General features: G+C 72.0%; 171 protein-coding genes, 2 tRNA genes and 2 riboswitches (1 of these 175 running past the window's edge). Of the genes, 104 read left to right on the top strand and 69 right to left on the bottom strand.

The genetic code is table 11. The features are described 5' to 3' along the window. Both sucC and sucD read left to right on the top strand, forming a co-directional pair. On the top strand, positions 1-1,044 hold a 1,044-nt coding region (sucC, locus tag ABD875_RS15170), incomplete at its 5' end, for an ADP-forming succinate--CoA ligase subunit beta (protein WP_345178864.1). A 22-nt stretch (positions 1,045-1,066) separates the two neighbouring features. Continuing rightward, complete coding sequence (sucD, locus tag ABD875_RS15165) at positions 1,067-1,948, top strand: succinate--CoA ligase subunit alpha (protein ID WP_345178858.1); 882 nt, start codon at positions 1,067-1,069, stop codon at positions 1,946-1,948. 157 nt (positions 1,949-2,105) lie between these two features. Here sucD and ABD875_RS15160 read toward each other — a convergent pair whose 3' ends face one another. The 3 genes from ABD875_RS15160 to ABD875_RS15150 all read right to left on the bottom strand — a co-directional run bounded on the left by ABD875_RS15160 (position 2,106) and on the right by ABD875_RS15150 (position 5,929). Beyond that, complete coding sequence (locus tag ABD875_RS15160) at positions 2,106-3,506, bottom strand: hypothetical protein (protein WP_345178854.1); 1,401 nt, start codon at positions 3,504-3,506, stop codon at positions 2,106-2,108. Then, entirely contained in the window at positions 3,499-3,993 is a 495-nt protein-coding gene (locus ABD875_RS15155; protein ID WP_345178846.1) for an RNA polymerase sigma factor, read from the bottom strand. The genes ABD875_RS15160 and ABD875_RS15155 overlap by 8 nt, the downstream gene beginning before the upstream one ends. Positions 3,994-4,084: 91 nt before the next feature. Then, positions 4,085-5,929, bottom strand: a complete 1,845-nt coding sequence (locus ABD875_RS15150) for a SigE family RNA polymerase sigma factor (RefSeq protein ID WP_345178837.1) — start codon at positions 5,927-5,929, stop codon at positions 4,085-4,087. A 93-nt stretch (positions 5,930-6,022) separates the two neighbouring features. Between ABD875_RS15150 and ABD875_RS15145 the strand changes: the two genes are divergently transcribed. From ABD875_RS15145 to ABD875_RS15125, 5 genes are all read left to right on the top strand, one after another. Then, the gene (locus ABD875_RS15145) at positions 6,023-7,291 is read left to right on the top strand and encodes a cell division protein PerM (protein ID WP_345178831.1); all 1,269 of its coding nucleotides are present in this window, start codon (positions 6,023-6,025) and stop codon (positions 7,289-7,291) included. Next, positions 7,288-7,896: a phosphoribosylglycinamide formyltransferase gene (purN, locus tag ABD875_RS15140; RefSeq protein ID WP_345178826.1), complete on the top strand. Its 609-nt coding sequence runs from the start codon at positions 7,288-7,290 to the stop codon at positions 7,894-7,896. Before ABD875_RS15145 ends, purN begins: the two co-directional genes overlap by 4 nt. After that, positions 7,894-7,970, top strand: a riboswitch (ZMP/ZTP riboswitch). It overlaps the preceding gene by 3 nt. A gap of 34 nt (positions 7,971-8,004) precedes the next feature. Next, complete coding sequence (gene purH, locus ABD875_RS15135) at positions 8,005-9,567, top strand: bifunctional phosphoribosylaminoimidazolecarboxamide formyltransferase/IMP cyclohydrolase (RefSeq protein ID WP_345178823.1); 1,563 nt, start codon at positions 8,005-8,007, stop codon at positions 9,565-9,567. A gap of 25 nt (positions 9,568-9,592) precedes the next feature. Next, the gene (locus ABD875_RS15130) at positions 9,593-10,438 is read left to right on the top strand and encodes a bifunctional methylenetetrahydrofolate dehydrogenase/methenyltetrahydrofolate cyclohydrolase (protein WP_345178815.1); all 846 of its coding nucleotides are present in this window, start codon (positions 9,593-9,595) and stop codon (positions 10,436-10,438) included. Next, the gene (locus tag ABD875_RS15125) at positions 10,435-10,797 is read left to right on the top strand and encodes a DUF3017 domain-containing protein (protein WP_345178810.1); all 363 of its coding nucleotides are present in this window, start codon (positions 10,435-10,437) and stop codon (positions 10,795-10,797) included. The genes ABD875_RS15130 and ABD875_RS15125 overlap by 4 nt, the downstream gene beginning before the upstream one ends. Positions 10,798-10,988: 191 nt before the next feature. Here the strand turns inward: ABD875_RS15125 and ABD875_RS15120 are convergent, their stop codons facing one another. Then, the gene (locus tag ABD875_RS15120) at positions 10,989-11,975 is read right to left on the bottom strand and encodes a malate dehydrogenase (RefSeq protein ID WP_345178804.1); all 987 of its coding nucleotides are present in this window, start codon (positions 11,973-11,975) and stop codon (positions 10,989-10,991) included. Positions 11,976-12,075: 100 nt separating this feature from the next. Between ABD875_RS15120 and ABD875_RS15115 the strand changes: the two genes are divergently transcribed. Beyond that, on the top strand, positions 12,076-12,747 hold the full coding sequence (locus tag ABD875_RS15115) for a hypothetical protein (protein WP_345178798.1): 672 nt from the start codon (positions 12,076-12,078) through the stop codon (positions 12,745-12,747). A gap of 3 nt (positions 12,748-12,750) precedes the next feature. Here the strand turns inward: ABD875_RS15115 and ABD875_RS15110 are convergent, their stop codons facing one another. Continuing rightward, entirely contained in the window at positions 12,751-13,815 is a 1,065-nt protein-coding gene (locus ABD875_RS15110) for an MIP/aquaporin family protein (RefSeq protein ID WP_345178792.1), read from the bottom strand. 152 nt (positions 13,816-13,967) lie between these two features. Here ABD875_RS15110 and ABD875_RS15105 point away from each other — a divergent pair, with 152 nt between their 5' ends. Then, positions 13,968-16,160 carry an NADP-dependent isocitrate dehydrogenase gene (locus ABD875_RS15105; protein WP_345178789.1) on the top strand — a complete coding sequence of 731 codons (2,193 nt, stop codon included), beginning with the start codon at positions 13,968-13,970 and terminating at the stop codon, positions 16,158-16,160. Continuing rightward, positions 16,153-16,647, top strand: a complete 495-nt coding sequence (locus ABD875_RS15100; RefSeq protein WP_345178785.1) for a hypothetical protein — start codon at positions 16,153-16,155, stop codon at positions 16,645-16,647. Before ABD875_RS15105 ends, ABD875_RS15100 begins: the two co-directional genes overlap by 8 nt. A gap of 9 nt (positions 16,648-16,656) precedes the next feature. On the opposite strand, the gene ABD875_RS15095 is transcribed toward ABD875_RS15100, so the two are convergent. Continuing rightward, the gene (locus ABD875_RS15095; protein WP_345178779.1) at positions 16,657-18,279 is read right to left on the bottom strand and encodes a methyl-accepting chemotaxis protein; all 1,623 of its coding nucleotides are present in this window, start codon (positions 18,277-18,279) and stop codon (positions 16,657-16,659) included. Between the two features lie 181 nt (positions 18,280-18,460). On the opposite strand from ABD875_RS15095, the gene ABD875_RS15090 reads away from it, so the two are divergent. Then, positions 18,461-19,663 (top strand): MFS transporter, encoded by a 1,203-nt coding sequence (locus ABD875_RS15090; protein WP_345178773.1) that lies wholly within the window; start codon positions 18,461-18,463, stop codon positions 19,661-19,663. Here the strand turns inward: ABD875_RS15090 and ABD875_RS15085 are convergent. Further along, complete coding sequence (locus tag ABD875_RS15085; RefSeq protein ID WP_345178756.1) at positions 19,570-20,715, bottom strand: GNAT family N-acetyltransferase; 1,146 nt, start codon at positions 20,713-20,715, stop codon at positions 19,570-19,572. The two genes, ABD875_RS15090 and ABD875_RS15085, sit on opposite strands and share 94 nt — an antisense overlap. A gap of 67 nt (positions 20,716-20,782) precedes the next feature. Here ABD875_RS15085 and trpS point away from each other — a divergent pair, with 67 nt between their 5' ends. The 5 genes from trpS (at position 20,783) to ABD875_RS15060 (ending at position 26,358) form a co-directional block, all read left to right on the top strand. Continuing rightward, the gene (gene trpS / locus ABD875_RS15080) at positions 20,783-21,841 is read left to right on the top strand and encodes a tryptophan--tRNA ligase (protein ID WP_345178749.1); all 1,059 of its coding nucleotides are present in this window, start codon (positions 20,783-20,785) and stop codon (positions 21,839-21,841) included. Positions 21,842-21,858: 17 nt separating this feature from the next. Next, positions 21,859-22,383, top strand: coding sequence for a 2'-5' RNA ligase family protein (locus ABD875_RS15075; protein ID WP_345178743.1), 525 nt, complete (start codon positions 21,859-21,861; stop codon positions 22,381-22,383). Continuing rightward, on the top strand, positions 22,383-23,417 hold the full coding sequence (locus tag ABD875_RS15070) for a YihY/virulence factor BrkB family protein (RefSeq protein ID WP_345178736.1): 1,035 nt from the start codon (positions 22,383-22,385) through the stop codon (positions 23,415-23,417). Before ABD875_RS15075 ends, ABD875_RS15070 begins: the two co-directional genes overlap by 1 nt. Before the next feature lie 95 nt (positions 23,418-23,512). After that, positions 23,513-25,315: an ELWxxDGT repeat protein gene (locus ABD875_RS15065; RefSeq protein ID WP_345178726.1), complete on the top strand. Its 1,803-nt coding sequence runs from the start codon at positions 23,513-23,515 to the stop codon at positions 25,313-25,315. Continuing rightward, positions 25,312-26,358, top strand: coding sequence for a TIGR03032 family protein (locus ABD875_RS15060; RefSeq protein WP_345178718.1), 1,047 nt, complete (start codon positions 25,312-25,314; stop codon positions 26,356-26,358). The genes ABD875_RS15065 and ABD875_RS15060 overlap by 4 nt, the downstream gene beginning before the upstream one ends. Before the next feature lie 206 nt (positions 26,359-26,564). Here ABD875_RS15060 and ABD875_RS15055 read toward each other — a convergent pair whose 3' ends face one another. From ABD875_RS15055 to ABD875_RS15040, 4 genes are all read right to left on the bottom strand, one after another. Next, positions 26,565-27,308 carry a succinate dehydrogenase/fumarate reductase iron-sulfur subunit gene (locus ABD875_RS15055; protein WP_345178710.1) on the bottom strand — a complete coding sequence of 248 codons (744 nt, stop codon included), beginning with the start codon at positions 27,306-27,308 and terminating at the stop codon, positions 26,565-26,567. 85 nt (positions 27,309-27,393) lie between these two features. Continuing rightward, a complete protein-coding gene (locus ABD875_RS15050; protein ID WP_345180524.1) occupies positions 27,394-29,412 on the bottom strand; it encodes a fumarate reductase/succinate dehydrogenase flavoprotein subunit in 2,019 nt (672 codons plus the stop codon). 23 nt (positions 29,413-29,435) lie between these two features. Next, positions 29,436-30,134 (bottom strand): succinate dehydrogenase cytochrome b subunit, encoded by a 699-nt coding sequence (locus ABD875_RS15045; RefSeq protein WP_345178702.1) that lies wholly within the window; start codon positions 30,132-30,134, stop codon positions 29,436-29,438. 67 nt (positions 30,135-30,201) lie between these two features. Continuing rightward, entirely contained in the window at positions 30,202-31,206 is a 1,005-nt protein-coding gene (locus ABD875_RS15040; RefSeq protein WP_345178692.1) for a glycosyltransferase, read from the bottom strand. A 206-nt stretch (positions 31,207-31,412) separates the two neighbouring features. Between ABD875_RS15040 and ABD875_RS15035 the strand changes: the two genes are divergently transcribed. The 4 genes from ABD875_RS15035 (at position 31,413) to ABD875_RS15020 (ending at position 35,268) form a co-directional block, all read left to right on the top strand. Then, positions 31,413-32,195, top strand: a complete 783-nt coding sequence (locus tag ABD875_RS15035) for a hypothetical protein (RefSeq protein ID WP_345178682.1) — start codon at positions 31,413-31,415, stop codon at positions 32,193-32,195. Between the two features lie 20 nt (positions 32,196-32,215). Continuing rightward, positions 32,216-34,054, top strand: a complete 1,839-nt coding sequence (locus ABD875_RS15030) for a fumarate reductase/succinate dehydrogenase flavoprotein subunit (protein WP_345178675.1) — start codon at positions 32,216-32,218, stop codon at positions 34,052-34,054. A 15-nt stretch (positions 34,055-34,069) separates the two neighbouring features. Beyond that, entirely contained in the window at positions 34,070-34,846 is a 777-nt protein-coding gene (locus ABD875_RS15025) for a succinate dehydrogenase/fumarate reductase iron-sulfur subunit (protein WP_345178666.1), read from the top strand. A 188-nt stretch (positions 34,847-35,034) separates the two neighbouring features. Further along, positions 35,035-35,268 carry a hypothetical protein gene (locus tag ABD875_RS15020; protein WP_345178657.1) on the top strand — a complete coding sequence of 78 codons (234 nt, stop codon included), beginning with the start codon at positions 35,035-35,037 and terminating at the stop codon, positions 35,266-35,268. Between the two features lie 329 nt (positions 35,269-35,597). Here ABD875_RS15020 and ku read toward each other — a convergent pair whose 3' ends face one another. The 4 genes from ku to ABD875_RS15000 are packed head-to-tail and all read right to left on the bottom strand — an operon-like array spanning position 35,598 to position 39,680. After that, positions 35,598-36,503 (bottom strand): non-homologous end joining protein Ku, encoded by a 906-nt coding sequence (gene ku, locus ABD875_RS15015; protein ID WP_345178648.1) that lies wholly within the window; start codon positions 36,501-36,503, stop codon positions 35,598-35,600. A 5-nt stretch (positions 36,504-36,508) separates the two neighbouring features. Then, positions 36,509-37,414, bottom strand: coding sequence for an SDR family oxidoreductase (locus ABD875_RS15010; protein ID WP_345178642.1), 906 nt, complete (start codon positions 37,412-37,414; stop codon positions 36,509-36,511). Further along, positions 37,411-38,364: a bile acid:sodium symporter family protein gene (locus ABD875_RS15005; RefSeq protein ID WP_345178633.1), complete on the bottom strand. Its 954-nt coding sequence runs from the start codon at positions 38,362-38,364 to the stop codon at positions 37,411-37,413. Before ABD875_RS15005 ends, ABD875_RS15010 begins: the two co-directional genes overlap by 4 nt. Next, positions 38,361-39,680 (bottom strand): flavin-containing monooxygenase, encoded by a 1,320-nt coding sequence (locus ABD875_RS15000; RefSeq protein ID WP_345178626.1) that lies wholly within the window; start codon positions 39,678-39,680, stop codon positions 38,361-38,363. The genes ABD875_RS15005 and ABD875_RS15000 overlap by 4 nt, the downstream gene beginning before the upstream one ends. A gap of 18 nt (positions 39,681-39,698) precedes the next feature. Between ABD875_RS15000 and ligD (ABD875_RS14995) the strand changes: the two genes are divergently transcribed. The 11 genes from ligD (ABD875_RS14995) (at position 39,699) to ABD875_RS14945 (ending at position 50,675) form a co-directional block, all read left to right on the top strand. Beyond that, positions 39,699-40,622: a non-homologous end-joining DNA ligase gene (gene ligD, locus ABD875_RS14995; RefSeq protein WP_345178619.1), complete on the top strand. Its 924-nt coding sequence runs from the start codon at positions 39,699-39,701 to the stop codon at positions 40,620-40,622. After that, complete coding sequence (locus ABD875_RS14990) at positions 40,619-41,314, top strand: L,D-transpeptidase family protein (protein WP_345178615.1); 696 nt, start codon at positions 40,619-40,621, stop codon at positions 41,312-41,314. Before ligD (ABD875_RS14995) ends, ABD875_RS14990 begins: the two co-directional genes overlap by 4 nt. After that, entirely contained in the window at positions 41,314-42,219 is a 906-nt protein-coding gene (gene ligD / locus ABD875_RS14985) for a non-homologous end-joining DNA ligase (protein WP_345178610.1), read from the top strand. Before ABD875_RS14990 ends, ligD (ABD875_RS14985) begins: the two co-directional genes overlap by 1 nt. Before the next feature lie 125 nt (positions 42,220-42,344). Then, positions 42,345-42,863 (top strand): COG1361 family protein, encoded by a 519-nt coding sequence (locus ABD875_RS14980; RefSeq protein WP_345178604.1) that lies wholly within the window; start codon positions 42,345-42,347, stop codon positions 42,861-42,863. 185 nt (positions 42,864-43,048) lie between these two features. After that, entirely contained in the window at positions 43,049-43,621 is a 573-nt protein-coding gene (locus tag ABD875_RS14975; protein ID WP_345178599.1) for a S24/S26 family peptidase, read from the top strand. Between the two features lie 42 nt (positions 43,622-43,663). Next, positions 43,664-44,356, top strand: coding sequence for a response regulator transcription factor (locus tag ABD875_RS14970; protein ID WP_345178596.1), 693 nt, complete (start codon positions 43,664-43,666; stop codon positions 44,354-44,356). Continuing rightward, complete coding sequence (locus tag ABD875_RS14965; protein WP_345178592.1) at positions 44,349-45,560, top strand: sensor histidine kinase; 1,212 nt, start codon at positions 44,349-44,351, stop codon at positions 45,558-45,560. Before ABD875_RS14970 ends, ABD875_RS14965 begins: the two co-directional genes overlap by 8 nt. A 55-nt stretch (positions 45,561-45,615) precedes the next feature. Next, positions 45,616-48,396 (top strand): hypothetical protein, encoded by a 2,781-nt coding sequence (locus ABD875_RS14960; RefSeq protein WP_345178570.1) that lies wholly within the window; start codon positions 45,616-45,618, stop codon positions 48,394-48,396. Beyond that, on the top strand, positions 48,383-49,219 hold the full coding sequence (locus ABD875_RS14955) for an ABC transporter ATP-binding protein (protein WP_345178561.1): 837 nt from the start codon (positions 48,383-48,385) through the stop codon (positions 49,217-49,219). The genes ABD875_RS14960 and ABD875_RS14955 overlap by 14 nt, the downstream gene beginning before the upstream one ends. Further along, positions 49,216-49,854, top strand: a complete 639-nt coding sequence (locus ABD875_RS14950) for an ABC transporter ATP-binding protein (RefSeq protein ID WP_345178553.1) — start codon at positions 49,216-49,218, stop codon at positions 49,852-49,854. The genes ABD875_RS14955 and ABD875_RS14950 overlap by 4 nt, the downstream gene beginning before the upstream one ends. Positions 49,855-50,015: 161 nt before the next feature. Continuing rightward, positions 50,016-50,165, top strand: a riboswitch (cyclic di-AMP (ydaO/yuaA leader). Positions 50,166-50,168: 3 nt separating this feature from the next. After that, the gene (locus ABD875_RS14945) at positions 50,169-50,675 is read left to right on the top strand and encodes a C40 family peptidase (protein ID WP_345178542.1); all 507 of its coding nucleotides are present in this window, start codon (positions 50,169-50,171) and stop codon (positions 50,673-50,675) included. A gap of 24 nt (positions 50,676-50,699) precedes the next feature. Here the strand turns inward: ABD875_RS14945 and ABD875_RS14940 are convergent, their stop codons facing one another. Then, the gene (locus tag ABD875_RS14940; protein ID WP_345178519.1) at positions 50,700-51,311 is read right to left on the bottom strand and encodes a hypothetical protein; all 612 of its coding nucleotides are present in this window, start codon (positions 51,309-51,311) and stop codon (positions 50,700-50,702) included. A gap of 144 nt (positions 51,312-51,455) precedes the next feature. Here ABD875_RS14940 and ABD875_RS14935 point away from each other — a divergent pair, with 144 nt between their 5' ends. From ABD875_RS14935 to ABD875_RS14865, 15 genes are all read left to right on the top strand, one after another. Beyond that, positions 51,456-51,830, top strand: coding sequence for a hypothetical protein (locus ABD875_RS14935; RefSeq protein ID WP_345178512.1), 375 nt, complete (start codon positions 51,456-51,458; stop codon positions 51,828-51,830). Further along, on the top strand, positions 51,830-53,119 hold the full coding sequence (locus tag ABD875_RS14930; RefSeq protein WP_345178502.1) for a hypothetical protein: 1,290 nt from the start codon (positions 51,830-51,832) through the stop codon (positions 53,117-53,119). Before ABD875_RS14935 ends, ABD875_RS14930 begins: the two co-directional genes overlap by 1 nt. A 185-nt stretch (positions 53,120-53,304) precedes the next feature. Next, complete coding sequence (locus tag ABD875_RS14925; protein ID WP_345178494.1) at positions 53,305-54,567, top strand: TadA family conjugal transfer-associated ATPase; 1,263 nt, start codon at positions 53,305-53,307, stop codon at positions 54,565-54,567. Next, positions 54,567-55,421 (top strand): type II secretion system F family protein, encoded by an 855-nt coding sequence (locus ABD875_RS14920; RefSeq protein ID WP_345178484.1) that lies wholly within the window; start codon positions 54,567-54,569, stop codon positions 55,419-55,421. The genes ABD875_RS14925 and ABD875_RS14920 overlap by 1 nt, the downstream gene beginning before the upstream one ends. Then, a complete protein-coding gene (locus ABD875_RS14915; RefSeq protein ID WP_345178478.1) occupies positions 55,418-56,332 on the top strand; it encodes a type II secretion system F family protein in 915 nt (304 codons plus the stop codon). Before ABD875_RS14920 ends, ABD875_RS14915 begins: the two co-directional genes overlap by 4 nt. Positions 56,333-56,340: 8 nt before the next feature. Next, on the top strand, positions 56,341-56,535 hold the full coding sequence (locus ABD875_RS14910; protein WP_345178472.1) for a hypothetical protein: 195 nt from the start codon (positions 56,341-56,343) through the stop codon (positions 56,533-56,535). Continuing rightward, entirely contained in the window at positions 56,535-56,921 is a 387-nt protein-coding gene (locus ABD875_RS14905; protein ID WP_345178466.1) for a TadE family protein, read from the top strand. Before ABD875_RS14910 ends, ABD875_RS14905 begins: the two co-directional genes overlap by 1 nt. Next, entirely contained in the window at positions 56,918-57,412 is a 495-nt protein-coding gene (locus tag ABD875_RS14900; RefSeq protein ID WP_345178462.1) for a hypothetical protein, read from the top strand. The genes ABD875_RS14905 and ABD875_RS14900 overlap by 4 nt, the downstream gene beginning before the upstream one ends. Beyond that, positions 57,399-57,839 carry a TadE/TadG family type IV pilus assembly protein gene (locus tag ABD875_RS14895; protein ID WP_345178459.1) on the top strand — a complete coding sequence of 147 codons (441 nt, stop codon included), beginning with the start codon at positions 57,399-57,401 and terminating at the stop codon, positions 57,837-57,839. The genes ABD875_RS14900 and ABD875_RS14895 overlap by 14 nt, the downstream gene beginning before the upstream one ends. Before the next feature lie 64 nt (positions 57,840-57,903). Next, the gene (locus tag ABD875_RS14890) at positions 57,904-59,988 is read left to right on the top strand and encodes an acyltransferase family protein (protein WP_345178456.1); all 2,085 of its coding nucleotides are present in this window, start codon (positions 57,904-57,906) and stop codon (positions 59,986-59,988) included. 72 nt (positions 59,989-60,060) lie between these two features. Continuing rightward, on the top strand, positions 60,061-61,701 hold the full coding sequence (locus ABD875_RS14885) for a methylmalonyl-CoA mutase family protein (protein ID WP_345178453.1): 1,641 nt from the start codon (positions 60,061-60,063) through the stop codon (positions 61,699-61,701). Next, positions 61,698-63,800: a methylmalonyl-CoA mutase gene (gene scpA / locus ABD875_RS14880; protein WP_345178450.1), complete on the top strand. Its 2,103-nt coding sequence runs from the start codon at positions 61,698-61,700 to the stop codon at positions 63,798-63,800. The genes ABD875_RS14885 and scpA overlap by 4 nt, the downstream gene beginning before the upstream one ends. After that, positions 63,800-64,768: a methylmalonyl Co-A mutase-associated GTPase MeaB gene (gene meaB, locus ABD875_RS14875; protein ID WP_345178447.1), complete on the top strand. Its 969-nt coding sequence runs from the start codon at positions 63,800-63,802 to the stop codon at positions 64,766-64,768. The genes scpA and meaB overlap by 1 nt, the downstream gene beginning before the upstream one ends. Before the next feature lie 105 nt (positions 64,769-64,873). Further along, complete coding sequence (locus ABD875_RS14870; protein WP_345178444.1) at positions 64,874-65,950, top strand: ScyD/ScyE family protein; 1,077 nt, start codon at positions 64,874-64,876, stop codon at positions 65,948-65,950. A gap of 74 nt (positions 65,951-66,024) precedes the next feature. Continuing rightward, the gene (locus tag ABD875_RS14865) at positions 66,025-67,209 is read left to right on the top strand and encodes an amidohydrolase (protein ID WP_345178441.1); all 1,185 of its coding nucleotides are present in this window, start codon (positions 66,025-66,027) and stop codon (positions 67,207-67,209) included. Here ABD875_RS14865 and ABD875_RS14860 read toward each other — a convergent pair. The 4 genes from ABD875_RS14860 to ABD875_RS14845 all read right to left on the bottom strand — a co-directional run bounded on the left by ABD875_RS14860 (position 67,206) and on the right by ABD875_RS14845 (position 72,461). Continuing rightward, positions 67,206-68,498 (bottom strand): ABC transporter permease, encoded by a 1,293-nt coding sequence (locus ABD875_RS14860; RefSeq protein WP_345178438.1) that lies wholly within the window; start codon positions 68,496-68,498, stop codon positions 67,206-67,208. The genes ABD875_RS14865 and ABD875_RS14860 overlap by 4 nt on opposite strands. Then, positions 68,495-69,721 carry an ABC transporter permease gene (locus tag ABD875_RS14855; RefSeq protein ID WP_345178436.1) on the bottom strand — a complete coding sequence of 409 codons (1,227 nt, stop codon included), beginning with the start codon at positions 69,719-69,721 and terminating at the stop codon, positions 68,495-68,497. Before ABD875_RS14855 ends, ABD875_RS14860 begins: the two co-directional genes overlap by 4 nt. Continuing rightward, the gene (locus tag ABD875_RS14850) at positions 69,718-71,232 is read right to left on the bottom strand and encodes an ABC transporter ATP-binding protein (RefSeq protein WP_345178435.1); all 1,515 of its coding nucleotides are present in this window, start codon (positions 71,230-71,232) and stop codon (positions 69,718-69,720) included. Before ABD875_RS14850 ends, ABD875_RS14855 begins: the two co-directional genes overlap by 4 nt. Positions 71,233-71,339: 107 nt before the next feature. Continuing rightward, entirely contained in the window at positions 71,340-72,461 is a 1,122-nt protein-coding gene (locus tag ABD875_RS14845; protein WP_345178433.1) for a BMP family lipoprotein, read from the bottom strand. Positions 72,462-72,634: 173 nt separating this feature from the next. On the opposite strand from ABD875_RS14845, the gene ABD875_RS14840 reads away from it, so the two are divergent. Both ABD875_RS14840 and ABD875_RS14835 read left to right on the top strand, forming a co-directional pair. Next, a complete protein-coding gene (locus tag ABD875_RS14840; RefSeq protein ID WP_345178430.1) occupies positions 72,635-73,033 on the top strand; it encodes a cytidine deaminase in 399 nt (132 codons plus the stop codon). Positions 73,034-73,042: 9 nt separating this feature from the next. Beyond that, positions 73,043-74,332: a thymidine phosphorylase gene (locus ABD875_RS14835; protein ID WP_345178427.1), complete on the top strand. Its 1,290-nt coding sequence runs from the start codon at positions 73,043-73,045 to the stop codon at positions 74,330-74,332. A gap of 101 nt (positions 74,333-74,433) precedes the next feature. Here the strand turns inward: ABD875_RS14835 and ABD875_RS14830 are convergent, their stop codons facing one another. Genes ABD875_RS14830 through ABD875_RS14815 form a run of 4 tightly spaced genes read right to left on the bottom strand, consistent with a single transcriptional unit; the run spans position 74,434 to position 76,557 of the window. Further along, the gene (locus tag ABD875_RS14830; protein WP_345178425.1) at positions 74,434-74,886 is read right to left on the bottom strand and encodes a MaoC family dehydratase; all 453 of its coding nucleotides are present in this window, start codon (positions 74,884-74,886) and stop codon (positions 74,434-74,436) included. A gap of 17 nt (positions 74,887-74,903) precedes the next feature. Beyond that, the gene (locus ABD875_RS14825; RefSeq protein WP_345178422.1) at positions 74,904-75,734 is read right to left on the bottom strand and encodes a hypothetical protein; all 831 of its coding nucleotides are present in this window, start codon (positions 75,732-75,734) and stop codon (positions 74,904-74,906) included. Further along, entirely contained in the window at positions 75,731-76,048 is a 318-nt protein-coding gene (locus tag ABD875_RS14820; protein WP_345178419.1) for a hypothetical protein, read from the bottom strand. The genes ABD875_RS14825 and ABD875_RS14820 overlap by 4 nt, the downstream gene beginning before the upstream one ends. Then, positions 76,045-76,557, bottom strand: a complete 513-nt coding sequence (locus ABD875_RS14815) for a hypothetical protein (protein ID WP_345178417.1) — start codon at positions 76,555-76,557, stop codon at positions 76,045-76,047. Before ABD875_RS14815 ends, ABD875_RS14820 begins: the two co-directional genes overlap by 4 nt. 99 nt (positions 76,558-76,656) lie before the next feature. On the opposite strand from ABD875_RS14815, the gene ABD875_RS14810 reads away from it, so the two are divergent. From ABD875_RS14810 to ABD875_RS14790, 5 genes are read left to right on the top strand one after another with little or no spacing between them, the layout of a single operon-like run. After that, positions 76,657-77,205 (top strand): hypothetical protein, encoded by a 549-nt coding sequence (locus ABD875_RS14810; RefSeq protein ID WP_345178415.1) that lies wholly within the window; start codon positions 76,657-76,659, stop codon positions 77,203-77,205. A gap of 12 nt (positions 77,206-77,217) precedes the next feature. Continuing rightward, on the top strand, positions 77,218-78,297 hold the full coding sequence (locus ABD875_RS14805) for an adenosine deaminase (RefSeq protein WP_345178412.1): 1,080 nt from the start codon (positions 77,218-77,220) through the stop codon (positions 78,295-78,297). Further along, on the top strand, positions 78,294-78,770 hold the full coding sequence (locus tag ABD875_RS14800) for a DUF3592 domain-containing protein (RefSeq protein ID WP_345178410.1): 477 nt from the start codon (positions 78,294-78,296) through the stop codon (positions 78,768-78,770). The genes ABD875_RS14805 and ABD875_RS14800 overlap by 4 nt, the downstream gene beginning before the upstream one ends. Further along, positions 78,770-79,969, top strand: coding sequence for a cation:proton antiporter (locus ABD875_RS14795; RefSeq protein WP_345178408.1), 1,200 nt, complete (start codon positions 78,770-78,772; stop codon positions 79,967-79,969). Before ABD875_RS14800 ends, ABD875_RS14795 begins: the two co-directional genes overlap by 1 nt. A 9-nt stretch (positions 79,970-79,978) precedes the next feature. Next, positions 79,979-80,356 carry an SHOCT domain-containing protein gene (locus ABD875_RS14790; protein ID WP_345178405.1) on the top strand — a complete coding sequence of 126 codons (378 nt, stop codon included), beginning with the start codon at positions 79,979-79,981 and terminating at the stop codon, positions 80,354-80,356. Here ABD875_RS14790 and ABD875_RS14785 read toward each other — a convergent pair. From ABD875_RS14785 to deoC, 5 genes are read right to left on the bottom strand one after another with little or no spacing between them, the layout of a single operon-like run. Then, entirely contained in the window at positions 80,349-80,753 is a 405-nt protein-coding gene (locus ABD875_RS14785) for a hypothetical protein (protein WP_345178403.1), read from the bottom strand. The genes ABD875_RS14790 and ABD875_RS14785 overlap by 8 nt on opposite strands. Continuing rightward, positions 80,750-81,334, bottom strand: a complete 585-nt coding sequence (locus ABD875_RS14780) for an ATP-binding protein (RefSeq protein ID WP_345178402.1) — start codon at positions 81,332-81,334, stop codon at positions 80,750-80,752. Before ABD875_RS14780 ends, ABD875_RS14785 begins: the two co-directional genes overlap by 4 nt. Further along, positions 81,331-82,200 carry an aldehyde dehydrogenase family protein gene (locus ABD875_RS14775; protein WP_345178401.1) on the bottom strand — a complete coding sequence of 290 codons (870 nt, stop codon included), beginning with the start codon at positions 82,198-82,200 and terminating at the stop codon, positions 81,331-81,333. The genes ABD875_RS14780 and ABD875_RS14775 overlap by 4 nt, the downstream gene beginning before the upstream one ends. Next, complete coding sequence (locus ABD875_RS14770; protein ID WP_345178399.1) at positions 82,197-83,627, bottom strand: aldehyde dehydrogenase family protein; 1,431 nt, start codon at positions 83,625-83,627, stop codon at positions 82,197-82,199. Before ABD875_RS14770 ends, ABD875_RS14775 begins: the two co-directional genes overlap by 4 nt. Before the next feature lie 4 nt (positions 83,628-83,631). Next, complete coding sequence (deoC, locus tag ABD875_RS14765; protein ID WP_345178398.1) at positions 83,632-84,591, bottom strand: deoxyribose-phosphate aldolase; 960 nt, start codon at positions 84,589-84,591, stop codon at positions 83,632-83,634. Positions 84,592-84,644: 53 nt separating this feature from the next. Here deoC and ABD875_RS14760 point away from each other — a divergent pair, with 53 nt between their 5' ends. Continuing rightward, the gene (locus tag ABD875_RS14760; RefSeq protein ID WP_345178396.1) at positions 84,645-85,256 is read left to right on the top strand and encodes a hypothetical protein; all 612 of its coding nucleotides are present in this window, start codon (positions 84,645-84,647) and stop codon (positions 85,254-85,256) included. Here the strand turns inward: ABD875_RS14760 and ABD875_RS14755 are convergent. Then, positions 85,253-86,890, bottom strand: coding sequence for a phospho-sugar mutase (locus ABD875_RS14755; protein WP_345178395.1), 1,638 nt, complete (start codon positions 86,888-86,890; stop codon positions 85,253-85,255). The two genes, ABD875_RS14760 and ABD875_RS14755, sit on opposite strands and share 4 nt — an antisense overlap. Before the next feature lie 18 nt (positions 86,891-86,908). Between ABD875_RS14755 and ABD875_RS14750 the strand changes: the two genes are divergently transcribed. Together ABD875_RS14750 and ABD875_RS14745 are read left to right on the top strand one after the other, a co-directional pair. Beyond that, complete coding sequence (locus ABD875_RS14750; protein ID WP_345178393.1) at positions 86,909-87,343, top strand: SRPBCC family protein; 435 nt, start codon at positions 86,909-86,911, stop codon at positions 87,341-87,343. Between the two features lie 240 nt (positions 87,344-87,583). Then, positions 87,584-88,759 carry an HNH endonuclease signature motif containing protein gene (locus ABD875_RS14745; protein ID WP_345178390.1) on the top strand — a complete coding sequence of 392 codons (1,176 nt, stop codon included), beginning with the start codon at positions 87,584-87,586 and terminating at the stop codon, positions 88,757-88,759. Positions 88,760-88,909: 150 nt separating this feature from the next. Here the strand turns inward: ABD875_RS14745 and ABD875_RS14740 are convergent, their stop codons facing one another. From ABD875_RS14740 to ABD875_RS14715, 6 genes are read right to left on the bottom strand one after another with little or no spacing between them, the layout of a single operon-like run. Further along, complete coding sequence (locus ABD875_RS14740; protein WP_345178387.1) at positions 88,910-89,233, bottom strand: hypothetical protein; 324 nt, start codon at positions 89,231-89,233, stop codon at positions 88,910-88,912. Continuing rightward, positions 89,230-89,604 (bottom strand): ribonuclease E inhibitor RraB, encoded by a 375-nt coding sequence (locus tag ABD875_RS14735; RefSeq protein WP_345178385.1) that lies wholly within the window; start codon positions 89,602-89,604, stop codon positions 89,230-89,232. Before ABD875_RS14735 ends, ABD875_RS14740 begins: the two co-directional genes overlap by 4 nt. Before the next feature lie 30 nt (positions 89,605-89,634). Next, positions 89,635-90,630, bottom strand: coding sequence for an aldo/keto reductase (locus ABD875_RS14730; RefSeq protein ID WP_345178383.1), 996 nt, complete (start codon positions 90,628-90,630; stop codon positions 89,635-89,637). A gap of 8 nt (positions 90,631-90,638) precedes the next feature. Continuing rightward, positions 90,639-91,034, bottom strand: coding sequence for a MerR family transcriptional regulator (locus tag ABD875_RS14725; RefSeq protein ID WP_345178382.1), 396 nt, complete (start codon positions 91,032-91,034; stop codon positions 90,639-90,641). A gap of 33 nt (positions 91,035-91,067) precedes the next feature. After that, positions 91,068-91,868, bottom strand: a complete 801-nt coding sequence (locus ABD875_RS14720; RefSeq protein ID WP_345178379.1) for an NAD-dependent epimerase/dehydratase family protein — start codon at positions 91,866-91,868, stop codon at positions 91,068-91,070. Between the two features lie 13 nt (positions 91,869-91,881). Continuing rightward, a complete protein-coding gene (locus ABD875_RS14715; protein ID WP_345178377.1) occupies positions 91,882-92,541 on the bottom strand; it encodes a biliverdin-producing heme oxygenase in 660 nt (219 codons plus the stop codon). 124 nt (positions 92,542-92,665) lie between these two features. On the opposite strand from ABD875_RS14715, the gene ABD875_RS14710 reads away from it, so the two are divergent. From ABD875_RS14710 to ABD875_RS14685, 6 genes are read left to right on the top strand one after another with little or no spacing between them, the layout of a single operon-like run. Then, entirely contained in the window at positions 92,666-93,769 is a 1,104-nt protein-coding gene (locus ABD875_RS14710) for a heme/hemin ABC transporter substrate-binding protein (protein ID WP_345178375.1), read from the top strand. Next, on the top strand, positions 93,766-94,842 hold the full coding sequence (locus ABD875_RS14705; protein ID WP_345178372.1) for a FecCD family ABC transporter permease: 1,077 nt from the start codon (positions 93,766-93,768) through the stop codon (positions 94,840-94,842). Before ABD875_RS14710 ends, ABD875_RS14705 begins: the two co-directional genes overlap by 4 nt. Then, positions 94,839-95,630: a heme ABC transporter ATP-binding protein gene (locus tag ABD875_RS14700; protein WP_345178369.1), complete on the top strand. Its 792-nt coding sequence runs from the start codon at positions 94,839-94,841 to the stop codon at positions 95,628-95,630. The genes ABD875_RS14705 and ABD875_RS14700 overlap by 4 nt, the downstream gene beginning before the upstream one ends. Continuing rightward, positions 95,615-96,667, top strand: coding sequence for a hypothetical protein (locus ABD875_RS14695; protein WP_345178366.1), 1,053 nt, complete (start codon positions 95,615-95,617; stop codon positions 96,665-96,667). Before ABD875_RS14700 ends, ABD875_RS14695 begins: the two co-directional genes overlap by 16 nt. Further along, positions 96,657-97,859, top strand: coding sequence for an HtaA domain-containing protein (locus ABD875_RS14690; RefSeq protein ID WP_345178362.1), 1,203 nt, complete (start codon positions 96,657-96,659; stop codon positions 97,857-97,859). Before ABD875_RS14695 ends, ABD875_RS14690 begins: the two co-directional genes overlap by 11 nt. Continuing rightward, entirely contained in the window at positions 97,856-99,127 is a 1,272-nt protein-coding gene (locus ABD875_RS14685) for an HtaA domain-containing protein (protein ID WP_345178358.1), read from the top strand. The genes ABD875_RS14690 and ABD875_RS14685 overlap by 4 nt, the downstream gene beginning before the upstream one ends. On the opposite strand, the gene ABD875_RS14680 is transcribed toward ABD875_RS14685, so the two are convergent. Genes ABD875_RS14680 through ABD875_RS14665 form a run of 4 tightly spaced genes read right to left on the bottom strand, consistent with a single transcriptional unit; the run spans position 99,114 to position 102,165 of the window. Further along, positions 99,114-99,683, bottom strand: a complete 570-nt coding sequence (locus ABD875_RS14680) for a TetR/AcrR family transcriptional regulator (RefSeq protein WP_345178354.1) — start codon at positions 99,681-99,683, stop codon at positions 99,114-99,116. The two genes, ABD875_RS14685 and ABD875_RS14680, sit on opposite strands and share 14 nt — an antisense overlap. 10 nt (positions 99,684-99,693) lie before the next feature. Next, positions 99,694-100,719, bottom strand: coding sequence for an NADPH:quinone oxidoreductase family protein (locus tag ABD875_RS14675; protein WP_345178350.1), 1,026 nt, complete (start codon positions 100,717-100,719; stop codon positions 99,694-99,696). A 25-nt stretch (positions 100,720-100,744) separates the two neighbouring features. Beyond that, positions 100,745-101,365: a TetR/AcrR family transcriptional regulator gene (locus ABD875_RS14670; protein ID WP_345178347.1), complete on the bottom strand. Its 621-nt coding sequence runs from the start codon at positions 101,363-101,365 to the stop codon at positions 100,745-100,747. Then, positions 101,365-102,165, bottom strand: a complete 801-nt coding sequence (locus ABD875_RS14665) for a purine-nucleoside phosphorylase (protein WP_345178341.1) — start codon at positions 102,163-102,165, stop codon at positions 101,365-101,367. The genes ABD875_RS14670 and ABD875_RS14665 overlap by 1 nt, the downstream gene beginning before the upstream one ends. Positions 102,166-102,220: 55 nt before the next feature. On the opposite strand from ABD875_RS14665, the gene ABD875_RS14660 reads away from it, so the two are divergent. Then, on the top strand, positions 102,221-102,607 hold the full coding sequence (locus ABD875_RS14660; RefSeq protein WP_345178337.1) for a VOC family protein: 387 nt from the start codon (positions 102,221-102,223) through the stop codon (positions 102,605-102,607). Between the two features lie 159 nt (positions 102,608-102,766). Further along, positions 102,767-103,711 carry a hypothetical protein gene (locus tag ABD875_RS14655; RefSeq protein ID WP_345178333.1) on the top strand — a complete coding sequence of 315 codons (945 nt, stop codon included), beginning with the start codon at positions 102,767-102,769 and terminating at the stop codon, positions 103,709-103,711. A 99-nt stretch (positions 103,712-103,810) separates the two neighbouring features. Here the strand turns inward: ABD875_RS14655 and ABD875_RS14650 are convergent, their stop codons facing one another. After that, positions 103,811-104,263 carry a gamma-glutamylcyclotransferase gene (locus ABD875_RS14650; RefSeq protein WP_345178329.1) on the bottom strand — a complete coding sequence of 151 codons (453 nt, stop codon included), beginning with the start codon at positions 104,261-104,263 and terminating at the stop codon, positions 103,811-103,813. A 58-nt stretch (positions 104,264-104,321) separates the two neighbouring features. On the opposite strand from ABD875_RS14650, the gene lpdA reads away from it, so the two are divergent. The 5 genes from lpdA (at position 104,322) to ABD875_RS14625 (ending at position 109,908) form a co-directional block, all read left to right on the top strand. Further along, positions 104,322-105,710 carry a dihydrolipoyl dehydrogenase gene (gene lpdA, locus ABD875_RS14645; protein ID WP_379187772.1) on the top strand — a complete coding sequence of 463 codons (1,389 nt, stop codon included), beginning with the start codon at positions 104,322-104,324 and terminating at the stop codon, positions 105,708-105,710. Continuing rightward, positions 105,710-107,107, top strand: coding sequence for an NAD(P)H-quinone dehydrogenase (locus ABD875_RS14640; RefSeq protein WP_345178325.1), 1,398 nt, complete (start codon positions 105,710-105,712; stop codon positions 107,105-107,107). The genes lpdA and ABD875_RS14640 overlap by 1 nt, the downstream gene beginning before the upstream one ends. Positions 107,108-107,123: 16 nt before the next feature. Then, a complete protein-coding gene (locus ABD875_RS14635; RefSeq protein ID WP_345178324.1) occupies positions 107,124-108,278 on the top strand; it encodes a SpoIID/LytB domain-containing protein in 1,155 nt (384 codons plus the stop codon). 66 nt (positions 108,279-108,344) lie between these two features. After that, positions 108,345-109,517, top strand: a complete 1,173-nt coding sequence (locus ABD875_RS14630) for a SpoIID/LytB domain-containing protein (protein ID WP_345178321.1) — start codon at positions 108,345-108,347, stop codon at positions 109,515-109,517. A gap of 76 nt (positions 109,518-109,593) precedes the next feature. After that, a complete protein-coding gene (locus tag ABD875_RS14625) occupies positions 109,594-109,908 on the top strand; it encodes a hypothetical protein (RefSeq protein ID WP_345178319.1) in 315 nt (104 codons plus the stop codon). Here the strand turns inward: ABD875_RS14625 and ABD875_RS14620 are convergent. Further along, positions 109,901-111,073 (bottom strand): benzoate/H(+) symporter BenE family transporter, encoded by a 1,173-nt coding sequence (locus ABD875_RS14620; RefSeq protein WP_345178313.1) that lies wholly within the window; start codon positions 111,071-111,073, stop codon positions 109,901-109,903. The two genes, ABD875_RS14625 and ABD875_RS14620, sit on opposite strands and share 8 nt — an antisense overlap. 48 nt (positions 111,074-111,121) lie before the next feature. On the opposite strand from ABD875_RS14620, the gene ABD875_RS14615 reads away from it, so the two are divergent. Further along, complete coding sequence (locus tag ABD875_RS14615; RefSeq protein ID WP_345178310.1) at positions 111,122-111,643, top strand: helix-turn-helix domain-containing protein; 522 nt, start codon at positions 111,122-111,124, stop codon at positions 111,641-111,643. A 6-nt stretch (positions 111,644-111,649) separates the two neighbouring features. On the opposite strand, the gene ABD875_RS14610 is transcribed toward ABD875_RS14615, so the two are convergent. Genes ABD875_RS14610 through ABD875_RS14590 form a run of 5 tightly spaced genes read right to left on the bottom strand, consistent with a single transcriptional unit; the run spans position 111,650 to position 119,201 of the window. After that, on the bottom strand, positions 111,650-115,036 hold the full coding sequence (locus tag ABD875_RS14610) for a pyruvate carboxylase (protein WP_345178306.1): 3,387 nt from the start codon (positions 115,034-115,036) through the stop codon (positions 111,650-111,652). 59 nt (positions 115,037-115,095) lie between these two features. Further along, a complete protein-coding gene (locus tag ABD875_RS14605; RefSeq protein ID WP_345178303.1) occupies positions 115,096-115,404 on the bottom strand; it encodes a hypothetical protein in 309 nt (102 codons plus the stop codon). 28 nt (positions 115,405-115,432) lie between these two features. Further along, positions 115,433-116,932: a PH domain-containing protein gene (locus ABD875_RS14600; RefSeq protein ID WP_345178301.1), complete on the bottom strand. Its 1,500-nt coding sequence runs from the start codon at positions 116,930-116,932 to the stop codon at positions 115,433-115,435. After that, positions 116,929-117,408, bottom strand: a complete 480-nt coding sequence (locus ABD875_RS14595) for a PH domain-containing protein (RefSeq protein ID WP_345178299.1) — start codon at positions 117,406-117,408, stop codon at positions 116,929-116,931. The genes ABD875_RS14600 and ABD875_RS14595 overlap by 4 nt, the downstream gene beginning before the upstream one ends. Before the next feature lie 17 nt (positions 117,409-117,425). Then, the gene (locus ABD875_RS14590; protein ID WP_345178295.1) at positions 117,426-119,201 is read right to left on the bottom strand and encodes an acetyl/propionyl/methylcrotonyl-CoA carboxylase subunit alpha; all 1,776 of its coding nucleotides are present in this window, start codon (positions 119,199-119,201) and stop codon (positions 117,426-117,428) included. A gap of 179 nt (positions 119,202-119,380) precedes the next feature. Here ABD875_RS14590 and ABD875_RS14585 point away from each other — a divergent pair, with 179 nt between their 5' ends. The 5 genes from ABD875_RS14585 to ABD875_RS14565 are packed head-to-tail and all read left to right on the top strand — an operon-like array spanning position 119,381 to position 125,274. Then, on the top strand, positions 119,381-121,105 hold the full coding sequence (locus ABD875_RS14585) for a methyl-accepting chemotaxis protein (protein ID WP_345178292.1): 1,725 nt from the start codon (positions 119,381-119,383) through the stop codon (positions 121,103-121,105). 5 nt (positions 121,106-121,110) lie between these two features. Beyond that, positions 121,111-122,574, top strand: a complete 1,464-nt coding sequence (locus tag ABD875_RS14580) for a chemotaxis protein CheW (RefSeq protein WP_345178287.1) — start codon at positions 121,111-121,113, stop codon at positions 122,572-122,574. A gap of 29 nt (positions 122,575-122,603) precedes the next feature. Further along, positions 122,604-123,455 (top strand): GAF domain-containing protein, encoded by an 852-nt coding sequence (locus ABD875_RS14575; RefSeq protein ID WP_345178284.1) that lies wholly within the window; start codon positions 122,604-122,606, stop codon positions 123,453-123,455. Positions 123,456-123,487: 32 nt separating this feature from the next. Beyond that, entirely contained in the window at positions 123,488-124,675 is a 1,188-nt protein-coding gene (locus tag ABD875_RS14570; RefSeq protein ID WP_345178282.1) for an acyl-CoA dehydrogenase family protein, read from the top strand. 41 nt (positions 124,676-124,716) lie between these two features. Then, positions 124,717-125,274 (top strand): GtrA family protein, encoded by a 558-nt coding sequence (locus ABD875_RS14565; RefSeq protein ID WP_345178279.1) that lies wholly within the window; start codon positions 124,717-124,719, stop codon positions 125,272-125,274. Here ABD875_RS14565 and ABD875_RS14560 read toward each other — a convergent pair. Beyond that, positions 125,216-125,818, bottom strand: a complete 603-nt coding sequence (locus tag ABD875_RS14560; RefSeq protein ID WP_345178277.1) for a Maf family protein — start codon at positions 125,816-125,818, stop codon at positions 125,216-125,218. The genes ABD875_RS14565 and ABD875_RS14560 overlap by 59 nt on opposite strands. Continuing rightward, a complete protein-coding gene (locus ABD875_RS14555; RefSeq protein ID WP_345178273.1) occupies positions 125,815-126,417 on the bottom strand; it encodes a TetR/AcrR family transcriptional regulator in 603 nt (200 codons plus the stop codon). The genes ABD875_RS14560 and ABD875_RS14555 overlap by 4 nt, the downstream gene beginning before the upstream one ends. Positions 126,418-126,486: 69 nt before the next feature. Between ABD875_RS14555 and ABD875_RS14550 the strand changes: the two genes are divergently transcribed. The 3 genes from ABD875_RS14550 to ABD875_RS14540 all read left to right on the top strand — a co-directional run bounded on the left by ABD875_RS14550 (position 126,487) and on the right by ABD875_RS14540 (position 130,048). Continuing rightward, a complete protein-coding gene (locus ABD875_RS14550) occupies positions 126,487-127,920 on the top strand; it encodes a DHA2 family efflux MFS transporter permease subunit (protein ID WP_345178269.1) in 1,434 nt (477 codons plus the stop codon). A 7-nt stretch (positions 127,921-127,927) separates the two neighbouring features. Further along, positions 127,928-128,935, top strand: a complete 1,008-nt coding sequence (locus tag ABD875_RS14545; RefSeq protein ID WP_345178266.1) for a glycoside hydrolase family 6 protein — start codon at positions 127,928-127,930, stop codon at positions 128,933-128,935. 87 nt (positions 128,936-129,022) lie between these two features. Continuing rightward, on the top strand, positions 129,023-130,048 hold the full coding sequence (locus ABD875_RS14540; protein WP_345178263.1) for a response regulator transcription factor: 1,026 nt from the start codon (positions 129,023-129,025) through the stop codon (positions 130,046-130,048). Positions 130,049-130,064: 16 nt separating this feature from the next. On the opposite strand, the gene ABD875_RS14535 is transcribed toward ABD875_RS14540, so the two are convergent. The 4 genes from ABD875_RS14535 to ABD875_RS14520 form a co-directional block, all read right to left on the bottom strand. Further along, entirely contained in the window at positions 130,065-130,787 is a 723-nt protein-coding gene (locus ABD875_RS14535; protein WP_345178259.1) for a hypothetical protein, read from the bottom strand. A 32-nt stretch (positions 130,788-130,819) separates the two neighbouring features. Then, a complete protein-coding gene (locus ABD875_RS14530; RefSeq protein ID WP_345178255.1) occupies positions 130,820-132,247 on the bottom strand; it encodes a glycosyltransferase family 2 protein in 1,428 nt (475 codons plus the stop codon). A 176-nt stretch (positions 132,248-132,423) separates the two neighbouring features. Then, positions 132,424-132,645 (bottom strand): acyl-CoA carboxylase subunit epsilon, encoded by a 222-nt coding sequence (locus ABD875_RS14525; protein WP_345178251.1) that lies wholly within the window; start codon positions 132,643-132,645, stop codon positions 132,424-132,426. Beyond that, on the bottom strand, positions 132,642-134,261 hold the full coding sequence (locus ABD875_RS14520; RefSeq protein ID WP_345178247.1) for an acyl-CoA carboxylase subunit beta: 1,620 nt from the start codon (positions 134,259-134,261) through the stop codon (positions 132,642-132,644). Before ABD875_RS14520 ends, ABD875_RS14525 begins: the two co-directional genes overlap by 4 nt. Positions 134,262-134,329: 68 nt before the next feature. On the opposite strand from ABD875_RS14520, the gene ABD875_RS14515 reads away from it, so the two are divergent. From ABD875_RS14515 to ABD875_RS14485, 7 genes are all read left to right on the top strand, one after another. Then, the gene (locus ABD875_RS14515) at positions 134,330-135,121 is read left to right on the top strand and encodes a biotin--[acetyl-CoA-carboxylase] ligase (RefSeq protein ID WP_345178244.1); all 792 of its coding nucleotides are present in this window, start codon (positions 134,330-134,332) and stop codon (positions 135,119-135,121) included. Positions 135,122-135,133: 12 nt separating this feature from the next. Next, a complete protein-coding gene (locus ABD875_RS14510) occupies positions 135,134-135,637 on the top strand; it encodes a PH domain-containing protein (RefSeq protein ID WP_345178242.1) in 504 nt (167 codons plus the stop codon). Then, the gene (locus ABD875_RS14505) at positions 135,624-136,583 is read left to right on the top strand and encodes an adenylate/guanylate cyclase domain-containing protein (RefSeq protein WP_345178240.1); all 960 of its coding nucleotides are present in this window, start codon (positions 135,624-135,626) and stop codon (positions 136,581-136,583) included. Before ABD875_RS14510 ends, ABD875_RS14505 begins: the two co-directional genes overlap by 14 nt. Positions 136,584-136,644: 61 nt before the next feature. Then, complete coding sequence (locus tag ABD875_RS14500) at positions 136,645-136,956, top strand: winged helix-turn-helix domain-containing protein (RefSeq protein ID WP_345178238.1); 312 nt, start codon at positions 136,645-136,647, stop codon at positions 136,954-136,956. A gap of 16 nt (positions 136,957-136,972) precedes the next feature. Beyond that, entirely contained in the window at positions 136,973-138,121 is a 1,149-nt protein-coding gene (locus ABD875_RS14495) for a 5-(carboxyamino)imidazole ribonucleotide synthase (protein WP_379187762.1), read from the top strand. Between the two features lies 1 nt (position 138,122). Continuing rightward, positions 138,123-138,632 carry a 5-(carboxyamino)imidazole ribonucleotide mutase gene (purE, locus tag ABD875_RS14490; RefSeq protein ID WP_379187760.1) on the top strand — a complete coding sequence of 170 codons (510 nt, stop codon included), beginning with the start codon at positions 138,123-138,125 and terminating at the stop codon, positions 138,630-138,632. A 226-nt stretch (positions 138,633-138,858) separates the two neighbouring features. Further along, positions 138,859-139,416: a histidine phosphatase family protein gene (locus tag ABD875_RS14485; RefSeq protein WP_425576196.1), complete on the top strand. Its 558-nt coding sequence runs from the start codon at positions 138,859-138,861 to the stop codon at positions 139,414-139,416. Here ABD875_RS14485 and ABD875_RS14480 read toward each other — a convergent pair. After that, positions 139,397-139,663 carry a hypothetical protein gene (locus tag ABD875_RS14480; protein ID WP_345178231.1) on the bottom strand — a complete coding sequence of 89 codons (267 nt, stop codon included), beginning with the start codon at positions 139,661-139,663 and terminating at the stop codon, positions 139,397-139,399. The genes ABD875_RS14485 and ABD875_RS14480 overlap by 20 nt on opposite strands. A gap of 31 nt (positions 139,664-139,694) precedes the next feature. Then, on the bottom strand, positions 139,695-140,033 hold the full coding sequence (locus ABD875_RS14475; protein WP_345178228.1) for a DUF2568 domain-containing protein: 339 nt from the start codon (positions 140,031-140,033) through the stop codon (positions 139,695-139,697). A gap of 23 nt (positions 140,034-140,056) precedes the next feature. On the opposite strand from ABD875_RS14475, the gene ABD875_RS14470 reads away from it, so the two are divergent. The 8 genes from ABD875_RS14470 (at position 140,057) to ABD875_RS14435 (ending at position 146,675) form a co-directional block, all read left to right on the top strand. Continuing rightward, positions 140,057-140,923 carry an alpha/beta hydrolase fold domain-containing protein gene (locus tag ABD875_RS14470; RefSeq protein ID WP_345178225.1) on the top strand — a complete coding sequence of 289 codons (867 nt, stop codon included), beginning with the start codon at positions 140,057-140,059 and terminating at the stop codon, positions 140,921-140,923. Positions 140,924-140,935: 12 nt separating this feature from the next. Beyond that, positions 140,936-141,433, top strand: coding sequence for a ribose-5-phosphate isomerase (locus ABD875_RS14465; RefSeq protein WP_345178223.1), 498 nt, complete (start codon positions 140,936-140,938; stop codon positions 141,431-141,433). Beyond that, positions 141,426-142,262: an Fpg/Nei family DNA glycosylase gene (locus tag ABD875_RS14460; protein WP_345178220.1), complete on the top strand. Its 837-nt coding sequence runs from the start codon at positions 141,426-141,428 to the stop codon at positions 142,260-142,262. Before ABD875_RS14465 ends, ABD875_RS14460 begins: the two co-directional genes overlap by 8 nt. A gap of 28 nt (positions 142,263-142,290) precedes the next feature. Next, entirely contained in the window at positions 142,291-143,352 is a 1,062-nt protein-coding gene (locus ABD875_RS14455) for a PP2C family protein-serine/threonine phosphatase (protein WP_345178216.1), read from the top strand. Positions 143,353-143,390: 38 nt separating this feature from the next. After that, positions 143,391-143,464: transfer RNA gene (locus tag ABD875_RS14450), tRNA-Gly, on the top strand. A gap of 45 nt (positions 143,465-143,509) precedes the next feature. Then, positions 143,510-143,585 (top strand) — tRNA-Pro (locus ABD875_RS14445). 139 nt (positions 143,586-143,724) lie between these two features. Then, the gene (gene tig, locus ABD875_RS14440) at positions 143,725-145,107 is read left to right on the top strand and encodes a trigger factor (RefSeq protein ID WP_345178213.1); all 1,383 of its coding nucleotides are present in this window, start codon (positions 143,725-143,727) and stop codon (positions 145,105-145,107) included. 29 nt (positions 145,108-145,136) lie between these two features. Beyond that, positions 145,137-146,675: a serine/threonine-protein kinase gene (locus ABD875_RS14435; RefSeq protein WP_345178211.1), complete on the top strand. Its 1,539-nt coding sequence runs from the start codon at positions 145,137-145,139 to the stop codon at positions 146,673-146,675. Here the strand turns inward: ABD875_RS14435 and ABD875_RS14430 are convergent. From ABD875_RS14430 to ABD875_RS14390, 9 genes are all read right to left on the bottom strand, one after another. After that, positions 146,672-148,717 (bottom strand): transglutaminase TgpA family protein, encoded by a 2,046-nt coding sequence (locus ABD875_RS14430; RefSeq protein WP_345178208.1) that lies wholly within the window; start codon positions 148,715-148,717, stop codon positions 146,672-146,674. The two genes, ABD875_RS14435 and ABD875_RS14430, sit on opposite strands and share 4 nt — an antisense overlap. Further along, complete coding sequence (locus ABD875_RS14425; RefSeq protein WP_345178207.1) at positions 148,714-149,862, bottom strand: DUF58 domain-containing protein; 1,149 nt, start codon at positions 149,860-149,862, stop codon at positions 148,714-148,716. The genes ABD875_RS14430 and ABD875_RS14425 overlap by 4 nt, the downstream gene beginning before the upstream one ends. Position 149,863: 1 nt before the next feature. Further along, positions 149,864-150,853: an AAA family ATPase gene (locus tag ABD875_RS14420; protein ID WP_345178205.1), complete on the bottom strand. Its 990-nt coding sequence runs from the start codon at positions 150,851-150,853 to the stop codon at positions 149,864-149,866. Between the two features lie 14 nt (positions 150,854-150,867). Then, the gene (locus ABD875_RS14415) at positions 150,868-153,126 is read right to left on the bottom strand and encodes a fibronectin type III domain-containing protein (protein WP_345178204.1); all 2,259 of its coding nucleotides are present in this window, start codon (positions 153,124-153,126) and stop codon (positions 150,868-150,870) included. After that, positions 153,123-157,424 (bottom strand): type VII secretion EssC family protein, encoded by a 4,302-nt coding sequence (locus tag ABD875_RS14410; RefSeq protein ID WP_345178202.1) that lies wholly within the window; start codon positions 157,422-157,424, stop codon positions 153,123-153,125. The genes ABD875_RS14415 and ABD875_RS14410 overlap by 4 nt, the downstream gene beginning before the upstream one ends. A 35-nt stretch (positions 157,425-157,459) precedes the next feature. Continuing rightward, positions 157,460-157,723, bottom strand: a complete 264-nt coding sequence (locus ABD875_RS14405) for a hypothetical protein (protein ID WP_345178200.1) — start codon at positions 157,721-157,723, stop codon at positions 157,460-157,462. A gap of 62 nt (positions 157,724-157,785) precedes the next feature. Beyond that, positions 157,786-159,366, bottom strand: coding sequence for a peptidoglycan-binding domain-containing protein (locus tag ABD875_RS14400; RefSeq protein WP_345178197.1), 1,581 nt, complete (start codon positions 159,364-159,366; stop codon positions 157,786-157,788). Positions 159,367-159,471: 105 nt separating this feature from the next. Then, on the bottom strand, positions 159,472-159,741 hold the full coding sequence (locus tag ABD875_RS14395) for a hypothetical protein (RefSeq protein WP_345178196.1): 270 nt from the start codon (positions 159,739-159,741) through the stop codon (positions 159,472-159,474). Between the two features lie 77 nt (positions 159,742-159,818). Beyond that, positions 159,819-160,649: a hypothetical protein gene (locus ABD875_RS14390; RefSeq protein ID WP_345178193.1), complete on the bottom strand. Its 831-nt coding sequence runs from the start codon at positions 160,647-160,649 to the stop codon at positions 159,819-159,821. Positions 160,650-160,711: 62 nt separating this feature from the next. On the opposite strand from ABD875_RS14390, the gene ABD875_RS14385 reads away from it, so the two are divergent. From ABD875_RS14385 to ABD875_RS14360, 6 genes are all read left to right on the top strand, one after another. Continuing rightward, the gene (locus ABD875_RS14385; RefSeq protein ID WP_345178191.1) at positions 160,712-161,797 is read left to right on the top strand and encodes a PGAP1-like alpha/beta domain-containing protein; all 1,086 of its coding nucleotides are present in this window, start codon (positions 160,712-160,714) and stop codon (positions 161,795-161,797) included. Continuing rightward, the gene (locus ABD875_RS14380) at positions 161,794-162,267 is read left to right on the top strand and encodes an SRPBCC family protein (protein ID WP_345178188.1); all 474 of its coding nucleotides are present in this window, start codon (positions 161,794-161,796) and stop codon (positions 162,265-162,267) included. Before ABD875_RS14385 ends, ABD875_RS14380 begins: the two co-directional genes overlap by 4 nt. A 111-nt stretch (positions 162,268-162,378) precedes the next feature. After that, complete coding sequence (locus ABD875_RS14375) at positions 162,379-162,966, top strand: ATP-dependent Clp protease proteolytic subunit (protein ID WP_345180515.1); 588 nt, start codon at positions 162,379-162,381, stop codon at positions 162,964-162,966. A gap of 41 nt (positions 162,967-163,007) precedes the next feature. Next, entirely contained in the window at positions 163,008-163,616 is a 609-nt protein-coding gene (locus tag ABD875_RS14370) for an ATP-dependent Clp protease proteolytic subunit (RefSeq protein ID WP_243057380.1), read from the top strand. Between the two features lie 155 nt (positions 163,617-163,771). Continuing rightward, a complete protein-coding gene (clpX, locus tag ABD875_RS14365; protein ID WP_345178186.1) occupies positions 163,772-165,055 on the top strand; it encodes an ATP-dependent Clp protease ATP-binding subunit ClpX in 1,284 nt (427 codons plus the stop codon). Positions 165,056-165,201: 146 nt separating this feature from the next. After that, positions 165,202-166,074, top strand: a complete 873-nt coding sequence (locus ABD875_RS14360) for a hypothetical protein (protein WP_345178182.1) — start codon at positions 165,202-165,204, stop codon at positions 166,072-166,074. Positions 166,075-166,091: 17 nt separating this feature from the next. Here the strand turns inward: ABD875_RS14360 and valS are convergent, their stop codons facing one another. Continuing rightward, on the bottom strand, positions 166,092-168,725 hold the full coding sequence (gene valS, locus ABD875_RS14355) for a valine--tRNA ligase (protein WP_345178181.1): 2,634 nt from the start codon (positions 168,723-168,725) through the stop codon (positions 166,092-166,094). 77 nt (positions 168,726-168,802) lie between these two features. Between valS and ABD875_RS14350 the strand changes: the two genes are divergently transcribed. Beyond that, positions 168,803-169,675: a GNAT family N-acetyltransferase gene (locus ABD875_RS14350; RefSeq protein WP_345178179.1), complete on the top strand. Its 873-nt coding sequence runs from the start codon at positions 168,803-168,805 to the stop codon at positions 169,673-169,675. Here the strand turns inward: ABD875_RS14350 and ABD875_RS14345 are convergent. From ABD875_RS14345 to ABD875_RS14335, 3 genes are read right to left on the bottom strand one after another with little or no spacing between them, the layout of a single operon-like run. Further along, positions 169,665-170,636, bottom strand: a complete 972-nt coding sequence (locus ABD875_RS14345; protein ID WP_345178177.1) for a hypothetical protein — start codon at positions 170,634-170,636, stop codon at positions 169,665-169,667. The genes ABD875_RS14350 and ABD875_RS14345 overlap by 11 nt on opposite strands. After that, positions 170,629-171,156, bottom strand: coding sequence for a SigE family RNA polymerase sigma factor (locus ABD875_RS14340; protein ID WP_345178175.1), 528 nt, complete (start codon positions 171,154-171,156; stop codon positions 170,629-170,631). The genes ABD875_RS14345 and ABD875_RS14340 overlap by 8 nt, the downstream gene beginning before the upstream one ends. Positions 171,157-171,204: 48 nt before the next feature. Continuing rightward, on the bottom strand, positions 171,205-172,308 hold the full coding sequence (locus ABD875_RS14335; RefSeq protein WP_345178172.1) for an NAD(P)-dependent alcohol dehydrogenase: 1,104 nt from the start codon (positions 172,306-172,308) through the stop codon (positions 171,205-171,207). Positions 172,309-172,374: 66 nt separating this feature from the next. Here ABD875_RS14335 and folC point away from each other — a divergent pair, with 66 nt between their 5' ends. Together folC and ABD875_RS14325 are read left to right on the top strand one after the other, a co-directional pair. Beyond that, the gene (gene folC, locus ABD875_RS14330; RefSeq protein ID WP_345178169.1) at positions 172,375-173,745 is read left to right on the top strand and encodes a bifunctional tetrahydrofolate synthase/dihydrofolate synthase; all 1,371 of its coding nucleotides are present in this window, start codon (positions 172,375-172,377) and stop codon (positions 173,743-173,745) included. After that, on the top strand, positions 173,742-174,116 hold the full coding sequence (locus ABD875_RS14325; protein WP_345178166.1) for a DUF4233 domain-containing protein: 375 nt from the start codon (positions 173,742-173,744) through the stop codon (positions 174,114-174,116). The genes folC and ABD875_RS14325 overlap by 4 nt, the downstream gene beginning before the upstream one ends. Here ABD875_RS14325 and pdxR read toward each other — a convergent pair. Beyond that, complete coding sequence (pdxR, locus tag ABD875_RS14320; protein WP_345178164.1) at positions 174,102-175,430, bottom strand: MocR-like pyridoxine biosynthesis transcription factor PdxR; 1,329 nt, start codon at positions 175,428-175,430, stop codon at positions 174,102-174,104. The genes ABD875_RS14325 and pdxR overlap by 15 nt on opposite strands. Positions 175,431-175,495: 65 nt before the next feature. On the opposite strand from pdxR, the gene ABD875_RS14315 reads away from it, so the two are divergent. Then, complete coding sequence (locus ABD875_RS14315; protein ID WP_345178161.1) at positions 175,496-176,179, top strand: pyridoxamine 5'-phosphate oxidase family protein; 684 nt, start codon at positions 175,496-175,498, stop codon at positions 176,177-176,179. 10 nt (positions 176,180-176,189) lie between these two features. After that, positions 176,190-176,237 carry the 5' portion of a nucleoside-diphosphate kinase gene (gene ndk / locus ABD875_RS14310; RefSeq protein WP_345178158.1) on the top strand. Its footprint extends 372 nt past the window's final position, so only the first 48 of its 420 coding nucleotides appear in the window; the start codon lies at positions 176,190-176,192; its stop codon lies off the right edge, out of view.

Here is a 176,237-nt window from a genome sequence, read left to right as displayed (position 1 = left end):
ACCGTCATCAAGGCGCAGGTCAAGGCCGGAGGCCGCGGCAAGGCGGGCGGCGTGAAGCTCGCCAAGACGCCGGACGAGGCGTTCGAGCACGCGACCAACATCTTGAACCTGGAGATCAAGGGTCTCCCGGTCAACCGCGTGCTGGTGACCCCCGCGACCCCGCCGGAGGAGGAGTACTACTTCTCGTTCCTGCTGGACCGGTCGAACCGGCAGTACCTCTGCATCGCGTCGGTCGAGGGTGGTGTGGAGATCGAGGAGGTCGCCAAGACCAACCCCGACGCCGTCAAGCAGATCGCGATCGACCCGGGCGCCGGCGTGGACGAGGCGAAGGCGCGCGAGATCGCGACCGAGGCCAAGTTCCCCGAGCCGGTCTTCGAGCAGGCCGTCGCGATGATCCAGTCGCTGTACAAGGTCTTCGTCGAGGAGGACGCGACGCTGGTCGAGGTCAACCCGCTCGCGCGGCTGGCCGGCGACAAGCTCGAGGCGCTCGACGGCAAGGTGTCGCTCGACGACAACGCCTCCGAGGTGCGTCACCACGAGCACGAGGACTTCGTGATCCGCGACGAGGAGGACCCGCTCGAGGCGAAGGCCAAGGACAAGGGCCTCAACTACGTCAAGCTCGACGGCCAGGTCGGCATCATCGGCAACGGCGCGGGCCTGGTCATGTCGACCCTCGACGTCGTGGCGTACGCCGGCGAGAAGCACGGCGGCGTGAAGCCGGCGAACTTCCTCGACATCGGTGGCGGCGCCAACGCGCAGGTGATGGCCGACGGTCTCGACGTGATCCTGCACGACCCGCAGGTCAAGAGCGTGTTCGTGAACGTCTTCGGTGGCATCACCGCCTGCGACGAGGTCGCCAACGGCATCAAGGGCGCGCTGGAGATCCTCGGTGACGAGGCGAAGAAGCCGCTGGTCGTCCGCCTCGACGGCAACAACGTCGACAAGGGCCGCGCGATCCTGGCCGAGCTGAACCACCCGCTGGTCACGCTCGTCGACACCATGGACGGCGCGGCCGACAAGGCCGCCGAGCTGGCGAACGCCTGAGAGATAGAGAGCAGAGACAGACGTGAGCATCTACCTCAACAAGGACAGCAAGATCATCGTCCAGGGCATCACCGGCGGGATGGGCTCCAAGCACACCACGCTGATGATCGAGTCCGGCAGCAACATCGTCGGCGGCGTCAACGCCCGCAAGGCCGGCACCACCGTCGAGCTCGCCGGCACCACCCAGCCGGTCTTCGGCACGGTCGCCGAGGCGATGAAGGAGACCGGCGCCGACGTGTCGGTCGTCTTCGTGCCGCCGGCGTTCACCAAGGACGCCTGCATCGAGGCCATCGACGCCGGCATCGGCCTGCTCGTGGTGATCACCGAGGGCGTCCCGGTCCAGGACACCGCCGAGGTGTGGTCCTACCTGCAGGGCAAGTCCACCCGGATGATCGGCCCGAACTGCCCCGGCATCATCACGCCGGAGGAGTCGCTGGCCGGCATCACGCCGCACACCATCGCGGGCAAGGGCCCGGTCGGCCTGGTCTCGAAGTCGGGCACGCTGACCTACCAGATGATGTACGAGCTGCGTGACTTCGGCTTCTCGACCGCCATCGGCATCGGCGGCGACCCGATCGTCGGCACCACCCACATCGACGCCCTCGCGGCGTTCGAGGCGGACCCGGAGACCAAGGCGATCGTGATGATCGGCGAGATCGGTGGCGACGCCGAGGAGCGGGCCGCGGCGTACATCAAGGACAACGTGACCAAGCCGGTCGTCGGCTACGTCGCGGGCTTCACCGCCCCGGAGGGCAAGACCATGGGCCACGCCGGCGCCATCGTCTCGGGCTCCTCTGGCACCGCGCAGGCCAAGAAGGAGGCCCTCGAGGCCGTCGGCGTGAAGGTCGGCAAGACGCCGTCCGAGACCGCCGAGCTGATGCGGGAGATCCTGAAGACTCTCTGAGTCACTGAGTCACCTCGTGCGAAGGCCCCGCCCGGTTCTCCGGGCGGGGCCTTCGTCGTCCGGCGTCGTACCTGGCGGACGTGTCGTGGATCCGCTGTTTCTACGACACGAGCGTCAGATACGACGGCGTCAGCAGCCGGTCTCGGGCCGGGCGACGTCAGTTCATCTCGTCGATGACCGTCTGGCTGTTCTCGAGATACATCCTGCGCAGGTCCTCCGGAGTCTGGTCGAGCTGCTCGCCGTCGTTCACGACCAGGGTCTGCAAGACGGCCTGGCCCACACGGACGACCTGGACGAGCTGGTAACCGACGCCCGGCTCTCCGTCGACCTCGACGCGCATCATCGCCGATGCGGCGTGGTCGCCGGCCTCCTCCGGTGTCACCTCGTAGATCTTGGTGACTCCACCCTCCGGATCCTCGGTGCAGCTCGCGAACGGCGCCATGACGCCTTCCGCGTAGGCCTGCGCCTCGTCGACGGAGTCGAAGGTCCGCAGCTGACGCAGCACCGCTGCCGCGGGCGACCGGAACCCTGCGTTCAGGGTGTCGATGGCCTTCGGGAGACCAGTCGCGGCGACGCCACAGGCCCGGAGGTTGTTCTCGAGGTTGTAGACCGCCAGATCGAGGTCGTGACTGGGGCCTTCGAGCCCGACCCCACCCTGCGGGTCGGTGGGCAGGCCCTTCTCGAGGGGGAAGCTGTCGGGAATCGCGCCGGTCAGACCCGTCGGCTCGTCGACCCCCTCGGAGGCGTCCGGTCGGGCGGGGTCGCAACCCTCGATCGAGAACACGCACATCTGGTCGAGGACCGGGGCGGAGTGCTCGATCAGGAGGTCCACCGTGTCCATCGCCTGGTCGCCGCCGGCCGAGGTGTGCGAGTTCGCGACATACAGTGCGTTCCCGACCCGGGCCACCTCGTAGGCGGTCATGTCGAAGAGGAGCGCGCCGTTCTTGACCTGGTTGGTGTAGACGAACGAGTCCTCCGCCCCCGGAACCGCGCGGTCGACGACATCGTTGACCGTCGACACCCCGCCGGTCCGGTCCTGGCCGCAGTCGAGCACGGCCTGGCGGAAGCCGTCGAGCGCGGTCTGCGCTGTCGCGCCGTCGGCGTAGACGGCCAGTGTGCGGTCGGCGGTGCCAGAGGACTCGAGCTCCGTCCAGGTCGCGCCCACCGTGTCGGTCGCCGGGCCAGCCGGGTCGTTCGACGCCGTCGAGAACGCCGGCGCGCCGCACAGGGTGACGTCGTCGACCGTGCTGCCATCCACGACCTCGAACGAGTAGGTCGAGCCCTCGGGTAGCGCCGCGATGTCGAAGGAGTCGGGGACCGTGGTGGACCACTGCGGGGCCGGTGCGGGGTCGACGTCGTCCGGCGAGCTCTGGCCACCGGCGAAGACGGCGAACGGCGTGGCGATCACCGCGACGGCGGCGATGCCGCCGACGGTCGCGAGCGCGTTGTTGCGCCGGCGGATCCGGTCGCCGCGGCGGCGTACCTCGGCGGCGGGCATCGGGTTCATGGGAGGTCCTGGGATGCTGAAGTTCTCGAGCTCGTCGATCGGGTCAGGCATGGCTGAGTCCTTCCTCGTCCGCGAGGAGCGCCGCGAGCGCGGCGCGGCCCCGGCTGAGCCGGGCCTTGATCGTTCCTTCGGGGACGCCCATCTCGCGGGCGACGTCGTGGACGGGGAGGTCCGCGATGTGGTGCAGCACCAACGCCTGCCGCTGCGCCTCGGGGAGCTGCTTGAGGGCCGCGACCAGCGCGACGTGCGCCTCGCTGGGCGGTGCGGCCTGGATCGGCGCGCTGACCGCCCGGTCGGCGGGGCGTCGGCCCCGCGTCGTACGACGCCAGCGGCTCACCGCGATGCGGTACGCCGTGGTGCGCACCCACGCCTCCGGGTACTCGGCCTTGTCGAGCTTCCTGCGGTGCGCCCAGGCTCGGGCGAACGCCTCCTGGACGCACTCCTGCGCCTCGTCCCGGTTGCCGATCATCGCGTAGACCTGGCCGGTGACGCGCTGGAAGGACGCCGCGTAGAAGTCGTCGAACTCGCGTTCGTCCATCGCCCCTCATCCCGTCTCGTGTGGTTGGTTCGGAGGGGATACGCCGTACCGGCCACCACGGTTGCATGGCGGCGGCAGAAATCTCTGCAGGTCAGCCGGTCCGCGGCGCCGGCATCGCGTCGAGCCGCGCCAGGGCGCGCTTGACCAGGGCGTCGAACGCGTCGTTCGAGATCGTCGCCTTGCCGTCCGGGACGAACCCGACCTGGGCGATCGAGGTGCCGTCGCGGACGATGCCCATGAGGAACTGCACCGTCGTGTCGTCGGTGACCTCGGTGGTGAGGTGCCAGACGGTGATGTCGCGGTGCTCGCCCGCGGCGTGCAGGACGCGCTCGATGTCGGTGCCGAGGTGCCGGTCGGAGTTCGCGCAGGCCACGAGCTTGGCGCGCACGTTCGCAACGAACTCCCGCGCCTTCTTCTCGGGCAGCGAGCCCACGGTCTCGGTGAGCCCGAACTGGTCGGCCAGCTTCGCCTCCGGGATCAGGAACGTGCGGGTCACGTTGTTGCTCATCGAGCCGCTCGAGAAGTCCGCGCCGTCACAGCTGGTCGCGGCGGCGTTCGTGCGGGCCTGCTGGGGCTCGGTGCCGACCCACGGCCGGGCCACGCCGGCGACCGGCGGGAGGTCGACCTCGGCGAGCATCGCGGGCACCGGCGCGACCGGCACCGGGGGTACGGCGCGGAGCCGCGCGACGGTCGCGCAGGTACCCCCGTCGGGCTGCTCGCACAGCCCGTCCACGGCCTCGCCGAGCAGCTCGGCGACGTCCTTCTGGCTCGGCTCCTTGCCGACCCGGGACTGCGTCACGGTGGTCGTGGTGATCATGCCGGTGCGCGCCACGCCGGCGACGACGACCGACTCGGGCTGGGCCCAGGTGCGCAGCAGCACCAGCATCGCCTCGTCGCCGACCCCGTCGACCGCATGGGTCTCCATCAGCTGGGCGCGGTCGTCGTGGCAGCCGGCGAACCACGAGACCGCGGTGTCGAAGCTCCGGCGGGCGGAGCGGTCGCTGGTCGAGACCTCGGTCGCCTGGCTGACGCTCGCGGGCGTCTTCGTGCCGGCCGTGTCGAACGTCCGCAGGAGGGCCGCGGCGTTGCCCGGGTCGGCATACCGGTTCTGCTGGCACGGCATCACCAGGCCGTCGCCGCCGGTGTTGTCGTCGGTGTCGGTGACGGTCCAGCCGGTGCCCGGCACGAGCCGGGCGACGTCCTCGACCGGCAGCAGGGCGTCCTCGGGCAGGTCGACCGGCTCGGGAGCGTTCCGGGAGTGGGTGCTCGCACCGGCGTCGGTCATCCGCTCGCGCGACAGCGTCGGCCGGACGCCGGCGGCGTCGGTCACCAGGGTGCCGGTCACGACGAGTGCAGCCACCGTCGCACCGACCCCGATGACCGTGTGGGTGCGCCGGCGTGCGGCGCCGGCGCGGCGGATGATCGTCGGCCGCGGCCAGCGGCTGTCGTCGACGTACGCCCGGACCGGCTCGAACACCGTGCGGATGCTCGTGGTGGGGACGTCGCGGTGCACCGCGAACTGCGCGGTGGCCGTCTGGAGCTCGCGCTCGGCGTCGGCGCGCGGCAGCCCGACCTCGCGGGCGATCTCGGCGAGCGAGGCGGTGGTCAGCTCGGTGAGCAGCAGCATCCGACGCTGCGCGATCGGCAGCTTGCCGAGCGCGTCGAGAGTGGCCTTCACCTCGGGGTCGAGGCCCTTCTCGCGGTGCCACAGCTTCGCGGTGTGGCGGCGCTGGGCGTGCGAGCAGGCGCGGACCCGGGTCCAGGCCTCGGGGTCCTCCAGGCGGGACACCTTCGCCCAGTGGTGCCAGGAGACGACGAACGCGTCCCGCACCGCGCCGCGCGAGGCGGGGAGGTCACCCGTCAGGCAGTACGTCAGCACCAGCAGACGGCTGCGCACGTCCTTGTAGTACTGGTCGAACTCGTCGGGGTCCTTCATGGCGTGATCAAAGGTAGCCCGAGCGGACTCGCGGGGCCGAACCGGCGTGGGAGCCCCGGTACGGCGGAGTCGCCGGGTGATGATGGCCGGGCCATGACTTCGCTGCTCCCCGGTTCGTCCTCGGCCCTGACCGGGGCCGGCGACCGACTCGATGCCCGGCACCGCCGGCCGCTCGTCCTGGTCGCGGCCCTCGGCGGGGTCGCAGCCGCCTCGGCGACCCTGCTGGTCTGCCTCGCGGTCGGTGTCGTCGGCTGGTTCCTCTCCGACGCCGGCACCCACGGGACGCCCCGTGGCGGGTTGCGCGTGGGCGCGCTGGGCTGGCTGATGGCGCACGGCTCCGGCGTCCACGTCGACGGCGTGGCGGTCACGGTGGTGCCGCTCGGCATCACCGCGCTGGTCGCCTGGACGATCTGGCGGCTCGCGCACCGGGTCGGTGACTCGGTCTCGGGCCACGGCCCGGACGCCGACCGGATCGCGGACGGCGAGCGCGACTGGACGGTGCTGGTCGCGACCACCGTGTTCACCGTCGGGTACCTCGTGGTGACGATCCTCACCCTGCGGCTGGCGGGCGGCGCCGACGTCGGGCTCGCGGGCGGCCGCGTGGTCGGGTGGGCTCTCCTGCTGTGCCTGACCGCCGGGTTCGCCGGCATCGCGACGGGCTCCGGCCGGGCCGCGATCTGGGCGGCGTACCTCCCGGCCGCGGCGCGCGCCGCGGGCGCCCTCGCGCTGCGCATGCTCGGCGGCTACCTGCTGCTGTCCACCGCGCTGTTCCTGGCCGCGCTGGTCGTGGACTTCGACACCGCGGTCAACGTGATGTCGCGGCTGCACACCGACGCCGGCGACGCGACCACGTACACCGCGCTGTGCCTGACCCTGGTGCCGAACGCCGCGGTGTTCGCCGGCTCCTACCTGCTCGGTCCCGGCTTCCTGGTCGGCACCGGCACCCTCGTCTCCCCGTCGGTCGTCTCGGTCGGCCCGCTGCCGATGTTCCCGCTGTTCGCCGCGCTGCCCGACAACGGCCCGACCCCGGGGTGGGCGCCGTACCTCCTCGCCCTGCCGCTGCTGCTCGCGGCGGTCGTCGCCGCTCGCCACCAGCGCCGCAACCCGACCCTGCGCTGGGACGAGGGTGCGCTGCGCGGCTGCGCCGGCGGCGTCCTGGCCGGGGTGCTGCTCGGGCTGGTGACCGCGGTCGCCGGTGGTGCGGTCGGACCCGGCCGGATGCGCGACTTCGGCCCGGAGACGTTCGACGTGCTGGTGCACGCGATCACGTCCTTCGGCATCGGCGGCCTGCTCGGCGGGCTGGCCATGACCTGGTGGCAGCGTCGAGCCTCCCGCGCGGCTTCCCTAGACTCCGAGGCGTGAGCACCCGCCGCATCGTCGTCCTCGTCTCAGGCTCGGGCACCAACCTCCAGGCCCTGATCGACGCGTGCGCGGACCCGGCGTACGGCGTCCAGATCGCCGCGGTCGGTGCCGACCGCGAGGACATCGAGGGCCTGGCCCGCGCCGAGCGGGCCGGCATCCCGACGTTTGTGAAGAAGGTCGGCCAGTTCACGAGCCGCGAGCACTGGGACCGGGCGCTGGCCGACACCGTCGGCGGCTTCGAGCCGGACCTCGTCGTGCTCGCCGGGTTCATGAAGCTCGTGGGTGCGGAGTTCCTCGGCCGGTTCGAGGGCCGCGTGGTGAACACCCACCCCGCGCTGTCGCCGTCGTTCCCCGGCACGCGCGGGCCCGCCGACGCCCTTGAGTACGGCGTCAAGGTGACCGGCGCGACCCTGTTCGTCGTCGACGCGGGCGTCGACACCGGCCCGATCGTCGCGCAGACCGTCGTCCCGGTCGAGGACGACGACACCGTCGAGACGCTCCACGAGCGGATCAAGGTCGCCGAGCGGCGGATGCTCGTCGACGCCGTGGGCCGGCTGGCCCGCGAGGGGTACGTCGTCGACGGCCGCCGGGTCCGGATAGGCTGAGCGCACACGACTGGCGCAGGTGGGTGACCACCGGGGAGTGACGCCGGGGAGCATCGTCCGCCTGGGTGCCCCTTCATCCACGCAGCCACCCACGCAGCAGGAGAGTCCGTGTCAGAGAACCGCATCCCGATCAAGCGCGCCCTGGTCTCCGTCTACGACAAGACCGGTCTCGAGGACCTGGTCCGAGGTCTCCACGACGCCGGCGTCGCGCTGGTGTCGACCGGCGGCTCCGCCGCGCTGATCGAGCGCCTCGGCGTGCCGGTGACCAAGGTCGAGGACCTGACCGGGTTCCCCGAGTGCCTCGACGGCCGGGTCAAGACCCTCCACCCGCGGGTGCACGCGGGCATCCTCGCCGACCGGCGCCTCGACACCCACGTGCAGCAGCTCGCCGACCTCGGCGTCGAGCCGTTCGACCTCGTGGTCTCGAACCTCTACCCGTTCGTGCAGACCGTCGCGTCCGGCGCCAGCCCCGACGAGTGCGTGGAGCAGATCGACATCGGTGGCCCGTCGATGGTCCGCGCGGCAGCCAAGAACCACCCGTCGGTCGCGATCGTCACCTCGCCCGCCAGCTACGCCGACGTCCTCGAGGCGGTCGCCGCGGGCGGCTTCACGATCGACCAGCGGCGCGCGCTGGCCGCCGAGGCGTTCGTGCACACCGCGTCGTACGACGTCGCCGTGGCGTCCTGGATGGGCAGCGTGCTCACCGACTCCTCGGAGGGCACCGGCTTCCCCGCGTGGGTCGGCGGCACCTACGAGAAGGCCGCGGTGCTCCGGTACGGCGAGAACCCGCACCAGAAGGCCGCGCTCTACCTCGACGGCTCCGGCCCCGGCGGGCTGGCCCAGGCCGAGCAGCTGCACGGCAAGGAGATGTCGTACAACAACTACGTCGACACCGACGCCGCCCGCCGCGCCGCCAACGACTTCGCCGAGCCGGCCGTCGCGATCATCAAGCACGCGAACCCGTGCGGCATCGCGGTCGGCGCCGACATCGCCCAGGCGCACCAGCGCGCCCACGCGTGCGACCCGGTCTCGGCGTTCGGTGGCGTCATCGCCGCCAACCGGCCGGTCTCGGTCGAGATGGCCCGCCAGGTCGCCGAGGTGTTCACCGAGGTCATCGTGGCGCCCGGGTACGACGAGGGCGCGGTCGAGATCCTGCAGGGCAAGAAGAACATCCGCATCCTCGTCGCCGGTACCGACGCCGGCTCCCCGGTGGAGACCCGTCCGATCTCCGGCGGCCTGCTGATGCAGCAGGTCGACCACGTCGACGCCGAGGGCGACGACCCGTCGACCTGGACGCTCGCGACCGGCGAGGCCGCCTCCCCGGAGGTGCTCGCCGACCTGGCGTTCGCCTGGAAGGCGTGCCGCGCGGTGAAGTCGAACGCGATCCTGCTCGCCAAGGACGGCGCCTCGGTCGGCGTCGGCATGGGCCAGGTCAACCGCGTCGACTCCTGCAAGCTGGCCGTCGAGCGGGCGGGGGAGCGGGCGGTCGGTGCGGTCGCCGCGTCGGACGCGTTCTTCCCGTTCGAGGACGGACCGCAGATCCTCATCGACGCGCAGGTCGCCGCGATCGTGCAGCCGGGCGGCTCGGTCCGCGACGAGCTGACCATCGAGGCGTGCAAGGCGGCCGGGGTGACGATGTACTTCACCGGCACGCGCCACTTCTTCCACTGACGTTCGATCGGACAGGATGACCTTCGTGACTGCACAGAAGCTGGACGGCACCGCGACGCTCAAGGCGATCAAGGCCGACCTCACCGAGCGGGTGGCGAAGCTGCGCGAGCAGGGCGTCGTGCCTGGCCTCGGGACCGTGCTGGTGGGCGACGACCCCGGCTCGCACTGGTACGTCGGCGCGAAGCACAAGGACTGTGCGGAGATCGGCATCGCGTCGATCCGCGTGGACCTGCCTGCGACCGCGACCCAGGCCGAGGTCGAGGCGGAGATCGACCGGCTGAACGCCGACCCCGCCTGCACCGGCTTCATCGTGCAGCAGCCGACCGGGCTCGACGAGTTCCGGCTGCTGTCGCGCGTCGACCCCGACAAGGACGTCGACGGCCTGCACCCGGTCAACCTCGGTCGGCTGGTGCTGGGGGAGAAGGGCTCGCTGCCCTGCACCCCGATCGGCTGCATCGAGCTGCTGCGCCGCCACGGCGTGGAGCTCAACGGCGCCGAGGTCGTCGTGGTCGGCCGCGGCCTGACCGTCGGCCGGCCGATGGGCCTGCTGCTCACCCGGCGCAGCGAGAACTCCACGGTCACGCTGTGCCACACCGGCACCCGCGACCTGGCCGCGCACACCCGCAACGCCGACGTGATCGTCGCCGCGGCCGGGGTGCCCGGCATCATCCGCGGTGACATGGTCAAGCCCGGCGCCGCCGTACTCGACGTGGGCGTCTCGCGGGTCGACGGCAAGATCGCGGGCGATGTCGCCGACGACGTCTGGGACGTCGCCGGCTGGGTCTCGCCGAACCCGGGCGGCGTCGGCCCGATGACCCGCGCGATGCTGCTCTCGAACATCGTCACGACCGCCGAGCAGTCGGTGGCGTGAACGACTTCGAGCCGTCGCCCGACGAGTCGCGCCACGACGAGGTGGCGCCGGTCTCGGCGGAGCCGGAGCCTGTCGACGGCGGTCGCCGCTACCCCTCCACGATCGGCGGCGCGTTCTACCTCGTCGTGCTCGCCGTCGTCGCGGTCGCGATCGGCATCGTCGCCTCCGGCAACTGGCGGCTCGGCGTGCGCTGGTTCGGTGGCGCGCTGGTCTTCGCGGCCCTGATCCGGGCACTGCTGCCCGCCAAGGACGCCGGCATGCTCGCCGTACGCCGCCGCTGGTGGGACTGCCTGCTGCTGGCCGGGACCGGCGCGGCGCTGTTCTTCCTCGCGATCTCGATCCCGGACCAGCCGGTCTGAGGTCGGCGCGCCACAGGTTCACCACGCTATGTGGGTGAACCTGCACTTCCCACGGTCTGCATGCCATGGGAAGTGCAGGTCCGCCTGCATCACATGGTGAACCTGCGACGACTCCCACGACTCCCAGCAATGCGGAAGCGGCGCCGCCTCGAGGTGAGGACGGCGCCGCTTCGGCGTTGCTACGGGGGGGCTCAGATGAGGCCGAGCTCCGTGACCGCGTTGCGCTCGTCGGCGAGCTCGGCGGTGGAGGCGTCGATCTTGGCGCGCGAGAAGTCGTCGATCTCGAGGCCCTGGACGATCTCCCAGTCGCCGTCCTTGGTGGTGACCGGGAACGAGGAGATCAGGCCCTCCGGTACGCCGTAGGAGCCGTCGGAGACGACCGCCATCGACACCCAGTCGCCCTCGGGGGTGCCGTGCAGCCAGTCGCGAGCGGCGTCGACGGTCGCGGACGCGGCGGAGGCGGCCGAGGACGAGCCGCGGGCCTCGATGATCGCGGCGCCGCGCTTGGCGACGGTCGGGATGAAGGTGTTCTCCACCCAGTCCTGGTCGTTCACGACCTCGGCGGCGTTCTTGCCGCCGATCTCGGCGTGGAACACGTCGGGGTACTGGGTCGCGGAGTGGTTGCCCCAGATCGTCATCTTCTTGATGTCGGTGACCGCAGCACCGGTCTTCGCGGCGAGCTGCGAGATCGCGCGGTTGTGGTCGAGGCGGGTGAGCGCCGAGAACCGGTTCTGCGGGATGTCGGGAGCGTTGGTCATCGCGATCAGCGCGTTGGTGTTGGCCGGGTTGCCGGTGACGCCGATGCGGACGTCGTCGGCGGCCACCTTGTTGAGGGCCTTGCCCTGCGCGGTGAAGATCGCGCCGTTGGCCGACAGCAGGTCGCCGCGCTCCATGCCCGGGCCGCGGGGGCGGGCGCCGACGAGCAGCGCCAGGTTCACGCCGTCGAAGATCTTCTCCGCGTCGTCGCCGATCTCGACGCCGGCGAGGTTCGGGAACGCGCAGTCGTCGAGCTCCATCACGACGCCCTCGAGCGCCTTGAGCGCGGGCGTGATCTCCAGCAGCCGCAGCTCGATCGGGCGGTCACCCAGCAGCGAGCCGCTCGCCAGGCGGAACAGCAGGCTGTAGCCGATCTGGCCGGCGGCGCCGGTCACGGCGACCTTCAACGGGGTAGAGCTCACGACGACGACTCCTTCAGGCGATGGTCTGTTCTGCCTTCCGACGCTAGCAGCGGAACGGGGTGTCGTCGCACGCGGCCTCCGGTGCTGGGATGCTGGGCCCATGACGGTGCGCGCGGGTCTGGCTGCGCTCGCCCTGCTCGGGGGTCTGACCGGCTGCGGGTCCGCCTCGGTGCCGAGCCCGCCGTCGGGCGTCGACGAGCTGGTGATCCCGACCCCGAGCCCGGACCCGGCCGACTTCGTCGACACCGTCGACAACCCCTGGTTCCCGCTCGCGCCCGGCACGACCTGGACCTACGCGGTCGACGACACCACCGGCGAGCACCCGATGACCGTCACCGTCGAGCCCGGCCCCGAGGTGGCCGGGGTACCGACCACGGCGCGGGTGAGCACCGAGCGCACGGAGGTCGTGACCGACTGGTTCGCGCAGGACGACCGCGGCAACGTCTGGTGGTTCGGCCGCGAGGGCAGCTGGGAGGCGGGCGTCGACGGCGCGGAGGCCGGCCTGGCGATGGCGGCGACGCCGCGGGTCGGCGACGGCTACCGCCCGGCGCTCGCGCCCGGGGTCTCGGAGGACACCGCCACCGTCACCGCGCTCGACGAACGGGTCACCGTCCCGGCAGGCACGTTCGAGACGGTGCTCGTCGACGGACGCTCGGAGCTCGAGACGGGCGCGCGCACGGAGTCGTCGTACGCCGAGGGCGTCGGTCTCGTCGCCGAGCAGGTCGCGTCGGGGAGCTACCGCTCCGTGCGCCTGGAGAGCGTCGAGCCCTAGCGGCTACTGCCGGATCTGGGTCCCGCCGTCGCCGGGCTCGCTCTCCGGGAACTGGTTCCCCGAGGGCTGCTGCGCGGCCTGCTGGCGGGCGGCCTGCTCCTCGGCCTCCTGCTGGGCGATCTGGTGGGCGCGCCACTGCTCGGGCGTGTGCCCAACCGGGTGCCACTGCTGGCCGACCGGGTCCCACTGCCAGCCGTCCTGCACGATCGGCGCGGCGGTGTACGTCGAGGAGCCCGTCGAGGAGCCCGTCGAGCCCGACGTCGCGGTCTCCTGGTTCCACTGCTGCTGGTACTGGTCCGGGCCCTCGACGACCCGCGGCCGACCGAACGCGATGCCGGAGCCGGGCAGCGGGTCGCCGCCGCGACCGAACAGCAGGGGATAGGCGATGCCGGCCAGCGCGGCGCCGATCAGCGGGGCGAGGATGAACAGCCACAGCTGCTCGATGGCGTCCGGCCCGGCGAACAGCGCGGGGCCGATGGACCGCGCCGGGTTCACCGACGTCCCGGTGGCGGGGATCGCGACGAAGTGGATCGCGGCCAGCGTGAAGCCGATCGTGAGGGGCGCCAGCGACGGGTGCTCGAAGCGCTCGTCGGTCACCGCCAGGATCACGGTCAGGAACACCGCGGCCATGACCAGCTCGAGCAGGAACGCCGCCCACCACTCGTAGCCGCTGCCGACGTCGCCGAACGAGTTCTGGCCCATGTTGCCCTCGGCGTCGAAGTCCGCGAAGCCCTGGAGCAGCACGAACAGCGCGAGCGCGCCGAGGAGCGCGCCGGCGAGCTGGGCCACGACATAGGGGCCGACGTTCTTCCACGTCATCCGGCCGCTGATCGCCGCGCCGACCGAGACGGCCGGGTTGAAGTGCGCGCCCGAGACCCGCCCGAACGCGTAGGCCATCACCATCACCGCGATGCCGAACGTCAGCCCGATCGTCGTGATCGTGCTGGTGCCGCCACCCAGCGCGGGATAGACGACGGACCCACAGCCGAAGAACACCAGGACGAACGTCCCGATCACCTCGGCCGTGAGCTTGTGCTGGATGGTGGGCGGTGTCGGCTGCTCGGCCATGCGCATGCTCCCCTCGGAGGGCGTCCCCGTAACGCCTGCCTCAGCAACTCTAGACCGTTGATCGCCCCGGGGGCGGATGCCAAGGTGGAGGAGCCGGGCACCTCAGGTATCTTGATATCAAGCAATCGCACCCGATCCCAGGAGCGTCGAGCATGGCCACGATCATCTACACCCACACCGACGAGGCGCCGCTGCTGGCGACGTACTCGTTCCTGCCGATCATCCAGGCGTACGCCGCCAAGGCGGGTGTGGACGTGGAGACGCGCGACATCTCGGTGGCGGCGCGCATCCTGGCCCAGTTCGGCCTCGCCGACGACGCGCTGGGGGAGCTCGGCGCGCTGGCCAAGACGCCCGAGGCGAACATCATCAAGCTGCCCAACGTCTCCGCCTCGATCCCGCAGCTCAAGGCCGCGATCAAGGAGCTGCAGGAGCAGGGCTTCGACGTCCCGGACTACCCGGAGAACCCGCAGTCCGAGGCCGACAAGGCGATCGTCGCGAAGTACGACAAGGTCAAGGGCTCGGCCGTGAACCCGGTCCTGCGTGAGGGCAACTCCGACCGCCGCGCGCCGCTGTCGGTCAAGAACTACGCCAAGTCCCACCCGCACCGCATGGGTGCGTGGAGCTCGGACTCGAAGACCAACGTCGCGACCATGGGCAAGGACGACTTCCGCTCCAACGAGCAGTCGGTCGTCATCCCCTCCGACGACACGCTCACCATCAAGCACGTCGCCGCGGACGGCACCGAGACCGTGCTCAAGACCGGCATCAAGGTCCTCGCCGGCGAGGTCGTCGACGGCACCTTCATGAGCGTCGCCGCGCTGCGCCGCTTCCTCGCCGAGCAGATCGCCCGGGCCAAGGCCGAGGACGTGCTGTTCTCCGCCCACCTCAAGGCCACGATGATGAAGGTCTCCGACCCGATCATCTTCGGCCACGTCGTGCAGGCGTTCTTCCCGACGCTGTTCGAGCAGTACGGCGAGCAGCTCGCCGCTGCCGGCATCTCGCCGAACGACGGCCTCGGCGCGCTCCTCAGCGCGGTCGCCAACCTCCCCGAGGGCGACGCGATCAAGGCCGCCGTCGACGCCGGCCTCGCTGAGGGCCCGGCCCTCGCGATGGTCGACTCCGACAAGGGCATCACGAACCTGCACGTCCCCTCGGACGTCATCATCGACGCCTCGATGCCGGCGATGATCCGCACCAGCGGCCACATGTGGGGCCCCGACGGCAACGAGGCCGACACCCTCGCGGTGATCCCGGACTCGTCGTACGCCGGCGTCTACCAGACCGTGATCGACGACTGCCGCGCCCACGGCGCCTTCGACCCGGCCACGATGGGCTCGGTGCCGAACGTCGGCCTGATGGCCCAGGCGGCCGAGGAGTACGGCTCGCACGACAAGACCTTCGAGATCGCGGCCGCCGGCCGGGTCCAGGTCCTCAACGAGGCCGGCGACGTCCTCATCGAGCACGCGGTCGAGCCGGGCGACATCTGGCGCGCCTGCCAGACCAAGGACGCCCCGATCCGCGACTGGGTGAAGCTCGCCGTCTCCCGCGCCCGCGCCACCGGCTCGCCGGCGGTGTTCTGGCTCGACGAGACCCGCGCCCACGACGCGAACCTGATCGCCAAGGTCAAGGAGTACCTCCCCGAGCACGACACCGAGGGCCTGACCATCGAGATCATGGCCCCGGCCGCCGCGACGGCGTACTCCCTCGAGCGCATCCGCAAGGGCGAGGACACCATCTCGGTCACCGGCAACGTGCTGCGTGACTACAACACCGACCTCTTCCCGATCCTCGAGCTCGGCACGTCGGCGAAGATGCTGTCGGTTGTCCCGCTCATGAACGGCGGCGGCCTGTTCGAGACCGGCGCCGGCGGCTCCGCGCCGAAGCACGTGCAGCAGCTGGTCAAGGAGAACTACCTGCGCTGGGACAGCCTCGGTGAGTTCTTCGCGCTGGTGCCGTCCCTCGAGCTGTACGCCGAGCAGGCCGGCAAGCCGGGCGCGAAGGTGCTCGCCGACGCCCTCGACCGGGCGACCGGCACGTTCCTCAACGAGGACAAGTCGCCGACCCGTCGCCTCGGCGGCATCGACAACCGGGGCTCGCACTTCTACCTGGCGATGTACTGGGCCCAGGAGCTCGCGAACCAGACCGACGACGCCGACCTCGCGGCCGCGTTCAAGCCGCTGGCCGAGACGCTGACGGCCAACGAGCAGCAGATCGTCGACGAGCTGATCGCCGTCCAGGGCTCGCCGGCCGACATCGGCGGCTACTACCGCCCCGACGACGCCAAGGCGTCGGCGGTGATGCGACCGTCGAAGACGCTCAACGAGGCGATCGCGTCCCTTGGCTGACGACCAGGAGCCCCAGTTCGACCGCTGGTCGCGGCCGGCAGCGCTGAGCACCCGAGGCTACGTCCTCGTGGCGCTCGTGCCGCTGCTGGTCGCGGCCGTCGCGTTCGGCGCGATCACGTTGTTCGCCTCGGACGAGCCGGAGCTCAGCGGCACGAGCGTGCAGCTGCCGACCTCGAGCTGGAAGTCCGGCCAGGACGGCGACGGCGCCCTGATCCAGGGCGTCCTGCGGATGGACGACGACTACTGCGTCTACCTCGAGGGCGCCGACCGCGACACCTACGTCGTGTGGCCCGCCGGCTGGCGGGCCACCCGCGACGGTGAGCTGCTGACCCTGTACGACGCCGACCTCTCGGTGGTCGCCCGCGACGGCGACACGATCACCGCCGGTGGCGGGTACCAGCCGGTCGCGACGTACGCCGGGGAGCCGTGCCTGCCCGAGAGCGGCGAGGCCGCCGCGGTCCAGAGCGAGGTCACGGTCGCCCCGTAGGCCTGCTGCTCAGTAGCGGAAGGTCGAGACCAGGTCCTGGAGCTGGGTCGACATCCGAGAGAGCTCGGAGACCGCGCCGCGGAGGTGCTGGACTCCCTCGGCGGTCTCGTTCGAGGCGGTCGCGACGCTGCCGATGGTGCCGGCGATCTCGCTGGTGCCGGACGCGGCCTCGCCGACGTTGCGGCTCATCTCCTGGGTGGTGAGGGTCTGCTCCTCGACCGCCGCGGCGATCGTGGTCTGCGAGTCGCTGATCCGGCCCACGACCTCGCCGATCTGACCGATGGCCGCGACGGCGCCGGCGGCGTCGTCCTGGATGGTGTGGACGCGTCGCGAGATGTCCTCGGTCGCGCGCGCGGTCTCCTGCGCGAGCTCCTTGACCTCGTTGGCGACGACCGCGAAGCCCTTGCCGGCCTCACCGGCACGGGCGGCCTCGATGGTCGCGTTGAGCGCCAGCAGGTTGGTCTGCTCGGCGATCGAGGTGATCGTCTTGACGACGTCGCCGATCTCCTGCGAGCTGGCGCCGAGCCGGCCCACGGTGGCGCTGGTCTCCTCCGCGGTGCGGACCGCCTCGGAGGCGACCGAGACCGCCTCGTTGGCGCTCCGGGCGATCTCCTGGATGGAGGCGCCCATCTCGCCGGCGCCCGACGCGACCGTCTGCACGTTCTGCGACACCACGTCCGCGGCGGCGCTCACGACGCCGGCCTGGGTCGACGCCTCACGCGAGGAGTCCGCGATGGTGTTGGAGGTGACGTCGATCTCCTCCGCCGCGGCCGCGACGGTCGTGGCCGACTCGGCCATCGTCGAGACGATGCGGCGCAGGGAGCCCATGGTCGTGTCGAACGACGCAGCCAGCTGGCCGAGCTCGTCCTTCTGGCTGATCCCGGCCGACGCGGTCAGGTCGCCGTGGGCGACCTCGTCCAGCGCGTCGACGCACGCCCGGACCGGGCGGACGATGGAGCGGGTCACCGCGATGCCCAGCAGGGCGGCCAGCACGAACGCGAGCCCGGTGACGCCGAGGATGATCCGGGTCGACCGGGCGGCCGCGGCGTCGGACTTCTCCGCGAGGGCGGTGCTCCGCTTGCCGATGTCGGCCGACAGCGCGTCGGAGGACTCGAGGAGCGCCCCCCAGGAGTCGACGAGCTCGCCGGAGTTCATCACGTCGAACACCGGCTTCAGGTTCTCCGGGTCGGACTCGCCCAGGAGCTCGGTCCAGGCGCGCGACTGGGCGAAGTAGGCGTCCCACTGCTGGGTGATCGTCGCGAACTGGGCCTGCTCCGACGCGGTCATCGCGTCGGTGTCGACGCCGTCGAGGACGTCGTACACGATGTCCTCGGCCTCGAGCAGGCCGGACATGTTGTCCGCCTCCGGCTGCACGGCCGCGGCCGGGTCGCCGTTGGTGGCGGCCTCCGCGTAGATGTAGCCCACCCAGCCGCTGACGTTCTCGTCGAGACGCCGCAGCTCGTTGATGTCGTTGCGGACGCTCGCCAGCCGCTCGCCGTCCTCGCGGAGCGAGACCTGCTCCTGCGACGCGACGACGCCGGTGGCGCCGACGGCGACGAGCAGCAGGCAGAGGAGCCCGAAGGCCAGGGTGAGACGGCGACCGATGGACAGGTCGTGCAGGATCTTTCGCACTGCGGGGGAACCTCGTTCAGAGCAGGGGGATATGCGTCAGCGGGGGACTGACACCTCTCCTGTCGGCAGGCCGGCGCCCGACCTGAGCCCGGAATAGGTCACGCGACCGGCCCGTTGCAGACTGGCAGTGCTGCGTACGCCGTCAGCCGTGAACCCGAACCGACGACCGGAAGTGCTCCGCGTGACGACGACCACACCTGCCCCCGCCGAGACCACGGCGGCGCGGGCCGCGCACTTCCGGCTCGCCGTGTTCGCGCTGGCGGTCGGCGGCTTCGCGATCGGCACGACCGAGTTCGTGACCATGGGCCTGCTGCCGCAGATCGCGGACGGCGTCGGCGTCTCGATCCCGATGGCCGGCAACGTGATCGCGGCGTACGCGCTCGGGGTGGTCGTCGGGGCCCCGCTGATCGCGGTCTTCGGTGCGAAGCTGCCCCGGCGCGCGCTGCTGGTCTGGCTGATGGTGGCGTACGCCGTCTTCAACCTGCTGAGCGCGACCGCGTCCAGCTACGGCGTCCTGTTCGCGGCCCGATTCCTCGACGGCCTGCCGCACGGTGCCTACTTCGGCGTCGCGTCCCTCGTCGCGGCGAGCATGGCCGCGCCCGAGCGACGGGGCCGCGCCGTCGCCAGCGTCATGCTCGGCCTCTCGGTCGCGAACGTGGTCGGGGTGCCTGCGGCCACCTGGCTCGGGCAGCAGCTCGGCTGGCGGGCGGCGTACGTGTCGGCGGCCAGCCTGGCGCTGCTGACGGTCGTGCTGGTCCTCGCGTTCGTGCCGTCCTGCCCGGGCAACCCGGAGGCGACCGGCCGTCGCGAGCTGCTGTTCTTCCGCAACGGCCAGGCGCTGCTCACCCTGCTCGCCGGCGCGGTCGGCTTCGGCGGCATGTTCGCCGTCTACTCCTACATCGCCCCGATCGTCACCGACGTCGGCGGCCTGTCCGAGTCGGCGGTGCCGGTCTTCACCGCGGTGTTCGGCGTCGGCATGGTGGCCGGCACCTGGGTGGCCGGCCGGCTGGGCGACTGGTCGGTGTTCAGCACGCTGATCTGGTCGGGCGTCGGTTCCGGCCTGGTGATGCTGCTGGTCTGGCTCACCGCGCCGTACGGGTGGTGGCTGATGCCGGCGATCTTCCTGGTCACCGCGGTGGGTTCGGTGCTGGTCATCAACCTGCAGCTGCGCCTGATGGCCGTGTCGGGCGAGGCCCAGACCCTCGGGGCGGCCATGAACCACGCCTCGCTCAACCTGGCCAACGCGCTCGGTGCCTGGCTCGGCGGCGTCGTGATCGCCGCCGGCTACGGCTACCGCGCGCCGGCGCTGGTCGGTGCCGCGCTCTCGGTGGCCGGTGTCGCGGTGCTGGTGTGGTCCGCCCAGTCGGCGGCCAAGAGGTCGTAGCCGACCAGGTCCGCAGGGGCGCCGTCCCCGGTGTGGGTCGCCTCGCGCTGCACGCCGATGCGCTGCATGCCGAGCCGCTCGAGCACCCGCCACGACGGCTGGTTGCCGGTGGCGGCGAAGCCGGACAGCCGGTGCAGGCCCAGCGTCTCGAACCCGTGCGCGACCGCGAGCCGGGCCGCCTTGACGGTCAGGCGGCGACCCCGGGCGTCGGGGTGGGTCCAGTAGCCGATCTCGGGCTCGCCGCCCGCGATGCGGTGCAGCCCGACCGCGCCCAGCAGCAGGTCGTCGTCGTCCGCGCAGAACGCCCAGGTGACGGTGTGGTTCGTGGCCAGGCGCTCGGTGACCTGCTCGAGGTAGCGGCGCGCGTCGTCCTCGTCGAAGCCCCGCGGGAAGAAGGAGAGCCAGAACTGGGTGTCGGCGTCGCCGATGCCCTCGGCGATCCGCGGTACGTCGGCCTCGGTGAACGGCCGCAGCCGCACGCCGTCACCGACGAGCACGGGGTTCTCGAGCCACGTCGTCCGCGGCTCACGCGGGTCGTCGCGCAGCAGCGTGCCGACCCAGACGTCGCGGAGCTCGCCGCGCTGCGGTGACCACTGCCGGATCGTGCCCTCGATGGTGAAGCCGAGCCTCCAGGCGAGCCGCCGCGACGCCCAGTTGCCGATGTGGGCGCGCCAGGAGACCGTGCGCAGGCCCATCTCCTCGAAGCCCCACTCGAGCAGCAGCCGCAGCCCCCGCTCGACGTACCCGGTGCCGCGGGCCCACGGGTGCGCCCCGAACCCGAGGTCGGCCCGGCCGGCGCCCTGGGGGCGCAGGTCGATCGACCCGGCGAAGCGTCCCTCGGCCTCGAGCGCGAAGGTCCAGCTGGTGCCGTCGGCCCAGCCGCTGGGGACCAGCTCGCCGACGTACTGCTCGGCGTCGGAGTGCGCGTACGGGACCGGGACGACCGTCCAGCGCTGGGAGTCGGGGTCCTGGGACTGCTCGTAGACGCCGGTCACGTCGTCCGGCCGGTGGGCCCGCAGGGTCACGACTCCGTCGGTGAGGGTGGGGATCACGCACGCACCCTAGAGCGGGTCACCCCGGATGCTCGAATGACTATCGGCATGGGTCAGAATGACCCCCATGTCCACCACGACCGCACCCGAGGTCTCGGCGTCCGTGCAGGGCACCGGCGGCGCGCGGCCACGGGTGCTCTCCGGCATCCAGCCGACCGCCGACTCGTTCCACTTCGGCAACTACCTCGGCGCGCTGCGGCAGTGGGTGGACCTGCAGGAGGAGTACGAGCCGTTCTTCTTCATCGCCGACCTCCACGCGATCACCGTCGAGCAGGACCCGAAGGTGCTGCGCGAGCGGACTCTCCGCGCCGCCGCGCAGCTGATCGCGATGGGCATCGACCCCGCGCGCTCGTCGATCTTCATCCAGTCGCAGGTGCCCGAGCACGCCCAGCTCGGCTGGGTACTGCAGTGCCTGACCGGCTTCGGCGAGGCACGCCGGATGACCCAGTTCAAGGACAAGTCCGCCAAGGGCGGCGAGGGCGCTGCGAGCGTCGGGCTGTTCACCTACCCGATCCTCCAGGCAGCCGACATCCTGCTCTACCGCCCGCACTACGTGCCGGTCGGCGAGGACCAGCGCCAGCACCTCGAGCTGACCCGCGACCTGGCCCACCGCTTCAACACGCGCTACAAGAAGACCTTCCGGCTCCCGGAGCCGTACATCCTGAAGGCCACGGCGAAGATCACCGACCTCCAGGACCCCACTGCGAAGATGTCGAAGTCCGCGTCGTCGCCGTCCGGCATCGTCGAGATGCTCGACGACCCGAACGTCTCGGCCAAGAAGATCCGGTCCGCGGTGACCGACTCCGAGGCCGTGGTCCGCTTCGACCCCGAGAACAAGCCCGGCGTGAGCAACCTGCTGACGATCTACTCCGCGCTCTCCGGCCGCACCGTGGCCGACCTCGAGGAGGAGTACGCCGGGCGCGGGTACGGCGACCTCAAGAAGGAGCTCGCCGAGGTCGTCGTGGAGTTCGTGACGCCGTTCCGCGAGCGCACCCTCGAGCTGCTCGACGACCAGGCCTACCTCACCGAGGTGCTCCGCCAGGGGGCCGAGCGGGCCGGCGCGGTCGCCGAGGCCACGCTCCGCGACGTGTACCAGCGGGTCGGCTTCGTCGCCGTCGCGCGCTAGAGCAGTAGGGTCAGGTAATGCCGACGATTGGGGTGGCCGTCGCGATCCCCGAGCCCTGGGCCACGCAGCTCCAGGACTACCGGACCGCGGTCGGTGACACGACCGCCTCGATGATCCCGACGCACGTCACGCTGGTGCCTCCGACCGAGATCGACGACGCCGACCTGCCCGAGGTGGAGAAGCACCTCGAGGAGGCCGCGACGCAGGCCGCGAGCTTCGCGGTGCACCTGCGGGGCACGGGCACCTTCCGGCCGGTCTCGCCGGTCGTCTTCGTGACGCTCGTCGAGGGCATCTCGCAGTGCGAGCAGCTCGCGAAGTCGCTGCGCCGCGGCCCGCTCGACGTGGAGCTGCAGTACCCGTACCACCCGCACGTGACCATCGCGCACCATCTCGAGGACGCCGCCCTCGACCGCGCGTTCGCCGAGCTGGCCGAGTTCGAGTGCGAGTTCGAGGTGGCCGGCTTCCACCTCTACGTCCACGACGACACCGAAGGCTGGCGGCCGACGCGCGACTTCCCCCTGCAGGGTGCCGCGGGCCACTGATGGCACCGTCCCGGGCGGCGATCACGGCACGCGTGCGCGACGTACGCGCCCGGCGGCCGCTCGTCGACCACCTGGTGCGGATGCAGGAGCACTACGGCGCCGTGAAGGCCGGCCAGCAGGCCGGCGCGATCACCTACTTCGGCTTCCTGTCGTTCTTCCCGCTGCTCGCGCTGGCGTTCTTCGTGGTCGGCTGGATCGCGCGGGTGTACCCGGACGCGCAGTCGGACCTGGAGCGGGCGATCAACCACGTCGTCCCGGAGCTGGTGGGCGACGGTCCCGGGCAGATCCAGGTCGCCGACATCAAGCAGGCGGCCGCGACCGTGGGTCTGATCGGGTTCTTCGTGCTGCTGTACGCCGGCCTCGGCTGGCTGTCGGCGCTGCGCCGTGCGCTCGAGGTGGTGTTCGAGCTGCCGCGTGCGGAGCAGCCGAACTTCGTCGTCGGCAAGCTGCGTGACCTGGCCGCGCTCGCCCTGATCGGGGTGATCCTGCTCGTCTCGGTCGCGGTCGCGGGGCTGGTGGGCGGATTCTCCGAGGAGCTGCTCGACTGGCTCGACGTCGACACCGACCTCGGCTGGGCGCTGCGCGTGCTGACCATCGCCGTCGGGCTCGGCGCCGACCTGCTGCTGTTCTGGACGATGTTCCTGCTGCTCGCCAACCCGCACCTGCCCCGCCGGACGCTGCTGTCCGGGGCGTTCGTCGGCGCCCTCGCGTTCGAGGTCCTCAAGCAGGTCGCCGGACCGCTGATCGCCGCGACGCAGGGCAATGCGGCGTTCCAGGTGTTCGGGCTCGCGCTGATCGTGCTGGTGTGGATCTACTACTCGTCGCGGGTGACCCTCTACGCCGCCGCGTGGGCGGTCACCACCCCGGCCGCCCGGGCCGTCCGGGTGCCCGCGCCGGCTGCGGTCGCCGGCCCGCCGTCGCCGCCGGTCCGACCCGAGCCGGAGCACCCGTGGGCGGCGTCGTACGTCGCCGGTGCGCTGAGCACGCTCGGTCTGGTGGCGGTCGTGAGGAAGCTGACGCGCAAGAAGTCCTGAGATCGCGTGCAACCGAACACCCCCGGCAGGCGTCATACCGGCACAAGACGGGTGCGAGGTGGCAGCATGCTCGCCAGGAAGCGGAGGTGACGGCGATGAGCCGACGACAGCGGAGCGCCAGGGCGCAGGCACTGCGAGCGCGCACGGCGCGAGCCAAGGAGCTGCGCCGACGGCGGCGGACGGCCACCGCGGCCGCGGTCGCCGTCGGGATCGCGGGCCTCGGCTCGATGGGCGCGTCGCCGGCCGCGGGAGCACCGAGCACCGGCAGCAGCGCGGCCGCGTGCACCGACCTCGCCACGCCGCCGAGCAACCCCTCGCAGGGCGTCTCGATCGGCGGGACCTACTTCTTCGCCGCCGACGACGGCATCCACGGCCAGGAGCTGTGGAAGACCGACGGCACCGCGGCCGGCACCACGATGGTCTCCGACGTCGGCGAGGAGGGCGAGTACTCCGACGGGCCCGACTCCCTGGTCGCGGCGGGCGGCAAGCTCTTCTTCACCATCGACGACGGGGAGCACGGCAAGGAGCTGTGGACCTCCGACGGCACCGCCGCCGGCACGACGCTGGTCAAGGACATCAGCTCGGACGACGACTACTACGGCGGCCCCACCAACCTGGTCGCGGTGGGCAGCACGGTCTTCTTCAACGCCGACGACGGCACCCACGGCCGCGAGCTGTGGCGCTCGGACGGCACCAGGGCCGGGACGACCATGGTCGAGGACATCAGCTCGGACGACGACGAGTACAGCGGCCCGAGCGACCTGACCGCCCTCGGGAGCACCCTGTACTTCACCGTCGACGACGACGTGCACGGCCGCGAGCTGTGGAAGTCCGACGGCACCGCCGCCGGCACGTCGATGGTCAAGGACGTCTACCCCGGCGCGTACGACAGCCGGGCCAGCTACCTGTCCGCCGTGGGCGGCAAGCTCTACTTCGGCGCCCGCGACGGCGTCCACGGGCGCGAGCTCTGGACGTCCGACGGCACCGCGGCCGGGACCCACCTCGTCAAGGACATCAACCCCGGAGCCGAGCCCGCCAACGTCGGGCTCGCGGTCGGAGCCGGCGGGAAGGTCTTCTTCACGGCCGACGACGGGGTCCACGGCCGCGAGCTGTGGACGACCGACGGCACCGAGGCCGGCACCGCGCTGGTCAAGGACATCGACGACGACACCGACTACTACAGCGGCCCGAACGAGCTGGTCAGCGCGGCCGGCACCCTCTTCTTCACCGTCGACGACGACGTGCACGGCCGCGAGCTGTGGAAGTCCGACGGCACCGCCGCGGGCACCGTGCTGGTCGAGGACATCCGCCCCGGCGGCTACGGCAGCGAGCCGTCGTACCTCACGGCCGCGGACGGCGAGCTCTTCTTCGCCGCGCGCGACGGTGTCCACGGCAAGGAGCTGTGGAAGTCCGACGGCACCGAGGCCGGCACCGTGCTGGTCAAGGACATCGACGACGACAGCGGGTACTACAGCGGCCCCTCGTCGATCACGCCCGCGGGCGGCATCGTGTACTTCGGGGCCGACGACGGCGAGCACGGCCGAGAGCTGTGGAAGACCGACGGCACCGAGGCCGGCACCGTCCTGATCGACGACATCAACGACCACTTCGGCTTCGCGGTGTACGGCGGCCGCGGTGACGGGTCGACGATCCGGGTGCGGGTGTCCAGCGACGCCCCGGGCCGGCTCGCGATCCGCCCGGTCGGCGGGACCGAGCTCAAGCGCGCGACGCTCGACCTCGGACAGGGCCGCACCACGGTGGAGCTGCGTCCGACCCGCGCCGGCCTGAAGGAGCTGCGCCGGACCGGTGAGCTGAAGGTGCGCGCCCGGTTCATCTACACGCCGTGCGCCGGCTCGGCCAGCACCGTCGTCAAGTCGTTCACGTTCGAGACACGGTGAGCACGGGCGCCGACCGCGGCACCGAGGTCCGCTACCACCACAGCGCGTCGTTCCCCGGCGTGCTGGAGGACGCGGGCTGCGGCCTGCTCGTCTCGACCTACCAGGCCGGGCAGCTGGTGGCGATCGGTGTCGCGGACGGCCGCCCGAGCTTCTCGTTCCGCCGGTTCGACAACGCGATGGGGGTCGCGCTGGGCGCCGACCGGCTGGTCGTGGGCGGCAAGAACCAGGTCTGGACGCTGCGCGACCACTCCGACCTGGCGCCGGCGATCGCGCCGGCCGGCACCTACGACCGGTGTTGGCTGCCCCGCTCGTCCGTGGTCACCGGCGCCATCCAGTGCCACGAGGTCACCTGGGGCGTCACGGAGACGGGGGAGCCCGACCTGTGGCTGGTGAACACGCTGTTCTCCTGCCTCGCCGGGCTCGACGAGACGCACAGCTTCGTGCCGCGCTGGAAGCCGCCGTTCATCTCGCGGCTGGCGCCGGAGGACCGCTGCCACCTCAACGGGCTGGCGATGCGCGACGGGAGGCCGGCGTACGTCACCGCGATGGCGCCGTCCGACGAGGCCCGCGGCTGGCGCGCGGTGCGCAACGACAGCGGCCTCGTGCTCGACGTCGCCTCTGGCGAGGTCGTGACCGCGGGGCTGGCGATGCCGCACTCGCCGCGGTGGCACGAGGGCAGCCTGTACGTCCTGAACTCCGGGTGGGGCCGGCTGGAGCGCGTCGACCTCGCGTCCGGGCAGCGGGACGTGGTCGCGATGCTGCCCGGCTACGCGCGCGGCCTCGCGATCCACGGCCACCTGGCGTTCATCGGGCTCTCGAAGATCCGCGAGACCGCCGTCTTCGGCGGAGCCCCGATCGCGGAGTACCACGACCGCCTCAAGTGCGGCGTCGGCGTCGTGGACCTGCGGACCGGCGACACCCTGGCCACCCTCGAGTGGGAGACCGGCGTCGCCGAGATCTTCGACGTGCAGGTCGTCCCGGGCGCGCGCTGCCCCACCCTCGGCTCCGCCGAGGACGAGGTCTGGCTGCTGCCGTCGCCGTGACGGTGGTTTCGAGGCTCGTCGCTGGCGCTCCTCGCACCTCAACCACCGAGGTCGGCTCCGCCGAGGACGAGGTCTGGCTGCTGCCGTCGCCGTGACGGTGGTTTCGAGGCTCGTCGCTGGCGCTCCTCGCACCTCAACCACCGAGGTCGGTGGTTGAGGTGCGAAGGCGCCCTAGCGCCTGAGCCTCGAAACCACCCGGTGTCTGCTCAGTGACCGTGGCGCAGCGCGGTCTGCAGGTCCCGGTTGAGCTGGGAGATCACGTCGAGCGGGATCTCCTTCGGGCAGGCGGCGGTGCACTCGCCGATGTTGGTGCAGCCGCCGAAGCCCTCGGCGTCGTGCTGGCTGACCATGCCGACGACGCGGCTGTCGCGCTCCGGCTGGCCCTGCGGCAGCTCGCCCAGGTGGGTGATCTTGGCGCCCATGAACAGCGACGCGGACCCGTTCGGGCAGGCGGCGACACACGCGCCGCAGCCGATGCAGGTCGCCACGTTGAACGCGCGGATCGCGTCGTCGCGGGGGACCGGCACGGAGTGCGCCTCGGGCGCGGAGCCGGTGTTGACCGAGATGAAGCCGCCGGCCTGGATCATCCGGTCGAAGGCGCCGCGGTCCACGACCAGGTCCTTGACCACCGGGAACGCGTCGGCCCGCCAGGGCTCGATGACGATCTCGTCGCCGTCCTTGAACGACCGCATGTGCAGCTGGCAGGTCGTGGTGACCTCGGGGCCGTGGGCCTGACCGTTGATCATCAGCCCGCACATGCCGCAGATGCCCTCGCGGCAGTCGGAGTCGAAGGCGACCGGGTCCTCGCCCTTGGCGATCAGGTCCTCGTTGAGCACGTCGAGCATCTCGAGGAACGACATGTCCGTGGACACGCCGTCCAGCTCGTAGGTGCGCATCGCGCCCTGGGCCTGGGCGTCCGGCTGGCGCCAGATCTTCAGAGTCACCTTCATCGATTCACCAGCTTTGCAAGGTCGGGGCCCCCGCGGCGTTGTTCGGGGGAGCGAAGCGGAGGAGAAGAACGTCGTGGGGTGGCCATTACTTGTAGCTCCGCTGCTTCATCTCGATGGCCGTGTAGGCCAGGTCTTCCTTGTGCAGGACAGGGGCCTCGCCGTCTCCGGCGAACTCCCAGGCCGCGACGTAGGCGAACTGGTCGTCGTGACGCAGCGCCTCGCCGTCCTCGGTCTGGGACTCGGCGCGGAAGTGGCCGCCGCAGGACTCACGCCGGTTGAGGGCGTCGATGCACATGAGCTCGCCCAGCTCGAGGAAGTCGGCGACGCGGCCGGCCTTCTCGAGGGACTGGTTGAGGGTGTCGGCCGTGCCGAGCACCTTCACGTTGCGCCAGAAGTCGTCCTTGAGGGTGCGGATCAGGTCGATCGCCTTCTTCAGGCCGTCCTCGGTCCGCTCCATGCCGCAGTACTCCCACATGATGTTGCCGAGCTCGCGGTGGTACGAGTCGACGCTGCGGGTGCCCTGGGTGTTGAGGAAGTGCGCGACGCGGTCCTCGACCGACTTGCGCGCCTCGACCACGGCGGGGTGGTTCTCGTCGATCTTCTCGAACGGCCCGTCCGCGAGGTAGTCGCGGATCGTGTGCGGCAGGACGAAGTAGCCGTCGGCGAGGCCCTGCATCAGCGCGGAGGCGCCGAGGCGGTTCGCGCCGTGGTCGGAGAAGTTCGCCTCGCCGGTCACGAACAGGCCCGGGATCGTCGACTGCAGGTCGTAGTCGACCCACAGGCCGCCCATGACGTAGTGGACCGCCGGGTAGATCCGCATCGGGACCTCGTACGGGTTCTCACCGGTGATCCGGGCGTACATGTCGAAGAGGTTGTCGTACTTCTCCTCGATGCCGTCGCGACCCAGGCGCTCGATCGCGGCGCTGAAGTCCAGGTAGACGCCACGGCGCACGCCGTCCACGGCCGGGCCGACGCCGCGACCCTCGTCGCAGACGTTCTTGGCGGCGCGGGAGGCGATGTCGCGGGGGACCAGGTTGCCGAAGGAGGGGTAGATCCGCTCCAGGTAGTAGTCGCGGTCCTCCTCGGGGATGTCGCGCGGGTCCTTCTCGCAGTCGGACTGCTTCTTCGGAACCCAGATCCGGCCGTCGTTGCGCAGCGACTCCGACATCAGGGTCAGCTTCGACTGGTGCGTGCCCGTGACCGGGATGCAGGTCGGGTGGATCTGCGTGTAGCAGGGGTTCGCCATGTAGGCGCCCTTGCGGTGCGCGCGCCAGGAAGCGGTGACGTTCGAGCCCATCGCGTTGGTCGACAGGAAGAAGACGTTGCCGTAGCCGCCGCTGGCCAGCACGACCACGTCGGCGAGGTGGGTCTCGATCTCGCCGGTCACCAGGTCGCGGGCGATGATGCCGCGGGCCTTGCCGTCGACCACGATCAGCTCGAGCATCTCGTGGCGGGTGAACTGCTCCACGGTGCCGGCGGCGACCTGGCGCTCCATGGCCTGGTAGGCGCCGATCAGCAGCTGCTGACCCGTCTGGCCGCGGGCGTAGAACGTGCGGGAGACCTGCACGCCGCCGAACGAGCGGTTGTCGAGGAGACCGCCGTACTCGCGCGCGAACGGGACGCCCTGCGCGACGCACTGGTCGATGATGTTCGTGCTGACCTCGGCGAGGCGGTAGACGTTCGACTCGCGCGAGCGGTAGTCGCCACCCTTGACGGTGTCGTAGAACAGGCGGTGGACGGAGTCGCCGTCCTCCTTGTAGTTCTTGGCCGCGTTGATGCCGCCCTGCGCGGCGATCGAGTGCGCCCGGCGCGGGGAGTCCTGGTAGCAGAAGGACTTCACGTTGTAGCCGGCCTCGCCGAGCGTGGCGGCGGCGGCGCCACCGGCCAGGCCGGTGCCGACGATGATCACATCGAGCTTGCGACGGTTCGACGGGTTGACCAGGCGGGCCTCGAACTTGCGGGTCTGCCAGCGCTCCGAGATCGGGCCCTCCGGGGCCTTCGTGTCGCGGATCGGGTCACCGGGCGTGTAGTAGCCGGCGGCGTCGTCGGCAGGCTCGCCGGGGGCGTCGTGGGACGGGTCGGACGTGAGCGTGGTGTCCGGCATGTCGGTCATGTGTGCTGAACCCCTTAGTCGATGACGCCGGCGAGGACGAAGATCGGGACGAGAGAGAAGCCGCCGGCGACGAGCACGGCGAGGATCCAGCCGAGCGTCTTGGCGTTGCGGCGGGAGCGCGCGCTGTTGGTCAGGCCGAGCGTCTGCGCGGCGCTCCAGGTGCCGTGGTGCAGGTGCATGCCGAGCGCGAACATCGCGGCCAGGTAGATCAGCGTCATCCACCAGACCTGGAACGTGTCGACCAGCAGGTTGTAGGGGTCGTTGGTCTCGCCGCCCTGGACGTTGACCTTGCCGATCGTGAAGTTCGCGAGGTGCCAGACCAGGAACAGCAGGATCGTGAGGCCGCCCCAGCGCATCCACCGCGAGGAGAACGACGACGCCAGGTTCTTCTTCATCACGTACTTCGTGGTGCGCGCGTTGCGCGCCCGGCGCCACAGGGCGGCCGCGGAGTACACGTGCACGACCAGCGCCGCGACGAGGCCGATCCGCATCAGCCACAGCAGGTTGCCGTGCGGCAGCATCGGCTCACCGATGCTGCGCAGGTGCTCGGCGTACTCGTTGTAGGCGTCGTGGCCGGAGAAGGCCTTGAGGTTGCCGTACATGTGCGCGAGCACGTACAGGACGAAGATGATGCCGCTGCCGGCCATCAGGATTTTCAGGGTGATCGTCGAGCGAGAAGCTCGGCCCCCCTTGACCAGGGTCGTCGTTGCCACGAGGGTCCACGCTACCCCGCATGCCGCCGCCGGGAAGCGGCGGGGCGTGTGACTTACGCCCGGTTACTCACGGGTTCAGAACGGCCTGCGGGGTGCCGATGAGGTCCAGGTAGTGCCGTTCGACGAGCTCGTCGACGGCCGCCCTCCAGTCCCGGGTGGAGAGCTCGCGGGCCCGGGCCCCGAGCAGCGCACACTGCCGGTCCGCGGCGATCGCGGCGACCGCGCGGGCCAGCGCCTGCTCGTCCCCGGGGTCGTGGAACAGGCCGGTCTCCAGGCCGCGGACCACGTCGAGCGCGCCGCCGCAGCGGGGCGCGACGACCGGTACGCCGCTGGCGCCCGCCTCCCGCAGCGCGTGGCAGCAGGTCTCCTGCTCGCCGGGGTGGACGAGCACGTCGAGGCTCGGCAGCACCGCGGCCAGCTCGCCGGTGTTCAGCGCGCCGGTGAACTTCGCCCCGGGGAGGTGCGCCTGGAGCCAGCCGCGCTGCGGTCCGTCGCCGACGACGACCAGGCGGATGCCCGGCACCCGGGTCAGCGCGCGGAGCCGACGTACGCCGTGGTGCTTGCGGAGCGCTCCGACGTACCCCACGACGACGCGGGTCCCGCCCTTCGACCAGCGGTCGTGCAGCCACTCGTCGCGCAGGGCGGGGGTGAACGCCGCGGTGTCGACGCCCGGCGCCCACAGCTGCGCGCCGGCGGTGAGCATCCAGGTGGACGTCACCAGCAGCCGGTCGGCGGGCACGTCCGTGAGCGTGGGGGACTGCTCGACGACCAGCGTGGGGACGCCGAGCCGCCGCGCGTGCCGGACCGCCTTGCGCCCGACCGTCCCGGGCGAGGTGGCGTGCACCAGGTCGGGGCGGAAGGCGTCGAGCGCCTCGCGCACCTGCGAGCCGGGCTTGTCGAACGGGCGCACCCGCGCGATCCGGCAGCCGCGGTACGTCGTGAGGCCCGGCCCGGGGGCGACCACCAGCACCTGGTGCCCGAGGTCGACCAGCCGGTCGAGGACGGCCTTCACCGTCGTGGTCGTGCCGTCCACCGCGGGGAAGAACGTCTCGGTCACCAGCGCGATCCGCATGGCGTCACGGTGGCGCGCGGGGATGGCCGGCCGGGTGCGTCCAGGTGGATGTCCGGTGAACCCGCCCGATGAAACACGTTCTCGAAAGTCGGTGTGGGCTCTTTCACATCCGGTGCCGGTTGTGCAGACTCACGTACGACTCGCTCTGGTGAGACCGACCTGCGGAGGATGCGATGGCGTCAACGGACACACGTGGCTCGACCGGGGTGAACGGGCCCACCCGAGCCCGTATCGGCCTGAAGACGCTCCGCCAGGACCGCTGGTGGCTGATGCCGGCGCTGACGTTCGTCGTCTTCGTCGCCTTCATCATCTACTCGACGTGGCGGGCGTTCTCGGGCGAGAACTACTTCTCCGAGCCCTACCTGTCGCCGTTCTACTCGCCGTGCCTGAGCAACGAGTGCGTCCCCGGCTCCTCCGACTTCGGCCAGCCGTTCGGCGGGTTCCCGCTCTCGCCGGCGCTGCTGATCCTGGTGTTCCCGCTCGGCTTCCGGCTGACCTGCTACTACTACCGCAAGGCCTACTACCGGGCGTTCTGGCTCTCGCCGCCGGCCTGCGCGGTCGCCGAGCCGCACGGCAAGTACACCGGTGAGACCCGGTTCCCGCTGCTCGCGCAGAACATCCACCGCTGGTTCTGGTACGCCGCGGTCGTGGTGGCCTGCGTCCTCACCTACGACGTGTACCTGGCCTTCGGGCCCGCCGAGGGTGAGTCCGACGGGATCCACATGGGTCTCGGCACGCTGATCATGCTGGTCAACGTCGTCTTCATCTGGCTCTACACGCTCGGCTGCCACTCCTGCCGCCACATCATGGGCGGCCGGCTGCGGCACTTCTCCAAGCACCCGGTCCGCTACAAGCTGTGGACCTGGGTCTCCAAGCTCAACGGGCAGCACGCCCGGTGGGCCTGGTACTCCCTCTTCTCCGTCGCGCTCACCGACTTCTACATCTACCTGCTCGCCACCGGCGCCATCGACGACGTGAGGTTCTTCTAGTGGATACGACTCGGCACCCCATGACCGGGAACGAGATGTCCGGCTCCAGCGAGGGCGGCATGGAGCGCCACGAGTACGACGTGGTCGTGGTCGGCGCCGGCGGTGCCGGCCTGCGCGCCGCGATCGCCGCGCACGAGGCCGGGGCGCGCACCGCCGTCGTCTGCAAGTCGCTGCTCGGCAAGGCGCACACCGTGATGGCCGAGGGCGGCATCGCCGCGGCCATGGGCAACCGCTGGCCCGAGGACAACTGGGAGGTGCACTTCCGCGACACCATGCGTGGCGGGAAGATGCTCAACAACTGGCGGATGGCCCAGCTGCACGCCCAGGAGGCGCCCGAGCGGGTGCAGGAGCTCGAGGACTGGGGCGCGCTCTTCGACCGCACCGACGACGGGCTGATCTCGCAGCGCGACTTCGGCGGCCACAAGTACGCCCGGCTCGCCCACGTCGGCGACCGCACCGGCCTCGAGATGATCCGCACGCTCCAGCAGCGCACCGTGCAGCTCGGGATCGACGTGTTCATGGAGTGCACGATCACCGACCTCATGAAGGACGGCCAAGGAGACGGGCCGGGCCGGATCTCCGGCGCGTTCGGCTACTGGCGCGAGAGCGGCCGGTTCATCCTCTTCGACGCCCCGACGGTGATCCTCGCGACCGGCGGCATCGGGAAGTCCTTCAAGGTCACCTCGAACTCCTGGGAGTACACCGGTGACGGCCACGCGCTGGCGATGCGGGCCGGGGCGAGCCTGATCAACATGGAGTTCGTGCAGTTCCACCCGACCGGCATGGTCTGGCCGCCGTCGGTGAAGGGGCTGCTGGTCACGGAGTCGGTGCGCGGCGACGGCGGCATCCTGAAGAACTCCGAGGGCAAGCGGTTCATGTTCGACTACATCCCGGACTTCTTCAAGGCGGAGACCGCCGACACCGTCGAGGAGGCGGACCGGTGGTACGACGACAAGAAGAACAACCGCCGCCCACCCGAGCTGCTGCCGCGTGACGAGGTGGCCCGGGCGATCAACTCCGAGATCAAGGCCGGCCGGGGGTCACCGCACGGCGGCATCTACCTCGACATCGCCTCGCGCCGCTCGCCCGAGTTCATCCGCAAGCGGCTGCCGTCGATGTACCACCAGTTCAAGGAGCTGGCCGACGTCGACATCACGCAGGAGCCGATGGAGATCGGGCCGACCTGCCACTACGTGATGGGTGGCGTCGAGGTCGACGCGGACACCCAGGAGAGCGCCGTCACGGGGCTGTACGCCGTCGGCGAGTGCTCGGGAGGCATGCACGGGTCGAACCGGCTCGGGGGCAACTCGCTGGGCGACCTCCTCGTGTTCGGCAAGCGAGCCGGCGAGGCGGCGGCGGCGTACACCGCCGGGCTGGGCGCGCGGCCGGTGGTGGCGGAGGCCGACGTGAAGGCGGCCCAGGCCAGCGCGCTGGCGCCGTTCGAGGTCGAGGGCGGGGAGAACCCGTACACGATCCAGTCGGACCTCCAGCAGTCGATGAACGACCTGGTCGGCATCATCCGCGTCGCGTCCGAGCTGGAGGCGTCGCTCGCGGAGATCGAGGCGTTCAAGGAGCGGGCGAAGTCGATGAAGGTCGAGGGGCACCGGCAGTACAACCCCGGCTGGCACCTCGCGATCGACCTGCGCAACATGCTGATCGTCAGCGAGTGCATCGCGAAGGCGGCGCTCGCCCGCCAGGAGTCGCGCGGCGGCCACACCCGTGACGACTTCCCCGGCCCCGACCCGGAGTGGGGGACCAAGAACCTGGTCGTGAACCTGAACGCCGAGGGCACCGGCGTGGACCTGCACGAGAAGCCGCTCCCGGTGATGCCGGACGAGCTCAAGAAGTACTTCGACTGAGGGAGAGGCACTGTCATGGGCTACACGCTGAAGATGCGGATCTGGCGCGGCGACCAGTCGGGCGGCGACCTCGGCGACTACGACGTCGAGGTCTCGGAGGGCGAGGTCGTCCTCGACGCGCTGCACCGGGTGCAGGCGACGCAGGCCGGCGACCTGGCGATCCGGTGGAACTGCAAGGCCGGCAAGTGCGGGTCCTGCTCCGCGGAGATCAACGGCAAGCCGCGGCTGCTGTGCATGACCCGGCTGTCGGACTTCGAGCCGACCGAGACGATCACGGTCACGCCGATGCGGACGTTCCCCGTGATCCGCGACCTGGTCACCGACGTGTCGTACAACTACGAGAAGGCCAAGGAGCTGCCGTACGCCGAGCTCCCGCCGCGCGACGCCGACGGCAAGCGCCGGATGGCGCAGATCGACGTCGAGCGCGGCCAGGAGTTCCGCAAGTGCATCGAGTGCTTCCTGTGCCAGAACACCTGCCACGTCGTCCGTGACCACGAGGAGAACAAGCCGGCCTTCGCCGGCCCGCGGTTCTTCCTGCGGTACGCCGAGCTCGACATGCACCCGCTCGACACCCACGACCGGCGGGCGCTGGCCCAGGACGCGGCGGGGCTCGGGATGTGCAACATCACCAAGTGCTGCACCGAGGTCTGCCCTGAGGGCATCAAGATCACCGACAACGCGATCATCCCGATGAAGGAGCGCGTGGTCGACCGCAAGTACGACCCGCTGGTGTGGCTCGGCAACAAGATCGGCATCCGCAACAAGGACAACGAGGGCCGCACAGAGGTCTAGCTAGTTCAGCAGCGACACGAAGGCGTGGGAAGCGGCGTACGCCGCTATCCCGACGCCCGCCGCCACGATCGCAGTCACGACCAGCAGGGTCAGCAGCGCCTTCAGGTACCTCATGCCCCTGGGACGCCGGTCGACGCCGTTCGGTTGTCGGTGGGCGGTGCTTGGGTGGAGTCGTGGCGGATCAGGGCGTGAGCGTGGCGGTGGACGAGGCGGGCCTGCACATCCTCGGGCGGAGTCCCGCGGTCGACCGGTTCCGTGCGCTGCTGCTCGAGGAGGCGGCCAAGCTGGCCGCCCTCGGCGACCCCGCTCCGCTGGAGGAGCGCCTCGTCCGCGCCCTCGGCGTGCTCGCCGACCGGCAGACCGCTCTCGACCTCTCCGCCGGCTCGCAGGTCACCTGGTGCGGGTGGACGAGCACCGACTGACCGGTGACGCTGGTTGAGGAAGGCGCGCCAGCGCCTGTATCGAAGCCTCCGTGCGTGCCGTCGTCCTTCCGGCACCGCAATTGTCCGTCCGCCGTCGGGGGCGTCAAGCGTTCCCTTCGGCGGCTTCGCCGCCCTTGACCCCGCCGCCTCCGGACGATCTGGCTGGCGAGCGGAACGACGCCGACCTGCGGGCGGAATCGAGGCGTCGCTGCTGTTTCACCATGTGATGCAGTGGCACCTGCACTTCCCACGGTGTGCACGCCATGGGACGTGCAGGTTCACCTACATACCGTGGTGAAACAGCGACGGATGGTGCCGAGCGGACGGCGCTAGCTGGCCTTCTTGGCCGCCGTCTTCTTGGTGGTCGACTTCTTCGCGGCGGCCTTCTTGGCCGGGGCCTTCTTCGCCGCCTTCTTGGCGGGAGCCTTCTTCGCCGGCCTCTTCTCCTCGGGCGCGTCCTCGCCGCGGGCGGTCTTGGCGGCGTCGACGGAGCGCTGGAGCGCGGCGAGGAGGTCGACGACCTCGCCGGAGGTCTTGGTGGAGGTCTCGGTGCGCTTGACCTCGCCGCCCTCGATCTTGGCCTTGACCAGCGCCTCGACGGCCTCGGCGTAGTCGTCCTCGAACTCGGCGGGGTCGAAGTCGCCGGCGAGGGTCTCGACCAGCATGTTCGCCATCTTGACCTCCTGCGGCTTCACGTCGCCGGAGTCGATGTTGAAGTCGGGCTGGCGGATCTCGTCGGGCCACATCATGGTCTGCAGCACGATGACGTCGTCCTTCACGCGCAGGACGCCCACGGTGGTGCGCTGGCGCAGGGCGACGGTCACGACCGCCATCCGGTCGGCGTCGAGGAGCGCCTGGCGGAGCAGGGCGTACGGCTTGGCGCCGGTCTTCTCCGGCTCGAGGTAGTACGACTTCTCGAAGAGCATCGGGTCGATCTGGTCCGACGGCACGAACTTCTCGACCGAGATCTCCCGCGACGACGTCGAGGGCAGCTCGGCCATGTCGTCGTCGGTGAGGATGACCATCTCGCCGTCCTCGGTCTCGTAGCCCTTCGCGATGTCGGCGTACGCGACCTCCTCGCCGTCGATCGAGCAGACCCGCTGGTACTTGATCCGCCCGCCGTCCTTGGCGTGCACCTGCCGGAACGACACGTCGTGGGACTCGGTCGCGGAGTACAGCTTCACGGGCACGCTGACCAGCCCGAACGACACGGCGCCCTTCCAGATTGCTCGCATGATGGTCAGTATGACCGGCGAGCGGCCCGCCAATCATCGAACGCTTCGCGGGAGGTTCTCGTCGGCGTGTAGCCGAAGACCGTCTTGAGGCGGTCGTTCGCGAGCACCGGCCGGTACTGCAGGAACATCGTCTGCTCCGGTCCGTATGCCGTGAGCCCGAGCCGTGACCCGACCGCGAGGGCGGCGCGCAGCAGCGGTTCCGGCAGCGTCAGCACCGGCTTGCCGAGGAGCTCGGCGATCTCGCTGATCGTCAGCGCGCCGTCGCCGGCCACGTTGAACACCCCGGTCACCGGCCCGGTCACCGCCTGCTCGATCACGGCTACGACGTCGGTGTCCCAGATGAACACGAACGGCGACTCCGAGCCGCGGATCTTCAGCAGCCGCTTCCGCTCGAACAGCGCGGTGATCTGGTTGTCGACCGACTCCCCGAGGATCGTGCCGATGCGCAGGACGACCTGTTCCAGGGACGCGTACGCCGGGAGCATCTCCTCGACCAGCCGCTTGTGGTGGCTGTACGCGAAGACCTCGTTGCCGCGCACCGGCTGGTCCTCGGTGATCCACGCCGGGTTGTCCGGGTGGTAGCCGTACGCCGCTCCGCTCGACGAGACGACGACCCTGCGTACCCCGTGGGCCACGCACGCGTCGAGGACGTGGCGGGTGCCGTCGACGTCGACGGCGTGCTCGAGCTCGCGGGTGGAGCCCGGCCCCGGCGTGACGATCGAGGCGAGGTGCACGACGACCTCCGGCCGCGCCGCACCGATCACCTCGTCGACCTGCGCGCGCGAGGTCACGTCCATGACCACCGCCGGCGGGCGCAGGTCGGCGCTCACGACGTCGTGCCCGGCCGCGGCCAGCCCCGCGACCACCGAGCGCCCGAGGAAGCCGCTCCCGCCCGTGACGAGGACCTTCACACGGCCACCTGCTCGGGTACGTCGGCGGTGCGCCGCTTCCAGAGCTCGGCGACGACGAGCCCCGCGAGGATGTCGTACAGGCCCCACCAGGCGGCGACCAGCGCCATCCCGCCCAGCCCGTCGAAGTAGGCGAACACCAGCACGAGCCCGAGCCCGGTGTTGCGGACGCTGACCTCGAACGTCATCGCCTTGCGGCTCTTGCTGGGCAGGCCGGTCCCGCGCGCGACGCCGTACCCGAGCCCCAGCGCCATCAGGTGCTGGACGAACACGGCGAGCAGCACGAGGGTGATGTAGTTCGTGAAGATGTCCCAGTTGCCGATGAACGCCAGCACGATGATCAGCAGCAGCAGGACGAACGAGACCGGGCCGACGACCCGGTGCGCGCGGTGGGCGACCCGTGGCCAGAGCCGGTTGATGGTGACGCCCGCGATGAACGGCAGCCCGATCACCAGCGCGATCTCCAGGAACGTCTTCACCGGGTCGAGGTCGACGTCGCGGAGCAGGTCGTCGCCGGCGGGGGAGAGCCCGGCCCAGAACGCGAAGTTCACCGGCAGCATCACGATCGTCAGCAGGTTGCTGATCGCGGTCATCGAGACCGACAGGGCCACGTCGCCGCGGGCTCGGTGGGTGAGGATGTTGGAGACGTTCCCGGGCGGGCAGCAGGCGACCAGGATCATGCCGAGCGCGATGGAGCCGCGCACGTCGAGCGCGATCGTCAGCAGCAGGGTCAGCGCCGGCAGCAGCAGGAACTGCGCGACGATCCCGACCAGGATCGGGAACGGCCGGCGCAGCACCGCGGTGAAGTCCGAGACCTTGATGTCCAGCGCGATGCCGAACAGGATCGTCGCGATCACGACCTTGAGGACGGTCGAGGCGCCCGAGCTGAACTCGATGTTGACGTCGTCGATGTCGGTGACGAGCGTCGCGACCTGGGCGGTCAAGAGGGTCATCCGGTTGCTCCTGCTCCCTGCCCGAGGCTCTCGATCTCCGCACGGACGGCCCGGCGGTAGGCGTCCTTGTTGACGTAGTAGGACATACGTTCCAGGCCGAGGTAGTGATATCCGCCGGACAGGTCGGGTCGCGGTCCCGCGACCCGGCGCTCGAGGGCGGCCGCCGCAGCCGGGTCCGTCGTGCGCGCCCGGAGGTACGACGCGACCAGCTCGGCCTGCTCGTAGCGGCCCTGCCAGCCGATGCCGGACGCCTCGATCATGCCGAGGACGAACAGGTTGCGGTCCTCCTGCGTGAACACGTTCAGGTACAGGTCGGGCGCGCTCCCGCGGCCCGCCCACCGCAGCACCTCCGGCTCCAGGAACGGGTAGTGCAGGTGGTAGCCGGTCGCCAGCACGACCACGTCGTACGGCGCCGACGTGCCGTCCTTGAACTCGACCGCGGAGCCGGCGAAGCGGGCGACGTCCGGCTTCACAGCGAGGTCGCCGTGGCCGAGGTGGTGCAGGATCAGCGAGTTCACGATCGGGTGCGACTCGTAGATCTTGTAGTCCGGCTTCGGGAAGCCGAACTTCACCGGGTCGCCGGTGAACGCCTTGAGCACCCGCGAGTCGATCGCCTGCTTGATCCGCGGCGGCAGCGGCTTGCCCTGATTGAGGGTGTCGGCGGGCTTGCCGAAGAGGTACTTCGGCACGAAGTAGTAGCCCCGGCGCACCGAGATGTCGACCGACGCCGCGTGGTGGACCGCGTCGACGGCGATGTCGCAGCCCGAGTTGCCGGCGCCGATGATCAGGACCCGCTTGCCGGCGAACACCGTGGGCGACTTGTAGGCGCTGGTGTGGATGACCTCGCCGTCGAAGGAGCCCTCGAACGTCGGCACCGCCGGCTCGCTCAGCGTCCCGTTGGCGGCGATCACGCCCGCGTGCCGGCGCTCGACGGTCCCCTCGGGGCCGTGCGACACGACGGTCCACGAGCCGTCGCCGGCCGGCCGCGCCGACATCACCTCGGTCTCGAACGCGAACCCGCCGGTGAGGTCGTACGCCGCCGCGAAGTCCCGGAAGTAGGTCAGCAGCTCGCGGTGCGACGGGTAGTCGGCGACGTCGTCGCGCATGGGGAACTCGGTGAACTGCGTCGTGGTCTTCGACGAGATCAGGTGCGCCGACTCGTAGACCGTGCTCCGCGGCCCGGAGATGTCCCACAGCCCGCCGACGCCGACCGCGAGCTCGTAGCCCGACCAGGGGATGCCGAAGCGCTGGAGGTTGCGGGCGGCGGCCAGCCCGGACGGGCCGGCGCCGATCACCGCGAATGTGTCGTCGGTCACGCGAGGCATGATGTCGCCATGCGTCCGATGCTGGCCACACCGGGGTCCCACATCCCGAACGGCGACGAGTGGGCCCACGAGGTGAAGTGGGACGGCGTGCGAGCGCTGACCGAGGTCCGCGACGGCACGTTGCGGATGACCAGCCGCAACGAGAACGCCATCACGATCGCGTGGCCCGAGCTCGCGACCAGCCCGCTCGGCGACCGCGACCTGCTCGTCGACGGGGAGATCATCGCGCTCAACGAGCGCGGCCTGCCGGACTTCCGCACGCTGCAGGAGCGGATGCACGTCCGCAAGGCGACCACCGCCGCGCGGCTGGCCGACGCGGTCCCGGCCATCTACATGGTCTTCGACCTGCTCCGCCTCGACGGGCGCGACCTGACGTCCGAGCCGCTGGAGAAGCGCCGCGAGCTGCTCACCGGCCTCGGGGTGGACGCCAGCTGGCAGGTGCCCGCGTCGTACGACGACGGCGCGATGCTCGCCGAGGCCACCCGCTCCCAGGGCCTCGAGGGCGTCGTGAGCAAGCGGCGTACGTCGGTCTACCGCTTCGGCGAGCGGTCCCCGCACTGGCGCAAGCACGCCCACCGGCACCGGCTGTCGTACGTCGTCGGCGGCTGGCGGCCGCAGGAGGGCACCTCCGACCGGCTCGCCTCGCTGCTCGTGGGGGAGCAGACCCCCGACGGGCTGCTCTACCGTGGCCGCGTGGGCAGCGGGATCGGAGCGAAGCAGAGCCGGGTGCTGACCGAGCTCGTCTCCGGCCTGTCTCGCGACGCCAGCCCCTTCGCCGACGAGGTGCCGACGGTCGACGCCCGTGGGACCCACTGGCTGGAGCCGGTGGTGGTCGTGGACATCGACACCCACGGTGTGGGGTACACCAGGTTGCGGCAGCCCTCGTTCCAGGGCGTCCGCTCCGACCTCACTCCGGAGGACCTGTTCCGATGATCCCGCTCCTCGCCGCCGCCCTCGCCGTCACCGTCACCGCCGGCCCCGCCGCACCCGAGCCGCGTCCGGCCCGCGTGGTCACCCTCGACGGCGTCGAGGTGCGGCTGCACGCCGACACCCGCCAGGTCGTCACCGCCAACCGCACCAGCGGCCACCACGCGCGGATCACGTCGTGGGTGCTGCGCGACGGCCGCTGGCGCCAGACCATGCAGGCCACCGACGGCCGGATCGGGTACGGCGGCCTCGTGGCCGGGCCGCGCCGCCAGCAGGGCACCGGCACGACGCCGCTGGGCACCTACGACCTGCTCTGGGCGTTCGGCACGCACGCGCCCAGCCCGCGCTGGGATCTCGGCTACCGCGAGATCCGCTCCGGCGACTACTGGGTGCAGGACAACGCCTCGCAGCACTACAACCGCTACCGCAACAAGCGGCTGGGCGGGTTCCGCTGGCGACTGCCGTCGGGCGACCCGAACTCCTCGGAGCGGCTGGCCGACTACCCCGTGCAGTACGAGTGGTCGATCGTGACCAGCTTCAACCGCCAGCAGGTGCGCTACCGCGGCTCGGGCATCTTCCTGCACGTCAACGGCTCCGGCGCCACAGCCGGCTGCGTCAGCGCGCCGCGCTGGTTCATCAAGTCGCTCATGGGCCGGCTCGACCCGGACCTTGCGCCCGTGATCGCAGTCGGGCGCTGATGCCGGACCAGGCCAAGGAGGAGATCCGGGTCGAGGTCGACGGCCGCACCCTCAAGATCAGCAACCTCGCCAAGGTGCTCTACCCGCGCACCGGCACGACCAAGGGTGAGGTCCTCAACTACTACGCCCAGGTCTCGCCGGTGCTGCTCCCGCACCTCGCGGACCGCTGCGTGACCCGGATCCGCTGGCCGCACGGCGTGTCGGACGGCAGCTTCTTCGAGAAGAACATCCCGGGCGGCACGCCGTCATGGGTGCGGACCGCGAAGGTCCCGACCACCGGTTCGCGCGCCCAGTCGAGCGGCGACACCCTGGTCTTCCCGATCGTCGACGACCTCGCCACGCTGACCTGGCTGGCCAACCTCGCCGCGCTCGAGCTGCACGTCCACCAGTGGACGGTGGGCAGGAACGGCCAGCCCCGCAACGCCGACCGCCTCGTCATCGACCTCGACCCGGGCGAGCCCGCCGGGCTGCACGAGTGCTGCCAGGTCGCGCTCATGGTGCGCGACAAGCTCGCCGAGCGCGGCCTCGGCGCCAAGCCGGTCACCAGCGGCAGCAAGGGCCTGCACCTGTACGCCGACCTCCCGAAGCGGCTGCCCTCGGACGAGTCCAGCGCCCTGGCGAAGGCGGTCGCGGAGGAGCTCCAGGCCGAGCACCCCAAGCTGGTGACCGCGACCATGACCAAGGCCCGCCGCTCGGGGAAGGTCTTCCTGGACTGGTCGCAGAACGCCGGCTCGAAGACCACGATCTCGCCGTACTCGCTGCGCGGGCGGGAGCGCCCGACGGTCGCCACGCCGGTCTCCTGGGCCGAGGTCGAGGCCGGCTCGGAGGACCCCGACGCGCTCGGCCAGTTCCTCTTCGAAGAGGTGCTGGAGCGGGTCTCCGACCTCGGTGATCTCTTCGCCTGAGCCGCCCTCGGGCAGACCTGAGCCTTGTTACCAAACGGTGGGTAGCGCGTGGAGGTCGTGTGGATCAGGCGTGGGTCCTGCGCTCCTAACTTGGAGACCGAATCAACTGAGCGCCAGGGGAAGCCATGACCACCACGACCGTCACCACCGCCCGGAAGCTCGCGCTTCCGCTGGGCAGCGTGGTCGGCGCGGGCGTGCTGGCCATGGTCATGGGGGTTCCCTGGACCAGCGCCAGCGAGGGTTCCTCGGGGATCCGGCTGCTGGCCGACGACAACCAGGGCGCGACCTTGACGATCAGCAAGATCGAGCCCGGGGAGTCTGTGTCTCGCAGCGTCACCATCCGCAACTCGGGTGGGGCTCAGTCGAGGCTGTCGTTCCAGGAGACCGGGGACCCATCGCCGTTCGCCGATGGCGAGCTGCACCTGGTCATCACCCAGGAGGACCGCACGCTCTACGACGGCGACTTCGCCGCCATGAGCGACATCGCGCAGGACGTGGGGACGCTCGAGCCGGGGGGATCGAGCACGTTCACCTTCACGGTGTCCTTGCCCGATGACGCGCCGTTCGCCAACCAGGGCGAGCCGGCGACCGCGTCGTACTCGTGGGTGAACTCGGACGCTGGAACGAGCGGCACCTTCCAATGACGGGTGCCTGGCCGGGCTGAACCGGCCCACAACCGGACGGAGTTTCGGCGTATCTGGGGGGAACGCCGAAAGTCCGCCCGGCGCAGGACAAGTCCGTCCGGCGCTGTTGGGGGGAGCGCCGGACGGACAGTCCGCTTCGATACGGTCCGGTCGGACCGTCCCCCTGCAGTCCCGGAAAGACCACGATGGAGATCACCACCTCCCCGCACCGCCCGGCGTCCACGCCGTGGGGGCGGCTGCTCGTGCTCGTGGTCGTGCTCGGACCCGTGAGCGTCCTGGTCCTGCTGCCCATCGGGCTGGGCCTGGAGCGTTACGTCATGTCCGGCGACTCGATGGACGCCGGCGACGAGGGCATCGCCCAGGGCACCGTGCTCTTCGAGCGGTCCGTGCCCGTCGGCGAGCTGCGCGTCGGGGACGTGATCACCTACCGCCCGCCCGAGGGGGCCGGCGAGGACGGGATGGTCACCCACCGGGTGGTCGCCGTGCGCCCCGCCGGCGTCGTCACGCAGGGCGACGCGGAGCCGCGCCGCGACCCCTGGCTGCTGCCCCACGACGCGCCGGACGTCTCGAAGGTGGTCTTCACGCTGCCCTGGGTCGGGTACGCCTACCTCGTCATCGCCGACCCCGGGACCTGGGTCCTGGTGCTGGTCAGCGCGGCCGCCCTCGCCTTCCTGCTGTCCGGCGAGTTCCACCGCCGGCGCCGTCCCGGGCCCCCTGCCGAGCGCGAACTCGTCAGCGAAACCGCTGCAGAAGAGTGAGGTTGACGTCTCGACAGACGCGAGGGCCCTATGCTCTGGCCCATGGCGCAACGTGTTCTGGTGGTCGAGGACGAGGAGGACATCGCGTTCCCCCTTGTCCGCACCCTGGAGCGAGAGGGATACGACGTCTCGTGGGTCGACAGCGGGCAGAAGGCGCTCGACACCCTGTCGAGCGCTCCTGAGGTCGTCATCCTCGACCTCGGCCTCCCCGACATCGACGGTCTCGAGGTCTGCCGGCGCGCCCGCGCGGCCGGCTTCGAGGGCGCGATCATGATCGTCACCGCACGAGCCGGCGAGCTCGACCGCGTGGTGGGCCTCGACTACGGGGCCGACGACTACCTCGCCAAGCCGTTCGGCCTCGCCGAGCTGCAGGCGCGGGTGCGCGCGCTGCTGCGGCGCACCGCTGGAGCGTCCTCCGCAGGCGAGGACGCCAAGTCGGACGGGCTGCGCATCGACGTCGACGCGCGCCGGGTGTACGCCGGCGACGACGAGGTCCCGCTCACCGGCAAGGAGTTCGAGGTCCTGAACATCCTGGCCGCGAACCGGGACAAGGTCGTGTCCCGCGGCCGGCTGATGGCCGACGTGTGGGACGAGAACTGGTACGGCTCGACGAAGACGCTCGATGTCACCATCGGTCGGCTGCGGCAGAAGCTCGAGAGCGTCGGCGTGACCGACCGTGTGGTCGCCGTTCGAGGCGTGGGATTCCGCCTCGAAGGCGGATCACCCGATGCGTGAACGGCTGACCCTGGCCTTCGTCGTCCTGACGATCCTGCTGCTCCTCGGGGCCGGGATCATCCGGTCGTACGTGCTCCGTGACCTGATCCGGGAGCAGGAGTCTCAGCATCTGAGCCAGGAGGTCTCCCTGATCTCGACGATCGTCTCCGGACGCGACGAGACCGGCGCGACCATCGACGAGGAGTTCCTGCAGACCCTGGTCAGCCCCGACGCCCGGCTGGAGTACGACCCCGAGTCGGGCCCGCCCCTGGTCGTGTACGGCGAGGAGTACTCCGGCGCCGACGACCCCGACGCGGACATGGCCTCCACGGTGGTGCTCGACGACGCCACGATCACGCTCAGCCAGTCCGACGCGGTCGTGCGCGACATCGTCGGGCGCGACATGAGCTCGATCGCGGCGCTGTTCCTGCTGATCGCCGTCGTGGCGGGCATCGTCGGCTTCATCATCGCCTCCGCGCTGTCCTCGCCGTTCCAGCGGCTCGCGGTCGCCGCCGCGGCGCTCGGGCGCGGCCGCTTCGACCTGGAGCTGCCGCGCACCCGGATCCCCGAGGCCCGCGCGATCTCCAACGCGCTGCGCGCCAGCGCCCACCAGCTCGAGGACCGGGTGCACCGCGAACGGGACTTCGCCGAGCACGCCTCGCACGTGCTGCGCACCCCGCTCACCGGTCTCCGGCTCGAGCTCGAGGACCTCACCCTGCGCGATGACGTCCCCGACGACGTCAAGGAGACCGCCGCCCGCAGCCTGGCGTCGGTCGAGCAGGTCGGGACGGTCGCGGCCGAGCTCGTCGACCTGACCCGCCGCGGCAGCCTGGTCGAGGGCTCCGAGCTGCCCCTGGTCGACCTGGCCACCCAGCTCGCCCAGCGCTGGGCCGACCGCCTCGGCGTCCGCAACCGCACGCTCACCGCGGCCGCGGAGGGCGACCTGTCCCTGTCGTACACCCCCGGCCCGGTCGAGCACGTCACCGACCTGCTCCTCGCCGACGTCGTGCGGCGTGGCACCGGGGCGGTGCGGATCGTCTTCTACGGCGAGGACGGCGGCCACCTGCGGGTGCGCGTCGAGTGCGAGGGCCGCACCGAGGCCGCGACCGGCGCCGAGACGCTCGACCGGGTCTCGCAGGTCCGCTCGGTCGTCGAGGCGCTCGGCGGCCGCGTCACCGGGGACCACCCGGCCGACGGCATCGAGGTCCTGCTCCCGCGCCGCTGACCACGCGGGCACCAAAAGGGGTGTGGAAGCGCTCCCACGCACGTAGGGTGCCGGTGTGACGCGGCCCACCACCCCTGCACCTCGGCACGGGCGGGGACGGGCCCGGTCGCAGGCCCGGTCGCACGTACTGTGGCGGGCCGCACCGCGCCGGCTCTGGCGCACGCCGGGCTGGCTGCTGCTGGTGTTCGTCGCGGCGACCCTGCTGGTCTCCTCGGCGGTCGCCCCGGCGCTGTTCGTGGCCACCGCGCGCTCGACCGCGCTGACCGACCGCCTCGACACCGCGCGCGGCGCGCCGTTCGGCCCCGAGTCCGGCGACCTGCGCGTCACCTGGGACGCCGTGCTCCCGCCCGCCAGCGAGCAGGTCCTCATGGACCGGCTGAACACGCTGGAGGGCTTCAGCGCGCCGACCGTGGGCGCCGCCGGCGTCGGCCAGAGCCACACCCGCAAGTCGCTGGTCCGCGCGGGGGAGGTGGTCGACGAGGGCGTGCTCTGGTACCACGACGGCGCGGTCGAGGCCCTCGGCGGTGACGAGGACGCGGAGGGGATCTGGCTCCCCGAGGAGATCGCCGGCCGGCTGGGCATCGAGGTCGGCGACCGGGTGCGCATCGGGCTGGTCTCGACGTTCATCGCCAGCACCGGGAAGCTCACGCCGACCGTGCTCGCCGGCACCTACGAGACCGCCCCGGGCTCCGCGCTGCCGGCGGTCCTCGCCGACGACCCCGACAGCGACCGCTGGTACCTGCCGATCGACCCCGAGGACCCCACCGGCAACTCCCCGCTGGCGATCGTCGGCCGCGCGACCTTCGACGAGCTGGTGCTGGCGACCGCCGACTCGCCCCTCTACATCGCCGACCTCCGGCTCGACCCCGGCATCAGCCCCGACGAGGCGCTCGCCGCGGTCGACGAGATCAAGCAGCTCGGCAACGACGCCTACGACGGGTCGCAGGAGCTGGCGCGCTACCTCGCCGACGCCGAGCCGCAGGGCGCGGACCTCGCGGTCGCGTCCGGGCTGCCCGACATCGTCTTCGACTCGAACCAGACCGCGACGTCGGCCCGCGACCAGGTCCGGCCGTACGCCGTGGCCGGGCAGGTGCTCGCCGCGGCGCTGCTGGTCGGCGGCTGGGTGCTGCTCGGGCGCGGCCGGCGCCGCGAGCAGGTCCTCGCCTCCGGGCTGGGCGTGCGTCCCGGCGAGGTCGCCGGGCTGACCGCGCTCGAGGTGCTGCCGGCGTGCGTGGTCGCGGCGCCCGCGGGACTCGGTCTCGCGCTGCTCGGCATCGCGCTCACCGGGCCGTCCGACGCCACCGAGGTCAGCGCGACGACCCCTGACCTGGTGCGCGCCGGGGTCGCCGCCCTGGTCGCGCTGCTGCTGATGGCCGCGACCGCGGCCGTGTCCGCCGCCGGCATGGACCGCCAGGCGCGGGTCTCGAGGCTCGGCGGCCGTCGCGTCGTGATGCCGTGGGGCATGGCGCTGCTGGTCGCGACCGTGGCCGTCGGGATCGCCGTGCTCGGCGTCGACGTCGCCCGTCGCAGCAGCACGCCGCTGGCGATGCTGCTGCCGGTCCTGGTGGCCGCGACCGTGGCGCTCGCGGTGGCGCGGGTGGCCGGCTGGGCGCGCGGGCGGCGTACGACCCGGCGGGGGCGGGGCTCCGCGCGCTGGCTGGCGTCGCGTCGGACCGGCACCGTCCTGCGCGAGATCACCGCGCTGACGGTCGTGATCGCGGTCGCGCTCGGGCTGTTCGGCTACTCGCTGACCGTGCGGCGCGGGCTCGACCAGGGCGTCGACGACAAGACTGCGGCGCTGGTCGGCGCGCGCTCGACGCTGAAGGTCGACGAGGACTTCCGCCGTCAGGGCATGAAGGTCGCGACGACGGCGCCGGTCGAGCGCACCTCACTCGTGTGGCGCCGGGGCGCGAGCATCCCGCCGACGTTCGGCGAGGCGCCGGTGCTGGCGATCGACCCGACGACGTTCGCCGACGTCGCCGACTGGGGCAGCTCCGGGACCCTGGACGCCGGCCGGGAGCTCGTTCCGGACCTGCTGGAGAAGGCCAAGGGGCTGCCGGTGATCCTGTCCGGCGACCCCGACCAGGAGGTCGGCGACCACGGGACCCTCGACTTCAGCGGCGAGTTCCAGGTCCCGTTCGAGGTGGTCGGTGTGGTGAAGGCGTTCCCCGGCGCCGAGTCCGACACCGGCAACACCACGGTGATCATCAACTGGCGGAAGCTCGTCACGGTGCTGCCGCCGACCGTCGACCCGCGCAAGAAGCTCGCCTCGAGCGGCGACGCGGGGGCGTTCGCGTCGTGGGTCTGGTCCGACCGGGGGCCTGCCGACCTGCGCGCCGTGCTCGACGACGACGGCATCGCCACCAACGGCAGGCTCGACAGCAGCGACCAGGCCCGCGTCGGCAGCGGGTTGGTCGCGGCGACCTGGGCGGCGGCGTACGTCCTCGCGCTCGGCTGCGTCGCGCTCGCCCTGGCCGTCGCCGCGTCGCTGGTGCTGGCGCTGCGGCTCGCCGACCGCGACGCCGTCTCCGACGTGCTGCTCGCCCGGATGGGCTTCGCCTCGGGCGAGCTCGCCCGGTCGCGGACCTGGGAGGTGGGGTACGCCGTGCTGACCGCCGTGCTGGCGGCGGGCATCGCGACCGCGGCGCTCGTGCTCGGGCCGACGGTCATCGACGCGACCGCGACCATCCCGCCGCTGACCCGGCCGCGGCCCGACGTCACGGACGTCGTCGTCCTGGTCGGCGTGCTCGTCGGGATCGTGCTGCTCGCCTGGCTGATCGGCGCCCAGCGGGCCCGGCGCCGCCACCCTGCGGAGGTGCTTCGTGGCAACGGATGAGGTCGTGGGCGAGGCCGTGGTGACCTGCGAGGACCTCGTGAAGGTCTTCCGCTCGGCCACCGGCGAGACGCACGCGCTGCGCGGGATCGGGCTCGAGGTGCTGCCCGGCGTGCTGACGGTCGTGGCCGGGCCCTCGGGCAGCGGCAAGAGCAGCCTGCTGACGCTGCTCGGCGCGCGCGACCGGCCGAGCGCCGGCCAGCTCACCGTGCTCGGCAGCGACGTGGCGGCGGCATCCACCCGGCAGCTGCGGACGCTGCGGCGGCGCCGGATCGGGTTCGTCCCGCAGCGCTCGTCCGAGGCGGTGTTCCCGCACGTGCGCGCCATCGACCAGCTGCGCCAGGTCGGCTCGTGGCGCGGTGACGGCGGCGACCCCGCCGGCGCCCTCGAGGCCGTCGGGCTCGGCGACCGCGCCGGCCACCTGCCGTCCGCGCTGTCGGGCGGTGAGCAGCAGCGGCTCGCGGTCGCGCTGGCGCTGGTCGGCTCACCCCAGCTGGTGGTCGCCGACGAGCCGACCGCCGAGCTCGACCACGCCAACGCCGACAAGGTGATGGACGCCCTGCTCGCCACCGCGGCCGCCGGCTGCGCCGTCGTGATCAGCAGCCACGACGACCGGATCACCCACCGCGCCGACCGGCTGCTCCGGCTGCGGCACGGTGTGGTGTCCAGCGAGACCTCCGGGCAGCAGGCGACCGCCGCGGTCATCGACTCGACCGGCCGGCTCCAGCTGCCGCCCGCCGTGCTCGACCTGTTCCCCTCCCGGCGGGTGGTCGTCGAGACCGTCGGCGACGAGGTCCGGCTGCGGCGGCCCGAGGAGACGCCGTGAGCGGGCTCGAGGTGGTGGACGTCAGCCACGGGTACGGCGCCGGCACCGGCCGGGTCGAGGTGCTGCACGGCGTCTCGCTCGCCGTCGCGCCCGGCGAGCTCGTCGCGCTGGCCGGACCGTCCGGATCGGGCAAGACCACCGTGTGCCACCTGGCGGCGGGGTTCGAGTCGCCCGAGCGGGGCGCCGTCCGTGTCGACGGGCGGCCGGCCGCGGAGATCGCGGACTGGGCGGTCGTGGCCGTGGTGCCCCAGCAGCACGGGCTGCTCGCCGGGCTCAGCGTCGAGGACAACATCTGCCTGCCCGCGCACCGGGCCGGCGTCGACCCGGCCGCGGCGTTCACGCGGCTGGCCGAGGCGCTCGACCTCGGCGCGTTCACGCGCCGCGGGGTCGCCGAGACGTCGCTGGGCGAGCAGCAGCGCACGGCGGTGGCCCGGGCGCTGGTCCTCGCGCCGCGGCTGGCCGTCCTCGACGAGCCCACCGGGCACCAGGACGACGACCACGTGGAGCAGGTCGTGGCCGCCCTCGCGGCCACCGCCCGGGCGGGTTCGGCGATGCTCGTGGCGACCCACGACCAGCGGGTCTGGGAGGTCGCGGACCGCGTCGTACGCCTCGACGAGGGCCGCGTCGTCGTGTGACCTCGGTCTAGTTGGACCGGAAATCCACGCGGGGCGTGTGGCGTGGGCCACGAGAACCGGACCATACCGACTGGCGTTTTCCGCAAATCGTCCTGCATGGTCGTTGACGGTTGCACCAACGCACACCGGCCGCGGGATCGCCGAGTCCTGCCCATCCGCGGTCGTCTCCTCTGATGGAACCGGGCAGGAGTGGGGGAACCACCTTCGCGGTCAGCCTGCTGGCCGCTCGGGGTGAAGTCACGGAGACGTGACCGGGCACCTTCTGCGCCCGAACCCGACAGCTCACCTCACAGGCGTCGGAAGGAATCCGTTCGATGCACGTCACCCTGCCCTCGATCGCGCGCGCCCTCGTCGGCGCCGCCCTCGCCGGAGCGCTGCTCACCGCCGCTCCCGCCCAGGCCGCCACCGGCCACGCCGACCGCGACCGCGACCGCCACAAGCACGAGCCGACCCGCGTCGAGCGCGCGATGAGCGTCGCGGCCGCCCAGAAGGGCGACCCGTACCGCTACGGCGCCGCCGGCCCCGGCGCGTTCGACTGCTCCGGCCTGGTGTTCTACAGCTTCCGCCGCGCCGGGTTCTCCAACATCCCGCGCACCTCCAGCGCGCAGGCGCACTTCGCGCGCCGGATCTCGCGCGGCGCCATGCAGCGCGGCGACCTGATGTTCTTCTACGACGGCGGCGGGGTCTACCACGTCGGCGTGTTCGTCGGGTTCTCCCACGGGCGCCGCCACGTGCTGCACGCGCCGTACTCCGGCACGCGGGTGCGCATCGACCGCGTGTGGACCGACAGCTGGTACCCGGGCACGCTGCGCAAGCGCTGACCGCCTCCGGGCTCTCCCTGGCGGCTACTTCCAGGTGAACGTCGCCAGCGTCGCGTCGATGACGTCCTGGCGCTCCTCCGGCGATGCCGCAGGGCTGAACAGGAACGTCAGCGCGACCACCTTGCCGTCGGTCTGGGCGCCGAACTCCTCGAGGTAGAGGTTCTTCTGCACCTGACCGGCCAGGTGGTAGGCCTCCGTGCCGTCGAGCTCGGTGAGCGGCAGCTTCTTCGGCTGCCTGGGATAGAAGCTCGACTCGAGCCAGTTGTCGGCCAGGCCGTCGGCGCTCATCGACAGGTCGTACGACTTGATCTGGGCGAGGGTGATCGACGAGAAGGTGTACTCGCGGGTCCCGGCGTCCACCTGCTGCGGGACGATCCGCGGGGTGAGGAACCAGCCCTTCGGCGCGCGCACCGACGCCAGCGGGAGGTCCAGCACCGGGCCGGTCGCGGGCGCCACGGTGCTGCTCGGCTCGCCGGTCGGCTCTCCGGTCGCCTCGTCGGTCGGGCTGGGTGAGGACGTCGCCGAGCTGGTGGTGGGATCCGGGCTCGGGTCGGCGCTCGCGTCGTCGTTGCCGCACGCGGCGCCCAGGAGGAGCACGGCGGCGAGCGCGGCAGCGGACGCAGCGGTCTTCGGCACGACCAGAACCTTGCCGCCCGGCATCGACCTCAAACCGATCGCCGGGCTGAGGTTTTGCCCCGTCGCCTCCGGGGCAAGCGCTCGTTGTCGGACAGGACAGCTTTCATCGGGGGAAGGGTCGACAGTCAGATGCAAGCGTTGGAGATGCTCGAGACGTTGGGGCTCCCGGAGGACCTCATCGCGGACGTCCGGTCGATGCTCAACCAGAGGGCGGCGGCCCTCGAGGCGGTGAAGCCGACGCCGATCGGCGAGGTCTTCGGCGGCTCGCCCGCCGGCAGCCAGCTCAGCCACCACACCGCGCTCGCGCGCGAGCACGTCGCCGAGGCGGTGCTGCAGATGGCCGCGGGCCTGCGCGGCTTCCGCGACGAGCTCGGCTCGCACGAGGCGCGGATGGACTACACCGACACCCAGAGCGCCGTCGACCTGAAGAAGATCGAGGCGGCCGCGGCCTGCGTGGCGCCCACCGACTTCTCGGCCAACAACCAGTGCACGCTCCCGACCTCGGGCGGTGACGACTGATGGCCGGACCCCAGCGCGCCCGCCTCGACACCGCGCTGACGGGCGCCTTCGAGCACGTGGTCGACGACCACGCACGCGAGTGGAACACCTGCGTGCGCACGCTCTCCACCATCGCCGCGGCCCTGCGCCGCGCGTCGCCGGAGATGAAGGAGCAGATCGGCGGCGAGACCGGCCCCGCGATCGACCGGGCCTTCGCCAAGTCCGCCCAGGGCATGGAGGCCAAGGCCCGCGAGCTGGTCAAGGGCAGCGGCGCGCTGCAGTCCGCGTCCGAGGTCATCCGCGCGGCTCGGCAGGAGCGAGCCGAGCTGAACGCCGACACCCGGCAGGAGCCTGGGGAGTACCGCCCGCCCGTCGGCCAGCCCACCGAGAAGGACCTCCAGGAGGAGGCGCAGAACAAGCAGGCGCACGCCGCCTACGACGCGTGGTACGCCGACCAGGAGCGCCGCGCCCAGATCCAGGCCGACCGCATGGACCGGGTGTTCGAGCACTCCACCGCGGTCATGAAGGACATCCACGGGATCCCCGACCCCGAGCAGCCCCCGGGCGGCCCCGGCGGCGGCTCCGATGGCCCCGGCGGCGGCAGCGCCCCCGGCCCTGCGAGCGCCCCGGGAGGCCCCGCCGGCGGTAGCGGGCCCCGTTCGCCCCAGCCGCCCACGCCGTACGACCCGCCCGGGCCGAACGGCGGCAAGCCCGGCCCCGGCTACGTGCCCGGCCCCGGTGGCGACTACGTGCCGCCGATCGGAAGCGGTCCGCAGGGCGGGACCGTGCTCCCCATCGACTACACGCCCGGCACCTCCGGCGGTGTCGGCTCGGTCGGCTCCGCCGGACCGGCGGGCTCGGGCGGCCTCGGCGCCTCGACCGGCGCCGGCGTCGCCGGCGCCGCAGCCGGCGGCCTCGGGGGCCTGCTCGCCTCCGGCCTCGCCGGCCGTGGGGGCGTGACGCCCGTCGTCGCCTCGCCCGGCACAGCCGCGAGCGGCGTCCGCGGCATCGGCGCCACCGGTCGCACCGGGATCTCCGGCGCCCTCGGCAAGCCCGGCGTCTCCGCGGTCAGCCCGAGTGGTGGTCCGGCCACCGCGTCGCGCAGCGCGGCCTCTCGCGCCGCCGGCTCTCGCGGCACCGGCGGTGCCGCCGGTCGCGGCAGCCGCTCCTCCGCAGCCGGCCCCGGCGGCACGGCTGCCGGTCGCGCCGGCAACCGCAAGGACGACGAGAAGCGGCGCAAGCACGACCTCTTCGACGCCAGCGAGGACTGGGTCGACGACGAGGACGCCGCGCCCAGCGTCCTCGACTGAGCGCTTCGTGGACGCGACTGCCACCTCCGTCGAGTGACGCGAGATGGCCGTTCCCCGGGTGAAATCTGGACCATCTGACGTCACTCGACGGTCCGAGCACCGTTGTCCACAGCGTGGAGAAGCGATCTGTTTGACCCGCCCGACGTGCGGAGACACTGAGCGCTAGGACCATCTCGGGGGACGCGATGTCACTGACCCAACGGCGTACGGCGAACGCGCACGACGAGCTCGTCGAGGAGCTCGACCAGCACGTGCGCGAGCTGGTTCGCCGTGAGGCGGTCGACCCGCAGCGCGATGCGGCGCTGGTGCGCCGCATCGCCGAGAGCGTCGTGCGTGACCACGACGACCGCAGCCTCACCGGCGCCGTCGCGCCGGTCCCCGACGTCGACTCGATGGTCGGCGAGCTGGTCGCGCGGGTGTCGGGCTTCGGGCCACTGCAGCCGTTCCTCGACGACCCCGCGGTCGAGGAGATCTGGATCAACGACCCGAGCCGGGTGTTCGTCGCGCGGTACGGCCGCCACGAGCTGACGAACCTGGTGCTCACCAGCGCCCAGGTGCAGGAGCTGGTCGAGCGGATGCTGAAGTCCAGCGGGCGCCGGATCGACCTCAGCCGCCCCTTCGTGGACGCGATGCTCCCGGAAGGACACCGGCTGCACGTCGTGCTCGAAGGCATCAGCCGGGGGTTCTCGGCCGTCAACATCCGCAAGTTCGTGCTGCGCGCCGCTCGGCTCCCGGACCTGGTCGAGCTGGGCAGCCTCACGCCCGCCGCCGCGACGTTCCTCGAGGCCTCGGTCCGCGCCGGGCTCAACATCCTGGTCGCGGGCGGGACCCAGGCGGGCAAGACGACGATGCTGAACTGCCTGGCCGCCGCGATCCCCGGTGGCGAGCGGGTCGTCTCGGCCGAGGAGGTCTTCGAGCTGCGCTTCCCGCACCCCGACTGGGTGCCGCTGCAGACCCGGCAGTCCGGGCTCGAGGGGACGGGGGAGATCCGGCTGCGCGAGCTGGTGAAGGAGAGCCTGCGGATGCGGCCCAGCCGGATCATCGTCGGCGAGGTGCGCGCGGAGGAGTGCCTCGACCTGCTGCTGGCCCTGAACGCCGGGCTGCCCGGCATGTGCACGATCCACGCGAACTCCGCGCGCGAGGCACTGGTCAAGATGTGCACGCTGCCGCTCCTCGCCGGCGAGAACATCTCGGCGCGGTTCGTCGTGCCGACCGTCGCGGCGAGCGTCGACCTGGTGGTCCACCTCGGCATCGACGAGCAGGGCGTGCGCCGGGTCAACGAGATCGTCGGCGTACCCGGCCGCGTCGAGAACGACGTGATCGAGACCGAGCCCGTCTTCGAGCGTCGCGGCGGCGAGCTCCGGGCGACCGGGGGACGGCCGCCGCACCCGGAGCGGTACGAGCGGGCGGGGCTCGACGTCCGCCGGATCCTGAGCCAGGAACGCTGATGGGTGCGCTCGTCGGGCTGGGTGTCGGCGTCGGGCTGATGCTCATCTGGAGCGCGTTCTTCCTGCCTCGCACCCCACCGGCGGAGAGCCGTACGCCGGGTCGCGCGACGCAGCTGCTCGCCCGGGCCGGGCTCGGGCAGGTGTCCGTGACCGGGTTCGTGATCCTGTGCGCGGTGTGCGGGCTGGTCGCCGGCTTCGTGCTGCAGGTCGTGTCGGGCACGCCGCCGGTCGCGGTCGCCTTCGGCCTGATGGGCGCCTGGCTCCCGGTCGCCGTCGTGTCCGGACGAGCGCGCCGCCGCCAGCGCGAGCTCGCCGAGGTGTGGCCGGAGGCGGTCGACAACCTCACGTCCGCGGTGCGCGCCGGGATGTCGTTGCCCGATGCGCTGGCGGCGCTCGGCACCCGCGGACCCGAGCCGCTGCGCGAGGCGTTCGACCGGTTCGCGCTGGACTACCAGGTGAGCGGCCGGTTCGGCGAGAGCCTGGACCGGCTCAAGGACCGGCTGGCCGACCCGGTCGGCGACCGGGTGATCGAGGGGCTGCGGATCGCGCGTGAGGTCGGCGGAGGCGAGCTGGGCCGGCTGCTGCGCAACCTCTCGGCGTACCTGCGAGACGACGCGCGCATCCGCTCGGAGCTCGAGGCCCGGCAGGCGTGGACCGTCAACGGTGCTCGTCTCGCGGTCGCGTCGCCGTGGCTGGTGCTGCTGTTCATGTCGTTCCAGTCCGACGTCATCCGCCGCTACGCGTCACCGGCCGGGGTCATCGTGCTCGCGGTCGGCGCGCTCGCGTGCGTGGTCGCCTACCGCCTGATGATGCGCATCGGGCGCCTCCCCACCGAGCGGCGGATCCTCTCGTGACGCCGGTGCTCTGGGGTGCGACGCTCGGCGCGGTCCTCGCCGCCGGGGTCCTTCTCGTCGCGACCCGGGTGCGGGCGATGCGTCGCCCGCAGCTCGCCGTGCGGGTCCTCCCGTACGTGCGGGACCTGCCCCAGGTGGGTGCGCTGCCGACGCCGACAGGCTCGGGCCTGCTCAAGCCGACGCTGCGCGCCGCTGCCGACACCGTCGAGCGGGTGCTGGGCGGGGCGACGTCCGTGCGCCGCCGGCTGGAGCGCGCGAACATCGACAAGACCGTGCACGAGTTCCGCGTCGAGCAGGTGCTGTGGGGGATCGTCGGGTTCGCCGCGGCCGCGGCGTTCGGCGTGCTGCGGATGCTCGGCGGCTCCAGCTCGGTGGCGGGCTCGCTGCTGCTCTGCGGGATCGCGTTCGTCGTCGGCGTGCTGGCCCGCGACTCCCACCTGACCGGGCAGGTGCGCGCCCGCGAGCGCCGCATCATCGCCGAGTTCCCCACGGTGGCCGAGCTGCTCGCCCTGGCAGTGGCGGCCGGCGAGAGCCCGGTGCTCGCGCTCGACCGCGTCGTACGACGCAGCGGTGGCGAGCTGTCGGTCGACCTGTCGCGCGTGCTCGCCGACATCCGCACCGGCGAACCCGTCGGTGCCGCCTTCGACCGCCTCGCCGCGGCGACCGGCCTGCCCCTCGTCGCGCGGTTCGCCCAGGGCGTCGCGATCGCGGTCGAGCGGGGCACCCCGCTGGCCGACGTGCTCCACGCCCAGGCCGCCGACGTCCGCGAGGCCAGCCGCCGCGAGCTGATCGAGACCGCCGCCCGCAAGGAGGTCTTCATGATGGTGCCGGTGGTGTTCCTCGTGCTCCCGATCACCGTCCTCTTCGCGTTCTGGCCCGGCGTGGTCGGCCTCAGCCTGACGACTCCTTAGGAGGAGCTATGGAACACATCTCGATGACCCTGACGAGGCTCTACCTGGCGCTGACGGCGCCGCGGGAGCGCGACGAGCGTGGCGACGTGCCGGGCTGGGTGATGATCACCGTGATGACGGCGGGCCTCGTCGTCGCGATCACGATGGTCGCGAAGCCGCAGCTGCAGTCGATGCTCAGCAGTGCGCTCGACCAGGTGAAGTAGTGCCCAGGCCGCGCGGCGAGCGCGGGTCCGCGGTCGTGGACTTCGTGCTCGTCCTGGTGGTGCTGGTGCCGATCTTCCTCGGCATCCTCCAGGTCGCGCTGGTGCTGCTGGTCCGCAACACGCTCGCGTCCGCGGCGTCCGAGGGCGCGCGGTACGCCGCCACCCTGGACCGCGGCCCGGCGGACGGGGAGGCGCGCACCCGGCACCAGATCGACGGTGCGATCTCCGGTCGGTACGCCGACGACGTGTCCGCCCGGCCGGCGATGATCGACGGTGCTCCGGGTGTCGAGGTCGTCGTGCACGCGACCGTGCCCGCACTCGGGCTGTTCGGCCCGGGCGTGGAGCTGACCGTCACCGGCCACGCCGTGGAGGAGCAGCGGCCGTGAGGAAGCGGGACGAGCAGGGGAGCGCGCTGGTCGAGCTGACCTGGCTCGGGATCCTGCTGCTGATACCGCTGCTCTGGATCGTGCTGTCCGTCTTCGAGGTGCAGCGCGGCGCGTTCGCGGTCAGCGGCGCCGCCCGCGCGGCCGGTCGCGCGTACGCGCTCGCCCCGACCGACGCCGAGGGGCGGCAGCGCGCCGAGGCCGCGGCCCGGCAGGCGCTGGACGACCAAGGCGTCGGCGACGCTCCGCTCGACGTGCGGATCACGTGCACGCCGTACCCCCACGACTGCCACAACGGCACGTCGGTGATCACCGTCGTGATCGCCTCGCGGGTCGACCTGCCGCTGCTGCCGGCGTTCCTCGGCGGCCACGCGCCGAGCTTCGCGCTGGACGCGACGCACACGGTGCCGATCGGCCAGTTCCAAGAGGTGCAGAGCCAAGAGGCGCAGAGCCAAGAGGCGCAGAGCCAGGAGGTCGAACGTGCGACGCCGTGACGAGCGCGGCCAGGCGACCGTGATGATCGTCGGGTTCGCGTTCGTGCTCCTGATCGGGATCGCGGTCGTCGTCGACGCCTCGGCGGCGTACCTCCAGCGCCAGGGCCTCGACACCGTCGCCGACGGCGCCGCGCTGCGCGGCGCCGACCTCGGCGCCACCGGGCGCGAGGTCTACACCGGTGGCGTTCCCGAGGGCCGGCTCGACCTCACCTCGGCCGCGGTCCGTTCCGCGGTCCACGACTACCTCGTCTCCTCGGGCGCGTACGCCGAGTACCCCGGCCTGTCGTTCGACGTCTCCGTCGACCGCGCGTCGTCGAGCGTCACCGTCAGCGTCCAGGCGCCGCTCGACCTCCCGCTCACCGTCCCCGGCTCGCCCGAGGTGGCGACGATCGGCGCCACCGGGTCCGCGGTCGTGGTGGCCGAGTAACGGTCCCCGGGCCCACGCTCGTGGATGCCAGCGGGAGCGGTGAACTCTGTTAGCGTCGCGCTCCGTGTCTTGGGCTTACCGGCCGCAACTCGACGGCATGCGCTGCCTGGCCGTCTACGTGGTCCTCCTGTTCCATGCCGGGGTCTCCCAGGCCGGCGGCGGCTACATCGGGGTCGACCTCTTCTTCGTGCTCTCCGGGTTCCTGGTCACCAACGTCATCCTCAACGAGATCGACGCCGAGGGCCGGTTCTCGGTGGGCAGCTTCTACGCCCGGCGCGTACGTCGGCTGCTCCCGGGCGCGGTGCTGGCGATCGCCGCCACCTGCGTGGTGCAGGTCCTGCTGGTCAGCGAGCCGGACCGGCTCTCGATGGTGCGCGACGCCCAGGCCGCGCTGCTCTACGTCGCGAACTGGCAGTTCATCGCCGACGCGAACGACTACTTCGGCTCCGAGGCCAGCTCCTCGCCGTTCCTGCACTTCTGGTCGCTGTCGATCGAGGAGCAGTACTACATCGTCTATCCGCTGCTGGTGCTCCTGGTGCTGGGGCGCCTGCGCTGGTCGCAGCGCCGGCTCGCGACGGTCCTGTCGGTGCTCGTCGTGGCGTCGGTGGTCGCGCAGGTCCTCGCCTCGCGCGTCGACGAGAACTACGCCTACTACGCCACCCAGACCCGGATCTACCAGCCGCTGGTCGGCTGCGTGCTGGCGATCGCGCTGCGCGGGCTGACCAGCCGGGTGGACAACCACGGCCACGCGTCGGCCGGGCACGCCCGGGCCGCGGCCCTCGCCGCGGTCGCCGGCCTGCTCGGCGTGCTGCTGCTCTGCAGCGACCTCCTCGACATCGACCGGAGCCTGCGCGGCCTGCTCGCGACCGTGGCCAGCGCCGCGGCGATCGGTGGTGTCGTGCTCGCCGACCGGGCGCTGGTCTCGAGGGCGCTGTCGTTGTCCTGGCCGCGCTACCTCGGCCAGATCTCGTACGGCACCTACCTGTGGCACTGGCCGGTGCTGCTGGCGCTCACCGCCGTGCTCACCGTCGCGCCCCTGATGCTCGCGGTGCTGGGCGCGGTGGTCGCCACGGCGCTCGCAGCCCTGTCCGCGCAGCTGCTGGAGAACCCGATCCGCCGGTCCCGCCCACTGGGCCGGGTGCCGTGGCGCGTCGTCGCCGGCGGCCTGGCCGTGAGCGTGGTGGCCGCGGTCGTCGTCGTCCCCACGGTGCTCGAGAGCTCGCGCCAGCCGGCGATCGCCGCCGCGTCGGGCAGCGGCAAGCTGCCCGCCTCCGTCGGCGACGAGCTCCACCAGCTCAACAAGCCGGTGCCGGACGACATCGACTTCGCCGCGCTCAAGGCCGACAACGGCGAGGTCGGGCCGCAGTGCAGCGACGGCACCCCGGAGTCGTGCGTGGTGGTGGACGAGGGCACCGGCCCGCTGGTGCTGCTGGTCGGCGACAGCCACGCCGGCATGCTCGCCCCGGCCCTGCACCGACTGGCCGAGGACCGGGGCTTCCGGCTCTCCACCGACATCATGAACAACTGCCCGTGGCAGCGGGGGCTGAGCTTCGGCAAGGCCGACCCGAGCGTGCAGGAGGCGTGCGCCGCGATGCGCGAGGAGCTGTACGACACGATCCTCCCCGCGATGAAGCCGGACCTGGTGATCCTGGCGAGCAACGTCCGCACCACGCCCGGCTGGGAGGCGCAGGCGCAGGCCGACGACGCCGCCGAGCACCCGCGCGAGACCTACGACCAGATGATGCTGCGCAAGGCGCGCGACACCGTCGCGGAGATCGCCGCGACCGGCGCGCGCGTGAACATCACGCACACGACGTTCGGCACCAACGGCTACGACCTCGGCGGCTTCGACCCGCTCGACTGCCTGGCCCGCGCCGACCAGCAGGCCGACTGCGCGGTCGTGCCGCCCCGCACGGCGCCGAGCGTCGACGCCGGGTACGCCGAGATGGCGGTCACGATGGACGGCGTCTACACCTCCGACCTGGGGCCGGCGTACTGCCCCGGCGTCGTGCTGTGCGCCCCGATCGTCGAGGGCGAGGTGGTCTGGCACGACCTCAACCACCTCTCGAGCGCCTTCGTCATCGCCGCCCGCGACGCCATCTGGACCCAGCTCACTGCCTCCGGGTCGATGAAGGGCCTCCAGCCCTAGCGGCAGACCCGGCATCGTTGAGAACGTCACACTGGGTAGCCGCCACCGGCGTACCTCTTTATCGTGCGCTCTATGACTGACCACGCTGGGCTGGAAGAGCCCGCGGAGCTGGAGCCTGACCAGGGCTCGCTCGACCTGGCGTCCCCCGACGACACGTGGACCGCCGCCGACTGGGAGGCGCAGGCGGCCGCGGTGCTGCGCAAGGCGCGGCGGATGACCGACGAGGACCCCGACGACCTGGTCTGGAAGAAGCTGACGCGGACCACGCTCGACGGGATCCCGGTCACGCCGCTGGGCACGCACAGCCTGCTCGACGGCCTCGAGACCAGCGGCCGGCCGACGCGGTCGGGGGACTGGGACGTCCGCGCCCGCGTCGACGGTAGCGACGCCAAGCGCGCCAACGAGGAGGCGCTGGTCGACCTCGACGGCGGCGTCACCAGCCTGTGGCTGACGGGCGCGACCGACTACGCGGTCGCGTTGAAGGACGTGCTGCTCGACCTGGCCCCGGTGGTGCTGGACGGCGGCGACCCGCAGGCGTTCCTCGCGTACGCCGAGGGCCGCGAGCTGCACCCCGAGACCAACCTCGGCGTGCCGGCGGCCGACGCCACCGCCGACCTCGCCCGGCAGGCGCTCGAGCGCGGCATCCGCGCGTTCGTCGTCGACGCCAGCGCGATCCACGACCGCGGCGCCTCGGACGTCCAGGAGCTCGGCTGGTCGATGGCCGCCGCGGCGGCGTACCTGCGCACGCTGACCGGTGCCGGGCTCAGCGTGGCCGAGGCCGCCGGCCTGGTGGAGTTCCGCTACGCCGCGACCGACGAGCAGTTCACGACGATCGCCAAGCTGCGTGCCGCCCGCCGGCTGTGGACCCGGGTGCTGGAGCTCAGCGACGGCAGCGGCGAGATGCGGCTGCACGCGGTCACCAGCCGCCCGATGATGACGAAGTACGACCCGTGGGTGAACATGCTGCGCACCACGGTCGCGGCGTTCGCCGCCGGCGTCGGGGGAGCCGACAGCGTCACCGTGGTGCCGTTCGACAGCCCGCTCGGCCGCCCGGACGCCTTCGGCCGCCGGATCGCGCGCAACACCAGCCACCTGCTCATCGACGAGGCGCACGTCGCCCACGTCGCCGACCCGGCCGGCGGCTCCTACGCCGTCGAGAAGCTCACCGACGACCTGGCCCGCGCCGCCTGGGCGACGTTCGGCCGCCTGGACGATGGCGCCGACCTCGACGCCGAGATCGAGAAGGTCGTGGCCGAGCGCGAGCGCCAGGTCGCCACGCGCAAGCGCCCGATCACCGGGCTGACGGAGTTCCCGAACCTCGGCGAGACGCTGCCCGTGCGCGACGGCGAGCCGGACGACGTCCGCCGCTACGGCGCCAGCTTCGAGGCGCTGCGCGATGCGCCCCCGGCGAGCCCGGTCCACCTGGCGACACTCGGCACGGTCGCCCAGCACACCGCCCGCGCGACGTTCGCGACCAACCTGCTCGCCGCCGGTGGCATCGCGGTCTCCGCGGAACCGGCCCGCGTGGCGTGCGTGGCCGGCACCGACGCGGCGTACGACGAGCAGGGCGCCGAGACCGCCGCCCAGCTGCGCGCGAACGGCGCGGAGTGGGTGATCGTCGCCGGCCAGCCGCGGGACTGGGCCGACGACAGCTGCGCGATGGGCGTCGACGCCCTCGACTTCCTGACCCGCACGAGGGAGAAGCTGGCATGAGCGGCGTTCCGAAGAGCTTCAGTGCCGAGCCGTGGATGTCCCCGGAGGGCATCGAGATCAAGCCGTCGTACGGCCCCGAGGACATCGCCGGCCTGGACGCGCTGGACACGCTGCCGGGCCTGAGCCCGTTCCTGCGCGGGCCCTACCCGACGATGTACACCACCCAGCCGTGGACGATCCGGCAGTACGCCGGCTTCTCCACCGCCGAGGAGTCCAACGCGTTCTACCGCCGCAACCTCGCGGCCGGCCAGAAGGGCCTCAGCGTCGCGTTCGACCTGGCGACGCACCGCGGCTACGACTCCGACCACCCGCGGGTGCGTGGCGACGTGGGCATGGCCGGCGTGGCGATCGACTCGATCTACGACGCGCGCCAGCTGTTCGACGGCATCCCGCTGGACCAGATGTCGGTGTCGATGACGATGAACGGCGCCGTGCTGCCCGTGCTCGCGCTCTACATCGCGGCGGCCGAGGAGCAGGGGGTGAAGCCGGAACAGCTCGCGGGGACCATCCAGAACGACATCCTCAAGGAGTTCATGGTCCGCAACACCTACATCTACCCGCCGGCGCCGAGCATGCGGATCATCAGCGACATCTTCCAGTACACGTCGCAGAACATGCCGCGCTTCAACTCGATCTCGATCTCCGGCTACCACATCCAGGAGGCCGGGGCGACGGCCGACCTGGAGCTGGCGTACACGCTGGCCGACGGCGTGGAGTACATCCGCGCCGGCCTCGACGCGGGCCTCACCATCGACCAGTTCGCGCCGCGGTTGTCGTTCTTCTGGGCGATCGGCATGAACTTCTTCATGGAGATCGCCAAGATGCGCGCGGCCCGGGCGCTGTGGGCGCGGCTGGTGCGCCAGTTCGACCCGCAGAACCCGAAGTCGCTCAGCCTGCGCACCCACTCGCAGACCAGCGGCTGGTCGCTCACCGCGCAGGACGTGTTCAACAACGTCGGGCGCACCTGCATCGAGGCGATGGCGTCCACGCAGGGCCACACCCAGAGCCTGCACACCAACGCCCTCGACGAGGCGATCGCGCTGCCGACCGACTTCTCGGCCCGCATCGCGCGCAACACCCAGCTGCTGCTGCAGCAGGAGAGCGGTACGACGGGCACCATCGACCCCTGGGCCGGCAGCTACTACGTCGAGCGGCTGACCCACGACCTCGCGGAGCGCGCCTGGGCGCACATCCTCGAGGCCGAGAAGGCCGGCGGCATGGCCGCCGCGATCGAGCAGGGCATCCCGAAGCTGCGCATCGAGGAGGCCGCCGCGCGCACCCAGGCGCGCATCGACTCCGGGGCGCAGAAGGTCATCGGCGTCAACACCTACCGGCTCGCGGCCGAGGACAAGCTCGACGTGCTCAAGGTCGACAACGACGACGTCTACCGCCAGCAGATCGCCAAGCTGGAGCGGCTCCGCGCGGAGCGGGACGACGAGGACGTCCGCCGTACGCTCGAGGCGCTCACGAACGCCGCTGAGCGGGCGAACGGCAACCTGCTCGAGCTCGCCGTCGACGCGGCCCGCGCCAAGGCCACCGTCGGCGAGATCTCCGACGCGCTGGAGAAGGTGTACGGGCGGCACCAGGCGGTGATCCGTACGATCAGCGGCGTGTACAGGGACGAGTCCACGCAGTCCGGCGACTCGCTGCTGCAGCAGGTGCTCGACGCGACCGACGAGTTCGAGGAGGCCGAGGGCCGTCGCCCGCGCATCCTGGTCGCCAAGATGGGCCAGGACGGCCACGACCGCGGCCAGAAGGTCGTGGTCAGCGCCTTCGCCGACATGGGCTTCGACGTCGACGTGGGTCCGCTGTTCTCCACGCCCGAGGAGGTCGCCCAGCAGGCGATCGACGCGGACGTGCACATCGTCGGCGTCTCGTCGCTCGCGGCCGGACACCTCACGCTGCTGCCCGCGCTGAAGAAGGCGCTGGCCGAGCAGGGCCGCGACGACATCATGGTCGTCATCGGTGGCGTGATCCCGCCCGACGACGTACCGACGCTGACGCAGATGGGTGCGGCCGCGGTGTTCCTGCCGGGCACCGTGATCGCCGAGTCGGCCCTCGACCTGCTGGCCCGGCTGCGCGAGCAGCTCGGCCACTGATGCCGGACGTCGGCGCCCTCCTCGAGGGCATCCGCGCCGGGAACCGGGCCGCGGTCTCGCAGGCGATCACGCTCGTCGAGTCCACCAGCCAGCGGCACCGCGCCCAGGCCCGCGAGCTGCTCACCGAGCTCGGCACGACGTCGACGTCGACCCGGGTCGGCATCTCCGGGGTCCCGGGCGTCGGGAAGTCGACGTTCATCGAGGCGCTCGGCTCCCGGCTGACCGCGGCCGGACACCGGGTGGGCGTGCTCGCCGTCGACCCGTCGAGCGTGCGGACCGGGGGATCGGTCCTGGGCGACAAGACCCGGATGGCCCGGCTGGCCACCGACCCGAACGCCTACATCCGCCCCTCGCCGAGCGCCGGCACCCTCGGCGGCGTCGCGCGCGCGACCGTGCAGGCGATGACCGTCCTCGAGGCGGCGTCGTACGACGTCGTGCTGGTCGAGACCGTCGGCGTCGGCCAGTCCGAGGTGACCGTCGCCGGCATGGTCGACACGTTCGTGTTCCTCACCCTGGCGCGGACCGGCGACCAGCTGCAGGGCATCAAGAAGGGCATCCTCGAGATCGCCGACGTGATCGCGGTGAACAAGGCCGACGGCGACCGGCAGCAGGAGGCGCGGGCGGCCGCGCGTGACCTGGCCGGGGCGCTCCGGCTGGTCCGCGGCAAGCAGGAGTGGGCGCCGCCGGTCGTCACCTGCTCCGCGCTGGAGGACACCGGCGTCGACGACGTGTGGGACCGGGTGGGGGAGCACCGCGCGCACCTCGGTGCCGACGGCCTCGCCGACAAGCGGGCGCGCCAGCAGCTCGACTTCACCTGGGCACTGGTGCGCGACGAGCTCGACCAGCGGCTGCGCCACTCCGAGGGCGTCAAGGCGATCCGCGCCGAGCTGCGCGAAGCCGTCCTGTCCGGGGAGCTGCCCGCGACGCTGGCCGCCGACCGGATCATCGCGGCGTACGACCAGCGCTGAAGGGTGAGTGGTCTGGACGTCCCAGTGGTTCGGGACGCCGATCCCATGCGGGCGGGACACCGGGCCTTGCAGACTGACGCAATCGAATCCACCAACGGAGGAAACATGCGTCGCACCCCACTCATCCCCCTGGCGATCGCGGCGACCGCGCTGCTCGCCACTGCTCTCCCGGCCCAGGCCGTCGAGGCCCCGCCGGAGGTCCTGGCCGACGAGCTGATGAGCGCCCTCAGCCTCGCCGTCGCCGAGGACGGCACGGTCTTCGTCGCCCAGAACTTCACGTCCACCATCACCAAGATCGCTCCGGGCGGCGAGGTCTCCCCGTTCTACGCCGACGAGGGCCAGCGTGAGGTCGGTGCCCTGTCGGTCGACGGCGACGTGCTGACGTTCGCGACCACCGGCGAGGACGGCGCGAAGGTGTACACCCTTTCGCCGGACCCCGAGGGCGGCTACGCCCAGGAGCAGATCGCGGACCTGGGTGCCTACGAGGCGGCGTCCAACCCGGACAAGTCCAAGACCTACGGCATCGTCGGCCTGTCGAAGTCCTGCACCAAGCAGGTCCCGAAGGGCTACCGCCCGCACAAGGGCATCAAGGAGTCGCACCCGTACGCCTCCACCACGGTCGAGGGCCTCACCTACGTCGCCGACGCCGGTGCCAACGCGATCTGGGCGATCGGCAACGGCGTGACCAGCACGGTCGCCGTCCTGCCGCCCACGAGCATCAAGATCACCAAGCAGAAGCGGAAGGTGCTCGAGGTGCCGAAGTGCACCATCGGCAAGACGTTCCGCGCCGAGGGCGTGCCGACCGACGTCGAGGTCGGCCCCGACGGCCACCTGTACGTCACCTCGCTCCCGGGTGGGCCCGAGGACCCGCGGATGGGCGCCAACGGCTCGGTCTACCGGGTCGAGCTGGAGAGCGGCAAGACGACCAAGGTCGAGTCCGGCCTGACCAGCCCGACCGGCCTCGCGGTCGCCCCGGACGGCACGCGGTACGTCGCGATGCTCTTCGGCGGGGCCGTCGCGGTGACGCCTCCGGGCGGACCGCGGTCGGTGTTCGACGAGGTGGCGGCTCCGGGTGACGTCGAGTACGCGGACGGCGACGTCTACGTGACCGAGAGCGGGTTCGGCCCGACCGGCCCGGCGCCCGTCGGCACCGTCCTGAAGTACGTCCTCGGCGTCGGCTGAGCAGCAACACGATCAACCCTGCGGGCCCCGGCCGATCGGCCGGGGCCCGCTTCCATGAACTAACCTCGACGGTGATGTCCGATTCCGCGCCTGCCCCACACGAGACGCTGATCGACGCCGTCGTCGACGAGCACGCCGACGAGCTCGTCGAGCTGCGCCGCGACCTGCACGCCCACCCGGAGCTGTCCTGGCGCGAGCTGCGCACCACCGCGCTCGTCTCGGCCCGGATCCAGCGCGCCGGGTGGCGGGTGACCGAGCTGGCCCGGACCGGCCTGGTCGCCGACATCGGCGAGGAGGGGCCGATCGTGGCGCTGCGCGCCGACCTGGACGCGCTGCCCGTCCCCGACCTGACGTCGGACCCGTGGGCCAGCACGGTCGAGGGCGTCACCCACGCGTGCGGGCACGACGTGCACACCGCCGCGCTGGTGGGCGCCGCGATCGCGCTCGGCCGGGTGCACGAGGCCGGGCTGCTGCCGGGCCGGGTCCGGCTGCTGTTCCAGCCCGCCGAGGAGGTCATGCCGGGAGGCGCCCTCTCGCTGATGGACCTCGGGGCGCTCGACGGCGTCGAGCGCATCTTCGGCCTGCACTGCGACCCCACCCTGGACGTCGGCCGCATCGGCCTGCGGGAGGGCCCGATCACCGGGGCCGCCGACCACCTCGACGTCACGCTCAGCGGCTCCGGCGGGCACACCTCGCGCCCGCACCTGACCGAGGACCTCACCTACGCGCTGGCCAAGGTCGTCACCGAGCTGCCGTCGATCCTCTCGCGTCGCCTCGACCCGCGCTCCGGCGTCAGCGTCGTGTGGGGGATCGTGCGCGCGGGCTCCGCGCACAACGTGATCCCCGCGACCGGCCGGATCGGCGGGACCGTGCGGATGCTCGATGCGATCGCCTGGGCCGAGGCGGAGAAGATGGTGCCGCTGCTGGTCGAGGAGATCGTCGCGCCGTACGGCGTGACGGCGCGCGTCGACTACCAGCGCGGCGTGCCGCCCGTGGTCAACGACATCGCGTCGATCGCGATCCTGGGGCGCGCCGTGGAGCGGGTGCTGGGGCCCGGCGGGCACGTCCCGACGCAGCAGAGCCTCGGCGGCGAGGACTTCGGGTGGTACCTCGACCGCGTCCCCGGCGCGATGGGCCGGCTCGGCACCCGTACGCCGGGCGGGCCGACGTACGACCTGCACCAGGGCAACCTGCGCGTGGACGAGCGCGCGGTCGCCGTCGGCGCCCGCGTGCTCGCCTGCGCGGCCCTGACGCGCTAGCCCTTGCGGTAGGGGATGCCGTCCGCCGCCGGCGGCCGGGACTTCCCGACCAGGCCGGCCACGGCGAAGATCGTCACGAGGTACGGCAGCATCAGCATGAACTGGCTGGGCACCGGCGAGCCGATCACCGAGAGCACACCCTGCAGGTTCGACGCGAAGCCGAACAGCAGCGCCGCCAGCGTCGCGCGGATCGGGTCCCACTTGCCGAAGATCACCGCAGCGAGCGCGATGTAGCCGGCACCGCCGGTCATCTCACGGTTGAACTGCGGGACCGACACCAGCGTGTAGAACGCGCCGCCCATGCCCGCGATCGCGCCGGCCAGCAGGATCGTGCGCCAGCGGGTGGCGTTGACCTTGATGCCGACGGTGTCCGCGGCCTTCGGGTGCTCGCCGACCGCGCGGACCCGCAGGCCCCACTTGGTGCGGTAGAGCGCCCAGGTCACGAGCGCGACCGTGATGTAGAGGACGTAGACGATCGCGGTCTGCCGGAAGAAGATCGGCCCGATCAGCGGGATGTCGCCGAGGACCGGGATCGGGATCTTGTCGAAGCGCGGCGGGCTGTTGAGGTCCGCGGCGTTCGGCGCCAGCACCTGGGTGAACATGAAGCTCGTGAGCCCGATGACCAGCACGTTGAGCACGACGCCGACGATGACCTGGTCGACGAAGTAGTTGATCGCGAACAGGCCGAGCAGCAGCGCGACGAGCATGCCGGCGACCATCGAGGCGCCGACGCCGGCCCAGGTGCTGCCCAGGACCGAGCCGACGAGCGCGGCGGCGAAGGCGCCGGCCAGCAGCTGGCCGTCGATGGCGATGTTGACGACACCGGCCCGCTCGCCGAGGACGCCGCCCAGGGCGCCGAAGACCAGGGGAACGGCGAGCGCCAGCGACCCGGCGAGCAGGCCGACCACGGGGATCGTCGCACCGGTCGCCGCCCAGGTCAGGAAGCCGATCATCCACAGCAGCGCGAAGAGGACCACCAGCCACATGGGGGTCCGGCGCTTGGCGACGTACAGGCGAGCCGACCAGGCGGTGCAGAGCGCGCAGATGGCGACCATCAGCCACGTGGTCGCGACCGAGGGGACCGTGACCTCCGGGATCTCGAAGAAGTCCGTGCCGGTCGCGAGCCGGAACGTCGTGTCGCCGGACTCGCCGGCCAGGAGCACGATGAGGAGCAGGACGATCGTCAGGCCGCCGAACAGGACGGGCGCCTTCTTGTCGACGACCGTGGTGACCCCGGCCAGGGGGGTCTCGTCGAGCGGGACGCTGGCCTCGCCGGTCTGGGTGCTCACTTCGCCTCCTGGGCGGGAAGTCGGAAGATGGCGCGGATCAGGGGTGGCGCCGCGATGAACAGCACGATCAGCGACTGCACGACGAGCACGATGTCGACGGGGATGTTCTCCGACGCCTGCATCGCGAAGCCGCCGGCCTTGAACGCGCCGAACAGCAGGCCCGCGGCGAGGATGCCGAGCGGGCGCGAGCGGCCCAGCAGCGCCACGGTGATCGCGTCGAAGCCGATGCCGGCGTCGAGGTCGACGGTGACGCCGCTGGTGACGGTGCCGAGGACCTGGTTGGCGCCGGCCAGGCCGACCAGCGCGCCGGCGATCAGCATCACGACCGTGTAGGTGCGGCCGACGTTGATGCCGGACGCCTTCGCGGCGGGCGGGTTGATGCCGACCGCGCGGATCCGGAAGCCGAGCGAGGAGCGCTCCAGCAGCCACCACGTGAACGCGACCGCGACGAGCGCGAGCAGGAAGCCGAGGTGGAGGTTGAACTGGTCACCGAGGAGCTTCGGCATGATCGCCGTGTCCTTGGCCGGCAGCGACTTCGGGTTGAAGGAGCCGGGCGCCTGCAGGAGGTTCTGCTCCGAGAGCGCGTAGAACACCAGGTAGTACGCGACGTAGTTGAGCATGATCGTCACGATCACCTCGTGCGCGCCGGTGCGCGCCTTCAGCACGCCGGCGATGCCGGCCCACAGGGCCCCGGCGACCATGCCGAGGACGATGGCGAACGTCAGGTGCAGCCCGGCCGGCAGGTCGAACTGGTAGGCGACCCAGCCCGACGCCGCGCCCGCGAGGAGCATCTGGCCGCGCCCACCGATGTTGAACATGCCGGCGCGGAAGGCGAGACCGACACCCAGGCCGGCCGCGATCAGCGGCGCCGCGAACTTGGCGGTCTCGGTGAGCGGGCGGATCGCCAGCTCGAAGGTCTCGGCCCGGGTGTTGTAGATCGAGCCCCGGAAGAGCGCCGTGTAGGCGCCCCAGATCGCGTCCCAGAGCGCGTTGAAGAAGTCGCCGGGCGCCGCGAAGATGTAGCCCGCGGTCGTGCGGACCTCCTCGTCGGTGACGGCGATCAGGATCGAGCCGAAGGCGATCGCCAGCAGCACCGACAGCACCGCCACCATGGCGCTGCTGGAGGTGATCTCGCGCAGCACCCCGTGCCAGCGGCTGGGCTGCTGCTCCTCCTCGCCCTCGGGCTCGCTCGGCGGCCGCTCCTCGGTCACAGGGGTGGTCATGCGGTCATCCCTTCCGGACGCTCACCGGTCATCATCAGTCCGAGTACCTCGCGGGGTGTGTCTGAGGGCACGATCCCGACGACCTGGCCGCGGTAGAGGACCATGATCCGGTCGGCCAGCGCCACGACCTCGTCCAGCTCGGTCGAGACGACGAGGACGGGTACGCCGGCGTCGCGCCCCGCGACGATCTGCTTGTGGATGAACTCGATCGAGCCCACGTCGACGCCGCGGGTGGGCTGGGCGGCGACGAGGAGCTCGAGGTCGCGCGAGAGCTCACGCGCCACGACGACCTTCTGCTGGTTGCCGCCCGAGAGCTGCCCGGCCAGCGTGGTGATGCCGGGGGTGCGGACGTCGTACTCCTTGACCTTCTCCTGGGCGAAGGTCTTGAGCTTGTCGAGCTGGAGCGAGCCGCGCTTGACGAACGGCTCGCCGTGGCTGCGGTTGAGCATGAGGTTCTCGGCGATGGTGAACTCGCCGACCAGGCCCTCGACCTGGCGGTCCTCGGGGATGAACCCGACGCCGGACTCCAGGATGTGGCGGACCGAGCGGCCGATCAGCTCCTTGCCGTTGAGCCGGATCGAGCCGGTGACGTGGTCTTGGAGGCCGAGCAGGGCCTCGCTGAGCTCGGTCTGGCCGTTGCCCTGCACGCCGGCGACGGCGAGGATCTCGCCGGCCCTGATCGTGAAGCTGACGTGGTCGACGTGCACCCGGCCGAGGTCGTCGACCACGCGGAGGTCGTCGACGACCAGCGCGTCCGCGCCGAGCTTCGGTGCGTCCTTGTGCACGGTGAGCTCGACCGGGCGGCCGACCATGAGGGCGGCCAGGTCGGCGTTGCTCGCGGTCGGGCTCGCCTCGCCGACGACCTTGCCGAGCCGGATCACCGTGATCTTGTCGGCGACCTCGCGCACCTCGCGGAGCTTGTGGGTGATGAAGACGATGGACTTCCCGGCCTCCTTGAGCTGACGCATGATCTGCATCAGCTCGTCGGTCTCCTGGGGAGTCAGGACGGCGGTCGGCTCGTCCAGCACGAGCACCTGGGCGTCGCGCGACAGTGCCTTGATGATCTCGACCCGCTGCTGCACGCCGACGGGGAGGTCCTCGACGACCGCGTCCGGGTTCACGTCGAAGCCGAAGCGGGCGGAGATCTCACGCACGCGCTCGCGGGCCGCGTCGAGGTCGAGCGAGCCGGCGAAGCCGGTCGCCTCGTTGCCGAGCATGACGTTCTCGGCGACGGTGAAGACGGGGATCAGCATGAAGTGCTGGTGCACCATGCCGATGCCGGCCGCGATGGCGTCACCCGGCCCGGCGAACTTCTGGACCGTGCCGTCCAGCTCGATCTCGCCCTCGTCGGCCTGGTAGAGGCCGTAGAGGACGTTCATCAGCGTCGACTTGCCGGCGCCGTTCTCGCCGAGCAGGCAGTGGATCTCGCCGGGTTCGACCGTCAGCGAGATCCGGTCGTTCGCGACGAGGGTCCCGAAGCGCTTGGTGATGTCACGCAGGACGAGCTTCATGTCACGGCATCCTAGTGGCGGGGGTCGGGGGTCTTCCGAGCATGGCAGAGGGAGGCCGGCTCAGCCGGCCTCCCTCTGTCCGGTACTGCAGGTTCAGCGGTTCAGGCTCACGGGTTGAGGTACGACGTGACCTTGATCGAGCCGTCGATGATGCCGGCCTTGATCTCCTCGAGCTCCGCCGCGAGGTCCGGGTTGACCTTGTCCTCGAAGTTGTGGAACGGGGCGATGCCGACGCCGTCGTTCTCCAGCGTGCCGACGTACGGCGTGAAGTCGAACTCGTCGTTGCCGGCAGCCATGATGGCCTCGTAGGTCGAGACCTTCATGTTCTTCAGGATCGAGGTGAGCACGACGTCCTGCGTGTTCGGGTCGGTCTCGAAGAAGTCAGCGTCCACACCGAGCATCGCGACGTCCTTGCCGGAGTCGTCGATCGCGGTCAGCGCGCCCTGGTAGATCGGGCCACCGACGGGAAGGATCACGTCGACGTCCTGGTCGAGGAGCTGACGCGCGGTGTTGGTCGCGGTCTCGTTGGCCTCGAAGCCACCGGTGAAGAGGCCGTCCTTGCCGTCCCAGCCGACGACCTTGACGTCCTTGCCCTTCTCCTGGGCGTAGTACTCGGCGCCCTGCTTGAAGCCGTCCATGAAGATGGTGACGGTCGGGAAGGGCTGGCCGCCGTAGGTGCCGACGACACCGGTCTTGGTGTAGTCCGCAGCCGCGTAGCCGGCGAGGAACGCCGCCTGGGCGGTGTCGTAGAGGAGCGGCTTGATGTTCGCGACGTCGGGCTGGCCGTCGAAGGTCTGGCCGTCGTCGCCACCGTCAGCGGCGTCGTCGATCAGGACGTACTCGATGTCGGGGTTCGCAGCGGCGGACTCCTTGGTCGCGGCGGCGAGCGCGAAGCCCACGGTCACGATCGCGTCGCAGCCCTCGGCGACCAGGCTCTCGAGGTTCGGGCCGTAGTCGTTCTCGCTGTTGGACTCGACGTCCTTCATCTCGACGCCGAGCTCGTCCGCGGCCTGCTTGACGCCCTCGTAGCTGAGCTGGTTGAACGACTTGTCGTCGAAGCCGCCCGCATCGGAGACGATGCACGGCAGGAAGTCCAGGGCCGCAGCGGTGGCGCCGGAGCTGCTGTCGTCGGAACCGTTCTCCTCCGGCTCGCTGCCGCACGCGGTCATGACGGATGTCGCGAGAAGCGCGACAAAGCCGCTGGCCGCGGCCTTCCTCAAGTTGTTCACTGTTGCCTCCATAATTTCGCCCGTCTGGTACGGCGCGACAAGCGGTCACCGTACCGAATCCCGCTCCCGCGATCTGCCGTTCGCAGGGAAAGATTGTGTAACGGTTAGGATGGCGAGGTGTTCGTTCCCGTGCCCGGTGTGATCTACCGCAAATCCCCCGGCTGGACGCGGCGTTGACCGTCGATCCGGGCGACTGGGAGGCCCTCCGCGCGGTCGCCGTCGAGGCGGCCAGCCACGCCTACGCGCCGTACTCCCGCTACCACGTCGGCGCGGCCGCCATCGCGGACGACGGCCGGGTCCTGATGGGCTGCAACGTCGAGAACGCGGCGTACGGCGTCGTCCTGTGCGCGGAGTGCGGCCTGGTGAGCCAGCTGCACATCACCGGCGGGGGCCGGCTCACCCACTTCGTCTGCGTGAACGGCGAGGGCGAGGTGATCATGCCGTGCGGCCGCTGCCGTCAGCTCCTGTTCGAGAACGGCGGTCCAGACCTGTTGCTGATGACGGTGTCCGGGGTGCGGCCGATGTCCGAGGTGCTGCCCGACGCTTTCGGCCCTGAGGACCTCAACATCTAGGGTCGGGGCATGCCCACGCAACACGACGCCGTCGAGGTGATCCTCGCCAAGCGCGACCGCCAGGAGCTCTCCGACAGCCAGATCGACTGGGTGATCGACGCCTACACCCGTGGTGTCGTCGCCGACGAGCAGATGGCGGCGTTGGCGATGGCGATCCTGCTCAACGGGATGGACCGGCGCGAGATCGCCCGGTGGACCGCCGCGATGATCGCCAGCGGTGAGCGGATGGACTTCTCCACGCTCTCGCGGCCGACCGCGGACAAGCACTCCACCGGTGGTGTCGGCGACAAGATCACGCTGCCGCTCGCGCCGCTGGTCGCGGCGTGCGGGGTCGCGGTGCCCCAGCTCTCCGGGCGCGGGCTGGGCCACACCGGCGGCACGCTCGACAAGCTCGAGTCGATCCCGGGCTGGCGCGCGGCACTCTCCAACGACGAGATGTTCGCCCAGCTCGAGTCGGTCGGCGCGGTCATCTGCGCCGCCGGCGACGGACTCGCGCCCGCCGACAAGAAGCTCTACGCGCTGCGCGACGTCACCGGGACCGTCGAGGCGATCCCGCTGATCGCGAGCTCGATCATGTCGAAGAAGATCGCCGAGGGCACCGGGGCGCTGGTGCTCGACGTGAAGGTCGGCACCGGCGCGTTCATGAAGAACGCCGACACCGCGCGCGAGCTCGCGGAGACCATGGTGGCGCTGGGCAAGGACGCCGGCGTCCACACCGTCGCGCTGCTCACCGACATGTCCACGCCGCTCGGGCTCACCGCGGGCAACGCGATCGAGGTGCAGGAGTCGGTCGACGTGCTGGCCGGCGGCGGCCCCGCCGACGTCGTCGAGCTGACCCTCGCGCTCGCCCGCGAGATGCTCGCCGGCGCCGGCCGCGAGGACGTCGACCCGGCCGACAAGCTCGCCGACGGCTCCGCGATGGACACCTGGAAGGCGATGATCCGCGCCCAGGACGGCGACCCGGACGCCGCGCTGCCGACCGCACGCGAGTCGCACGTGGTCGCGGCACCGTCGTCGGGCGTGCTCACCCGGCTCGATGCGATGGCCGTCGGCCTGGCCGCCTGGCGCCTCGGCGCCGGCCGGGCCCGCAAGGAGGACCCGGTGCAGGCCGGCGCCGGCGTCGTCTGGCACGCCCGTCCCGGCGACCAGGTCACCGAGGGCCAGCCGCTCTTCACGCTGCTCAGCGACGACGAGCACCGCTTCGAACGGGCCCTGGAGTCGCTCGACGGCGGCTACGACATCGCCCCGGACGGGACGTCGTACGACCCGACGCCGCTGGTCCTCGACCGCATCCGCTGACGTTGAATCGGGACTTTTGACCGGTTCAATCGGGAGTTCTGGTCACGGCACTGACCGAAACTCCCGACTCGAGTGACCGGAAGTCCCGATTCAACGGGGAGTCAGGGGAGCAGGAGGACGACGGTCTCGGCGACGCAGGCGGGTTTGGGCTCACCCTCGATCTCGACGGTGTACTTCAGCGTCATCTGCTTGCCCGCGGGGAGGTCGACGACGTCACCGAGCGCGACGTGGGCGCGGACCCGCTTGCCGACGCGGACGGGGCTGGGGAAGCGGACCTTGTTCACGCCGTAGTTGAGCTTCGCGCCCGGGGTGTCGAGCGTGAAGACCTGGCTGCCGAGCATCGGCACCAGCGAGAGCGTGAGGTAGCCGTGCGCGATGGTGCCGCCGAAGGGACCGTCGGCGGCGCGCTCGGCGTCGACGTGGATCCACTGGTGGTCGCCGGTGGCCTCGGCGAACCGGTCCACCCGGTCCTGCTCGATGGTGAGCCAGTCCGACGTACCGATCTCCTCGCCGCTCGCGGCGGCGACCTCGTCGAGAGTCGTGAAGACGCGCATGACCCGACGTTAGCGGGTCACTTCTGACCCCAGTTCCCCTGGTTCGCCATGTCGTCGGAGTCGCGCGACGACACCGACGGCCACTCGTTGTTGGCGTCCAGCCCGTCGAGGCCGGAGTTGAGCTCGCGCCACATGCTGAGCTTCACCGTGACGTTGGTGTCGAAGTAGCGGTCGAGGTCGTTCCACAGCCGGATCGCCTCGGTGACGATCTTGCCGACGACCTTGATGGCCGGGCCGGCGTCGAACGTGACCCACTGGCCGGCGTCGGTGCCGTCCTTGATCGCGTCGAGGATCGAGTCGACCACGCCGAGGATGGCCTCGATCATGTCCCGCCAGATCGAGCGGATCTGCTGCGCGCCCTCGGCGCACGCGGTCGCCGCCCGGACCAGGCCCTTGTCGACGCCGTTGATCGCGGCCAGCTGCTCCTGCGCGACGTGGAGGTACGACGTGTACGCCACGCCCTGCCAGTGCTGGCTGACCTCGGTGGTCAGGTCGTTGATGACCGTCTTCTCGTCACGGATCTTGCCGGCCGCGCGGAGGTACGCGGCGTTCATGTCCATGAGGTTCCAGGGGTTGCCGGTCATCTCCTCGACCTTGGCCCACATCTCGTCGACGGCCTTCTCGAACTCGTCCCAGAGCCGCTGGATCTCCTCCTCGATGTTGTCCTTGGCGTGCTCGTAGGCGATCTTCACCGCCGGCGAGACGACCCACATCCAGCCCGAGGAGCCGATGGTGTCGTTGAAGGTGTCGATGACCTGCTGGACACCCTCCTCGATCCGGTCGGTGATGACGTCGATCTGCTTGCTGACGTCGTCGCTGTACTCGGAGTAGTAGTCGTAGTCGGTCATCGCGGCGTCCCGTCCTCGTTGTGGAACTCGTCCGCGACAGAGGTGTCGGTGGCGCCGAAGTCCTCGGCAGTGCGGCGCAGCGCGTCGGCGATCTCGCGGACCTTCGCGGAGCCGGTCGACATCGCGTCGATCATCGCGGTGATGAACTGGTCGTGCTGGGAGTCGATGCCGGCCCGGTTGGCGAACCACCCGAACTGGGCGCCCTGGCCGTTGCCGGACCAGAGCTCGGTCTGCGCCGCGGCGACCTCGTCGGCGACGCCGTCCCATCCGGCGGCCGCGGCGATGAGTGCTCCTCGGTCTGCTTCCAGGGTCATGAGGGGTTCTCCGTCCCGAGTCGGATGGCCTGCAGCACGGCCTGCTGCAGCAGCTGCGGACGCGCCCCGCTCAGCCACTCGGGGTCCACGTCCACCCGCAGCAGCCGACCGTCGGCGCCGCGCTGGATCGTCAGGTAGCCGTTCTCGGAGGTGAGCGGCGGCGGGGGCTCCGGCCGACTCGCGAGCGCGACGCCGGCGGCACGCCGGGCGGCGGACGCCGCGCGGCTGACGTCGGGCCTCGGCGGTGCCACGGCCGGGCTCCGGCCGCTGAGGGTGGCCTCGGCGCGGGCGAGGTAGTCGTCGGCGTCACCGCGCGCCTCCAGGGCGGCCAGGACCCGCTCGCCGTCGGCGACCGCGAAGGCCTCCTGCAGCGCGTCCTTGAACGACCGCGGGCTGCGCAGCCGGTCCTGGTCGAGGACCCGGACATCGGTGACCCGGAGGTCCTGGTCGAGGGTGATGCTCAGCGACTGGTGCCGGTCGGTGGCGGAGTACGTTCCCGAGTGCGTCATGGTGTTCCCCCGTGCTTGACGTTGCTGAGCACATGCCCACGAGCCCCGGGGGCGCAAACCTCAGGTTTTGCGCCGAGGGCGCGGTGGGACGCTCCCGGCATGCGACTCGGACCCGCTCTCGCGACGTGCGCCCTCGTGGCCCTCCTCGGCACCGCGTGCGGCAGCGACGACGAGCCCGAGCCGGTGAGCGCCGTCGAGCCCCCGGACAACCTCTGCGCGGCCGTGCCGGACAACGTCGTCGAGCGCTGGGGCCTCACGGAGGACGACCACGCCAGCGACGCGGCCGGTGACCGGAGCACGGCGACCTGCACGATGTCCGGCACCGCGGCGGACGCCCCGGTCACGCTGGAGATCTCCCTGACGTCGTACGGCGGGGCCGACGCCGACGCCGTCCGCGCGCTCGTCGCCGACGAGGTCGCGGCCCGCTGCGACGAGCTGGACCAGGCGGGTGGCGGCCGGTTCAAGGCGGAGGACACGCGCTGCTCGACCGAGTCCGACGGGTCGTTCACCGAGGTCTCCACGGCGATCCCGGCGCACGGTGTCGTCACGGTGACGATGAGTCACGACGGACAGATGTCCCAGCTGCTGCCGGCCGAGGTCGTCGGCCTGTCCGGAACCGTGGCCAACGCGGAGCCCGGCGACCTCTGACAGGATCGGCTCATGACGACGCCGACCCTCGACCAGGTACGACGGGCGCCGAAGGTGCTCCTCCACGACCACCTCGACGGTGGCCTCCGGCCGCAGACGATCATCGACCTCTCGGCCGAGATCGGCCACGCGCTGCCGTCGGTCGGAGGCGACCTCACGGCGGAGTCGCTGGGCACCTGGTTCCGGGAGGCCTGTGACTCCGGCTCGCTGGAGCGCTACCTCGAGACCTTCGACCACACCGTCGCGGTCATGCAGACCGCCGACGCGATCACCCGGGTGGCACGGGAGTGCGTCGAGGACCTGGTCGCCGACGGCGTCGTGTACGCCGAGGTCCGCTACGCCCCCGAGCAGCACGTGTCGCAGGGACTCAGCCTCGACGAGGTGGTCGCGGCCGTGCAGGCGGGCTTCGACGAGGGCGTCGCCGCCTCCGGCGGCCGGATCGTCGTCCGTCAGCTGCTCACCGCGATGCGGCACCAGGCCCGCTCGATGGAGATCGCCGAGCTCGCGATCGCCTGGCGCGACCGCGGTGTCGCGGGCTTCGACATCGCCGGTGCCGAGGCGGGTTACCCGCCCACCCGCCACCTCGACGCGTTCGAGTACCTCCAGCGCGAGAACGCCCACTTCACCATCCACGCGGGCGAGGGGTTCGGGCTGCCGTCGATCTGGCAGGCGATCCAGTGGTGCGGTGCGGACCGGCTCGGTCACGGCGTGCGCATCATCGACGACGTCACCGTGGGCGCCGACGGCTCGGTCGAGCTGGGCCCGCTCGCGTCGTACGTGCGCGACAAGCGGATCCCGCTCGAGATGTGCCCGACCTCGAACCTGCAGACCGGCGCCGCGACCTCGATCGCCGAGCACCCGATCGGGCTGCTGACCAAGCTGCGGTTCCGGGTCACGGTCAACACCGACAACCGGCTGATGAGCCAGACCTCGATGACCAACGAGATGTGGCGGCTCGTCGAGGCGTTCGGCTACCAGACCTCCGACCTGCAGTGGTTCACGATCAACGCGATGAAGTCGGCGTTCCTGCCGTTCGACGAGCGGCTCGCGATCATCAACGACCGGATCAAGCCCGAGTACGCCGCGCTGTGAAGATCCACTACGTCCCGACGCTGCTGCTGGTCGGGACGACGCTGCTGTTCCTGCTGCTCGCCGCAGGGCTGCTGCTCAAGGGACGCTCGGTACGACACCGGGCCCGGACGTTCCGCAGCCGCGCGGTCGACGCGGCGGCCACGGTGGTCGCGATCGAGGCCAAGGACCTGTCCCTCGGGTCGTCCCCGGACACCCGCTACTTCCCGCGCGTCAGCTTCGTGCCGGACGGTGCGAGCGAGCCGGTCGAGGCGCTGACGCTCACCGACGTGCCCGCACCGCCGCCGCGGGTCGGCGACCAGATCGAGGTCGCCTACGACCCCGAGCACCCGGACCGGGTGGACGTCCGTGCGACCGAGGGCACCGTCGAGGGCGCCGGCCGCACGTGGTTCATCCTCGCGCTGCTCGCCGCGCTGACGGCCGCGGGTGTGGCAGCTGCGTGGGTGGTGCTCGCGTTCGTCGTCTGGACGAGCTGATGCCGGAGGCCGGCGAGTCGCTGTTCTGGATCGCCCTCTGCGCGGTCCTCGCGCCGCTCCTGGCCGGGCTGCTGCTGCGCGGCAAGGTGCCCGAGGTCGTGCTGCTGCTGGTCCTGGGGGTGCTGATCGGGCCCAACGCACTCGAGCTGGCGGTCGCCGGCGAAGGCGTCAACACGCTCCGCGAGCTCGGGCTGGGGATGCTCTTCCTGCTCGCCGGCTACGAGCTCGAGCCCGCCGAGCTCGCCGGCCGCGGCGGACGGCGAGCGCTGGTCACCTGGCTGGCCTGTCTCCTGATCGCGCTCGGCCTGGTTCTGGCGCTCGGCACCACCGACCACGTGGACGGCGAGATCGCGGTGGCGATCGCGCTCACCTCGACCGCGCTCGGCACGCTGCTGCCCATCCTCAAGGACGGTGGCCTGATCGGCACGCCGTTCGGCCGGACCGTCCTCAACCACGGCGCGTACGGCGAGCTCGGCCCGATCGTCGCGATGGCGGTGCTGCTCGGTGCGCGCGGGCCCCTGGAGTCGATCCTGGTGCTGCTCGGGTTCGGCGTGCTCGCGGTGGTGCTGCACCGGTTCTCGGCGGGGCTCGGCCGGGAGGGCTCCGGTGTCCTCGCGGTCGTCCGCCGGGGCGCGGAGACCTCGGGCCAGATCCAGGTGCGCCTGGTCGTGCTGCTGCTGGTCACGCTCACCGTCGCGGCCGCGGCGTTCGAGCTGGACGCGGTGCTCGGCGCGTTCGCGGCCGGGTTCGTGCTGCGCCAGCTGGTGCCCGAGGGACACGAGAGCCTGGAGCACAAGCTGGAAGGCCTCGCCTTCGGGCTGCTGATCCCGATCTTCTTCATCACCTCCGGCATGGCGATCGACCCGAGGGCGGTGGTCGAGGAGCCGGTCTCCCTGGTGGCGTTCGTGACGTTCATCCTGATCGTGCGCGGCGGCGTCGTGTTCGTCTCGACGGTCACGAGCGGCGAGTTCGACCGACGGCAGAGCGCGGCGGTGGCGATGTTCGCCGCGACCGGGCTGCCGATCATCGTCGCGGTCACGTCGGTGGCGGTGACGGCGGGGGAGATGACCCCCACGAACGCCTCCGTCCTGGTCGCCGGCGGCGCCCTGACGGTGCTGATCTGCCCGCTGCTGGGGCAGCGGTTCCTCACCGGTGGTCACCCGGATCGGGTGAGCCGGTCCGGTCCCGCCGACTCCTAGGGTTCCGCCGTGGATTCTTTCTGGGACTTCTTCTGGTTCACCCTCTCCTTCTTCCTGCTGATGGCGTACCTCGTCGTGCTGTTCCAGATCCTCACGGATCTGTTCCGCGACAAGGGCGTCAGCGGCTGGATCAAGGCGGTCTGGGTCTTCTTCCTGATCTTCCTGCCGTTCCTGACCTCGCTGGTCTACCTGATCGCGCGCGGTCAGGGCATGGCGGAGCGCAACATCGAGGCGATGCAGACGGCCCAGGCCGACGCGGACGCCTACATCCGCTCGGTGGCCACGACCTCGCCGGCCGAGGAGATCGCCAAGGCGAAGACGCTGCTCGACTCCGGCGCGATCAGCCAGGCCGAGTTCGACGCGCTGAAGGCGAAGGCCCTCAGCTAGGCACGACCGAGAACCAGGTCGTCCGCCACCGGACGGCCGTCAACGGCACGACGGCCCCGCGGGCTGGGTCATAGACGCGGAGGCCGTCGTCGGCCGTTGTGCCCACGGCGAGCACGACGTGCCGGGGCAACCAGCGGGAGCCGACGTACACCGGCACCGGGGTGGGGAGTGCCGCGACCACCTCGTCGGCGCGGAAGCGGCGTACCCGGCCTCCGAGCTCGGCCGCGATCGCCCACGGGGTGGTGCCGAGCGCCCGCGGCCACCAGCGGTTCAGCCGCCGGTGCATGGCCAGCACGTCGGCGGCGAAGTCCGGCCAGGGCCCGGGCAGGCCCTGGGCCACGACCACGACCGACGGGCCGCACGTGCGGCTGTCGGGCTGCTGCGGCCAGGTCGTCACGACCTGATCTTGGCGTACGCCTCCTCGGGCGTCACCGGCACGCAGCCGAGCGCGACCGCGTGCGACACGACGCGGCCCTGGGCGTGCATCAGCGCCAGCCCGCGGCGGATCAGCACCAGGGGTGGCTTGCGGTGCTCACGCAGGTCGCGGGTGAGCCGGCGCCAGAACGTGACCATCGGGTGCTGGCGCACGCAGTACGCCGCCTCGAGCAGCCCGGCCTCGCGGGCGTGCGGCACGATCTCCTGGGCGAAGATCCCCTCGGCCAGGAACACCTCGTGGTCGCCGAGGTCCAGCGTCTGCCAGCCGCAGCGGCCGTTCTGCGAGATCTCGTAGATCGGCACGTCGGCGCGGCCGGTGCGGCACAGCTCGTCGAGGGCCGCCATGGCGTCGTCGAGCAGCCAGGACTGCGGGTCGTCCCAGTCGACGATGCCCGCGTTGGCACCCTCGGTGATCAGCGGCAGGGTCGGGTCGTCGCCGCTCTTGTAGAAGTCGTCGAGGCGCAGCACCGGGAGACCGATGCGCTCGGCGAGGCGGGACTTGCCGGCACCCGAGGGACCGGCAAGCACGATCACACGTCTCATACGCCGATCGGGTGCCAGACGGTCTTGGTCTCCAGGAACGCCGTCATCGGCTCCAGGCCCGGGTCGAGCGTCCAGTCCGGCTCGGCGGCGGGGGCACGGCGCACGCGCTTGAGGTTGTCGGCCGCAGCCACCTCGAGGTCGGTCGCCAGCGCCGGGTCACCCGCGATGCCGGTGAGGTCGATCGCGTTGACGTCCATGTGCGAGGCCAGCCACGGCCCGACGGTCGCGGCGGAGCCGGTGAGGATGTTCACCACGCCACCGGGCACGTCGGAGGTGGCCAGGACCTCGGAGAACGTCACCGCGGGCAGCGGCCGGTCGTACGACGACACGACCACCACGGTGTTGCCGGTGACGATCGCGGGTGCGACCACGCCGATGAGGCCGAGCAGGCTCGACTCCTGGGGCGCGAGCACCGCGACCACGCCGGTCGGCTCGGGCGTCGAGAGGTTGAAGAACGGGCCGGCGACCGGGTTGGCGTTGCCGACCACCTGGGTGATCTTGTCCGCCCAGCCGGCGTACCAGACCAGCCGGTCGATGGCCTCGTCGACGACCTTCTCGGCCTTGCTCGCCGACAGGCCCTCGGACTGGACGACCGCCTGCACGAACTGCGGGCGGCGGTCCTCCATGACCTCCGCGATCCGGTAGACGATCTGCGCGCGGTTGTACGCCGTGCGCCCCGCCCAGCCCGGGAAGGCCTTGCGCGCGGCGGCGACGGCGTCGCGGGCGTCCTTGCGCGACGCCAGGGCGGCGTTGGCCACGAACTTCCCCTTGCTGTCGAAGACCTCGTAGGAGTAGCCCGACTCGGAGCGGGGGAACGCGCCCCCGACGTAGAGCTTGTAGGTCTTGCGGACGTCGATCCTGCTCACTTGAGGTACCCCTCCAGGCCGTGCCGGCCGCCCTCGCGGCCGTAACCGGACTCCTTGTAGCCACCGAAGGGGCTGGTCGGATCGAACTTGTTGAACGTGTTGGCCCACACCACGCCCGCGCGCAGCTTGTCGGCCATGTGCAGGATCAGCGACCCCTTGTCGGTCCAGACGCCGGCGGACAGGCCGTACGGCGTGTTGTTGGCCTTCTCGACGGCCTCCGACGGCGTGCGGAAGGTCAGCACCGACAGGACCGGGCCGAAGATCTCCTCGCGGGCGATCCGGTGGGCCTGGGAGACGCCGGTGAACAGCGTCGGCGGGAACCAGAAGCCCTTGGTGGGCAGGTCGCACGCGACCTCCCACCGCTCGGCGCCCTCGGCGTCGCCGACGCCCGCGAGCTCGCGGATCCGGGTGAGCTGCTCACCGGAGTTGATCGCGCCGATGTCGGTGTTCTTGTCCAGCGGGTCGCCCATGCGCAGCGTCGACATCCGGCGCTTGAGCCGCTCGAGCACCTCGTCGTACACGCTCTCCTGCACCAGCAGCCGGGAGCCCGCACAGCAGACGTGGCCCTGGTTGAAGAAGATGCCGTCCACGATGCCCTCGACGGCCTGGTCGATCGGTGCGTCGTCGAAGACGATGTTCGCGGCCTTGCCGCCGAGCTCGAGGGTGACCTTCTTGCTCGTGCCGGCGACGGTGCGCGCGATGGCCTTGCCGACCTCGGTCGAGCCGGTGAACGCGACCTTGTCGACGTCCGGGTGGCCGACCAGCGCCTGGCCCGTCGCGCCCGCGCCGGTCACGATGTTGACGACACCCGCGGGGAGGTCGGCCTGCTGGCAGATCTCGGCGAACAGCAGCGCCGTCAGCGGCGTGGTCTCGGCGGGCTTCAGCACGACGGTGTTGCCGCACGCCAGCGCCGGCGCGATCTTCCACGCGAGCATCAGCAGCGGGAAGTTCCACGGGATGACCTGCCCGGCGACGCCCAGCGGCTGCGGGTTCGTCCCGAAGCCCGCGTGCTCGAGCTTGTCGGCCCAGCCCGCGTAGTAGAAGAAGTGCGCCGCGACCGTGGGAACGTCGACGTCGCGCGACTCCTTGATCGGCTTGCCGTTGTCGAGCGACTCCAGCACCGCGAGCTCGCGGCTGCGCTCCTGGATGATCCGCGCGATCCGGTAGAGGTACTTGGCGCGCTCGCGGCCGGGCATCCGCGACCAGACCCGGAAGGCCTTCCGCGCGGCCTTCACCGCGGCGTCGACGTCGGCCTCGTCGGCCTCCGCGATCTCGGCGAGGACCTCCTCGGTGGCCGGGCTGATCGTCTTGAACGACGTGCCGCGGCCATCGACGAACTCGCCGTTGATGAACAGGCCGTACGACGGCTTGATGTCGACGATGCTGCGCGACTCGGGAGCCGGCGCGTAGTCAAAGGGGTTGCTCATGCGATCAGTCCAGCGTGAAGTAGTCGGGACCGGAGTAGCGGCCGGTGGTCATCTTGGTGCGCTGCATCAGCAGGTCGTTGAGCAGCGTGGAGGCGCCGAAGCGGAACCAGTCCGGGTCGAGCCAGTCGGGACCGGTCACCTCGTTGACCATCACGAGGTACTTGATCGCGTCCTTCGAGGTGCGGATGCCGCCCGCGGGCTTCACGCCGACCATCTGGCCGGTCTGGTCGCGGAAGTCGCGGACCGCCTCGAGCATCACGAGGGTGACCGGCAGGGTCGCGGCGGGCTGCACCTTGCCGGTCGACGTCTTGATGAAGTGCGCGCCGGCCATCATCGCCAGCCAGCTCGCGCGGCGTACGTTGTCGTAGGTCTGCAGCTCGCCGGTCTCGAAGATGACCTTGAGGTGCGCGTCGCCGCAGGCCTCACGGACCTGGGCGATCTCCTCGAAGACCTGCAGGTAGCGCCCGGCCAGGAACGCGCCGCGGTCGATGACCATGTCGATCTCGTGGGCACCGGCGTCGACGGCGTCCTTGGTGTCGGCGAGCTTGATGTCCATCGCCGCGCGGCCGCTGGGGAACGCGGTCGCGACCGCGGCGATGTGCACGCCGGAGTCACCGAGGGTCTCGCGGGCGACCGGGACCATGTCGGGGTAGACGCAGACGGCCGCGACCTGCGGGCAGGACGGGTCGGCCGGATCGGGGCGCATCGCCTTCGACGCGAGCGCGCGGACCTTCCCCGGGGTGTCCTGGCCCTCGAGCGTGGTCAGGTCGACCATCCGGATCGCGAGGTCGATGGCGTAGGCCTTCGCGCTGGTCTTGATCGAGCGGGTGCCGAGCCCGGCGGCCCGCGCCTCGGCGCCGACCTGATCGACGCCCGGGAGGCCGTGCAGGAACCTCCGCAAGGAGGCGTCCGTGCGCGTGACGTCGTCGAACGACGAGTCGAGGACGGGGGAGGAGGTACTCACCGACCCAGCATAGGGTTGACGTCGCGATGAGCCACAACCAGAAGCGAGTGACCATGACCTCCCCAGGGACCCCCGAGGTGAGCACCGACGTCGTCGAGCGGTTCCAGCCCACCAGCGGCCGTCTCCCGGGCGCCATCGGGCTGCTCACGGCCGCCATCGTCCTCGGCCTCGCGGTGTGGCCGCGCTCGACCGGAACCCCGCTCGGCGTCGCGATCGTCGCGTGCTTCGGAGCGCTGGTCACTTGGCTGGTGCTGCTCCGCCCGGCGCTGTGGGTCACCGAGCACGACCTGGTGCTGCGCAACATCCTCACCACGACGTACGTGCCGCTGGCCGCGGTCGACCGGGTGCTCACCACGCAGGTGCTGACGGTGACGGCCGGCGAGCGACGGTTCATCTCCCCGGTGGTCGGCTACACGCTGCGCCAGAACGTGACCGGCCGGAACCGGGACGCGAAGGCACCGTCCGCGGTCGACACCTACCAGGTGTTCGTGGAGGAGCGGATCCTGTTCCACGCCGACACGGCCCGCGAGCGGCTGCGCATCACCAAGGGCTCAGCGGAGCAGCAGGCACTGGCGTCCGGCGTACGCCGCGCCCTCGCCTGGCCGGAGATCGCGGGGCTGGCCGGCCTCGCGCTCGTCTTCGTGGCCTGGTTCTTCGCGCACTAGATGCCGGCGGCGGCCTTGATGCCGTCGCGCAGCGCGTCGAGCCGGCCGACGGCGGCGATCCTGGCGGCGTCGACGCCGTCCTCCGGCGTCACCGCGACCACGACCTCGAGGTAGCACTTGAGCTTCGGCTCGGTGCCGCTCGGGCGGACGATCACCCGCGCGCCGTCGGCGAGCCGGTAGCGCAACCCGTCGGTCGGCGGCAGCTCGGGCGAGCCGAGCGCGAGGTCGTCGACGCCCTCGACGGCCAGCCCGCCGAGCGTCGTCGGCGGGTTGTCGCGCAGCCGCTGCATGGCGTTGGCGATCTCGCTCAGGTCGGTCACCCGCACCGACAGCTGGTCGGTCGCGTGCAGCCCGTGCCGGGCCGCGAGGTCGTCGAGGATGTCGACGAGCGTGTGGCCCTCGGCCTTGGCCTCGGCGGCCAGCTCGCAGAGCAGCAGCAGCGCCGAGACGCCGTCCTTGTCCTTCACGTGCTCGGGGTCGACGCAGTAGCCGAGCGCCTCCTCGTAGCCGAACGCCAGGCCCTCGACACGACCGATCCACTTGAAGCCGGTCAGCGTCTCGGCGTAGGGCTGGCCGGCGGCCTTCGCGAGCTTCCCGAGCAGGCTCGACGAGACGATGCTGCAGGCGTAGGTGCCCTGCTTGCCGCGGCTGAGCAGCGCGTGCGCCAGCAGCGCGCCGACCTCGTCACCGCGCAGCATCCGCCAGCCGTGGGGCCCGGGCACGGCGGCCGCGCACCGGTCGGCGTCGGGGTCGTTGGCGACCACGAGGTCAGCGCCGCGCGCGTCGGCGAGCGCCATCGCGAGGTCCATCGCGCCCGGCTCCTCGGGGTTCGGAAACGCGACGGTGGGGAAGTCGGGGTCGGGCTGCTCCTGCTGCTCGACGATCGCGGGCTCGCTGAACCCCGCCGACTCCAGCACCCGCTGCACCGTCGTACCGCCCACGCCGTGCAGGGGCGTGTAGACGATGTCGAGGTCGCGCGGCCCGTCGGTCGCGAGGTCGGCGACGGTGTCGAGGTAGCGGTCGACGAGCTCCTCGCCGACCACGGTCCCGGCGGTGCCGCGGGGCACGTCGTTCACCGGGCCGACGGCGGCGATGCGGCGCGCGATCTCGGCGTCCGCGGGCGGGACGATCTGGCTGCCGTCGCCGAGGTAGACCTTGTAGCCGTTGTCCTGCGGCGGGTTGTGGCTCGCGGTCACCATCACGCCAGCCGCGCAGCCGAGCTCGCGGATCGCGAACGCGAGCAGGGGGGTGGGCAGCGGGCGTGGCAGCACGTACGCCTTCAGCCCCGCTCCGGTCATCACCTCGGCGGTGTCCCGGGCGAACACGTCGGAGTTGTGCCGGGCGTCGTACCCGATCACGACGGCGCCGTGGGTGACGCCGGTGTCCTTGAGGTACTGCGCGAGGCCCGCCGCGGCGCGGGTCACCACGACGCGGTTCATCCGGTTGGGGCCGGCGCCGAGCGCGCCGCGCAGGCCGGCGGTGCCGAACTCCAGCGTGCCGTCGAAGCGATCCCGGAGGTCGGCGGCGTCGCCGCCCTTCTCGACCTCGTCGATCGCCGCCTCCAGCTCGGCCCGGGTCTGCGGGTCGGGATCGGCGGCGGCCCAGGCCCGGGCCTCGGTGAGGAGTTCGTTCATAGGGGGCACCATACGAGGGTGCGGGCCACCTACACCTTCTCCGGGACCTGGGACGTGCCCGCACCGCCCGCCGCGGTGCACGCGGTCCTCGTCGACCTCGAGCACTACCCGTCGTGGTGGCCCCAGGTGCGAGCGGTCGCGTCGCTCGGCCCCGACGACGCCCGCGTGCTCTGTCGCTCGGTGCTGCCGTACACGCTCGACCTGGTGCTGCACGCCGTCTCGCGCTCACCCGCCCGGCTCGAGGTCGCCGTCTCCGGGGACCTCGCGGGCTCGGTCTGCTTCTGGCTCACGCCCACCGCCGCGGGCACCCGGCTCGACCTCGCCCAGGAGGTCGTCGTCGGCGGCCTCCTCGGCGTCGCCTCGTCGGTCCTCAGCCCGGTGCTGCGCTGGAACCACCACCGGATGATGGCCGGCTGCGTCGCGGGGCTGGCCGTGGCTGCCGGGGGCGGATGAGCGTGGGCCGCGGGTTGGTTCGGGTTGGCCGCCGATAGGGCCTTGAAGGGGTGCGGTGGGTTCGGGCTGGCGCTGCTTCCCGGCTTTCCGGTCGCGACGGTGGTTGAGGAAGGCGCCCTGGGCGCCTGTCTCGAAACCACCGAAACGCGCGAAGGTAAAGTCGCAGAAGGTTGTCCACATCCCAGCAAAACAAGGGGATTCTCGGGCCTGACTGTCGGTGGTCCCTGCTTGAGTTGATCCATGGCAGCCACCACGATCACCCGCACCGAGCAGGTGCTGGCGGCTGCCCACGCTACGCGTTCGACGATCACATCACTCGAGGCCGAGCAGCTCGTGCAGGCAGTTCAGTGGGCGGAGCTGCATCCCGGCGACGTGGTCGATGAGTCGGTGCCGTGGGGTGACCGCGACCTGGAGATCGCCGGAGACGGCGCACCGACCGTGGCGGAGTTCGCGATCGCGGAGTTCGCCTTTGCGGTCGGGCTCAACACCGACGCGGGTCGGGTCTTCATCGGCGACGCGGTCGAGCTGTGTCATCGGCTCCCGCGCACCTGGACCCGCGTCCTCGCGGGCGAGGTGGTGGCGTGGAAGGCGAGGAAGGTCGCCCAGCAGACCAAAGCGCTCCCGATGGACGCCGCCGCGTTTGTGGACCGGGCGCTCGCGCCTGTGCTGCATTTGTGCAACTTCGCGCAGATCGAGCGGACCGTCGAAGCAGCGCGTGCGGACTTCGACCCCCAGGGTGCTGAGGAGCGACGTCTCGCGGACGCGGAGGAGCGGCACTTCGACATCCACCTGGATCGGGTGTCGTCGACCGGGCTGGTCGACGTGTCCGGAACGTTGGACGTCGCCGACGCCTACGCGCTGCAACAGACGATCGCCGCCACAGCAGCCACCCTCGACCCTGAGCTCCCGCTCGACGTCCGCCGCTCGATCGCTGCGGGGATGCTCGGCACCGGCGGCATGGAGCGTGAGGTCGTGATCTACGCCCACACCCGGCCGGACCAGTCGATGGTCGAGGTCGAGAACACCCGCACCGTCGTGACTCCCGACCAGGTCCGCGGGTGGTGCGAGCAGGCCGGCACGAAGATCACCGTCCGGCCGGTGCTGGATCTCAACGAGAACCTCGCCACCGACTCCTACGCACCCACGGAACGGCAGCAGGAGCAGGTGACGCTGACGTTCCCGACGTGCGTGTTCCCCAGCTGTAGCCGGCCCTCACGCACCGCCGACACCGACCACATCGACGACTTCCCCCGCGGCCGCACCGAGACAGTGAATCTCGCGCCCCTGTGCCGCGGACACCACCGCCTCAAGACCCACACCGCCTGGACCTATCACCGGATGGGACCCACCACGTTCGTGTGGACCAGCCCCCACGGCCACACCTACCTCGTCGACATCGACCGACATATCCACTGACCACGACCCCGCCGACCACGGCCGGCGGGGCGATCGTCGTGTTCTTTCTTGCAACGGTGACCACCACGGTCGACCCGAGCGGACCCGCAGGCCAAGAAGGCACCCCCACCCCGCGCAGGCCATCAGGCGTCGCGCGGGGCCCTCCGAGCCTCAGGACTCCGACTCGGATCGATCAGCGCCTCGCACGAGTGCGCTCGCTGCGACGCCGGCCAGCCAGACGAGGATCCCCAGCATCACGGAGAACACGATGACCGCGATGCCGAGGCCCAGCTGCGGGTGCTCGTAGCAGGTGAAGTCCGAGGTGCCTTCGGGGAAGTAGGTGCCGTCGGCGCACTCAGTCTCTCTACGCTTCGCCAGCATCGCGATCCCGTCGATCAGGCCGATGAGAGCGAGGACGGTTCCGACGACCATCGCTGCCTGGATGGCGCTCTCCTGACGGCTGGGCGCCTGTCGGGGGTCGGAAGCGGACCTCACGGGCCCGCCTCCACGCTGACTTCCCATCCGTCGTACTCGCCGCGAGGGCGGGTCCCCGCGAGCGTCTCGAAGTAGGAGCGAGCGTCGCGGACCGTCTCGGGGTCGAGGGCCGCGACCTGTCGCCCGGCGACCACCACCCACCGGCGGTCGGGGGAGGGTTCGACGCCGCGGATCTCCCAGCCGCTGCCCTGGATGTCCAGGGCAGCGGCTCGTGCCGTCTCCTCGCGCGCGAAGTACACGTAGTGGACCCAGTCCCGCACCGCATCCAGTCCGACGTCCCGCGCGATCAGCGCGATCAGCTGGTCGTCGCCGGGATGGCCGGTCGAGGGCAGGACCGGTGTCGGCCGCTTGCTCCTACGGAAGATCCCCATGCGGGGCACCCTGCCCACCGAGGAGCCGGTTCAGGCGTCGATCGAGCTCATGTCGCCGTAGCGGTCGCCGACGACGGCGTCGCGCGGGACCGCGGCGGCGAGGGCGGCGAGGTCGGCGTCGGTGAGCTGGACGTCCGCGGCGCCGACGTTCTCCTCGAGGTACTTCACGCGCTTGGTGCCGGGGATCGGGGCGATGTCGTCGCCCTGAGCGAGGACCCAGGCGAGCGCGAGCTGGCCGGGGGTGCAGCCCTTCTCCTCGGCGATCGCGCGGACGGCGTCGACGAGCTTGAGGTTGGCCTGCAGGCCCTCGCCGTTCAGCCGTGGGAAGTACGCCGAGCGGCGCGAGTCGTTCTCCTCCAGCGACGACTCCGAGGTGATGGCGCCGGTGAGGATGCCGCGCCCGAGCGGGGAGTAGGGCACCAGCCCGATGCCGAGCTCGCGGATCGTCGGGAGGATCTCGTCCTCGAGGTCGCGCGTGAACAGCGAGTACTCCGACTGCAGCGCGGTGACCGGGTGCGTGGCGTGCGCGCGCCGGATGGTCTCGGCGGAGGCCTCGGACAGCCCGAGGTGGCGGACCTTGCCGGCCTCGACGAGCTCGGCCATCGCGCCGACGGTCTCCTCGATGGGGACGGTCTTGTCGACGCGGTGCTGGTAGTAGAGGTCGATGTGGTCGACGCCGAGCCGCTGGAGCGAGGCGTCGCAGGCGGCACGGACGTACTCGGGCCGGCCGTTGATGCCGACGCGGGTGCCGTCGGGGAGCCGCTCGTTGCCGAACTTCGTGGCCAGGGTGACCTCGTCGCGGCGCTCGGCGATCGCCCGGCCGACCAGCTGCTCGTTGGTGAACGGGCCGTACATGTCGGCGGTGTCGAGGAACGTCACGCCGAGGTCGAGCGCGCGGTGGATGGTCGCGATGCCCTGGTCCTCGTCGCCGGTGCCGTAGAACTCCGACATGCCCATGCAGCCGAGGCCGAGCGCGGAGACGGTGAGCGGGGAGGTGGTCCCGAGCGTGCGGTTCTGGAGAGTCATACCGCTACTCAAGCGGTTGGAGCGCGCTCCAGGTCAAGGGCCGCCTCGATCTTGTCGGTGTAGATCCCGATCTTGCGGTCGATCGCGCCGAGGTGCTCCTGCACCTCGGCGAGCTGGGCGAGCACGTGGACGCGGTGGGCGCGCAGCAGGTCGAGCCGCTCCTGCTCGTTGCCGTCGCCGTGACGGACCAGCTCGGCATACCGGCGTACGTCGCGGATCGGCATGCCGGTGCCGCGCAGCCGGTTGATCAGCTCGATCCACCGCAGGTCGGCGTCGCTGTAGCGCCGGTGGCCGGTCGTGCTGCGCTCGACCGGGCGCAGCATCAGCCCGTCCTTCTCGTAGTAGCGCAGGGTGTCGGGCGTCAGGCCGCTGGCGGCCGCGGCCTCGGCGATCGAGTGGCTCACCCTGCCAGTGTCAGGGTTGGAGTGCACTCCAGGTCAAGACGTGCGGTCCAGCGCCGGGCGCTCGATCTCGCTCATCGCGTACGGCCCGCCCACGTGCGCGCCCTCCGCCTCGTCGTCGGGGCCCGGTGTCACCGACGCGGCGAACTCCTCGGCGTCGTCGAGCGGCTCGTAGCCGAGGGCTCGGCCCGGCTCGAGGTCCCACCACGCCCGGGTGTTCGCCGAGATGCCGTACAGGACCGCGAATCCCGGAGCCGTGGCCGTCAGCGCCGCGTCGACCATCCGCACGCAGTCGTCGGGGGAGAGCCAGGTGGACAGGTTGCGGACCGTCTCCGGTCTGTCGACGAACGAGCCGATCCGGCAGGCGACGGCGTCGATGCCGTGGCGGTCGACGTACAGGCTCATCAACGCCTCCGCCGCGACCTTGCCGACCCCGTAGAACGTGTCCGGACGGGGCCGGGTGTCGACGCCCACCAGGTCGGTGCGCGGCGTGCGACCGACCGCGTGGTTGGAGGAGGCGTAGACGAACCGGGGGACGTCGTGCTCGACCATCGCGTCCAGCAGGGCCGCGGTCGTCACCACGTGCGAGGTGAGCGAGTCCGGCAGGCTGGCCTCGCCGGGGTGGCCGGCGAGGTGCACGACCGCGTCGGGACGCTCCGCGGCGAACACCTCCGCGACGGCGTCGGGGTCGGTGGCGTCGACGGAGTACCAGGCGGCGTCCTCGCCGTCCGGCTGCGGGACCAGGTCGAGGCCGACCACGGTGTACCCGCGGTCGGCGAGGCCGACGGTGACCACGCGTCCGATGCTGCCGGCCGCGCCGGTGACGAGAACCTTCACCCCGGCAGGTTACTCAGCGGGCGTAGGACCCCAGGTTCTTGCCGAGCTCGACGAACAGCGCCTGGTTCATGCGGAAGGCCACCTTGACCTCCTCGACGACCCGGGCCTGGTCCTCGGCGCCCATGCCGAGGGCGTCGAGCCGCGCGCGGTAGCCGTCCTTGTAGATCTTGGGCTTCTCGATCTCAGGGAAGTCGTAGAACGACACGCCCCGGCCGCCGAGCTCGAACGTGCGGTCCAGGATCCGGCCGATCGCCTGGCCGCCGGACAGGTCGCCGAGGTAGCGCGTGTAGTGGTGCGCGACCAGGAAGCCGCCCCACTGCGCGGCCTGCTCGAGCCGGGCCCGGTAGGCGTCGGCGGCAGGGGAGTCGACGGTGCGGGTGCCGTCCGGGCACCAGTGCTCGAGGTCGGCGTCGATCGCCGCGAGGCGCTCGAGGGCCGTGTCGTGGACGGCCGCGACCGCGGGGTCGTCGAGCCGGTCGCGCAGGAGCGGCTCCATCGTGGAGTACACGACGCGCAGCCGCAGCAGCAGGTCGGCGTACCCCTGCTCGTTGACCCGGCCGCCGAGCAGCTCGGACATGAACGGCGAGTCCTCCGCCTGCTGGTGCTCGGCCATCGAGCCCTCCCGCATCGCAGTGGACAGCGACAGGCGGGTGCTCTCGTCGAGGACGGTCATGCAGGGACTCCTGGGGTTTTGTTGACGAACTGTCACGACAGGTTGTCCATAAGATACTGACAACCTGTCGAGACGTCTAGTGATTAGGTTAGGCAAGCCTTAATTCAGTGCTAATCTCAGCCTCATGTGGGGAGGACTGCGGGCGCTGACCGCTGTGCTGGTGACCGGCGTCGTGCTGGCGGGCTGCGGCCTGTCCGGGGGCGCCGAGCCGTCCGACGACGCGTCGGCCGCCGCCTCCGGCACCACCGCGCCGCCGCTGGCGGAGGTCACGCCGCTCGACGACGTGCGCGACTGGGAGGGCGAGGTCGTCGCGGTCGCCCAGACGCCGGTCGACCCGGTCGCCGACCCGGAGCCGGCGCTGCCGGTCACCGTCACCGACTCCCAGGGCACCGAGGTCACGGTCACCGACGCCAGCCGGATCCTCGCGCTCGACGTGTACGGCACGCTCGCGCGCACCGTGTTCGAGCTCGGCCTCGGCGACCACCTGGTCGGGCGCGACATCTCCACCGACTTCGACGAGGCCGAGGACCTGCCGCTGGTCACCCAGGACGGCCACAGCCTCAACGCGGAGGCGATCCTCGGGCTCGACCCGACCGTGATCCTCACCGACACCTCGCTCGGGCCGTGGGACGTCGTGCTGCAGATGCGCGACGCCGGCATCCCGGTGGTGGTCGTCGACTCGCATCGCGGCCTCGACAACGTCGCCGACCTGATCCACGCGGTCGCCGACCCGCTCGGCGTGCCGGAGGCCGGTGACGCGCTCGCGCAGCGCACCCAGGACCAGATCGACGACGTGACCGCCGAGATCGCGAAGGTCGCACCGACCGACGAGGGTGAGAAGCTGCGCACGGTGTTCCTCTACGTGCGCGGCCAGTCGGGCGTCTACTACATGTTCGGTGAGGGCTCGGGCGCCGAGTCGCTGATCGAGGCGATCGGCGGGTACGACGTCGCCGGCGAGATCGGCTGGGACGGCATGAAGCCGCTCACCGACGAGGGCCTGGTCGCCGCGCAGCCCGACCTGGTGCTGATCATGACCGGTGGCCTGGACTCCGCGGGTGGTCTCGACGGACTCCTCAAGAGACTTCCGGCCCTAGCGGAGACGCCGGCCGGGCAGCACCGTCGTTTCGTGGCGATGGACGACGCTCAGATCCTCGGGTTCGGCGCGATCACCGCGAGCGTGCTCAACGCGCTCGCGGTGGCGACGTACGCCCCGGGGTCCATCTCATGAGCGCGACCGTCGTCGACCGCCCGCGGCCGGCGATCCGCGCGGTCGCCGGCCGGGTCGGCCTGCTCGGCGGGTTGGGCATCGCCCTGCTCGTGGCCCTGGTGTTCGCGGCCGGGCACGGCCAGCTCGACATCCCGCCGTCCGAGGTCCTCGGCTCGGTGCTGCACCGGATCGGCATCGACCTCGGCCCGCTGCCGCACCACCCGCAGGGCGAGAACACGCTCTGGCAGGTGCGGTTCCCACGGGTGGTCATGGCCGCGCTCGCCGGCGCCTGCCTGGCCACGGCCGGCGCCCTGATGCAGGGCGTGTTCGGCAACCCGCTGGCCGAGCCCGGCATCGTCGGCGTCTCCGCCGGCGCCGCGGTCGCCGCGGCGACCGTCATCGTCTTCGAGTGGACCTTCGCCGGCACCTGGACGATCGCGATCTGCGCGTTCGTCGGCGGCTTGGTCACCACGCTGCTCGTCTACGTCACCTCCCGCGACGGCGGCCGTACCGAGGTCGTGACGCTCGTGCTCACCGGCATCGCGGTCACGGCGATGACCTCGGCGGCGCTGGCGTTCCTGATGTTCCTCGGCGACACCCAGGCGCGCGAGGAGATCGTGTTCTGGACCCTCGGCAGCCTCAACGGCTCGCGGTGGGAGTACGTCGGGGTCGTGTTCCCCATGGCCGTCGCAGGCATCGTCGCGGCGATGGTCCTGGCGCCCAAGCTGGACCTGCTCGCGCTCGGTGACCGTGCCGCCCGCCACGTCGGCGTCGACGTCGAGCGGCTGCGGCTCAGCATCATCGTCGTGGTCGCGGTGCTGACCGCGGCGGCCGTCGCGTTCTGCGGGATCATCTCGTTCATCGGGCTCGTCGTCCCGCACCTGATCCGGATGATCGCCGGGCCTGGCCATCGGCTGCTGGTCCCCGCGAGCGCGCTCGGTGGCGCGCTGCTCCTCGTGCTCGCCGACCTGTGGGCGCGCACGCTCGTCGACTACGCCGACCTGCCGATCGGCATGCTGACCGCGCTGGTCGGCGGCCCGTTCTTCTTCTGGCTGATCCGCCGCGCCCGCAAGACCGCGGGGGGCTGGGCATGACCGCCATGACCGCCCGCGGCGTCAGCGTCGCCTTCGACGGCACCCCGATCCTCACCGACGTCGACCTCGACGTCCGTCCCGGCGAGGTCGTCGCGCTCGTCGGCCCGAACGGCGCCGGCAAGTCCACCCTGCTCGCGGTGCTCGCCGGTGACGTCGAGCCGACGACCGGCCGGGTGACGCTCGAGGACCGCGACCTCGGCGCGTACCCCGCGCGCGAGCTCGCCCGCCACCGCGCCGTCCAGCTGCAGAAGCAGAGCCTGGCGTTCGGCTTCCGCGTCGCCGAGGTGGTCCGGATGGGCCGCACCCCGTGGCACCGCACGGAGCGCGAGGACGACGACGAGCGCGTGATCGCCGAGTCGATGGAGCGCGCCGACGTCGTCGAGCTCGCCGAGAGGCTCTTCCCGACGCTGTCCGGCGGCGAGCAGGCGCGCACGTCGTTCGCCCGCCTGCTGGCCCAGGCGACCCCGGTCCTGATGCTCGACGAGCCGACCGCCGCCCTGGACATCCGGCACCAGGAGTCGCTGCTCGCGGTCGCGAGCGAGGCGGCCTCGGCCGGGGCCGGCGTCGTCGTGGTGCTGCACGACCTGTCGCTCGCGGCGGCGTACGCCGACCGCATCTGCGTGCTGTCCCACGGCACCGTCCGCGCCGACGGCCCGCCGGCCGAGGTGCTGACCTCCGAGCTGCTGAGCGAGGTCTACGCCCACCCGGTCGACGTCATCGAGCACGACGGCAACCTGCTGGTCGTGCCGGTCCGCGTGAAGGGAGCGGTCCCGTGGCCCGCCGGCTGATCCTGGCCGCGGTCGCCGCGGCCGCCGTCCTCCTGCCCGCGCCGGCGTTCGCCGACGGCCGCGTCTCGGTCGACCCCGGGACCGTCGACCCGACGTACGCCACCACGATCAGCGTCTCCGGCTCCGGCTTCCAAGCCGTCAAGGGCGGCCACGGCGGCATCTACGTGTTCTTCGGGACCGTGAGCTCCGGCTGGCAGCCCAGCAAGGGCGGCGTCACCGGCAAGGACTACTTCTACGTGCCGGACAGCGAAGCCAAGAACAACCAGGGCTTCCAGCGGTACGTCGCGTTCCCCGGGTCGGACACCGCGAGCTCGGCGAACGGCGGCGTGATGAGCGCGTCCGGCTCCTGGTCGACCCAGCTCGTGGTGCCGGGTGCGGAGTTCCGGGCCTACGACCGGGCCGGGAACGTGAAGACCATCGACTGCCGCGAGGTGACCTGCGGCGTCATCACCGTCGGCGCGCACGGTGTCGCCAACGGCAACAACGAGACGTTCACCCCGGTCAGCATCGGCACGGCCAGCAGGCCGACCTCGACCGCGTCGGCCGCCCCGAGCGCCACCGCCCAGCCGACGCCGACGGCCGGCGCCGAGGCGCCCACCGGCACGGCGGTCCCGGCGACCGCCGGACCGGCCACCCTCGAGGTCGACCGCGAGTCGGCGGTCGCCGGCAACGTGCTGGCGTTCACCGCCTCGGGGCTCGAGCCCGGGGTGCAGGTCTCGGCCGTCTTCGACGACGGCGCAGCGGGGGCCGGGCCGTTCCTGGTCGGTGCCGACGGCACCCTCGCCGGCGTGATCACGCTGCCGGCGGCGACGGGTGCGGGCACCCACGAGCTGCGGCTGTTCGGCGTCGAGGACGCCCCGTCGGTGCAGTTCGCCGTGGTCGGCGCGGCCGTCGAGGAGCCGACCACCGAGGCCTCCGCCACGGACGACGACGAGCTGCGCGTCGCGTGGCTGTTCGCCGGCGCCGCCGCGCTCGTCCTGGTCGTCGCGCTGGCGCGGCTGTTCCTGCGCTACCGGGGGAGCCGTCGTGCGGCGTGACCGGGTGGCGGCAGCGGCCGCGATGCTGCTCAGCGGGCTGCTGGTCGGCGTACCCGCCATGGCCGAGGACGAGCCGTCGACGACGGTCGTCCAGGTGGACGACGCCGTGCTGCGCTGGGGTATCAACAACGAGTCCAGCAACCGCGCCTACGCCCCGCGCACCTACAACTTCCTCTCCGCCGGCCTCGTGCCCGACCCGGGCGAGGGCGGCGAGACGATCCCGCAGTCGCGGTGGCGGGCGACCGCGGGCGCGGTCCAGATCCAGAAGTGGGACGGCTCCACGTGGCGGAAGGCGACCTGGGCCGGCCTCTCGACCGACAGCGCCGGCCGGCCGCTGGGCTCGCCGACGTCCGGGACGTTCAGCAACCACCGGTTCGAGGTCTCCGGTGGTGTCGGTGAGGTGGACGCCGAGGCGGGCACGGCCCACGTGGAGTGGGACGGCGACCTGACGGTCCTCTACTACTCCGGCATGTCGATGTTCCACGTGTCCGACCCGGTCCTCGACGTCGCCGACGGCCGCGGGACGCTCACCGCGACCGTCCAGGGCTACGCCTCGTCCGTGGACGACCCCGAGATCTGGGAGCCGGTCGAGGCCGCCACCGTCACGCTCGCCGACCTGCCCGAGGTCGACCTGTCCGACGAGCGCGGGCTGACCGCGAAGCCGGCGTACCTCGGCGTCCGGGTGAGCGGTCTCGGGCAGGTGACCGGCGATCGGTACTCCGGCTCGTTCCCGCAGAGCTTCGTCGACTACATGGACCGGCTCGGCACGGCACCGTTCTGGCTGTCCAGCGGGGCGGCCACCGACCCGTTCAAGGTCGCGCTGCCGGTCAGCGTCGGCTTCGACGCGGCCGTCGAGCAGCCCGAGCCGACGCCGACCGCCCAACCGACCAAGGAGCCGATCGAGAACCCCGTCGTGCCGGCGCCGGTGACCGTGACGGTCACGGCCCAGCCCGACCCGGTCGTCCAACCGGCCCCGCCCGCCGTCGTACCGCCGACGGTCGCGGTGCCGCCCACCGCCGCCGCGGTCGGCGCCCTCCCGGTCGCCGCCCAGCTCGTCGCTGCGCCGGAGCCGGTCGCCGCGACCACCCCCGACGAACCCACCGACCCCACCCCGGTCTGGTGGCTCGGAGCCGGCCTGCTGCTCGCAGCCGCGCTCACCCTGCTGATCCCCTTCCGGAAGGAATCTCGATGACCCTCGTCCGTCGCGTGGCCGCCCTGGCCACGCTGTCCCTCGCCTCCGCCGGGCTCGTCGGCATCGCCGCGCAGCCCGCGTCGGCGGCCGACGCGTCGTTCACCTGGGAGATCTCGAAGCAGTTCGACGAGCACCTCTCCAGCCACACGCTGAGCGGCGGCGCGACCGAGGCCGCCGACGGCGTGATCACGTTCCCCGGCGGCGAGGGCTCCTTCGACCCCGAGACGGGCGCCGGCACGATGCAGTACGACGGCTCCGTGGTCGGGGCGTTCACCGGGTTCTACTCGGTGACGATCGCCGAGCCGGCCGTGTCGATCGACGAGGACGGCAACGGCGAGATCACCGCGCTGGTCTCCGGCTGGGAGGCCGCGTCCGAGACCACGCCGAGCCGGGTCGTCGTCACGACGTTCGACGCGTCCGAGGGCTGGGGCGACGGTGCCGTCTCGGCGACGCCGGACTGGGCCGGCGTGCTGCCGTCCGGGGCCGAGTCCGCTGCGCTCGGCATCCCCGCGGGGCAGCCGGTCGAGGGCCAGTCGTTCGCCGCGTCGTTCCTGGGTCAGGTCACGAGCGGCGTGCGCGCGCACTTCTACGCCAGCGGCCGGACCAGCGACCCGAACAAGCCGCCGGCGCCGTTCACCGCGACCGCCGCCGAGGCCGGCCCGACGGTCGCTGTCGCGTCGTCGTACGAGGCCAAGTCGGTCCTGATCGACGTCGACGGCACGGGCTTCGACGGCGGCACGCCGCCGGTGGACGACGGTGTCTACGTCGCGCTCGCGCCGGCCGGCTCCTTCCCCGAGACCGACGACTTCGAGGACCAGGAGAAGGTCGCCGACGCCGAGTGGGTGCCCGCCGCGGCGATGCTCGACGGCACGTTCTCGGTGACGCTCGACCCGGAGAACCAGTACCTCGACCCCAGCAAGCAGTACGCCGTCTACACCTGGCAGGCGCACGCCCACTCGAACCCGAGCCAGGACACCGAGACCGCGGTGACCATCGACTGGTCGAAGGTCGGGTCGGCCTCGAACCTGAAGGTGACCGCGAAGCCGGGCAAGCTCCTGGTCGCGAACGGCACCGCTGTCGGCAAGGTCAGCGTCAAGCTCACCAAGGGCAAGGCCACCAAGTCCGCGAAGGCGACGATGACCGGGGGCAAGGCCACGGTGAAGCTGCCGAAGCTCACCACGGGCACGTGGAAGGCGGTCGTGACGTTCGCGCCGTCGAATGCTGCCTACAAGGCCGCGAAGAAGACGGTCAACGTCACGGTGAAGTGACGCCCACTGCCCTCAGCACGAACGACTCGATCGTGCTGGGCGGCAGGGTCCGCGGGCTCAGGCAGGCGTGGATCAGGGACATGGTCCCGGGCACGTCCTCGATCGTGAAGGCGCCGGTCTCCATGCCGGACTCCAGGATTCCGCGCAGCACGTCCTCCACCGCGACGACGTGCTCGCGGATCGCCTGGCGCGAGTCGGCGCCCAGGAAGCCGTAGAGCTGCGGGCCGAGGCCCATGTGGAACCGCTCGCTCTCGGAGAGCTGGTAGCTGATGTAGAGCCGCAGCCGCGCGGTCGGCTCGTCGGCCTCGGTGAGCGAGGCCAGCAGCCGGGTGAGGTACTGCTCGGTCTCGTGGCTGGCGAACGCCACCACGACCGACTCCTTGTCGGGGAAGTGGTGGTAGATCGAGGTCCGGCCCAGCTCGGCGCGCTCGGCGATGGCCGCCATCGAGATCGCGTCGAAGCTGCGCTCGGCCATCAGCTCGGCGAACGCCTCGAAGACCCGCTGCTGCAGCTGCTCACGGTGCTGCTGGAGGGAGTCTCCTGAGATTCGGGGCACGGCCCGAAGGTTAGCCCAGCACCACGACGGTCCGGCCGGTCGTACGGCGGGCGGCGTGGTCGGCGAGCGCGCCCGCGACGTCGTCCATCCCGATCCGGCGGCCGACCACCGGGCGGATGCTCCCGCTCGCGACCAGCTCCAGCAGCGCCGCGTGCACCCGCTCGCCGGTCGCGGGCGGGAACGCGTTGATCCCGAAGCGGCGGAAGTCGCGCGGGGTGTCGAGGTAGGCCAGCAGCACGCCGAGCACGGACATGTTCGCCATCGACAGCTTGCGCAGCGGGCGACCGGTGAGCCCGGACTCGGGGTCGTCGTTGAACCCGACCGCGAGGTAGCGGCCACCGAGCGCCCCGCACGTCCACAGCGTCTCGGTCTGCTCGCCGCCGATCGGGTCGAAGATCACGTCGGCCCCGCGGTCGCCGGTGGCGTCCATGACCGCGTCGAAGACGTCGGCGGTCGTGTGGTCGATGGTCACCTCGGCGCCGAGCTCGGCGCACAGACGGGTCTTGTCCGGGCCGCCGGCGGTGGCGATGACGGTCGCCCCCGCGGCCCTGGCGAGCTGGATCGCCGCCGTACCGACCGCGCTGGCGCCGCCGCGCACGAGCACGGTTTCGCCCGGCTGCAGCGCCGCGCGCTCGTGCAGCGCGAGATAGGAGACGTGGAACGGCAGCGTGAACGCCGCCGCCTCGGCGTCGTCGAGCTCGGGAGGCGCGTCGAACACGCTGCCGGCCAGGGCCTTCTCGGCGAGCCCACCCAACGACTGCGGGGACATCCCGACGACGCGGCGGCCGACCCAGTGCTCGGCGCCCTCGCCCGCGGCCTCGACGACCCCGGCGACGTCCATGCCGAGCGTGAACGGCGGCTGGGCCATCACCGCCGCGACACCGCCGCGGCAGCGGGCGACGTCGCCGAAGTTGAGGGAGGCGGCGGCGACCGCGACCCGGACCTGGCCCGGGCCCGGCTCGGGTACGTCGACGTCGTCGCGCACCTCGATCGCGTCGACCGGCTCACCCTGACGCACCACGCGGACTGCCCTCATGGGCGGACGCTACTAAGAGTGGGTTTTAGACGTCAACGGCCGGGGCGTCAGCCATCGCGGCGGCCATGGCGAGCAGGTTGCGGACGAACCGCTCGGTCGGCAGCTGCGAGCGGCCCGGGCTGCCGGACTGCTGGGCGCGGGCCCGGTCGGCGACCGAGCGCAGGATGAAGCCGGTGACCAGGGCGAGCCGCTCGTTGCGGAGCGCGTCGTCGAGGTCGGGCAGGCGCTGCTCGAGCAGCTCGAACACGGCGTACCCGCCCGTGTGGCGCAGCGCCTCGTCGACCGCGTCGTCGAGCCGGTCGTACTCCTCGACGAGCTCGCCGATGATCACGAGGTACTGCCGCCCGGACGGCCCGGTCTCGGCGAGCTCCACTGCGGGCCGCACGATCGCCTCGAGGACCGGGGCGAGGCCGGGGCTGCTGCGGGCCCGGGCGAGCAGCACCTCCTCGCGCTCGGCGAGGAAGCCGGCGTGCTGCTCGAGCACGGCGACGAGCAGGCCCTCGCGCGAGCCGAAGTGGTAGTGGACCGCGCCGCGGTTGCGCTGGCCGGCGCGCCGGGTGATCTCGACCAGCGACGCGGTGAACACGCCCTGCTCGGCGAACGCCTCGGTCGCGGCCTCGACCAGCGCGCGGCGCGTCTCGGACATCAGATCCGCGGGACGATCCGGCCGAGCAGCTCTCCCATCCGCGAGGCGGCGGCCTTGCCCGCCTCGAGGACCTCCTCGTGGTTGAGGGGCTGGTCGCTGATGCCGGCGGCGAGGTTGGTGACCAGGCTGATGCCGAGCACCTCCATGCCGGCCTCGCGGGCGGCGATCGCCTCGAGGGTGGTGCTCATGCCGACCAGCTCGCCGCCGAGGATGCCGGCCATCCGCACCTCGGCCGGGGTCTCGTAGTGCGGGCCGGGGAACTGCACGTAGACCGCCTCGTCGAGGCTCGGCTCGACCTCGCGGCACATCGTGCGCAGCCGGCTGCTGTAGAGGTCGGTCAGGTCGACGAAGTTCGCGCCCACGATGGGGGACGTGCCGGTCAGGTTGATGTGGTCGCTGATCAGCACGGGGGTGCCGGGCGTCCAGGTCTCGCGGAGGCCGCCGCAGCCGTTGGTCAGCACGATCGAGCGGCAGCCGGCGCGGGCCGCCGTACGCACGCCGTGGACGACCGCCGCGACGCCCTTGCCCTCGTAGTAGTGCGTGCGGCTGAGGAACACGAGGAGGTTGCGGTCGCCGGCCCGGATGGAGCGGATCTTGCCGGAGTGGCCGGCGACGGCGGCGGCGCTGAAGCCGGGCAGGTCGGTGGTGCTGATCTCGGCGGTCGCCTCGCCGAGCGCGTCGACGGCCGGGAGCCAGCCGGACCCGAGGACGAGGGCCACGTCGTGGCGCTCGACCCCGGTGAGGTCGGCGAGTCGCTCGGCGGCGTGGGCGGCGAGTTCGTAGGGGTTCTCCTGAGTCACCGTCCCGACAATAGTGGCGAGGCGCGATGTCGGTGAACTCGTGCAGGATCGACCCATGATCGACCACCTGGGCATCAACTGCAGCGACCTCGAGCGCTCCGCGACCTTCTACGACGCTGTCCTGGGCGTCCTCGGCCACCGCCGGATCCTCGACCACGGCGTCGCGATCGGCTACGGCACCGACAAGCCGGACTTCTGGATCGGCCGCCAGCCCGAGGAGGGACCCGCGTCGGGGCCGAACCGCGAGATCCACGTCGCCTTCACCGCGACCTCCGCCGACGCCGTCCGCTCCTTCTTCGACGCCGCGGTCGAGCAGGGCGCCGAGGTCCTCCACGAGCCCCGCCACTTCCCGGAGTACCACCCCACCTACTTCGGCGCCTTCGTGCGCGACCCCGACGGCAACAACGTCGAGGCGGTGTGCCACACGGTGGCGCCGAGCTAGCTCCGTGCAGGTTTCCCCGGTGGGCCGGGGAAACCTGACGTTCTCGTGCAAAGCTTCGGCCGAGAAGTTCAGGCATTGCCCGAGAAGTACCGAACGATCTCTGTCCACAGATCGCGATTCATCAGAGTTCGGCCGGGCGACCGCGGGCAGATGGATCCCATGATGATTCCGCTCAACGATCCGCGCCGGGGTCGGATCATGCTGCGCAAGCACCTGCTCGAAGAGGGCTACAACGACCGGGCGATTGCTCGTCGGGTCCAAGGCGGCGACTGGGTACGGATCCGGCACGGAGCGTACGTCGACTCCGCGACGTGGCGCTCGCTCGATTCGGCCGATCGGCACGCGCTCGTCGCCCGTGCGGCGGCAGCCCAGGCGCGGACCCAGGTGGTCGTCTCGCACACGTCGGCGCTGGCGTTCGCCGACGCACCCACGTGGGGTATCGACCTCGACGTGATCCACCTGACGAGATCGGACGGCAACGCCGGGCGGTCAGAGGCCGGAGTGCAGCAGCACTGCGGTGCGTTGATCGACGGCGATGTCATGACCGTCGACGGGCTCGACGTGATGGCCCCGACTCGTATGGCTCTCGAGGTGACCATGGTCGCGGACGTCGAAGCGAGCATCTGCGTGGTCAGCCTGCTCATGCACAGCGGTGCGACGACGATTCAGGAGCTTCGAGAGCGCTATCAACTGATGCGGCACTGGCCAGACACGCTTCGAACCGACCTGGTGCTGCGTTTGTCGGACAAGCGATTTGAGTCAGTCGGCGAGTGTCGGACCTACTACCTGTGCTTCCGCCAGGGTCTTCCGATGCCAGAACCGCAGTACGAGGTCAAGGACGAGCACGGGAAGGTCATCGCCCGGGTCGATTTCGCCTGGCCAGAACTCGGCGTCTTCCTCGAGTTCGACGGCAAGGTCAAGTACGAGAAGCTTCTGCGCGAGGGTGAGCGGGCCAGCGACGTCGTGCTTCTCGAGCGGGACAGGGAGCGCGAGATCTGCCGAGTCACGGGATGGCGATGCATCAGGATCGTGTGGTCCGACCTCGCTCGACCTGCCCAAACGGCCGCCATGATCCGCCGGGCGCTGCTGCCGACTGCGGCCTGACCGCCGGACTGTTGGGGCAAAACCTGACGTTCTGGGGTGAAGCTTCGGCCCAGAACATCAGGTTTCCCCGGTGGGCCGGGGAAACCGCCCCTCAGCCAGCTACATGCCGATGGAGCGGCAGGGGCGGCGTCGGAGGGCGGCGACGTAGTCGGCGGGGGCGTCGGCGGCCTCGGCGGCGTCGGCGAGGATGCCGAGGTACGACGCGGAGGGCAGGCCGCCCTCGTAGGCGTCGAGGACGTAGGTCCACACGACCACCTCGCCGGTGAGGGTGGCGACCCGGACCCGGGTCTTGCGGTAGAGGCCGAGGTCGGCGGCCTCCCAGCCGTCGAGGGCGGCCTCGTCCTCGCGGGTGATGTCGTAGACGGCGACGAAGACCTGCTCGATCGGGTCCTCGACGATCGTGGACAGGGCGCCGTCCCAGCCGTGCTCCTCACCGCCGAACGTGAGGCGCCAGCCCTGCAGCCAGCCGGTCGTCGAGAGGGGCGAGTGCGGGCAGCGCTCGCCCATCCGGACGGGATCGAGGTTGGTCCCGTAGGCGGCGTACAACGTCACAGCCGAAGAGTAGATGACCGAATAGGGAGAGCCGGGCATCCTCAGTAGGCTGGAGGTCGTGAGCCACTTCAACGTCCTCGTTCTCGGTGCCGGCCCCGGTGGGTACGTCGCCGCCATCCGCGCAGCCCAGCTCGGCCAGACGGTCGCCGTCGTCGAGGAGAAGTACTGGGGCGGCGTGTGCCTCAACGTCGGGTGCATCCCGTCGAAGGCGCTGCTGCGCAACGCGGAGATCGCGCACATCATCACGAAGGAGAAGGACACCTTCGGGATCAGCGGTGACGCGAGCATGGACTTCGGTGCGACCCACAAGCGCAGCCGCGGCGTCGCCGAGGCCAGCGCCAAGGGCGTCCACTACCTGATGAAGAAGAACAAGATCACCGAGCTCGACGGCTGGGGCACGATCAAGTCGCCGACCGAGGTCGAGGTCGACAAGGACGGCAACAAGCAGTCCCACACGTTCGACAACCTCATCATCGCGACCGGCGCCAAGGTCCGGATGCTGCCGGGCATGAGCAAGAGCGCGAACGTCGTGACGTACGAGGAGCAGATCCTCGACGACCAGCTCCCCGGCTCGGTCATCATCGGCGGCTCGGGCGCGATCGGCGTCGAGTTCGCCTACGTGATGGCCAACTTCGGCGTCGACGTCACCATCGTCGAGTTCCTCGACCGGATGGTCCCGACCGAGGACGCCGACGTGTCCAAGGAGCTGCTCAAGCAGTACAAGAAGCTCGGCGTGAAGGTCCTCCTCTCGACCAAGGTCGAGAACGTCGAGGACACCGGCAGCGGCGTCAAGGTCACGGTCAGCAAGGACGGCGAGAGCCAGGTGCTCGAGGCCGACCGGATGCTCGCCGCCTTCGGCTTCGCCCCGCGCATCGACGGCTACGGCCTGGAGAACGCCGGCGTGAAGGTCTCCGACCGCGGCGCGATCGAGGTCGACGCCCGCGGCCGCACCAACGTGGACAACGTCTACGCGATCGGAGACGTCACCGGGAAGCTGATGCTCGCCCACACCGCCGAGGCGATGGGCGTCGTCGCGGCCGAGACGATCGCCGGCGCCGAGACCGTCGAGATCAACTTCGACATGATCCCGCGGGCGACGTTCTGCCAGCCGCAGATCGCCTCGTTCGGCTACTCCGAGGAGCAGGCCAAGGAGAAGGGGTACGACGTCAAGGTCGCGACGTTCCCGTTCTCGGCCAACGGCAAGGCGCGCGGCATGGCCGAGGGCGTCGGCTTCGTGAAGATCGTCGCGGACGCGGAGTACAACGAGATCGTCGGCGCCCACATGATCGGCCCCGAGGTCACCGAGCTGCTCCCCGCGCTGACGCTGGCGCAGCAGTGGGACCTCACCGCCGACGAGGTCGCCCGGAACGTCTTCGCGCACCCGACGCTGTCGGAGGCGATGAAGGAGGCCGTCGAGGGCATCGCCGGCCACATGATCAACCTCTGATGAGCACCGAACGCGTCGTCATCATCGGCGGTGGCCCCGGTGGCTACGAGGCTGCGCACGTCGCAGCGCAGCTCGGCGCCGAGGTCACCATCGTCGACAGCGACGGGGTCGGCGGCTCCGCGGTCCTCACCGACTGCGTGCCGAGCAAGACCCTGATCGCCACGGCCGAGGTGATGAGCGAGCTCTCCGGGGCGTCCGAGCTCGGGGTCAGCTTCCACGACAACGAGGGCGACGCCGCGACGTCGATCCGCGTCGACCTCGCGAAGGTCAACGCCCGGGTCAAGCAGCTCGCGACCGACCAGTCCTCCGACATCGAACGCCGGCTCACCCGCGACGGCGTCACGGTGCTGCACGGCCGCGGGCGCCTCGACGGCCCGAACCGCGTCGTCGCGACGCTCCCCGACGGCACCGAGCAGTCCCTGGACGCCGACGCGATCCTGCTCGCCACCGGCGCCGCGCCGCGGACGCTGCCGACCGCGCAGCCCGACGGCGAGCGGATCCTCACGTGGGAGCAGGTCTACGACCTGACCGAGGTGCCGACCAACCTCATCGTCGTCGGCTCCGGCGTCACGGGCGCGGAGTTCGCCAGCGCCTACCTCAACCTCGGCATCCCGGTCACGCTGGTCTCCAGCCGCGACCGGGTGCTGCCCGGCGAGGACGCCGATGCGGCCGCCGTACTGGAGGACGTCCTCAAGCGCCGCGGCATGACCGTGCTCTCCAAGTCGCGCATGGAGTCGGTGACCCGCACCGGCGACACCGTCACCGTCACGCTCACCGACGGCCGCACCGTCGAGGGCTCGCACTGCATCCTCGCGCTGGGCTCGGTCCCGAACACCACCGACATGGGCCTCGAGGAGGCCGGCGTCGTGCTCAACGACGGCGGCTTCGTGTACGTCGACCGCGTGTCGCGCACCGCCGCTCGCGGGGTGTACGCCGCCGGCGACTGCACCGGGGTGCTGATGCTCGCCAGCGTCGCCGCCATGCAGGGCCGGATCGCGATGTGGCACTTCCTCGGCGACACCGTGCACCCGCTGGACCTGAAGAAGGTCTCGTCGAACGTCTTCACGGCGCCCGAGATCGCCACCGTCGGCTGGTCGCAGCAGGCCGTCGACGCCGGCGAGATGCAGGCCGAGGTCGTGATGCTGCCGCTGTCGGGCAACCCGCGCGCCAAGATGCAGGGCGTCCGCGACGGCTTCGTGAAGCTGCTCTGCCGCCCCGGCACCGGCATCGTCGTCGGCGGCGTGGTCGTCGGGCCCCGCGCCAGCGAGCTGATCCACCCGGTGTCGATCGCGGTCGCCGAGTCGCTCACGGCCGACCAGCTTGCCCAGGCCTTTACCGTGTACCCGTCGATGAGCGGCTCGATCGCGGAGGCCGCCCGCCGGCTCCACCACGTCTGATCTCTCGGGAGGCCTCATGCTCGGCCGGATCACTGCTGCCGTCGCGACGGTGCTCGTCGCCACGGCGGCGCCGGCGATCGCCGACGACCCCGTCGACGTCCCGGACGGCGCGACGATCACCATCGACGGACGCGGTCACGGGCACGGCCGGGGCATGTCCCAGGTCGGCGCGGACCACGCCGCCGAGGCCGGGCAGGACTACGAGGCGATCCTCGAGACCTACTATCCCGGGACGGCCTTGGGGAGGGCCGGCGGCTCGGTCCGCGTGTGGATCAGCCGCAGCACGTCCGACGCCGTCCAGGTCGCCTCCCGGCCGGGCCTGACCGCGCGCAAGGTCGGCACCGGCACCACCTGGAAGCTGACCAAGGCGAAGCCCCGCGCCACCCAGTGGCGCATCGTCGCGTCCGGAGCCGCCAGCGTCCTGGAGTACCGCCAGCGTGGCTGGCACCGGTTCCGCAAGGTCGGCGGTCAGCTCGAGCTCACTGCCAGCGGCAAGCCCGTCCAGCTCCTCCTCGGTGGCGGCGCGACCGCGACCTACCGGGGCGCGCTGCGCTCGGTGCCGTTCCAGGGCCGCCGGCTCACCGTCAACGTGGTGCCGCTGGAGGCCTACCTCCGCGGGGTCGTCCCGTCCGAGATCACCGCGTCGACGTGGCACCCGCAGGCCCAGCGGGCGCAGGCGGTCGCGTCCCGCAGCTATGCCGTTGCCGAGCGCGCCGAGGGCGGCACGTACTACGACCTCGACGACTCGACCCGCTACCAGTCCTACCTCGGCGTCGACCGCGAGCACCCCGCCTCCGACGCGGCGGTGCGCGCCACCCAGGGCCGCGTGCTGACCTTCGGGGAAGCGCCCGCGTCCACGGAGTTCACCGCCAGCAACGGCGGCTGGACGGTCACCGGCGACGCGCCGTACCTCCTCGCGCAGGAGGACCCGTGGGACGACGACACGTGGGGGTCGGTGACGTTCACCGACGCCGAGCTGGAGCGGCACTGGCCCTCGATCGGTGACCTGGAGAGCATCGAGATCACCAGCCGCGACGGGCACGGACAGTGGGGCGGCCGGGTCCTCTCCGTCACGCTCACCGGCGCGGCGGGGACGAAGACCGTGACCGGCTCGGGCTTCTACGGCGAGCTCGGGCTCCAGTCCGCCTGGCTCTCGCTGAAGGTCGGCTGAAACTACAGATCTGTAGTTACCCCTGTTCCGTTGCGGGGCTTCTGTGACGGATGATGCGATTGGTCCATGCGTGCGCTGACCCTGCTGATCTCGACCGCGCTCGCAGCGACCCTCGGGTTGGCGAATCCCGCCGTCGCCGCCGACGCCTGGCCGGTGCCGGCGGACGCGAGCATCACCATCAAGGGCCGCGGCTACGGCCACGGGCACGGGATGTCGCAGTACGGCGCCGAGGGCGCGGCCCGCGCCGGCCTGACCTACCGCCAGATCGCGGAGTTCTACTACCCCGGGACCACGTGGGGGCGGGGTGCGCGCCGGATCACCGTGCAGCTGACCGCCGACACCACCGACGACCTCGTCGTGCGGCCCCGCTCGGGCCTGACCGTGCGCGACACCGTGTCGAAGGAGCGGGTCGCGCTGCCCGACAACGGCGCGGTCCGGTGGCGGGTCGCGGTGGGCCGCGACGGCGTGAACCGGGTGTCGTACCAGCATCGCGGCTGGCACCCGTGGCGCGTGCTGAAGGGCCAGGGCGAGTTCTTCGCCGGCGGCGAGCCGATCACGCTGGTGACCCCGAGCGGCGAGCGCGCCTACCGCGGCCGGCTCCGCATCGGTGTCACGTCCACCGGCGACCGCGTCACGGTCAACGCGCTCGGCCTCGAGGCCTACCTCAAGGGGGTCGTGCCGCTCGAGATCCCGGCGCTCTGGAGCGCGGAGGCGGTCCGGGCCCAGGCGGTCGCGGCGCGCACCTACGCGTCGTACGAGCGCCGCCACCCGCGGTCCTCGGCGTACCAGATCTGCGACACCTGGTCCTGCCAGGTCTACGGCGGCTACGACGCCGAGCACCCGGCCTCGAACCGCGCCGTCGAGGCGACCGCCCGCGAGATCCTCACCAGCGGCGGTGCGCCGGCGTTCACCCAGTTCGGGTCGAGCAGCGGCGGCTGGACCGCGGCCGGCGGGATGTCGTACCTCCCCGCCCAGCGCGACCCGTACGACGGCTGGTCCGGCAACCCGGTCCACACCTGGGCGGTCAAGGTCGACGACAACCGCCTCGAGCAGGCGTGGCCGGCGATCGGCGACCTGCGCCGGATCGCGGTCACCGCCCGCGACGGCAACGGCACGTGGGGCGGACGGGTGAGCCGGCTCGTGCTCCGCGGCACGGGCGGCAGCGTCGCGGTCTCGGGCGACACGTTCCGCGCCGTGCTCGGGCTGCGGTCGACCTGGGTGACGTTCCAGGTCCGCTGAACCTGTCAAGACCACCTTGACGCCGCTGCCTCCGTGGGAGGACTGTCGGCGAAAGTCATCTATCTCGGAGGTCACCATGGCCGTGGTCAACATCCCGCCGGACAACCGCATCTACGGACTCGGACAGGTCCCGGGCACCATGTACGTCTACAACATGAACAACCCGCCGGGCGCGACGACGTACAACCTGACGATCGTCCACGTCAACGCGTGGGTGGGTGTCGTGATCAACCCCGGCCACAGCGACGACTACCCGGCCGGGGGGAACCCCACCTTCATCCAGAACCAGGGACCGAGCGTGCTCCAGGTCCTGTACATCGGCGCGGACGAGGGCGTGGACCCCGAGGCCGCCGGTGCGACGGTCGAGGAGTCGATGCCGGCCGTCAGCTGACCGGCCGCTGGAGCAGCGGACGCAGCACCAGCCCGGCCACCAGCGCCCAGAACGCCGCGCCGATGCCGAGCACGGTGATGCCGGAGGCCGCGACGAGGAAGCAGATCGCCGCGGCCTCGCGCTCGCCCTCGTCGGCCAGCGCGCCCGCGAGCGAGGTCGCGAGCGTGCCGAGCAGCGCGAGGCCGGCCGCGGCCTGCATGACGTCACCGGGCGAGGCCGCGACCAGGGCGGTCAGCGCTGCGCAGCCCAGCGCGAGCACGAGGTAGGTGCACGACGCCGACACCGCCGCGATCCAGCGGCGGCTCCGGTCGGGGCCGGCCATCGGGCCGGCGGTCATCGCGGCGGTGATCGCGGCGAGGTTGATCGCGTGGCCGCCGAACGGTGCGCCGACGACCGTGCCGATGCCGGTGACCGTCATCGTCTCGCGCCACGGCACCTGGTAGCCGTAGCTCGACGTGACCGCGACGCCGGGGACGTTCTGCGACGCCATCGTGACGACGTACAGCGGGATCGCGAGGCTGACGACCGCCTGCGCGGTCCAGTGCGGCGTGGTCCAGGTCAGCGTGGGGACCAGGTCGCTCGCGGACACCGACGAGCCGGCGGCCAGGATGACGACCACCAGCGCGACCGCGAGCGAGATCGGGACCGCCCACCGGCGCGAGATCCGGTGCATGACCAGCCAGGCGACGACGACCGGACCGACGTACGCCGGGGAGTCGGCCAGGCCGGTCACCGGCGCCAGGCAGATCGGCACCAGGACGCCGGCGAGCATGGCGCGCGCCAGCGAGACCGGGATCCGCGCGATCAGGTCGCCGAGCGCGGGCACCAGGCCGGTCAGCACGATCAGCACGCCGGTGACCACGAACGCGCCCACCGCGGCCTCCCAGCCGCCGGTCACGGTGCCCGTCGACAGCAGCAGTGCGGCGCCCGGCGTCGACCACGCCAGCGTGATCGGGGTGCGGTGGCGGATGCTGAGCCAGAGCATCCCGAGGGCCTGCGTCACCAGCAGCGTCAGGAAGCCGGAGGCGGCCTGCTCCGCAGACGCCCCGACGGCCGCGAGGCCGGTGAGCACCACGACGAACGAGCTGCTCGAGCCGACGACCGCCGTGACGATCCCGGCGACGACGGGGGACCCCTCGTGCTGGGTCACGACGGCCTGGGTCATGGCTACACTCCGTTCTGTAAACAGAACGCAGGCTAGTGGGAGGGCGCCGTGGCCAGTCAACCGGGTATCGCCGTGGGCGCCCGGGTCAGGCAGCTGCGCACCGACCGCGGGCTGTCCCTCTCGGCGCTCGCCGCGGCCGCCGGCATCGGCAAGGGCTCGCTCTCCGAGCTCGAGAGCGGGCGACGCAACCCGACCCTGGACACGCTGTACGCCCTGGCCCGCCCCCTCGGCGTCCCCCTCGCGGCCCTGGTGGACTTCGCCGACGGCGCGGTCGTCGCCGACGACGGCTTCGAGACGGTGCTGCTGCACACCGACCGCACCGGGACGGCGACGTCGGAGGTCTGGCTGCTGCGCGTCAGCGCCGGTGTCACCCGGTCGTCGCCCGCCCACAGCCCGGGCGTGGTCGAGCAGCTGATCGTCCTCGCGGGCAGCTGCCGGGTGGAGCACGGAGGGGGGTCCGTCGAGGTCGCGGCCGGAGGGCACGCCGTGTGGCCGGCCGACGTCCCGCACACCTACGCGGCCGGGTCGTCCGGCCTCCGCGCGATCAACGTGATCGTGACGCCGTCCTGAGCAGGCTCAGGACAGCACGAGCACCAGGTCGCCGCCGTCCACCGCCTGGGTGCCGGCCAGGGCCAGCCGCTCGACGGTGCCGCCGACCGGCGCGGTGATCGAGGCCTCCATCTTCATCGCCTCGATCGTCGCGACCGTGTCGCCCGCCTCGACCGTGTCGCCCTCGGCGACCAGGATCGTCACCACGCCCTGGAACGGCGCTGCGACCTGGCCGGGCTTCGACGTGTCGGCCTTCTCGGCGGCGACGACCTCCGACGCGACGCTGCGGTCGCGGACGTTGACCGGGCGGAGCTGGCCGTTGAGGGTCGCCATCACCGTGCGGATGCCGCGCTCGTCGGGCTCGCTGATCGCCTGGACGCCGAGGATGAGCGTCTTGCCCTCCTCGATCTCGACCTCGTGCTCCTCGCCCTTGCGCAGGCCGTAGAGGTAGTCGCGCGTCGGCAGCACCGAGATGTCGCCGTACTTGGCGCGCGACTCGGTGAACTCCCGCGTCGGGCCCGGGAACAGCAGCTGGTTGAGCGTACGGCGGCGGCTGGGGCTGCCGCCGTCGAGTCCGGCGCGCTGCTCCTCGGTGAGCTCCTCGGCGGGCGGCTTGTGGGTGCGGCCCTCGAGCGCCTTGCTGCGGAACGGCTCCGGCCAGCCACCCGGCGGGTCGCCGAGGTCGCCGCTGAGGAAGCCGATCACGGAGTCGGGGATGTCGAACTTCGCGGGGTTCTCGGCGAACTCCTCCGGGTCGGCGCCGACCGCGACGAGGTGCAGGGCCAGGTCGCCGACGACCTTCGACGACGGCGTGACCTTCACGATGTTGCCGAGGATGTCGTTGGCCGCGGCGTACATGTCCTCGATCTGCTCGAACTTCTCGCCGAGGCCGAGCGCGATCGCCTGCTGGCGCAGGTTGGAGAGCTGGCCGCCGGGGATCTCGTGGCGGTAGACCCGACCGGTCGGCGACGGCAGGCCGGACTCGAACGGCGCGTACACGCGGCGGGTCGCCTCCCAGTACGGCTCCAGCGCCGAGACCGCCGCCAGCGACAGCCCGGTCTCGCGCGGGCCGTGGTCGGTCGCGGAGACCAGCGCCGACAGCGACGGCTGGGAGGTGGTGCCGGCCATCGGGGCGGTGGCCGCGTCGACGGCGTCCACGCCGGCGTCGATGGCCGCGAGCAGCGTCGCGAGCTGGCCGCCTGGGGTGTCGTGCGTGTGCAGGTGCACCGGCAGGTCGAAGTTCTCGCGCAGCGCGGTCACCAGCGTGCGCGCGGCCGGGACCCGGAGCAGGCCGGCCATGTCCTTGATCGCCAGGACGTGCGCCCCGGCCTCGACGATCCGCTCGGCGAGCCGCAGGTAGTAGTCGAGGTCGTAGAGCTTCTCGGCGGGGTCGGACAGGTCGCCGGTGTAGCAGAGCGCGACCTCGGCGACCGTGGTGCCGGTGGCGCGCACCGCCTCGATCGCGGGCCGCATCTGCTCGACGTCGTTGAGCGCGTCGAAGATGCGGAACACGTCGATACCGGTGGCCGCGGCCTCCTCGACGAACGCGTTGGTCACCGCAGTCGGGTACGGCGTGTAGCCGACCGTGTTGCGACCACGCAGCAGCATCTGCAGGCAGATGTTCGGGACGGCCTGGCGCAGCGCGGCCAGCCGCTCCCACGGGTCCTCGGACAGGAAGCGCAGCGCGACGTCGTACGTCGCACCACCCCAGGCCTCGAGCGACCACAGCTGCGGGGTGGTCCGGGCGACGTGGCCCGCGACCGAGAGCAGGTCCCGGGTGCGGACCCGGGTCGCGAGCAGGCTCTGGTGCGCGTCGCGGAACGTCGTGTCGGTGACCGCGACGTCCGTGCGTCCGCGCAGCCTGCGGGCGAACTCCTCGGGTCCGACCTCGAGGAGCAGCTGGCGGGTGCCGTCCGGCGCCGGGACCTCGAGGTTGACCTCCGGCAGCTTGCTGGCCGGGTCGAGGCTGACCGGCGCGGCGCCGTGCGGCTGGTTCACCGTGACGTCCGCGAGGTAGCTGAGCAGCTTGCTGCCCCGGTCGCCGGTGCCGCGGGCGAGCAGCAGCTGCGGGTGGGTCTCGATGAACGAGGTGGTCACCCGGCCGGCGGTGAAGTCGGGGTCGGCGAGCACGGCCTGCAGGAACGGGATGTTCGTGGAGACGCCGCGGATGCGGAACTCCGCGACCGCCCGGCGCGCCTTCTCGACGGCCTTGTCGAACGTCCGCGCCCGGCAGGTGAGCTTGGCGAGCATCGAGTCGAAGTGCGCCGACACCTCCGCGCCGGTGTACGTCGTACCGCCGTCGAGGCGGACGCCGCCGCCGCCGGGGGAGCGGTACGTCGTGATCACGCCGGTGTCGGGGCGGAAGTTGTTGGCCGGGTCCTCGGTGGTGATCCGGCACTGCAGCGCGGCGCCGCGCAGCGCGACGGTGTCCTGCGAGAGCCCGAGGTCGGCGAGCGTCTCGCCGGCCGCGATCCGCAGCTGCGACTGCACCAGGTCGACGTCGGTGACCTCCTCGGTCACCGTGTGCTCGACCTGGATCCGCGGGTTCATCTCGATGAAGACGTAGTTGCCGTCCGGGTCGAGGAGGAACTCGACGGTCCCGGCGTTCTTGTAGCCGATCTCCTTCGCGAAGCGCACGGCGTCGGCGCACATCCGGTCGCGCAGCTCGGGGTCGAGGTTCGGCGCGGGCGCGATCTCGACGACCTTCTGGTGCCGCCGCTGGACCGAGCAGTCGCGCTCGAACAGGTGCATCACGTTGCCCTCGCCGTCGGCGAGGATCTGCACCTCGATGTGGCGCGGGTCGACGACGGCCTGCTCGATGAAGACCGTGGGGTCGCCGAAGGCGCCGTCGGCCTCGCGCATGCAGGTCTCGATCGCCTCGCGCAGCTGGGCGGGGTCGTCCACGCGCCGCATGCCGCGGCCGCCGCCGCCGGCGACCGCCTTCACGAACAGCGGGTAGGGCAGGTCCTTCGACGCCTCGACCAGCGCGTCCACGTCGGTGGACGGGTCGACCGACGCCAGGGTGGGTACGCCGGCGGCCTTGGCCGCCGCGATCGCCCGCGCCTTGTTGCCGGTCAGCGTCAGCACGTCGGCGCTCGGACCGACGAACGTGATGCCGGCGTTGGCGCACGCCTCGGCGAGCGCGGGGTTCTCCGACAGGAACCCGTAGCCCGGGTAGACGGCGTCGGCACCGGCGCGCAGGGCCACCGCGACGATCGCCTCCGGGTCGAGGTAGGCGCGGACGGGGTGGCCGAGCTCGCCGATCTGGTAGGCCTCGTCGGCCTTCAGCCGGTGCTCGGACCAGCGGTCCTCGTAGGGGAACACCGCGACCGAGCGGGCGTCGAGCTCGTACACGGCGCGGAACGCGCGGATCGCGATCTCGCCGCGGTTGGCGACCAGCACCTTGGAGAACATGGGGCAACGCTATAAGGCGGGACCGCCGGCGCGGCGGCCGAGTTCCATCGCGAGACGGTTCAGCGGCCCATCGTGACGTTGACCGGGTAGAGCGCCGGGCGGACCTTGCCGGCCCGCGGCGACTGGGACAGCAGCTCGCCGCGCTTGTCGGGCGTGGTGCTCTTGCGGCGCACGGTGCCGAGCGAGCAGTTCGCCCACTCCAGCTCGACGCGCACGGCGGGCAGCCGGAGGCCGCGCAGGTACGGCACCAGGCAGCCGGTCTCGTCGCCGCCCTGCGCCTGGGCGCTGGGGACCGACAGCAACGTCGCCGTGAGCACGGAGGCGAGGGCCAGCCCGGACCAGCGACGCGCCGTCGTGCGCTCGGACATGCCAGCCCCCTCTCGGATAGTGCGGAGGCTACGCCGAAGTGGGGGCTTGTGCAGGCGACTCGACCAGGAACTGTCCGATCAGGTGCGGGTGGGCGGAGTGGGCCAGACCGATCGCCATCGCCTCGGGCACATCGAGCGCGGTGACCGCCTGCCGTCCGCCGGACGTCGTCGCGACCAGCGTGCCGAGCCCGGCGCGGCGCTGGAACCACGTCGCACGGAGGTTCCAGCCGATCACGCCGTCGGTCTCCAGCGCGTCGCGGCGCCGGTTCAGGCTGCCCGACCGGACCACCACGTGGCCGGCGACCAGGGCGTGCCCGAGGGCGCGGGTGCGGTCCGCGGCCAGGGCGACCGCGACGGGGACGCCGAGCGCGACCAGGACCGGCGCCCAGAGTGGCGCGTCCGCGAGGGGGACCAGCGCCAGGACGAGGACCAGCAGCAGGACCGCGGGGCCGACGGCACGGGTGTAGCGCCGGGTCCGGGCGCGCGGGCCGTGCCCGGTCAACGCAGCGTCCAGCGGTGCGACCGAGCCGAGCACCGCGCCGGCGGCGCGGTGGACCACCGCCCGCGGTGCGGGCGGGACCAGCAGCGCGCTGCCCGAGGTGTCCTGCTCGAGGCCGGTCACGATGGCCCATGCCCGGCCCCCGCCCGCCAGCCGCAGGCCGAGGGGCTCCCCGACCGAGACGCCGCGCACGCGTGCGTCGTCCAGCGTGGTCTCGCGGGTGGTCAGCAGCCCACGGGTCAGGTGCCAGGCGCCGCCACGGCCGGCGTCGGTGTGGGTGAGCCGGAAGCCCCAGTTGCTGACGACGTACCCGCCGATCGACAGCGCGGAGACCAGCACCGCCAGGCCGACCAGCGCGAGGGGGACCGCGACCCAGATCGACCACTGCGCGGCGTCGTCGGCGAGGCGCTCGGGGTGCAGCCGCTCGAAGCCATTGACCGTGTTGAGCCCCTGGGCGGCGACGCCCAGGACACCGGCGGCGATCACCAGACCGGTGCTCGTGAGCGGGGCGAAGCGGACCCACGCCGGGTCGAACTCCAAGACGGCGTAGGCGCCGGGCGTGGGCGACGACTCCTCGGCGTCGAGGTGCAGCAGGTCGGCGCGCAGCCGACGGGCCTGGGCGACCGGCAGCCCGTCGAGGTCGATCCGGTCCTCGTCGCCGCCGGACGTGGTGCCGGTCCCGATCCGGACGCTGGTCAGGCCGAGCAGCCGGTGCACGGGCGGCGCGGTGATGTCGACGGTGCGCACCCGGTCGAGGGGCGTGGAGAGCACGTGCCGGTTCAGCAGCCCGCGGCGCAGCTCGATCCGGCCGCTGGTGATCCGGTAGCCGGTCGTGACGTAGCGCAGCACACCGAGCGCGACCGGGACCGCGATGCCGAGCACCTGCCACCACTCGCCGCTGCCGTTGGCGGCGCTCCCGGCGATGAACAGCGCGATCAGCGCGGGCAGGAACCGGACGAGCTCCTTGACCGGGTAGATCAGCAGCATCCGCGGGTCGAGGCGCTGCCACTCTGCTGGCGGAGGGGTCACGTGGCGTCCCCGGGCACGCTGTCGGCCATCAGCGTGAGCTCGTCGACCAGCTGCAGGGCACGGGTGCGGTCGAGGCCCTCGATCTCGAGGGCGCCGGCCGCGGACGCCGTCGTGACCGTCACCGTCGACAGCCCGAACAGCCGCGCGATCGCGCCCTCGGCGTGGTCGACGGTCTGGATCCGCGACATCGGCGCGATCCGGCGTTCGCGCGCCCACCAGCCGGTGTGGGTGTAGACCGCGGTGCCGGTGACCTCCCAGCGGTGCACGGCGTAGCGCCACTGGGGTACGACGGCGACGTACGCCACCGAGACGAGCGCGAGGAGCGCGACCGCCCACCACGGCACCGGCAGCCAGCCGGTCACCGGGCCGGCGACCGCCAGCGCGACGGTCGCGAACAGGCCCTCGACCGCGGCGACGCTCGCCCACATCAGCCGGGCCTTCGGGCTGACCCGCTGACTCGGCTCACGCAGCTGCATGCGTCGACCCTAGGGGGCTAGTCCTTGAGCTCGCAGATCACGGCGCCGTTGCCGACGGTCTGGCCGACCTCGGCCTGCAGGCCGGTGACGGTGCCGGCCTTGTGCGCCTTGAGTGGCTGCTCCATCTTCATCGCCTCGATGACCACCACGGTGTCGCCCTCGGCGACGCTCTGGCCCTCCTCGACGACGACCTTGACGACGGTGCCCTGCATCGGGCTCGTCACGGCGTCACCGGACGCGGCCGCGCCGGCCTTCTTGCCGCCCGCGCGCTTGGCCTTCTTGGCGCCGCCGGCGGCCGGTCCCGCCGAGAGCCCGCCGAGGCCACCGGGCAGCACGACCTCGAGCCGCTTGCCGCCGACCTCGACGACGACCTTCTGCCGCTCGCCGGCCTCTTCCGCGTGGGCCGAGTCGCCGGCGTACGGCGTGATCTGGTTGTCGAAGTCGGTCTCGATCCACTGCGTGTAGACGTCGAACGACGTGCCGTCGCCGACGTACGCCGGGTCGCGCACGACGGCCTGGTGGAACGGGATGACCGTCGGCATGCCGTCGACGACGAACTCGTCGAGCGCGCGGCGCGAGCGCTCCAGCGCCTGGGTCCGGTCGCGGCCGGTGACGATCAGCTTCGCGATGAGGGAGTCGAACGAGCCCGGGATGGTCTCGCCGTTCTCGTAGCCCCCGTCGACGCGGATGCCGGGGCCCTGCGGCGGGCTCCACGCGGACAGGGTCCCGGGGGCCGGCATGAAGTTGCGGCCGCCGTCCTCGGCGTTGATGCGGTACTCGATCGAGTGGCCACGGATCTCGGGGTCGCCGTAGCCGAGCTCCTCGCCGGCGGCGATGCGGAACATCTCGCGGACCAGGTCGAGACCGGTGACCTCCTCGGACACGCAGTGCTCGACCTGCAGGCGGGTGTTGACCTCGAGGAACGAGATCGTGCCGTCCTGGGCCACCAGGAACTCGCAGGTGCCGGCGCCGTAGTAGCCGGCCTCCTTGAGGATCGCCTTCGACGACTCGTAGAGCCGAGAGACCTGGTCCTCGGTCAGGAACGGCGCGGGCGCCTCCTCGACGAGCTTCTGGTTGCGGCGCTGCAACGAGCAGTCGCGGGTGGAGACGACCACGACGTTGCCGTGCTGGTCGGCCAGGCACTGGGTCTCGACGTGGCGGGGCTTGTCAAGGAACTTCTCGACGAGGCACTCGCCGCGACCGAAGGCGGTGACCGCCTCGCGCACCGCGGAGTCGAACGCGTCGGGGATCTCCTCGATGGTGCGCGCGACCTTGAGGCCGCGCCCGCCGCCGCCGAAGACGGCCTTGATCGCGACCGGGAGGCCGTTGGCCTTGGCGAACTCGACGATCTCGTCGGCGTCCTTGACCGGGTCCTTGGTGCCCGGGGCGAGGGGGGCGTTGGCGCGCTCGGCGATGTGCTTGGCCTTGGCCTTGTCGCCCAGCGCCTCGATCGCCGCCGGGGGCGGGCCGATCCAGATCAGGCCGGCGTCGATCACGGCCTGCGCGAAGTCGGCGTTCTCGGCGAGGAAGCCGTAGCCCGGGTGCACGGAGTCGGCACCGGACTTCTCGGCCACCGCGATGATCTTGGCGATGTCGAGGTAGGAGTCGGCCGGGGTGGCCCCGCCCAGCGAGTGGGCCTCGTCCGCCAGCCGCACGAACAGCGCGTCGCGGTCGGGCTCGGCGTACACGGCCACGCTGCCGATCCCGGCGTCCTTGCAGGCGCGGATCACGCGCACCGCGATCTCTCCGCGATTGGCGATCAGGACCTTCTGCAACGGCTTGCTCTCGGGCACTACCCCTCCTGCTTCCAGACGTGTCGGATCTTCGCGACCCGCCCGGCAGGGTATCGCCAGCCGGGCCCGACGGAACCCCGGTGTCCGTGTGGCCCATCTCGCACCAAGCAGATGTTTGGTCGCGAGCACCCACCCTTTCGGTCGCTCAGGCCGCGCCCCTCCCGGCCGATGACCCGGGTATGACGTCTGCCACCGAGCCCACGCCGCCGACCGAGGCACGTGACCTGAACGCCCTCGCGGAGGCCGTTGACCGCTCGTTCGCGGTCATCGAGTTCCAGCTGGACGGCACGGTCATCACCGCCAACCAGAACTTCCTCGACCTGATGGGCTACCCGCTCGCCGGCGTCCGCGGGAAGCACCACCGGACGTTCTGCACGCCGGAGTACGCCGAGTCCTCGTCGTACGACGAGCTGTGGGCGCGGCTGCGGTCGGGTGCGTTCGTGCAGGACCAGTTCCTCCGGGTCACCCGCGACGGGCGCGAGGTCTGGCTGCAGGCGACGTACAACCCCGTGCTCGACGACGAGGGACACCCGACCAAGGTCGTCAAGATCGCCCAGGACATCACCGAGGCCAAGCGTCTCGACGCCGAGCACGTCGGCAAGATGGCCGCGATCGACCGCGCGCAGGCCGTCATCGAGTTCGACCTCGAGGGCCGGATCCTCACCGCGAACCGCAACTTCCTCGACGTCGTCGGCTACGCCCTGCCGGACATCCAGGGCAAGCACCACCGGATGTTCGTGGACCCCGAGCACGGGCAGAGCCAGGAGTACGCCGACTTCTGGGAGCGTCTCGGCGGCGGCCAGTTCGAGGCGGGGGAGTACCGCCGGTTCGGCAAGGGCGGCCGCGAGGTGTGGCTGCAGGCGACGTACAATCCGATCCTCGACGCCAAGGGCGCGCCGATGAAGGTGGTCAAGTTCGCCACCGACGTCACCGAGACCAAGCTCGTGAGCGCGGAGGTCCAGGCCCGCGTGGACGCGGTCGACCGCGCGCAGGCGGTCATCGAGTTCGACCTCGACGGCCAGGTGGTCCACGCCAACGAGAACTTCCTGCGGACGCTCGGCTACTCGCTGCGCGAGATCGTCGGCCAGCACCACAGCACGTTCTGCGACGACGAGTACATCCGCTCCGTCGAGTACCGCGACTTCTGGATGCGCCTGGGCAAGGGCGAGGTGATCGCGGGCCGGTTCCACCGCAAGGGCAAGTACGGCCGCGACGTCTACATCCAGGCGACGTACAACCCGGTGCTCGACCTGGCCGGCAACGTCGTCAAGGTCATCAAGTACGCCTACGACGTGACCGAGGAGGTCGACCGCGAGCGGCGCATCGACGTCGGCACCCGGGACATGACCGAGTCGGTCCGCGAGCTCGCCGGCTCGATCACCGAGATCGCGACCCAGTCGCAGACCGCGACCCAGCTGGCCGCCGAGACGCACGCGAACGCCGAGCAGGGGGTCGAGGCGCTGCGCGCCTCCATCGAGGCGATCACGCTGATCCAGAAGTCCTCGGCGTCGATCAGCGACATCGTGAAGGTCATCGGCGAGATCGCCGGCCAGACGAACCTGCTGGCCTTCAACGCGTCCATCGAGGCCGCGCGCGCCGGTGAGCACGGGGTCGGGTTCTCGATCGTCGCCGGTGAGGTCCGCAAGCTCGCCGAGCGCTCGTTCGAGGCTGCCCAGCAGATCGGCCGGCTGATCGAGGAGTCGGCGGACCGGGTCGACCAGGGCTCGAAGGTGTCCCAGCGCGCCGAGGTCGCCTTCGAGCGGATCGTCACCAGCGTCTCGCGCACCAACGAGGCGATCCGCACGATCTCCGCCTCGACCCGGGTGCAGCAGGAGGCGTCGGCGAACGTGAACTCGCTGATCGACCAGCTCTCGTCCGTCACCAGCGGCGCCGAGCGGGGATGACCCGCGTGTCCGGCGCCGTCTACGGCCTCGTCGGTCTCGGCGAGCTCGACCTCGCGCTGCCGCTCTCCGCGCTGCGCGAGGTGGTGCCGCGGCCGTCGGCCCTGGCGCCGCTCCCGGTCTCGGCTCCCGGCCTGGTCGGTGCGATGGCGCTGCGGTCGATCGTGCTGCCCGTCATCGACCTGCGCCCCCAGCTGGACCTCCACGACGCCCCCGAGAACCAGGTGGTCGTCGTCGTGGCCCACGAGCACCGCATGGTCGGCCTCGTCGTCGACCAGGTCCGCGGCGTGGCCCGCATCCCGGACGCCGACCTGGTGCCGTTCGGCGTCGCGACCGGCGACCTGTTGGTCTCCCACGCGTTCCTGCACGGCGACGAGCGACTTCCCGTCAGCGTCCTCGACGCCGCCCAGCTGCTCGGGCTCCCGGGCGTCCCCAGCGTCTCCGACCAGCCGGTCGCGGTCGCGGAGGTCACCGAGAGCTCCGAGGAGTCCGGGACCGCTCCGAGCCTCACCCTCGTCCGCTGCGGGAGCCAGGTGCTGGCGCTGGACGTGGACGCGATCCACACCACGATCCCGCTCACCCGCGTCGACCCGTCCCCGCTGACCGGTCGCGACTGCCTGGGCACCACGACGTACGCGGGCCGCGAGGTCGCCGTCGTCGACCCGATGTCCTTCGTCGGACTGCCCGCCCTCCAGGACGACGACGTCCGCGCGGGCGTCGTCCTGGACCTCGGTGTCGGCCAGGTCGTGCTGGCGGTCACCGACCTGGTCGAGCTGCGCGCCGCCGGCGCGGAGATCCTCCCCGTCCCGCGGCTCGCCGCGCACCGCCCGGACCTGGTGTCCGGCATGCTCGAGCTCGGCGACGGCGCCTGCCTGGTGCTGGACTGCCACGGGCTGCGGACCGACGGCGTCCTGCTCGCCCTGGCCGCGGTCAACATCGAGGTCGACGCGGGCACGGCGACCACCGTCGACCTCGCCGGCGCGATCGCGGGTGGCGCGACCGGTGGCGCCGCCACGGGTGCTCCGGCGTACGTCACCTACGTCGCGGGCGTCGGCCTGGCCACGCCGCTCGAGCAGGTCGTCGAGATCCTGCCGTGGTCGACGTCGCTGACGCCGTCCGCGGTGGCCGACGTCCTCGGCACCGTGGTGCACCGCGGCCACGTCGTCCCGGTGCTGTCCCTCGCCCGGGTGCTCGGCCACGAGCCCGCGGAGCAGGGCCCGTCCTCGTGCCTGTTGCTCGTCGCGCTCGGGCACGAGCAGGCGGCGTTCGCCGTGGACTCCCTCGTCGGCATCGAGCCGCTCGAGTGGTCCGACCCCGAGCACGCGGGCCGCGTCCTCGAACACCCCGACCGCGCGGTGCAGGCCGCGCCCCTCGTCCGGCTGGCCGGCAGCACCCGGCTGGTCCCGGACCTCGACCTGCGGGAGCTGGCCCGGCTCCTGGGCCTCGACGACGTCAAGGAAGCGGCGGCGTGACCATCATCGACCGACCGGAAGAAGGAACCATGAACGACGTCAGGTCGCTCGCGAAGCTGCGCAGCCACGGTCTGCACGCCCCCACCCGCGCCGACCTCCGCCGCGCCCTGTGGCTCGGCACCACGGAGGACGTCGACGCGCTCTGGGAGCGCGCCTGCGCCGACGCCGAGGTGCCGGCCCACCAGCCGGTGCTGGGCCTGGAGGAGCTCGACAGCGTCGCCCGCGCGCTCGTCGCGATGGGCGGCCTGCCCTCGCTGGCCGGCCGCGCCCAGCTCGTCCGGATCGCGGCGTACCGCGAGATCGCGGCACGCGGCAGCGACGCCCCGGCGCCCGCCTGGGACTGGGCCCGCTCGGCCATGGACACGCTGCTCAAGGACCGCTCCCCGCGGTTCGAGCGGCTCGACGAGGTGATCTCCCTCGACCCGTTCGCCGACGAGCTCCGGGTGGAGCTGAACCAGGCGGCCGCCCGGATCGCCCAGCGGCTCGGCACCGCCCTCGGCGGCGTCAGCATCGTGCTCGACGGCGCCCAGTGCTACGTCGGGCGGTACGGCGGCGACCACACCTGGAGCGCCGAGGCCGGCGGCACCCCGATCGAGTGGTCCTACTGCGCCACCAGCGTGCGCACCCGGGAGCCGTACGTCGTCCCGGACGCGAGCACCGACGTGCTGCACCGGGTCAACCCGACCTCCGTGCGGGACGGGGTGCGCAGCTACGCCGGCGCCCCGCTGGTCACCTCCAGCGGGGAGGTGCTCGGCAACTGCTGCGTCGTCGACGTGACGCCGCGTGACTTCACCGACGACGACGTCGCCGTGCTCGTGGAGGAGGCGGCCGCGATCGTCGCCGACCTCGAGCGCCGGCGCGAGGAGCGCCGGGCCGGTTAACAAACGCTAACCACACCGGTTAGGGTGCGGGCATGACGTACGAGCTGTCCCGCGAGCACGAAGAGTTCCGCCGTTCGGTCCGCGAGTTCGCGGAGGCCGAGATCGCGCCGCACGCGGCGCAGTGGGACCGCGACCACCACTTCCCGGTCGACGTCGTGCGGAAGATGGGCGCGCTCGGCCTCTTCGGCCTCACTGCGCCCGAGGAGTACGGCGGGGCGGGGGAGGACGGCGACTTCACCAGCCTCTGCGTGGCGATCGAGGAGATCGGCCGCGTCGACCAGTCGATGGGCATCACGCTCGAGGCCGCGGTCGGTCTCGGCATCAACCCGATCCTCGAGTACGGCACCGACGAGCAGAAGCAGGCCTGGCTGCCCGACCTGGTCGCCGGCAGCGCGCTCGCCGGCTTCGGCCTGACCGAGCCCGGCGCCGGCTCCGACGCGGGTGCCACGCGCACCAAGGCGGTCCTCGAGAACGGCGAGTGGGTCGTCGACGGGGCCAAGCAGTTCATCACCAACTCGGGCTCCGACATCACCAGCCTGGTGACGGTGACCGCGCGCACCGGCACCCGCGAGAACGGCACCGCCGAGATCAGCACGATCATCGTGCCGAGCGGCACGCCCGGCTTCACGGCCGAGAAGGCGTACGACAAGCTCGGCTGGCACGCCTCCGACACGCACCCGCTGACGTTCGAGGGCGTGCGTGTCCCCGAGGCCAACCTGCTCGGCGAGCGGGGCCGGGGCTACGCCCAGTTCCTCGCGACCCTCGACGACGGCCGGGTCGCGATCGCGGCGCTCGCCGTCGGCTGCATCCAGGCCTGCCTGGACATGAGCGTCGAGTACGCCGGCGACCGGCAGACGTTCGGCGGCCCGATCGGCCGCAAGCAGGGCGTCGCGTTCCAGATCGCCGACCTCGAGGTGATGCTGCACGCCAGCCGGCTGCTGACCTACCGGGCGGCCGCGATGAAGGACGGCCAGAAGAACGGGCAGGGCGCGCCGACGAAGGACTTCAAGCAGGCTGCGGCCGTCGCGAAGCTCTACGCCACCGAGTCGGCCGTCACCGCGACCCGGATCGCGACCCAGGTCTTCGGCGGCTACGGCTTCATGGAGGAGTACCCGGTCGCCCGGTTCTACCGCGACGCCAAGGTGCTCGAGATCGGGGAGGGCACGTCCGAGGTCCAGCGGATGCTCATCGCGCGGGGTCTCGGCCTGCCGGTCGAGTAGCCGCCGCGGGCCCTCCGGGGTGAGCCGATAGCCTTCTCCCCATGTCCGACCGGTGGCGCCGCGTCCGCACCGAGGCGTACCGGTTCCTCGCCGTCGGTGGTCTCGCGACGGTCGTCGCCGTCGTGATCTTCAACTTCCTGGTGCACGGCTTCCACACGGGCTGGGAGGCGCCGCTCGCCGGGCAGCCCTACTTCGCTTTCGTGATCGCGAACCTGATCGGCATGGTCGTCAGCTATCGCGGCAGCCGCACCTGGGTGTTCCGGGACCGCCCGCCGCGCACCGCCGACGGCGGCCGGCTGCTGTTCGTGGTCATCAACGTCGCCACGATGCTGATCCCGATCGCGTGCCTGTGGTTCAGCCGCAACGTGCTCGGCCTCGACGACCCGTACTCCGACAACGCCGCGGCCAACGTCATCGGGCTGTTCCTCGGGATGGTCGCGCGCTTCTACCTGTTCCGCACGCTGGTGTTCCAGAAGCCGGTGGTCCTGGCCGAGCTCAAGCAGCACCCGCTGCAGGTGTTCGAGCTGGCCGAGCTCGACGTCATCGAGGAGCCCACAGCTCCGTCCACGAGCGACCCAGCTCGGCGACCAGGTCCCTGACCAGCGGCAGGCTCACGCCGACCACGTTGTGGTGGTCGCCCTCGATGCCGGTCACGAACGCCCCGCCCAGCCCGTCGACGGTGAACGCCCCGGCGACGACCAGCGGCTCGCCGGTCGCGACGTACGCCGCGACCTCCTCGTCGGTCACGTCCGCGAAGTGCACGGTGGTCGACGCGGTCGCGGCGGCCACGCGGCCGGTCGCGGTGTCGCGCAGCGAGTGACCCGTGCGCAGCACCCCGGAGCGCCCGCGCATGTCCTGCCAGCGGCGTACGGCCTCCTCGGGGTCTCCCGGCTTGCCGAGCGCGACGCCGTCGAGGTCGAGCACCGAGTCGCAGCCCAGCACGAGCGCCCCGGACGGCACGTCGGCACGGTTCGCGACCGCCGCGCACTTGAGCTCGGCGAGCTGGAGCGCGAGCTCGGCCGGGGGCAGCCCGTCGAGCTGGGACTCGTCGACGCCGGAGACGATCACGACCGGCTCGATGCCGGCGTTGCGCAGGGTCTGGAGGCGGGCGGGGGAGGCCGAGGCGAGGACGAGCTGGGTCACGCGGTCGATTCAAGCAGTTCGATCGTGTCGCCGAAGGCGCAGGCGGTGAGCGGGGCCAGCGGGTCGTCGGGCTCGAGGTGCTCCAGGGCACGCATCGAGATCATCACGTTCAGGAGCATCCCGTAGGCGATGAAGTCGCGGACCTCCTCGTCGTCCCAGCCCGTACGCCGGATCGTCGCGAACACCTCGCCCATGCACGAGCGTGCGGCCGCCGCGATCTCGTCGATGCCGCCCGCGGAGAAGCCGTGCATCATCACCTGGAGGAAGTCCTGGTCCTGCAGGAGCTCGGTGTAGGCGAGGCCCATCCGGGCGCGACCGTCCTCGCTCGCGGGGTCGAACGTCGGGTCGTCGACGACCGCGGCGAAGGCGTCGCGGATCCGGCCCACCGCGCGTTCGAACACCTCGAGGAAGAGCTCGAGCTTGGTGCCGAACATGCGCACGACGTAGGGCTGCGAGACGCCGGCCTCCTTGGCCACCGCGTCGGTGCTTGTGCCGTGGTACCCGCCCTTGGCGAAGGCCTTCGTGGCCGCTTCCAGGATCAGCTCGCGGCGGTCGTCGGCGGACATCCGGGTGGCCTTCGCGGCATTCATGGTTGACATGTTATCAGTCGATTACTACCTTCGTCGTACCCAAGTAATCATTCGATGCCTACAACTCGGAGATCCCTGATGACGACCCTCGAAGCACCCCGCGCGCCGGACCTCGACGCCACGCCGCGACCCCGCCGGGTCCCGGTGTGGCTCGCGATCGTGGCGGCCTCCCTCCCGATGTTCATGGCCACGCTCGACAACCTCGTGATGACCAGCGCGCTGCCCGTGATCCAGGTCGACCTCGGCTCGAGCGTCGGCCAGCTCTCGTGGTTCATGAACGCCTACACGCTCACGTTCGCGACGTTCATGCTCCCGGCGGCGACGCTCGGCGACCGGCTCGGCCGGCGGCGGATCATGCTGGCCGGCATCACGGTCTTCACGCTGGCCTCGGTCGCGGCCGCGCTGAGCACCAGCTCGGAGGCGCTGATCGCGGCCCGTGCCGTCCAGGGCCTGGGCGCGGCGGCGATCATGCCACTCTCGCTGACCCTGCTGGCCGCGGCCGTCCCGGCCGCGATGCGGCCCCTGGCCATCGGGATCTGGGGCGGCGTGAGCGGCCTCGGCGTGGCCCTCGGCCCGGTCATCGGCGGCGCGGTCGTCGAGGGCGTCAGCTGGCAGGCCATCTTCTGGCTCAACGTGCCGGTCGCGCTGGTCGCCGTCCCGCTGGTCCTCGTCGCGATCCCGGAGTCCCGCGGTGCCTGGCAGCGGCTGGACCCGGTCGGCGTGCTGCTGCTCGGCGGCGCGGTCTTCCTCGGCGTCTGGGGCATCGTGCACGGCAATGACGACGGTTGGGCGGCGCCCACCGTGGTCGCACCGCTCGTGGTCGCCGGGCTGCTGCTGCCGGCGTACGTCCTCTGGGCCCGGGGCCGGTCCTACGCCGTCCTCCCGCTGCGGCTGTTCGCCGAGCGCAAGTTCCGGGTCGCGAACATCATCTACCTGACGTTCACGCTCGGGATCTTCGGCGCGGTCTTCCTGCTCGCGCAGTACCTCCAGGTCGTCCAGGGCTACACCCCGCTCGAGGCCGGCGTCCGCACCCTGCCGTGGACCGCGGCGCCGATGGTGGTCGCGCCGATCGCCGGGGCGCTGGTCGGGCGGCTGGGCTACCGGATGCTGCTGGTGACCGGGCTCGTGCTGCAGACCGTCGCGCTGGTGTGGTTCGCGGTGATCACCGAGAACGGCTCGGGCTACTCGTCGTTCGTCGTCCCGCTGGTCCTGGCCGGCGTCGGGATGGGGCTCACGTTCGCGCCGGCCGCGACCATGGTGCTGGACGGGTTGCCGGACGAGGACTTCGCGATCGCCAGCTCGGCGAACTCCACGATCCGCGAGTTCGGCGTGGCGCTCGGCATCGCCGTCCTGGTCGCGGTGTTCCTCGGCAACGGCGGCGAGCTCACGCCGGCCGGGTACGACGGCGCGGTCGGCCCGGCGCTGCTCACCGGTGCCGCCGCGGTGGCGGTGGCCGTGGTCGCCGCGCTGTTCGCGCCCGGTCGCGGAAAGGGCCCCGCCCCTCGGGCATGATGGCGCGGTGCCCGCGCCGCCTCGCCCACGACTCCTGACCGCCGGCGTCCTCGTCGCCCTCGCTCTCGGTCCGCTCCTGGCCGGGTGCTCGGGCGACGAGCCCGCCGCGGAGGAGGCTCCGGTCGAGGCGCAGGCGATCAACCCGTTCGCGGACCGGGCCGGCTATGCCGACCCGGACTCGCACGCCGCCCAGGCCGCCGCCGCGGCGGCGGCCGGGTCCGCCGAGGCGTCGGTGTTCTCCCGGCTGGCGAGCATCCCGCAGGGCATCTGGCTGACGCCGGAGGAGTACCCCGCCCGCACGGTCGGGCGCTTCGTGGAGGGCATCGTGGCGGGAGCCGACGAGGCCGATCAGGTCCCGACGTTCGTGGTGTACGGGATCCCGGACCGCGACTGCACCGGCGGCTACTCGGCCGGTGGCCTGTCCGCCGAGCAGTACGTGCCCTGGGTCTCCGAGATCGCCACGGCGGCCGGCGCGGGGGAGCGGGCGGTCGTGGTCGTCGAGCCGGACGCGCTGGCCTCCGCCCTCGAGTGCGACAACCGCGCCGAGCGGATCCGGCTGATCGGCGAGGCGGTGGCGGTGCTGCGGGACGCCAACGTGACGACGTACGTCGACGGCGGGCACTCGAACTGGATCGCGCCGACCGACCTCGCCGACCTGCTCGAGCAGGTCGGCGTCCGCGACGTGCGCGGGTTCGCCACGAACGTCTCGAACTTCCAGACCGACCAGGACGAGCAGGCCTACGCCGAGGAGCTCAGCGCGATCCTCGGGGGCGTGCACTACGTGATCGACTCCGGGCGCAACGGCGTCGGCTCCACCGACCAGTGGTGCAACCCGCCGGGGCGGGCGTTCGGCACCGAGCCGGTGGCGGCCGGCGACAACGACCCGGAGCGCCAGGACGCCTACCTGTGGGTGAAGCCGCCCGGCGAGAGCGACGGCGAGTGCGAGGGCGGCCCGCCCGCCGGGCAGTTCTGGCCGGAGCGGGCGCTGGAGATGGCGACGACGTCCGGTTGGTGAGACAAACGGATGGATCAGGTCCGGTAGCGGCGCGCTGGGGTGGTCGGTGCAACGCTCCTGACACACGGCGTTGTTAACATTCGCCACATGCAACCTGGCAGCGACTGGGTGGCCGTCATCATCGAGGACGACCCCGACGTGCGCGATCTCATCGACATCGTGCTGACCCAGTCCGGATTCCGCACCGTGGTGACTGAGAACGGTCCGGCCGGGGTGGAGGCCGTTCGTGAGCACAACCCGTTGGTGACCACGCTCGACGTGAACATGCCCGGGATGGACGGCTTCGCGGTCGCCAAGCGGCTGCGCGAGTTCAGCAGCACCTACCTGATCATGATCACCGCGCTCGCCGACGAGATCGACGTCGTGCAGGGCTTCGAGGCCGGCGCGGACGACTACCTCGTCAAGCCGTTCCGGCCGCGCGAGCTGCGCGCTCGCGCCGACTCGATGCTGCGCCGGCCGCGGGCGCGCTACGACACGCCGACCGGCTGGGTCGAGACCGACGAGCCGCAGCCGGTGCAGGAGGTCCGTGAGGAGTCGTGGGCCGCGGTCGCCGCGCGCGACCTGACCACCAGCGCGCCGATGGCGCCGCTGCACCCCGAGCCGACGTACCAGCAGCCCGCTCCGGCGCCCCCGGTGCAGCAGCCGATCCAGCAGCCGGCGCCTCCGGTGCAGCGGCCGGTCCAGCCGGTCCAGCAGCCCATCCAGCAGCCCATTCAGCAGCCGGTCGTCCCCTCGCAGCCGGTGTACGTCGACCACGCGGCGCCCGGGGCTCCCGCGGTCGAGGGCGGGTGGATCCGGTTCAACGGCCTCGCGCTCAACGCCGAGACCCGGATGGTCGCCGTCAACGGCAACGCCGTCGACCTGACCCGCACCGAGTTCGACCTGCTGGCGTCCCTGCTGAGCACGGGCCGCCGGGTGCGCAGCAAGGCCGACCTCGTGCTGACCATGCGCGGTCAGCAGTACGTCACGTCGTACTTCGTGAACGAGGCGGACAAGCGCTCGGTCGAGGTGCACATCGCGAACCTGCGCCGCAAGATCGGCGACGACGCCGGCACCCCGAAGTACATCGAGACGGTGCGCGGCGTCGGCTACCGGCTCGCCGACGCCGCCTAGCCCCTCCCGGGCTGCGTCAGTTCGCGTCGACCGGGATCGACTGCGCCTGGGTCGGGGTCTTGCTCGGGAAGATCGCGATCGGGACGGTCTGCTTGATCGTCTTCTTGTAGTACTCGTTCGACCCGGCGCGCTCCTGGATCCACACCGTCGCGGTGAAGTGCAGGTCGATGCCCTTGGTGTCCATCGCGGTCGGCCGGATCGCCTGGTTGCGCAGCTCGAAGGCGCCCTTCGGCGAGGTCACGAGCATGCCGTACTTGGTGGACAGCGGCTGCGGGTCGAACGTGATGTTCTTGGCGACCGCGTCGAGCTCGTAGGGCCGCTCGGAGTTCGTCCCGCCGCCGGTGAGCTTCACCGTCGAGGTGACCTCGATGCGCTCGAGCCAGACCTTGCGCTTGGTGTTGAACGGGTCGCGGAGGTCCTGGTCGAGGTCGTAGCCCTGGAACGTGAAGGAGAAGTACTTCCGGCCCTTGGGGTACCACTCGTTGGTCCGCGGCGTCGACTTGGTCGGGTACAGCGTGTAGACGAAGTCCACGCCGTTGACGTCGATGTGCGACTGGAACGTGCCGTCGCGGGTGAACTGCGACTCGTACGGCGTGGGGGTGGCGCTCGGGCTCGCCGAGGCCGAGGCGGACGGCTCGTCGGAGCTGCCGGTCAGGTCCTCGATGGCCGAGCAGCCCGTGAGGGCGGCCATCGAGGCGACCAGGGCAGCCGTCGCCACGGCGACGCGGGTGCGATTCATGCGGATCTTCTCCTGGGGAAGGGACGAGAGGGTCAGGCCTTGAAGCCGCGGTAGCGGCGCATGACCTTGATGAGCATCCACGCGGTCTGGAGCACCGTGATGACGCCGAGGATCGGCCAGCCGACGGCCAGCAGGTCGGACTGGAGCGAGATGGGCAGCTGCACCCAGATCGCGGCGGACGCGACGAACGCGATCGCGAGCGCGAGGAACGGGTACATCCACGCGACGCCCTTGCCGCGCTCGGCCTTCGCCTGGGCGGCCCAGTTGTCGGTCTGCTGCCGGCTGAAGAACTTCAGCCAGGCGCGCACGAAGTGGCCCATCCGGATCCACATGTACAGCTCGGCCGGGAACAGCAGCAGCGCGAACAGGTAGTCGCGCTTGTTCACGAACTCCATCGACCGGGCGACGCGGAAGTTCAGCAGGATCGCCGCGGCCGGCGGGATGAGCCACCAGCCGCTGAACACGAACGCGCTGATGCTCAGCGAGCCCGCGAGCAGCAGCAGGAACATGAAGCGGGTGACGATGTTGATGACCATCGACATGTGCTCGAACCAGCGCAGGCGCAGGTTCGGGTGGAACGGCTGGCCCTTGGTGTCGCCGCGCTGGCCGGGCCACATCAGGTCGATGGCGCCGAAGTTCCACTTCACCTGCTGCGCGTCGAGCGAGCGCAGCGTGGTCATGCCGCCGACGTGGGCGCGGGCCCGGGCGCTGATCTTGGTGAGGTAGCCGGCGCTCTTGATCTGCAGCGACAGCAGGGAGTCCTCGACCTCGCTGTCGTTGACCCACGGGGTGCGCTGGTGGCTGTCGCGCAGCACGTCGCGCAGCGCCTTGGTCGAGAAGATCGAGAACTGGCCGCCGAGCACCGCCATGTTGCGGCCCTTCAGCAGGTTCTGCATGTTGAACGCGGAGAACTGCGCGCGCTGGCCGGCGATCAGGAACTTCGGGATCAGGCCCTCGAGCGCGCTGTCGTCGATCGAGTAGATCGCCGAGATCCCGCCGATCCGGTCGTCGCTGGAGATCTCCTCGACCAGGTGCTCGACGGCGTCCGGCTCCGGGGTGGTGTCACCGTCGACGCCGAGCAGGTAGTCCATGTGCTCGACGAGGGAGTAGCCGTAGTTGAGGGCGCCGACCTTCTTGTCGGGGTTCTTCCCGATGTCGTGGACGTAGACGATCGTGTTCTGCTCGCCGGTCGGCGTCATCCGCGTGTGCGGGCCGGCGTAGTGGCTGGCGATCTCGACGGAGTCGTCGGAGGTGTTGTTGACGATCAGGTGGATCACGTCGGGGAGCCGGGTCTGCTGGAGCAGCGAGTCGAGGACGCCGGCGATGGTCTCGGCCTCGTTGTAGGCGGGGATGATGCAGCCGACCGTCGGACGGTACGTCGGCAGCGCCTCGGCCTCGTCGTAGACCTCGGGTGCGTACTGGTCCGCGGTGCGGATGTACTCCTCGCGATTGGTGTCCATGGACTGCGCCGTCACCAACTTCTCCCGTCAGGGTGCGTCAACTTACTCGCACCAGTCTGGGCGGGCGTTCTCAAGCGGACACACCGAGAACCTCAAAGATTCCCCAAAGTTCTTCGGGGCAGAAGTCTAGACCACCGGTGCTGTTACGCCTGTGACGGGAGTGATTCCTGTGGTCTTTATTGAGGGAGGCCGCTGGAGCGCCAGCCGCCGGGTCCGTGCGCGAGGGGCCGGCGCACCTTCCGGTGGTGCGCGCTCCACTCCGGCGTACGTCGCGCCCGCGCGGGCTCGGCCGGCCCCAGGGAGCCGAGCACGGCCACGAGGGCCGCGACCTCCTCGGGGGTCGCGTCGCCGCGGACGACCCGCAGAAACGGCTGCTCGGGGGCCGCGTCGCCGCTCACAGCGGGATGTTCCCGTGCTTCTTGGCCGGCAGCGTCTCCCGCTTGGACCGGAGCAGCCGGAGTGCGCGGACCACCTCGACGCGGGTCTCGTGCGGGGTGATCACCGCGTCGACGTACCCGCGCTCGGCGGCGATGTACGGGTTGGCGAGCGCGGTCTCGTAGTCGTCGATGAGCTCGGCGCGCTTGGCCTCGACGTCCCCGCCCGCGTCGGCGACCTTCTTCAGGGTCTTGCGGTGCACGATGTTCGCGGCGCCCTGGGCGCCCATGACCGCGATCTGGGCGGTCGGCCAGGCGAGGTTGATGTCGGCGCCGAGGTGCTTGGAGCCCATGACGTCGTACGCGCCGCCGTAGGCCTTGCGGGTGATGACCGTGATGAGGGGCACGGTGGCCTCGGCGTAAGCGTAGATGAGCTTCGCGCCGCGGCGGATGATGCCGTTCCACTCCTGGTCGGTGCCGGGCAGGAAGCCGGGGACGTCGACGAACGTCAGCACCGGGATGTTGAAGGCGTCGCAGAAGCGGACGAACCGCGCGGCCTTCTCCGAGGCGTCGATGTCGAGGGTGCCCGCGAACTGCATCGGCTGGTTGGCGACCACGCCCACGCTGTGGCCCTCGACGCGGCCGAAGCCGACGATGATGTTGGGCGCGAACAGCTCCTGGACCTCGAGGAACTCCTCGTCGTCGAGCACGGTGGTGATCACGTCGTGCATGTCGTAGGGCTGGTTCGGCGAGTCCGGGATGATCGTGTCGAGCGCCCGGTCGAGGTCGGAGAAGTCCGTGTCCGCGACGTCGTCGTAGGTCGGGGACTCGTCGAGGTTGTTCTGCGGCAGGTACGACAGCAGCGCCTTGACGTACTCGATCGCGTCCTCCTCGTCCGAGCCCATGTAGTGGGCGTTGCCGGACTTGGTGTTGTGCGTGCGCGCGCCGCCGAGGTCCTCCATCGAGACGTCCTCGCCGGTGACGGTCTTGATGACGTCCGGGCCGGTGATGAACATGTTCGAGGTGCCGTCGACCATCACGGTGAAGTCGGTGACCGCGGGGGAGTAGACGTGCCCGCCGGCGCAGGAGCCCATGATCATGGAGATCTGCGGGATCACACCGGAGGCGTGCACGTTGCGGCGGAAGATCTCGCCGTACAGGCCGAGCGAGACCACGCCCTCCTGGATGCGCGCGCCGGCGCCCTCGTTGATGCCGATGATCGGGCAGCCGGTCTTGATCGCGAGGTCCATGACCTTGGTGATCTTCTCGCCGTACACCTCGCCCAGCGAGCCGCCGAAGACCGTGAAGTCCTGGGAGAACACGCACACCTGGCGGCCGTCGATGGTGCCGTAGCCGGTCACCACGCCGTCGCCGTACGGCCGGTTCTTCTCCAGGCCGAACGCCACCGAGCGGTGCCGTGCCAGCTCGTCGAGCTCGACGAAGGAGCCCTCGTCGAAGAGCAGCTCGATCCGCTCGCGGGCGGTCTTGCGGCCCTTGGCGTGCTGCTTCTCGATCGCCTTCTCGGAGCCGGCGTGCACGGCTTCGTCGAGGCGCCGGTCCAGATCGGCGAGCTTGCCCGCCGTGGTGTGGATGTCGATGTCCTGCGGAACGTCGGTTCCCTCGCCGGGCTGCGCACTCATTGTCTGGGGCTCCTTGCTGGCACTTGTCTGGACCGTGGGTCAATGTAGTGCCCGTGACCGCCGACGCCATGAGACGCCCATCACTCGACGCCGATCGGTTGGCCGCGCTGGCCCCCGATCTCGTGGTCGAGGTGCTGGAGACGACGACCTCCACGAACGCCGTCGCCGCCGAGCGTGCCCGCGAGGGCGCCCCCGAGGGGCTGGTGGTCGTGGCCGAGCACCAGACCGCCGGACGCGGCCGTCTCAACCGCACGTGGGAGACCCCGGCTCGGTCCGCGCTGACGTTCTCCCTGGTGCTGCGCCCCACGGTGTCGCCGGCCGACTGGCCGTGGCTGCCGCTGCTGACCGGGCACGTCGTGGCGAAGACGCTGCGCGCGGCCGGGTACGACGCGGGCGTGAAGTGGCCCAACGACGTGCTGCTCGGCGACCAGAAGATCGCGGGCATCCTGCTGGAGCGGGTGGAGACCGGCACCGGTCCGGCCGCGGTCGTCGGTGTCGGGCTCAACGTCTCGCTGACCGCCGACGAGCTGCCGGTGCCGACCGGGACGTCGCTGCTGCTCGCCTCCGGAGCCGCGCCCGACCGCACCGCCCTGCTGGTGTCGCTGCTCGGGTCGCTGCGGGAGGCCTACGACGCCTGGCAGGCGGGCGGGTCCGCCGCGACCGCGCGGCTGCGGTCGTCGTACGTCGCCGGCTGCGTGACGATCGGCCGCGAGGTGCGCGTCGAGATGCCGAGCGGGGAGCCGATCACCGGGCGCGCGGCCGGCGTGGACGAGAGCGGGCGGCTGGTGGTCGCCGGTGCGACCGGGGAGACCGTCGTGGGTGCGGGTGACGTGGTCCACGTGCGCGCCACCGATCAGTGACATAGTTCACCCGTGGCCATCTCCAGCAAGCTCCTGAACCCGGGCGAGAAAGTCATCATCGACACCCGGACGCACGTCAAGGCGCTGATCGCCCCTGTCTTCTTCCTCGTCGTGCTGCTGGCGATCGGCACCTACTCCGAGGTCTCGCTCGACAACCGCACGTTCAAGTGGGTCATCTGGGCGGTCCTCGCCGTCGGCATCGTGTGGTTCGTGCTGAAGCCGCTGGTGATCTGGGCGACCGCGACGTACACGTTCACCGACCGGCGGCTGATCACCCGCAGCGGCGTCATCGTGCGCCGCGGCCACGACATGCCGCTCGCGCGGATCAGTGACATCGCCTACGAGTTCGGCCCGATCGACCGGCTGCTCGGCTGCGGGACCCTGGTGATCTCCGACGCCAGCACCCACGGCCAGATCGAGCTCCACGACATCCCGCAGGTCGAGGACGTCCAGCGCAAGGTCAACGAGCTCCTGCTCCAGGCGCACGGCACCCCGGGCGGACATGAAGGGGTCTGACTCCCCGCCCGACGCCGAGCCCTCGGTCCTCGGCGAGCCGCCGGTCTTCAACGCGGTCGACATCTCGGAGCAGACGGGCGTCGACATCGAGGAGGCCCGCCGGCTCTGGCGCGCGCTCGGGTTCCCGACGACCGGGCTCGAGGCCGCGTTCTCGCCGGCGGACTCCGAGGCGCTGTCGACCATCCACGAGATCGTCGAGTCCGGCCTGATCGACCTGGACACCGCGGTGAACCTCACCCGCGGCGTCGGCCAGACCATGGCGCGGCTGGCGGACTGGGAGGTGGCCTCGCTGGCGCAGGTCATCGACGAGGAGGACGCCACCGGGGCGGGCGACCTGCTGCGGGTGCTCGACGCGATGGGCAAGCCGTTCGAGCGGCTGCTGATCTACGCGTGGCGCCGGCACCTGGCCGCCGCGGCCGCGCGGGTGCAGGCGTTGCGCGCGAACGAGGAGGACCTCAACACCGTGCAGCTGACCGTCGGGTTCGCCGACATCGTCAGCTTCACCGAGCTCTCCAACCGGCTCAGCGAGGAGCGGATCGGCGACCTCGTCGAGCTGTTCGAGTCCCGCTGCTCCGACGTGGTCTCCTCCCAGCACGGGCGGGTCATCAAGAGCATCGGGGACTCGGTGCTGTTCGTGAACGGCGACCCGATCCGCGCCTACGACACCGCCGACGGGATCATCAACGTGGTCGGTCGGGACTCGCGGATGCCCGACGTCCGGGTGGGCCTGGCCAGCGGGTCGGTGGTGATGCGGCTCGGCGACGTGTTCGGGCCCCCGGTCAACCTCGCCGCACGGCTCACGGCGGTCGCCCGCCGCAACCGGACGATCATCGACGCCGCGACCGCCGAGCTGCTGCCGGCGGACGAGTTCGAGACCCGGCGACTGCCCGGCCGGCCGGTCCGCGGGTTCGGTGTGGTCGAGCCGGTCGCCGTACGCCGGATCTGACGCAAAGTAAAACTTCCGCGGTCCCGCACCACGGGGTGCCTGGTGTTCCTACCGTGTGAAGATGATCGAGGTGCAGGACGTACGGCTCGATCCCGAGACTCGCCGGACGTGGCGCGGCACGGAAGAGGTCGTCCTGTCTCGGAAGGAGTTCGACCTCGTCCGGGCGCTCATGGAGCGTGCCGGCGACATCGTGAGCCGTGACGAGCTGATGAGAGACGTGTGGGGCACGACGTTCTGGACGTCGTCGAAGACCATCGACGTCCACCTGGGCTGGGTGCGGCGCAAGCTCGGCGACGACAGCAGGCACCCGCGGCTGATCACCACGATCCGGGGTCGGGGGCTGCGGTTCGAGACCGAGGACCGCACCGGCTAGAGGCGGCCCTTAGAGTTTGGGCGTGCTCGCACCGACTCTCGCTGTCATCGGCGGCGGCCAGCTGGCCCGGATGATGGCGGAGCCCGCTGCCGCCCTGGGGCTCCCGCTACGTCTGCTCGCCGAGGCCGAGGGCGTGTCGGCCGCCCAGGTGATCCCCGACCAGCTGGTCGGCGACTACCGCTCGCTGGACCTGTTGCGCGAGGTCACCGACGGCTGCGCCGTGGTCACCTTCGACCACGAGCACGTCCCGACCGAGCACCTGCACGCGCTCGAGGCGGGCGGCATCGCCGTACGTCCCGGGCCGGGCGCGCTCGTGCACGCCCAGGACAAGGGCGTGATGCGCGCGCGGCTGGCCGAGCTCGGCGTCCCGTGCCCGCGCAACGCGCTCGTGTCGTCGGTGGCCGACGTCGAGGAGTTCGGCTTCCCGTGCGTCCTGAAGACCACGCGCGGCGGGTACGACGGCAAGGGCGTGTGGTTCGTGCGCTCCGCCGAGGACTGCGGCGATGCCTTCGCGTCCGGCCACGCGGTCCTCGCCGAGGAGCTCGTGGACTTCCGCCGGGAGCTGTCGGCGCTCGTCGCCCGCTCGCCCAGCGGCCAGGCCGCGGCGTACCCCGTCGTCGCCTCGACGCAGAAGGACGGCATCTGCCACGAGGTGATCGCGCCGGCGCCGGACCTCGCGCCCGCCCTGGCCGGCGAGGCCCAGGAGATCGCGCTGCGGATCGCCGGCGCCCTCGACGTCACCGGGATCCTCGCGGTGGAGCTGTTCGAGACCACCGACGGGCGGATCCTGGTCAACGAGCTCGCGATGCGGCCGCACAACACCGGCCACTGGAGCCAGGACGGCGCCGTGACGTCGCAGTTCGAGAACCATCTGCGCGCCGTGCTCGACCTGCCGCTCGGCTCGCCGGCGCCGCGGGCCAGGTGGACCGTGATGGTCAACATCCTCGGCGGCCCCGACGCCTCGGTCGGCCGGCTGTACGACGGCTACCCGCACGCGCTCGCGCGCGACCCGTTCCTGCGCGTGCACCTGTACGGCAAGGAGCTGCGTCCCGGCCGCAAGGTCGGGCACGTCAACGCCTACGGCGACGACCTCGACGACTGCCTCGAGCGCGCGCGGCACGCCGCCGCGTGGTTCCGCGGCGACCTGGGAAATGAGAGTGAGTGAGATGGCATCTGTCGGCATCGTGATGGGCTCTGACTCCGACTGGCCGGTGATGAAGGCCGCCTCGGAGGCGCTGGCCGAGTTCGACGTCGCCTTCGAGGCCGACGTCGTCTCCGCGCACCGGATGCCGGAGGAGATGCTGGAGTACGGACGCTCCGCCGCCTCGCGGGGACTGTCGGTGATCATCGCCGGCGCCGGGGGAGCGGCGCACCTGCCGGGCATGCTCGCGGCCGTCACGCCGCTGCCCGTCATCGGCGTACCCGTCCCGCTGAAGTACCTCGACGGCATGGACTCGCTGCTCTCGATCGTGCAGATGCCCGCCGGCGTCCCCGTCGCCACCGTCGCCATCGGCGGCGCCCGCAACGCCGGCCTGCTCGCCGTCCGCATCCTCGCCGCCACCGACCCGGAGCTGCAGGCTCGCATGGTCGAGTTCCAGAAGTCGCTCAAGGAGGCCGCCCAGGAGAAGGGCGCCGTCGTCCGCAACGACTCTGCCGGGCGCCGCGTCGGGTTCTGACGGGGTCGGTGGACGAGGTCCTGTCTCGAAAACCACCGTCGTTGGACCTACGAACGCATCGGCCCCGGCACCTTCGCCTGGACCAGCCCCACGGCCAGCTCCACCTCGTCACCACCGACCGACATATCCGCTGACCCCCAACCCCGCCGGCCGAGGTCGGCGGGGCAGCGGTCGTGTCCGCCCCGGCCATCGAGCGCCGCAGCAGCGGACCCGGTTCAATGGGCGCGTGAACGAGCTCTGGATGGTGCGGCACGGCAGGACCGAGTGGAGTGCGGCGGGCAAGCACACGTCGCACACCGACGTGCCGCTGCTGCCCGAGGGCGAGGAGGTAGCGCGGTCGCTGAAGTCGCGGCTGGCGGACGTGGGGTTCGTGCAGGTGCTGACGAGTCCGCGGCTGCGCGCGCGCCGTACGGCGGAGCTCGCGGGGTTCCCCGACGCGACCGTCGAGGAGGACCTCGTGGAGTGGGACTACGGCGCGTACGAAGGGGTCACGACCAAGGAGATCCGCGAGACCGTGCCGGGATGGACGGTGTGGAGCCACCCCGTGCCGGGCGGCGAGACGTCGACCGAGGTGCAGGAGCGGCTGGACCGGGTGGTGCGCCGGGTGCGCGAGGCCGACGGGCCGACGCTGGTGTTCGGGCACGGCCATGCCCTTCGCGCGCTCGCCGCGCGCTGGCTGGACCTCCCGGTGACGGAGGGACAGCACTTCCAGCTCGACACGGCCACGGTCTCGGTGCTCGGCTGGGAGCACGAGGCGCCGACGATCAGGCGTTGGAACGCGTGATCAGCGCCCGCATCTGCTCCTGGTGATGCGCCGTCATCACGGCGAGCAGCGCAACCGCGGCGGAGCACACGGTGAGGATCACCGAGATCCCCAGCCAGACGCCGAGCCACATCGACTCGTCGGCCTCGGCGAGCCGGTTGGCGAAGGCCAGCCAGGCGCCGACACCCAGCGCCATGAGGAGCGCGGCCAGGCCGGCGCGGTAGTAGACGGTCTCTGCTTCGGTGGATCGAGACGGGTATCCCTCCATGGCGGGCATCCTGCCCAGCCACGCGGTCGCGCTAACCGACCTCGTCGACCAGCCCCGAGACGCTCGGCAGGAGGGCGAGTGCGTTGACGGCGACCGAGAAGACCAGCACGACGACGGCGAGACCGGTGAGGCCGGACTCCCAGTATCCGTAGGCCCCGAGCCCGAAGACCAGCACCTTCACGACCGGCCGCCCGACCGGGTGGCCGAACCGCGCCTTGGGGGAGGCGAAGAAGTTCCACGCGAGCATCCCGGCCGCGCCGAGCACGAAGGACCACAGCAGGCTGGGCAGCCCCCAGACGAAGAGCCCGCCGATCGCCAGCAGCTCGGACACGAACACGAGGGTGAGCACCGTCCAGCCGAAGACCTTCACGGGTCGACGCTAGCCTTCCGCGCATGCTGTTCCCCGAATCGCGCCGCGCCCTCGAGGCGTACGCCGCCGAGACCCCGGTGTTCGCCGACGGCTACGACATCGCCGCGGCGCGGGAGCAGGCGCGCGCCCTCGCCGCCCAGGAGCCACGCGAGGACGTGGCCGACGTCCAGGACGTCGACGCCGACGGCGTACCGGCCCGCCTCTACACGCCGGACAGCGCGGGGGCAGCGACCATCGTGCACCTCCACGGGGGAGGCTTCGTGTTCAACGACGTCGAGGTGCACGACGCGAGTGCGCGCCGGCTGGCCAACCGCAGCGGGCTGCGGGTGCTGAGCGTCGACTACCGGCGCCCGCCCGAGCACAAGTTCCCCGCCGCGACCGACGACGTCGCGACCGCCGCGGGCTGGGCCGCGCGCACCCTCGGCGGTCCGCTGGTCGCGCACGGCGACAGCGCCGGCGGCAACCTGGCGCTGGTCGACGCGCTCCGCCACCCCGGGAGGTACGTCGCGGTGGCGCTGATCTACCCGTTCCTCGACCCGAGCGCCGGGTTCGACTCGTACCGCACCCACGCCGACGGCTTCGACCCGCGCGAGGGCGCCTGGTACTGGGAGCAGTACGCGACGCCGTCCGACCACACGAACCCGCACCTCGCGCCGCTGCTCTCGGACCGGCTCGGCACCCTGCCCCCGGCGCTCGTGGTCACCGCCGAGCACGACCCGCTGCACGGCGAGGGCGAGGAGCTGGCGCGGCGGCTCGCGGAGGCTGGTGTCGAGGTCGTGGCGACCCGCTACCTGGGTCAGCTGCACGGCTTCTGGAGGCACCCGCGGGTGTTCCCGTCGGCGGAGCCGCTGATGCGGCAGGTCGCCGGTTTCCTCCGCATCCACTGCTGACAGGATGTGCCCATGCGCGTGCACCTCGGCTGCGACCACGCCGGCCTCGACCTCAAGGACCACCTGTCTCGCTGGCTCACCGACCACGGCTACGAGCCGGTCGACCACGGCCCGTTCCAGTACGACGCGCTCGACGACTACCCCGTCTTCTGCCTGCGGGCGGCCGAGGGGGTCGCGAAGGACCGGGCCGAGGGTCTCGACAGCCTCGGGGTCGTGATCGGCGGCTCCGGCAACGGCGAGCAGATGGCGGCCAACAAGGTGATCGGCATCCGCGCCGCGCTGGTGTGGTCCGAGGAGACCGCCCGGCTCGCCCGCGACCACAACGACGCGAACGTCATCGCCGTCGGTGGCCGCATGCACCCGCTCGAGGACATGACCCGCTTCGTCGAGGTCTTCCTGGCCGAGCCGTTCAGCAACGACGAGCGCCACGTGCGCCGCATCGGGCTGATGTCGGACTACGAGCTGACCCGCGTGCTGCCGCCGCTCCCGGCGTCGGCGACCGATGCCTGAGGGGCACACCCTCCACCGGCTCGCGGACCAGCTCACCGCCACGTTCGGCGGCCGGCCGGTCCGCGCCGGCAGCCCGCAGGGCCGGTTCGCCGACGCGGCACAGCTCGTCGACGGCCAGGTGCTGCTGGGCGCCGAGGCGTGGGGCAAGCAGCTGTTCATCGCCTTCCCGGACGAGCGGTTCGTCCACGTGCACCTGGGCCTGTACGGCAAGTTCGACGTGTACGACGGGGTCGCCGACGTACCCCCTCCGGTGGGCCAGGTCCGGCTCCGGCTGGTGGGGGAGCGTGCCTACGCCGACCTGCGGGGCGCGACGACCTGCGCCCTCGTGACCCGCGAGCAGCGCGACGCGGTGGTCGCCCGGTCCGGCCCGGACCCGTTGCGCGCCGACGCCGACCCCGACCGCGCCTGGCAGCGGATCCGTCGCAGCCGGGCGCCGATCGGCGCCCTGCTGATGCAGCAGGAGGTGCTCGCCGGCGTCGGGAACGTGTACCGGGCCGAGGTGCTGTTCCGGCACCGGATCGACCCCATGCGACCCGGCAGCACGCTGCGGGTCAGCCAGTGGCAGGCGATGTGGGACGACCTGGTGGTGCTGATGCGCGAGGGCGTCCGCACCGGCCGCATCGACACCGTCCGACCCGAGCACACGCCCGAGGCGATGGGCCGGCCGCCGCGGCGCGACGACCACGGCGGCGAGGTGTACGTCTACCGCCGCAACGGCCAGGCCTGCCACGTCTGCGGCACCACGATCCGCACGACGGAGCTCCAGAACCGAAACCTGTTCTGGTGCCCGCAATGTCAACGTAGGTTCCGTTCGCGAGCACTACAGTGAGCGCACCCGAGCCCGAGGATCGACCCCGATGAGCACACGTCCCATCCGCCGGTTGACCGGACACCGGATCTCGTCCCAGCAGCGGACGCTGGTCCTGCTCTGCGTGCTCACGGGGATCCTCACCGCAGGTGTGCTGATGTGGCCGACGACGGCCCCGCTCACCGGGCTGACGGTCCCGCTGCTGCTCGGCAGCCTGCTGCTCGGGCCGCGCGAGCTGCCCTGGTTCGTGGTGTTCGTGATGGTCTGCCTGATGTTCACCATCGCGGCGCAGGAGGAGATCACCTCCCGCATCGTGCTCGCGATCAGCATCCAGTTCCTGCTCTGCTTCATCGTGCTGGTCACGTCGTTCCGTCGCTCGCGGCTCGGCGTCGGTGGCGTGATGGGCGAGTCGATGTTCATCGACCTGCGCGACCGGATCCTCAGCCAGGGCGCCGTCCCCGACCTCGGCGACGGCTGGATGGTCCAGGGCGCGCTGCGCTCGGCGGGAGGTACGCCGTTCGCAGGCGACTTCGTCGTCTCCACGCGACCGCGGCACCGCAACAGCTACGAGCTCGTCGTCGTCGACGTCTCCGGCAAGGGCGAGCAGGCCGGGACCCGCGCGCTGCTGCTGTCCGGCGCGTTCGGCGGCCTGATCGGCGCGCTGGCGCCGGGCGACTTCCTGCCGGCCGCGAACGACTACCTGCTGCGCCAGGACTGGGACGAGGGCTTCGCGACCGCGATCCACCTCTCGCTGGACCTCGACACCGGGGCGTTCGAGCTGCGCATGGCCGGGCACCCGCCGGCCGCCCAGCGTGACGCCGGCTCCGGCCGCTGGACCGTCCACGAGGGCGAGGGGCCCGTGCTCGGGCTGATCGAGGACGCGGAGTTCTCGGTGGTGAACGGCGTGCTGCGCCGCGGCGACGCCCTGATGCTCTACACCGACGGGATGGTCGAGACCCCGCGGCGCGACATCGGGCTCGGCATCGACCGGATGCTCGGCCAGGCCGAGGGCCTGCTGCGCGGCGACTTCGACGGGGGCGCGGACCGGCTCGTCGACGCGCTCGGGTCGGAGAACGACGACCGCGCGCTGGTGCTGGTTCATCGCCGCTGACCGGCTTGTGGCACCATGACACCCGCGCTTCGGTGCACGCGGATGTAGCTCAATGGTAGAGCCCCAGTCTTCCAAACTGGCTACGCGGGTTCGATTCCCGTCATCCGCTCCAAGCAGGGTCCGGGCCACGCCGCGCGTGGTCCTGGACCCCGTTTGGCGGGGCGTAGCGTAGTGGCTAGCGCGCCTGCTTTGGGAGCAGGAGATCGCAGGTTCGAGTCCTGTCGCCCCGACCACGTGTCACCCACCGTGGAGCGCAATTGTGAGTGCGTGTCGGGCGGGAAGTAGGCTGCCCTGAGGCTTCCGGGACGGATCGCGTCCTCGCGTCCGGGCCCCGATGCACCCACCATCATCTCGAACAGTAGGAGAAGACCTGTGAAGAGCGCCGTCGAGACCTTGAGCCCGACCCGGGCCAAGCTGACCGTCGAGGTGCCCTTCGAGGAGCTCAAGCCGAGCCTCGACGCGGCGTACAAGAAGATTGCCCAGCAGATCAACGTGCCCGGCTTCCGCCGCGGCAAGGTCCCGCCCGCGGTCATCGACCGCCAGGTCGGTCGCCCCGTCATCCTCGACGAGGCGGTGAACGAGGTCATCCCGAAGAAGTACGTCGAGGCGCTGCAGGAGCACTCCCTCACCCCGCTGGCCCAGCCGGACATCGAGGTGACGAAGTTCGAGGACAACGAGACCCTCGAGTTCACCGCCGAGGTCGAGGTGCGTCCGGAGATCACCCTCCCGTCGTACGAGGGCGTCGAGGCCAAGGTCGAGGACATCGAGCTGAGCGACGCCGACGTCGACGAGCAGGTGGAGGCGCTGCGTGAGCGGTTCGCCACCCTGAGCGACGTCGAGCGCGCGGCCGCCGACGGCGACTTCGTCGTGCTGGACCTCAAGGCCACCCGCGACGGCGAGGCCATCGAGGGCGCCGAGGTCAGCGGCATGTCCTACAAGGTCGGTCGCGGCGGCATGCTCGACGGCCTCGACGAGGCGCTGGTCGGCATGTCCGCCGGCGACGAGAAGACCTTCACGTCCCAGCTCGTGGGCGGTGACCTGGTCGGCGAGGACGTCGAGGTGGTCGTCAGCGTCAGCCAGGTCCAGGAGCAGGAGCTCCCCGAGCTGGACGACGAGTTCGCGCAGATGGCCTCGGAGTTCGACACCGTGGCCGAGCTGACCGAGGACGTCCGCGAGCGCCTCGGCCGCGGCAAGCGCCTCGAGCAGGCCGCGGCCGCCCGTGACGCGGTCCTCGAGGTGCTGCTGGAGAAGGTCGAGATCCCGCTGCCCGAGACCGTCGTCACCGACGAGCTGAACGCCCGCCGCCAGAACATCGAGCAGCAGCTCATGTACGCCGGCCTCACCATGGACAAGTACCTCGAGGACGAGGGCCAGACCCTGGAGGAGTTCGAGGCCGACCTCGAGCGCCGGGTCCGCGACGCCGTCGCCGCGCAGTTCATCCTCGACGAGATCGCCAAGGTCGAGGAGTTCGGCATCGACCAGGCCGAGCTCTCCGAGCACCTCGTGCGTCGCGCCCAGCAGTCCGGCCAGGACCCGCAGGAGTTCGCGAACCACATGTTCGAGCACAACCACATCCCGGACCTGGTCCAGGAGATCCTGCGCGGCAAGGCGCTGGCGAAGATCGTCGAGTCCGCCGTCGTCACCGATGCCTCGGGCAACACCGTCGAGCTGAAGAACCTGCGCCCCGACGGCACGATCGGTGAGCCGGAGGCCGAGGCGGCCGAGGGTGCTGCTGAGGAGAAGACCGAGGAGTGATCCGCCCTGGTCCTGGGTAGAAGCCCAGCATGACCAGGCATCCGGGGGTGGTCGGCAGCGAGGACGCTGCCTGGCGACCGCACCCGGAACCGCGCAACGAACCCACGGAGTCGCTCGCCGGGTACGACCACCTCACGGAGGTCGGCCGTGGCGGCGACTCCGTGGTGTTCCGGGCCCGTGACGTCGCGATGAACCGCGACGTCGCGATCAAGGTGCTGCAGACCGACGACCCGCGCGCGGTCGCGCGGTTCCGTCGCGAGATCGACATCACGGTCCGGCTCGGCCGGCAGCACCCCAACATCGTCAACATCCTGACGACCGGGACCACCGACTCCGGCCACCCGGCGATCGTCATGGACTTCTACGAGGGCGGGTCGCTGCACGACCGGCTCCGCTCGCACGGCCCGTTGCCGGTCGACGAGGTCGTGACGATCGGGGCGGTGCTGGCCGACGCGCTCGCGTTCGCCCACTCCCACGGCGTCCTCCACCGCGACGTGAAGCCACAGAACGTGCTGGTGCTCCCCACGTCCTGGGTCCTCGCGGACTTCGGGATCGCCCGGCTCGTGGACTCCGAGCACACCTCGACGGTCGAGACGTTCACCTACCGGCACGCGTCGCCGCAGATCCTCGACGGCGAGCCGCCCACCGAGGCCGACGACCTGTGGTCGCTGGGCTCCACGCTCTACACGCTCGTCGACGGACAGCCGCCGTTCGCGAGCGACGACCCGCACGACGACTCCGCGCTGGCCTACCTGCGCCGCGCCCGCACCGAGCCCCACCGCCCGCTCACCGCTGCCGGGACGACCCGGCTCGCGACGGTCATCGACCGCTGTCTCACCAAGGACGTCGAGTCGCGGTGGTCGTCGGCCGAGGAGCTGCGCGACGCCCTGGACGCCCTGCGGGTGACCGCGTGGCAGCCGGGGGAGCCGCAGCCCGACCTGCCCCCGGTCCAGCCGGACCCGGTCGCGCTGTCGGTGCTCGCGCACGCGCCGCGCGAGGTCCCGGACGAGGCGCCGACCGGCACCCGGCCTCCGGAGCCGGTGGCCCCACCCCCGGCGCCGCCGCCGGTCGCGCCGCCCGCCGAGCCCGCCGAGCGCGGCGGCCGTCGCCGCAAGGCGCTGCTGATCGGCCTGGGCTGCACCGCGCTGCTGGTCGGCTCGGTGCTCGGCATCGCCGGCGCCGCGCTGCGCGGGGACGACGACCCGTCCGCGGAGCCGCCCCCCGCCGACCTCGGGGGCGCCATCGACTCGCTGCCCGCGATGCCGCAGGAGTCGGGGGACCCGCAGCTGGACCGCGCGGACCCGCAGCTGGCGTTCGACATGCTGTCCATCCGCAGCGACGGCACCTCGGTCGCGGTGAAGTGGAACGACCTGGCCGACGGCGAGGTCAAGTACGTCCTCGCCCAGACCCGGCCGACCAGGACCTGGGTCGACGAGTTCCCGGCCGACGAGACCGAGGGCGTCGTGCCGTTCGTCGTGGACCGCGGCGAGCGGGCCTGCTTCGTGATGACCGTCGTGATGCCGGACCTCAGCATCGGGATGACCCGGCCGCGCTGCGTGACGCGCTAGCGGCGCAGCACCCGCGGGTCGAGGTGCCACCACCAGCGGCGCCACCGCGGCACCGTCGCGCGGGCCGCCCGGCGGACCTCGCGGACCTCGGCGGCCGGGCGGTCCAGCACGGTCGTGCCCGCCGGGCCGAACGCCGCGCGCTCGGCGCGTGCGGCCACCTCGGTCGCCCCGCTGGTGCCGAACCACTGGTCCGCGCGCGCCGCGACCTGCGGCGCGGTCGCCCAGGCAGGGGGCGGCTCGCCGGCAAGGATCAGCGCGTCGTAGACCTCCGCCCACGCGCCGGTCGCGCCGCGGCGGCGGTGCCGCAGCGAGCGGACCAGGCGGGCGACCGCGAGGACCAGGAGCGGTACGGCGACCAGCGCGGTCCCGGAGGCGACCAGCACCCAGCTCGGCAGGCCGAGGCCGGCGTCGGCGGCCCGGGCGACCGGGGGCGGCTCGGCGGCGGGGACCGGTTCCGCGGACTCCGTGGTGGGCGCCGGCTCGACGTCGGGCGCCTCGGCGAGCTGGGGCCGGCCCTGGGTGAACGTGTCGTCGTTGGGCGTCGGCGCGAACGGCACCCAGCCGAGGCCCTGGAAGTAGACCTCGGGCCAGGCGAGCGCGTCGCGGCCGCGGATCACGCGGGTGCCGTCCGGCTGCCGGTCACCGGGCCGGAAGCCGACCACCAGCCGGGTCGGCAGCCCGGCCCGGCGGGCGAGCACGGCGAACGCGGTCGCGAACTGCTCGGAGGTCCCGACCTGGTCGTCCGGCTCGGTGCCGAGGAGGAACCGCTCGATCCGCCAGAACGCCGAGCCCGAGATCGCGCGGGGCGAGAGCCGCCGCCCCTCCCGGACCGCGGCCTCGATCGCCAGCGCCCGCACGTAGGGTCCGCCGTCCGGGGTGACCCGGTCGGCGTACGCCGCCAGCGCGCCGCTCAGCTGGGGCTGGTCGAGGTACTCGAGCGCGGGCCCGCTGGTCGGCACGGTCGCGCCGACCAGGTCGGCCGGGTCGGGCTCGTCGGCGACCCCGGTCACGACGTAGCGGGTGTCCGGGTCGGGGTCGGGGTCGTGCAGCGTGCCGGTCGTGACGTCGACGAGCGCGTCGGGCTCGCTGACCTCGATCGGGTCGCCGGGGGAGGGCAGCCAGCTGCCGCCCAGGCCCGCGAACTGCACCTCGACGGTCGCGGTGCGCCGCCGGTCGCCCGTCAGCGGCGTGTCGACGGCGGTGCCGAACGGCGCGTAGCGCGTGGCCGCGCGCCACTGGGCGCCGTCGTACTCGTCCAGCGTCACCAGCCGCAGGGGCACGGCGTCGCCGCTCACGAGGAGCAGCTCGTCGTCGGGGTTGGCGGCCCAGGCCCCGAGCTGGGGCAGCGGGCTGGCGGTCTCGATCACGGTGACCGGCGGGTCGACGACCGTGCGGGGGTCGAACGCGCCCCGGGCCGGGACGAGCGCGACCGAGGCCAGCCCGCCGACGAGCACGACGAGCGCGGGCCCGGCGACGAGCAGCCGGCGCCGGGAGGGCTCGGTGTGCTCGTCCAGCAGTACCCAGCCGAGCACGGCGAGCACCACGAGCAGCACCGCGAGGATGCCCCACGGGTCGCCGCGGCCGGTGGTGAGCAGGGCCGCAGCGACGTACAGCAGGACGCCCGCGGCGACCGGCCCGACCCGGGTGCGGCTCTCGGCGCGCAGGCCGGCGAACAGCGCGACGAGGCCGGTGAGCAGCACGACCGGGGCGAGCAGGTCGGCGCGCAGGGCGTAGGGCTGGGGCGCGGTGAGCAGGAGCGGCACGGAGTCGGTCACGGTGCCGCGCAGCGAGGTGTCGCTGCGCGCCGACATGAGGTACGCCGTCAGCACGAGCAGCAGCGCGAGGACCGAGGTCGCGGCCCAGCGCGAGACGCCGAGGGCGACCACGCCGCGCAGTAGCAGGATCGGCACCAGGGCGGCGGCGAGCAGCAGCACGACCGGCTGCCAGCCGCCCCAGGCGGCGGCCAGGGCGATCGCACCGACCGAGACCAGACCGGCTGCCCACGCGGTGAGCAGCCAGGGGTTCCGGGCGGTCGAGGTCATCGGGCGGCCGCCTCGTCCCAGGCCGCGGCGAGCGACAGGGATCCGGCGCCGCGCAGCAGCAGCACGCCCGCGCGCTGCTCGGCGGCGACCAGCGGCAGCGGGTCGACGGCGGCGACCACGCGGGTCGCGGCGTCGCCGAGCAGCAGGCCGAGCTCGTGGCGGTCCGCCTCGGACCCGGTGACCACGACCGCGATGTCCTGCCCGGGCGGCAGGTCGCGGGTCACCTCGCCGGAGCCGGCCACGTCGATCTCGGCGAGCAGCCAGTCGAGGTCGTGCGCCTCACGCTGGGGGAGCCGGGTCGGCGAGCCCGGGACGTGCACGCCGTGCCGGCCGCTGACGGTGCGGAACTGCAGCGGGTAGCCCCGGTCCACGGTCACCCGGCACAGTGCGGCGACCAGCTCGACGGCCTCCTCGAACGGCTCACCCGGCCCGCCGTAGCTGCCGACCCGGTCGTCGAGCAGCACGCACACCTGCGGCTCGGCGGGGTCGGCGTCCTCTCGGACCATCAGCGTGCCGGTGCGGGCGCTGGTCGGCCAGTGCAGGCGGCGCAGGTCGTCGCCCATGGCGTACTCGTGGAGGCCGACCAGGTCGGTGCCGCCGTACTCCAGGCTGAGGTCGCTGCCGGCCGGGGCGTGCCGGTGGCCGGGCATCAGGTCGCCGAGGGGGATCCGCCGCGGGAGCACGCGCACCTGCTCGACCCGGCCGGTCTCGGTGGAGGTCGCGGCCATGCCGGCCAGGCCGTAGCGCCGCAGGTGCACCGGCCCGACCGGCAGCAGGCCGCGTCGCGGGGTGGGGATCGGGTAGCTCACCGCCACGGTCGTCGCCCCGGGCGTCTCCGGGAGCTCGACCGGGACCAGGGTGCCGTCGACCTCGTCCATCGCGTCGAAGCGGACCAGGCCCCGGCGCCGGCGGCCGGTGAGCCGGAGGGTGCCGGTGCACGGCTCGTGGCGCACGACCACGGTGGGACTGACCTCGCGGTGCACCTCGACGTGGGAGGTGGCGAGCACCGAGACCAGCTCGGCGACCACGATCACGACCAGGGCACCGCCGAGCCCCGCGACGAGCGGGTAGTGCCAGGCGAGCCCGGCGACCACCAGCAGCGTGCCGAGGACGAGCGTCGCCCACCCTCGCGCGGTGAGCGGCATGTCAGCCCTCGTCGGGCTGCGGCGGCGACACGGTCTCCAGCACGTCGTGGACGACCGACGCCGAGGTGTGGCCGGCCAGCACGGCGTCACGGGTGAGGACCGTGCGGTGGGCGAGCACGGCCTCGGCGAGCCGCTGCACGTCGCTCGGGACGACGTAGTTGCGACCCTGCGCGGCGGCGTACACCTGCACGCACCGCACCAGGGACCGCAGCCCGCGGGTGCTCGCGCCGAGCCGGACCCGCGGGTCGTTGCGGATCGCGACGCCCAGGTCGCGGATGTAGCGCAGCAGCAGGTCGGCGACGTGCAGGCCCGCGAGCCGCTCGGCCAGGGCGGCGACCTCGCCCGGCGTGGTGACGACGGGTACGTCGGCGACGCGCCCGGCCGTGCCACCGGGCCGGAGCACCTCGATCTCGTGCTCGGCGTCGGGGTAGCCCAGTGAGGTCCGCACGAGGAACCGGTCGAGCTGGGCCTCGGGGAGCCGGTAGGTCCCGTCGAGGTCGACGGGGTTCTGGGTCGCGATGACGACGAACGGGTCCGGCACCAGGTGCGCGGTGCCGTCGACGGTGACCGTGCGCTCCTCCATCACCTCGAGCAGCGCGGACTGGGTCTTGGCGGAGGCCCGGTTGATCTCGTCGGCGAGCACGACGTTCGCGAAGACCGGACCGGGCCGGAACCGCACCTGTCCGTCGCGGGGGTCGAACACGGTGGTGCCGGTGACGTCGCTGGGCAGCAGGTCCGGGGTGAACTGCACCCGCCGCACCTGGCCGCCGAGGGACCGGGCGACCGCGCGCGCCAGCGTGGTCTTGCCGGTGCCGGGGACGTCCTCGAGGAGCACGTGCCCGCCGGCGAACATCGCGACCAGCACGAGGTCGACGACCCCGCGCTTGCCGTGGACCGCGCTCTCGACGGCGTCGCCGACCCGGTGGTGCAGCTTCCGGAACTCGGTGATGTCGTCCTCGGTCGGGCTGAAGGGTGAGACGACGGTGGTCACGGGGTCTCCTCTGCTCACGAGCACCGGAAGCAGGACGGGGCCTGCTCGGTGGTCCACTCGAAGCGCTCGCTGGTCACCGACTCGGTCCCGTTCGATGCCGTGAACACGATCGAGTGGCGGCGCACGCCGTTGTCCTGCTTGCGGGTCATACCCGTGTCGATCGGCACCGACACGTTGGTCGCGTCGCAGCGGAACTGCACCGGCTCCTGGGCGGTCTGGTTGCCCTCGTGGGTCCAGCTGCACGTGCCGGGGAACTCCCGCCAGGACTCGGGCGGCGACAGCGTCAGCCGCGTGGTGCCGACGCCGTACCAGGACAGGCCCTGCCAGGTGTGGCTGAAGCCGGTCACCAGCTGCCGGTCGGCCACGGGCAGCGTCGGGACCTCGGGGCCGTTGTACGTCAGGGTCGCCTTCTTCGCGGGGCCGGTGCCCTTGGCGTTGACGGCCCTGATCGTGACCGTCACCGGGCTCGGGTTGCAGTACGTCGTGGCGCAGGTCGAGATGAACGTCGCGCTGGTCGCACCGGCGACATCGGTGTGCTGGCTGCCGTTCGCGTCGGTCATGTCGACGGAGTAGCTGACGATCGGCGAGCCGTTGTCCTCGGCCTCGGACCAGCGGACGGTGATCGTGGCGGTCGTGTCGTCGGGGTTGCCGGCCACCTCGCCGAGGATGCCGGTGACGGCGCCCGGGAGGCCGGAGGTGTTGACCGGGTTGGACGGCGCGGACGTCTCCGGCGGCTCGCCCTCGCGGATCGCGGTGACCGTGAACCGGTGCGTGCCGGGCTGGGCGGGTACCGACGTCTGGCGCTCGACGCCCGAGACGGTGACCAGCACCCCACCGCCCTCCTCCTGCACGGTGAACTCGTCGGCCGGGTCGCCGCCGTGGTGCCAGGTGACCTCGACGCCGCCGGACGGCATCTCCACGGCCAGGACCCGGGTCGGGGCCTCGAGCGGCTGCGGGGCGTCCGGGTCGTACGGCGGCTGCCCGGACGGCTCCGGGTCGGGATCGGGCGTCGGCTCGGTGCTGGGGTCCGGCTCGGGCTCGGTGACCGGGTGGGCCGGGCGTGGGCCGGAGCCGGGTGCGGGAACGGCGGGGTTGGGGACCGGGTTGACCGGACGGACGGGGACCGGCGGCGCGACCGCCTGCTGGGTGCCGCCGCCGGACTGCTGGAGCGGGGTGGCGTAGCGGGTGATGGTCGACACCGACCCGTCGGCGTGCACGACCGCACCCTGGGTCGCGCCGGGGACGTTGATCAGCAGGGTGCCGTCGTCGAGCACGAGGTCGGGGTCGCCCTGGTCCTCGTTGACCTCGATGTCGGAGCCGGCGCGCTGGCCGTCCGCGGTCAGCCGGACCACGCGGCCGGCGCCGGAGCACGGTACGTACACGAGTCCCTCGAACACCTCGGGCCGGCCGGGCTCCTCGCAGCCGATGGTGGAGACGTCGACGATCCGCACCCCGCCGCTGCCGACGATCGCGACCCGCCCGGTGTCGGGGGAGGCGGCCGGCACCAGGTCGGCGGGCGCGGAGGTGGGGACGGCGAGCTCGCCGCCGAGCCCGACCGCGTCGGCCACGACGTCGTCGTCGGTGCCGACCTGGACCACGATGCCCTCGTCGGCGCCGAACACCGTGACGCCGCGGTCGTGGCCGACCAGCGCGGAGCGGGCGCCGCTGTGGTCGATCTGGCGGGTGTCCTCGACGACGAAGCGCAGGCTGGAGGTCGACCAGCGCAGCTCGGTGAGGAGGCCCTGCGGGTCGATCGCCCACACCCGGCCCGTGCCGTCGATGGCGGCGTCGACGATGCCCTCGGGCGAGCTCCACATCTCGCCGATCGGGTCGGTGGTGACCGGGTCGATGGACGCGACGGTGCCGCGCTCGCGGTCCAGGAGGAACACCGCGCCGTCGTCGTGCAGGACGTCGGTCGCGTCGCCCGGCGCGACCTGGCGGGCGCCGGACGTGAGCAGGCTGGTGAGGTCGAACGACGACAGCTCGCCGGTCGTGCGGTTGGTGACGATCAGCCGGCCGTCGTACTGCGCCAGCGCGAGCTCGTCGCCGGCGTCGCCGACGTCGAGCTCGGCCTCCGGCCGGCCGGTCGCCGGGTTGACCTCGATGACCTGGCCGGTGGGGTCGTCGGTGAACCAGGTGAGGCCGTCGGCGATGTCGACGGCCGTGCGGGTGACCCCGTTGCCGAACAGCACGCCCGCGACGAGCGACGCGGCCACGACGACCACCGACAGCTCCGCGGTGCCTCGGGCCGAGCGCCCGTGCTGCCGCTTCATTCCGCCTCCCGAGTGTGCGGTGTGGTGCCGACTTCGATGCCTGCGTGGGTCACGAGCTGCGCCACCCACGCCGATCCGGCTTCGCACCACAGGCCCCGGCCGGGGCCCGTCAGCGGCTCGGTCGTCTTGCTGGGCACCGTCACCCCGAGGACATCGCCATCGTTCCACTCCGGCTGGAGGATGAAACCCCGGCGGCCCTGGCGTGCGGCGCTCACCAGGCCGTCCGGCCCGCCGCGCTGCTTGGCCATCGTCATGTCTGCCGTGACGACCGTCCCGAGCCGGGTGCCCGGGTCGGCCATCGCCTGTTGCAACGAGCCGAGGGCGGCCCGGGTCACGTCGTCGGTGGCGGCGTGGGCGTCCCACTGGTGGGCGTCGTCGACGAGCAGCAGCGCCCAGTCCTGCGGGTCCCGCTCGGCCGAGCGCCACGCGTCGACCTCGGCGGCCGCGGTCACGGGGTCGCCCGCGCGGATCACCCGCGGCGGCCGCTCGGCCCGACCCACCAGCGCGGCGAGCCCGTCGAGGGCGCTGGTGCGACCCGACCGGGAGCGGCCGGCGATGACGACAGGGGGCCCGAGCAGGTCGACCTCGACGACCGCCACGGCGTCGGCGTCGACCGCCAGCGCGACCCGGCTGCCGGACGGGACCGGCAGCGCCTGCTGGTCGAGCCGCGCCGGCATCGAGGGGACGGGTGCGGCGCCCCGGCCGGCGACGGCGGGGGCCAGCAGGGTGCCGATCGCCTTGACCCGCTCGGCCTGCACGGGTGTGCCGGCGCCGCCGGTCGTGGCGACCTGGACGCCGCTGCGGTTGAGCAGGCCCGCTCCCGGCGCGCTGTCCGCGTCGAGGACGTCGGCACGGACGCCGAGCATCAGGTAGTCGTCGGTCGTGGTCATCCGCAGCACGATCCGGCGGCCGAACGTCGCCGCCAGCGCGGTGGGCACGCCGGTGCGGCCGGGCGCCGTCGCGATCACGTGGATGCCGACCCGGCGGCCGTTCTGCAGCACGTTCTGGATGTGCTCGAGGTGCTCGCGGGCCACGCCGCCGGACGACTCCAGGCTCTCGACCAGGGCGGGCAGGTTGTCGATGACGACGTACACCCGCGGCAGCGCGGTGCCCATCCGGGCCAGGTCGTCGAGGTCGGAGCAGCCGTGGGACGCCAACGCGGAGGTGCGCTCGGCGACGGTGCGCCGCAGCAGCCGCAGCAGCCGCAGGACCCGGCCCTGGTGGCTCTCCGGCACCACGGCCTCCACGGTGGGCAGGCCCGCGATCGCCGCCAGGCCGCCGCCGGCGTAGTCGATGCCGTAGACGTACGGCGCCACGCCCTGCGACCCGAACGCGTCGCCGAGCGAGGCGGACAGGACGGTCGTGCGGAGCAGCTCGGTCTTGCCGGAGCCCGAGGCGCCGTACACGAGGACGTGGCCGACGGAGGCGAAGTCGACGAGCAGCTCCGGCTGCGTCTGCTCGCCCGGCTCGTCGATGCGGCCCAGCACGACCCGGCCGGTGGGGCGCTCGACGGCGCCGGCCATCAGCTGGTCCGGCTCGAGCAGCAGCTCCGCGGGCAGCGGCGGCAGCCACGGCCGCTTCGGCGGCGCGGCCTCGGTGCGCGCGAACGCGGTGCGGATCGTCGTCACGCAGCGCACCAGGTCGGTGCGCGGGTCCAGCCGGACCTCCTCGCCGAGCCCGGTCTCCAGCGACCCGGCGGCCGAGAACGCCTGCACGCGCACCTTGTTCTCGCTCGCGTCGACCGGCTGCCGCGCGCCGGTCCAGGCCGACTGCACCAGCTCCGCCGTCCCGTGGCCGGTACGCCGGATCCACGCGCGACCGGGGGTGCGCCGCGAGATCCGGGCGGCCTCGGGGGAGTCGATCACGTCGCGTGAGTCGTCGGCAGAGGAGACGCGCAGCGCGATGCGGAGGTCGGTGTTGGCGCGGATCGGGCCGGTCACGACGCCCGCCGGGCGCTGGGTCGCGAGCAGCACGTGCATGCCGAGCGAGCGGCCGCGCTGGGCGAGGTTGACCATGCCGTCGACGAACTCGGGGACCTCGCTGGTCAGGGCCGCGAACTCGTCGACGCAGATCAGCAGCGACGGGACGGCGGCCTCGGGGTGCTCGCGCTCGAGCTGCACGACGTCCTTCACGCCGTACTCGCCGAGCAGGTGCTCGCGCGCGGTGATCTCGGCGCCGAGCGAGGTGAGCGCGCGCTGCACCAGCGCCGGAGTGAGGTCGGTGATGTAGCCGACCGTGTGCGGCAGGTCCGCGCACTCGCGGAACGCGGCGCCGCCCTTGTAGTCGACGAGCAGGAAGTTCATCCGGCTCGGCGGGTTGTTGAGCGCCAGCGAGCAGATCAGCGACTGCAGCAGCTCGCTCTTGCCGGAGCCGGTCGTGCCGGCGACCAGGCCGTGCGGGCCGTCCTCGCGCAGGTCGATGGTGACGGTCCCGTCGATGCCGGCGCCGATCTGCGCGCGCAGGCCGGACGACTGGCTCCACCGGCGCAGGACCGCGACGATGTCGTCGAGGTCCTCGAAGTCGCTGCTCACCTCGGGCAGCCGCACCACGGCGGGGATCGCGGTCGACGCGGGCAGCACGGCGGCCTCGTCGACGTACCCGGTCATCGAGCGGGCGCTGCGCCAGGCGTGGTCGAGGGTGACGACGTCGGCGGTCTCGATGCGGCTGATGCCGCCACGGTCGCGGACGCCGACCTCGCCGGTCGTGAGGTCGATGCGCAGCCCGGTGGCGGCCGGCACCTCGTCGGGCTCCGCGCCGAGCCAGACCAGGTGGAGGTTGCGCTCGGGCGCGGCCGCGGCGACCGCCTCGACGGTACGGCGCGGGATCCCGGCGTGCTCGTCGACGAAGCAGATCGTGTGCCCGGAGTTGCCGTCCTCGGCGACGAGGCTCTCGAGCAGCGCCGTCGCCGGGCGGGCGCCGATCGCGACCGGCGGCTGGCCGCCGACGCGGGTGGTGGCGTGCGGGAGCCAGCGCAGCCACGCCTCGTGCTGCCGCCGGCCGCGGCCGAAGCAGCCGGCGACGCTGACCTCGGACGGCGAGTGGTCGAAGCCGATCCGCAGCAGCATCGAGCGCGCCAGCGCGTCGACCTGCTCGTCGGGACCGGTCAGCGCGACGACCGTGTGCGCGGCGAGGTCGGCGAGCACGGGCATGTCCTCGAGCTCGTCGCGCTCGGCGAGCTCGCCCGCCACCTCGCGCCGCGACGGGCGGTCGCCGCCGTCCTTGATCGCGCCGCGCAGCATCGCGGGCACGGTGCCGATCCCGAGCCGCGTCACGAGGAACGCCTGCCGGTCCTCGGCGCGCGCCCAGAGGTACTTGTCGCGCGAGGCGGCCCGGGCGCGCACGGTCTCCGCGTCCGGGTAGTCGTCGTGGAACTGCTGGCGCTGCCGCACGGCGTGGTCGTCGAGGACGGTCAGCAGCTGGTCGACGTCCTCACGCCACTCCGCCTTCTCCTCCTCGAACTGCTTGCGGGCGCTGCGCTTCTGCTGCCACCAGCCGGCCGCGCCGAGGATCGGCCAGGCCAGCATGTAGACCACGGCGTACGGCGTCTGCGACCGCATGAAGATCGCGACGCCCATCACCATCGGCAGCATCAGCATTGCCCACGGCAGCGGGGACGGGCGGTTCTTGGTGGGTGGCGACGGGAAGTCGATGACCTCGTCGAGCAGCGGGTCGCCGAACCGGGGCGGCCGGAAGACCGAGACCGCGGCCTCGTCGCCGGGCACCTCGCCGGGCTCGATGACCAGCGTGCTCCGCCCGAGCTGGATCGGGGTGCCCCAGTCGATCTCGCGGGCGCTGGTGACGCGCTCGCCGGCGACGCTGGTGCCGTTGGCCGAGCCCTCGTCGTAGACGGTGGGACGGGCGCCGAGGATGATGCGCGCGTGCTGCTGGGAGACCAGCGGGTCGGTCAGCCGCAGCGTGCACGTGGGCGCCCGGCCGAGGGTCAACGAGGTCGAGCGGACGTGCAGCCGCTGGCCGCGGTCCGGTCCGTCGGTGACCCGCAGCACTGCGCGCGGCCGCGCGCTGGTGTTCACCCGGGTCAGCCAGGACGCCGGCGCGGACACCACGTCGACGAGGTCGCCGGTGCGCAGCCCGCACTCGGCGAGCGGCCGGTCGGCGGGCCAGGGGACGTTGCCGTCCAACGGGACCAGGTGGAGGTTCTGCTGGTCGGGCGCGACGTGCCGGCCGAACGCGCGCGCCAGGTCGGCGACGGTCGCGCCGGGCCGGGCCTGGACGTGCACGTCCACCGACGGGAGGCCCGACTCAGGAGCTGGTCGCAGCGACAGGATCCAGCTCTGCATGTCGGGCCTCCCGGGGTGGTGACGGGCCGGTCAGGTCAGTTGGAGACCTGCTCCTGCTCCTGCGCCTGGTTGTTGATCAGCGTGGAGAACTCCTGCAGCGAGTTGACGACCTGCGTCAGCATCGTGCGGTAGTCCGACTGCCAGGCCTGGCGGGTGCGCTCGGCGTCCGGGCCGATCCACTCGAAGCCCTCGATGACCTGGGTGAGGCGGCCGGTGAGCTGCTCGAGCTCGGAGGCGCCCTGCGTGATCTGCTGCGCCGACTGCCGACCGGCCTCGACGTCCATTCCCTTCATGGGCATGGGATATCTCCTTCTCTAGGGGTTGCTGCACTGGTGGGTGGGGAGCGGGGTGTGTGGTCCGACTACTGGCCTCCCATGCGGCGGCGGACGGCCGCGGTCGCCTCGTCGCTGGTGATCCGGCCGTCGCGGTTGAGGTCGAGGCCGGCGTTCTGCGGGTACTCCCGGCTGCCCTGGACGAAGAGGTCCTGGCCGGGTCCGGTCGGGTGGCCGGCGAGCACCGAGGTGTAGAGGCCCTCGAGGCTGCCGATCCGGCCGTGGTGCTGGTCGAGGTACCGCTCGACGTACGGCAGCTGCTGCATCGGCGTCATCCGGGCCAGCTCCGCGGTGGTGGTGTCGAGGCCGCGGGCGGTGTCGGGCATGAACTGGATCAGCCCGGTCGCCCCCGAGCCCGCCCGGTTGGGCGTGTCGGCCGCGAACGAGCCGCCGGTCTCGAAGCTCATGACGGCCATCAGGTGCTCGGGCTGAGCACCCGTGCGCTGGGCGACGCCCTCGACCGCGCGCAGGAACTCCGGCGTCACGTTGGCGTTGCCGCGCACCCCGGCGATCTGGTTGTAGTCGTAGCCGCTCGGGGCGTTGTAGCCGGAGCCGTGGTTGATCTGCAGCGGGTGGTCGGCGCGGTAGGCGTCGTAGGCCCGCTCGGTGTTGCCACCCCACTGGCCGTCGACGCCCTTGGTGTCGTAGCCCGCGTCGGTGAGCCGCTGCTGGAGGTCACGGACCTCCGGTCCGCTGCTGCCGCGGCCGTTCTGGCTGGCGAGCCGGTCGATCGTGGCGTCCCCGCCGCTCGAGCGGGCCGCGAGGGCCGCGCCCCCGACGCCGGCCGCGGCCGCGCCGCCGGCGATCGCCGCGGCGGCGCCGTACGACGGCGACGAGCTGTCGCCGGTCGCGACCGGGTCGCCGGTGCCGGTGTGGCCCACGGTGCCGAGCGAGTCGGCGCCGGGGGAGGCGCCGCCGAAGCCCCCGGCGGTCGACGCCGAGCCCGTGGAGTCCGGGTTGCCGGCGATGCTGCCGGTGCCGTCGCCGCCGATGCTGCTGGTCCCGAGGGGGGCGCTGCCGCCCCCGCCCGAGGTGCCACCACCGCCGGCCGAGCCGCCACCGCTGACCGGGGTGACGTCGCCGCGCTGGTGGGCGCCGCCATCGAGGCCGTGCGCGGCGCCGATCGACGTCGCGGACCCGACGCCGCGGGCGTCCCCCGAGGCCGGCGTACCGGTGTCGGAGCTCCCCTCGCCGTCGACGGCGTCGGCGATCGCGTTGACGATCGCGATGCCCTGCAGGGCGTCGCCGATGATCGTGCCCGCGAACGGCTGGACGCTGCTGTCGCCGGTGACCTGGGGCGTGTACGTCGGCAGGGAGCCGAAGTCGACGCTCTGGCCCTGGCTGGCCTGGTCCTGCGCGTCGGCGTTGGCGTTGAGGACCTGCGCGAACAGGCCGAGCGCCATGGAGATCTTCTGCAGCCAGGGGACCACGACGGTCTCGAGGTACGTCGCGTACGCGGCGCTGGCTCCGCCGCTGAAGAACGAGGCGGCGCGCAGGATCGCGATCAGGGCCTTGAGGTAGGCGATCACCTGGTCGGTGGTCTCCTTGCCGTCTTGGCAGACCTGGCCGGCGTCGCGGAGTTCGTCGGTGTCTGCGCCGAGGAACGACATCGGCTGCTCCTTCGTGCTGGGGGTGTTGCCGGGAACGTAGGCACGCCACGTCGGTGGCGTCGATGGCCGGCGGGGTGGAACGTTCCGCCCTGTCCGGCGTGGGGATCAGCTGCTGGCGGCGTCCTGGCGGTCCGCGTGCCACATCAGCACGCGGCCCTGCTCCTCGAGGGACTGCGACGCGTTGTTGGCCTGAGGCGCGAAGCTGCCGTGCCAGTCGCTCGAGAAGTTCTCGCGGTCCTGGCCCTGCCACTTCAGGCCCTGGATCATCGCGGTGATGTTGGCGACCATGCCGGCCACCTGGCCCGCCTGGGAGCCCATGTTCTGCCCGACCTCACGGCCGTACTCGGTGTCCATGCCCTGCATCCGCTGGGTCATCGCGCTCTCCTGTCTCGTGCTGTTCCGGTCTCTGGAGTGCTGGGACCGTAGGCACGCTCGGAGTGCGAGGGACAGGGCTAGCCGGGTGGAACGTTCCGCTTCGTCGCGGCCCGCTCGACGGCCTCGAGGTCCTCGACGGTGACCAGCCGGACCTCCGCCGTACGCCGCCCGATCGCGAAGCGGACGTTCTGTGCGCGACCTGCGCCGGCTCGGAACGGGTCGTCCTTCGGGCCGAACGCGAGCGCCGAGATCGAGTGGATCGCGTCGTCGACGCGCTGGGCGCGCTCGAGGTTCCAGGCGTAGCCGTGCCAGTGCAGGACCCGCTCGTAGATCTCGCGGTTCGAGGGCGGCCGGGGGTAGTCGTCGGTGCCCGACAGCCAGGGCTCGGCGAGGGCGAGGGCGACGTACCACTCCCGGGACTCCCGCGGCAGCCGCGGCGCCGGGGCGGTCGCGGTCGCGTCGATCCCGTCGTCGGGCGGGGCGGGCCGGGGCGCCGGCTCCGGGAACGACGGGGTCACCTCGACGACGATCGAGAGGTCGTCGTACGTCGTCGGGGAGGTCTGGCGGCCGCGCATCACGACCAGCTGGTTCTCGCCCTCGTCGAGCAGCAGGGACATGCCCTCCGCGAGGGTCACCCGGCGGGCGCCGCCCGGCGCGTCGAAGAGGCTGGACACCTGGGTCTCGCCCGAGCCGTGCCAGCGCAGCCGCGCGATCTCCTCGCCGACCACGAGCTCGCCGAGGAGCCGGGAGACATGCGGCGCGCAGCGGGGCAGCGCGATCGCGGTCGTGCGCAGGTCGGCGTCCAGGTCGTCCAGCGCGCGGTGGGGCGAGCGCCCGAACAGCAGCGTCTCGCCCGAGCCGAGCGTCACCGTAGGGAGGCCCGACCCGCGCAACGTCACCCGGAGCACGTCTGGATCCAATCACAGAGAACTGGTGTACGAGTGTTCACTGAATGGATAGGCTCGCCGCCATGGGCCCCACCTACCTGGACGCGCTCTCGCTGGTGACCGAGGTCGCCGACGAGCTCGTGGTCCGCAGCGTGCGCGACACCCACGACGCCTGGGCGGACCGCTTCGGCGGCTACCCGGGCCGCGCGATCACCTCCGCGGTGTACGCCGGGGCCGGCCTCGGCCTGCGGGCCGCGTCGTACGGCCTGCGCCGGGTGGCGGAGCAGGACCTCGGGCCGCGGCTCGAGGACGGGCCCCGCGGCCGGTTCGTGAGCTCGGCGGTCAACGGGCTGATCGGCGACCGGCTCGCGACCGACCGCCCCCGGATGGCGATCACGATGGCGGTGCGCTCCGGCGGGCGCGACGTCGACCTCGAGACGCTGGCCGAGACGTTCCCCGCCGCGACCGGTCAGGTCGTGGTGTTCCTGCACGGGCTGTGCGAGACCGAGTCCTACTGGGACCGCGGCCCGGCGCCGACGTACGGCGAGGCGCTGGCCGGTCGCGGCTGGACGCCGGTGTTCCTCCGCGCCAACACCGGCCTCGGGCTGCGGCCGAACGGCGTCGCGCTGTCCGCGCTGATGCAGCGGATCGTCGAGGCGTGGCCGGTCCCGGTGACCCGGGTGGCGCTGGTCGGGCACTCGATGGGCGGGCTGATCCTGCGAGCCGCCGGCGCGGTCGCCTCCGACGTCGAGGCGCCGTGGACCGACCTGGTGTCGGACGTCGTGACGCTCGGGACTCCGCACCTCGGCGCCCCGATCGCGCGCGGCATCGGGCACGGCAGCCGGGGACTCGCGCGGCTGCCGGAGACCGCGGCGTTCGGGCGGATCCTCGACTGGCGCTCGGTGGGCGTCCACGACCTGGTCGCCGGGCTCGCCGAGGACGTGCCGCCGCTGCCGCACGCGCGATACCGGCTGGTGGCGGCCACCGTCACCACCGCGCCGCGGCACCCGGTCGGGCACGTCGTGGGGGACTGGCTGGTGCGGGTGCCGTCGGCGTACGGCGAGGGGCTGTTCCCGGGAGCCACCCGGCTGCACCTCGGGCGCACCGACCACTTCGGGCTGCTCAACCACCCGCGGGTCCACGCGGCTCTGGAAGAGTGGCTCGCATGACTGCCGCAGACGGTGCCGGCCGCGAGCTCCGCGCCGAGGCCGACGTCGCCGCCCCGCCCGAGCAGGTCTGGGCGCTGCTGACCGACTTCTCGAAGATGCCCGAGTGGAGCCCGGAGCTGGTGAAGATGCTGCCGCTCAAGCCGGGCGGGCTGCGGCGCGACCAGTGGTACCTCGGGATCAACCGGCGCAAGGCCGTCGTCTGGCCGACGCGCAGCGTGGTGGCCGAGCTCGACCCCGGGCGCGTGCTCGCCTGGGACACGAAGTCCAGCGGCGCCCGGTGGATCTGGGAGCTGTCGCCGACGAACGCCGGCACCCGCGTCGTCCACCGGCGGCCGGTCCCGAGGAGGCTCACCGGGCTGAGCAGGCTGTTCGCGGGCGCCTTCCTCGGCGGGGCCGAGGGGCACGCCGACGAGCTCGAGTCGGGCATGGCCGAGACGGTCGCCCGGCTCAAGGCTGCAGCCGAGTCCTGAAATCTGCTGTCGGCGAACAGCGGGGGATTGGCCGTGGAACTGTCGATGCTTGCGGCTAGGGTCGCTCTCGTGACCCAGAACTCCAGTCCTCAGCTCAACGGTGGCGCGGGCATGAACGTCCTCGACGACCACATCTACCAGCGCCTGCTGCGCGAGCGGATCGTCTTCCTCGGCTCCGAGGTGCGCGACCAGAACGCGAACGCGATCTGCGCCCAGCTGCTGCTGCTCTCGGCGGAGGACCCCGAGGCCGACATCTTCCTGCACATCAACAGCCCGGGCGGCTCGGTCGACGCCGGCATGGCGATCTACGACACGATGAACTACATCCCGAACGACGTCGCGACGGTCGGCATGGGCCTGGCGGCGTCGATGGGCCAGTTCCTGCTCTGCGCGGGCACGAAGGGCAAGCGCTACGCCCTCCCGCACGCGCGGATCATGATGCACCAGCCGTCCTCCGGCATGGGCGGCTCGGCCTCCGACATCAAGATCCAGGCGCAGCAGTCGCTGCACATCAAGAAGGTGCTGCTCGAGCTGATCTCCGAGCACACCGGCCAGAGCGTCGAGCAGGTCACCGCCGACGCCGACCGCGACCGCTGGTTCACCGCCCAGCAGGCCAAGGAGTACGGCCTGGTCGACCAGGTCGTGAAGAGCGCCCGCGAAGCCGCCGACGACGGCCGCCCGGCCCACCAGAAGGACTGAGCCTCATGAGCAACCCGACCACCCCCGACCTGAGCCCGTCGATGAACTACTACATCCCCCAGTGGGAGGAGCGGACGTCGTACGGCTTCCGCCGCATCGACCCCTACGCCAAGCTGTTCGAGGACCGCATCATCTACCTCGGCACGCCGATCTCCGACGACGTCGCCAACGCGGTCATCGCCCAGCTGATGTGCCTCGAGTCGATGAACCCCGACCAGGACATCCAGATCTACATCAACAGCCCGGGCGGCTCGTTCACGGCGCTCACCGCCATCTACGACACGATGAACTTCATCAAGCCCGACGTGCAGACGGTGTGCATCGGCCAGGCCGCCTCGGCCGCCGCGATCCTGCTCGCCGCCGGCACCCGCGGCAAGCGGATGGCGCTGCCGAACAGCCGGATCCTGATCCACCAGCCCTACACCGAGGGCACGTTCGGCCAGACCTCGGACATCGAGATCCAGGCCAACGAGATCCTCCGGATGCGCGAGCTGCTCGAGAAGATGATCAGCGACCACAGCGGCCGTGACCCGGAGCAGGTGAGCCGTGACATCGAGCGCGACAAGATCCTGACCGCGGCCCAGGCCGTCGACTACGGCCTCATCGACGCCGTGATCGAGTCCCGCAAGGGGACCCCGGTCCTCGCCTGACCGGAGATGACCTGCCGATGACCCGCCCCGGCGTGCCCCCGCAGCAGACTTCGTGTCTGTGGCCCCTTCGGGGGTCGGCAGGAGGTACCGTCGGGGAGGTCCTCGGACCGCTCGTTCGACCTGCTCAGCCAGACCAATTCGGAGGATGACCGCCCGTGGCACGCATCGGTGACGGAGGTGACCTGCTGAAGTGCTCCTTCTGCGGGAAGAGCCAGAAGCAGGTCAAGAAGCTGATCGCCGGTCCCGGCGTCTACATCTGTGACGAGTGCATCGACCTCTGCAACGAGATCATCGAGGAGGAGCTGAGCGAGGGCGCCGAGGTCAGCCTCGACGAGCTCCCGAAGCCCAAGGAGATCTTCGAGTTCCTCAACGCCTACGTCATCGGGCAGGAACAGGCGAAGAAGTCCCTCGCGGTCGCGGTCTACAACCACTACAAGCGCGTGCAGGCCGGCCTCCAGCCCGTCTCGGGCAAGCACAGCAAGGAGGAGGTCGTCGAGGTCGCGAAGTCCAACATCCTCGTGATCGGACCGACCGGCTGCGGCAAGACCTACCTCGCCCAGACCCTCGCGCGGATGCTGAACGTCCCGTTCGCGATCGCCGACGCCACCGCCCTCACCGAGGCCGGCTACGTCGGTGAGGACGTCGAGAACATCCTCCTCAAGCTGATCCAGGCCGCCGACTACGACGTCAAGAAGGCCGAGACCGGCATCATCTACATCGACGAGATCGACAAGGTGGCCCGCAAGGCCGAGAACCCGTCGATCACCCGCGACGTCTCCGGCGAGGGCGTCCAGCAAGCACTGCTGAAGATCATCGAGGGCACCACCGCCTCGGTGCCGCCCCAGGGCGGTCGCAAGCACCCGCACCAGGAGTTCATCCAGATCGACACCACGAACATCCTGTTCGTGGTCGGTGGCGCGTTCGCCGGGCTGGAGCACATCATCGAGCAGCGGGTCGGCAAGAAGAGCCTCGGCTTCACCGCGGAGGTCCGCGGCCAGGCCGAGCGCGAGGCCGAGGACCTGCTCGCGAAGGTCCGCCCCGAGGACCTCACCAAGTTCGGCCTGATCCCCGAGTTCATCGGCCGGCTCCCGCTGATCGCCAGCGTCTCCAAGCTGGACCAGGAGGCCCTGGTCCAGATCCTCACCGAGCCGCGCAACGCTCTGGTGAAGCAGTACCAGAAGCTCTTCGAGCTCGACGGCGTCGACCTCGAGTTCACGCCCGAGGCCATCCAGGCGATCGCCGACCAGGCCATGGAGCGGGGCACCGGCGCCCGCGGCCTGCGCGCGATCATCGAGGAGGTCCTCCTCCACGTGATGTACGACGTGCCCTCGCGCGGCGACGTCGCGAAGGTGATCGTGACCCGCGAGGTGGTCACCGACGACGTCGCGCCGACCCTCGTCCCGCGCGAGTCCGAGGCCAAGAAGAAGAAGTCGGCCTGAGCGCACCCTTGACGGGGCGGTCGACCCGGGTGTGGACTTGATGGCCGGTCCGGGCCATATCTGACTAGTCCATTCGGGCTATTTCCGGCCTTGGGAGCGTCCTCGACTTGTTGTGCCCGCGGCCGGTCACGAAGACTGGTCGCAACATGACTCCTGTGCGCCGTCCTCGGATCTTCCACGACCACAAGGCACCACTGGCCGCTTTCGTGCTGGTGGTGCTGACGAGCATGTTCATGATGGTCCACATCGCGCGCAGCGAAGCGGCCCCGTCCTGGCTGCGGCACGGCGTCTCCACCATCGCCGCGGGCCCCGTGCTCGTGCAGCGGGTCGTCACCGGTGACCTCGTCGAGCGGGCCCCTGAGCCGGCCGAGCCCCCGGCGGTCGTCACGGCCGCCGTGCAGCCGGCCGAGCCGCCCGCGAGCGCGTCCGGCACGCCCGAGGCCGACCCCACGCGCCCGGCGTCGGTGAACGGCATCAAGCAGGACCCGGTCCGCCAGCACGGCGGCCACGTCGGGCAGCCGATCTCCGTGGACGAGCCGGGCGAGACCCCGGACCCGTCCGCTCCGTCGACCCCGTCCACCCCGTCGACCCCGCAGCCCGGCAAGGGCCATGGCAACGGCCTGGCCTGGGGCTGGGGCCACGACGACGACGAGGGCGGCCAGAGCGACTCCGACGAGTCCGACGACGACGAGTCCGACGACGAGTCCGACGACGACCGCGACTGGGGCGGGCCGGGCCATGGCTGGGGCCACGGCGGCGGGCACGGCGGCGGGCACGGCGGCTGGCCCGGCGGCGGGCACGGCGGCTGGGGCGGCGGCCACGACGACGACGACAACGACGACGACAACGACGACGACCACCACTGGGGCGGGCCGGGCAACGGCTGGGGCCACGGCGGCGATGACGACGACGATGACGACGACCACGGCTGGGGCCACGGTGGTGGCCACGGCGGCGGGCACGGAGGCTGGGGCCACGGCGGTGGTCCCGGCGGTGGCTGGGGCCCCGGCCACCACTGACCGGGGACCCGCAGCAGCTACTCCTCGACCGGAGCCAGCTCGGCGGTGACGCTCAGCTCGCTCGCCCCCGCGTCGACGCGGAAGACCAGCTCGCCGGTGATCCGGCCGGTCTTGCGCAGGTCGCCCTCGGCCTGCTCGGCCGCGCGCACCAGCGCCTCGGGGCCGCTGATCTCCACGCGGGAGAGCTCGGCGCGCATCGACACCTTGGCGTTGGACTTCGCCCCGCGGATGCCGATCAGGGCCGCGGACACCGCGTCCAGCGTCGTGGGGTCCGTGGCGGCGGCGGAGCCGAGCTCGGTGACCGTCGGCCACGTCGCGTGGTGGATCGAGCCCTCCTGCCACCACGACCACACCTCTTCGGTGACGTAGGGCAGGAACGGCGCGAGCAGGCGCAGCTGGACGTCCAGCGCGATCGCGAGCGCGGCCCGGGCCGAGACGGTGGCGGCGCCGCCCTCCTCGTCGTACGCGCGCTCCTTGACGAGCTCGAGGTAGTCGTCGCAGAACTCCCAGAAGAACTTCTCGGCCGCCTCGAGCGCGGTGGTGTAGTCGTAGGCCTCGAACGCGTCGGTCGCCTTCGTGACCACGTCGGCCAGCTTGCCGAGCAGGGCGCAGTCGACCGGCTCGGAGACCTCGAACGGGTTCACGCTGGTCGCGCCGACGCCGCCGAGCACGAACTTCGAGGCGTTGAGGACCTTCATCGCCAGCCGGCGGCCGACCTTCATCTGGGTCTCGTCGAACGGCGAGTCCAGGCCCGGGCGGGCCATGGCGGCGCGCCAGCGGACCGCGTCCGCGCCGTACTTGTCGAGGATGTCGGTCGGGACGACCACGTTGCCCTTGGACTTCGACATCTTCTTGCGGTCCGGGTCGAGGATGAACCCGGAGACCAGCGCGTGCGACCACGGGGCCGCGTGGTTCTCGAAGTCCGCGCGGACGACGCGGGAGAACAGCCAGGTGCGGATGATGTCGTGGGCCTGCGTGCACAGGTCCATCGGGAAGACCCGCTGCCACAGGTCGTCGTCGGACTCCCAGCCGCCGGCGATCTGCGGGGTCAGCGAGGACGTCGCCCAGGTGTCCATCACGTCGGGGTCGCCCAGGAAGCCGTTCGGCTTGCCGCGCTGCTCCTCCGTGTAGCCCTCCGGCGCGTCGGTCGACGGGTCGATCGGCAGCTGGTCCTCGCGGGGGAGGAGCGGGTGGTCGTAGTCCGGCTCACCGTCGGCGTCGAGCGGGTACCAGACCGGGAACGGGATGCCGAAGAACCGCTGCCGCGAGATCAGCCAGTCGCCGTTGAGGCCGCCGACCCAGTTGTCGTAGCGGTGCTTCATGTGCGCCGGGATCCACTGGATCTCGCTGCCGCGGTCGAGCATCTCCTGCCGGACGTCGGCGTCGCGGCCGCCGTTGCGGATGTACCACTGCCGGGTGGCGACGATCTCGAGCGGCTTGTCGCCCTTCTCGTAGAAGTTCGTCATCCGCTGGGTGGGCCTCGGGTCGCCGTCCAGGTCGCCGGTCTCGCGCAGCTTCGCGACGACGGCCTCCCGGGCGGAGAAGGCGGTCTTGCCCTTGAGGTCCTCGTACGCCGTCGCGGCGGGCTCGTGCGCCAGCCAGTCCGGGGTCTCGCGCGCCATCCGGCCGTCGCGGCCGATCAGCGTGCGGACCGGCAGGTTCAGCTCGCGCCACCACTGGACGTCGGTGAGGTCACCGAACGTGCAGCACATCGCGATGCCGGCGCCCTTGTCCATCTCGGCGGCCGGGTGGGCGAGCACCGGCACCTCGACGCCGAAGACCGGGCTGGTGACGGTGGTGCCGAACAGCGGCTGGTAGCGCTCGTCGTCGGGGTGCGCGATCAGCGCGACGACGCTGGGGATCAGCTCGGGGCGGGTCGTCTCGATGAAGACTTCCGACGCCGACTCGCCAGCCTGGTGGTTACGGCCGTGGAAACGCACACGGTAGTACGCGCCGGCGTACTCGCGTGCCTCGAGCTCGGCCTGGGCGACCGCGGTCTGGAACGTGACGTCCCAGAGCGTCGGCGCCTCCTGGAGGTAGGCCTCGCCACGGGCGAAGTTGCGCAGGAAGGCGCGCTGGCTGACAGTCTGCGCCTTCGCGCCGATCGTCGTGTAGTGCTGCTTCCAGTCCACGGACAGGCCCAGGGTGCGCCACAGTGCCTCGAAGACCTGCTCGTCCTGCTGGACCAGCTCCTCGCACAGCGCGATGAAGTTCGGGCGGCTGATCGGGACCTGCTTCTTCGGGTCCGGCTTCTCCGGAGGCGTGAAGTCGGCGTCGTACGGCAGCGACGGGTCGCACCGCACGCCGTAGTAGTTCTGGACGCGGCGCTCGGTCGGCAGCCCGTTGTCGTCCCAGCCCATCGGGTAGAAGACCGACTTGCCGCGCATCCGCTGGAAGCGCGCCACCAGGTCGGTGTGCGTGTAGGAGAACACGTGGCCGACGTGCAGGCTGCCGCTCACGGTGGGCGGCGGGGTGTCGATCGAGTAGACGTTCTCGCGCGGCTGGGTGCGGTCGAAGGCGTAGGTGTCCTGCTCCTTCCACCGCGCGCTCCAGGTGGCCTCGAGCCCCTCGAGCGCAGGCTTCTCGGGTACGACGACGGCGCGGGGTGCTGCGCTCGTCGTGTCCGTGGCCTGGCTCTGAGTGTCGGTCATGGAGGAAATCCTAGGGTGAGCGGCGTACGCCGGAGAAACCGGTTGTGCGGCGCGGCCCGGGCTGGCTGACTTCCGCCATGTCTCTCGAGTTCCTCGACGATCCGTCCGAGTTCCTCTCCGAAGCCCACGCGTACCTCGTCGCGGATCCCGTGGTGACCACCGTGATTGCGACCGTGACGGCCCGCTACGTGGCCGGGAGCGCGTCGGAGTCGCCGTACTGCTGGTGGGTCGTCGCCCGCGACGACGACGGCCGGGTGACCGGGGTCGGGATGCGGACTGCGCCGTTCGCGCCGTACCCGCTCTACCTGCTGCCGATGCCGGACGAGGACGCCGTTGCGCTGGCCCGGGCACTGCACGAGCGCGGCGAGGAGGTCGGGGGTGTGAACGGCGCGCTGCCGGCCGCCCAGCTGTGCGCGGAGGAGGTGGCGCGGCTGGCGGGCGGGACCGCCGAGGTCGAGGAGCACGTCCGGCTGTTCGAGCTGGGTGAGCTGACCGTGCCGGAACCGCCGCCGGGGCGGTTGCGGCTCGCCACGCGCGCGGACGCGGAGCTCTGCCTGGCGTGGTTCCGGGCGTTCGCCGTCGACGCCGCGGAGCAGGCGGGGCGCGACGGTGCGCACGCGATGGAGGAGTTCTCCCTCGAGATGCTCGAGAACCGCATCGACGACGGCGTGATCTGGCTCTGGGAGGACGAGTCGGGCACGCCGGTCCACCTGACCGGCGCGAACCTGCCGGCGAACGGCGTCGTCCGCATCGGCCCGGTGTACACGCCCAAGCAGCACCGCGGCCGGGGCCTGGCCAGCCGCGCCGTGGCCGAGGTGTCCCGAGCCCACCTCGACCAGGGGCTGCGCTGCTGCCTGTTCACCGACCAGGCGAACCCGACCTCGAACAGGGTCTACGAGGCGCTCGGCTATCGGCCGGTCGTCGACATGGCCAACCTGGTCATCCGGTGAGGCCGTTCAGCGTTCCCGACCCCGGGACCCAGGTGCCGCGGGCGCTCGTGAAGCCCTCGCCGCAGCCCAGGTCGACGTAGGCCGCCTGGTCGCCGGCATCATCGGCCAGCACGAGCAGCCGCGGGGTCTCGACCGGCTGGTCGCAGGCACCGCCCAGGGCCTGGCGCAGGTTGGTCGCCATGTCGTCCTTCACGCCTGCGACCTCGTCCGTGGTGAGGACGGCCTGCGACACCCAGGCGCCGCCGTCGTCCGCGACGCAGAGGATGCCGGCGGTCGCCGTGGCCGGGTCGAACGACGCGTTCCAGATCGCTGGCGCGTCGGCATCGTCCTGCGGGCAGGCCAGCTCGTCGGGCACGCCCGCCAGGTTGCCCGCGAACGCCGCGACCACCCCGTCGACGCCGCGGTCGACCCCGTCCACCTGGACCGAGCTGCAGGTCCGCATCGAGCTGCCGAGGGTGAGCAGCTCGCCGTCCGCCGTCTGGACCTGCAGCGCCCACGGTTCCGGCATCACGGTCGCGACCATGCAGAACGACGGCAGCTGGTAGCCGGGCAGCGCGGCCACGTCCTCGGCGAAGGCCTGCGCGCCCGCGCCGGTGAGCGGCTCCGCCGGGAGCGCCTCACCGGTGCCCTGGGCCGGGCAGGCCCGGACCGCGACCACCTCGCCGAGCCCGGCGACCGGCCCCAGCGTCGCGGGGTCGACCGGGCCGGCCGGGCACGGCTCCACCGCGACCGGGGGCGTGGTCGTCGGATAGCTGGTCTCGTCGCCGCGGTCGCTGGTGACGAACGGGATGGTGACCGCGGTCGCGACGGCAACGGCGGCCGCCGCGACCAGCACCCGGTCACGGACCCGGGCGTGCCGGCCGCGGCGGGCCACCGCGGCGGCCCGCGACGTCGGGTCGACGTCGGGGTTCTCGGGAGCGGCCTGCTCCAGCAGGTCGCGCAGGCGGTCGGTCTCACTCATGACGGTCTCCGGTCTCGAACAGCGGTGAGGTGCGCAGCGTGGCGAGCGCGCGGGCGGTCTGGCTCTTGACCGTGCCGATGCTCACGCCGAGGGTGGCGGCGGTGCGCGCCTCCGAGAGGTCGTCGAAGAAGCGCAGGACGACGACCGCGCGCTGCCCGCGGGGGAGCAGCGCGAGCGCGGCCAGGACGTCGTGGCGTACCTCCGGGGTGGCGGCGGCCGCCGGGTGCTCCGGGAGCTCGCCGGTGGGGACCTCGCCGTTCCACCGGCGCCGCCACCAGTCGGTGTAGGTCGAGACCAGCGCGGCGCGCACGTAGGACTCGACGGCCTCGCGGCGGTTGATCCGGTCCCAGTTCCGCCAGGCCTTCAGCAGCGCGGTCTGGAGCAGGTCCTCGGCCTTGTGCCGGTCACCGGTGAGCAGGTACGCGCTGCGCCACAGCGCGGTCGAGCGCGCGGCGACGAACGCCTCGAAGTCCGTCGGTGCGGACGTCGGCTGCTCGGTCACCGTCTGAGCCTCGTTCATGGATCACCCCTTCGCCCTGCAGGACGAGGTGGCGAGCCGCAATGGTTGTCACCAGACGAGGACCGGCTTCACGACCTTCCCGGCGAGCACGTCGGCGACGGCGGCGTCGATCTCGGTGAAGGGGTACGTCGTCACCAGGTCGGTGACCGGGAACTTCCCCTCGGCGTGCAGGCGCAGCATCCGCGGCACCATCTCCAGCGGGTCGGAGTCGCCCTCGATGGAGCCGCGGACGATCTTGCCGTTCTGCAGGATGTCGATCGCGTCGATGGCGAACTCCGCGTGGTTCATGTCGAGCCCGAGCACGACGAGCGTGCCCCGCACGCGCAGCGCCTGCGCCGCCTGCTTGATGACGGCCGGCACCGCGGTCGTCTCCACGCCGTACGCCGCACCGCCGCCGGTGATCTCCTTGATCTTGTCGACGACCGAGACCTCGCCGAGCTCGCCCGGGTTCACGCCGATCGCGCCCAGCTTCTCGGCGACCTCCAGCCGGCTCGGCTGCAGGTCGACGGCGATCACGGTCTCGACGTCGCTGGCCCGGGCGGCCGCGATCGCGGCGAGGCCGACCGCGCCCACGCCGTAGACGACGACGCTGTCGCCGGGTCCGGGCCGGGCGACGTTGAGGATCGCGCCGGCGCCGGTCTGGAAGCCGCAGCCGAACGGCGCGACCTTCGTGAGGTCGAGGTCCTTGTCGACGACGACCACGCTGCTGTGGTGCACGACGGAGTGGCGCGCCAGCGAGGACTGTCCGAGGAAGTGGCCGAAGACGGGGCCGCTGGCCCGGGAGTACGACGTCGAGCCGTCCATCCGGAAGCCCATGTAGTTGAGCATCATCGCCTGGTCGCAGTAGCCGACTGCGCCGGACCTGCACGCGTCGCACGAGCGGCACGACGCGATGCTCAGCACGACGTGGTCGCCGACCTCGATGCCGGTGACCTCCGCGCCGACCTCCTCGACGACGCCCGCGCCCTCGTGCCCGAACACGCGCGGGAACATCTCTGCGGGGAGCTGCTCGCGCAGCGACAGGTCGGTGTGGCAGATCCCGCTGGCGATGATCCGCACGACGACCTCGTCGGCGCGCGGGCCGTCGACGTCCACCTCCTCGAAGAGGAAGTCCTGCCCGGGTCCGTTGACGACGGCGACGGTTGTTCTCATGCCGAGCAACCTAGAACCTGTTCCATTTTCTGTCACCCGTTCGCCGGTCCCTAGACTCGTTCCACGATGAGTGACGCTCCCGAGGCACCCCGCTTGGCCCAGACCTTCGAGGAGGTCGAGGACGCCCTGCTGTCCCGCTGGCCCGAGACCCGGCTCGAGCCGTCGCTCGACCGGATCCAGGCGTTCACCGAGCTGCTCGGCGACCCGCAGCGGGGTTACCCGGTGATCCACCTGACCGGCACCAACGGCAAGACCTCCACGTCGCGGATGATCGACACGCTGCTGCGCGCGCTCGACCTGCGCACCGGCCGCTTCACCAGCCCGCACGTCGAGCGGATGAGCGAGCGGATCTGCGTGGACGGCGAGCCGCTGAGCGACGAGGACTTCGTGCGCGCGTTCAACGACGTGGCGCCGTACACCCACCTGGTCGACGCCGAGCAGGACCACCCGCTGTCGTTCTTCGAGACCGTCGTGGGGATGGCGTACGCCGCGTTCGCGGACGCGCCGGTCGACGTCGCCGTCGTCGAGGTGGGCATGGGCGGCTCCTGGGACGCGACCAACGTGGTCGACGCCGCGGTCGCCGTGGTGCTGCCGGTGTCGGTGGACCACGCGGCGTACCTCGGTGACACCCCGGTCGACATCGCGATGGAGAAGGCCGGGATCATCAAGCCCGGCTCCGTCGCGGTCCTCGCGCAGCAGGAGCCCGGGGTCGCCGCGATCCTGCTCGAGCGGGCCGCCGAGGTCGGTGCCACCGTCGCCCGCGAGGGCGTGGAGTTCGGCGTGGTCTCGCGAGTCCCGGCGGTGGGCGGCCAGGTCGTCTCGCTGCAGGGCCTGCACGCGCGCTACGACGAGATCTTCCTGCCGCTGTACGGCGCGCACCAGGCGCAGAACGCCGCCGTCGCCCTGGCCGCGGTCGAGGCTTTCGCCGGCGAGCAGCACCCGCTGGACGAGGAGGTCGTGCGCGCGGCGTTCGCGGAGGTGACCTCGCCCGGGCGGATGGAGATCGTGCGGCGCAGCCCCACGATCGTGCTCGATGCCGCCCACAACCCGCACGGCGCCGAGGCCCTGGGCGCCGCGATCGAGGACTCGTTCACGTTCTCGCCGCTGATCGGCGTGGTCGGCGTGATGGGGGACAAGGACCACGAGGGCCTGCTCACCGCGCTCGAGCCCCACCTCGCGCACATCGTGTGCACCCAGAACTCCACCGACCGGGCGCTGCCGGCCGACCGCCTCGCCGAGGTGGCGCAGGAGATCTTCGGCGAGGACCGGGTCTCGGTCACGCCACGGCTCTCCGACGCGATCGAGGCGGCCGCGACGCTGGCCGAGGCGGGCGAGGCGTTCGGCGACCCGCTCGGCTCCGGGGCGGTGCTGGTCACCGGCTCGGTCGTGACGGTCGGCGAGGCCCGCTCGCTGCTGGTCCGGAAGGAACGACGATGAGCGAGTCGACGCGGTCACCGCGCCGCGGCATGTGCGCCGCGGTCCTCAGCCTCGAGGCGATCACCCTCGGCCTCACCACGCCGGTGATGATCAGTGTCGCCGGCGTCGACACCTCCACCGCGCTCTGGGTCGGTCTGGGCCTGACGGCCGCGTGCCTGCTGCTCGCCGGGATGCTGCGCCGGGAGTGGGCCTACAGCCTCGGCTGGGTGATCCAGGGCGCCGCGATCGGCCTGGGCTTCGTGATCCCGCTGATGTTCGTGCTCGGCGGCATCTTCGCCGGGCTCTGGGCCTCGGCGTACTTCCTCGGCATCAAGATCGAGCGGGAGCGCGCCGCCGCGTACGCCGCGTTCGACGCGTCAGCCGAGAGCTGAGGTCAGCGCCGCCAGCGCCCGGTCGAGCTCCTCGTCGGTGACGCCGCCGAAGCCGACCACCAGCCCGGTCGACCTGCTCGACCGCCCGTAGTCCGACAGCAGGTTCACCTCGAAGCCGGCACGGCGGGCGGCCTCCCGGGCGCGCAGCGCATCGGCCTGGGGGAGCAGCCACGTGGAGTACATCCCGGCGAGCGGCCCGGCCAGCTCGGCGTACGGTGACAGCGCGGCCGCGACGCGCGGGGCCCGCTCGGCGTACACCCGGCGCGCGGTGCGGACCACCTTGTCGACGTACCCGTCGCGCAGCAGCGCGAGGTAGGCCCGCTGCACCGGCCAGGGCGCGCCCTCGTGGGTGATCGCGCGGCGGGCGTTGACCCGGTCGAGCAGGTCGGGCGGCGCGACCAGCCAGCCCAGCCGCAGCGACGGCGCCACGGACTTCGCGGCGGTGCCGAGGTAGGCCACGCGGGAGCGGTCGAGGCTGGCCAGCGCCGGCACCGGCGCGACGTCGTAGCGGAACTCGGAGTCGTAGTCGTCCTCGACCACGACCGCCCCGGCGGCCTCGGCCGCGGCGAGCAGCGACACGCGGTCCGAGCCCGGCATCACCCGGCCGAGCGGGTGCTGGTGCGCGGGCGTCACGTACGCCGCGGCGACCCCGGTCAGGTCGGTCACCGGGGCGAGCGCCGGCAGGTCGCGGACCTCGCGGCCCAGCCCGCGCACCGTCTCGACGGCGGCGCGGTAGCCGGGGTCCTCGAGCGCGACCGGACCGGGCGGCAGCACGGTGGCCACGTGGCGCAGGCCGTCGGTGGTGCCGTTGGTCAGCACCACCTCGTCGGGGTCGACGGCCAGCCCGCGGGTGCGGCCGAGCCGGTCGGCGAGCGCTGCCCGCAGCTCGGGCAGCCCGCGCGGGTCGTCGTACCCCCGCGGCGGCCGGGCCGTCGACACCTCCCGCCAGGCGCGCCGCCAGCCGGCCGCGTGCCGGGGGTCGATCCACGGGGTGCCGGCGTCGAGGCGGACCAGGTCGGCCGGGGCATGGACCGGCCGGCGCCGGGGCGCGGCGCGAGCGGCGCCCCCGGCCGCGGCGACGAACGTGCCGGCGCCGCGGCGGGCCTCCAGCCAGCCCTCGGCGAGCAGCTGCTCGTAGGCCTGCTCGGTGACCGAGCGGCTCACGCCGAGGTCGACCGCCAGCGCGCGGCTGCTCGGGAGCCGGTCGCCGCGGGCCAGGGTGCCGGCGACCACGAGCTCGCGGATCCGCGCGGAGAGCTGGGCGGGGAGCGAGCCGGGCGCGCTCCGGTCGAGGGTGACGGGGAGGGTGGACATTGGCCTGCCGAACTAGAGACGGATTGGCCCGTGTTTGCAGGCCACTTCTGTCCGACGATGGTCGCATGACGCTCGATCACGGCCTGGCGCCCCTGTCCCCGACCGACCGGACCACGATCGGTCGCGGCCGCAACCGGATGGTCGAGGACCGCACCGAGCTGCACCGGCTCCTCGACGACGCGCTCATCGCGCACCTCGGCGTGATGGTGGGCGGGCACCCGGTCGTCCTGCCGGTGACGTTCGCGATCGACCTGGACGGTCCCGACGAGGACGGCACGCTGTACGTGCACGGCTCGGTCGCCGCCGGCTGGCTGCGCTCGGCCGCCGACGCCACCGTCTGCGTGACCGTCACCGAGCTCGAGGGGCTGGTGGCCGCGCGCTCGGCGTTCCACCACTCGATGAACTACCGCTCCGCCGTCGTGATCGGCACGGCGCGGATCGTCGAGGACCCGGACGAGCGGCGGCACGCCCTCGGCCTGACGGTCGACCACATGATCCCGGGCCGGGACGCGACCCTGCGCGAGCCCACCCGCAAGGAGCTGGCCGCGACCGCGGTGCTCGCCGTGTCCCTGCACGAGGCGTCGATGAAGGCCCGCGCCTGCGGACCGGTCGACGACCAGGAGGACGTCGACGCGGGCACCTGGGCCGGCGTGATCCCGGTCCGCCGGGTCTTCGGCGAGGTGGAGCCGGACCCCCTCGCGACCGGGCCGGTCCCGGCCGACGTCGTACGCCGGGCGGGGGCTCTCTAGGATCAGCGCCATGACCCAGCGCACGCTCGTCCTGCTGAAGCCCGACGCCGTCCGCCGC

The sequence above is a fragment of the Nocardioides caricicola genome, assembly GCF_039541135.1.
Classification (GTDB): domain Bacteria; phylum Actinomycetota; class Actinomycetes; order Propionibacteriales; family Nocardioidaceae; genus Nocardioides; species Nocardioides caricicola.
Note: the sequence above shows the minus strand (reverse complement) of the source record. Positions and strands in the feature narration are given on the sequence as shown.

What these genes read in the sequence shown, in the direction of transcription:
- ABD875_RS14990 (WP_345178615.1), top strand. Translation starts at nt 40,619, where the DNA reads ATGATCCCGCTCCTCGCCGCCGCCCTCGCCGTCACCGTCACCGCCGGC.
- ABD875_RS14970 (WP_345178596.1), top strand. Translation starts at nt 43,664, where the DNA reads ATGGCGCAACGTGTTCTGGTGGTCGAGGACGAGGAGGACATCGCGTTC.
- ABD875_RS14395 (WP_345178196.1), bottom strand. Translation starts at nt 159,741, where the DNA reads ATGACCCAGCGGATGCAGGGCATGGACACCGAGTACGGCCGTGAGGTC.
- ABD875_RS14430 (WP_345178208.1), bottom strand. Translation starts at nt 148,717, where the DNA reads ATGACCTCGACCGCCCGGAACCCCTGGCTGCTCACCGCGTGGGCAGCC.
- ABD875_RS14935 (WP_345178512.1), top strand. Translation starts at nt 51,456, where the DNA reads ATGCTCGAGACGTTGGGGCTCCCGGAGGACCTCATCGCGGACGTCCGG.
- ABD875_RS14850 (WP_345178435.1), bottom strand. Translation starts at nt 71,232, where the DNA reads ATGAAGCTCGTCCTGCGTGACATCACCAAGCGCTTCGGGACCCTCGTC.
- ABD875_RS14605 (WP_345178303.1), bottom strand. Translation starts at nt 115,404, where the DNA reads ATGTCCGAGCGCACGACGGCGCGTCGCTGGTCCGGGCTGGCCCTCGCC.
- ABD875_RS15115 (WP_345178798.1), top strand. Translation starts at nt 12,076, where the DNA reads ATGACGGTGCGCGCGGGTCTGGCTGCGCTCGCCCTGCTCGGGGGTCTG.
- ABD875_RS14660 (WP_345178337.1), top strand. Translation starts at nt 102,221, where the DNA reads ATGATCGACCACCTGGGCATCAACTGCAGCGACCTCGAGCGCTCCGCG.
- ABD875_RS14830 (WP_345178425.1), bottom strand. Translation starts at nt 74,886, where the DNA reads ATGCGCGTCTTCACGACTCTCGACGAGGTCGCCGCCGCGAGCGGCGAG.
- ABD875_RS15105 (WP_345178789.1), top strand. Translation starts at nt 13,968, where the DNA reads ATGGCCACGATCATCTACACCCACACCGACGAGGCGCCGCTGCTGGCG.
- ABD875_RS14505 (WP_345178240.1), top strand. Translation starts at nt 135,624, where the DNA reads ATGAAGGGGTCTGACTCCCCGCCCGACGCCGAGCCCTCGGTCCTCGGC.
- meaB (WP_345178447.1), top strand. Translation starts at nt 63,800, where the DNA reads ATGCCGGACGTCGGCGCCCTCCTCGAGGGCATCCGCGCCGGGAACCGG.
- ABD875_RS14630 (WP_345178321.1), top strand. Translation starts at nt 108,345, where the DNA reads ATGCGTGCGCTGACCCTGCTGATCTCGACCGCGCTCGCAGCGACCCTC.
- ABD875_RS14780 (WP_345178402.1), bottom strand. Translation starts at nt 81,334, where the DNA reads ATGAGACGTGTGATCGTGCTTGCCGGTCCCTCGGGTGCCGGCAAGTCC.
- scpA (WP_345178450.1), top strand. Translation starts at nt 61,698, where the DNA reads ATGAGCGGCGTTCCGAAGAGCTTCAGTGCCGAGCCGTGGATGTCCCCG.
- ligD (WP_345178619.1), top strand. Translation starts at nt 39,699, where the DNA reads ATGCGTCCGATGCTGGCCACACCGGGGTCCCACATCCCGAACGGCGAC.
- ABD875_RS14350 (WP_345178179.1), top strand. Translation starts at nt 168,803, where the DNA reads ATGTCTCTCGAGTTCCTCGACGATCCGTCCGAGTTCCTCTCCGAAGCC.
- ABD875_RS14380 (WP_345178188.1), top strand. Translation starts at nt 161,794, where the DNA reads ATGACTGCCGCAGACGGTGCCGGCCGCGAGCTCCGCGCCGAGGCCGAC.
- ABD875_RS14315 (WP_345178161.1), top strand. Translation starts at nt 175,496, where the DNA reads ATGACGCTCGATCACGGCCTGGCGCCCCTGTCCCCGACCGACCGGACC.
- ABD875_RS14555 (WP_345178273.1), bottom strand. Translation starts at nt 126,417, where the DNA reads ATGTCAACCATGAATGCCGCGAAGGCCACCCGGATGTCCGCCGACGAC.
- ABD875_RS14685 (WP_345178358.1), top strand. Translation starts at nt 97,856, where the DNA reads ATGACCCTCGTCCGTCGCGTGGCCGCCCTGGCCACGCTGTCCCTCGCC.
- ABD875_RS15030 (WP_345178675.1), top strand. Translation starts at nt 32,216, where the DNA reads ATGACCGGGAACGAGATGTCCGGCTCCAGCGAGGGCGGCATGGAGCGC.
- ABD875_RS14810 (WP_345178415.1), top strand. Translation starts at nt 76,657, where the DNA reads ATGCGACTCGGACCCGCTCTCGCGACGTGCGCCCTCGTGGCCCTCCTC.
- ABD875_RS14550 (WP_345178269.1), top strand. Translation starts at nt 126,487, where the DNA reads ATGACGACCCTCGAAGCACCCCGCGCGCCGGACCTCGACGCCACGCCG.
- ABD875_RS14670 (WP_345178347.1), bottom strand. Translation starts at nt 101,365, where the DNA reads ATGTCCGAGACGCGCCGCGCGCTGGTCGAGGCCGCGACCGAGGCGTTC.
- ABD875_RS14625 (WP_345178319.1), top strand. Translation starts at nt 109,594, where the DNA reads ATGGCCGTGGTCAACATCCCGCCGGACAACCGCATCTACGGACTCGGA.
- ABD875_RS14515 (WP_345178244.1), top strand. Translation starts at nt 134,330, where the DNA reads ATGAGACGCCCATCACTCGACGCCGATCGGTTGGCCGCGCTGGCCCCC.
- ABD875_RS15005 (WP_345178633.1), bottom strand. Translation starts at nt 38,364, where the DNA reads ATGACCCTCTTGACCGCCCAGGTCGCGACGCTCGTCACCGACATCGAC.
- ABD875_RS14755 (WP_345178395.1), bottom strand. Translation starts at nt 86,890, where the DNA reads ATGAACGAACTCCTCACCGAGGCCCGGGCCTGGGCCGCCGCCGATCCC.
- folC (WP_345178169.1), top strand. Translation starts at nt 172,375, where the DNA reads ATGAGTGACGCTCCCGAGGCACCCCGCTTGGCCCAGACCTTCGAGGAG.
- ABD875_RS14570 (WP_345178282.1), top strand. Translation starts at nt 123,488, where the DNA reads ATGACGTACGAGCTGTCCCGCGAGCACGAAGAGTTCCGCCGTTCGGTC.
- ABD875_RS14980 (WP_345178604.1), top strand. Translation starts at nt 42,345, where the DNA reads ATGACCACCACGACCGTCACCACCGCCCGGAAGCTCGCGCTTCCGCTG.
- ABD875_RS14370 (WP_243057380.1), top strand. Translation starts at nt 163,008, where the DNA reads ATGAACTACTACATCCCCCAGTGGGAGGAGCGGACGTCGTACGGCTTC.
- ABD875_RS14640 (WP_345178325.1), top strand. Translation starts at nt 105,710, where the DNA reads ATGAGCACCGAACGCGTCGTCATCATCGGCGGTGGCCCCGGTGGCTAC.
- ABD875_RS15160 (WP_345178854.1), bottom strand. Translation starts at nt 3,506, where the DNA reads ATGCCTGACCCGATCGACGAGCTCGAGAACTTCAGCATCCCAGGACCT.
- ABD875_RS14520 (WP_345178247.1), bottom strand. Translation starts at nt 134,261, where the DNA reads ATGAGTGCGCAGCCCGGCGAGGGAACCGACGTTCCGCAGGACATCGAC.
- ABD875_RS14815 (WP_345178417.1), bottom strand. Translation starts at nt 76,557, where the DNA reads ATGACGCACTCGGGAACGTACTCCGCCACCGACCGGCACCAGTCGCTG.
- ABD875_RS14535 (WP_345178259.1), bottom strand. Translation starts at nt 130,787, where the DNA reads ATGAATCGCACCCGCGTCGCCGTGGCGACGGCTGCCCTGGTCGCCTCG.
- ABD875_RS14405 (WP_345178200.1), bottom strand. Translation starts at nt 157,723, where the DNA reads ATGCCCATGAAGGGAATGGACGTCGAGGCCGGTCGGCAGTCGGCGCAG.
- ABD875_RS14705 (WP_345178372.1), top strand. Translation starts at nt 93,766, where the DNA reads ATGAGCGCGACCGTCGTCGACCGCCCGCGGCCGGCGATCCGCGCGGTC.
- ABD875_RS14620 (WP_345178313.1), bottom strand. Translation starts at nt 111,073, where the DNA reads ATGACCCAGGCCGTCGTGACCCAGCACGAGGGGTCCCCCGTCGTCGCC.
- ABD875_RS14820 (WP_345178419.1), bottom strand. Translation starts at nt 76,048, where the DNA reads ATGACCCTGGAAGCAGACCGAGGAGCACTCATCGCCGCGGCCGCCGGA.
- ABD875_RS14835 (WP_345178427.1), top strand. Translation starts at nt 73,043, where the DNA reads ATGCCCACGCAACACGACGCCGTCGAGGTGATCCTCGCCAAGCGCGAC.
- ABD875_RS14460 (WP_345178220.1), top strand. Translation starts at nt 141,426, where the DNA reads ATGCCTGAGGGGCACACCCTCCACCGGCTCGCGGACCAGCTCACCGCC.
- ABD875_RS14400 (WP_345178197.1), bottom strand. Translation starts at nt 159,366, where the DNA reads ATGTCGTTCCTCGGCGCAGACACCGACGAACTCCGCGACGCCGGCCAG.
- ABD875_RS14655 (WP_345178333.1), top strand. Translation starts at nt 102,767, where the DNA reads ATGATGATTCCGCTCAACGATCCGCGCCGGGGTCGGATCATGCTGCGC.
- ABD875_RS15050 (WP_345180524.1), bottom strand. Translation starts at nt 29,412, where the DNA reads ATGCCGGACACCACGCTCACGTCCGACCCGTCCCACGACGCCCCCGGC.
- ABD875_RS14710 (WP_345178375.1), top strand. Translation starts at nt 92,666, where the DNA reads ATGTGGGGAGGACTGCGGGCGCTGACCGCTGTGCTGGTGACCGGCGTC.
- ABD875_RS14385 (WP_345178191.1), top strand. Translation starts at nt 160,712, where the DNA reads ATGGGCCCCACCTACCTGGACGCGCTCTCGCTGGTGACCGAGGTCGCC.
- ABD875_RS14795 (WP_345178408.1), top strand. Translation starts at nt 78,770, where the DNA reads ATGCCGGAGGCCGGCGAGTCGCTGTTCTGGATCGCCCTCTGCGCGGTC.
- ABD875_RS14760 (WP_345178396.1), top strand. Translation starts at nt 84,645, where the DNA reads ATGACCTCCCCAGGGACCCCCGAGGTGAGCACCGACGTCGTCGAGCGG.
- ABD875_RS14410 (WP_345178202.1), bottom strand. Translation starts at nt 157,424, where the DNA reads ATGCAGAGCTGGATCCTGTCGCTGCGACCAGCTCCTGAGTCGGGCCTC.
- ABD875_RS15075 (WP_345178743.1), top strand. Translation starts at nt 21,859, where the DNA reads ATGCCGACGATTGGGGTGGCCGTCGCGATCCCCGAGCCCTGGGCCACG.
- ABD875_RS15055 (WP_345178710.1), bottom strand. Translation starts at nt 27,308, where the DNA reads ATGAAGGTGACTCTGAAGATCTGGCGCCAGCCGGACGCCCAGGCCCAG.
- ku (WP_345178648.1), bottom strand. Translation starts at nt 36,503, where the DNA reads ATGCGAGCAATCTGGAAGGGCGCCGTGTCGTTCGGGCTGGTCAGCGTG.
- ABD875_RS14335 (WP_345178172.1), bottom strand. Translation starts at nt 172,308, where the DNA reads ATGAGAACAACCGTCGCCGTCGTCAACGGACCCGGGCAGGACTTCCTC.
- ABD875_RS14575 (WP_345178284.1), top strand. Translation starts at nt 122,604, where the DNA reads ATGAACGACGTCAGGTCGCTCGCGAAGCTGCGCAGCCACGGTCTGCAC.
- ABD875_RS14455 (WP_345178216.1), top strand. Translation starts at nt 142,291, where the DNA reads ATGAGCACACGTCCCATCCGCCGGTTGACCGGACACCGGATCTCGTCC.
- ABD875_RS14730 (WP_345178383.1), bottom strand. Translation starts at nt 90,630, where the DNA reads ATGACTCTCCAGAACCGCACGCTCGGGACCACCTCCCCGCTCACCGTC.
- ABD875_RS14465 (WP_345178223.1), top strand. Translation starts at nt 140,936, where the DNA reads ATGCGCGTGCACCTCGGCTGCGACCACGCCGGCCTCGACCTCAAGGAC.
- ABD875_RS14345 (WP_345178177.1), bottom strand. Translation starts at nt 170,636, where the DNA reads ATGAGTGAGACCGACCGCCTGCGCGACCTGCTGGAGCAGGCCGCTCCC.
- ABD875_RS15065 (WP_345178726.1), top strand. Translation starts at nt 23,513, where the DNA reads ATGAGCCGACGACAGCGGAGCGCCAGGGCGCAGGCACTGCGAGCGCGC.
- ABD875_RS14855 (WP_345178436.1), bottom strand. Translation starts at nt 69,721, where the DNA reads ATGACCACCCCTGTGACCGAGGAGCGGCCGCCGAGCGAGCCCGAGGGC.
- ABD875_RS14425 (WP_345178207.1), bottom strand. Translation starts at nt 149,862, where the DNA reads ATGCCGCTCACCGCGCGAGGGTGGGCGACGCTCGTCCTCGGCACGCTG.
- ABD875_RS14885 (WP_345178453.1), top strand. Translation starts at nt 60,061, where the DNA reads ATGACTGACCACGCTGGGCTGGAAGAGCCCGCGGAGCTGGAGCCTGAC.
- ABD875_RS14700 (WP_345178369.1), top strand. Translation starts at nt 94,839, where the DNA reads ATGACCGCCATGACCGCCCGCGGCGTCAGCGTCGCCTTCGACGGCACC.
- ABD875_RS14435 (WP_345178211.1), top strand. Translation starts at nt 145,137, where the DNA reads ATGACCAGGCATCCGGGGGTGGTCGGCAGCGAGGACGCTGCCTGGCGA.
- ABD875_RS14585 (WP_345178292.1), top strand. Translation starts at nt 119,381, where the DNA reads ATGACGTCTGCCACCGAGCCCACGCCGCCGACCGAGGCACGTGACCTG.
- ABD875_RS14540 (WP_345178263.1), top strand. Translation starts at nt 129,023, where the DNA reads ATGCAACCTGGCAGCGACTGGGTGGCCGTCATCATCGAGGACGACCCC.
- ABD875_RS14500 (WP_345178238.1), top strand. Translation starts at nt 136,645, where the DNA reads ATGATCGAGGTGCAGGACGTACGGCTCGATCCCGAGACTCGCCGGACG.
- pdxR (WP_345178164.1), bottom strand. Translation starts at nt 175,430, where the DNA reads ATGTCCACCCTCCCCGTCACCCTCGACCGGAGCGCGCCCGGCTCGCTC.
- ABD875_RS14610 (WP_345178306.1), bottom strand. Translation starts at nt 115,036, where the DNA reads ATGTTCTCCAAGGTGCTGGTCGCCAACCGCGGCGAGATCGCGATCCGC.
- ABD875_RS14675 (WP_345178350.1), bottom strand. Translation starts at nt 100,719, where the DNA reads ATGAGGGCAGTCCGCGTGGTGCGTCAGGGTGAGCCGGTCGACGCGATC.
- ABD875_RS15040 (WP_345178692.1), bottom strand. Translation starts at nt 31,206, where the DNA reads ATGCGGATCGCGCTGGTGACCGAGACGTTCTTCCCCGCGGTGGACGGC.
- ABD875_RS15155 (WP_345178846.1), bottom strand. Translation starts at nt 3,993, where the DNA reads ATGGACGAACGCGAGTTCGACGACTTCTACGCGGCGTCCTTCCAGCGC.
- ABD875_RS14865 (WP_345178441.1), top strand. Translation starts at nt 66,025, where the DNA reads ATGTCCGATTCCGCGCCTGCCCCACACGAGACGCTGATCGACGCCGTC.
- ABD875_RS15070 (WP_345178736.1), top strand. Translation starts at nt 22,383, where the DNA reads ATGGCACCGTCCCGGGCGGCGATCACGGCACGCGTGCGCGACGTACGC.
- ABD875_RS14945 (WP_345178542.1), top strand. Translation starts at nt 50,169, where the DNA reads ATGCACGTCACCCTGCCCTCGATCGCGCGCGCCCTCGTCGGCGCCGCC.
- ligD (WP_345178610.1), top strand. Translation starts at nt 41,314, where the DNA reads ATGCCGGACCAGGCCAAGGAGGAGATCCGGGTCGAGGTCGACGGCCGC.
- valS (WP_345178181.1), bottom strand. Translation starts at nt 168,725, where the DNA reads ATGACCGACACTCAGAGCCAGGCCACGGACACGACGAGCGCAGCACCC.
- ABD875_RS14975 (WP_345178599.1), top strand. Translation starts at nt 43,049, where the DNA reads ATGGAGATCACCACCTCCCCGCACCGCCCGGCGTCCACGCCGTGGGGG.
- ABD875_RS14595 (WP_345178299.1), bottom strand. Translation starts at nt 117,408, where the DNA reads ATGCAGCTGCGTGAGCCGAGTCAGCGGGTCAGCCCGAAGGCCCGGCTG.
- ABD875_RS14565 (WP_345178279.1), top strand. Translation starts at nt 124,717, where the DNA reads ATGTCCGACCGGTGGCGCCGCGTCCGCACCGAGGCGTACCGGTTCCTC.
- ABD875_RS14965 (WP_345178592.1), top strand. Translation starts at nt 44,349, where the DNA reads ATGCGTGAACGGCTGACCCTGGCCTTCGTCGTCCTGACGATCCTGCTG.
- ABD875_RS14530 (WP_345178255.1), bottom strand. Translation starts at nt 132,247, where the DNA reads ATGGACACCAATCGCGAGGAGTACATCCGCACCGCGGACCAGTACGCA.
- ABD875_RS15145 (WP_345178831.1), top strand. Translation starts at nt 6,023, where the DNA reads ATGACTTCGCTGCTCCCCGGTTCGTCCTCGGCCCTGACCGGGGCCGGC.
- ABD875_RS15025 (WP_345178666.1), top strand. Translation starts at nt 34,070, where the DNA reads ATGGGCTACACGCTGAAGATGCGGATCTGGCGCGGCGACCAGTCGGGC.
- ABD875_RS14340 (WP_345178175.1), bottom strand. Translation starts at nt 171,156, where the DNA reads ATGAACGAGGCTCAGACGGTGACCGAGCAGCCGACGTCCGCACCGACG.
- ABD875_RS14920 (WP_345178484.1), top strand. Translation starts at nt 54,567, where the DNA reads ATGGGTGCGCTCGTCGGGCTGGGTGTCGGCGTCGGGCTGATGCTCATC.
- ABD875_RS14910 (WP_345178472.1), top strand. Translation starts at nt 56,341, where the DNA reads ATGGAACACATCTCGATGACCCTGACGAGGCTCTACCTGGCGCTGACG.
- trpS (WP_345178749.1), top strand. Translation starts at nt 20,783, where the DNA reads ATGTCCACCACGACCGCACCCGAGGTCTCGGCGTCCGTGCAGGGCACC.
- purE (WP_379187760.1), top strand. Translation starts at nt 138,123, where the DNA reads ATGGCATCTGTCGGCATCGTGATGGGCTCTGACTCCGACTGGCCGGTG.
- ABD875_RS14470 (WP_345178225.1), top strand. Translation starts at nt 140,057, where the DNA reads ATGCTGTTCCCCGAATCGCGCCGCGCCCTCGAGGCGTACGCCGCCGAG.
- ABD875_RS14360 (WP_345178182.1), top strand. Translation starts at nt 165,202, where the DNA reads ATGACTCCTGTGCGCCGTCCTCGGATCTTCCACGACCACAAGGCACCA.
- ABD875_RS14870 (WP_345178444.1), top strand. Translation starts at nt 64,874, where the DNA reads ATGCGTCGCACCCCACTCATCCCCCTGGCGATCGCGGCGACCGCGCTG.
- ABD875_RS15150 (WP_345178837.1), bottom strand. Translation starts at nt 5,929, where the DNA reads ATGAAGGACCCCGACGAGTTCGACCAGTACTACAAGGACGTGCGCAGC.
- ABD875_RS14745 (WP_345178390.1), top strand. Translation starts at nt 87,584, where the DNA reads ATGGCAGCCACCACGATCACCCGCACCGAGCAGGTGCTGGCGGCTGCC.
- ABD875_RS14930 (WP_345178502.1), top strand. Translation starts at nt 51,830, where the DNA reads ATGGCCGGACCCCAGCGCGCCCGCCTCGACACCGCGCTGACGGGCGCC.
- ABD875_RS14325 (WP_345178166.1), top strand. Translation starts at nt 173,742, where the DNA reads ATGAGCGAGTCGACGCGGTCACCGCGCCGCGGCATGTGCGCCGCGGTC.
- ABD875_RS14635 (WP_345178324.1), top strand. Translation starts at nt 107,124, where the DNA reads ATGCTCGGCCGGATCACTGCTGCCGTCGCGACGGTGCTCGTCGCCACG.
- ABD875_RS14770 (WP_345178399.1), bottom strand. Translation starts at nt 83,627, where the DNA reads ATGAGCAACCCCTTTGACTACGCGCCGGCTCCCGAGTCGCGCAGCATC.
- ABD875_RS14375 (WP_345180515.1), top strand. Translation starts at nt 162,379, where the DNA reads ATGAACGTCCTCGACGACCACATCTACCAGCGCCTGCTGCGCGAGCGG.
- ABD875_RS15110 (WP_345178792.1), bottom strand. Translation starts at nt 13,815, where the DNA reads ATGGCCGAGCAGCCGACACCGCCCACCATCCAGCACAAGCTCACGGCC.
- ABD875_RS14715 (WP_345178377.1), bottom strand. Translation starts at nt 92,541, where the DNA reads ATGACCGTCCTCGACGAGAGCACCCGCCTGTCGCTGTCCACTGCGATG.
- ABD875_RS14735 (WP_345178385.1), bottom strand. Translation starts at nt 89,604, where the DNA reads ATGGGGATCTTCCGTAGGAGCAAGCGGCCGACACCGGTCCTGCCCTCG.
- ABD875_RS14825 (WP_345178422.1), bottom strand. Translation starts at nt 75,734, where the DNA reads ATGACCGACTACGACTACTACTCCGAGTACAGCGACGACGTCAGCAAG.
- ABD875_RS14480 (WP_345178231.1), bottom strand. Translation starts at nt 139,663, where the DNA reads ATGGAGGGATACCCGTCTCGATCCACCGAAGCAGAGACCGTCTACTAC.
- ABD875_RS14415 (WP_345178204.1), bottom strand. Translation starts at nt 153,126, where the DNA reads ATGAAGCGGCAGCACGGGCGCTCGGCCCGAGGCACCGCGGAGCTGTCG.
- ABD875_RS14925 (WP_345178494.1), top strand. Translation starts at nt 53,305, where the DNA reads ATGTCACTGACCCAACGGCGTACGGCGAACGCGCACGACGAGCTCGTC.
- ABD875_RS14805 (WP_345178412.1), top strand. Translation starts at nt 77,218, where the DNA reads ATGACGACGCCGACCCTCGACCAGGTACGACGGGCGCCGAAGGTGCTC.